The 210,039-nt window shown below is 70.9% G+C and carries 180 protein-coding genes and 4 pseudogenes; 92 read left to right on the top strand and 92 right to left on the bottom strand.

All coding sequences use genetic code 11. The features are described 5' to 3' along the window. Positions 1-55 precede the first annotated feature (55 nt). Positions 56-664, bottom strand: a complete 609-nt coding sequence (locus V1634_RS28960) for a flavodoxin family protein (RefSeq protein ID WP_331210896.1) — start codon at positions 662-664, stop codon at positions 56-58. Between the two features lie 233 nt (positions 665-897). Between V1634_RS28960 and V1634_RS28955 the strand changes: the two genes are divergently transcribed. Then, a complete protein-coding gene (locus V1634_RS28955; protein ID WP_331210895.1) occupies positions 898-1,077 on the top strand; it encodes a hypothetical protein in 180 nt (59 codons plus the stop codon). Between the two features lie 37 nt (positions 1,078-1,114). On the opposite strand, the gene V1634_RS28950 is transcribed toward V1634_RS28955, so the two are convergent. Further along, positions 1,115-2,833 carry a hypothetical protein gene (locus tag V1634_RS28950; RefSeq protein WP_331210894.1) on the bottom strand — a complete coding sequence of 573 codons (1,719 nt, stop codon included), beginning with the start codon at positions 2,831-2,833 and terminating at the stop codon, positions 1,115-1,117. Positions 2,834-2,937: 104 nt separating this feature from the next. After that, positions 2,938-3,600, bottom strand: coding sequence for a M23 family metallopeptidase (locus V1634_RS28945; RefSeq protein WP_407951866.1), 663 nt, complete (start codon positions 3,598-3,600; stop codon positions 2,938-2,940). Positions 3,601-4,033: 433 nt separating this feature from the next. Between V1634_RS28945 and V1634_RS28940 the strand changes: the two genes are divergently transcribed. The 3 genes from V1634_RS28940 to V1634_RS28930 all read left to right on the top strand — a co-directional run bounded on the left by V1634_RS28940 (position 4,034) and on the right by V1634_RS28930 (position 7,048). Further along, positions 4,034-5,041 carry a pectate lyase family protein gene (locus V1634_RS28940; RefSeq protein WP_331210892.1) on the top strand — a complete coding sequence of 336 codons (1,008 nt, stop codon included), beginning with the start codon at positions 4,034-4,036 and terminating at the stop codon, positions 5,039-5,041. A 200-nt stretch (positions 5,042-5,241) separates the two neighbouring features. Beyond that, positions 5,242-5,694, top strand: coding sequence for an NUDIX hydrolase (locus V1634_RS28935; RefSeq protein ID WP_331210891.1), 453 nt, complete (start codon positions 5,242-5,244; stop codon positions 5,692-5,694). A 151-nt stretch (positions 5,695-5,845) separates the two neighbouring features. Further along, positions 5,846-7,048 carry a fumarylacetoacetate hydrolase family protein gene (locus tag V1634_RS28930; protein WP_331210890.1) on the top strand — a complete coding sequence of 401 codons (1,203 nt, stop codon included), beginning with the start codon at positions 5,846-5,848 and terminating at the stop codon, positions 7,046-7,048. Positions 7,049-7,117: 69 nt separating this feature from the next. Here the strand turns inward: V1634_RS28930 and V1634_RS28925 are convergent, their stop codons facing one another. The 3 genes from V1634_RS28925 to V1634_RS28915 all read right to left on the bottom strand — a co-directional run bounded on the left by V1634_RS28925 (position 7,118) and on the right by V1634_RS28915 (position 10,272). Next, a complete protein-coding gene (locus tag V1634_RS28925; protein WP_331210889.1) occupies positions 7,118-8,551 on the bottom strand; it encodes a glucuronyl esterase domain-containing protein in 1,434 nt (477 codons plus the stop codon). A gap of 487 nt (positions 8,552-9,038) precedes the next feature. After that, the gene (locus V1634_RS28920) at positions 9,039-9,275 is read right to left on the bottom strand and encodes a preprotein translocase YidC (RefSeq protein ID WP_331210888.1); all 237 of its coding nucleotides are present in this window, start codon (positions 9,273-9,275) and stop codon (positions 9,039-9,041) included. A 283-nt stretch (positions 9,276-9,558) separates the two neighbouring features. Further along, positions 9,559-10,272 (bottom strand): hypothetical protein, encoded by a 714-nt coding sequence (locus V1634_RS28915; RefSeq protein WP_331210887.1) that lies wholly within the window; start codon positions 10,270-10,272, stop codon positions 9,559-9,561. Positions 10,273-10,801: 529 nt separating this feature from the next. Between V1634_RS28915 and V1634_RS28910 the strand changes: the two genes are divergently transcribed. Further along, positions 10,802-10,954: a hypothetical protein gene (locus V1634_RS28910; protein ID WP_331210886.1), complete on the top strand. Its 153-nt coding sequence runs from the start codon at positions 10,802-10,804 to the stop codon at positions 10,952-10,954. 166 nt (positions 10,955-11,120) lie between these two features. Next, positions 11,121-13,601, top strand: coding sequence for a M14 family zinc carboxypeptidase (locus V1634_RS28905; protein WP_331210885.1), 2,481 nt, complete (start codon positions 11,121-11,123; stop codon positions 13,599-13,601). A gap of 90 nt (positions 13,602-13,691) precedes the next feature. Here the strand turns inward: V1634_RS28905 and V1634_RS28900 are convergent, their stop codons facing one another. Both V1634_RS28900 and V1634_RS28895 read right to left on the bottom strand, forming a co-directional pair. Next, entirely contained in the window at positions 13,692-14,408 is a 717-nt protein-coding gene (locus tag V1634_RS28900) for a YqjF family protein (RefSeq protein ID WP_331210884.1), read from the bottom strand. Positions 14,409-14,511: 103 nt separating this feature from the next. Beyond that, positions 14,512-14,958, bottom strand: a complete 447-nt coding sequence (locus tag V1634_RS28895; protein WP_331210883.1) for a DUF4383 domain-containing protein — start codon at positions 14,956-14,958, stop codon at positions 14,512-14,514. Positions 14,959-15,227: 269 nt separating this feature from the next. Here V1634_RS28895 and V1634_RS28890 point away from each other — a divergent pair, with 269 nt between their 5' ends. From V1634_RS28890 to V1634_RS28875, 4 genes are all read left to right on the top strand, one after another. Next, on the top strand, positions 15,228-16,445 hold the full coding sequence (locus V1634_RS28890) for a hypothetical protein (RefSeq protein WP_331210882.1): 1,218 nt from the start codon (positions 15,228-15,230) through the stop codon (positions 16,443-16,445). Further along, a complete protein-coding gene (locus tag V1634_RS28885; protein ID WP_331210881.1) occupies positions 16,438-17,049 on the top strand; it encodes a hemerythrin domain-containing protein in 612 nt (203 codons plus the stop codon). Before V1634_RS28890 ends, V1634_RS28885 begins: the two co-directional genes overlap by 8 nt. 338 nt (positions 17,050-17,387) lie before the next feature. Further along, positions 17,388-17,792 carry an STAS domain-containing protein gene (locus tag V1634_RS28880; protein WP_331210880.1) on the top strand — a complete coding sequence of 135 codons (405 nt, stop codon included), beginning with the start codon at positions 17,388-17,390 and terminating at the stop codon, positions 17,790-17,792. Between the two features lie 101 nt (positions 17,793-17,893). Further along, entirely contained in the window at positions 17,894-19,054 is a 1,161-nt protein-coding gene (locus tag V1634_RS28875) for a sigma-70 family RNA polymerase sigma factor (RefSeq protein ID WP_331210879.1), read from the top strand. A 114-nt stretch (positions 19,055-19,168) separates the two neighbouring features. Here V1634_RS28875 and ctaD read toward each other — a convergent pair whose 3' ends face one another. Beyond that, positions 19,169-21,133: an aa3-type cytochrome oxidase subunit I gene (gene ctaD / locus V1634_RS28870; RefSeq protein WP_331210903.1), complete on the bottom strand. Its 1,965-nt coding sequence runs from the start codon at positions 21,131-21,133 to the stop codon at positions 19,169-19,171. Positions 21,134-21,518: 385 nt separating this feature from the next. Here ctaD and V1634_RS28865 point away from each other — a divergent pair, with 385 nt between their 5' ends. Together V1634_RS28865 and V1634_RS28860 are read left to right on the top strand one after the other, a co-directional pair. Continuing rightward, on the top strand, positions 21,519-21,707 hold the full coding sequence (locus V1634_RS28865) for a hypothetical protein (RefSeq protein ID WP_331210878.1): 189 nt from the start codon (positions 21,519-21,521) through the stop codon (positions 21,705-21,707). Between the two features lie 82 nt (positions 21,708-21,789). Then, positions 21,790-22,086, top strand: coding sequence for a hypothetical protein (locus V1634_RS28860; RefSeq protein WP_331210877.1), 297 nt, complete (start codon positions 21,790-21,792; stop codon positions 22,084-22,086). 65 nt (positions 22,087-22,151) lie between these two features. Here V1634_RS28860 and V1634_RS28855 read toward each other — a convergent pair whose 3' ends face one another. The 5 genes from V1634_RS28855 to V1634_RS28835 all read right to left on the bottom strand — a co-directional run bounded on the left by V1634_RS28855 (position 22,152) and on the right by V1634_RS28835 (position 27,163). Beyond that, the gene (locus V1634_RS28855) at positions 22,152-23,000 is read right to left on the bottom strand and encodes an ABC transporter permease (RefSeq protein WP_331210876.1); all 849 of its coding nucleotides are present in this window, start codon (positions 22,998-23,000) and stop codon (positions 22,152-22,154) included. Beyond that, positions 22,997-23,995 (bottom strand): ABC transporter ATP-binding protein, encoded by a 999-nt coding sequence (locus V1634_RS28850; RefSeq protein WP_331210875.1) that lies wholly within the window; start codon positions 23,993-23,995, stop codon positions 22,997-22,999. Before V1634_RS28850 ends, V1634_RS28855 begins: the two co-directional genes overlap by 4 nt. Further along, complete coding sequence (locus tag V1634_RS28845; protein WP_331210874.1) at positions 23,992-25,080, bottom strand: hypothetical protein; 1,089 nt, start codon at positions 25,078-25,080, stop codon at positions 23,992-23,994. Before V1634_RS28845 ends, V1634_RS28850 begins: the two co-directional genes overlap by 4 nt. Next, the gene (locus V1634_RS28840; RefSeq protein WP_331210873.1) at positions 25,064-25,582 is read right to left on the bottom strand and encodes a sigma-70 family RNA polymerase sigma factor; all 519 of its coding nucleotides are present in this window, start codon (positions 25,580-25,582) and stop codon (positions 25,064-25,066) included. Before V1634_RS28840 ends, V1634_RS28845 begins: the two co-directional genes overlap by 17 nt. A 255-nt stretch (positions 25,583-25,837) precedes the next feature. Continuing rightward, the gene (locus tag V1634_RS28835) at positions 25,838-27,163 is read right to left on the bottom strand and encodes an MFS transporter (RefSeq protein ID WP_331210872.1); all 1,326 of its coding nucleotides are present in this window, start codon (positions 27,161-27,163) and stop codon (positions 25,838-25,840) included. Between the two features lie 153 nt (positions 27,164-27,316). Between V1634_RS28835 and V1634_RS28830 the strand changes: the two genes are divergently transcribed. From V1634_RS28830 to V1634_RS28820, 3 genes are read left to right on the top strand one after another with little or no spacing between them, the layout of a single operon-like run. After that, complete coding sequence (locus V1634_RS28830; protein WP_331210871.1) at positions 27,317-27,736, top strand: phage holin family protein; 420 nt, start codon at positions 27,317-27,319, stop codon at positions 27,734-27,736. Beyond that, positions 27,733-28,158: a DUF3618 domain-containing protein gene (locus V1634_RS28825; RefSeq protein WP_331210870.1), complete on the top strand. Its 426-nt coding sequence runs from the start codon at positions 27,733-27,735 to the stop codon at positions 28,156-28,158. Before V1634_RS28830 ends, V1634_RS28825 begins: the two co-directional genes overlap by 4 nt. A 54-nt stretch (positions 28,159-28,212) precedes the next feature. Beyond that, positions 28,213-29,274 (top strand): YihY/virulence factor BrkB family protein, encoded by a 1,062-nt coding sequence (locus V1634_RS28820; protein WP_331210869.1) that lies wholly within the window; start codon positions 28,213-28,215, stop codon positions 29,272-29,274. Between the two features lie 145 nt (positions 29,275-29,419). On the opposite strand, the gene V1634_RS28815 is transcribed toward V1634_RS28820, so the two are convergent. The 4 genes from V1634_RS28815 to V1634_RS28800 form a co-directional block, all read right to left on the bottom strand. Further along, positions 29,420-30,016, bottom strand: a complete 597-nt coding sequence (locus tag V1634_RS28815) for a hypothetical protein (protein WP_331210868.1) — start codon at positions 30,014-30,016, stop codon at positions 29,420-29,422. A gap of 88 nt (positions 30,017-30,104) precedes the next feature. Further along, the gene (locus tag V1634_RS28810; RefSeq protein ID WP_331210867.1) at positions 30,105-30,284 is read right to left on the bottom strand and encodes a hypothetical protein; all 180 of its coding nucleotides are present in this window, start codon (positions 30,282-30,284) and stop codon (positions 30,105-30,107) included. A gap of 103 nt (positions 30,285-30,387) precedes the next feature. Continuing rightward, positions 30,388-31,530 (bottom strand): hypothetical protein, encoded by a 1,143-nt coding sequence (locus tag V1634_RS28805; RefSeq protein WP_331210866.1) that lies wholly within the window; start codon positions 31,528-31,530, stop codon positions 30,388-30,390. A 261-nt stretch (positions 31,531-31,791) separates the two neighbouring features. Further along, entirely contained in the window at positions 31,792-33,987 is a 2,196-nt protein-coding gene (locus tag V1634_RS28800; RefSeq protein WP_331210865.1) for a BTAD domain-containing putative transcriptional regulator, read from the bottom strand. A 235-nt stretch (positions 33,988-34,222) separates the two neighbouring features. On the opposite strand from V1634_RS28800, the gene V1634_RS28795 reads away from it, so the two are divergent. From V1634_RS28795 to V1634_RS35540, 4 genes and pseudogenes are all read left to right on the top strand, one after another. Continuing rightward, the gene (locus V1634_RS28795) at positions 34,223-36,763 is read left to right on the top strand and encodes an ATP-binding protein (protein WP_331210864.1); all 2,541 of its coding nucleotides are present in this window, start codon (positions 34,223-34,225) and stop codon (positions 36,761-36,763) included. A gap of 162 nt (positions 36,764-36,925) precedes the next feature. Beyond that, on the top strand, positions 36,926-38,329 hold the full coding sequence (locus V1634_RS28790; RefSeq protein ID WP_331210863.1) for a hypothetical protein: 1,404 nt from the start codon (positions 36,926-36,928) through the stop codon (positions 38,327-38,329). A 157-nt stretch (positions 38,330-38,486) separates the two neighbouring features. Continuing rightward, positions 38,487-38,727 (top strand): annotated as a pseudogene (locus V1634_RS35545) (hypothetical protein); the annotation flags it as partial. Between the two features lie 89 nt (positions 38,728-38,816). Continuing rightward, positions 38,817-39,080, top strand: a pseudogene (locus V1634_RS35540) (hypothetical protein); the annotation flags it as partial. Between the two features lie 842 nt (positions 39,081-39,922). On the opposite strand, the gene V1634_RS28780 reads toward V1634_RS35540, so the two are convergent. Further along, entirely contained in the window at positions 39,923-40,252 is a 330-nt protein-coding gene (locus V1634_RS28780) for a hypothetical protein (RefSeq protein WP_331210862.1), read from the bottom strand. Between the two features lie 234 nt (positions 40,253-40,486). Between V1634_RS28780 and V1634_RS28775 the strand changes: the two genes are divergently transcribed. Then, positions 40,487-42,226 carry an ArnT family glycosyltransferase gene (locus tag V1634_RS28775; RefSeq protein WP_331210861.1) on the top strand — a complete coding sequence of 580 codons (1,740 nt, stop codon included), beginning with the start codon at positions 40,487-40,489 and terminating at the stop codon, positions 42,224-42,226. Here V1634_RS28775 and V1634_RS28770 read toward each other — a convergent pair. Next, positions 42,211-43,950 (bottom strand): ABC transporter ATP-binding protein, encoded by a 1,740-nt coding sequence (locus tag V1634_RS28770; RefSeq protein ID WP_331210860.1) that lies wholly within the window; start codon positions 43,948-43,950, stop codon positions 42,211-42,213. The genes V1634_RS28775 and V1634_RS28770 overlap by 16 nt on opposite strands. Beyond that, positions 43,947-45,737, bottom strand: coding sequence for an ABC transporter ATP-binding protein (locus V1634_RS28765; protein WP_331210859.1), 1,791 nt, complete (start codon positions 45,735-45,737; stop codon positions 43,947-43,949). The genes V1634_RS28770 and V1634_RS28765 overlap by 4 nt, the downstream gene beginning before the upstream one ends. Before the next feature lie 164 nt (positions 45,738-45,901). On the opposite strand from V1634_RS28765, the gene V1634_RS28760 reads away from it, so the two are divergent. From V1634_RS28760 to V1634_RS28750, 3 genes are all read left to right on the top strand, one after another. After that, on the top strand, positions 45,902-47,137 hold the full coding sequence (locus V1634_RS28760; RefSeq protein WP_331210858.1) for a histidine kinase: 1,236 nt from the start codon (positions 45,902-45,904) through the stop codon (positions 47,135-47,137). Beyond that, complete coding sequence (locus V1634_RS28755) at positions 47,134-47,811, top strand: response regulator transcription factor (protein ID WP_331210857.1); 678 nt, start codon at positions 47,134-47,136, stop codon at positions 47,809-47,811. Before V1634_RS28760 ends, V1634_RS28755 begins: the two co-directional genes overlap by 4 nt. A 291-nt stretch (positions 47,812-48,102) precedes the next feature. Beyond that, positions 48,103-51,561, top strand: a complete 3,459-nt coding sequence (locus tag V1634_RS28750; RefSeq protein WP_331210856.1) for a galactose-binding domain-containing protein — start codon at positions 48,103-48,105, stop codon at positions 51,559-51,561. Positions 51,562-51,812: 251 nt separating this feature from the next. On the opposite strand, the gene V1634_RS28745 is transcribed toward V1634_RS28750, so the two are convergent. Next, positions 51,813-52,820 carry an erythromycin esterase family protein gene (locus V1634_RS28745; RefSeq protein WP_331210855.1) on the bottom strand — a complete coding sequence of 336 codons (1,008 nt, stop codon included), beginning with the start codon at positions 52,818-52,820 and terminating at the stop codon, positions 51,813-51,815. Between the two features lie 182 nt (positions 52,821-53,002). Beyond that, complete coding sequence (locus tag V1634_RS28740) at positions 53,003-54,454, bottom strand: non-reducing end alpha-L-arabinofuranosidase family hydrolase (protein ID WP_331210854.1); 1,452 nt, start codon at positions 54,452-54,454, stop codon at positions 53,003-53,005. An 826-nt stretch (positions 54,455-55,280) separates the two neighbouring features. On the opposite strand from V1634_RS28740, the gene V1634_RS28735 reads away from it, so the two are divergent. Then, entirely contained in the window at positions 55,281-56,903 is a 1,623-nt protein-coding gene (locus tag V1634_RS28735) for a sigma-70 family RNA polymerase sigma factor (RefSeq protein ID WP_331210853.1), read from the top strand. 1,037 nt (positions 56,904-57,940) lie between these two features. Then, entirely contained in the window at positions 57,941-58,669 is a 729-nt protein-coding gene (locus tag V1634_RS28730; RefSeq protein ID WP_331210852.1) for a lytic polysaccharide monooxygenase auxiliary activity family 9 protein, read from the top strand. A gap of 129 nt (positions 58,670-58,798) precedes the next feature. Here V1634_RS28730 and V1634_RS28725 read toward each other — a convergent pair whose 3' ends face one another. Next, positions 58,799-60,187 carry a glycoside hydrolase family 43 protein gene (locus V1634_RS28725; RefSeq protein ID WP_331210851.1) on the bottom strand — a complete coding sequence of 463 codons (1,389 nt, stop codon included), beginning with the start codon at positions 60,185-60,187 and terminating at the stop codon, positions 58,799-58,801. A gap of 449 nt (positions 60,188-60,636) precedes the next feature. Here V1634_RS28725 and V1634_RS28720 point away from each other — a divergent pair, with 449 nt between their 5' ends. Then, positions 60,637-62,619: an NACHT domain-containing protein gene (locus tag V1634_RS28720; protein WP_331210850.1), complete on the top strand. Its 1,983-nt coding sequence runs from the start codon at positions 60,637-60,639 to the stop codon at positions 62,617-62,619. Positions 62,620-62,746: 127 nt separating this feature from the next. On the opposite strand, the gene V1634_RS28715 is transcribed toward V1634_RS28720, so the two are convergent. The 3 genes from V1634_RS28715 to V1634_RS28705 form a co-directional block, all read right to left on the bottom strand. Continuing rightward, entirely contained in the window at positions 62,747-63,190 is a 444-nt protein-coding gene (locus V1634_RS28715) for a pyridoxamine 5'-phosphate oxidase family protein (protein ID WP_331210849.1), read from the bottom strand. An 81-nt stretch (positions 63,191-63,271) separates the two neighbouring features. Further along, on the bottom strand, positions 63,272-63,748 hold the full coding sequence (locus tag V1634_RS28710; protein WP_331210848.1) for an iron chaperone: 477 nt from the start codon (positions 63,746-63,748) through the stop codon (positions 63,272-63,274). Between the two features lie 50 nt (positions 63,749-63,798). After that, the gene (locus V1634_RS28705) at positions 63,799-64,155 is read right to left on the bottom strand and encodes a VOC family protein (protein WP_331210847.1); all 357 of its coding nucleotides are present in this window, start codon (positions 64,153-64,155) and stop codon (positions 63,799-63,801) included. A 198-nt stretch (positions 64,156-64,353) separates the two neighbouring features. On the opposite strand from V1634_RS28705, the gene V1634_RS28700 reads away from it, so the two are divergent. From V1634_RS28700 to V1634_RS28685, 4 genes are all read left to right on the top strand, one after another. Continuing rightward, positions 64,354-65,163 (top strand): alpha/beta fold hydrolase, encoded by an 810-nt coding sequence (locus V1634_RS28700; RefSeq protein WP_331210846.1) that lies wholly within the window; start codon positions 64,354-64,356, stop codon positions 65,161-65,163. A 36-nt stretch (positions 65,164-65,199) separates the two neighbouring features. Continuing rightward, a complete protein-coding gene (locus V1634_RS28695; protein WP_331210845.1) occupies positions 65,200-66,078 on the top strand; it encodes a helix-turn-helix domain-containing protein in 879 nt (292 codons plus the stop codon). Between the two features lie 232 nt (positions 66,079-66,310). Beyond that, positions 66,311-67,228, top strand: a complete 918-nt coding sequence (locus V1634_RS28690) for a hypothetical protein (RefSeq protein WP_331210844.1) — start codon at positions 66,311-66,313, stop codon at positions 67,226-67,228. 385 nt (positions 67,229-67,613) lie between these two features. Then, the gene (locus V1634_RS28685; protein ID WP_456238624.1) at positions 67,614-68,780 is read left to right on the top strand and encodes an RCC1 domain-containing protein; all 1,167 of its coding nucleotides are present in this window, start codon (positions 67,614-67,616) and stop codon (positions 68,778-68,780) included. 105 nt (positions 68,781-68,885) lie between these two features. Here the strand turns inward: V1634_RS28685 and V1634_RS28680 are convergent, their stop codons facing one another. Then, entirely contained in the window at positions 68,886-69,023 is a 138-nt protein-coding gene (locus V1634_RS28680; protein ID WP_331210842.1) for a hypothetical protein, read from the bottom strand. Between the two features lie 116 nt (positions 69,024-69,139). Here V1634_RS28680 and V1634_RS28675 point away from each other — a divergent pair, with 116 nt between their 5' ends. Next, a complete protein-coding gene (locus V1634_RS28675; protein ID WP_331210841.1) occupies positions 69,140-69,364 on the top strand; it encodes a hypothetical protein in 225 nt (74 codons plus the stop codon). Positions 69,365-69,418: 54 nt separating this feature from the next. Beyond that, positions 69,419-69,727, top strand: a complete 309-nt coding sequence (locus tag V1634_RS28670) for a potassium transporter TrkA (protein WP_331210840.1) — start codon at positions 69,419-69,421, stop codon at positions 69,725-69,727. Between the two features lie 167 nt (positions 69,728-69,894). Here V1634_RS28670 and V1634_RS28665 read toward each other — a convergent pair whose 3' ends face one another. Continuing rightward, positions 69,895-73,029 carry an AfsR/SARP family transcriptional regulator gene (locus V1634_RS28665; RefSeq protein WP_331210839.1) on the bottom strand — a complete coding sequence of 1,045 codons (3,135 nt, stop codon included), beginning with the start codon at positions 73,027-73,029 and terminating at the stop codon, positions 69,895-69,897. A gap of 311 nt (positions 73,030-73,340) precedes the next feature. Between V1634_RS28665 and V1634_RS28660 the strand changes: the two genes are divergently transcribed. From V1634_RS28660 to V1634_RS28645, 4 genes are all read left to right on the top strand, one after another. Beyond that, entirely contained in the window at positions 73,341-73,895 is a 555-nt protein-coding gene (locus V1634_RS28660; protein WP_331210838.1) for a carboxymuconolactone decarboxylase family protein, read from the top strand. A gap of 115 nt (positions 73,896-74,010) precedes the next feature. Next, positions 74,011-75,174, top strand: coding sequence for a M20 family metallopeptidase (locus V1634_RS28655; RefSeq protein WP_331210837.1), 1,164 nt, complete (start codon positions 74,011-74,013; stop codon positions 75,172-75,174). Between the two features lie 47 nt (positions 75,175-75,221). Next, positions 75,222-76,355 carry a carboxylate-amine ligase gene (locus tag V1634_RS28650; protein ID WP_331210836.1) on the top strand — a complete coding sequence of 378 codons (1,134 nt, stop codon included), beginning with the start codon at positions 75,222-75,224 and terminating at the stop codon, positions 76,353-76,355. Positions 76,356-76,609: 254 nt separating this feature from the next. Next, complete coding sequence (locus V1634_RS28645; protein ID WP_331210902.1) at positions 76,610-77,209, top strand: nitroreductase family protein; 600 nt, start codon at positions 76,610-76,612, stop codon at positions 77,207-77,209. On the opposite strand, the gene V1634_RS28640 is transcribed toward V1634_RS28645, so the two are convergent. Further along, positions 77,193-78,737: an NAD(P)-binding domain-containing protein gene (locus V1634_RS28640; RefSeq protein WP_331210835.1), complete on the bottom strand. Its 1,545-nt coding sequence runs from the start codon at positions 78,735-78,737 to the stop codon at positions 77,193-77,195. The genes V1634_RS28645 and V1634_RS28640 overlap by 17 nt on opposite strands. 314 nt (positions 78,738-79,051) lie before the next feature. Beyond that, positions 79,052-79,213, bottom strand: a complete 162-nt coding sequence (locus V1634_RS28635; protein ID WP_331210834.1) for a hypothetical protein — start codon at positions 79,211-79,213, stop codon at positions 79,052-79,054. Between the two features lie 232 nt (positions 79,214-79,445). Between V1634_RS28635 and V1634_RS28630 the strand changes: the two genes are divergently transcribed. Continuing rightward, complete coding sequence (locus V1634_RS28630; RefSeq protein WP_331210833.1) at positions 79,446-80,405, top strand: helix-turn-helix transcriptional regulator; 960 nt, start codon at positions 79,446-79,448, stop codon at positions 80,403-80,405. A 75-nt stretch (positions 80,406-80,480) separates the two neighbouring features. Here V1634_RS28630 and acpS read toward each other — a convergent pair whose 3' ends face one another. From acpS to V1634_RS28590, 8 genes are read right to left on the bottom strand one after another with little or no spacing between them, the layout of a single operon-like run. Next, complete coding sequence (gene acpS / locus V1634_RS28625) at positions 80,481-80,849, bottom strand: holo-ACP synthase (protein WP_331210832.1); 369 nt, start codon at positions 80,847-80,849, stop codon at positions 80,481-80,483. Continuing rightward, complete coding sequence (locus tag V1634_RS28620; RefSeq protein ID WP_331210831.1) at positions 80,833-82,032, bottom strand: acyl-CoA dehydrogenase family protein; 1,200 nt, start codon at positions 82,030-82,032, stop codon at positions 80,833-80,835. Before V1634_RS28620 ends, acpS begins: the two co-directional genes overlap by 17 nt. After that, positions 82,025-82,651, bottom strand: coding sequence for an acyl-CoA dehydrogenase family protein (locus V1634_RS28615; protein WP_331210830.1), 627 nt, complete (start codon positions 82,649-82,651; stop codon positions 82,025-82,027). Before V1634_RS28615 ends, V1634_RS28620 begins: the two co-directional genes overlap by 8 nt. Beyond that, complete coding sequence (locus V1634_RS28610; protein ID WP_331210829.1) at positions 82,648-83,490, bottom strand: hypothetical protein; 843 nt, start codon at positions 83,488-83,490, stop codon at positions 82,648-82,650. The genes V1634_RS28615 and V1634_RS28610 overlap by 4 nt, the downstream gene beginning before the upstream one ends. 4 nt (positions 83,491-83,494) lie before the next feature. After that, positions 83,495-83,752: an acyl carrier protein gene (locus V1634_RS28605; RefSeq protein ID WP_107259557.1), complete on the bottom strand. Its 258-nt coding sequence runs from the start codon at positions 83,750-83,752 to the stop codon at positions 83,495-83,497. Next, positions 83,739-85,085 carry a type III PLP-dependent enzyme domain-containing protein gene (locus V1634_RS28600; protein WP_331210828.1) on the bottom strand — a complete coding sequence of 449 codons (1,347 nt, stop codon included), beginning with the start codon at positions 85,083-85,085 and terminating at the stop codon, positions 83,739-83,741. Before V1634_RS28600 ends, V1634_RS28605 begins: the two co-directional genes overlap by 14 nt. Then, the gene (locus tag V1634_RS28595; RefSeq protein WP_331210827.1) at positions 85,082-86,464 is read right to left on the bottom strand and encodes a preATP grasp domain-containing protein; all 1,383 of its coding nucleotides are present in this window, start codon (positions 86,462-86,464) and stop codon (positions 85,082-85,084) included. Before V1634_RS28595 ends, V1634_RS28600 begins: the two co-directional genes overlap by 4 nt. Positions 86,465-86,476: 12 nt before the next feature. After that, positions 86,477-87,421, bottom strand: a complete 945-nt coding sequence (locus V1634_RS28590; RefSeq protein WP_331210826.1) for a 3-oxoacyl-ACP synthase III family protein — start codon at positions 87,419-87,421, stop codon at positions 86,477-86,479. A 324-nt stretch (positions 87,422-87,745) separates the two neighbouring features. On the opposite strand from V1634_RS28590, the gene V1634_RS28585 reads away from it, so the two are divergent. The 4 genes from V1634_RS28585 to V1634_RS28570 are packed head-to-tail and all read left to right on the top strand — an operon-like array spanning position 87,746 to position 93,135. Further along, positions 87,746-89,605: a condensation domain-containing protein gene (locus V1634_RS28585; protein WP_331210825.1), complete on the top strand. Its 1,860-nt coding sequence runs from the start codon at positions 87,746-87,748 to the stop codon at positions 89,603-89,605. Next, positions 89,602-90,489: an ABC transporter ATP-binding protein gene (locus V1634_RS28580; protein ID WP_407951865.1), complete on the top strand. Its 888-nt coding sequence runs from the start codon at positions 89,602-89,604 to the stop codon at positions 90,487-90,489. The genes V1634_RS28585 and V1634_RS28580 overlap by 4 nt, the downstream gene beginning before the upstream one ends. Beyond that, positions 90,486-91,310, top strand: a complete 825-nt coding sequence (locus V1634_RS28575) for an ABC transporter permease (protein WP_331210824.1) — start codon at positions 90,486-90,488, stop codon at positions 91,308-91,310. Before V1634_RS28580 ends, V1634_RS28575 begins: the two co-directional genes overlap by 4 nt. A 13-nt stretch (positions 91,311-91,323) precedes the next feature. Continuing rightward, the gene (locus V1634_RS28570; protein WP_331210823.1) at positions 91,324-93,135 is read left to right on the top strand and encodes a carbamoyltransferase family protein; all 1,812 of its coding nucleotides are present in this window, start codon (positions 91,324-91,326) and stop codon (positions 93,133-93,135) included. Here the strand turns inward: V1634_RS28570 and V1634_RS28565 are convergent. Beyond that, positions 93,113-93,874, bottom strand: coding sequence for an alpha/beta hydrolase (locus tag V1634_RS28565; RefSeq protein WP_331210822.1), 762 nt, complete (start codon positions 93,872-93,874; stop codon positions 93,113-93,115). The genes V1634_RS28570 and V1634_RS28565 overlap by 23 nt on opposite strands. A 173-nt stretch (positions 93,875-94,047) precedes the next feature. On the opposite strand from V1634_RS28565, the gene V1634_RS28560 reads away from it, so the two are divergent. From V1634_RS28560 to V1634_RS28550, 3 genes are all read left to right on the top strand, one after another. Further along, complete coding sequence (locus tag V1634_RS28560) at positions 94,048-95,187, top strand: sensor histidine kinase (protein WP_331210821.1); 1,140 nt, start codon at positions 94,048-94,050, stop codon at positions 95,185-95,187. After that, complete coding sequence (locus tag V1634_RS28555; protein ID WP_331210820.1) at positions 95,184-95,843, top strand: response regulator transcription factor; 660 nt, start codon at positions 95,184-95,186, stop codon at positions 95,841-95,843. Before V1634_RS28560 ends, V1634_RS28555 begins: the two co-directional genes overlap by 4 nt. Before the next feature lie 104 nt (positions 95,844-95,947). Then, a complete protein-coding gene (locus tag V1634_RS28550; protein ID WP_331210819.1) occupies positions 95,948-96,592 on the top strand; it encodes a DUF2306 domain-containing protein in 645 nt (214 codons plus the stop codon). 52 nt (positions 96,593-96,644) lie between these two features. Here V1634_RS28550 and V1634_RS28545 read toward each other — a convergent pair whose 3' ends face one another. The 12 genes from V1634_RS28545 to V1634_RS28490 form a co-directional block, all read right to left on the bottom strand. Beyond that, positions 96,645-98,354, bottom strand: coding sequence for a PucR family transcriptional regulator (locus V1634_RS28545; RefSeq protein WP_331210818.1), 1,710 nt, complete (start codon positions 98,352-98,354; stop codon positions 96,645-96,647). Positions 98,355-98,441: 87 nt separating this feature from the next. Continuing rightward, positions 98,442-99,548: an o-succinylbenzoate synthase gene (menC, locus tag V1634_RS28540; RefSeq protein ID WP_331210817.1), complete on the bottom strand. Its 1,107-nt coding sequence runs from the start codon at positions 99,546-99,548 to the stop codon at positions 98,442-98,444. Then, the gene (locus V1634_RS28535; protein ID WP_331210816.1) at positions 99,545-100,399 is read right to left on the bottom strand and encodes a GNAT family N-acetyltransferase; all 855 of its coding nucleotides are present in this window, start codon (positions 100,397-100,399) and stop codon (positions 99,545-99,547) included. The genes menC and V1634_RS28535 overlap by 4 nt, the downstream gene beginning before the upstream one ends. Positions 100,400-100,453: 54 nt before the next feature. After that, a complete protein-coding gene (locus V1634_RS28530) occupies positions 100,454-103,774 on the bottom strand; it encodes a serine hydrolase (RefSeq protein WP_331210815.1) in 3,321 nt (1,106 codons plus the stop codon). After that, positions 103,749-104,729, bottom strand: a complete 981-nt coding sequence (locus V1634_RS28525; RefSeq protein ID WP_331210814.1) for an ABC transporter ATP-binding protein — start codon at positions 104,727-104,729, stop codon at positions 103,749-103,751. Before V1634_RS28525 ends, V1634_RS28530 begins: the two co-directional genes overlap by 26 nt. After that, positions 104,726-106,582, bottom strand: coding sequence for a dipeptide/oligopeptide/nickel ABC transporter permease/ATP-binding protein (locus V1634_RS28520; RefSeq protein ID WP_331210813.1), 1,857 nt, complete (start codon positions 106,580-106,582; stop codon positions 104,726-104,728). The genes V1634_RS28525 and V1634_RS28520 overlap by 4 nt, the downstream gene beginning before the upstream one ends. Further along, the gene (locus tag V1634_RS28515) at positions 106,582-107,547 is read right to left on the bottom strand and encodes an ABC transporter permease (protein WP_331210812.1); all 966 of its coding nucleotides are present in this window, start codon (positions 107,545-107,547) and stop codon (positions 106,582-106,584) included. Before V1634_RS28515 ends, V1634_RS28520 begins: the two co-directional genes overlap by 1 nt. Before the next feature lie 42 nt (positions 107,548-107,589). Continuing rightward, positions 107,590-109,176, bottom strand: coding sequence for an ABC transporter substrate-binding protein (locus tag V1634_RS28510; RefSeq protein WP_331210811.1), 1,587 nt, complete (start codon positions 109,174-109,176; stop codon positions 107,590-107,592). After that, positions 109,173-110,594 carry a serine hydrolase domain-containing protein gene (locus V1634_RS28505; protein WP_331210810.1) on the bottom strand — a complete coding sequence of 474 codons (1,422 nt, stop codon included), beginning with the start codon at positions 110,592-110,594 and terminating at the stop codon, positions 109,173-109,175. Before V1634_RS28505 ends, V1634_RS28510 begins: the two co-directional genes overlap by 4 nt. Before the next feature lie 94 nt (positions 110,595-110,688). Beyond that, entirely contained in the window at positions 110,689-111,453 is a 765-nt protein-coding gene (locus V1634_RS28500) for a nucleotidyltransferase domain-containing protein (protein ID WP_331210809.1), read from the bottom strand. A 106-nt stretch (positions 111,454-111,559) separates the two neighbouring features. Next, the gene (locus V1634_RS28495; RefSeq protein ID WP_331210808.1) at positions 111,560-113,683 is read right to left on the bottom strand and encodes a GmrSD restriction endonuclease domain-containing protein; all 2,124 of its coding nucleotides are present in this window, start codon (positions 113,681-113,683) and stop codon (positions 111,560-111,562) included. Between the two features lie 118 nt (positions 113,684-113,801). Further along, positions 113,802-114,845, bottom strand: a complete 1,044-nt coding sequence (locus V1634_RS28490; RefSeq protein ID WP_331210807.1) for a beta family protein — start codon at positions 114,843-114,845, stop codon at positions 113,802-113,804. Positions 114,846-115,503: 658 nt separating this feature from the next. Here V1634_RS28490 and V1634_RS28485 point away from each other — a divergent pair. The 6 genes from V1634_RS28485 to V1634_RS28460 all read left to right on the top strand — a co-directional run bounded on the left by V1634_RS28485 (position 115,504) and on the right by V1634_RS28460 (position 118,995). Then, a complete protein-coding gene (locus V1634_RS28485; RefSeq protein ID WP_331210806.1) occupies positions 115,504-116,037 on the top strand; it encodes a TetR/AcrR family transcriptional regulator in 534 nt (177 codons plus the stop codon). 29 nt (positions 116,038-116,066) lie between these two features. After that, entirely contained in the window at positions 116,067-116,369 is a 303-nt protein-coding gene (locus tag V1634_RS28480; RefSeq protein ID WP_331210805.1) for a hypothetical protein, read from the top strand. Continuing rightward, a complete protein-coding gene (locus tag V1634_RS28475) occupies positions 116,369-117,352 on the top strand; it encodes an NADPH:quinone reductase (protein WP_331210804.1) in 984 nt (327 codons plus the stop codon). Before V1634_RS28480 ends, V1634_RS28475 begins: the two co-directional genes overlap by 1 nt. A 97-nt stretch (positions 117,353-117,449) precedes the next feature. Continuing rightward, a complete protein-coding gene (locus V1634_RS28470) occupies positions 117,450-117,623 on the top strand; it encodes a hypothetical protein (RefSeq protein WP_331210803.1) in 174 nt (57 codons plus the stop codon). Between the two features lie 53 nt (positions 117,624-117,676). Then, entirely contained in the window at positions 117,677-118,243 is a 567-nt protein-coding gene (locus V1634_RS28465; RefSeq protein WP_331210802.1) for an RNA polymerase sigma factor, read from the top strand. After that, positions 118,228-118,995, top strand: coding sequence for a hypothetical protein (locus V1634_RS28460; protein ID WP_331210801.1), 768 nt, complete (start codon positions 118,228-118,230; stop codon positions 118,993-118,995). The genes V1634_RS28465 and V1634_RS28460 overlap by 16 nt, the downstream gene beginning before the upstream one ends. Positions 118,996-119,143: 148 nt before the next feature. Here the strand turns inward: V1634_RS28460 and V1634_RS28455 are convergent, their stop codons facing one another. The 5 genes from V1634_RS28455 to V1634_RS28435 all read right to left on the bottom strand — a co-directional run bounded on the left by V1634_RS28455 (position 119,144) and on the right by V1634_RS28435 (position 124,771). Continuing rightward, the gene (locus V1634_RS28455) at positions 119,144-120,109 is read right to left on the bottom strand and encodes a DMT family transporter (protein ID WP_331210800.1); all 966 of its coding nucleotides are present in this window, start codon (positions 120,107-120,109) and stop codon (positions 119,144-119,146) included. Positions 120,110-120,119: 10 nt separating this feature from the next. Then, the gene (locus V1634_RS28450; protein WP_331210799.1) at positions 120,120-121,097 is read right to left on the bottom strand and encodes an N-acetylglucosamine kinase; all 978 of its coding nucleotides are present in this window, start codon (positions 121,095-121,097) and stop codon (positions 120,120-120,122) included. Between the two features lie 5 nt (positions 121,098-121,102). Then, complete coding sequence (locus V1634_RS28445) at positions 121,103-122,356, bottom strand: SIS domain-containing protein (protein WP_331210798.1); 1,254 nt, start codon at positions 122,354-122,356, stop codon at positions 121,103-121,105. After that, on the bottom strand, positions 122,353-123,654 hold the full coding sequence (locus tag V1634_RS28440; RefSeq protein ID WP_331210797.1) for a D-tagatose-bisphosphate aldolase, class II, non-catalytic subunit: 1,302 nt from the start codon (positions 123,652-123,654) through the stop codon (positions 122,353-122,355). The genes V1634_RS28445 and V1634_RS28440 overlap by 4 nt, the downstream gene beginning before the upstream one ends. 352 nt (positions 123,655-124,006) lie before the next feature. Continuing rightward, positions 124,007-124,771, bottom strand: a complete 765-nt coding sequence (locus V1634_RS28435; RefSeq protein WP_331210796.1) for a GntR family transcriptional regulator — start codon at positions 124,769-124,771, stop codon at positions 124,007-124,009. A gap of 537 nt (positions 124,772-125,308) precedes the next feature. Here V1634_RS28435 and V1634_RS28430 point away from each other — a divergent pair. Beyond that, positions 125,309-127,384: a glycoside hydrolase family 36 protein gene (locus V1634_RS28430; RefSeq protein ID WP_331210795.1), complete on the top strand. Its 2,076-nt coding sequence runs from the start codon at positions 125,309-125,311 to the stop codon at positions 127,382-127,384. A 168-nt stretch (positions 127,385-127,552) separates the two neighbouring features. Here the strand turns inward: V1634_RS28430 and V1634_RS28425 are convergent, their stop codons facing one another. Then, a complete protein-coding gene (locus V1634_RS28425; RefSeq protein ID WP_331210794.1) occupies positions 127,553-129,115 on the bottom strand; it encodes a non-reducing end alpha-L-arabinofuranosidase family hydrolase in 1,563 nt (520 codons plus the stop codon). A 143-nt stretch (positions 129,116-129,258) separates the two neighbouring features. Further along, entirely contained in the window at positions 129,259-129,717 is a 459-nt protein-coding gene (locus V1634_RS28420) for a hypothetical protein (protein ID WP_331210793.1), read from the bottom strand. A 112-nt stretch (positions 129,718-129,829) separates the two neighbouring features. Between V1634_RS28420 and V1634_RS28415 the strand changes: the two genes are divergently transcribed. Continuing rightward, positions 129,830-131,071 carry a serine hydrolase domain-containing protein gene (locus tag V1634_RS28415; RefSeq protein WP_331210792.1) on the top strand — a complete coding sequence of 414 codons (1,242 nt, stop codon included), beginning with the start codon at positions 129,830-129,832 and terminating at the stop codon, positions 131,069-131,071. 442 nt (positions 131,072-131,513) lie between these two features. Here V1634_RS28415 and V1634_RS28410 read toward each other — a convergent pair whose 3' ends face one another. Both V1634_RS28410 and V1634_RS28405 read right to left on the bottom strand, forming a co-directional pair. Beyond that, positions 131,514-132,746, bottom strand: a complete 1,233-nt coding sequence (locus V1634_RS28410; protein ID WP_331210791.1) for an RNA polymerase sigma factor — start codon at positions 132,744-132,746, stop codon at positions 131,514-131,516. Next, positions 132,743-133,114, bottom strand: a complete 372-nt coding sequence (locus V1634_RS28405) for a YciI family protein (RefSeq protein ID WP_331210790.1) — start codon at positions 133,112-133,114, stop codon at positions 132,743-132,745. The genes V1634_RS28410 and V1634_RS28405 overlap by 4 nt, the downstream gene beginning before the upstream one ends. Positions 133,115-133,245: 131 nt before the next feature. On the opposite strand from V1634_RS28405, the pseudogene V1634_RS28400 reads away from it, so the two are divergent. The 3 genes and pseudogenes from V1634_RS28400 to V1634_RS28390 form a co-directional block, all read left to right on the top strand. After that, a pseudogene (locus V1634_RS28400) lies at positions 133,246-133,389 on the top strand (MFS transporter); the annotation flags it as partial. A 155-nt stretch (positions 133,390-133,544) separates the two neighbouring features. Next, the gene (locus tag V1634_RS28395; RefSeq protein WP_331210789.1) at positions 133,545-134,732 is read left to right on the top strand and encodes a low temperature requirement protein A; all 1,188 of its coding nucleotides are present in this window, start codon (positions 133,545-133,547) and stop codon (positions 134,730-134,732) included. A gap of 104 nt (positions 134,733-134,836) precedes the next feature. Further along, positions 134,837-135,727: an SGNH/GDSL hydrolase family protein gene (locus tag V1634_RS28390; protein WP_331210788.1), complete on the top strand. Its 891-nt coding sequence runs from the start codon at positions 134,837-134,839 to the stop codon at positions 135,725-135,727. Positions 135,728-135,920: 193 nt separating this feature from the next. Here V1634_RS28390 and V1634_RS28385 read toward each other — a convergent pair whose 3' ends face one another. After that, on the bottom strand, positions 135,921-136,460 hold the full coding sequence (locus tag V1634_RS28385; protein ID WP_331210787.1) for an SUKH-4 family immunity protein: 540 nt from the start codon (positions 136,458-136,460) through the stop codon (positions 135,921-135,923). Positions 136,461-136,733: 273 nt separating this feature from the next. On the opposite strand from V1634_RS28385, the gene V1634_RS28380 reads away from it, so the two are divergent. Continuing rightward, complete coding sequence (locus V1634_RS28380; protein WP_331210786.1) at positions 136,734-137,384, top strand: hypothetical protein; 651 nt, start codon at positions 136,734-136,736, stop codon at positions 137,382-137,384. Between the two features lie 81 nt (positions 137,385-137,465). Here V1634_RS28380 and V1634_RS28375 read toward each other — a convergent pair whose 3' ends face one another. The 3 genes from V1634_RS28375 to V1634_RS28365 all read right to left on the bottom strand — a co-directional run bounded on the left by V1634_RS28375 (position 137,466) and on the right by V1634_RS28365 (position 142,035). After that, entirely contained in the window at positions 137,466-138,482 is a 1,017-nt protein-coding gene (locus V1634_RS28375) for an SMP-30/gluconolactonase/LRE family protein (RefSeq protein ID WP_331210785.1), read from the bottom strand. Between the two features lie 169 nt (positions 138,483-138,651). Continuing rightward, complete coding sequence (locus tag V1634_RS28370) at positions 138,652-140,277, bottom strand: long-chain fatty acid--CoA ligase (RefSeq protein ID WP_331210784.1); 1,626 nt, start codon at positions 140,275-140,277, stop codon at positions 138,652-138,654. Between the two features lie 54 nt (positions 140,278-140,331). Then, on the bottom strand, positions 140,332-142,035 hold the full coding sequence (locus tag V1634_RS28365; RefSeq protein WP_331210783.1) for a carboxylesterase/lipase family protein: 1,704 nt from the start codon (positions 142,033-142,035) through the stop codon (positions 140,332-140,334). A gap of 245 nt (positions 142,036-142,280) precedes the next feature. Between V1634_RS28365 and V1634_RS28360 the strand changes: the two genes are divergently transcribed. From V1634_RS28360 to V1634_RS28320, 9 genes are all read left to right on the top strand, one after another. Continuing rightward, a complete protein-coding gene (locus V1634_RS28360) occupies positions 142,281-143,942 on the top strand; it encodes a tannase/feruloyl esterase family alpha/beta hydrolase (RefSeq protein ID WP_331210782.1) in 1,662 nt (553 codons plus the stop codon). Positions 143,943-144,094: 152 nt separating this feature from the next. Further along, the gene (locus V1634_RS28355; RefSeq protein WP_331210900.1) at positions 144,095-144,841 is read left to right on the top strand and encodes an ABC transporter ATP-binding protein; all 747 of its coding nucleotides are present in this window, start codon (positions 144,095-144,097) and stop codon (positions 144,839-144,841) included. Continuing rightward, positions 144,834-145,526 carry an ABC transporter ATP-binding protein gene (locus V1634_RS28350; protein ID WP_331210781.1) on the top strand — a complete coding sequence of 231 codons (693 nt, stop codon included), beginning with the start codon at positions 144,834-144,836 and terminating at the stop codon, positions 145,524-145,526. Before V1634_RS28355 ends, V1634_RS28350 begins: the two co-directional genes overlap by 8 nt. Before the next feature lie 51 nt (positions 145,527-145,577). Continuing rightward, positions 145,578-146,822, top strand: a complete 1,245-nt coding sequence (locus V1634_RS28345) for an ABC transporter substrate-binding protein (RefSeq protein ID WP_331210780.1) — start codon at positions 145,578-145,580, stop codon at positions 146,820-146,822. A 68-nt stretch (positions 146,823-146,890) separates the two neighbouring features. Beyond that, complete coding sequence (locus V1634_RS28340) at positions 146,891-147,763, top strand: branched-chain amino acid ABC transporter permease (RefSeq protein WP_331210779.1); 873 nt, start codon at positions 146,891-146,893, stop codon at positions 147,761-147,763. Continuing rightward, positions 147,760-148,812, top strand: a complete 1,053-nt coding sequence (locus V1634_RS28335; protein WP_331210778.1) for a branched-chain amino acid ABC transporter permease — start codon at positions 147,760-147,762, stop codon at positions 148,810-148,812. Before V1634_RS28340 ends, V1634_RS28335 begins: the two co-directional genes overlap by 4 nt. A 99-nt stretch (positions 148,813-148,911) precedes the next feature. Beyond that, positions 148,912-149,592, top strand: coding sequence for a TetR/AcrR family transcriptional regulator (locus V1634_RS28330; protein WP_331210777.1), 681 nt, complete (start codon positions 148,912-148,914; stop codon positions 149,590-149,592). A 139-nt stretch (positions 149,593-149,731) separates the two neighbouring features. Continuing rightward, positions 149,732-150,469, top strand: a complete 738-nt coding sequence (locus V1634_RS28325) for an SDR family oxidoreductase (protein WP_331210776.1) — start codon at positions 149,732-149,734, stop codon at positions 150,467-150,469. Further along, a complete protein-coding gene (locus V1634_RS28320; RefSeq protein ID WP_331210775.1) occupies positions 150,466-151,650 on the top strand; it encodes a thiolase family protein in 1,185 nt (394 codons plus the stop codon). The genes V1634_RS28325 and V1634_RS28320 overlap by 4 nt, the downstream gene beginning before the upstream one ends. Before the next feature lie 49 nt (positions 151,651-151,699). Here V1634_RS28320 and V1634_RS28315 read toward each other — a convergent pair whose 3' ends face one another. Next, positions 151,700-152,815: a peptidoglycan DD-metalloendopeptidase family protein gene (locus tag V1634_RS28315; RefSeq protein WP_331210774.1), complete on the bottom strand. Its 1,116-nt coding sequence runs from the start codon at positions 152,813-152,815 to the stop codon at positions 151,700-151,702. A 329-nt stretch (positions 152,816-153,144) separates the two neighbouring features. Here V1634_RS28315 and V1634_RS28310 point away from each other — a divergent pair, with 329 nt between their 5' ends. Together V1634_RS28310 and V1634_RS28305 are read left to right on the top strand one after the other, a co-directional pair. After that, positions 153,145-154,293 carry a carboxylate-amine ligase gene (locus tag V1634_RS28310; protein ID WP_331210773.1) on the top strand — a complete coding sequence of 383 codons (1,149 nt, stop codon included), beginning with the start codon at positions 153,145-153,147 and terminating at the stop codon, positions 154,291-154,293. 49 nt (positions 154,294-154,342) lie between these two features. Then, complete coding sequence (locus V1634_RS28305; protein ID WP_331210772.1) at positions 154,343-155,254, top strand: iron-containing redox enzyme family protein; 912 nt, start codon at positions 154,343-154,345, stop codon at positions 155,252-155,254. Here the strand turns inward: V1634_RS28305 and V1634_RS28300 are convergent. The 3 genes from V1634_RS28300 to V1634_RS28290 form a co-directional block, all read right to left on the bottom strand. After that, positions 155,246-155,416 carry a CDGSH iron-sulfur domain-containing protein gene (locus V1634_RS28300; RefSeq protein WP_331210899.1) on the bottom strand — a complete coding sequence of 57 codons (171 nt, stop codon included), beginning with the start codon at positions 155,414-155,416 and terminating at the stop codon, positions 155,246-155,248. The two genes, V1634_RS28305 and V1634_RS28300, sit on opposite strands and share 9 nt — an antisense overlap. A 34-nt stretch (positions 155,417-155,450) precedes the next feature. After that, a complete protein-coding gene (locus V1634_RS28295; RefSeq protein ID WP_331210771.1) occupies positions 155,451-156,179 on the bottom strand; it encodes a methyltransferase in 729 nt (242 codons plus the stop codon). A gap of 208 nt (positions 156,180-156,387) precedes the next feature. Continuing rightward, positions 156,388-157,185: a hypothetical protein gene (locus tag V1634_RS28290; protein WP_331210770.1), complete on the bottom strand. Its 798-nt coding sequence runs from the start codon at positions 157,183-157,185 to the stop codon at positions 156,388-156,390. Positions 157,186-157,585: 400 nt separating this feature from the next. Between V1634_RS28290 and V1634_RS28285 the strand changes: the two genes are divergently transcribed. Genes V1634_RS28285 through V1634_RS28275 form a run of 3 tightly spaced genes read left to right on the top strand, consistent with a single transcriptional unit; the run spans position 157,586 to position 160,337 of the window. Further along, positions 157,586-158,158 (top strand): transposase, encoded by a 573-nt coding sequence (locus tag V1634_RS28285; RefSeq protein ID WP_407951864.1) that lies wholly within the window; start codon positions 157,586-157,588, stop codon positions 158,156-158,158. A gap of 56 nt (positions 158,159-158,214) precedes the next feature. Beyond that, the gene (locus V1634_RS28280) at positions 158,215-158,889 is read left to right on the top strand and encodes a response regulator transcription factor (RefSeq protein ID WP_304598409.1); all 675 of its coding nucleotides are present in this window, start codon (positions 158,215-158,217) and stop codon (positions 158,887-158,889) included. Next, on the top strand, positions 158,886-160,337 hold the full coding sequence (locus tag V1634_RS28275) for a HAMP domain-containing sensor histidine kinase (protein WP_331210769.1): 1,452 nt from the start codon (positions 158,886-158,888) through the stop codon (positions 160,335-160,337). The genes V1634_RS28280 and V1634_RS28275 overlap by 4 nt, the downstream gene beginning before the upstream one ends. Positions 160,338-160,544: 207 nt before the next feature. On the opposite strand, the gene V1634_RS28270 is transcribed toward V1634_RS28275, so the two are convergent. Continuing rightward, entirely contained in the window at positions 160,545-162,692 is a 2,148-nt protein-coding gene (locus V1634_RS28270; protein ID WP_331210768.1) for an MMPL family transporter, read from the bottom strand. Between the two features lie 259 nt (positions 162,693-162,951). Here V1634_RS28270 and V1634_RS28265 point away from each other — a divergent pair, with 259 nt between their 5' ends. Continuing rightward, on the top strand, positions 162,952-164,157 hold the full coding sequence (locus V1634_RS28265) for a monooxygenase (RefSeq protein ID WP_331210767.1): 1,206 nt from the start codon (positions 162,952-162,954) through the stop codon (positions 164,155-164,157). A gap of 200 nt (positions 164,158-164,357) precedes the next feature. Here V1634_RS28265 and V1634_RS28260 read toward each other — a convergent pair whose 3' ends face one another. From V1634_RS28260 to V1634_RS28245, 4 genes and pseudogenes are all read right to left on the bottom strand, one after another. Beyond that, positions 164,358-165,059, bottom strand: a complete 702-nt coding sequence (locus V1634_RS28260; RefSeq protein WP_331210898.1) for a response regulator transcription factor — start codon at positions 165,057-165,059, stop codon at positions 164,358-164,360. 270 nt (positions 165,060-165,329) lie between these two features. Then, a pseudogene (locus tag V1634_RS28255) lies at positions 165,330-165,615 on the bottom strand (transposase); the annotation flags it as partial. A 260-nt stretch (positions 165,616-165,875) separates the two neighbouring features. After that, positions 165,876-166,484, bottom strand: a complete 609-nt coding sequence (locus V1634_RS28250; protein ID WP_331210766.1) for a TetR/AcrR family transcriptional regulator — start codon at positions 166,482-166,484, stop codon at positions 165,876-165,878. Positions 166,485-166,517: 33 nt separating this feature from the next. After that, complete coding sequence (locus V1634_RS28245; protein WP_331210765.1) at positions 166,518-166,808, bottom strand: hypothetical protein; 291 nt, start codon at positions 166,806-166,808, stop codon at positions 166,518-166,520. On the opposite strand from V1634_RS28245, the gene V1634_RS28240 reads away from it, so the two are divergent. The 4 genes from V1634_RS28240 to V1634_RS28225 all read left to right on the top strand — a co-directional run bounded on the left by V1634_RS28240 (position 166,807) and on the right by V1634_RS28225 (position 173,723). Further along, positions 166,807-167,373 (top strand): hypothetical protein, encoded by a 567-nt coding sequence (locus tag V1634_RS28240; RefSeq protein WP_331210764.1) that lies wholly within the window; start codon positions 166,807-166,809, stop codon positions 167,371-167,373. The two genes, V1634_RS28245 and V1634_RS28240, sit on opposite strands and share 2 nt — an antisense overlap. 710 nt (positions 167,374-168,083) lie before the next feature. Beyond that, the gene (locus V1634_RS28235; RefSeq protein WP_331210763.1) at positions 168,084-169,538 is read left to right on the top strand and encodes an endo-1,4-beta-xylanase; all 1,455 of its coding nucleotides are present in this window, start codon (positions 168,084-168,086) and stop codon (positions 169,536-169,538) included. Between the two features lie 733 nt (positions 169,539-170,271). Further along, positions 170,272-171,702, top strand: a complete 1,431-nt coding sequence (locus V1634_RS28230) for an extracellular solute-binding protein (protein WP_331210762.1) — start codon at positions 170,272-170,274, stop codon at positions 171,700-171,702. Then, positions 171,699-173,723, top strand: coding sequence for an ABC transporter permease (locus V1634_RS28225; protein ID WP_331210761.1), 2,025 nt, complete (start codon positions 171,699-171,701; stop codon positions 173,721-173,723). Before V1634_RS28230 ends, V1634_RS28225 begins: the two co-directional genes overlap by 4 nt. A 47-nt stretch (positions 173,724-173,770) precedes the next feature. On the opposite strand, the gene V1634_RS28220 is transcribed toward V1634_RS28225, so the two are convergent. Next, the gene (locus V1634_RS28220) at positions 173,771-174,544 is read right to left on the bottom strand and encodes a helix-turn-helix transcriptional regulator (RefSeq protein WP_331210760.1); all 774 of its coding nucleotides are present in this window, start codon (positions 174,542-174,544) and stop codon (positions 173,771-173,773) included. Between the two features lie 54 nt (positions 174,545-174,598). Between V1634_RS28220 and V1634_RS28215 the strand changes: the two genes are divergently transcribed. The 6 genes from V1634_RS28215 to V1634_RS28190 are packed head-to-tail and all read left to right on the top strand — an operon-like array spanning position 174,599 to position 180,412. Then, a complete protein-coding gene (locus tag V1634_RS28215; protein ID WP_331210759.1) occupies positions 174,599-175,855 on the top strand; it encodes an MFS transporter in 1,257 nt (418 codons plus the stop codon). A gap of 17 nt (positions 175,856-175,872) precedes the next feature. Further along, positions 175,873-176,007, top strand: coding sequence for a hypothetical protein (locus V1634_RS28210; RefSeq protein ID WP_331210758.1), 135 nt, complete (start codon positions 175,873-175,875; stop codon positions 176,005-176,007). Further along, on the top strand, positions 176,004-176,984 hold the full coding sequence (locus V1634_RS28205) for an Acg family FMN-binding oxidoreductase (protein ID WP_407951863.1): 981 nt from the start codon (positions 176,004-176,006) through the stop codon (positions 176,982-176,984). The genes V1634_RS28210 and V1634_RS28205 overlap by 4 nt, the downstream gene beginning before the upstream one ends. A 57-nt stretch (positions 176,985-177,041) precedes the next feature. After that, on the top strand, positions 177,042-177,200 hold the full coding sequence (locus V1634_RS28200) for a hypothetical protein (RefSeq protein WP_331210757.1): 159 nt from the start codon (positions 177,042-177,044) through the stop codon (positions 177,198-177,200). A gap of 3 nt (positions 177,201-177,203) precedes the next feature. Beyond that, positions 177,204-179,285 (top strand): phosphate acetyltransferase, encoded by a 2,082-nt coding sequence (gene pta / locus V1634_RS28195; protein WP_331210756.1) that lies wholly within the window; start codon positions 177,204-177,206, stop codon positions 179,283-179,285. Beyond that, positions 179,282-180,412 (top strand): acetate/propionate family kinase, encoded by a 1,131-nt coding sequence (locus V1634_RS28190; protein WP_331210755.1) that lies wholly within the window; start codon positions 179,282-179,284, stop codon positions 180,410-180,412. Before pta ends, V1634_RS28190 begins: the two co-directional genes overlap by 4 nt. A 350-nt stretch (positions 180,413-180,762) precedes the next feature. Here V1634_RS28190 and V1634_RS28185 read toward each other — a convergent pair whose 3' ends face one another. The 4 genes from V1634_RS28185 to V1634_RS28170 form a co-directional block, all read right to left on the bottom strand. Beyond that, entirely contained in the window at positions 180,763-181,536 is a 774-nt protein-coding gene (locus tag V1634_RS28185) for a maleylpyruvate isomerase family mycothiol-dependent enzyme (RefSeq protein ID WP_331210754.1), read from the bottom strand. A gap of 235 nt (positions 181,537-181,771) precedes the next feature. Continuing rightward, complete coding sequence (locus V1634_RS28180) at positions 181,772-183,370, bottom strand: ABC transporter permease (RefSeq protein ID WP_331210753.1); 1,599 nt, start codon at positions 183,368-183,370, stop codon at positions 181,772-181,774. A gap of 32 nt (positions 183,371-183,402) precedes the next feature. Continuing rightward, the gene (locus tag V1634_RS28175) at positions 183,403-184,293 is read right to left on the bottom strand and encodes an ABC transporter ATP-binding protein (RefSeq protein WP_331210752.1); all 891 of its coding nucleotides are present in this window, start codon (positions 184,291-184,293) and stop codon (positions 183,403-183,405) included. Positions 184,294-184,420: 127 nt separating this feature from the next. After that, positions 184,421-184,822: an STAS domain-containing protein gene (locus V1634_RS28170; RefSeq protein WP_331210751.1), complete on the bottom strand. Its 402-nt coding sequence runs from the start codon at positions 184,820-184,822 to the stop codon at positions 184,421-184,423. Positions 184,823-185,596: 774 nt separating this feature from the next. Between V1634_RS28170 and V1634_RS28165 the strand changes: the two genes are divergently transcribed. Genes V1634_RS28165 through V1634_RS28155 form a run of 3 tightly spaced genes read left to right on the top strand, consistent with a single transcriptional unit; the run spans position 185,597 to position 186,711 of the window. Continuing rightward, on the top strand, positions 185,597-185,833 hold the full coding sequence (locus V1634_RS28165; protein WP_331210750.1) for a BON domain-containing protein: 237 nt from the start codon (positions 185,597-185,599) through the stop codon (positions 185,831-185,833). A 60-nt stretch (positions 185,834-185,893) separates the two neighbouring features. After that, positions 185,894-186,271, top strand: a complete 378-nt coding sequence (locus V1634_RS28160; protein WP_331210749.1) for a hypothetical protein — start codon at positions 185,894-185,896, stop codon at positions 186,269-186,271. After that, positions 186,268-186,711 carry an STAS domain-containing protein gene (locus V1634_RS28155; protein WP_331210748.1) on the top strand — a complete coding sequence of 148 codons (444 nt, stop codon included), beginning with the start codon at positions 186,268-186,270 and terminating at the stop codon, positions 186,709-186,711. The genes V1634_RS28160 and V1634_RS28155 overlap by 4 nt, the downstream gene beginning before the upstream one ends. Positions 186,712-186,838: 127 nt before the next feature. Here the strand turns inward: V1634_RS28155 and V1634_RS28150 are convergent, their stop codons facing one another. Continuing rightward, positions 186,839-188,305, bottom strand: coding sequence for a peptide MFS transporter (locus tag V1634_RS28150; protein ID WP_331210747.1), 1,467 nt, complete (start codon positions 188,303-188,305; stop codon positions 186,839-186,841). 283 nt (positions 188,306-188,588) lie between these two features. Between V1634_RS28150 and V1634_RS28145 the strand changes: the two genes are divergently transcribed. The 4 genes from V1634_RS28145 (at position 188,589) to V1634_RS28130 (ending at position 193,245) form a co-directional block, all read left to right on the top strand. Continuing rightward, positions 188,589-189,266: a response regulator transcription factor gene (locus V1634_RS28145; RefSeq protein ID WP_331210746.1), complete on the top strand. Its 678-nt coding sequence runs from the start codon at positions 188,589-188,591 to the stop codon at positions 189,264-189,266. After that, complete coding sequence (locus V1634_RS28140) at positions 189,263-190,618, top strand: sensor histidine kinase (protein WP_331210745.1); 1,356 nt, start codon at positions 189,263-189,265, stop codon at positions 190,616-190,618. Before V1634_RS28145 ends, V1634_RS28140 begins: the two co-directional genes overlap by 4 nt. After that, a complete protein-coding gene (locus V1634_RS28135; protein WP_331210744.1) occupies positions 190,615-191,205 on the top strand; it encodes a GerMN domain-containing protein in 591 nt (196 codons plus the stop codon). Before V1634_RS28140 ends, V1634_RS28135 begins: the two co-directional genes overlap by 4 nt. 402 nt (positions 191,206-191,607) lie before the next feature. Next, positions 191,608-193,245 carry a glucuronyl esterase domain-containing protein gene (locus tag V1634_RS28130; RefSeq protein WP_331210743.1) on the top strand — a complete coding sequence of 546 codons (1,638 nt, stop codon included), beginning with the start codon at positions 191,608-191,610 and terminating at the stop codon, positions 193,243-193,245. Positions 193,246-193,343: 98 nt separating this feature from the next. Here the strand turns inward: V1634_RS28130 and V1634_RS28125 are convergent, their stop codons facing one another. From V1634_RS28125 to V1634_RS28100, 6 genes are all read right to left on the bottom strand, one after another. Further along, positions 193,344-194,525 (bottom strand): low temperature requirement protein A, encoded by a 1,182-nt coding sequence (locus tag V1634_RS28125; protein WP_331210742.1) that lies wholly within the window; start codon positions 194,523-194,525, stop codon positions 193,344-193,346. Positions 194,526-194,850: 325 nt separating this feature from the next. Continuing rightward, positions 194,851-196,332 (bottom strand): glycoside hydrolase family 130 protein, encoded by a 1,482-nt coding sequence (locus V1634_RS28120; RefSeq protein WP_331210741.1) that lies wholly within the window; start codon positions 196,330-196,332, stop codon positions 194,851-194,853. Positions 196,333-196,411: 79 nt separating this feature from the next. Further along, the gene (locus V1634_RS28115) at positions 196,412-197,437 is read right to left on the bottom strand and encodes a glycosyltransferase (RefSeq protein WP_101368985.1); all 1,026 of its coding nucleotides are present in this window, start codon (positions 197,435-197,437) and stop codon (positions 196,412-196,414) included. Further along, on the bottom strand, positions 197,434-198,624 hold the full coding sequence (locus V1634_RS28110; RefSeq protein WP_331210740.1) for a glycosyltransferase: 1,191 nt from the start codon (positions 198,622-198,624) through the stop codon (positions 197,434-197,436). The genes V1634_RS28115 and V1634_RS28110 overlap by 4 nt, the downstream gene beginning before the upstream one ends. A 188-nt stretch (positions 198,625-198,812) precedes the next feature. After that, the gene (locus tag V1634_RS28105) at positions 198,813-199,850 is read right to left on the bottom strand and encodes a glycosyltransferase family 4 protein (protein ID WP_331210739.1); all 1,038 of its coding nucleotides are present in this window, start codon (positions 199,848-199,850) and stop codon (positions 198,813-198,815) included. Next, the gene (locus tag V1634_RS28100; protein ID WP_331210738.1) at positions 199,847-200,017 is read right to left on the bottom strand and encodes a hypothetical protein; all 171 of its coding nucleotides are present in this window, start codon (positions 200,015-200,017) and stop codon (positions 199,847-199,849) included. The genes V1634_RS28105 and V1634_RS28100 overlap by 4 nt, the downstream gene beginning before the upstream one ends. Positions 200,018-200,551: 534 nt before the next feature. On the opposite strand from V1634_RS28100, the gene V1634_RS28095 reads away from it, so the two are divergent. Beyond that, positions 200,552-200,929, top strand: coding sequence for a LapA family protein (locus V1634_RS28095; protein ID WP_331210737.1), 378 nt, complete (start codon positions 200,552-200,554; stop codon positions 200,927-200,929). Between the two features lie 90 nt (positions 200,930-201,019). Then, positions 201,020-201,412, top strand: a complete 393-nt coding sequence (locus V1634_RS28090) for a BON domain-containing protein (RefSeq protein ID WP_331210736.1) — start codon at positions 201,020-201,022, stop codon at positions 201,410-201,412. Positions 201,413-201,493: 81 nt separating this feature from the next. On the opposite strand, the gene groL is transcribed toward V1634_RS28090, so the two are convergent. The 5 genes from groL to V1634_RS28065 all read right to left on the bottom strand — a co-directional run bounded on the left by groL (position 201,494) and on the right by V1634_RS28065 (position 206,084). After that, positions 201,494-203,065 carry a chaperonin GroEL gene (gene groL, locus V1634_RS28085; RefSeq protein ID WP_331210735.1) on the bottom strand — a complete coding sequence of 524 codons (1,572 nt, stop codon included), beginning with the start codon at positions 203,063-203,065 and terminating at the stop codon, positions 201,494-201,496. A gap of 179 nt (positions 203,066-203,244) precedes the next feature. Continuing rightward, complete coding sequence (locus V1634_RS28080) at positions 203,245-203,796, bottom strand: DUF5994 family protein (protein WP_331210734.1); 552 nt, start codon at positions 203,794-203,796, stop codon at positions 203,245-203,247. Positions 203,797-203,931: 135 nt separating this feature from the next. Continuing rightward, positions 203,932-204,279, bottom strand: a complete 348-nt coding sequence (locus V1634_RS28075; protein WP_331210733.1) for a lipopolysaccharide assembly protein LapA domain-containing protein — start codon at positions 204,277-204,279, stop codon at positions 203,932-203,934. A gap of 239 nt (positions 204,280-204,518) precedes the next feature. Further along, positions 204,519-205,247, bottom strand: a complete 729-nt coding sequence (locus V1634_RS28070) for a GAF and ANTAR domain-containing protein (RefSeq protein WP_331210732.1) — start codon at positions 205,245-205,247, stop codon at positions 204,519-204,521. 93 nt (positions 205,248-205,340) lie between these two features. Next, complete coding sequence (locus V1634_RS28065; protein ID WP_331210731.1) at positions 205,341-206,084, bottom strand: GAF and ANTAR domain-containing protein; 744 nt, start codon at positions 206,082-206,084, stop codon at positions 205,341-205,343. A 513-nt stretch (positions 206,085-206,597) separates the two neighbouring features. On the opposite strand from V1634_RS28065, the gene V1634_RS28060 reads away from it, so the two are divergent. Together V1634_RS28060 and V1634_RS28055 are read left to right on the top strand one after the other, a co-directional pair. Continuing rightward, positions 206,598-207,482: a SigB/SigF/SigG family RNA polymerase sigma factor gene (locus tag V1634_RS28060; RefSeq protein ID WP_331210730.1), complete on the top strand. Its 885-nt coding sequence runs from the start codon at positions 206,598-206,600 to the stop codon at positions 207,480-207,482. An 85-nt stretch (positions 207,483-207,567) separates the two neighbouring features. Continuing rightward, positions 207,568-207,747: a hypothetical protein gene (locus V1634_RS28055; RefSeq protein WP_331210729.1), complete on the top strand. Its 180-nt coding sequence runs from the start codon at positions 207,568-207,570 to the stop codon at positions 207,745-207,747. Positions 207,748-207,850: 103 nt separating this feature from the next. Here V1634_RS28055 and V1634_RS28050 read toward each other — a convergent pair whose 3' ends face one another. Then, on the bottom strand, positions 207,851-210,001 hold the full coding sequence (locus V1634_RS28050) for an acyltransferase family protein (protein WP_331210728.1): 2,151 nt from the start codon (positions 209,999-210,001) through the stop codon (positions 207,851-207,853). Positions 210,002-210,039 lie beyond the last annotated feature (38 nt).

Here is a 210,039-nt window from a genome sequence, read left to right as displayed (position 1 = left end):
GCCCCCCGCGGGGGGGCCGGGGGGGGGCCCGACTGGACGGCTCTCAGCTCGGGGGTCAGCTCGACGGGTACGGCTGCGCCGCCAGCAGTTGCGCCAGGTGTGCGGCGTTGCGGGCCAGAGTCCTGGTGGCGGCGCCGGTGGTCTCCGGCTTCGGGCCGGCGTCGCGGTAGTCGGTACCGCCCATGGCCTCGCCGACCCAGTAGGTGGACGCGGCGGCGGCGACGGTGAACCCGACGTCGTTGAGTGCCTGGAGCACCTCGGCGGTGACGTGGTGCGCCCCGTCCTCGTTGCCGACCACGGCCACCGCGCCGACCTTGCCGTAGGTCCGCAGCCGGCCCTGCTCGTCGGTCTCGGAGAGTTCGGCGTCGAGGCGCTCCAGCACCATCTTGCAGACGCTGGACGGCTGTCCCAGCCAGATCGGGGTGGCCACGACGAGGATCTGCGCCTCCATCAGCTTGGCCCGGATCGCCGGCCACTCGTCGCCGTCGCCCTCGTCGGTGGAGACACCGAATCTGACCCGGTGGTCCACCACCCGGACCACCTCGCCCTCCACGTCGTGGTCGGCCAGCGCGGCGAGGACCTCCCGGCCGAGCAGTTCGGCGCTGGACGGCGCGGGGGAGGGCTTGAGGGTGCAGCACAGGACGAGGGCACGGAGGGTGGGCATGTCGCTCCTCAGTTCGATCTTCCGATTCCCGAAGACCCGTACCCTGGCGGCCTCCGGCCGAACCATCGACCGAGATCGCGACGGCGGATCCGTCCCACCGGCGGGCCGACGTCACCGGGCGGCACGGCAGGTGCCGTCCGACCGGAGGACGGCACCGACGAACCAGCCCGGAGTCCCGCTCCGGTGTGTCACAGTCGTCGGGAGTCGGTACGGACGGGGCGGGAGGACCGGCGGTGGAGACGAAGATGACCGAGCGGCTGCTGGACGCGCTCAAGCGCGCCTCGGACGCGCACGCGGAGCACGAGAAACAACTTGGCCGGGCCGACCCCGACTGGCCGCAGTGGTACGCCGAGCACATGACCCGGACCCTGACGGCGGACGGCTACGAGCTGACCCGCGCCACGTCGTCGTAGCTGCCCGGCCGGTCCCACCCGCCGCGAATTTCGGACCTCAGCCCAGCACCAGCACGCCGTAGTAGTCGAGCCGGTCGACCGTCACCGACAGCCGGCCGTGCCGGCAGGACCAGGCCGGCACCCGCGACCCCGCGAAGTCGGGCGAGACCAGCGCGATCCGCCGGGGGCAGGAGGGCAGCTCCACCCGTACCCCGACGTCGGTCTGCGGGATGGTCCCCCGCTGGTAGTTGTGGTTGACCAGGTGCAGCGTCCGCGCCCCGCTGCCGCGCTGCACCAGCAGGCTCGCCGCGACGGCGCCGGTGCCGACCCGTACCCGCTGCGCGGCGTGCTCGTTGTCGCGGTAGAGCGCCCGGTGCTCCCGGTAGAACCGGGTGTACGTCCGGAAGAAGTCCAGCATCCCGGACTGCTCCGCCGTCGGGCCGCCGACCGTGTCCTTGAGGTGGAAGGCCGGGAAGAGCCCGTTGGCGTACGCCTCGGCGCCGAAGATCTGCCAGTAGTCCCGCTTCTCGGCGAGCGGCAGGTTCTGGTAGTTGGTCATCATCTCGTTGGGCCAGTCGATGAAGACCGCCACCGGCACGTCACCGGCGATCTCGCGGTTGCGCTCCCACAGGTAGCGGTAGTTGGCCTGCAACGACTTGGCGCCGTTGAGGTGCCCGTCGACCACCGGCACGTAGTCGGCGCCCCGGAAGTCCGGGGTCTGCTCGTCGGGGTTCCACGGATACATCCCGACGCTGTTGAAGTCGACGTACGGCAGCAACCCGTTCGAGCTGACCAGGAGGTGGCGGTGCGCCCTGTCCCGGGCGTACGCCCGCAGCTCGTCCACCATCTCCTTCCAGTACCGCCGCAGGTAGCTGGCGGTGAACGAGTGGTCGTCGGCGTACATCCGGTTGGGGGTGACCCGTCCCCACTCGCCGGCCAGCGGATTGGCGGCGGCGAGCGGGTCGAGCTGCCAGCCGCCCGCCCGCAGGTAGTCGCGGTAGTTGAAGTTGCCGGTCAGATCGTCGGCGGGTACGTCGGCGCGGACCAGGTTGTCGTCGGTCATGCCGAACCGGGACTTCCAGTCGGCGGCGGTGAAGGCCGGGTACTTCGCCAGCAGGTACCGGTTGAAGTCGGCGATGGCGTGGTCGTCGAAGCCCTCGTTGCCGTTGAAGCCGTACTTCTGACCGCCGCTGAACCCGGCGTTGACCTCGTCGAGGTTGATCCCGTCGACCCCGCCGTCAATCTGGATCTTCGCCCAGTCGAGCAGGTGGTCCCGGTATCTCGGGTTGAAGATGTTGCCTCGGCGGGCCGGTTCGGGGAAGCCGAACTCGTCGTGCGGTACCGGATTGTTCTCCGCGTCCCGGGTCGACATGTCGTCGAAGATCTCGGTGCTGGCGAAGTCCTGCGGGAAGATGACGCTGGCCGTCCCGCTGCCCATGAAGGTGATGCCCCTGGCGTGGTAGCGCCGGATCTGGTCGAAGTGGTAGTCGGCCGCCTCGTCACCGTTGGTGGACCACTTCCCGATGGCCCGGATGGTGACGTCGGGGACGAGTTCGTAGACCTGCGGGTCCTCCTCGTGCACGTCGGACTGGCTGAAGCCGAAGACGGTGAAGTCCGTCGCCCGGGGCCGGTCGACGGTCGCGGCGACCCGGTCGCTGGCCGTCGAGACGTTGCCGGCCGCGTCCCGGGCGGTCAGCACGAAGGTGTAGGTCGGCAGCAGCACCGCCAGTGCGACGCCGCAGAGTGCCCAGCGTGGTGTTCCGGATCGCCGTCGCATCGCGTTCCTCCGGTGGCCAGCATTCCCCGCGTCCGCCGCCGGGTGCCGCGCTGCCGCCGGCAGGGCACCGAGCATATGCCCGAAGGATCGATATAGAAAGCTGTCTATTGCGGGCAGTTGCCGCTGGTCCGGGTGACCGTGTATTCGGCGTCGTCGTGGGTGATGCCGGACGGCTCGCCGTCGAAGTACGCCTCGACCTTCTGCCAGCCCTGCCGCTGCTCGTAGTGCAGGTGCGGAGCGCCGGAGTTGCCGGTGCTGCCGACCCGCCCGATCTGCTCGCCCTGCTCGACCCGCTGACCGACCTCGACCAGCGGCGGTTCGAGCAGGTGGAGGTACTGCGTCTCCCACTTGCCACCGTGGTCGATCTTCACCCAGTAGCCGCCGCCCCGGCCGCGCGGACCGTCCGGGTTCTCCGGGGTACGGCCGCCGAGCGAACCGTTGATCCCGGCGACCGTGACCTTGCCGCCGTACGACGCCAGCACCGGCCGCCCCCACGCCTCGCCCTCGGTGGGGAAGAGGTCGACGTCGTAGTCGTCGTGCCCGGGATAGGTGCCGAGCTGCCACGCCTCGCCGCAGGCCACCGGCAGTTGGAAGAGCGGGCGCGGACCGGGCGGTCGCAGCAGCAGCACGGCGACCACGGCCGCCGCGAGCACGGCCACGGCCGAGACGACCGCGGTGAGGGTCAACAGGATCCTGATGGTACGGCTCCGGGGGCGGCGGCGGGCACGGCGTCTGGTCGGCTGGCCGGTCGTCACCGGCCCGAGGATGGCAGACGACGGCAACCCGCCAGCCGCCGGGTACCCGGTGCGGGGGTTTGTTTCATTGATTGACTTAATCTGTCGGGGTGTCCTAACCTCGCAGATGCATCGAGGTGGATCGGTGGCCGCCGTCGTCGAGGACCGGCGTCAGACACGGCACCGGCGAAGCGCCGTACGGCCTTCGGTGTCGACCGTCCCGATGTCGGTCGGGGCCGCCTCGGACCAGATCAACCATGCCACTGCCGGCGACGCTCCCGACCGGTGAGCCGTCGCATGCCACCCGGCCGGCCATCCCGCGTACAGAAAGGCGCGCGTACAGAAAGGACAGCCCATGCCCCGACGAATTCCGGCGGTGCTCCGGCAGGTGGTGGCGGCGGTCGCGTCGGCTCCGACGGCTGGAACCCGATCTGACCAGACACCAGCACCTGGAGAAGGGACTCCGATGCGAAGCAAACTGACCGGGCTCGTCGCGACAGCGCTGGCCGCACCCGCCGCCGTCGTGGCCGTGTCGGTGCTGCCGGCCGAGGCGGCGGTGGCACCGGCACCCGGTGGCGGACGGAACTGGTCGAACACGGCCGACGGCTTCGCGCAGGGCACCACCGGCGGGGCCGGCGGGCAGACCGTCACGGTCGACACCCAGGCACAGCTCAACCAGTACGTCACCGCGAGCGCCCCGTACGTGATCCGGGTGGCGGGCACCATCAACATCAGCCCGAAGGGCACCGAGCTGCGGGTCGCCTCCAACAAGACCATCATCGGGGTGGGCACCAGCGGGCACATCGTCGGCGGCGGCTTCTTCCTCGGTACCGGGGTCAGCAACGTGATCATCCGCAACCTGACCATCCGCGACACCCTGATGCCGGACGACGACCCGGGCGACGACGCGTACGACTACGACGCCATCCAGCTGGACACCGCGAACCGGATCTGGATCGACCACAACCGGCTGTCCCGGATGAACGACGGCCTGATCGACAGCCGCAAGGACACCACCAACCTGACCGTCTCCTGGAACCACCTGGTCGACAACAACAAGACGTTCGGGATCGGCTGGACCGACAACGTCACCGCCCGGATCACCATCCACCACAACTGGTTCCAGAACACCCGGACCCGCAACCCGAGCGCGGACAACATCGCCTACTGCCACCTCTACAACAACTACCTCCAGAACACCTCCTCGTACGGCAACTACATCCGGGGCCTGACCAAGGGCGTGATCGAGAACAGCTACTTCGAGAACAGCCGCAACCCGTATTACGTCGAGGCCGGTGAGCTGGTCAACCGGGGAAACATCCTGGTGAACAGCCCCTGGGACTCCGGCAAGGTCACCTCGAAGGGGTCGGCGTTCAACCCGAGCAGCTTCTACTCGTACACCCTCGACCCGGCTGCCGGGCTGCCCGCGCTGCTGCGCACGTACGCCGGTCCGCAGCCGAACATCGGCACCTGAGCCAGCCCACCCGAGCGGCCGGCCCCGTCCCGAGGTCCGGGGTGGGGCGACCCCGCCTTTGCTCTCCGGGCCGGGATGACCTATGGTTCCTATTCGATGTAGCCGACTCCTTCCCCCGTGGGAGCCGGCTACATCCTTTTTCGGGGCCGTCACCCGGTGCGGCCGGGGAGTCGGACCGTCCGCCACGGGGGAGCCAGACCATGCCGGAGAGCACCCCCGCGCGGCCCCGGGCCTCCGCCGGAGCGGTCGTCGTCGACACCGACGGCCGGATACTGCTGGTGGATCCGACGTACAAACCCTGCTGGAACCTGCCGGGCGGCGGCGTCGACACCGGCGAGACACCTCGGGCGGCCTGCCGCCGGGAGCTACGTGAGGAACTCGGGCTCGACCTTCCGGTCGGTCCGCTGCTCGTGGTCGCCTGGACGGCGAACGGCCCGGACGGACAGCTCTTCTTCGTCTTCGACGGCGGTGTGCTGTCACCGGAGCAGCGGGCGGCGATCGTGCTGCCGCCCGGAGAACTCGCCGGGTACGCCTTCGTCCCGCCGGCCGAGGCCGGGGCGCTGCTCGCCGAGCCCCGCCGGGCACTGCTGGCCGAGGTGCTGCGGGCCCGTGCCGACGGCCTGACCCGCTACCTGGAACTGGACGGAGCCTGAGTCGACGGTGCCGGCCGCTCCGCCGCGTCGAGTCGATCTTCGACCGGTCCGGCGGTATCGTTGCACGCCGCACCCCTGCTCATGTTCCGGGCCGCCGCCGACGGCATCCGTTCCGAGACGTGCGGTCCCTCGTCACCCTGGGAGTCGCCCCGTGACCCTGCCACCCCCCGAGGCGACCGCCGACTGGTTCGGGACCGCCGCCGCCGCGCTGCCGGAGGACGCCGAGCAGAGCGTCCTGGTCGGCCGGATCTGGGATCCCGCCGTCGGCGGACCGTCGCCGGTGCTGGTCCGCGACGGCGACGTCTTCGACCTCAGCGCCGAGTTCGCCACCGTGCGGGACATCTGCGAGCTGCCGGAACCCGCCGCCGTGGTCGCCGGGCTGAACGGCCGGCGGGTCGGTGCCTTCGCGGAGCTGCTGGCCAACACGGGCCGGGCGGACCGGGACCGGGACCGGCCCTGGCTGCTGGCACCGGTCGACCTCCAGGCGCTCAAGGCCGCCGGGGTGACCTTCGCGGTCTCGCTGCTGGAGCGGGTCATCGAGGAGCGGGCCCGAGGCGACCTGGGGCGCGCGGCGGAGATCCGGCAGCGGCTGCTCACCGAGGTGGGCGCCGAGCTGGCGGAGCTGACGCCGGGTTCCGAGCAGGCGGCGCGGTTGAAGGAGCTGCTGGTCGCCGAGGGGGTCTGGAGCCAGTACCTCGAGGTGGGGATCGGGCCGGACGCCGAGATCTTCACCAAGGGGCAGGTCCTCTCCGCCGTGGGCACCGCCGAACCGGTCGGCGTGCTCGCCTCGTCGACCTGGAACAACCCCGAGCCGGAGGTGGCGCTGCTGGTCGCGTCGAACGGGCGGATCGTCGGGGCGACCCTCGGCAACGACGTGAACCTGCGGGACGTCGAGGGCCGGTCCGCACTCCTGCTGCCGAAGGCCAAGGACAACAACGCGTCGTGCGCGCTCGGCCCGCTGGTCCGGCTCTTCGACGACCGGTTCGACCTGGACCGGGTACGCGGGATCGAGGTGGCGTTGGAGATCGAGGGCGCCGACGGTTTCCGGCTCGACGGCGTCTCGGAGATGTCACGGATGTCGCGCGACCCGGAGGAGCTGGTACGACAGCTCCTCGGCCGGCACCACCAGTATCCGGACGGTGCGGTGCTGATGCTCGGCACCATGTTCGCGCCGATCCAGGACCGGGACCGCCCAGGGGAGGGCTTCACCCACAAGGTCGACGACGTGGTCCGGATCAGCTCCGCCCCGCTCGGCACCCTGGTCAACCGGGTACGCCACAGCGAGGAGTGCGAGCCCTGGAGCTTCGGGATCCGCGACCTGATGGGCAACCTCGCCGGGCGGGGACTGCTGTGAACCGGGCCGGGGCCCGGTGCGGAGGCTGACCGCCGCCACACCGGGCCCCGGGAAGAGCGCTGGTGCGAACTATCCGGCCGAGCAGGTGGGACTCATCCCCGTCCCGGTACCCGACCCCTGGAAGCCGAACTCGGTCGACTGGCCGGCGGCGATCGAGCCGTTGAAACTGACGTTGCTGAACTGCACCGCACCGCTGTTCCCGCTGCGGTTGGCGTTCCAGACGTTCGTGACGCTGGCCCCCGACGGCAGGGTCACCGAGACCGTCCAGCCGTTGACCGGCGCGGAGCCGGCGGTGACCCGTACCGTGGCGACGAATCCGCCCGTCCACTGGTTGAGCGACACCGTCGCCGAGCAGGCTCCGGTGACCGGCGGGGTGGTCGGCGGCCGCGTGGTGGGCGGGGTGGTGACCGGCGGCGTGCTGGGCCCACCGGTCGGTGGCGTGGTGGGTGTGGTGTCCGGGCCGTCGGTCAGGGTCGGGGTCTGCCAGTCCCGCCACTCGGCCAGGTTGCCCGCCTTCCGGCTGGAGATCCGCATCGTACCGGCGGCGTTGCCCGTCTTCAGCAGGAACTTCTGGAGGTTCTGCTGGAGCGGGGTACGCCACTCGGACCGGACCGCGCAGTGCGTGCCGTCCTGGACGTCGGACCAGTAGGTGATGTTGTCACCCGCCCCGAGTGCCTTGTAGACCTCGGCACCGCCCAGCGCCGCCACGCTGCCGGACCGGACGCCCAGCCAGTCGACGTGCGGGTTGTCCATGATGAACAGGCCGCGCGGTGCCACCATGCCCACCATCTGGTGGGTGTCGATGGGCAGGCTGTTCGGGTTGCCGGTGAAGGAGCTGAACGCGTCGCCCAACCACGGCTGCTCGCCGTAGGCGCTGCTCAGCGGCTGCGCCCCACTCTCGGTGGCGATCGAGCGGAAGGCGCCGACGCCGCCGCTGCCGGACTCGATCGGCATGGTCAGCGCGATGCGCTGGTCGAAGACGCCGATGGTGAAGGCGCCCTTGCCGTACCGGGAGCAGCCGGTGACCCCCATGGCGTCGGCCCGGAGGATGTTGCCGCCGGAGGACTCGATCACGTCGATGATCCGGCTCACGCCCCAGGCCCAGGCCATCAGGATGCCGGTACTGCTGGACGCGCCGTAGATGCTGTAGAAGGCGCCCTGCTTGTTGTTCCGTGGAGTCCCCTCCCGGCCCACCGCGAAGGGGTCGAAGCTGATCGTGGCGACCCCGGCGGAGCGGATGGTGGAGGTGTCGGCGCCGAGCCCGCCCACGACGACGACGGCCGGGAAGGGGCCGGTGCCGCTGGGCAGCTGGACGCCGGCCGAGAAGCTCGCGCTGCGGCCCTGGTCCGACACGTTCACCGTGATGCTGGAGTTCGACACCGTCCCGGTGACGCTGGCCGGCTTCGCCGGCTTCTGGCCGTAGACGTGCCGCTCCGCGAGTTCCCTGGTCTCGGCTCGCCGGCAACGCCAGTCGGCCTTGCTGGTGATCCGGGTACCGTCCATCTTCCGGAACGGGTCGGGGAGCCGGGAGCTGGACGTCGAGGATCCCGAGCCGGGTACGGGGCAGTCGGCACCCTCGTCTTCGACGCTCGAGGCGGCCACGACGACGTCGGCGGCCGCCTCGGCGGTGGTTGTCGATCTCGCTACTACAGTTACCGTTCCGACGACCGCGAGCGCCGCTACCGCCAGCGTGACGACCGTCGAACGGAGCCTAGAGCAGCCCGAGTTGGTGGCCACCAGGGCTCTCCTTCCGGGTGGGGTGATGGTCTCGCCAGCAAGTAATCGATGATCACCGATGCCGACTTGATAAGTTTCAGGCAAGGCGGTGAAACATGTCAATGCTGCCCGTCGCTGCCGGATTCTCTCGCTGACCGTCGCCCCGTGAACACTTCAGGTGGCCGGTGCCGCAAGGTGCGCGGCCGCTGCCGGCCTGCGGCCGGTACGCGTGCCAGCGCCGCCGACCGGGGCCGGCGGCGTTCACGGTGTTGGCTCAGTGCACGGAGTCGGGATGCCCGGTCGTCGCCGCGCCGCCGCCGCTGCCGCCGGACGCCCCACCGGCCATCCCGGAGTTGTCGTCCTCGGTGACGATGTCCGGCCTCTCGTCCGTACCCGAGGGCGCCGGAACCTCCGTCTCGGCCACCACCTGGGTCAACCGGGCCTGACCGTCCTCGTCCTCGGCGTGGTCCGGATCGACCGGCTGCTCACCCTGACGCGCCCGGTATCCCATGACCCCTCCCGACTTCGCTCCCGGACGCGGCAGTCGCCCGCCGATGCCCACCGAGGGCCCGTCCGTGCGCTGCGCATACCCACGGCGGACCCGGAGTCACCCACCGGTTGCCGGATCTGTGCCGGCCGTGCGACCGGCGCCCGGCCGCGCCCGGGGGGTCGGGCGGCGAAAAGGACATCCGTGCATCGACGGGACGGCGGTCCTCCGCGCCGGCGTGGGGACAGCCGCCGGCCGCGCCCCCGGCTCCGGTGCCCCGCGCGGGGCGGACCGGCCCCCGGTGCGCTCAGGCCAGCAGGGCCGGTCGCATCTCCGCGCCCAGGTTGATCGCGCTGACCACCCGGTGACCGCTGGGGTCGTAGACGTCGATGTTGTTGTTGCGCCGCATCAGTTCCCGGGCCGGGGGCGGCAGCCGGGGCGGGTCGTCCATCGCCGCGCGGATCTGCCGGGCGGTCGAGATCAGCCGATTGGCCAGGGCGGCGGCGTCGACGTCCGCCCGCACCCGGCCGTACTCCCAGCCGACGGCGGTGAGGTCGAGAACCTCGAACACGTGCCGCAGCAGCGGACTCGGGTCGGTCATCCGCGCCAGCCGGGGCGCCCGGGCACCGACCACCGCCACCGCCCCGGCCACCTGGACGTACGGGTGGAAGTCGCACCGCAACGCCAGCAGCGGCCAGCGCAGCTGAGGCCCGGCCTCCCGCCACAGCGGCCGGTAGTTCCGCCGGTCGACCACGAGTCGGCGACCGGTACGCCGATACAGCTCGGCGGCCTGGGCGAGGAGGTCCGCGTGGGCCGCGTCGGCGAACTCCCCGACGACCCTGGCCGCCACGAGCAGGCCGTCGTCACCGTCCAGCAACCGGCTGACCGCATCGGCCTGGTCGGCGAACCGGACCTGCGTGCCGGCACCGAACCGGTGCCGAAGATCCTGGAGGAGGGCCTCCTGCCTGGCCGGATCGTGCTGGACCTGCCTCCGACCCAGCAGGCGCTGGAACCACCGCATGTCGTCTCGTTTCAGCAGCCGACTGAAGAACGCGGCAATGCTACAAGGTGCGGCCGACGGAAGCGGGCACCGCCGCGACACCCGGCCCGGCGGTTCGCGATGGCGACGTGGCGGCGATACGGCCGGCTCGACGCCGGAACGGGAAGGCGCCGCCGCTGCGTCGAGACCCGGCGAGCGGAGGCTGGGGGAGCGGGTGGGGGAGCGGAGGCCGGGGGAGCGGACCGGCCACGATGGCCGGCGGAGCGGCTCCGCGGGTCAGCCCCGCTGTCCCTCGTGAGAACGGCGGGGCCTCCTTGGCGCTGGATTGCAGGCGCACCACGGTAATCCCGGCGATCCTACCGGCGATCCGGCCTTGACGATCTTCCCGGTGGGCCCGACCGCAGTGGGGCGTCGACGCCCCCGGCCGCCGGGAGGCGGCGGTACCCGGGCGCACCGTCCTGCTCCGTGCCGGCCAGTCGGTCACCGAGGTCGCGGAGCTGCTCGCCACGTTCGGGACTGCCGCCGCTCCGGCCGTCCCGGTGCTGCCCGAGTGGGCGGCCGGCGGCGACGGGCGGCCCGGCTCGGCGCCGCCCGGGCGGTGTGGCGGCTGACCGGCGACCCCGGACCCGCCCTCGACGCCGCCGGGCACGAGACGCCTGGTGACGACCGTCCGTTGCGACCCCGGGACGAGAATCTCAAGTAATCCTCAAGATCCGCTTCGGGTCGCCCGTCGATGCGAAGAATGCGCATACGCTCACCGCACACAGCCCGTCCACCGGCCGCCCCATGCTTCTCGGATCGGCGACCGTCGTCGTACCAGAGGCTCGTCGTACCAGATCAACCGCAGGCCGCAAACAGAAGGAGGGAGCATGCGACGCAGACGACTGCGCATCGCGCTCTTCGCGCTGCCCGCCCTGGTGGGAACCGTCCTGATGGCGACCGCACCGGCGGGCGCGGATCCCACGAAGTCCACCGGCACGGCCGGCTCCGGGCGATCCCCGTTGGAGGGCCAGGAGTCGGTACGCCTGGTACGCATCCAGTTGACCGGTGCCGACATGCTGGACAAGGTGGTCGCCGCCGGCTTCGACCTCGAGCACGGCCTCCGGCGCGTACCGGCCGGCATCGAGGGGGAAGCGGTGCTGACCCCCGCGCAGGTCGCCGAGGTCCAGGCGATGGGCGTCAGGATCCTCGCCGACGGGGAGTCCTTCTCCTGGAGTGACCGGGCCGACGGCGGGTTCGCCGCGCTCGGGGCGCGGGCGGTCCAGCCGCAGACCCACGAGAAGACGGTACGGGTCGTCCGCGCCGACTGGTTCACCACGAAGGGCCAGGGCTTCCTCTACGTCGAGGCACGGACCACCGAGGGGCAGCAGTCGGACCCGGTCGTGCAGATGCAACTCGAGAACGACTCGGGCCGGGGCACGCCGTTCGGCTTCGCCCGGACGATGAGCCGGTTCGTCGACTCCGGGCAGTACATGTTCCACCGGAACCTGTTCAAACTCGACGTACGGCCGAAGCAGATCCGGGTGACGAGTTCGACCGGCGGCGTCACCACCGGTGACGTCTCCAACTGGCTGGAGAACGCCCCGCCGCCGCTGACCGCGCGTCCGGGTTACAGGTCGGACTTCGTCGACGGCTACCGGCACCCGCAGCAGCTCTACCGCCGCGCCCACGAGATCGCCCGGCAGTACCCGGACATCGCGGAGATCGTCTACCTGCCGAACCGGACCAACGGCTACCAGCGCAAGGCACAGGCCACCATCGGCGGTACCGGGCAGGAGGCGGTCGTCGTCAGCTCGGCGGCCTGGGGGCACCAGGGCGGCAACGAGGTGACCGTCGAGTTCGTGGAGCGGCCGGGTGCGAACCTCCCGCTCGGCGTCGAGGTCGTCGGCAAGGCGGTCCGGGTCCTCCTCGCCAAGGACGCCTCCGGCGGGCTCGCCAGTACCGCGGCCGAGGTGGCGGCGGCGCTGGAGAGCGGCTCCCAGGGCCTCGTCGACCGGGCGCACCCGTACCGGGCGAACGCCGGCACCGGCATCGTCGCGCCGACGGCGGGTCCGGTCGCGCTGACCGACTTCCTCGACCAGAAGCGGGACGGCGCACCGGCGGGCGAGGTGCCCCGGGGCCCGGCCACGATCCCGGTGCTGCGGATCGGCAAGCACCGCGACGGCAAGAAGCCCGGCGTCCTGATCCAGGCGCAGGACCACGCCCGGGAGTGGGTACCGGCGACGACCACGCTGGAGACGGCCGAGCGTCTGGTGCACAACTACCGGACCGACCGGGAGACGAAGAAGATCGTCAACGACACCGACATCTTCCTGATCCTCTCCAACAACCCCGACGGAGCGAACTACAGCTTCTACAACTTCGCCTCGCAGCGCCGGAACATGACGAACCACTGCCCGGACGAGAACGCCGATCCGGCGCAGCGGAACTCCTGGGGCGTCGACCTGAACCGCAACTACCGGGTCGGGTCGGGCCACGACGGCTACGCGGGCGGCTCGACCAGCTGCGTCAGCAACACCTACCAGGGGCCGGCGGAGCTCTCCGAGCCCGAGTCGAAGAACATCATCTGGCTGGTCGAGAAGTACTCGAACATCAAGTTCATGATGTCGGTGCACTCCAACGGCGGTCAGCTCTTCTGGCAGCCCGGCGCCTACATCGCGGACGGGCGGATCACCACGCCGCGCCCGCCGCTGGGTGACGAGGCGTTCTACTGGCAGTCGGCCGCCAGGATCCTGTCGCAGGTCAAGGCGCACCGGCAGACCGTCGTCACGCCGGAGAACGTCGGCGGCTCGTCGGACGTCCTCTACTCCTCGGCGGGCAACGTGCGCGAGGACCTCTACCACACCTACGGGATCTACGCCTTCGGCTGGGAGGTCGGCGGCTCGGTCTACAACCCGGGCACCGGCGACTGGCAGGGCGGCTCGTTCCAGCCGCCGTGGGCGGGCGACCCGGAACTCGTCAGCGGCCACGCCGAGACGATGGAGTACGCCAACGGAATCATGGAGATGTTCCGGATCGCGGCGGAGTGGGGCAACGACAAGCGGGACCCGACGTCCCGGCTCCTCCCCGGCGCCGGCACGTACCGCGACTCCGTCGACGTGCGCTTCGAGACCAACGAGCCGGCCACCATCTATTACACGACGGACGGCAGCCGGCCCACCCTGGACTCGCCGCGTTACGAGGCGACCGAGTTCCGTGAGCCGGGGCAGGTGTTCCACGTGACCGAGACCACCACGTTCCGCTGGTTCTCGGTCGACGCCGCCGGAAACATCGAGAACAACTACGACCCGACGAAGAACGACCGGCGCGAGAAGTACCGTACGGCGACGATCAGGATCGTCAAGCGGTAGCGCCCGATCCGGCCATCGCCTCGTCAGTGTGGTCCGCCGCGCTGACGCAGGCGATGGTCGATCCATGTCCCGGCCCGGGGCGGCAGCGGATCAGCGGTGCCACATTCCTACTCTGACCGGTACCCCGACAGACGCGTGCAGCAGCGGCTCCCGGTCCGGCGGTGGCAGACCCGCCGCGGGGAGCAGGTCCTGGTCCAGGCGCAGCAGTTCGGCGCGGTGCAGCGGCCACTCGACGTGTTCCGCCTCGGCGGCGACGAGCCGGCCGAGCACGACGCTGAAGAGCCGGTAGCGCGCGGTCAGGAAGTGGGCGAGTTCGTCGCGCTCGCGCTCGGCGAGCGGCGGACCGAGCCGTACGTCGGCGTCACAGCGCGCCCCCCTCGGCCCCGGCCAGCGGCGGGCGCACCGGTAGGAGATCCGGTCGTCGGCCCGGCGTACCGTCATGTCCGACCAGAAGTACGGCAGGGCGTAACCGGTGCGGGCGGCGACCACGGCGGGCAGCCGGGCCGCGTCCAGGGACAGGAACCAGATGCCGCTGCGGCCCCGCCCGTCCCGGACGTAGGTCCGGACGTTCGTCTCCGGGAACTCCGACAGCCACGGCACGCTCGGCACACCGGGTGCCCTCACCCCCTGCATGAGGAACGGGGTCAGGCCGATCCAGGCCGATCCGTCGAAGGTCTCCACCCGCAGCCCGGCGGGAAGCATCGCCTGCACCAGGGCCGGTGGGTAGCGCCAGTGGAGGAAGCTGATCCAGTTCCACCGGTGGTACATCACCGGATGAGCCACCCGTGGTGGAGGTGGAGCCTCCATCGTGCCTCCCGCGCTGCGTGTCTCCGCGCCGATCATGCGCTGGTCAGGTCGACCACGTGCTGGCCGGCCGGGTGGCCCACCCGACCGGCCAGCATCGATCGCCTCAGCGCTTCCTGGTGGTGAGGAGCCCAAGAGCAATCATCCCCACCCCGAGGAAGAAGTGCAGCCAGTTGTCGGCACCGTTGAGCGGGACGAAGTTGGCGGCACTGTCATGCCCGATGACCAGGCCGTACAGCCAGAGGACCAGGTAGACCGCGCCACCGCCGACGAGGTACAGCCGTGCCCGTTCGACGGTACGGGCCATCGCCAGGCCGACGACACCGAACAGGAGGTGCACGATGTTGTGGAGTACGGAGACCTGGAAAACGCCGAGTAGTTGAGCGTCGGACTCGTGCCCGGCGAAGGTCATGCTGCCGTAGTTTGTCGTGACGCCGGGGATGAAGCCCAGGACGCCGACGAGCAGGAAGACTGCGCTGACGGCGACCGCGACCCTGCGAACGAGGGCGGTCTCGTTCACCGTCCGGCCGACCGGCTCGGATCTGCTGGCCATGATGCCACCTCCATTGAAATAGGTGGCTGCATATTCTCCGGCTGGAGATCCCCCAAACCCGCCGTCGTCGATGGGAACACGGACCGGCCCGCACCCTTCGCTCGGTCCATCCTGAAAAGATCTCACGGCACAGTGGATCGTGCTTTTCCGAGTGCGCTTTTGGCTACGCCTGCCACGATCGGCCTCCCTCGACCACAAAGCTCTGATGTCGCGTTTACCGGCAGGTCGCGGGGGTAGGGGGAGCGCACTCGACCGCTGGAGGAGTAACCGTGTTCAATCCCTTGGAGCACCAGGGCCTGCCGCTGGACAGGCAAATCCGAAACTGGCGTGAGCTGAACGTCGAACCGATCGACCCGGAGGCCGTCGACCCGTACACCCGATGCCGCATCATCACGATGAACGGCATCGAGGTCGAGGCGATCATGTTCCAGCACAACTTCGCCCGCAACTGCCCCGACCCGGAGGTCCGGCGCCAGCTCGCGTACGTGCGGTACGTCGAGAACCAGCAGCAGCGGGTGGTGAACTGGCTGCTGCCCGGGGTGGCCAGTGTGCTGGAGACGACGCTCGGATACGAGCAGGTCGCGGTCGACCTCACCGCCTGGGTGGCCCGGCACGAGCCGGACCCCTACCTGAAGCAGGCGTACGAGTTCGGGGTGCTGGAGGACTTCGACCACCTCTACCGCTACGCCAACCTGTACGAGATGGTCGAGCGGCGCAAGGCGGAGAAGATCGTCGACGGGCTGACCGAGGTGATGCCGGGCCGGCCGACCGTGGCGGAGCACCGGCACCCCTTCGACGAGGTGCGGACGCCGTACGACAAGGACACCGTCGACCCCCGGTCGAAGCTGAACGCGCTGACGATCCTCTCGGCCGAACAGCAGGTGATGATCTACTACATGAACGTCGGGCCGCAGTACATGGAGCCGATCGCCCGGCAGCTCTACCAGGAGATCAGCCTGATCGAGCAGGAACACGTCACCCACTACGAGTCGCTGCTCGACGCGGGGGAGAACTGGTGGGAGCGGCTGCTCACCCACGAGTACAACGAGTGCTGGCTGTACTACTCGTTCATGGAGCAGGAGAGCGACCCGCGGATCAAGGCCGTCTGGGAGCTTCACCTCCAGATGGAGCTGGCCCACCTGCAACAGGCGGCGAACCTGCTGCGCGTGCACGACGGCCGGGAGCCGGAGGAGGTCGTCGGCGGCACCGGGGTTCCGGAGCCGCTCACCTTCGAACCGAACAAGGACTACCTGCGCCACCTCCTGGCGACCCAGATCGACGTGAACAAGCTCGGCGAGGGCTACGTGCGGGAGGCGCACGAGCGGTTCGAGTGGATGCAGCAGCAACTCCACGACGGCCAGAAGCCGCCGAGTGAGGAGGTCATCGACCTGCACCGGGAGAAGTTCGGCGACGAGTACCGGATCGAGACCGAGGGTCCGCACCCGGTCGAGTCGCTGCGCGCCCAGGAGGGGTCCCGCCGTGCCTGACGACAACGGTGCCGCCGCCACCGCAGGCTCCGGTCCGACCACCCCCGGCCCCGAACCGGACGTCGTCGACCTGCTGCTCGCCCAGCACGCGCGGATCGAGGAGTTGTTCCTCCTGGTGACCGGTGGCGACGGCGAGGTGCGGCGGGACGCCTTCGACGATCTGGTCCTGTTGCTCGCCGTGCACGAGACGGCGGAGGAGGAGGTGGTCCATCCGCTGGCCCGCACGCTGCCCGGCGGTGGCGGCGACGAGCTGGTCGAGGACCGGCTGGCGGAGGAGCGCCAGGCCAAGGAGATGCTCAAGGAACTCGTCGACGGCGGCGTGCAGGCGGACGGCTTCGACGAGGGCGTGCTGCTGCTGCGGGAGGCGGTGCTCAAGCACGCACGCCACGAGGAACGGTACGAGTTCCCGCTGCTGCGTCAGCACGTCCCGGCGCCCCGGCTGCGCCGGCTCGCCGCCGCGCTCCAGGCGGCGGAGGCGGTCGCACCGACCCGCCCGCACCCGGGGGCCGAGTCGGCCACCGCCAACGCCGCCCTGGGGCTGCCACTGGCGGTCCTCGACCGGGTCCGTGACTCGCTCCGGCGCGCCGCTGACGGCAGGGACTGAGCAGGATGTTTCCCGGGACACGGGTCAGCCGACGACCGGCTGCGGCTCGGCCCGGGATCGGATGATCGGCCTGGGCCCGGGTACCGGCGACCGTCGCCGACCACCGCGACCGGCCCGACGCCGACCGGCGGCGAGGATGACGCGGCCGGCCCCCTGGGGCCGGCCGCGTCGGCGTCGGTGGCCCGGCACGTGCCCGGAAGCCGGCGGGACCCTCCGGTAGCGGTTTCTCCGGCCGCGGGTAGTGTGTGCTCTGGGTCAAGACATGTGCCCGGATCGTTTCGTCGCGCCACCCACCTTCCAGTTGAGGCGAGTGGCTTCCGCGAACCACCGGAGGCACCATGTCGACAGCGCAGCGAGCACTTGACCCCTGGGGCAGCGGAGCGCCGCTCGCGATAGCGCTGGATCCCGGCACTGCCAGGTCACTCACCGTCCGGGTGACCGGGGACCTCGACATCGACACCGTCGACCTGCTGCGCCGGACCCTCGACCAGGTGCTGCGGCACGAATTCGCCAGCGTGGCGGTCGACCTGTCCCAACTGCGGTTCTGCGACTCGTCCGGGCTCAGGGTGCTGCTGATCGCCAACGCCGAGGCAGAGCGACTCGGCTGCCGGATGTACGTGGTGAATCCGCGCCCCTTCGTCCGGCGGGTGTTCGAACTCACCGGTGTGGCGAGCCTGCTCGGGCTGCCGGCCGGCCGCCGTCCTGAACCACAGCACCGGGTCCAGGTCTCGCCGCCCTCCTGAGACCAGCCTGCCGGTCCGACAGTGCCCGACACGGTTAGCAGGCCCAGCATGGCCGGGCCACCAGTCGTCACGATCCCGAAGCCGCACCCAGGAGTTCGAGGATGTCAGCGAAGCCGCGTGCCGAATCCGAAAGCCGCCCGACGAGCCATGACGACGCACACCGGGCGATGCTCGACGCGGCGGCCCTGCGTTACGCCGAGCGCGCCGCCGGGCTGCCGCCCTCGCAGCGGGCCGGCGCGGCCGAGGAACTGGTCCGCCTGGCCCTGCCGCTGGTGCACGGCCTCGCCCGGAGGTACCGGGACCGGGGCGAGCCGGTGGAGGACCTCCAACAGTCCGGGAGCCTGGGGCTGATGCTGGCGATCGCGCGGTTCGACCCGGACCGTGGACCCTTCAGCGCCTACCTCGCCACCACGGTGCTGGGCGAACTGAAGCGGCATTTCCGGGACCGCACCTGGGGGGTACACGTCCCCCGCCAGCTACAGGAGCTGTCCCAGGAGACCCGGCGCCACACGGCCACCCTGACGCAACGACTGGCCCGCGATCCGACCGACGCGGAGCTGGCCCGGGACATCGGCGTCTCGGTCGTGGAGCTTCGGCAGGCCCGGTTGTCCTCCCTCGGCTACCGTCCCGCCTCCTTCGACGCGCCCCTGGGCGGCCGGGACGACCCGGGCGCCACGCTGGCCGAGCAGTGTGGCGAACCGGACGCCCTGCTCGAAACCGTCGACGAGCGGGTCACCCTGCGGCGGCTGCTGGCGCAGTTGCCGCCCCGCGAGCGCGATATCCTCACCCTGCGCTTCTACGGGAACCAGACACAGTCGGAGATCGCGCAACGCCACGGAATCTCCCAGATGCACGTCTCCCGGTTGCTGTCCCAGCTGCTCTCCTGGCTCCGCGCGGCGATGCTGACCGACGAGCCGCCAGCCTGGCGCGGGTACCAGCCCGGGGAGTGGCCGCCTCCGTTGCGGCTGAGTGGACAGCTCCGGGACGGCCTCCTGCGGATCCGGGTCGACGGCGAGGTCGATCACGACAGCGCCGGTCAACTTCGGGACACCCTGCTGGAGTCGGTCACTCGGACCGCTGCCGAGCGGCTGGAGGTCGACCTGCGGCACGTGCCGTTCGTCGACGCGGCCGGGGTGGCCGCACTTCTCGCCGGCTACGAGGCCAGCCGCGCCGCCGGCTGGACGTACCGGCTGGTAGGCCCGTCGCCGACCGTCGCCCGGGTACTCCGGCTCTGCGGGCTGGCGCCCCTGATGCCGGAGTGACCGACTCCGGCGCAGACGACGGCGTCCGGGTTCCCGACCGGTGGTACCCGGAACCGCGCGAGACCGGACCGGGCTCGCGGCGCGGCCGGCGGGATCGGCGTCGACGGCCACCCGTCACTCCGACTCGGCGGCGCCGCCGGTCCGCCGGTCGTCGCCGGTCCGCCACCGGTCGTTCTCCGCGCCGCCTCGGTCGGGGCCGCCGAGATCGTCGTCCGGCTCCACCACCGCATGCTCGGGACGGCGTACCTCGGACGGCTCCGGTACCTCGACCGGACGGGCACCGGACCGGGGCTCCGGCTGGTGCTCCTCGGCCCGGCGCGCACCTCGGGCCCCACCCGGCGCGGGCCGATCGGACCGGTCCGGGCTGGAGTCGGGCCCGAGCACCTCGGCCAGTTCCTGCGGCGGCCTCGTGGAGCGTTGCGGCAGGTCCCGGCCGAGGTCGGCGACGAGGGGACCGTACTTGACGTCGAAGGCGGGCCGCTCGGAGCGGATCCGGGGCAGCCGGTCGAAGTTGCGCAGCGGTGGCGGGCAACTCGTCGCCCACTCCAGCGAGTTCCCGAAACCCCACGGGTCGTCGACCTCGACGACGCGGCCGAAGCGCCAGGACTTCCAGACGTTGTAGAGCAGGTACAGCGTCGACGCGCCGAGGACGAGGGAGCCGACGGTGGAGACCATGTTCAGGGTGGTGAAGCCGTCGGTCGGCAGGTAGTCGGCGTACCGGCGGGGCATGCCCTCGTTGCCCAGCCAGTGATGGACCAGGAACGTGGTGTGGAAGCCGACGAACATGGTCCAGAAGTGGATCTTGCCGAGGCGCTCGTCGAGCATCCGACCGGTCATCTTGGGAAACCAGAAATACACCCCGCCGAACGCGGCGAAGACGATGGTGCCGAAGAGTACGTAGTGGAAGTGCGCCACCACGAAGTAGGTGTCGTGGGTGTGGAAGTCGATCGGTGGGCTGGCCAGCAGCACCCCGGAGAGTCCACCGAAGAGGAAGGTGGCCAGGAAACCCATGGCGAAGAGCATCGGCGTCTCGAAGGTGAGCTGCCCCTTCCACATCGTGCCGATCCAGTTGAAGAACTTGACTCCGGTCGGCACGGCGATCAGGAAACTGAGGATCGAGAAGAACGGCAGGAGCACCTGGCCGGTGCCGAACATGTGGTGCGCCCAGACGCTCATCGACAGCCCGGTGATCGCCAGCGTCGCCGCCACCAGCCCCTTGTAACCGAAGATCGGTTTACGGGCGAAGACCGGGATGATCTCGGTGATGATGCCGAAGAACGGCAGCGCCACGATGTAGACCTCGGGGTGGCCGAAGAACCAGAACAGGTGCTGCCACAGCAGCGGTCCGCCGGTTTCGGCGGAATAGACGTGCGCGCCGAGCTTGCGGTCCGCGAGCAGGCCGAGCAGGGCCGCAGCGAAGAGCGGGAACACCAGGATCGCCAGTACCGAGGTGAGCAGCATGTTCCAGGTGAGGATCGGCATCCGGAACATGGTCATGCCCGGTGCGCGCAGGGTCAGGATGGTGGTGATCAGGTTGACCGAGCCGAGGATCGTGCCGAGCCCGGTGACCACCAGACCGACGATCCACAGGTCGCCGCCGACACCCGGACTGTGCTCGTACCGGCTCAGCGGGGTGTAGGCGGTCCAGCCGAAGTCGGGTGCACCGCCGGGGGTGAACAGGCCGCCGACCACCAGCAGCGCCCCGAAGAGATAGAGCCAGTACGCCAGGGCGTTCAGCCGGGGGAACGCGACGTCCGGGGCGCCGATCTGCAACGGAACGAGATAGTTGGCGAAGCCGAACACCAGCGGGGTGGCGAAGAGCAACATCATGATCGTGCCGTGCATGGTGAAGAGCTGGTTGTACTGCTCCGGCGAGAGGAACTGCATCCCCGGCCGCCCCAACTCGGCCCGCATCAGCAAGGCCATCAACCCGCCGACCAGGAAGAAGCCGAACGAGGTGACGAGATACATCAGGCCGATCTGCTTGGCGTCCGTCGTCCTGAGCAGCGCGCTGAGCACCCCGCCCCGGAGGGTACGACGGACCGGCCCCGGATAGCTGGACTGCTGCGGAACCAGCATCACCCGCGGTGTCGCGCCTCGCCGCTGCGGTATCGTCTCGCTCACAGCAACTCCCTCTGCTCGCCGGCGCTCGAAGCCGGGCCGCTACCCCGGATTCCTCCCGCGAAACCTGCTCGTCGGGTCCACCTTGTGCTGCCCGGAACGACCCGGGCGGCAGTCGCGGCCGGCGGCCGGAGCACCCCGCCGCCAACGCCTCCGCCGCCAACGCCTCCGCCGCCAACGCCTCCGCCGCCAACGCCTCCGGCGTCGCGCCCCGTCGAGGTTGGATGTCCACCCGTCGTTTGGCTGTCCCGGATGGGGGTAGCGCACCCTTCGAAGGAGACGGCGACCACGACGCGGAGCTGGCAGACAGCGGGCCGGAGCGCCTCGAACGGAGGAGTGGGAGATGACCGAGGGTGCGAAGCGACAGGGCGGCGAGCGCGGCGCGGCGGAGGAGCGCAGCGGGGTACCGGTGACGCCGACCGAGGAGCGCGCGAGCGAACGGCCGCCGGGCCACCCGGAAGGGCACGAGGAGGACTCCCGGATGGAGGGCTACGCGGAGGCCAAGAGCGACGAACGGAACCGGGCCGGGTGACCCGGCCGGCAAGCGGCAACGCGCCTGCCTCCTCGGCGCGGCTCCACTCGCGGCGCCGCCCCGCCGACCCGACGGGACGGAGATGACCAGGTCCGCGCTGGCCTCGGTGGCGGCGTCCAGTGAGTGGCGGGGCGACGACGGCGTACGCCAGCCGGCCGGTGAGGTGCACGCGTGGCGGCCGGGACAGAACCAGACCCTCTGCGGGCTGGCACTGAGCCGTTCCGCGCTGCGGCGCTTCCCGCACGTCAGCTTCGAGTACGCCGCCACGGACGTACTGACCGACAGCGACCAGGTACGGCACATCTGCCCGCGCTGTCTCGCCGCGACCGGTGGCCGGCGGGACCGTCGGCCCTGGACCCGCGACTCACCACGTCCCTGACCAGGAGCGGAGCGGACCCACCCCGAGTACGTCGACGACGGTTTCCGGCGGGGCGGACCGGGCGCTCACAGGTCCCGGCGCTGGAAGGAGGCCGCCGCCAGTCCGAGGGCGAGGACCACCCAGAGGCCGGTCCAGCCGAGGTAGCCGGGGGTGAGCCCGGCCTCGCTCAGGAACGGGTGTCCCTTGAACGCCTCCTGGAACTGCAGCAGCAGGGTCGGGTCCTGGAAGGCGTTCATGGCGCCGCGCCACAGCCCGTCGGTCGGCAGCAGCATCCGGGAGACGGTGCCGATCCGGGCCACACTCTCGTTGCCGAGCGCCTCGCCGAACGCCCCGACCACGCCGCCGATCCAGGTGGCGCCGAAGAGGCCGACCGCGACGACTCCGGACGCCATCGGGGAGACGGCGGTGGAGAGCAGCAGGCCGAGGGTGAGCAGGACCGCCGCCTGCGCGGCGAGCAGCGCCAGGCCGGTGACCGGTCGCGGCGGCCAGTAGCCCGTGGTGGTCCGGACGATGATGAGCTGGGCGAGTCCGGCCACGGCCACGAAGCCGCTGCCGAAGGTGACCAGCCCCAGCCACTTGCCGAGCAGCACCGTCGCGCGGCGTACCGGGCGGGCCAGGACCGCCAGTGCGATCCCCGTCTCCGTCTCACCGGCCAGGGTGGGGCCGGCGAGGAACGCCGTACCGAGCGCGGCGGTCAGGCTCAGGCCGAACATCACCAGGTTGAGGACCATCGCCGCCGCCAGTCGGGCCTCTCCGCTGGTCAGGCCGCCGAAGGTGGCGTCGATCCGGGAGAATCCGAAGGCGCTGACCCCCAGCAGTACGACCGTCAGCGCGACGAGCGCCAGCAGCACCCGTCGGCGCGCGGCCTCCCGGACGGTGAGCGTGGCGACGGTGAACACGGTGCGGGCGGTCATCGGTGCTCCTTGCTGTGGCCGGTGCGCAGGATGTCGAGCAGCCGCTCCTCAAGGCTGATCCGCCCCGGCTCGACGGCGTGTACCCGTACCCCGAGGCGGACCAGGTCGGCCACCAGGCCGGGTACGGTGTCGTCGTCCTGCTCGGCGGGGAAGGTGACGGTGAAGGTGTCTCCGCTGCGGACGAGCGGGCCGGCGGCGGCGAGCCGGGCCTCCGCCCGAGCGCTCACCCCGTCGAGGCGGAGCCGCAGCTCACGCTGGCCGAGCAGCTCCGTGAGGGTACCGGATGCGGCGACCCGTCCCCTGTCGAGAATGACCACCCGGTCACAGACCCGCTCGACCTCGCCGATGAGGTGCGAGTTGAGCAGGACGGCGATTCCGCGGGCCTTGAGCGAGAGCAGCAGGTCCCGCACGTCGGCCCGGCCGACGGGATCGAGGGCGCTGGTCGGCTCGTCGAGGACGACGAGTTCGGGGCGGGCCACCAGCGCGACGGCGAGCCCGAGGCGCTGCTGCATGCCCTTGGAGAAGCCGCCCACCCGGTCCGCGGCGCGGTCGGCGAGGCCGACCTGGGCCAGACACTCCCGCTGCTGCGCGACCGGCACCGGAACACCGGCGAGCCGGACGTGCAGGGCCAGCACCTCGGCGGCGGAGAGCCATGGCTGGTACCGGAAAAGCTCCGGCAGGTAGCCGACCCGGGCTCGGGAGTGCGGGTCCCGGCCCGGACGTCCGAGCAGCAGCACCTCACCGGCGTCGGGCCGGACGAGCCCGAGCAGCATCTTGATGACGGAGGTCTTGCCGGCTCCGTTCGGTCCGAGCAGGCCGACCACCTCGCCGCGGCCGACGGTGAGGGAGACGTCGTCGACCGCGACCCGGCGCCGGTACCGCTTGCGCAGCCCCGAGCACCAGACGGCCGGCGACGGGGGCAGTTCGGCGAGGAGCCGGTCGGCGGACTCGGGGGAGGGGTGCCCGTCCTGCCGGGTGCTCGGATCGGCCGTCACCGGTGCCACCTCAACCCGCGGGCCACCGACAGCACCTCGTCGGTGCTCAGCGAGCCGGTCACCGCGTTGAGGACGCCGTCCCTGACCCAGAACACGGCGGCGAGCGTGCCGTCCCTGGTGGTGAGGACCGTGGCCGGCGCCCCGTCGACGTCGGCGGGGAAGGTTGTCTCCTGACCGGTCTTCACGATCAGCGGCAGGGTCGTCCCGCTCTCGGTGAAGCCGCGCAGTTGGGACGCCACGTCCTCGGGCAGTCCGGGCAGCGAGAGCAGATAGTCGCGGGCGGTGCCGAACGGTATGCCCGAGGAGTAGATGGTCGGCGCGACCGCGCGGCCGACGATCATGGAGGGCCCGCCGTGTGCCTGCGACCAGACGGCGGCGATGCCCGGACCGGCGGTCATCCTGAACGGGCTGCCGTCGAGCCCCGGCGGAGGCGGGGGCAGCGGTGCACCGACGACGGCGGCGGTCCGCGCCGCCTTCTCCACCGAGAAGGTGAAGGTGGCGCTCACCTGGTCACCCACGTGGAACGCCGGTTCTCCGGTCACGCCCCGGGGCAGCTTCGCCACCCGTGGCGCGGTCAGCCCGGTGGCCCGCTCCGCCGCGTCGGCGTCGGCGACCGGGCGTACGTCGGCAATCTTGGTCACCGTCGCCTCGCCGTAGGCGGAGAGGTCCGGCAGCCGCAGCAGGTCGGCTTGGGTGATCGTGATCGGGGCGACCCGCTCGGCACGGAAGATCGGCAGCCAGTTCGCGGCGGCGGCGGTGGTGGCCCCGGTCAGCAGCGCGACGGCGGCGACACCGGCGAAGAGCGGGCTGCGCAGCGCCGTACGCCATCGGGGGGCGCGGGTGGCCACGGCCACCTGCCGGGGCCTGTCTCCGGCGACCGCGCGGGAGAGGCGGTGCCAGCCGTTCTCGACGTCGCTGGGAAGGTCGACATCGAGCGCCGCTGCGGCGAGCGCGGCGTCCCGGCGGGTGGTCGCCAGCCTCGACCGGCACTCCGGGCAGTCCGCGACGTGCTGGCGGTGGACGTCGGCGACGCCGCCCGGCTCGTCCAGAAGCCGGCGCAGCATGCCGTCAGTCGGATGACGCATGACGGTTCAACTCCTTGCGTAGGGCGGACTCGGCGCGGCGCACGACGGTGCCCACGCTGCCGGCGGAGATGTCGAGGGCGGCGGCCACCTCGGCGTAGCTCAGGCCGCTGTGCCGCAGTACCAGGGCCACGGCCTGCCTGCGGGGCAGCCGGGCCAGCGCTTGCCGCACCCGGCGGCGTTCGTCCAGCGTGACGACCATGTCGGCGACGTCCGGGCCGGCGGCGTCGCCGACGCCGACGGCCTCCTCCCGCGAGGCGCGGCGCCGCCCGGTTCGGAGATGGTTCAGCGCGGTGTGCGCTGCGGCCACGCACAACCACCCCACCGCCTCGCCCGCCGGCACGGTGGAGCGGCCGAAGGTCAGGAAGACCTCCTGCGCCACGTCCTCGGCCTGGTCCCGGGAGCCGAGCACCCGGGCCGCGACGGCAACCACCCGGGGGTAGGTGGCCCGGAAGACCTGCTCGAGGTCGGCACGGACGCTCTTTCGTCCCAGCGGCGTCGACACGGCCACGGCATCCTTCCGTCCGGCTGGTCCGGCTGGTCCGGCTCGTCCGGCCGTCCGGCCGCCGGCGGACGGCACCGCGGCGACCACCGAGGCCAGCACCGTCGCGCCCCGCCCGACGAACTCCACATTTTCCTGCACGTCTGCGAAGCACCGCCGACGGCCCGGATGTGACACCGGCGCCGGAACGGGGCGGCGCAGCGGCCACCCCGGCCGGCCCGGAAGCCGCCCTCGGCGCGGGCCGGATGGGACTTCCGGCTACGCCGGGTGGGTGGGGATCGGGGCCGCGTCCGCCGCGCCCGGGGACGCCGCCCGGGCCGCCCACTCCTCGTCGGCGGCCCGCTTCCTGGCCAGCCCGTCCCGGCCGTCGTAGCGCAGGAACGCCGGCAGGGCCGCCGCCAGCGCCAGCGTGCCGACGACGCAGAGCACACCGCCGGAGACGATCGACCCGCCGATGCCCATGAACCGGGCGGCGACGCCGGAGCGGAGCTGGCCGAGCAGCGGCCCGGTGGCGTACGAGAGCATCTCGATTCCGGCCAGCCGGCCACGCAGATGATCGGGGATGGTCTGGTTCCACATGGTCATCCGGAAGATTCCCGAGACCATGTCGGCGGCACCGGCGAAGGCGAGGAAGACGAGCGCCAACCAGAGCCAGTCGGTGAGGCCGAAGCCGATGATCCCCACGCCCCACAGCCCGGCGGCGATCACGACCATCAACCCGTGCCGGTGCACCCGCCCGGTCCACCCGGAGGTCAGCGTCGCGAGCAGCGACCCGACGGCGGGTGCCGCGTAGAGCAGGCCGAGTACGGCAGGGCCGCCGAGCTTGGCCGCCATGAAGGGGTAGAGCGCCTGCGGCATCCCGAAGAACATCGCGTTGATGTCCACCAGATAGGTACCGAGCAGTTCGGGGCGGCTCCGCGCGTAGCGCAGACCGGTCACCACCGAGCGCAGCGACGGGCGCTCCGCGGCCGGCGGCGGTGGTACGGCCCGGATCAGGTAGAGGCAGACCAGGGAGAAGGCGAACGTACCGAGGTCGACCGCGTAGACCCAGGGCATCTCGACCGACGCGATCAGCAGGCCGGCGACGGCGGGCCCACCGAGTTGCGCGATCTGCATCCGCAGCGAGTTGAGCGCGCTCGCGGCCGGGATCTCGTCCAGTGTGACGACGCGCGGGGTCAGCCCCTCCAGCGCCGGCCGCTGGATGCCGTCGATCGCCGCGGTGAGCCCGGCGATCACGTAGAGCAGCCAGAGGTGCGGCCGGTCGAAGAGCGAGTTGACCAGGAGCACGCCGCAGAGCGCGGTGAACGCGACCTCCGCGCCCAGCACCAGCGCCCGGCGGTCGAGGTAGTCGGCCAGGGCGCCGCCGACGAAGGCCATCACCAGCAGGGGTACGAGTTCACAGACGCCGAGGAGACCGACGAGCAGCGGATCGTCGGTCAGCGCGTACACCTGGAAGGGGATGGTCACGTACGTGATGAACGACCCGAACCCCGAGACACCGCCTGCCGCGAAGAGCAGCCGGTAGTCCCGCGACGTGCGCAACGGCGTGACGTCGAGCGCCATCCGGCGGAGCAGGCGTTTCACGAAGCGTGATGGTGCACCACCGGCGGGTGGGTGTCGACCGGATTACCCGCCCCGGCACTGTCCGGACGTGCCAGATCGACGGTACGGCGACGAGGCGTTTTGAGCCGGACCACGGTGGGGCATATCCGTCGGTCAGAGGAAGGAGCGGACGAGATGAGCGATGTCACCCGCAGCAGCGCGGCCGACCCCGACCAGGCGCCGACCGCCGAACTGGTCCGCCAAGCCGCCGAGCAGATCTCGCACCTGGTCCGGAGCGAGCTGGCCCTGGCCAAGGCGGAGATGACCGAGAAGGGCAAGCGAGCCGGCGTCGGTGCCGGCCTCTTCGGTGGCGGCGGGCTGGTCGCCCTGTACGGGGTGGCGGCGCTGCTGGCCAGCCTCATCCTCGGGTTGGCCGAGGCGATGCCGGGCTGGCTGGCCGCGTTGATCGTGTCCGTGCTGCTCTTCGCGGTCGCCGCCGTGCTGGCCCTCGTCGGCCGCCGGCAGGTACGGCAGGCCGCTCCACCGCTCCCTGAGGAGGCAATCCGCAGCGTGCAGGCCGACATCGACGAGGTGAAGGAGAGGGCACACCGATGAGCACGAGTACCGGTAAGGCAGGCGCGGATCCGCGTACCACCAGCGTGGCCGGGACGGTCGCGCCGCAGTCGGCGGGTCCGGAGGCGATCCGGGCCGACATCGCCCGGACCCGGGCGGAGTTGGGCGACACCGTGCAGCATCTGGCGGAGCGGGCGGACGTCAAGACGCGCGCCAAGGAGAAGGTCGCCGAGGTGAAGGATCAGGCCGGACAGGTCCGGGACCTGGCGGCGGAGACCGCGCAGGTGGCGGCGGTACGGGCCGGGGAGGTCGGCCGGCGGGCCGCCACGAGGGCGCGGCAGCGGCCGGCGCCGTACGTCGGCACGCTCTTCGCGCTCGCCGCCGCGGTGGTCACGGTGGTGCTGTTGCGCCGTCGGGGCACGGCCAAGCCCCGGGCCCGGCTGCGGCGTTGGCGGGCGCGGTAGCCACCCGACGGTGTCGACGCCTGGGTCGACCCAACCTGAGAGGCAGGCTCCGCGATGGTGGAGAAGAGCACGGACCGCGCGCACCGTGACGACCAGGTCGCCGACGGCGGGACGGTGCCCGCGAGTCGACGCCCGTCGGCGCCGCAGGCGGGCACGCACGGCGCCGGTGACGCCCCGGACCAGCCGACCAAGCTCGGCCTACGGGGCTGGTGGGGGGTACTGCGTCGCACCGTGCGCGAGTTCGGCGACGACAGTCTGACCGACTGGGCGGCCGCGCTCACCTACTACGCCGTCCTGTCGATCTTCCCGGGCCTGCTGGTCCTGGTCTCGGTGCTCGGCTTGATCGGCGACTCGGTACTCCAACCGCTGATCGACGACATGGGCAAGATCGCACCCGGTCCGGTGGGCGAGATCCTGAAGACCGGGGCCCGGAACCTCACCGAGGCACAGGGCACCGCCGGACTCTTCGCCGTCGTCGGTCTGGCCGTCGCGCTCTGGTCCGCGTCCGGGTACATCGGGGCGTTCATGCGCGCCTCCAACGCCATCTACGACGTGCCCGAGGGCCGCCCGATCTGGAAGACCCTGCCGATCCGGGTCGCGGTCACCATCGTGGTCGGAACCCTGTTGGCGGTCAGCGCCCTGATGGTCGTCTTCACCGGCCGGCTCGCGGAGTGGGCCGGTGACGCGCTCGGCGCGGGCTCGACACTGATCACCGTCTGGAGCGTGGCGAAGTGGCCGGTCCTGCTGGTGCTGATCAGCCTGATGTTCGCCATCCTGTACTGGGCCGCGCCCAACGCCCGGCAGGGCGGTTTCCGGTGGATCACTCCCGGCGGCCTGCTGGCCGTGGTCATCTGGATCATCGCCTCGGCCGGGTTCGCCTTCTACGTGGCGAACTTCAGTACCTACAACACGACCTACGGCACCCTGGGTGGTGTCGTCATCTTCTTCGTCTGGCTCTGGATCTCGAATCTGGCGGTCCTGCTCGGCGCCGAGTTCGACGCGGAGCTGCACCGGGGCCGCGCCATCGCCGGCGGGCACCCGGAGGACGAGGAGCCGTTCGTCGAACTCCGCGACACCAGGAAAATCAAGGAAGGCAAGGACCGGGGCTTGGCCTGACCGGCGGGGCCCCGGTCGCACCCGAGGGCCCGAACGGCCGGGCGCGGGGCCGAGGCGTGTTAGGAAGGGCCCCCGCTTATACAAAAAGCGATAAGCGGGGGCCCTTCCTAACACGGGTTGGCCGGGCCGGCGGTCTGCGGCACGCTCAGCGTCGTCGGCGAGGTCGGTGCTGGGCCGGGCGCTGTCGGCGGTAGCCGAGGTAGCCGGCGAGCAGCAGGGCGCTGGCGGCCGCGACGAGGGCGAAGTGGCGGTTCTGGCCGGGCGGCCGGTCCCGCTGTTGCCCGGGCGGGGCCGCCTGGGGCGTGCCGCCGCAGGAGACCGAGCGAGGTTCGCCCGGCCCGGCGGCGGTGGGCGGTGGCACGGTCAGCCGGGTCTGGCAGTACCCGATGCCGGGCGCCGCGACGTCCACCGTCGCGGTCCACTCACCGGCGGGAAGGGTGCCCCCGTAGCGGATCACGGACGGGGTCCGGGTGTCGATGGCCCGGAGCGGTACCGGACCGATCCGTACTCCGTCGTCGGCCTGGGCGTTGATCGTGGCCACCACCGGGCTGGTGACCGGATGCCCGTCCGACCACGTGACGTCGACCCACACGCTCCCCCGCCCGTCGTGGTGCACCACCGTCCGCACGTCGAGGTGGGCACCGGCCGGGGCGGTGGTGGCGAGCAGCAGCGCGAGCAGCGGGGCGGTAAGCAGCGCGAGCCGCCGTGCCCCGACGGCGGCGCCGGCGCGGAAACTGCCCACCTGGCCGCTCCTTCCGGGGATCCGGGGTCGGGGCGGGGAGGTGGACCGCGCCGACCTCCCCGCCGTACCGATCATCGGTGCCACCGGGTCAGGCGGCGACCACCCGGATCTCGAACAGGCCGACGGAGGCCTGCGATCCCTGTAGTACGACCCGCAGCCGGCTGGTGTTCACCCCGGTGAAGGTGACCCGGTTGTACTGGTTCACGGCGGTCGGATAGCCGCTCGCGCCGGGTACGTCCAGGTAGGTGCTGCCGTTCCAGTACTGCACCCGCCAGCCGCCTGGCGTGCGGACCCCGCCGTTGTCGTCGAAGAAGTAGACCTCGGCGGCGGAGAGGGTCTGTGCCTGCGGCCAGGCCAGTTCGACCCACTGTTCACCCTGCTCGGGCCAGGTTCCCCGTCGGCGGATCGGGGTTCGGTCCCGGGCCGCCGCCGGTGCCGCGGATCAGGAAGAGGTTGTCGGCGACGTTGAAGTACTGGGCCAGGTAACTGCCGGCCGGCGGGTTCGTGTGGTAGTAGTCGTCGTGGTTGCAGTCCAGGCGCTGGTCGAGGGCACGGTCCGCGCACCTGGTCTGGATCACCGTGCTCGCGTTGTCCTTGTAGCACATCACGTCCCACTCGTCGACGCAGTGGGCGTACCCGGAGGCGTTCGGCGCGTTGTTGTTCACGGCGCCCAGGGTGTGGGCGAGTTCGTGCGCCGCGACGCCCGCGCTCCAGCAGCCGTTGTCCATCCGGGCGTACTCCGGTCCGGAGTTCGACCGGTTGGCGTCGCTCTTGCGGGTGTCGCCGGCGAACCCGCCCAGTCCACAAAAGACCCGGGCGTCGACGAACTGTAGATACTTGCGGTCGGTACGGGTGTAGCCGGCCGCCTTGACCGCGTTGAGCAGCGGTGCCCAGTCGTTGGCGTTCAGCGCGGCGTCGGGGATCTGCACGTCCCGGACGACGGGCCGGCACGCGCCACCGACGGATTCGGTGACGTACCGGACGTGCCGTTCACCGCCGGTGGCCCGGGCGCTCTCGTTGAAGATCACGTCGACCGCCTCGGCGAGTTGCCGGAAGGTCTCCAGGTACTGGTTGTAGCGGCTGGTGCTGCCGCGCACGTAGAGCACCTCGACGCGGCGACCGGAGACCCCGTCGCCTTCGCAGACGGCGAGAGGCTGGGCGCCCGCCTCGGTCCGGCTGGCCGGCAGCGGTGCGACCGGTCGCTTGACGGAGAGGCCGGCGGGTGCCGGATCCGGTCCGTGGGTGCACATCGGCGGTTCGACGCCGATCACCCGGAACAGGCCGGCGCACGGACCGGACCGGTCGGCGGCCAGTCCGGAGTAGACCAGCCCACGGTCGACGTCGTCGGCCGGTACGGCGGGCGGGGCGTCGGCGGCCGGCCGGTCCGGGACCGGTGTGGTCAGCGCGCCTGCCTGTGCGGACCCTCCGAGGGTCGCCATCGCCATGACGGCCGCCAGGCCGACCGCGACGACTGCCTCTCGTCGGCGCCCCGAGGCTGCGGGTGGTGCTGACATGATGCTCCTTCCGACGGTATGGATCTCGTCAGCCGGTGGGCGCCGACAAGGCGACAGAATCAGGTATCTCGATCTATCGATAAAAACGTTTTCGGCACGGTAGGCGGTCTTCTCCGACGCCGTCAAGAGCACGTACTGTTACCGACCCCGACGCCTCTCCGGCCGGGGCGCAGGAACCGACCTGCGGCGCAACGGGCGAAGGTCTCGCGTGGCGCAGGTCAACGCGGTCGCGACCGGAGGGCGTGCTGCCGGCGACGCCATTCAGATGCTGAAAACCTTTTCGGATGCCGCTCGCCGCGATCGGGTCCGGGGTGGACGCGGTGCGGTGGCCGACCGCCAGGCCGCCAGGCGTCCGAGGGCGGCGGCCCGGTCACGGGCCGGCTCGTGCCGCCGGGCCAGTTCGCGGCCGAACAGCCGGAGCAGCTCGTGCAGCCGGAACTGGCCGGGACCAGCCGCGGAGAGCAGGCTCGCGTCCATCAACTCGCGCAGCTCCTCGGCCACCGCCGCCACGGGCCGGTCCAGCAGCGCCGCCGCGGCCTCCAGCTCCAGCAGCACCTCGGGCGCGAGCGAGAGGAGCCGGAACGTCCGGGCCACGGTGGCCGGCAACCGCGCGACGCCCGAGCCGAGCGCCGCACGCAGGTCCAGGTCGCCGACGCGCAGTTCGGCCAGGCGGCGACGCGGATCGGCGAGGCGGCGCCCCAGGTCGGTAGGGGTGCCGAAGGCATCGGTCGTCAGGCGGAGGGCGGCGATCCGCAGCGCCAGCGGCAGGTGGCCGCAGGCCGACACGATGTCCAGCGCGGCGTCCCGGTCCCGGTGGGCGTGCCCCGGAGCAACCGCGGCGAGCAGGTCGAGCGCCTCCTGGGTCGGCAGCGTGCCCAGTTCGACCCGTCGGGCACCCTCCAGGCTGACGAGCCGGTTCCGGGAGGTGACGAGTACCTGGCTGTCGCCGCGACCGGGCAGCAGCGGGCGCACCTGGGCGGCGTCCCGGGCGTCGTCGAGCACGAGCAGCATCCGCCGGTCCGCCAGTACGCTGCGCAGCATCGCCGCGGCGCTCTCGTCGTCGCCCGGCACGCGGCCCTCGGCCACCCCGAGCCCGTGCAGGAAGCGGGTGAGCAGCTCGCCGGTCCCGGCCGGCCGGTTCGACCTGCCGAGCAGGTCGGCGTAGAGCTGCCCGTCCGGGAAGGCGGACGCCAACCGCTCCGCCACGATCAGGGCGAGCGCGGTCTTCCCCACTCCGGCCGGCCCGGTGATGCCGCAGACCGACGCCGTCGGCCCGGCCACCCCCTCCGGCGGTGGCGTGAGGAACTCGCGCAGCCGTCGCAGTTCGTTGGCCCGCCCGGTGAAGTCGGCCACCGGTGCCGGGGTCTGGCTCGGCACCGGTACGACCGGACGAAGCTCGATCCAGCTCGACGTCCGCCGCGCCCGGGTCCACTCCTGCCGGAGCAGTCGACGGTGGTAGTGCCGCAGCTCGGCCCCGGGGTCCGCGCCGAGCTGGTCGGCGAGGCGGCGGACGATCCGGTCGTACGCGGCGTACGCCTCGCCCTGCCGGCCGGTCGCGCCGAGGGCGAGGACGAGACGGGCGTGCACCTGCTCGTCGAGCGGGCGACGTTCGGCGAGCGGCCGGAGTACGACGACCACCGGGGCGTAGTCGCCGCACTCGTCGAGCAGGTCGGCGTAGCGCAGAGCCGCCTCGGTCAGCCGCGCGTTCAGCGACGCGACGACGGGATGCCCGGTCAGCATCTCCACGTCGCCGAGCGGCTCGTCCCGCCACAGCGCCAGCGCGTCGGAGAGTCGAGCCGCCGCCTCGACCGGATCCCGCGCCTGCGTGGCCTCCCGGACGAGCCGCTGGAAGCGGCGCAGGTCGAGTTGGTCGTCGTCGAGGTCGAGCCGGTAGCCACCGGGCACGTGCGCCAGCACGGTGGCGGCGTACCTGCCCTCCCGGGCCGGCTCCAGGAACCGGCGTAGCCGGGCGACGTAGGTGTGCAGCAGGTTGACGGCGGACTCCGGATGCTCGCCGTCCCAGAGCACCCTGAGCAGGTCGGCCCGGCGGACGGTGCTGCCCGGCGAGACGGCAAGCCTGGCGAGCAGGGCGCGTTGGCGTACCGAGGTGAGGTCGACGGGAACCGTTCCGTGTCGTACCTGCAAGGGCCCCAGGATGGAGATCACCGGGCGGTCACCGGTTGACGGCCGGTTCGCCGCGCGAGCCCGTCCGGGCACCGCGGTCGCGGCCTGCCGCAGGGCCGTCGCCGGCTGCGGTCCCAGCTCCAGCGCGGCGGTGAGCCGGGCCACCGAACGCGGGCTCGGGCGCAGGGTACGTCGCTGTTCCAGGTCCCGCACCGCCGTCGCACTCAGACCGGACCGGTGCGCCAGTTCCCGCTGGGTCAACCCGGCCGTCTCCCGGTACTGCCGGAGCAGCTCGGCAAAGCCGGTTCCGGGACCGTGTACGCCCTCGTCCATCCCGTCCACCCCTCGCCGGTTCCCCGATGGCACAGCGCCGAGACCGTCGAGCAGCACGGGCAGGGCGACGATCGACACACGCTCGCCGACGCGAACCGGTCGACCCATCCAAGCCCGACGATCGATGCCGGGCCAGGACGTCCGACCGGACGTTCCACCTGACGTTGCACCGGACGTTCGGCTACCCTCCGGGCATCGGGGTAAGCAGACGGACACGGGGAGGTCTGCGACTTTGGTGGAGAGGTTCGCCGTGCTGCTCCGTGGGCACCGGCTCGACCGTCTGCTCAGTCAGGAGGAACTCGCCGAACGGGCCGGGATCAGTTCCCGCTCCGTGGGTGAGATGGAACGCGACCGGGGACGCGGCCCGCGACCGCGCACCGTCGAGCAGTTGGCGACGGCGCTGGAGCTGACCGGGAACGCCCGGGAGGAGTTCGTCGCCGCCGGACGCGCGCTCTTCTGGGCCAACCGGCCAGGCCGGTCCGCCGGGCAGAGCCGTCCGGAACTGGCGCTGCCGGCGGTCGCCGTGCCCCGGCAACTGCCCGCGGACCTCTCCGACTTCGTCGGCCGCGACGACGAGGTCGCCCTGCTCGACCGGGTCCTCGACACCGCCACCGGGTGTCCGGGACTGGCCGTCGTCTCCGGACCGTCGGGGGTGGGAAAGACGGCGTTGGCCGTGCACGCGGGACACCGGTTCGCCGCCCGGTTCCCGGACGGACAGCTGTACGCGGTGCTGCGCGACGCCGCCGGCCAACCGGTGGATCCGGCCGAGGTACTGGCGCACCTGCTGCGGGTACTCGGTGCGGACGGTTCGACGCTGCCGGCCGGGGTGCAGGCGCGGGCGGGACTGTTCCGCACCCGGCTGGCCGGGCGACGGGTGCTGCTCCTCCTCGACGACGCCCACGGCCACCGGCAGGTGGAGCCCTTCCTGGCCCCGGAGGGCACCGCGGTCGTGGTGACCAGCCGCCTCCCGCTCACCGGGCTGCCCGGGGTGACCACCGTGGATCTGCGGCCGCTGCCCACCGCCGCCGCGGTCGACCTGCTGTGCCGGGTGGCCGGCGCGGAGCGGGTACGGACCGAGCCGGCCGCCGCCACCGAGATCGTCACCGCGTGTGGCGGGCTGCCGCTGGCGGTCCGGGTCGCCGGTGCCCGACTCGCCGCGCGACCGCACTGGACGGTGGGTACCCTCAGCAAGCGGCTGGCCGACGAGCGGCGCCGGCTCGACGAACTCTGCTACGGCGACCTTGCCGTACGCCCGGGGCTGCAACTCGCCTATCGTGGCCTGAGCCCCGCCGCAGCCCGGGGGTTCGCGCTGCTCGGTGCGCTGGACGTGCCCACCTTCCCGGGCTGGCCGGTGGCGACGTTGCTGGGTTGCGAGTCGGACGGCGGCGCCGCCGTCCTCGACGAGATGCTCGACGCGCGGTTGCTGGACGCCCTCGGCCCGGACCGGGCCGGCCAGCCCCGTTACCGGTTCCACGAGGTGACCCGGCTCTTCGCCCGGGAGCGTCAGCGGGCGGAGATCAGCGCCACCGACTGGACCGCCGCGCTGGAACGGACCGCCTCCGGCTGGCTGGCTCTGGCCCGGCGGGCGGGCGAGCGGCTGCATTGTGAGCGTTTCCACCTCGACGACGGGAGCCATCCGGCGGTCGCCGCCGCCGACCCCCGGGTGCTCTCCGTCGCCACCGACCGGCCCGTCGAGTGGTTCGAAGCCGAACGGGAGGCGCTGGCCGCGCTGGTGCCGGCCTGCGCCGACATCGGCCTGGCCACGGTCGCCCGGGCCCTGGCGGGGAGCAGTGCCGACTTCTACGAGCTGCGCGGCTACTACGACGACTGGCACCGGGTCATGCGCGCCGCGCTGGAGGGCTGCCGCCGGACCGGGGACCGGGTCGGTGCGGCGACGCTGCTGCGCGGGCTCGGCAGCTGCCAGGTCGAGCTCGACGTGGACGCGGCGCTGTCGACGCTGCGGACCGCACGGGCACTGGCGGAGGAGCTCGGCGACGAGGTCGGGGCGACGATGGCGCGCAAGGAACTCGGCTACGCGCTCGCCCTGACCGGTCAACTCCCCGAGGCGGAGATCGAGCTGCGGGCCGCCGCCGAGGCGCTGAGACGCATCGGCCGGAGCCTGGTCGAGGCCCGCGCCCTCACCAGCCTCGGGTTCGTGCTGCGACAGCGGGGCGACACCGACGAGGCGGTGCGGGTGATCCGTGCCGCGATCGCCATCGCCCGGTCGCGCCAGGACCCGTTCACCCAGGCGTACGGCCTGCGGGGTCTGGCCGGTGCGCTGTTGGCCAAGGGTCGCGACGGCGACGCCGAGCGGGCAGCCCGGAAGGCCGCCGAACTCTTCGCGCGGATCGGTGATCCGATCGGTACCGCCCAGAGCCTGCGGGCGTTGGGCGAGTCGCTCGCGGGCGATCCCGAACGCGCGGCCGAGGCCGAGGAGGCACTCTCCACCGCGGCGGTCGTCTTCCGGGACCGGGGCAACGACTGGGGGCTGGCGCTGACGGAGTTGAGCCTCGGCGAGGTCGAGCTGCGGCGTGGCACCGACGGGGCCGTCGAGCGTCTGGAGCGGTCCCTGCGTTACTGGACCGAGGAGCAGGTGCCGGCACTTCAGGCACGGGCGCTCGTGGCGCTCGCCGACGCGGCGGAACGCAACGGCGACCCGGCGGCGGGGGAGCTGCTGATCGAGGCCTACCGGCTCTACCGGAAGCTCGGCGTACCGCAGGCCGCCGAACTCGCGCAGCGGCTCGGGATCGGCCTGCCGGTGGACGTACCGCGGTAGGTGCCGGCGGCGAGCTGACCGGCGGGAGCCGCGCCGGTACCGGTGGGTACCGGCGGTGAGCCGTCAGTCACCGTCCAGCGATCTCCACGAGCCTCTGTAGCACCGGCCGGTCCATCCGTGACCGGTCTTCACCGGAGGTTCGATCGAAATGGAACGTTTTCTGTGAACGGGACAGTGCCGCGAGTGCGCCGGATCGGCGTACTGCTGACCATGGCCGGGGTGACGCTGGGCATCGCCGCCCCGGCGGCCGCCGCGGCCGGCCCGGTGCCGGATCCGGCACTACCGCCCGCGCTGGCACCGATGAGCGCGGCGTACACGACGGTCGCCTGTGACCCGGGTGGCCCGACCGCGAACGACGCTGCCCTGGCAACCCAGCTCAACTCGCAGTTGAAGTCGGACATGAAGGGCTACATGAGCGCCTACCGGGTCTCCTGCGCCCGGGAGGTCGTCGAGGCGGTGCAGGCGCGGGGGCTCGCCTCCCGGGCCGGGGTGATCGCGATCGCCACCGTGATCGTGGAGACCCACCTGCAGAACATCAGCGAGGAGGTCGACCACGACAGCCTCGGCCTGTTCCAGCAGCGCGCCTCGTGGGGTACCCGCGCGCAGCGGCTCAACCCCACGTGGGCCACGGACGCCTTCCTCAACAAGATGATCCGGCTCTATCCGAACAACTCCTGGGCCAGCGCACCCGTCGGCGAGGTCTGCCAGGCCGTGCAGGTCTCGGCCTATCCGGACAAGTACCAGGTCCAGGCGGCGGACGCGCAGATCATCGTCAACGCGCTCTGGAACCCGCCCTCGGCGTCGTACGCGCTCTCCGGCGACTGGTTCGGCACGGGCCAGTCCACCCCGGCGGTGGTGCTCCGGGACGGTGCGGTCTGGCAGTGGCACATCAAGCGGTCGCAGTCCGGCGGCGTGTCGGACCTGAGCTTCCGGTACGGCGACGCCCACATGGTCCCGGTGGCCGGCGACTGGGACGGCGACGGCGACTGGACACCGGGCGTGGTGGCCAACGAGAACAACTCCCGCCGGTGGTACCTGAAGAACTCGCTGGCCGGAGGGGTCTCGGACGTCGACTTCCTCTACGGCGGCAAGGACAGCGTCCCGGTGGTCGGCGACTGGGACGGCACCGGCACGTACACCCCGGGCGTGGTGTCGAAGGACGGCGGGGCCTGGAAGTGGGAGCTGCGCAACGCCAACAGCGGCGGCGGCGTCAGCCACACCCTGCGGTACGGCAACGCGAACACCTGGCCGGTGACCGGCGACTGGGACGGCGACGGGCTCTGGACGCCGGCCGTGGTGGACGACACCGACGGCCCGCGCCGCTGGTACCTGAAGAACGACCTGGACGGCGACGGCCTGGCCGACGTGCAGTTCAACTACGGCAGCGGCGGCACGTACCCGGTACCGGGCAACTGGAACGCGACGACCCCGGCGACCGAGCCCGCGATCGTGCAGAACTTCGAGAACCGGGTGTGGCGCTGGCACCTGAAGGACTCCGTCAGCGGTGGTGTCGCGGACAGGTACTTCGACTACGGCGACGACGCTCCCTACCCGTACCCCTTCTGACCCGGATCGCGCTCTCACCACCCCTGGAAGGAACCTGATGCGACACTCGATACGCAAGCTCGTGCCCGTCCGGAAGCCAAGACCGTCGACCGCGGGGCGCTGGGCGGCCGCGATCGTCTCGACGGTGCTCGTGGTGGGCGTCGTCGGCTCGCCCGCCCCGGCCAACGCCGCCGCCAACCCTAACCCGGCCAGGATAAGCGAGGCCTCCTGGTGGCTGATGCAGGAACTGCTGAAGCTCCAGTCCGGGTCGCAGAACGGCGGGATCTACGCCAACAAGTCCGGCTACCACAACACCCGCGCGGCCAACGACCCGAACAACTACTCGGTGCGGGACACCGAGGACAAGGGCGGTCCGTCGGACAAGGCGGCCGCCTACGACTGGACCTTCCCGGAGGCCCAGAGCTTCGCCCTGGCACCTGGCGAGGTGAACGCGGAACTGGATCTGCCGCATCCGACCACCGCGAACGCGGCGGCGGCGAACTACGGGAACATCGCCAGGTTCTCCAACCGTCTCCTCGCCGCCGGCAAGGACTCCAGGGACCCGCGCATGAACGGGTGGCGCGAGTTCTACGGCCAGGTCGACAACGACCGCGACGTGGAGGGCTGGGACTTCCGCTACGACGACGCGGTCTCCTCCGACTCCTCGCACCTGTGGCACATCCACCTGAGCGAGGACCGCGACAAGGTGACCAGCTTCGAGAACAAGGAGGCGCTGCTCAGCGTGCTCCGTGGCGAGACCGTGGAGCAGTGGCTGAACCGGAACGCGCCGGTGATGTACGCGCTGACCGGCGACTGGGACGGCAACGGCACCATGACGCCCGCCGTCGTGCTGCGCAGCGGTTCGGTGTGGCACTGGCACCTGAAGAACAGCGTCGCCGGCGGTACCAGTGACGTCGACTTCAAGTACGGCGACGCGGACATGGTGCCGCTGGCCGGCGACTGGGACGGCAACGGCACCTTCACCCCGGCGGTGGTGGACAACTTCCAGAACGTCCGGCGCTGGCACCTGCGCAACAGCAACACCACCGGCGTCGCGGACCTCTACTTCGACTACGGCGACAAGAACACGCTTCCGGTGACGGGCGACTGGGACGGCAACGGCACCTTCACCCCGGGAATCGTGGTCAACGAGTCGGGGGCCCGGCGGTGGCACCTGCGCAACAGCAACACCACCGGCGTCGGCGAGATCACCTTCAAGTACGGCAACGCCAACGCGCTGCCGGTGCCGGGGGACTGGGACGGCAACGGGACCTGGACGCCCGGGATCGTGGCCGACGACCCCACCGGGGGGCGGCACTGGTACCTGAAGAACTCGCTCACCGGCGGGACCGACGACGTCAACTTCAAGTACGGCAACCGGGGCAGCTATCCGGTGCCGGCGGACTGGGACGGCAACGGCACGGTCACTCCGGGGATCACCGAGAACTTCGAGAACCGGGTACGCCGCTGGTATGTCAAGCACACCCTGGCCGGCGGGGTCGGCGACGCGTACTTCGACTACGGTGACGACGCCCCGTACCCCTTCTGAGCAGGACCGCACGGTCGCGGCCCGGGGACCGGTCGGTCCCCGGGCCGCGGATCACACGTTTCCGCTCAGCCGGCGCGGGAGAGCGCGTCACGCGGCACCGCGAGGGTCACCACGCCCGGTTCGGCCTCGGAGACGCTCGCCACCTCCGGACCGCCGACGTAGGCGTCGGCGGTGGTCATGCCGTCGAGGTCGATCCGCAGGTAACCCGTGCTCATCAGCCGCTCCGCCTCCCCGGCCGGGGCGTCCGGGCGTACGTCGGTGCCGGGCTGCTGGACGGCCGACACCGTTCCGACGTGTTCGCCGGTGACGTCCAGCACGGACATTCCTGTGTTGACCTGGGCGATCGGCAGCGGTTCGGTGGGCATGCCGGGCGCTGCGGGCGTGTGCGGATGCATGCCCGTCTCCTTCCCGGGACCGCCGGTGGCGAAACGTGACCGGGTGTGCGGCGACACGGCCGCCGACCGCCGGCCGACGCAGCCCGTGGGCCCGCCGAGCGCGGACCTACCTGCGGCCGCCGCCGCAGGTCGACATCCGAGCCGGGCGGCGGCTCGGACCCGGCCGTGCCATGATGCATGGCGGACAGCCGGAGTGGCGGTCCTGACCCGGACGCCCACCAGGCCACCTGGACGATGACACACGAACAGCACCCGCCCCTCGAACCCGAGGATCAGCAGGCCGCCGTGCCCTCGGTCGCGGCTGACCGGTCCACCCCGACGACCGGCGGGCAGCCGGGCCGGTTCGACCGGCTGCGGCGGCACCGACGGTGGCTGTTCGCGCTCGTCGTGGTGGTGCTCCTCGCGCAGATGGCGGCCGCGATGGTGAGCACCGCGCTGCGCCAGACCCCCACCATCGACGAACCCGTCTACGTGGGCACGGCAATGGTCTACCTGCGGGAGCACAGCCTGCGGTACAACCCCGAGCATCCGCCGCTCGGAAAGCTGATCATCGGAGCCGGGCTGCTCTTCGCCGACGCGCGCTTCGACCCTGCCTTCCGAGGTACACAGGGGGAGGTCGGGCGCCATCTGCTCTACGAATCCGGCAACGATCCCGGACGGCTGATGTTGCTGGCGCGGTTGCCGATGATCCTGTTGACGCTGCTGTTCGGGCTGGTCGTCTACCTGTTCGCCGGTGAGCTCGTCGGCCGGGTGGGCGGATCGGTGGCGCTCGCGCTGTACGCGTTCTCGCCCGACGTCATCGCGCACGGCTCGTTGGCAACGCTCGACGTACCCGCGTCCGGGTTCCTGTTGACGTCGGTCTGGTTGCTGTGGCGGGCCCGCCGCCGACCGCTGCGCTACCTCCCACTCGCCGCGGTGGCACTCGGCGCGGCCCTGGCCACCAGGATGAGTGCGTTGGCGGCGGTGCCGGTGCTGCTCCTGCTGGTCGTCGTCTCCGTCTGGTACGCCGGCCGCCGCGGCAACCTCGGCGCGGGCGCGAAGGCCCGGCTGCTCGCGGTCGGCGCGGCGGCGTCGGTCGGCGTCGGGCTGGTCGCGATCGTCGTGGTGTGGGCCAGCTACCTCGCCGTCGATCCCCGGTTGGGTTGGGCGACGCCGGAGAACCTGCGTGCCTTCCACGGGCTGCGCGGGCTGGCCCTGGAGTGGCTGCCGTTCCCGCAGCCATACCGGGACGGGATGCGGATCCAGTTCCACATCGAGGACAAGACGCTCAGCGGCTTCCTGTTCGGCCGGCACTACCGGGGCTCGCGGTGGTATTACCTGCCGGCCGCGATGCTGGTGAAGACACCGCTCGGCGCGCTCGCGCTCTGGCTGGCCGGCACCGTGGCGCTGCTGCTGGTGCCCCGGCTTCGCGCCGTGGTGCCGTACGTGCTCGTCCCCCCGGCGGTGCTGCTGGTCGCGGCCATGACCGGATCCCGTGACTTCGGCGTCCGGTACGCCATCTTCATGCCGATGTTCCTGGCGGTCGCCGCCGCTGCCGTGGTCACCATCCGCTGGCGGTGGGGGCCGGCGGTGACCGGGGCGCTGGTGCTGTTCGTCGCGGTCAGTTCGCTGAACACCTACCCCTACTACCTGCCGTACTCCAACGAGGCGTTCGGCGGGCCGGCGAAGACGCACCTGCACCTGCACGACTCGAACGTCGACTGGGGACAGGACCTGGGACGGCTGGCCGACCGCCTCCGGCAGCGGTACCCGGGGGAGAAGGTCTGGCTGGTCTACAAGGGCAGCGGGGTGCCGTCCTACTACGGAATCGTCGCGGCCGACCCGCTCAAGGTGCCGCCGAGCGAGGTCCACGGGTTGCTCGTCGTGTCGAACAGCCGGGTCGCCAAGGCCAAACCCCCACTGTCCACGCTGATCGACAGCAGCAGGCCGATCGACGAGGTCGGGCACTCGATCACCATCTACCGTCGCCCGTGACCGGCAGACGTCGGCCGACCCGCCGGGGTCGTGGGGAGGTTCCAGAAATCGGCGTACCGGCCGCCACGGCGTAGCAGCCCGTCGTGGTCTCCCTCCGCCACGATCCGGCCGCCGTCCAGCAGGACGACCCGGTCGGCGCGGCGGACGGTCCGCAGCCGGTGTGCCACCATCAGCACCGTCCGGCCCGCCATCAGGCGTTCGATGCCCTCGTGCACGGCCGCCTCGTTCAGCGGGTCGAGCGCCGAGGTCACCTCGTCCAGCAGCACGATGGGCGCGTCCTTCAGCAGCGCCCGCGCGATCGAGACACGCTGCCGCTCACCACCGGAGAGGAGTGCACCGCCCTCGCCGACGTTCGTCGCCCACCCGCCGGGCAGTCGCTCGATCACGTCGTCCAGCCGCGCGGCGGTCGCCGCCGCCCGTACCTCGGCATCGCTCGCGTCGGGACGGCCGAGACGTACGTTCTCCTCGATCGTGCCGGCGAAGAGATAGACGTCCTGGAAGACGAAGGCGATCCGCGCCATCAGCAGGTCGCTGTCGATCGCGCGCACGTCCACCCCGCCCACCCGGACCGCCCCCGCGTGCACGTCGTAGAAGCGCGCGAGCAAGCGCAGCAGCGTCGTCTTGCCCGCACCGGACGGTCCGACCACGGCGAGCCGCTGGCCCTGTGGCACGGAAAGCGAGAGTTCGTCGATCACCGTACGGTCGCCGTGTCGGAACGAGACGGCCTCGAAGCGCAGGTCGTGGCCTTCCGGTCGGCTGGGCTGGCGAGGTTCCGGCAGCGGCTCGGTGCGCAGCAGCGTGTCGAGTCTGACCAGTTCGGCGCGCGCGCCGCGCAGTTGGCTGCCGATGTCCGACAGCGACAGCAGCGGATCCGCGCACCGGGCGGCGAGCACCAGGATCGTCAGGACCTCGGCCGTGCCGATGTGCCCACCCAGTGCGAGGTAGGCGCCGAGCACCAGCAACAGGGTGAACACCGCCTGCACCACGAGCGTCAGGCCCAGCACGCCGGGCAGTGCCGACCGGGTGGTACGGCGGGACGCGCGTTCGACCTCGCGCAACGCGTCGTCGAGCAGGCGGAACCGCTCGACGGTACGGCCGCCGGCCCGCAGTACCGGCTGCGCCTGCAGATACTCGATGACTCGCCCGGTCGCCTCGTGGTCGCGTTCGGCGCGCTCGGCGTCGGCGGCGGCCATCGCGCGTCCCGTCCAGAGCTGCACCGCTGCCACGACCGGTACCGCGACCAGCGCGGCCAGTCCCATCCGCCAGTCGAAGGCGAGCATCACGGCGACGATTGTCAGCGGCGTCACGCTGGCGGAGATCGACGGTGCCAGCAGATGCGCGATCACACCCATCGCCTGGAGGACGCCCCGGCTGGCCAGTACGGAGACCTCGCCGACCCGGGCGGCGCTGTACCAGCCGAGCGGCAGCCGGGCCAGGTGTGCACCGAGCCGGTGGTACGTGCTCCGCAACAGGGTGGTCGCGGCGCGGAAACCGGAGACGTCGCTGACGTAGCGCAGCACCGCGTAGCCGGCGACCACGGCACCGAACGCGATCAGCCAGGGCCACGCGGCGTCGGGCGTGTTCCCGAACAGGTTCCGCAGCACCGGGACCAGCAGTGCGTAGCAGAGACCCTCCAGCACCGCGGTCGCCGTCATCAACGCGACGGTGCGGCGTACCGGCCGGGCCTGCTCGCGGCCCAGCACGTGCAACAGCATTCGGATCATCGGGGCTCGCCTCCCAGCGGTACGCCAGCGTGCGGTCCGGGACCGTCGGCGAGCGCCGACCGGTGTGATCGCCAGTACGCGGCGAAGCGCCCGTCCCGGGCCAGTAGTTCGGCGGGGCTGCCGCGCTCGACGACCGACCCGTTCTCCAGCACCACGACGTTGTCGGCGTCGGCGATCGTCTCCAGGCGATGCGCGATCACCAGGATCGTCCGGCCACCCCGCAACGTGGCCAGGGCCCGGCGTACCGCCAGTTCGGTCTGCGGATCGGCGAAGGCGGTCGCCTCGTCGAATACCAGTACGGGAGCGTCGGCCAGTAGCGCCCGGGCGATCGAGATCCGCTGTGCCTCGCCACCGGAGAGTCCGGCCTCGTCGCCGACGACCGTCTCGTACCCGCGCGGCAGTTCCAGGATCCGCTGGTGGATGTTTGCCAGTTCGGCGGCGCGGACCACGTCGGCGAGGTCGGCTCGCGGTACCGCCAGCGCGATGTTCTCCGCGACCGACGCGCGCAGCAGGCGGACGTCCTGGAAGACGAAGGAGACCCTCCGGTAGAGCTCCCGGCTGCCGATGTCGCGCAGGTCGACGCCGCCCAGCCGGACCGAGCCGTGGGTCGGGTCGAAGAACCGGGGCAGCAGCTGGGCCAGCGTCGACTTCCCGCTTCCGGACGGCCCGACGATCGCGGTCACCGTACCGTTGTCGAGCACCAGGTCGATCCCGCGCAGTACCTCGTGGTCGGGGAGGTAGCCGAACCGGACGTCGCGCATCTCCACCTGGTGTCCACGCGGTGCGACCGGGTGCGCGGGTTCGGGTAACGGCGGCACCGCGAGCACGTCCCGGATCCGTCCGACCGCGCGCCGGGCAGCCTGCATGTCGTCGAAGCCGTGGCCGAGCGCCGCCACCGGAGCGGTCAGGCCGAGTCCGAGCAGCAGGAACGGCAACAGGTCCGCCGGGGCCATCGAACCGGTCGTGATCAGAGCCGCCCCGCCGATCAGTACGGCCAGCAGCACGAACGGTGGCGAGAGCGCGACCTGCATCCCGGCGGCGATCCCGGCGAGGCCGCGCACCATCCGGAGGAAGGAGTTGACGAAGTCGTCCACGGACGTCCGGAAGGCATGGTGGGCACGCCCGGTTCCGCCGAAGGCCTTGACCACGGAGATTCCCTGGACGAACTCGACGACGGAACTCGCGATCCGTCCCATGGCCGCGTCGAACTCCCGCTGCTCGCGGAGCCGGGTCGGGGTCATCATCAGCGGGACCAGCGCCACCGCCAGCAGCACCGGAACCAGCGTGACGAGGGTGAGCCGCCAGTCGACGGTGCACAGATAGACCAGCGACACCAGCGGCACCACGAAGGCGGAGACGAGTTCGCCGGGAGTGTGGGCGATGAACGGGTGCACGGCGGTCACGTCCTCGCCCACCACCTTCGCCAGCTCGCCGGTGCGGCGTCGGGAGAACCAGCCGATCGGTACCCGGCCGAGTCCTTCGGCGAGTTGCCGGCGGAAGGAGAGTTGCACCCGGCTGTCGACGGCATGCCCGACTCCGGAGGACGCCGCCGTGAAGAGCAGCCGGACGAAGAGGCCGACCACCCCCGCGAGGACGACGGTCCGGACATGTCCGTCGTCGACCGGGCCGGGGGACAACAGGGTACGGCCGAGCTCGACGACCGCCAGCAGCGGCGCGAGACCCGCGACGGCGCCGATGACCTGGAGGATCACCACGGCGGCGAAGCCGGCGAGATGCGGGCGCAGCAGCCCGGCCAGGCTCCGTCCCGGGGAGAGGTTCCTCTGCATGCCGTCGATCGTGGCGCCGACCAGGCACGTGTCGCTTCCGTCGACGGATGACGCCGGTTACGTAAACGCGCGTACGGCGCGGGGGAGCGGTTACGACGGCCGGCGTAGTCGGTGACGCTCTGCGGCGGCGGTACGCGCCGTCGCGGGTACCGTACGATCACGGCATGGAGCTGGGGGCGGTGTCGGGGCAGGTCTCCGCCTTGTTCTCCCGCCGGCCCGCCTGGTTCTCGGACGTGTTGCTCGCGCTCTTCGTCACCGTGATCCAGATTCTGAGCGTCGCCGACTACGCGGTCGGTCTTCCCGAACCGGTCTCCAGGCCGGTCTCGGACTTCGGCAATGCCGGCTACCTCCTGCTGGTCGTGAGCGGGGTGGCCGTCGCCGCCCGTCGCCGGTGGCCGGTCGCGGTCTTCGTCGTCACGGCGCTGGCCAGCCTGGTCTACTTCGGACTCGGCTTTCCCGATCGCCTCTCCTACCTCGGTCTCTTCGTCGCCCTCTACAGCCTCGCCGCCTACGGTGACGGCCGCCGTTCGCTGCGGGTCGCCGCCGTGGGCACCACGGTGCTCGCCGTCGGCTGGTTGGTCGCCGCCGCGGACATCGAGCCGAGGGCGGCGCTCGGCTGGGTCTTCTTCCGGATCGGCGGCTCGGTGATCAGCACGACGCTCGGTGAGTCCGTGCGGTCCCGCCGGGTCATCGCGGCCGACGCGCAGCAGCGGGCAGAGTTGGCGGAGCGTTCCCGCGAGGAGGAGGCCCGGGCCCGGGTCGACGCGGAACGGCTGCGGATCGCCCGGGAGGTCCACGACACGGTCGCGCACGCCATCGCCATCATCAACGTGCAGTCCGGCGTCACCGCGCACGTGCTGGACAAGCGGCCGGAACAGGCCCGCGAAGCGCTGCACACCATCGAACAGACCAGCTCCCGGGCACTACGCGAGATGCGTGCCATCCTCGGGGTCCTGCGTGACGGCGACGAGCGCGAACCCTACCCCGGGCTCGGCCAGATCGACGAGCTCGCCGGCAAGGCCCGCGAGGCGGGGCTGGAGGTCGCGGTCGAGCGGACCTCGCCGGTGACCCCGCTGCCGAGCGCGGTGGGCAGCGCGGCGTACCGCATCGTGCAGGAGTCGATCACCAACGTGATCCGCCACGTCGGCCCGACCCGGGTGACGGTGGTACTCGAACCCGGCATCGACGCGCTGCGGGTACGGGTCGTCGACGACGGGAGCGGCGACTCCTCGCACGTCCCGGCTCGCACCGGCGGTTCACCGGCCACCGGCCGTGGCATCACCGGGATGCGCGAACGCTGCCGCCTGCTCGGCGGCGAACTCGACGCGAGGCCCCGACCCGAGGGCGGGTTCGAGGTCACCGCGCACCTGCCGCTCGCCCCGGTCGGACCGCAGTCGTGAACTCCGCCCCGCCGATCAGAGTGCTCATCGCCGACGACGAGCGGCTGGTCCGGTCCGGCTTCAAGGTCCTGCTCGACCTGGAGGACGACATCACGGTGGTCGGTGAGGCCACCAACGGCGCCGAAGCGGTCGAACTCGCCCGCGCCAGCCAGCCCGACGTGGTGCTGATGGACATCCGCATGCCCCGGCTGGACGGGATACGCGCCACCGGCCAGATCGCCGAGACCAGCGGGCTGGAGCAGGTCAGGGTTCTCATCCTCACCACCTACGACACCGACGAGAACGTCTTCGAGGCCCTACAGGCGGGGGCGAGTGGCTTTCTGCTCAAGGACGCGGGTCCGGCCGAACTCCTGCACGCCATCCGGGTGGTCGCCGCCGGTGACGCGTTGCTCGCCCCCCGGATCACCCGCCGTCTGATCAGCCAGTTCACCGCGCGACGTCGGGCTGCCCGCAGTGGCGAGGACCGGCTGGCGGTCCTGACCGACCGGGAGCGCGAGGTGCTCGCCCTGGTCGGGCAGGGCATGAGCAACGACGAGATCGGTGCCGCGCTCTTCCTCAGTCCGGCCACCGCACGTACGCACGTCAGCCGGACGATGGGGAAACTGGGCGCGCGGGACCGTGCCCAGCTTGTCGTGATCGCCTACCAGACCGGGCTGGTCCCTGCCGCCGGCTGACCGAACGCCGCCGCCACCACCGCCACCACCGCGTCCGCGGCTTCCCGCCCCGCGCGGGACCGTGCAGTGACCCAGGCACTTTTGTCGACGGCTAGGAAAGTTGGATCCGTCTTGACGAAACATCTAGACATCCAAACGTAACGATCGTAGTGTTTGCCTCGCCAGGCAGCGGCGTGCCAGGTCAGGTACAGGACGTCACGATGTCGTCCGTCGGCCGATCACGGTGCGCCGCCGAGCGGTCCGCCGTGCGTGTCACGGTGCGGCGTCGTCCCGCTCACCCTGGGAGGAAACATGTTCCGACCACTCCGACGAGCGCGTACGCCGATTCTCGGCGCGGTCGCCACCGCGCTCGCCGTCGCGACCGTGTGCCTGCCGACCGGCGCCGCCACGGCCGCGCCGCCGCCGCAGGAGCCCGGTGTCACCCTGCGGGTCTTCGACCTCCAGGTCCCGCTGAACAACCTCTGCACCCTCAAGGCCGCCCAGACGCCCAACGTCGACAAGCTGATGCCGACGGTCGACTGGACCAGCGCGGCCGACTTCGGTTTCGAGAACTACTTCCTGGCCCAGGTCCTCGGCAACATCAACATCGCCCAGGCCGGCAGCTACACCTTCCGGCTGCTCAGCGACGACGGGTCGCGACTGCTGATCGACGACGCGGTCGTCGTCGACCACGACGGGCTGCACGGACCGGACCCGAAGGACGGCACGGTCGACCTCGGCACCGGATACCACTCACTGCGCATCGAGCACTTCGAGCGCGACGGCGGCCAGCAGCTGACGTTGCAGTGGCGTACCCCCGGCTCGACGTCCTTCGTGACCGTGCCCAACTCGGTGCTCAGCACCGACGCCGGGGTCGTCCGGGTGACCGCGCCCGGCCGCAAGGAGTGCGAGGCCAGCGGGGACTCGCCCGGTGACGGGCTGCCGCTGACCGCCGTCCACCCGAACTACACGCTGACGAACCTGCGGCCCAGCGGCTTCGAACCGCAGGTCACCGGCTTCGACTGGCTTCCGGACGGGCGCCTCGCGGTGCTCACCTGGGGCGGTTCGCTGACCACCGCCGGCGAGGTCTGGCTGTTGGGCAACGTCACCGGCAACACCAGCCCGGCCCAGGTGACCCGGACCCGGGTGGCCAGCGGGCTCCAGGAACCGATGGGCATCAAGGTCGTCGACGGCAAGCTCTACGTCTCGGAGAAGCACCGGCTGACCGAGCTGAACGACACCAACGGCGACGGGGTGACCGACAACTACCGGACCGTGGCCACCTGGCCGTTCGGCGGCAACTTCCACGAGTTCGGCTTCGGGCTGCTCTACGCCGACGGGTTCTTCTACCTGAACCTGTCGGTGTCGATCAACTACGGCGGTGCCACCACGGACCCGCAGCCGGCGGGGAACCGGGGCACCACGATCAGGGTGAACCGGAGCACCGGCGCGGTGTCGTACATCGCGGGCGGGCTGCGTACCCCGCACGGGATCGGGTGGGGTCCGGAGGGCGGGCTCTTCGTCACCGACAACCAGGGCGGCTACCAGCCGGCGTCCAAGCTGCTGCACATCAAGCAGGACCGGTTCTTCAACCACTACCTCAACCCGGCCGGCCCGTTCGACAACAACCCGGTGACCCAGCCGGTCATCTGGTTCCCGCAGAACGAGATCGGCAACTCGCCGAGCACGCCGGTGATGCTGACCCAGGGGCCCTTCGCCGGGCAGATGGCGATCGGCGACGTGACGTACGGCGGCCTCCAGCGGGCGTACCTGGAGAAGGTCAACGGTGAATACCAGGGCGCGCTGTTCCGGATGACGCAGGGGCTCGAGGCCGGCGTCTCCGAGGTCAGCGTCGGTCCGGACGGCGCCCTCTACACCGGCGGCCTGCACGGCGGCGGAAACTGGGGCCAGGAGGGCAAGCTCAGCCACGGCCTGCAGAAGATCGCCCCGAACGGCAGCACCAACTTCGACATGCTGGCGATGCGGGCCCGGTCGAACGGGTTCGAGATCGAGTACACCAAACCGCTCTCGGCGGCGACCGCGACCGCGCTGGCCTCGAAGTACCGGGTCAAGCAGTGGCGGTACGTCCCGACCGCCGCCTACGGCGGGCCGAAGGTGGACGAGGAGACGCTTTCGGTCTCCTCGGCGACGCTCTCGGCCGACGGCAAGAAGGTCACCCTGGTCGTCAACGGGCTCAAGGCCGGCCGGGTCGTACACGTCCGCTCACCCCGGCCGTTCAGCGCGAGCGACGGCCAGGCACTGTGGAGCACCGAGGTCTGGTACACCCTCAACGCGATCCCCGGCCAGACGCCCCCGGTCAACCTCGCCCTGGGCCGGCCGGCCACGGCCGACAGCTCCTGTTCGGCGATCGAGGGCCCGGCGAAGGCCGTCAACGGCACCACCACCTCCGGCAACCTCGACAAGTGGTGCTCGACGGGCGCCAATCGGTGGTTGCAGGTCGACCTAGGCTCGACGCAGAGCGTGAACCGGGTCGTCGTCGCGCACGCCGGTGCCGGCGGTGAGGCCGCCGGCTGGAACACCCGCGACTTCGCCGTCCAGGTCAGCACCAACGGCACCGCCTGGAGCACGGTCGCGAACGTCACCGGCAACACGGCCAACACCACCACGCACACCTTCGCGGCCACCCAGGCCCGGTACGTCCGGCTCGCCATCACCACCCCGGCGGGCGACGGCAACAACGCGGCCCGGATCTACGAGTTCGAGGTCTACGGCGGCACCGCACCGCCGTCGGCCAACCTCGCCCTGGGCCGGCCGGCGACGGCCGACAGTTCCTGCTCCGGCGCCGAGGGGCCGGCGCAGGCGGTCAACGGCAGCGTGACCGGCGGAAACAGCGACAAGTGGTGCTCGCTCGGCGCCACCAGGTGGTTGCAGGTCGACCTCGGAACCGTGCAGAGCGTGCACCGGTTCGTGGTCCGGCACGCGGGCGCCGGTGCGGAGAACACCGCCTGGAACACCCGTGACTTCACCATCCAGGTCAGCACCAACGGCACCGCCTGGGGCACGGCGGCGACCGTCACCGGCAACACGGCGAACGTCACCACGCACGACATCTCGGCCACCCAGGCCAGATACCTGCGGCTGAACGTGACCGCGCCGACCAGTACCACCGACAACGCGGCCCGGATCTACGAGTTCGAGGCGTACGGCCCCGCCGGGACCCCCGGCCGGATCACGCTCTTCGACGGGTCCAACCTGAACAACTTCCAGCAGCCGAACGGGGCGAACCCGACCTGGCCGCTGGGCAACGGCGGAGTGGAGGTGCTCGGCGGCGACATCCGCAGCCGGCAGAGCTTCGGCGACTTCAGGCTGCACGTCGAGTTCTGGCTGCCGAACCTGCCGGCGGACGTCACCGGGCAGGCCCGGGCCAACAGCGGAATCTACCTCCAGGACCGGTACGAGTTGCAGGTGCTCGACTCGTACGGCGACACCACGCCGGCCACCAACGAGTGCGGCGCCATCTACGAGAAACTCGCGCCGAGGGTGAACGCCGCGACCGCGCCGCAGACCTGGCAGACGTACGACGTGACGTTCCGGGCCGCCCGGTTCGACGCGGCCGGGGTCAAGACGGAGAATGCTCGGGTCACCGTCGTGTGGAACGGCGTCACCGTGCACGACAATGCCGAGATCAACGGGCCGACCGGCGGCGGTGCGCCGGAGGGACCCTCGGTGGGACCGATCCGCCTACAGGACCACGGTGACCCCGGCCCCAACCTCTTCTACCGCAACATCTGGGTCGAGCCGATCGGCTAGGGCCTGTTCAGCAGGATCGCGGCGATCGGTTGATCGCGGCGACGAGGGCCGTGGCCACCCGGACGGCGAGCCTGCCGACCCGGGGCCACGGCCCTCCGGCCGCGCGGCCACGGTGTCCGCGCGGACGCCTCAGCCGCTGACGTGCAGGATCGCGTCGGCGCCGTCGACGGTCGCCTGGTCGAGCGGAGAGTAGCCCTGCCGCGCGGTGGTGTCCGTCCGGGTGCGGGCCGGGGACACCTCGGCGGCCGGGATCAGGCCCCAGTCGGTGACGCGGCGTTGCAGGAAACCTTCGAAGGTGTCCGGCCCGGGCTCGTCGAGTTGGAGAACCGCACTGCGGCCCAGACTCGCCGCGATGCAGAAGTAGCTGCCGATCCCCAGGGAGTCGACGATCGCTCCGGCGCCGAACCAGTCGGCGCTCGTGCCGGCAACGCTCCCGGCCCTACCGGCTCTGCGCAGGTGACCGTTGTGGCCGAAGAGCATGGTCGGGCCGCGCGCCGCCTCGACGCTGCGGATGTCGAGCAGGTTGCGTGCATCAGGGTGTCCCGGGTGGTCAGCAGGAGGCGGAACCGGTCGCTCTGCCCGAGGGGTTGCGCCGCCTGCCAGTGGTAGTGGAGCAGCCCGAGGCCGGCCTCCAACCGCGCCCTGACCCGGAGCCATTCGGCGCGGGAGGTCGCCGCGATCAGCTCCGGTGCGCGGGCGTAGAGCCGGGTGCGCAGATCCTCGCCGATCTCCCGCAGCCGTCCGGCTTCGGGTGTGCCGCCCATCGACATGGCGAAGTCGAGGACCGCCTCGGCGCGGCTCCAGCGACGGTCGTCCCCGGCGATGCCGGCGATGTCGAGGTGCTCGACGCGCAGATAGTCGCGTGCGTACTCGAGATAGCTTTTCGGGCTGGGTGCGCTGGTGTTCTCGGTCGGGGCGTCGAAGCCGTGGAAGGTCACCCGCTCCCGTTCGGGCCGATCCATGTTGTATTCCCGCAGCCAGGCGACCAGCCGCCGGTTGGCCTCCAGGGCGCCGAAGCCGTGCGAAAAACCCTCGCGCAGTACCGAGTCGAGGCTTCCGGTCCCGTGCAGCACGTAGTCGTCGACGGCGAACGCGGCCACCCGGTCGGTCTCGGCGACGATCGAACGGAAGCCGAGCGCGACGAGCTGTGCGAAGAGTTCGTTGCGGATCGCGCCGAACGCGGGTTCCTGGTGGGTGGGCTCGCCCAGGGCGAGAAGATCACATGGCTCGGGTATGAGGTCCCGAATGTCCTGGCTCATGTAGCTTAAACGTACCATTGAATTTCGAGATGAAGCTTTCGCTACGGCCGGTGCGTCACCGTGGCCGACAAGTCTCAACTACGCGGACGACGGCCCCGGCGACGGCGGGGGAGACCCGTGCCGTGCTGTCTCCCCGCGACCGGTCGACGGGGCCGTGCTCGCCGCGGACTGAACGGGTCCGTTCAGCAGGTGGAGTTGGTCTGGGTCAGCAGACCGAGGCGCCAGGGGAGACTGTTGTAGTCGCCGCCGGCGTTGGGGTCCATGCCCTGGTAGAGGTAGCGCAGGTTGCAGGGGCTGACGGTGAGGGTCTGGTCCACGTCGGTGCGGACCAGCTCGCCGTGGCTGATGTCCCGGGTCCAGGCCCCGTCCGGGAAGCTGACGTTGTTGGCCCGGGCGAACGGGTTGTTCTCCTCGGCGGCGAGCACCTGCCACGGCCCGGCGATGTCCGAGGAGGTCCAGGAGCGGAACCAGCGGCGCCCGTCCGAGCCGATCGCCTCGTGGATCAGCAGGTACTGGTCCCGGCCGGCGATCTTGTAGACGTTGGCGGCCTCGAAGAGCCGGTACCGGTCGGGGTCCTGCATGGTGATCACCGGTTGACTCATTCCCTCGGGGAAGTTCGCCAGCGAGGTCTGCGACCGGTAGAGGTGGCCGTTGTCGTCGGAGGAGAAGAGGTGACAGTTGGCGGTGTCGCAGATGACCCACATGTCGACCCAGTAGCCGTCGCCGATGTTGTCCTGGATGATCTGTGGCATGCCGCTGTAGAAGTGTTTCGGTGCGGTCCAGCCGTTCGGGTTGCCGATGTCGGGGTTGGTGGAGTACGACGCGTTGCCGGTCTGGTAGACCAGGTACCAGAGCCGCTGCGGGGCGAAGTAGAACACCTGCGGCGCGGCCCGGTATCCGGTGCCGAGCGGCGCCTGGTCGAGGTAGTGGAAGGGGGCGTTCCCGGCCTGGGACCAGTCGGTGAAGTTGAAGTAGACCAGGTTGTAGCCCGCCGACTTCGCCGTGCTGGCGAAGACGTGGTAGCGGCCGTTGTGATAGACGACCGACGGGTCCTTGATGCCGGCGATCTCACGGTCGTCGTTCTTCGGCCCGACCAGTACGCCGGTGGAGTTCCACCGGAAGCTGGTCGGCAGGTTTCCGGCCGGCGGGTCCGTGGGCGGGTCGGTCGGCGGGTTCGTCGGCGGGTTCGTGGGCGGGTCGGTCGGCGGGTTGGTGACCCCGCCGGTGCAGGTCGTGCCGTTCAGGGTGAACGACGAGGGCACCGGGTTGCTGCCGGTCCACGAGCCGTTGAGGCCGAACGACACCCGCGCGTTGCTGGCGATCGAGGCGTTGTAACCGACGTTTCTCGCGGTGACCTGGGTACCGCTCTGCGTCACCGACGCGTTCCACGCCTGGGTGACCCGCTGCCCCACACCGTAGGTCCAGGTGAGGGTCCAGCCGTTGATCGGATCACCCAGGTTCGTCACCGTGACGTTGGCGCCGAACCCGCCCGGCCACTGGGACGATATCGAGTAGTTCACCGAGCAGCCGGCCGCGACGGCGTGTGCGGGGAGGACGGTCGCCGCCCCGGCTGCGGCGACCATCGCGCTGACCGCCACGAACAGGCCCACTCGTAGTCTGGCTGGTTGTCGCACTGAAGACTCCTTACAGTCGCGCTGGGTGTCGCCGCGCTGGGGGCACGCGGCACCTGGAGATGCCCGCATCGGCTACCGTGCCCCCGGCCGTCGCCGCCGCCCGCCCGTCCGGTCCTACGGGAATCGGTGGGGGCGGCGGCGACGTACACCAGGCCATCGAGCGGCTCGGACGGCCGGCAGGGGCGCCGGTCGGCCGCAGCCCGGGGCGACCGCCGGCAGCGCGGCGCGCAGCGACGAGTGTCCGTGGGCGGCGTGCGCAGCCCTGGCTCCGTCGTGCGCCGCCCTGGCCCGTCGTGCGTTCCTGCCGGCGCGGCCGGGGGACCGATCGAAAGACGTCCCGCGCGTCCTGTCGGCGCCACCCCGGGTGTGGTCCACACCCGTGCCCATGGGTGGCCGCCGATGTGAGCGGTAACATATCGCCTTCTGGGCATCCACCGCAAGATGCGATTTCCGGCGGGCTCGAAAAAGGGCATCGAGCGGCTCGAATGAGCGGTGCGCACCGTTCTTCGCCCGCGTCGTCGACTTTCCCGGCGGCCGCCCAAACTCCCGGCATCCCACGACATTCCGGAGGCAGTCGCGGATATTCTTCGCGTTACCCGCCCGTCGCCGGTCCGCGAACGGGTGCCGGAGAATCCACGGCTACTTCTTGACTCGGCAGTCGGCGTCCATCACAGTCAACCACCACACCATCGGCCCCTCGACTCCGCCGGGTACCCGACCGGCGTGCGACGGCTCGACACCGTTCGTGCCCGTACGCCCGCCGTTCCATGGCTGATGTCGGCCCGGGCCCAGCACCACCCTCCGACACCTGTGACAGCGATGGGACATGCGAGCTACCCGTACCAACGAGACGAGTCTGGTCGTCGCGGCACAGTCCGGCGACCGGCGGGCGCTTGACGAGCTCGTCGTCACGTACCTGCCGATCGTCTACACCATCGTGCGTAGGGCGTTGAGCGGCCATCCGGACGTCGACGACGTCGTGCAGGAGACCATGTTCCGGGCCCTGCGGGAGCTGCGGACGCTGCGGACGCCGGAGAGCTTCCGGTCCTGGCTGGTGGCGATCGCGCTGCGCCAGGTCAGCACGGCTGCGCAGCGCCAGCAGGCCGCCGCCGAGCGCGCCGTGGCCCTGGACGAGGTGGCCGGGGAGCCGGAGGCCGGGGCTGACTTCGAGGACCTGGCGCTGCTGCGCGTGGACCTGTCCGACCAGCGCCGGCAGGTGGTACGGGCCAGCCGCTGGCTCGACCCGGAGGACCGGGCGCTGCTGTCGCTGTGGTGGCTGGAGGTCGCGGGCCGGCTGAGCAGGGCGGAACTGGCCGCGTCGCTGGGTGTCCCGGTGGCGCACGCCGCAGTACGCGTCCAGCGGATGCGCAACCAGTTGGAGCTGAGCCGGGGGCTGGTGGCCGCCTTGGACGCCCGCCCGGGCTGCGACGTCCTCGGGGCCGTGCTGGCGGACTGGGACGGCCAGCCGAGCCCGCTGTGGCGCAAGCGCATCACCCGGCACACCCGGTCCTGCCCGGTCTGTGGCCGATACGGCGATGCGCTGGTCGCGCCGGAGCGCCTCCTCGTGGGCCTGGCGCTGATCCCCGTTCCCGCGGCGCTCGCGGCGACTCTGACCGCGAAGGGCGGAGTGGCCGGAGGTGTCCTCGGCGCGGTGTCGACGGCGGCCGTTTCGGGCGCGAACGGGGTCGGCGGTTCCGGGGCCGTCGGCGCGGGCGTCAAGGCAGGGCTCCTCGGCCAGTTGGGCCAGCTCATCGGGACGCATCCCGTCGTCGCCGTGGTCGCCGCCGGTACGGTGGCCGCCGGTGCCACGGTCACCACCGCGACCTGGCCGGCGGCGGACCCACGGCCACCGCTGCGCATCGCCGCGCCGACCTCGGCACCCACGGCCGCCGGGCCCACCGCCGCACCGACGGTCACCGTCCCCCCGACGTCGGCACCCTGGGCGACCACGCCGGCCGCCGGGCGACCGAGCCGGACCGGTGCCCCACCGTCGAGTACCGAGCCGCGACGGTTTCCGCTGGGGAGCGTGTCGATGGAGTCGGTCAACCAGGTGGGGTCGTTCGTCGCGGCGGTCGACGGCCTCGGACTGCTGACCCCGGTCGGCGCGGAGAGTGACGGTGCGACGCGGCAGCGGGCGACGTTCGAGGCGGTCCCTGGCCTGGCGGACGCGGATTGCGTCTCCTTCCGCGCCGAGGACGGCCGTTACCTGCGCCATTCGTCCTGGCGGGTGCGGCTGAGCGAGGTCGAGGAGAGCCGGCTGTTCCGTGGGGACGCCACGTTCTGTGTGCGGCAGGGCACCGCACCGGACTCCGTGTCGCTGGAGGCGTCGAACTACCCCGGCTGGTTCCTGCGGCACCGGGATCTCCAGTTGTGGGTGGACCAGGTCGTCCAGGATCCCCAGTTCCGGGCTGACGCCTCCTTCCGGACCAGGCCCCCGCTGGGCGGGTAGCACGGCCCATTTCCCGGGCGGTCCCTTCGGCAGCGACCAGGGTCCCGTCCGTCCCTGGACGTCGGCCGGTGCCGGAGGGGCGGCGGCGGCCGACCGCGTCGGCCGGGCCGGCGACCCTGCGGTGCCGGTGTCGATAACAGAAAAACGATGTGAGATATCCGGCGATGGCGGACGGGCCAACTTCGCCGGAAAGTGTTATCTGTCGCCGTTATTCAAAGTCGCTGTCGGACCGGGGTCCGCCTCTGGTCACCCGGTGCGGTAAATTCCGCTACAGACATTGACGCTCACCCTTGAGTACCTCGAAACGGTCTGGCAATATCCGGTACATCCGAAGGAGCGGCTCACCCCGGTTTCCCTGATGTGACGGCAGGTTGCGTGCGCTCGTGTTAGCGCTAACATAGCGTGCGCTCGCGGCTGGCCCGGGACGCCGACGGGCGGGGATGGTCGCGACCAGAGGGAGAAACGCGTGCATCTCGTGGCACGGTCGCCACCGGTCGCGCCCGCCCCGGGACCGGTCGACTGACCCACGGCACACCATGACGCTCGGGATGCGGGAGCGGAGGGACCGCCCTTCCCGCCTCGACCGCACCCCGAGACCGCCCACTGTTGGACGTGGGCGACGGGAGCCGGCGCGGAGTAGGCGACGCGCCGGCTCCCGGCGTGTCCGGTGGAGTCCTGCACGAAGCCGGCGCGCACGAGCGTTCGGGTCTTCGTTTCCGAACGCGTCGTCGGCGACAAGTTGTCGATCATGGTCCGCGAGGCGTGGGGTTTCGACGAGCTGGGCCGACGGGACGAGGCGGGTTCGCCCGCCAGCCGTCGGATCGGCAGACAGGCGAGGTGGGCACCGAGCGCTCAGGTTCAACCCGCGAGACGACGACTGGCGGTCCTAGTTTGTTTGGCTCCCAAACTATTGACAAGCTGCATTCATCGGTGTGAATCTCTCATCAGGGCACCGCCGCCGGAGCCGGGTGGTTGGTGCGGGAGCGCCGGGCAGCCTCCCGCGTACTCGCTCGTGCAACCGACGTCTGGGGATCACTATGTCTACACTCGCCCAACAACTCGATCCGGCCCGGCACCGCGCCACGGCGGTCCTGCGGCTGCTCGCTCTCGCGGTGGCCGGAGCCGTCGCGCTCACCGTGGCCCTGGTTGCCACGCCGGACACCGCGAGCGCGCACGGCTCGACGATCAACCCGGCCTCCCGCAACTACGGCTGCTGGAAGCGCTGGGGCAGCGACTTCCAGAACCCGGCGATGGCCACCCAGGACCCGATGTGCTGGCAGGCCTGGCAGGCCGACCCGAACGCCATGTGGAACTGGAACGGCCTGTACCGCGACGGTGTCGCGGGCAACCACCAAGCCGCCGTGCCGAACGGCCAGCTGTGCAGCGCCGGGCGCACCGGCGGCGTCCGGTACGCCGCGCTGGACAACCCGGGCAACTGGCAGGCCACGAACGTCGGCGCCAACTTCGGTGTCAAGATCCACGACCAGGCGCTGCACGGCGCCGACTACTTCCGGATCTACGTCACCCGGCAGGGGTTCAACCCGCTCAGCCAGCGGCTGGGCTGGAACAACCTCGAACTGGTCCGGGAAACCGGCCGGTACGCGCCGGGCGCTGGCACCCGGGAGAACGACCCGGTGCTGAACGGCGTCTCCAACACCATCAACGTGAGCGCGCCGGGACGCAGCGGTCGGCACATCGTGTACACCATCTGGAAGGCCAGCCACTCCGACCAGACCTACTACTGGTGCGCCGACGTCAACTTCTAGCGGCACGGAGGGCTCGCCCCTGAACCGCAGCACCGCCTGACGTCCCGTCATGGTCAGGCACGGGCCGGGTCCGCGTCACACGTGGACCCGGCCCCTTCCGATTCTGGATCCGCCGCGCCCCGGCGGAGACTAGGAGACGACCCGGAAGGTGGCGTCCTGCCGGTCCGAGGCACTGGAGCCGGCGCTGAGCGGGTCGATCCGCAGCAGGTAGCCACTGTGCCGGAGGTAGCGATCGGGGAGGTTGTACGAGCGGAACGACGACCACGAACTGTCGGCCAGCCCGGCGGTACGGGAGAAGGTCGCGTCGGCCCGGAACGTCGCGCTGTTGTCGTTGGGGTCGAGCCGGATCGCGTGGTCGCTGTGCCGCAGGTAGCTGCCGGGGCGGTTCACCGACTCGAACGACACTCCGGCGGTGTCCGCCAGGCCGGGGACCATCCGCCACATCTGGTCCTGGTACGGGTCGAACGGATAGGGGTCGATCCGGCCGACGTTGTTCGCGTGTCGCACGACGTGGTCGGGCAGGTTGGAGCACTTCAGCCGTACCCAGTTCGGCGTACCCCAGCGGCTGACCAGGCCGCTGTACTCGGCGTCGGTGATGCCGAGGATCGAGCCGTGCTTGCCGTTCAGCGGTGGGGTGTAGTCGCGCTGGTTCAGTTGGCTCCAGGCGTTCGCGGTGATGATGCTGGAGGACCAGGCGTAGTAGTCGGCGTTGACCGGGCTGAACGAGTCACCCCAGAGCCACCACCCGGCACCGTCGTTCCGCTTGACCAGCAGCGGCGCCTCTATCGCGCTGCCCTGTCGCAGGCCGCCGGTGTAGGTGGTGAAGCTGTTCGGGGCGCCCGTGGCGGACCTCGCGCCGTAGAGGTTTCCGTCCGTGAGGTTCTTGTAGTACAGGTAGGTGGTTCCGCCGTCGACGACGATGTCACCGTCGAGGACGCCGGAAGCGGGTCGGAAGAAGGGCTGCGGCGAGCTGACGGAGCGGAAGTCCGTCGTGTAGTTCACCTGGAGGATGTCGCCGCCGTTGTTGCACGAGTAGACGATCGCGTACTCGCTGCGGGAGGCGTCCCAGAACACGGTCGGCGCCCAGGTGTGCGCGTTCAGGGTGTGCATCCGGATCCGGCGGTAGCCGGTGAAGGATTGCAGGTTGGTCGAGTCGTACACGTGCAGGTACTGGCTGTTCCTGCTGAAGTCCGTACCCCTGAGGTCGGTGGCGACCACGACGAAGCTGCCGTCCTGCTTGCGATGCACGAACGGGTCACGCAGGCCGAGCTGGCCGGCGGTCGGGGTGACCACCGGATTGTTCTGGTTCAGCGGGGTCCAGTTGAGTCCGTCCCGGCTGACCGCGAGGTGCAGGCCGTAGTCGGCGCCCTGGAAGCTCGGCGTCTCGGTGAAGTAGGTCATCACGTAGGCGGTGTAGGTCGCCGCCGAGGCGGCTCGCGGGCGGATCGCCAGACCGGTCGCGGTGGCTGCGGCGGAGGCGGCCACACCCAGGGTGAAGGCTCGTCGACTCAGGGGCACGGTAACGACCTTTCTGGGCAGTGGTGCTGGATGTGCCGCCCGCACCGCTCCGGGCGGGGTGTCAGCCCGACCGGCAGGATGCGGCGGGAGATCACATGGGCTGCTGTCGATGTGAGCGCTAACTTATCCCGCTCCCGGCATGTTTGCAAGCATCCTCTTACGGCTGGCAAAGCGCTGGAGCTGATCGGCTGTAGCGGGCTGGCGAGCCTGTTAACGCTCACATCAGCACCGGCGTCGCGGTCGAGGGCGGTGCACATCGAACGGGGCCGAGGGCCGTCTTCGTCGACCTCCCGGCGTCGACCCCGGAGCCCGCGGTCGGCTTCCGGTTGAGTCGGTTGCCCGACAGGTCTGACCGAGTTCGTCGGGATAACCTTCTCCGGTTCTCCGCCGGGCCGGTGAGGGAGTGGGGGACCTGGCTTCTTCGGCGCGGGCCGGTGAGGGGGTGGGGCATGACGAGGCCGGGCTGGTCGGGCGCGCGCAGGATCGTGGGCGCCGCCACCGGAGTTCTCCTGCTCGTCGCCGCCGTCGTCCTGCTCGTACTGGCGGTGACCGCCCACGCCAACCTCCTGCCCGCCATCGCCGGCTGGGCCAACATCCTCGATTTCGTGCTCGCCGCCGTACTGGTGGCCAACGCGGTGTTCGCCTGGGTTCTGCGGCGGTCCGAGGACGGCGCCGTGTCCGGCGAGAAACTCGACGCGTACGCCGCCGACCTCGGCGAGCTGATCCTCGCCCAGTGGCGCGGCGAGGCCGAGTCGCGCCCGCGCCCGATGCGGCTGCGCTGGTCGGCCGGGCAGGCCCCCTCGGTGTACCGGCCCCGGTCCGGCAGCGGTGAGACAGCGGAGATCGTCGCCATGTGGCGCAGGCTGAACCCGCGGCAGTTGGCGGTGCTCGGCGATCCGGGCACCGGCAAGAGCACCTTCGCGAGCCTGCTCGTGCAAGGCCTGCTCGGCGACCCCAGGCCGGGCGAGCCGATACCGGTGCTGCTGTCGATGAACACCTGGAACCCGGTCGGACACCGCCGGGGCGAGCACCTGCACACGTGGATGGCCCGTCGGATCGCCCGCGACTACGAAGCGGACGAACGGACCGTCCGACGCCTGCTGGTCACCCGCCGGCTGCTGCCCGTCCTGGACGGACTGGACGAACTGCCCGGGCCGGCGATACCGGCGGCCATCGATGCCGTGGTCCGGGCCGTCGGCGACAGCCCGTTCCTGGTCACCTGCCGCACCGAGGCGTACCGGCGGGCGGTCGACGCGGTGCAGCAGGCTCCGGCGTCGGTGACGCTGCTCCCGGCGGAACCGAGCGACGTCGAACGCTTCCTCACCGCCGGCGGAGAGCGGGCCGACCGGTGGAGTGCCGTACTGCGGCGGGTGCGGTCGGGCTCGGTGCCGGGGCTGGCCGAGGTCTTCACCGTCCCGCTCATGGTCTCGCTGGCCCGGGACGTCTACGCCGACCCCGCGACCGACCCACGGGAACTCGGCAGGACGGGCCTGCAGCGGCGGGAGGAGATCGAGCGTCACCTCTTCCGCAGGTACGTCGAGACCGCGTACTCGGCGCAGCCGCCCGCGCCGGAGACACCGGCCTCGGCCCGCCCCCGGTACGGCTGGGGCCCGGACCAGGCCCGCCGATGGCTCGGCCACCTGGCCCGGCACACCCGGGCCCGCCAGACGCCGGACATCGCCTGGTGGCAGTTGGGACCGCCGATCCCGTCCGTCGTCGGCCTCGCGCTACTGACCGGGGTCGTCGCCTACGGCCGGAGCGGAACGTCGTACCCGTACCTGGCGGCCACCGCAGCCTCGGTCGCGCTCGCCACCGGCGGACTCCGACCCGGTACGGCCGGCTCCACCCGACCGCTCCGCAGTGTGCTGCGGCTGAACGGATGGAGCCGCAAGCTGCGCGTGGTCGTCGTGCTGGCCGGCGTGGCGGCCACCCTGGGCGGCGGATGGGCGGACGGACCGCTGGGATGGATCCCGGCCGCGATCCTGATGGCGGTGACGCTGAGCACGCTTCAGGTGCTGATCACCGACGTGCAGACGCCAGCGGCCGACCTGGACCTGGTGGACATGCGCCGTTCGGTGGCGGCGGACCGCTCGGCCATGCTGGTGCAGGCCCTCGTCGTCGGGCCGCCGGCCGCCGTGATGCTCACCGCCGTGGTGACCCGGCTGCTGGACCAGCAGGTCGAACTCGCCCACGGGTTCTTCTTCGCGCTGGTGTTCATCGTGGTGCGCAGCGCCTGGGGGCAGCGGATGCTGTTCGCCAGGGCACTGCTCGCGCTCACCGGGCGGCTGCCCTGGCGCTCCGTGACCTTCCTGGAGGACGCGCACCGGCGCCGGATCCTGCGTCAGGTCGGCACCGTCTACCAGTTCCGGCACGCCCGGCTGCGCGACCACCTGGCCGGAGACGGCCGGCCTCCGCACACCACCGCATCCTGACCACCGCGTCACCGAGCGGTGGTCAGGATGCCGAGTCCACTCTCACCGACCCGACGCCGTCCCTACCGACCCGCTCGCCCAGATCCGGATGGCTCGACGCCTGCGCCCGCCGCGGGACGAGAGCGCACTACACCCGCCACTCACCGGCGACCATCAGATCCCGGCCCACGATCTCGTTCGCCTCGCGCCAGGCCTGGATCAGCTCAGGCCGGATCCGGAAGTACGGGTAGTTCCGCAGTTTCCGGGGGTCGAAGCCGGTCTTCGTCGCGAACGCGTCGCCGACCGAGTCGGTGACCTCGCCCACCTCCGTCGCGGAGCCCTCGACGAGCACCACGTCGCGGGTTGGCCCGACAGTGAGCCGAACCCGCCCGTTGGCGCGCAGGTTCCGGGCCGTGGGGTTGGTGGCCGTCGTCGAGACGAGGAGCGTCTCGCCGTCCCAGAGGAACGACAGGGGTACCAGATAGGGCGTGCCCGCCGGGTCGGCGGTGGCGATCCAGGCGTCGACGTCCTGTTCGAGCCGGCGCAGGGTGTCCTCTTTCCGCCGCTCGGGCGGTCGGGGTGGCGGTGTCATGGCGTCGAGCCTCCTGTTGACGGATGACCGATGGTCGTCGATCGGTGTGCGCTGGGCCGGGGCGATCCCCGCTGCCGGCCGTCAGGCCGCCGCCTGCCGGACGAGCGCGCCGACCCGTGCCTCGTCGGCCGGAGCCAACCGCGTCAGGGCGAAGGCGGACGGCCACATGGCGCCGTCGTCGAGGTTCGCCTGGTCACTGAAGCCGAGCGTGGCGTACCTGGTGTTGAACTTCTGGGCACTCTGGAAGAAACAGACGACCTTGCCGTTCCTGGCGTACGCCGGCATCCCGTACCAGAGTTTCGGGGCGAGAGCCGGAGCGTTGGCCCGAATGATCCCGTGCAGCCGCTCGGCCATCACCCGATCCGGCTCCGCCATCTCGGCGATCTTCGCGAGCACCTCCTGCTCCCCGTCCGCCTTCGCCGTACGCCGGTCGCGGCGACCGCCCGCCTTCAACTCCCGGGCGCGCTCCTTCATCGCGGCCCGCTCCTCGTCGGTGAATCCGTCGTACGTCCTGCCGGTCGCCGTGCTGCTGTCGGCGGCCTTCTTCGTGTCCCTCATCGCGGATGTTTCCTTTCCAGCAGTTGGCTGTGACGTGGTTCGGGTGGCGGTCATCGGTCCTGTAGGAGTCCGAGGACGTTGCCGTCGAGGTCGGTGACGGTGGCCACCAGGCGGCCGCCACCGACGTCGCGTACGGGCTCCTGCACGGTGGCGCCCGCGGCGGTGACCTCGGCGAGCTTCGCCTCGATGTCCGGTACGTGCCAGTAGGTCACCGGTGCGGTCATCCGCTGCGGCCCGCCGCCCGGGACGAGCCCGATGTGCTGGCCCTCGACCTCGAAGCCGACGTAGTAGGACGAGGCCGTCTGCGGCGCGACGCCGAGCAGGGCGGTGAACAGGGTCCTGGCCTTCGCCAGGTCGGAGACGGGATGCAGGACGGTCTTGATCCCGTGCGTGGACGAGCCGGTCATGGTTGACTCCCAGGTTCTTCGGTCGGGCGGACCCGATGACGTGGCCGGTGATGACCACGATCAGAGCCTCCGGCACCCGTGACCCGGCCACATCCGTGCCGACCACGGGGACCACCACGGAGTCGCCCCCGAGACGGCCGACCTCCCCGACGACATTCGTCCAAGACGCGAGGCGGGCGGCCCGGGCACCATCGCCGGATGAGTGAGTACGACGACGAGTACCCGGATGGGTTGCACGTGATCCACGACGGGCCGCGGCAGGCGCCGGCGATGCTGCTCATCCACGGATCCGGGGCATCGAGCGGCAACTGGAAGCCGGTGGTCCCGGCACTCGCCGGTCACCACCACGTCGTCCGGGTCGACCTCCCGGGTCACGGCCAGTCGCCGCCGGGGCTCTCCTACGAGGTACCGGCCCAGGCGGGCCGGGTGGCGGCGGTCCTCGACCACCTCGACCTCCGGGACGTCGCCGTGGTCGGACACTCCAGCGGCGGCTACATCGCCACCTCGCTGGCCGAGCAGCGCCCCGCCCTGGTGCGCTCGCTGACGCTGATCAGCACCGGCCCGAGCCCTGACGCGTTCCTGCCCCAGCCGATCCTGCTCCGGGCCCTGCTGGCCCCGCCGCTCGGCCCGCTACTGTTCGCGAGGCGGTCGGACGCGATGATCCGCCGGGGGATCAGCGCCACCTGCGTCCGCCCGGTGGAGATCCCGGACGACGTGGTCGCCGAGCTGCGGGGCATCTCGTACCGCACGCTGCGGACGGTGCTGGGCCGGAACACCGCGTACATCACCGAGCGGAGCGTGCCGGAGCGTCTCGCGGACCTCGACGTCCCGGTGTTGGCGATCTTCGGCGCCGCCGACCCCCGCTGGAGCCCGTCGTTCGCGCGCCGGTACGAGACGGTGCCGAACGGTCGGCTCGAACTGCTGCCCGGCGTCGGTCACGTACCCATGTTCGAGGCGCCCGAGGCGATCGGCGAACTGCTGCTGGGCTTCGCGGCGACGAGCCGCTGACGTCCCGCCGTGACCTCTGCGCCCTAGGCTGGTCGGGTGCTGCCGACCGGGACATCTCCCGACTGGGCGTCGGTGGAGGTCGCCGTCCCGCGCCCGTCGCGTCGGCTGCCGGGGGTCAGCATGGCCGGGTTCCGCCAACACACCCCCACGGCCGTGGACATCGCCATGGTCGCGCACCCGTCGGTCACGCTGATCGTCGACCTGAGCGAGGGCGAAGGACTCGGCTACCACACGCCTGGCCGGCACGGGCGCGGCAGCGTCGTCGTCGGCCTTCTCCCCGGCGATTTCCGGGCGGCGGGCCGGCGGGGCGAGTGCCTCCAGATCCGACTGGAGCCGGTCGTGGCGGCTGCGGCGCTCGGCGCGTCGACCGAGCTCACCGGGACGGTGGCGACCCTGGAGGAGGTCTGGGGTCGTGACGCCGGGCGGGTCGAGCAGAGGCTGCGCGCCGCCGGGTCGTGGGACGAGCGGTTCAGGATCGCGTGGGAGATCCTCGGCCGGCGGCTGGAATCCCGGCCGGCGGTCGATCCGGAGGTCGCCCACACCTGGCGGCGGACGCTCGCCACCCGGGGGCGGGTGCGCGTCGACGGGCTGGCGGACGGCGTCGGATGGAGCCGCAAGCGCCTCTGGTCCCGCTTCCGGGCCCAGGTCGGCATCACACCCAAACGCGCCGCCCGGCTGGTGCGGTTCGACCACGCCGCGCACCTTCTCGCGGCGGGGCAGGCCGCCGCCAGCGTCGCCACCGAGAGCGGCTACGTCGACCAGTCCCACCTGCACCGCGAGATCAGGGCGATCGCCGGGCTCACCCCCGCCGCCGTGGCCAACGCCCCGTGGCTCGCGATCGACGATGTCGCGTGGCCGGCTCCATCGCGACCCGGAGCCCCGGTCACGCGTGGCGAACGCCACGCCGGTCTCTGACGACGGGCGGTCACCGACCGCTGCCGACACCCGGCGTCGTCGTGTGGTTCGCCGGTGAGCGGCTCCGCCGGGGGGAGGCGTTTCGGCCCCCCGGCGGCGTCGGCGGGGCGGTCGACCGACGAGCGGCGGCCGGGGCAGCAAGCCGTGAACTTAGTCGATACGGTGTTCGCGGCGCGCCGGCCGGTGCGCCTTGCCACACAACAAAGACGGGGGTTTCATGCTGCTCAGACGCTTGACGACACTTGGTATGGCGGCCGGGCTCATCACCGGAACCGTGCTGACGATCGCTGCCGCGCCGGCCCAGGCGGCACCGACCAGTGTGACGTCGTACTCGTTCACCAGTGAGGCCGGTGACTACATCGGCGGTGGACAGACGCGCGACTACCAGGCGCCGTCGGCCAACATTCGGCTCTCCGGCACCGCCGGGTACGTGACGATGCGGGTGGACGCCGGTTCGGAGTGGTGGACGATCGAGTTGGCCGCCCCGAACGGTGACGTACTCCGGCCGGGACGCTATCTGGACGCGGAGCGGGCCGCCTTCCGTACCGGCCGCTCACCGGGGCTGGACGTGTCGGGGACCGGGCGGGGCTGCAACCGGGTGTACGGCAACTTCTGGATCGACCAGATCGGCACCGCCGCCGACGGCACGGTGACGCTGCTGGACGCACGATTCACCCAGCACTGCGAGTCGGAGACCGCGCCTCGCCTGCAGGGGACGGTGAAGTTCGCCGCCTACCCGCTGTCGTACCGGTTCGCCAGCGACGCCGGGGACTACATCGGCGGTGGGGTCACCAAGTCGTACACCAACGCCACGTCGGTGTTCGGCCTTCGGGGTACCGCGAGCGGCGTGTCGTTCTCGGTCTCCGGCCAGCGCGACTACTGGTCGGTCGACCTGTACCCGCCGGCGGGGGAGACGCTGCGGGTGGGTACCTACACCGACGCCCAGCGGTATCCGTTCAACGAGAGCGGCCACCCCGGCCTCTCGGTGAGCGGAAACGGGCGTGGCTGCAACACGCTGACCGGGCAGTTCACCATCAAGGAGATAGCGTTCGACGCGTCGGGTGCGGTGAGCGCACTCTCCGCGACGTACGTGCAGCACTGCGAGGGCGGTACGCCGGCGTTGCACGGCACGATCCGCTACTTCGCCTGACCGGGGCCGCCGGGCGGGGGCGTGACCGATGGGTCGCGCCCCCGTCGCACGTCCACTCCCGACATCGGCGACGGATCGGTGGCAACGGTCGCCGAACTGAGTGACCGGTCAGCGGACGAGTGGCGGAAAACCGTACTTCACACCTGGATCGGACTCGCCGCGAGGGTGCTTCACGCAGAACTGGTGCACCGATTTCACATTGCCCCTAGTCAATGCCGTAGGGCGATGCTATGAATTGGTGGGTCGCTGGCGACCTACCAGGGCAATGCCGCCTCCACCGTCTAGGCATCGACGTCGTTTGGGGAGAGAACAGTACATGAGCGAAGATCAGGATGGTTGGTTGCGGTCTGTACGGCGGCGTTGCGCGAGAGCTGTCGCCACGGCGGTGGCATCCGCCGGAATCGTGGTGCTCGCCGTCGGGCTCACCGCGGGCGCCGCTGCCGCAGGCGCGGGCCCCGCTGAACCCGGGTCGCTGAACGCCCCGTTGGCCGCCGCCCCGACGGTCTCCAGCGTCGCCGCCGGTTACGCACACACCTGTGCGATCAGCACCGACGGAGGACTCTGGTGCTGGGGCGGCAACAGCAGCGGTCAGCTCGGTGACGGCACCACCACGAACCGGAGCACTCCGGTGCGGGTCGGCAGCGCCAACACCTGGGCGAGCATCGACGCCGGCACCAGTTACACCTGTGCGGTACGCACCGACGGCACGCTGTGGTGCTGGGGCCGCAACAGCAGCAACCAGCTCGGTGACGGCACCAGCACGAACCGGACCAGCCCGGTGCAGGTCGGCACCGCCACCACCTGGGCCAGTGTCAGCGCCGGTGACGGTCACACCTGTGCCACCCGGACCGACGGCAGCCTGTGGTGCTGGGGACGTAACCGCAACGGCCAGCTCGGTACCGGTGCCGCCCTCGCCGACGCGACCACCCCGGTACGGGTCGACACGGCGACCAACTGGGCGAGCGTCGCCGCCGGCTACGCACACACCTGTGCCCGCCGGACCGACGGCACCCTGTGGTGCTGGGGTGACAGCTCGAACGGACAGCTCGGTATCGGCGTCCTGAGCTACCGGACGGCTCCGGCCCGGGTCGGTACCGGGACCACCTGGACCGGCGTGGTGACCGGGTACACCTTCACCTGTGCGGTCCGCGCGGACCGGACGCTGTGGTGCTGGGGTGAGAACGGGTACGGCCAGCTCGGCGTCACCGGCACCCACCAGACCTCGCCGATCCAGGTCGGCAGCGCCACCACCTGGACGTCGGTGCTCGGCGGCAACGACACGGCCTGCGCGACCCGCACCGACGGCAGCCTCTGGTGCTGGGGCAACAACTCGATGGGACAGCTCGGCGACGGCACCACCACTCACCGGTACGCCCCGACCCGGGTCGGCAGCGCCACCACCTGGGCCAACGGGGTTGTCGGCAGCTACCACAACTGTGCGGTCCGCACCGACGGCGGCCTCTGGTGCTGGGGCAACAACTCGGCGGGACAGCTCGGCGACGGTACGCTCACCCAGCGGTCCGCCCCGACGCAGGTGGCCATCCCGGGCTGACCGTGACCACCGTTTCGCTGTCATACCGTCGGCCCGCGCCGCAGATCCTCCAGCGGCCGGGCCGACGGCATGACGAACGGGACCATCGGAGACCGTGGATATCCCTCAGCGGTGCGCGAAGACGAAGCCACCCACGAGGTCCCGGGCCGGGCGCTGCACCATCTCGGCCTCGCCCCTGAAGCCGGCGGCCTCCAGCCAGGCCGTGACCCGAGCCGGCGACCGGCGACGCAGGTGGACGTGCATCGGGTGGCCGCCGACCTCGCAGGTAGGCAGTTATCCGGCAGCCGACCCACCGCCCCACCGTCGTCACCTGCCCGGCCGGCTGGGGTCGGCGTTCGCCAGGCGCTATGGTCGGCGCTATGCGGAAGCGACAGCACCGGACCGGCGTCGAGCGGCGGCTCGCGCTCTCGATCCTGGTGGTGCTGGCGGTGGTCGTCGCGGCCGTACGCGCCGGTCAGGCGCTGGGCATGTGCATCGTGGTCCGGCTGGCCCGCACCGTTCCGGGCTGCGTGCCCGCCTGGTCGGCCGACCGGGCCCCGCCGGGCCGGCCCTGCCCGGCCCGACCGTTCACCGCGCTGCCCTGACGCCGAGCCGCTCCGGCCGGCGGTCGGCAGCCGTCCCGCCTGGAGCGCTCCGCAATGGAAATCGAACGTACGACCCTGCCCGGCATCGGGTTACGACAGACCTTCACCACGGCACAGGGCCACCGGATCGGCATCGTCGAATACCACGACGGCGACCGCCGGGACGTCGTCCACGACGATCCTGACGACCCCGACCGGATGGTCGGCTTCACCCTGACCCGCGCCGAGGCGGTCGCCCTGGCCACCCTGCTCGGCTTCCCGGAGCTGGTCGACGTCGCTGCCCGACCGGCCGTGCCGGTGGCGCCGGCAGCGGCTGCGGCGAATCCCCGGACCGCACCGTCGGCACCTGCTCCTCGGCGGTGACTCCGCAGCGGTCACCGGGGTCAGCGAACCTGTGATCCGTCGAAACCAAGCTTGGCGATAAGAGCCCGAGGTGGTGTCGCCACACGACTCCGCCGAGATACTCTCGTCGCTCGCCGGCTACCTCTCGGCGGGATATGAACGGCGCGGTCGAGACCGGCAGTCGGGTCTCATCCCGCAACCGCGCCTGATACGCACACCCCCGGCTCCCGACGCTGGCTGTCGGGGTGGGCGTAGCTGGTGAGGGCGGCGAGCCGGCGTTCGGCCTCGACCCGCTCGGGTGCCCTGAGGCGATCGAAGATGGCCAGGGTCCGCGCCCAGTACCGGCACGCCTCGGCGTGCTCTTCCCGCTCGAGGAGGCCGGCGATGCCGGCGAGGGCTCGTCCCTGCTCGTAGGGATGGTTGATCCGGGTGGCCACCCGCAGCGCGTGGTGGTGGAAGCCGGCGGCCTCGTCGAGCCGTCCCTGGGCGGCGAGCGTCAGACCGATCCCGTTGAGCGCGGCCGCCTCGCTCTGCCGCTCACCGAACTGTTCCGCCGCGGTCAGCGCGAGTTCGTGGTACTGGCGGGCGTCGTCGAACCGGCGTAGCCCGCGCAGCGCGCTACCCAGCTCGTTGAGGGCGAACGCCTCGCCGTAGCGGTTGTCGGTGCGGTCCCGTAGCCCGGCCGAGGCGCGCAGGAAGCGGGCGGCCAGCCCGAACTGGCCGAGACGCGACCTGACCGCCCCGATGTTGGCCAGGGCGTTGGCGAGGTTGAACGGACTGCCGGACAGGCGTGCCACGTAGAGGTGCCGCCGGTGTGTGGCCAGAGCTTCCTGGTACTCACCGAGGAACATCTGCACCAGGCCGATGTTCGGCAGGATGGTCAGCACATAGTCACCCCACGACGGACGATCCGCCAACAGATCACGGTGTAGGGCGAGCAGGTCTTCCACCCGGCCCAGGTGCCAGTAGACGGCCCCGAGGTTGGTCTTGCTGCCGCTGGCGCCCGCCCGGTCCCCGGTCCGCTCCCGCACCTCGATCGCGGTCTTCAGGTCCCGGACCGCGAGCTGCAGATTACCGCTGCGCATGTAGGCGTACGCCCGGTAGTTGCACATCGTGGCGACGCCCGACTCGTCACCGCACTGTCGCGCCGCCCGTAGCCCGTACTCGTAGGTGTCGAGAATGTCGTCGTAGTAGCCCCGCATCATGTAGAACCGCCACGCCGAGGCGGCCAGCCGCCACGTCCACTGCGGGCTGATCTCCGCCGCGAGTCGGACGAGCGCCCGCAGGTTCTGCCGTTCCGTCTCCAGCCACTCCAGATCTGTCGGGAGCGCCGAGAGCAGATCCGGCCGCAGCGGTCCGCCCGGGCTCACCCTCGCCGGAATCTGGACCGGCTCCATCGCCCGGCTCGCCGCCAGACAGGCATGCACGTAGTAGTCGAACAACCGCTCGACGGCCGCAGACCGCTCCGCCGGCTCGTCCCGGCCCGCGGTCAGCTCGCGCGCGTAGTCGCGGACCAGGTCGTGCAGCCGGAACCGGCCGGCGGCCGGCTCCTGGACGAGATGGCGGTCGACCAGTTCCGCCATCAGTGTCTCCGCCCTCATCAGCGAGACGTCCGCCAGCGCCGCCGCCACCCCCACCCCGAAGTGCTCGCCGGGAAAGAGTCCCAACAGCCGGAACATCCGGCGTGCCGGCTCCGGCAGCGGCTCGTACGACAGGCTGAACGCGTTGGCGACGGTGCTGTCCTCGGCCGAGAGTTCGTCCAACACGGGGCGGGCGCCGGCCAACCGTTCCGCGAGATCCGACACCCGCCATTCCGGACGGTGTGCCAACCGGGCACCCGCCAGCCGGATCGCGAGCGGGAGATATCCGCACCGGCCCACCACCGCCGCAACGGCTTCCGGTTCGGCGTCGACCCGCTCCCGCCCGACGAGCCTCGCCAGCAGGTCGACCGCCTCGGCGCGGTCCAGCAGCGGCAGGGTCAGCGGCGGCACGCTGCTACTGACCACCAGCCGCCGCCGGCTGGTCACCAGCGTCAGCGAGCCCGGCGCCGACGGCAGCAACGGGGTCACCTGCTCGCTGCTGCCCGCGTTGTCCAGCACCACCACCACTCGCCGGCAGGCCAGTTCCGAGCGCCACAGCGCGATCCGATGGTCGAGTTCCGCCGGAATCCGACTTGCCGGGACGCCCAGCTGGCGCAGCAGGGTGATCAGTGCCGCCGCCGCGCTGACCTGACCGTCCGCGCCGTGTCCACCCAGGTCCACGAACAACTGCCCGTCCGGGTACGAGCCGGCGAGCCGCCCGGCCAGCCGAACCGCGACCGCCGTCTTGCCGATCCCGGCCATGCCGTCGATGACGAGCACCGCCGACGAATTCGGGTCCGACCGCCGGATCGCCGTCGACAACCGGTCCACCAGCCCGTCCCGACCGGTGAAGTCCGCCGGTGTCCGGGGCAACCAGCGCGCCGGCACCGCCCCGGCGGCATCCGGCACCGCCGACCTCGGGGACGGTGATTCCGTGCCGGTCCGGGGCGTCGACCGGTCCCGGAGGCGCGGCCCGGCAACGGCTGCGTCGAGTACCGGGTCCCGGTTGAGTACCGCCTGGTGCAACCGCTGCAATTCCGCGCCCGGTTCGATGCCCAACTGCTCCACCAGTGCCGAACGCGCCACGCCGAACGCGGCCAGCGCCCCCGGTACGTCCCCCTCCTGGTACAGCGCCCGGATCAGCAACCCGTGCCCGCCCTCACGCAGCGGATGGGCGCTCAGGTGGTCTCGCAGCATCATCACCGCGACTCCCGAACGCCCGGTCGCCAGGCAGACCTCCGCCCACTGCTCGACCATCCCGAGTCGCAACTCCCGCATCGCCTCGGCCCGCGCCGACAGCGTCGGGCCCAGCGGCAGTCCGGGCAGCATCCGTCCCCGCCACCGCCCCTCCGCCCGGCCGAGCGACCGCTCCGCTACGGCGAGATCCCCGCTGGCCAGCGCGACGGACGCCTCCTGAAGCTCCGCCGTGAACCCGAACACGTCCACGTCCTCCGGCCGCAGACCGAGTTCGTAGCCGTCGCCGTGCCGGACGAGCAGACCACGGGCGGGCGCGACCCCGTCCAACAGCCGGCGCAGGTTCGCCGCGTACCCGCGCAGGTTCGCCACCGCCGACGCCGGGGGACCCGAGGGCCACAGCTCGTCGACCATCTCCGGCATGCCGACCGGCCGGCCCGGCTGCAACGCCAACATGCTCAGCACCACCTGCTGCTTCGGCGGCCCGGGCGGCAGCGGTACGTCGTCGACGACGATCTCCAGCGGCCCGAGAAGCCGAACCTCCAGCATCGCAGCTCCCTCAACCACGGCCGACGTCACCCGCTGTCGACGCATCCTATCGACGCCCGCCACCGAAAAGGCGGCGCGAGCCTCGGAACCAGCGGCGACGGCGCCCGCCCGGGAGTCCCGCCGGGCTCCCTGCGGGACGGAGCACGGATGAAGACCGGCGGGACGGAGCACGAATGAAGAAAGGCGACCGGCGACAGGGATGAGATCGTGACTGCGCGGCGTCCGGTCACGCCGCCCCCACCCGGGCAGTCGTCGTCGACAGCGGCGTCGCCCGGCCGGGTCACGGCCCACAACTGGAAGGCAGGACGATCATGGCGCACATCGATCTCGGGGTCGACGAGAAGCAGTTTCCCGGCATCGCCGGCCCGATGCGGTACCGGCCGGAAACGGCGAAGCCGCTCAACGAGTTGGCCGAGGTACTGCTGCGGGCTCCGCACTCGCTGCCGGCCGGTGAGCGGGAACTGATCGCCGCGTACGTCTCCGGGCGCAACGAGTGCAACTTCTGCTGCGCGTCGCACTCGGCGTTCGCCGCCGCGCAGCTCGACGACGGCATGACCCTTGTCGACCAGGTACGCGCGGACCTCGACACCGCGCCGGTCTCGGCCAAACTGCGGGCGCTGCTGCGCATCGCCGGGGCGGTACAGGTCAGCGGCCGCAACGTCACCACCGAACTGGTCGCCGAGGCTCGCGCGAACGGTGCCACCGATCTGGAGATCCACGACACCGTCCTGATCGCCGCCGCGTTCTGCATGTTCAACCGGTACGTCGACGGTCTCGGCACCTTCGCACCCGTCGGACCGGACGCCTACGCCGAGTCCGCACGCCGGATCGTCCAGGTCGGCTACGGGGCGGCGGTGCGCGGGTAGCCGGCGGAGAAATCCGGCCCCCTGAGCACAGCCAAGGGTGACCACACCCCGATCCCGCTGCGATGGTCGATGGAGAAGCCTTGCCAGGCCCGTCACCCGTGAGTCGGAGGGATCGATGGACCACCCACGCCGTCTGCTCGACGCCGCGAGGCAGCTCCGAGCGGACATGGTCGACCGGCTGAGCACGCTCGTCGGGTGCGAATCGGCACCGGGCTCGCTGCCCCAACTGGAGTCCTGTGCCGACCTGCTCGCCGGCTGGGGGGAGGAGGTGCTCGGCCGGCCCGCCCGGCGGGTCGTGGTCGACGGCCTACCGCACCTGCTCTGGCCGGCCGCCGACCAGCGGGTGCTGCTCCTCGGCCACTTCGACACCGTCTTCCCGGTCGGCACGATCCGGTCCAGACCCTTCACCGTACGCGGGGACGTCGCGACGGGTCCCGGTGTCTGCGACATGAAGGCCGGCATCGTGCAGATGTTCTCGGCACTGCGGCTGGTCGAGGAGACCTCGGCGGTCGGCGTACTGCTCAGCTGCGACGAGGAGAGCGGGTCGGTCACCTCGCGGCCGCTGATCGAGCGGGAGGCGCGGCGCTCCGGTGCGGTACTGGTCTGCGAGGCGGCCACCCCGGACGGGCAGGTGAAGGTGGCCCGGAAGGGCGGTTCGGTGTACCGCCTCACCGTCTCGGGGCGTGCCGCCCACGCCGGTGTCGAACCACAGCGCGGTGTCAACGCCACGGTCGAGGTCGCCCACCAGGTCCTCACGCTGGGTGCGCTCGGCGCGCCGGACAGCGGTGGCACCTCGGTCACCCCGACCCTGCTCTCCGCCGGCACCACGACGAACACGGTGCCCGAGCGCGCCAGCCTCGCCGTCGACGTCCGGGCCTGGACCAGGGACGAACTCGAACGCGTCGACCACGCCATCCGCGGGCTGGTGCCGTACCTGCCCGAGGCGACGCTCGCGGTGCAGGGCGGGATCAACCGCTACCCGATGTCCCCGGAACTCGCGCGGCCACTCCTGGAGCTGGCCCAGTCGATCGCCTGCCGGCTCGGCATCCCGAACCTGGCCGGCGCGCACGCCGCCGGGGCGTCCGACGGCAACTTCACCGCCGCGCTGGGCGTGCCGACGCTGGACGGGCTGGGCGCGGTCGGCGGCGGGGCGCACTCCGCCGACGAGTACGTCTGCCTGGACCGCATGCCGGAACGGACCGCACTGCTGGCCGGGCTCGTCGACACGCTCTCCGCCGTGGAGCGCCCGGGGTCCCGATCCATCGACGGAATCCCGTAACGTGCTCACCGTCGGCGAACGACCGACAGCGAGAGGTCGGCGTCGGCATGGCTACGGGACAGCGCTCGGGATCGCGCATTCCGCTGCTCGGGGTGGAGGAGGAGTTCCTCGTCGTCGACGGTGAGCGGGGTGAGGTCGTACCGGAGGCGGCCACCGTCGTCGACCGGGCGCGCCCGGCCCTCGGTGCCCGGGTGGGCGGCGAGATCACCAAGCTTCAGGTCGAGACCCGCACGGACCCGTGCCGGAGCCTGGACGAACTCGGCCGGCAACTCGTCGAGGGCCGCGCCGTCGTCCAGGCCGCAGCCCTGTCGGTGGGCCTGCGGGTGATCGCGAGTGGCTCGCCGGTGCTCGGCCGTGCCGTGCCGCCGCCCATCACCGAGGGGCCGCGCCAGGACCGCGGCACCGCCACCTTCCGTGGACTGCACGACGAACTGGCGATCTGCGCCGTCCACGTCCACGTGGAGCAGCCCGATCGGGACCGTGCCGTGCTGATCGGCAACCATCTGCGGCAACACCTGCCGGTGTTTCTCGCCCTCTCGGCGAACTCGCCCTACTGGGCGGAGCGTGACACCGGATACGCGAGTTGGCGCAGCGTCACGTGGGGGCGTTGGCCGGTGGCCGGCCCGCCGCCGTTCCTGAGGTCGGCACGGCAGTACGACGACCACGTGCAGACGTTGCTGGAGGCGGGCGCACTGGTCGACCACGGCACGATCTTCTGGGATCTGCGACTGTCGACGAAGCATCCGACGCTGGAGGTACGGGTCGCCGACGTACCCGTCACCGCCGCCGAAGCCGCGGCACACGCCGCCCTGGTGCGGGCCCTCGCGGTCGTCGCCGGTGATGCGGTCGACCGGGGCGACGAGGGACCGGAGCTGGCGCCCGAGCTGATGCGGCTCGCGTACTGGCGGGCCGCCCGGGACGGGATGGGCGGCCACGGCGTCGACGTCGCCACCGGCCGGCTGCTGCCCGCCGCGACGCTCGCCGAGCGTCTGGTCGAGCTGGCCGGACCGGCGTTGGACGAGGCGGGTGACCGCGAGCGGGTCGAGGACTGGCTGGCCCGGCTGGTCACCGACGGCGACGGGGCGACCCGCCAGCGGGCGGCCGCGGCGCTGCGCGGACGCCTGGCCGACGTGGTCGACGAGATCGCCAACCGGACCGCGCCTGGCGTGTCCGGTGCCTGACGTGTCCGGCGCCTGACTGTCCGGCGCCTGGCGTGCCCGCCTCCACGACGCCTGCGCCGGATCGCTGCGGGTGAAGAAAGCACGCCGGCATAACGCGAATCGCCCCGGTCTCGGAAATGCTGGAGGAACCGGACGCCGGGGCAGGTAGCCCTCCCACCGGCGACGGCACACCCGATCAGGGGAGGCCACAGGTGACCGACGCAGACCTGCTACCCAAGATCCCGATCCGGCACGACCGGAGGCCGCCCGCCGAGATGGTGCGCGAGGCCGAGGCGTTCGCCGAACGGATGGCGCAGCGCCGTTCCGTACGCGACTTCGCCCCCGACCCCGTCCCCGACGGGGTGATCGAGGCCGCGATCCGGGCCGCCTCGACCGCGCCCAGTGGTGCCAACGTGCAACCGTGGCGGTTCGTCGTCCTGACCGACCCGGCCCGCAAACGCCGGCTACGCGTGGCGGCGGAGGCCGAGGAACGCGCGTTCTACGACCGCCGCGCCTCGCCGGAGTGGCTGGACGCGATCGCCGGGTTCGGCACCGACTGGCGGAAGCCGTTCCTGGAGACCGCACCGGCCGTCATCGTCGTGTTCGAGATACACCAGGGGCCGCACAGCCCGAAGCCGTACTACGTCAAGGAATCCGTCGGCATCGCGGTCGGCCTGCTGATCACCGCGCTGCACCACGCCGGCCTGGTCACCCTGACCCACACGCCCAGCCCGATGCGGTTCCTCAACGAGGTCTGTGAGCGGCCCCCGGAGGAGCGCCCGCACGTGGTGATGCCGGTCGGGTATCCCACGCCGGACGCCCAGGTCCCCGACCTGGCCCGCAAGCCTCTCGACGAGGTCATGGTCCGCTGGTGAGGTCCCTGGTCAGGAACTCGACCAGCGGCTCGACGTGCCGGTCCGGGCGCCGCCACTCGGCCAGCAGGTCCTCCAGCAGGTGCTGCTCGGCGAGCAGTTCCGCGCCCCGGTACCGCCGGATCACCGGATGGATGAAGGCGCTCTCCCGGGCCCGGTCCGGGCTCGGGTGCCGGTCGATGGCGAAGACGTCGCCGTAGTCGTCGCGGCCCCACCGGAGTGCGAGCGTGTACCACTGCGTCGCGGCTGCGAAGCGCTGCACCGCGTAGTCCTCCGGCAGGTCCTCGTAGTGCTGGAACTCGCCGGTGACGCGGTCGCGGACGAAGACGTCGCAGAGGTACTCGAACTGGGTCCAGAGCGCCGAGGACCAGTTGACCCGGTCCAGCATCAGTTTGGCCAGCGAAGCGGCGTCGGCCGGTGCCGTCGTGCAGGGCAACGGGACGTCCTCGTACCGCTCGCGCAGGATCCGGGTGAAGGTGCGGAGGTTGTACCGGAAGCCGTCGATGAACGGCGACGAGGCGTGCTTGACGTCCCGGGCCTGGGCGATGGTGCCGGCGAAGTACAGGTCGTCGACGTTGCTCGACTGCCAGTCCGGGCGCAACCCGGGCATCCGGCCGTCCCGCACCATGTCGGGGCGGGACGTATCGTCGAACATCGTGGTGTCCATCCGGAAACCGGTGCACCGCAACACCGTGTGGTAGTCGAGGACGGCGGTCTCACCGTCGGCGTGGGTGTACGTGATCGACACCTGGTACCGCCCGTCGACCGGCCGGATCTCGTCGATCGTGCAGTCGAGTACCGAGTGCAACGTCTTGAACTGGTAGCTGTCGAGGATCGCGCCGTACTGACCACGGACGTCACCGGGATGTTTGGTGTTCCAGGCGAGCCGCAGGGGCTGCCGGCTGGCGAGGTGCACCATCGAGGCCTGGCCGAGGATCGCCGACGCGGTCTCGAAAGCGGAGTTCCCCTTGCCGATGATCAGGACCCGCTGGCCCTTGTACGCGGTGGGGTCGACGACCATGTCCTCGTACCCGACGGCATGTTCGATGCCCTTGATGGCCGGTACGAACGGCAGGCCCCAGCCCGTCGCGACGACGAGGCAGCGGGCACGTACCTCGCCCTGGTCGGTCCGTACGGTGAAACCGTCGTCCGTCCGCGTGACCCGCTCGACGGTCGTGCCGTACCGGACGTTGAGCTGGTGGACCCGTTGGAACTCGGCGAGGTAGCGCACCAGGTCGTCGGCGGCGGGCAGGTACTCCTCGCTGAACTTCGGAAACAGCAGATCCGGGGAGTCGTTGAGCAGCGAATTCCAGTCCCAGCGCAGCCGGATCTCGGGATCGTTGCTGTCGGTGTGCACCTTGTTCAGCGAGATCAACCGGCGGTGCCGTGGAAACCGCCGGAAGAACCCGCCCGGCGCGTCGCCACCTTCGAGCGTCAGGTAGTCGGCGCGGTGCCGCTGAAGGTAGTAACTCAGCTGAAGTCCGGCGGGCCCCGCCCCGACGATGACGTACCTGTGCTCGCTGCCGACCATCCTGGAACCTTTCGACGGAGAGATGAGTCCATCGACCATGGAATGGATAGCGGAGCGTGTCAATGCCGCGCGTACCCGCCGGGATCGTGCTCGCCCGGGTGGCGGACCGTCCGGCGTGGTCCGGCCTGGCCCTCGTCGGGGTGCAGGGGGTGCTACCTGACCGGCGGAGTCCGGCACGTGGCTCCATTCGCACGGACAGCCGTAGGCTTCGCTCAACCGATCCACGAGCCGGTCGGATCGGGCCTGGAGAGCCGGGTAGTCGAAATTTCTCGGTACCTCCACGCCGTCGCCCTGACCCGACGCAACATCTGCGGCTACCGGCCGGGCCCGGTGTGGACGACCGGTAGGTCGGTCCGCTCGGTGTCCTCGAACGCGTCGAGGTCGACGACGAACTCACCTGCCCTCGCCTGCCCGTCGAGCGGCAGGAAGGGCGACTCCGACCGGACGGCACCGGGCGGCGCGACCGGCTCGTCCACTCCCACATGCTGACGCTCGCCGGCAGTATCGATGCAGGCATCCGCGTGGAACGCCGAACGCCTGCTCGACCTCAGGGAGAACCTGCCGGGCTGGGGCCGTCGCCCGCCCCGAAACGCCAACGTTCCTTACATTGACTATCGTCACTCAGCGTCGTCCAGTGCACGTCCATTTGCCGTCCAGCCCATCTGGGTACGCTCTTCCATTGTCGACGGCATGGACGGAGAGCCGAAATTGCCCGAAATCAGCGAACCCACCACGGATCCGGTCGACACCACCTTCACCTCCACGGGGCCGGCTCGGTGCCGCCCCGGGGCGTGCCGTGGCGGCGGGTTCGACTCGGCACCGGCGGCCAGCCCGGACGCGGGGGCACAGCGCATCGGGGAGCTCCTCGGTGACCTTGACGCGGGCGTCCATGTCGTCGAGGTCACCGCCGAGGCCGGCATCGGAAAGTCCAGACTGCTCGCCGAGATCGCACGCCTGGCAGGGGCCCGGGAGATCCGCGTCTTCTCCGGCGCCGCACCGCCGGACGGTGCGCTCTTCCCGTTCGACGCGTTCGTCGACGTCGCCGACCGCCGTCGCGGCGACCGCGACCGCAGCCGCATCGCCACCCGCCGTCCCGGCGACGTCGACCTCGGGCGCGCTCCGCTGCCCGGAGTCCCGCCGGAGCACCGGGCGGTGCTGCGGGATCTTCTCCCACCGACCGCCGGCCCGACCGGCAGCCGGGCACGGCCCGGCCGGCCGCTCCAGGCGTACCAGCGGTTCGACGCCGTGTACGCCCTGCTGGAGCCGTACCTGTCGGCCGGCGGTCCCCTGGTGGTGGTGCTCGACGTCCCGCCCGCACACCCGCCGAGGCCGCTGGGACCCGAAGCCGTCGCCGATCCGGCCAGCGAGGCAGCGCGGGAGCCGGGTGCCGACGAGGCCGCGCCGGAGCGGGCCGACCCACCCGTTGTCGTACGTTCCCGTCCCGGCCGCCGTCGGACCGGCCGTCCGGCGCCGACCGTACTGACCAACCGGGAGCGGCAGGTCGCCGAGCTGGCCGGTGACGGACTCACCAATCGCGAGATCGCGGCGGCGCTCTTCGTCACCGAGAAGACGGTCGAGATGCACCTCACGCACGTCTTCGCCAAGCTCGACGTACGCAACCGGGTCGGCCTGGCCCGGCGGCTGCACGCGGCCGGACGGAGTGAGTGACCGCACCCCGGCGCGGTGACCGCCGGGCACACCGCTCACTCCGCCGGTCTCACCGACCCCCTCGTCCCGCCGGCCTCACCAGCCCATCGCGACAGCGGCGACGAGGCCGCGCTTGTGGGTGATGGAGACCGTCACCTGGGCGACGCCGACCCGCTCGGCGGCGGCGGTCGCCGCCCGGCGCAGGTCGACCTGCGGGGCGCCGCCGGGGCGGGACAGTACGGCGACGTCGCACGGTGCCACCCCCTCGAACAGTCCCGTGCCGAGTACCTTCAGCACGGCCTCCTTGGCGGCGAACCGACCCGCCAGGAACTCCCGCCGTCGCTCTCCGGACAGCCGGTCGGCGTGCGCCAGCTCGGCGTCGGCGAAGGCGTACCGGATGAACCAGGCCCGCCGGGTCAGCCGGTCCAGTTCGTCGACGGACATCAGGTCAATGCCGAGCCGCATGAGCCGCCTCGGCAGGCTCGGCCGCGGCCAGGAAATTGCCCTTCAGCACCCCGCGGAAGACGGACATCCGATGCAGGTTCGTGGTCCCTTCCATGATCTCGAAGGCCCGCACGTCACGGTAGATCTTCTCCAACCAGGGATGTTCGACCAACGCCGCCGGACCGAGCAGCCGCGCGGCGAGCAGCGTCGCCTCCTCGGCCAGCCGGGCGGCCTGTGCCTTGGCCGCGCCCAGCCGGTGGCTGTTCACCGCGCCCCGGTCGACGTCGGCGGCGCCCTGCTGGATGAGCCGGCGCACCGCGGCGAGCCGGTCCAGTACGTCGTCGAGGTGCAGCCGGTCGAAGCCGGTGAGGGCGGGGCGCTGCGCCTGGACGTAGTCGCAGACGGCCTGGGCACAGCCCAGCGCCATCGCCGCGATGGTGGGACGGGCCCGGTAGAGCACCTGGGTCGCGCCGTACAGGCCACGGCGGGTCCGACGCAGATGCACCCCGAGCAGGTTCTCCGCGGGTACCCGGACGCCGTCGAACCGGATCCGGCTGATCCGGGCGCCGCGCAGGCCGACGGTGGAGAGCAGCTCTCCGCTGAACCCGGGCGTGTCGGTGTCGACCAGTACGGCCTCGATGCCCAGCGGCCCGGGTGCCCGCCGGCAGAACACCACACCGAACTCGGCGCGGGCACCGTTGCCGATGTAGCACTTCTCGCCGTCGAGGATCCAGCCGTCACCGTCGGGCGCCGGGGTGAGGGTGGTGGTCAGTTCGGTGGCGGCGGATCCCTTGGCCGGCTCGGTGAGGCCGAAGAAGGTGTGCTGCGGCTGCGCGACGAGCCGGTGGTAGTACCGGTCGGCCTGTTCGGCGGTGCCGAGCACGTCGACGACGCCGCCGGAGAGCGCCGGGCCGGGGCTGGCCAGCCAGACGTTGGGGTCGCCGTAGGCGAGCCGTTCCCAGGCGACGCTCTGCCCCAGTACCGTCCGGAGCAGGCCCACCAGGTTCGCCGGCGCCTCGGGGCCGGGCCAGTACCGGGGTGGGATGGCGCAGAACCGGGAGAGTCGGACCCCGGGCCGGTCCAGGTGTTCCGCGATGACGTCCGGATCCCGGTCGAGCAACCGGCCCAGCTCGCGGAAGTCGGCGGAAACCTCGGCGCAGAACCCGTCCAGCTCGCAGAGGGAGTCGTCGAGCAGCTCAGGCATGGTGGTCCTCCGTCGGCCGGTCCGGCTGCGGTGCCCCGGGATGCAGGTAGAGGTTGCCGGTGACCTCCGCGAGGTAGAGCTCGCCGGCCGGGCCGTCGAGCAGGAACCCGGCGGCGCCGAAGAGGTACAGCACGGTGCGACCGATCCGGACCAGCCGCTGGTGCGTACGCCACCGGGCGGCGCCGTCACCGCAACGCCGTTGCGGCGGCATCGCCTCGTCCTCGCGCAACGCCATCGCGATGTCGGCGAGCTGCGCCTGGACGAGCTGCCGGGCCAGCAGCGAGGCCCCCTCCGAGGTGCGTTCGCCGAGGTGCTCCAGCGCCTGGTCGAACGCGCGACGCAGCACCGCCCGGTGCAGGTCGAGCAGTCCGGTGGCGAACCTCTCGGCGACGTCGTCCGGTACCGGGGGCGGCCGGTCAGCGCCGCCGGGCGGGGGAGTGACGGCGAGGCCGAACCGCTGCAACGGCGTCGGCTCCGCCGAGGGCAGCGCCGCCACCGAGGCGGCGACGTGCCCGGTCGGCGCCGGTACCGGCTCGTCCGGGCGGATGCTGCGGTGCAGGGCGTCCAGCGCGCGCGGATATTCGGTGACGCCGAGCTGGTGGGTCAGGGTGATGGTCACGGCGATCTCCTGGGGGTCGGTGCGGCGGGCCGCCGCCGCAGCACGGCGGCCTGGCTCTGGCCGGTACGCGGGTCGGTGTCGCAGAGCACCACCGACCGGTACGCGTCGCTCCACTCCTCGTGGTGGCGCGCGAGTTCGAGCCAGACGCCGGTGCAGTACGGTCCGGGTGCGGCGCGATGCACCGGCACAGCGGTCTCGGCCAGGTCGTCCGGATGCGTCCACGAACCGGCGACGAGCAGCGTCGAATCCGGCTCCAGGTCTGTCGTCACCGACCCGAGCAGGGCGCGCAGCGGCGTGCCCCGGGTCGCCATCCGGGTGCCGTGGAACTCGTACCGTCCGGTGTCGTCGAAGTAGAGCAGCGCCGCCGAGTTCGGCACCTTGTTCTCCTCGACGAACGGGTCGGGGTAGGCGTACGTGTTCTGCTCGCAGACGACCAGGGCCAGGCTGCGGCAGCGGCCGGAGCCGGCGAAGGCGTCGGCCACCCGCAGGGCGGTGTACGGCGCCCGCAGCCCCTGCTCGGAGACGGCGAAGCAGTGGCTGCCGCCGCCGAGCAGGTAGTTGACCCGCTGGGCCACGTGCTTGAGTGCGATCATGTCCGGCAGGCCGAACGCGAAGACGAGCAGGTCGGGGCTGGTCAGCCGGAACGGCAGCCGCCCGATGACACTCTCGGCCAGTTCGGTGAACCCGATGTTCGCGCCCTGCCGGAGCCGCTCCTCGTCGCGTTGGATGCCGAACCGGACGAGCAGGTCCCGTTCGAAGATCGCGCAGTCGGGATCCGGCCGGTACGGGATGCTGCCGGGTTCCAGCACCAGGGCGGCGGATGACAGTGACAGCGGCATGGGATCAGGGCTTGTCGTCGAGGTTGCCGGCCACGTACTCGGCGAGGGTCTCCAGCGAGGTGAAGTCGGACATCTCGAGGTTCTCCGGGTCGACCTCGATGCCGACGCTGTCCTCCAGGGCCATCAGCAGTTCGAGGATCGAGGTGGAGTCCAGGTGCAGGTCCTCGAAGAGCCGGGTCTCCTTCGGCATGCCGGAGACCGGACGCTGGAGTACCTCGCTCAGCGCCCGCTCGATGTCAGCGATGATCTTACTGTTCTCCATGGCTGGTCCCTTCGGGTGAGGCGGTGGCGGTGGTCACCGGCACGGGCAGACTGACCAGGCGTTGCGGCCGGAGCAGGTCCTCGACGGTGTCGCGGCTGCGGACGAGGTGCGCCGCGCCGTCGAGCAGGAGCACCTCGGCCGGATGGCCGTGGCTGAGGAAGAGCACCGGGGAGGCGCTGGGGCCGTACGCGCCGGAACGCTCCACCCCGAGCAGGTCGCCGGGGCGCACCTCGGGGAGCCGGACCTGCTTGCCGACCACGTCGCCGGGGGTGCAGAGCGGGCCGGTGACCGTGTAGACGTGTTCGGCCGGCTCGTCGGGGCGGCTCAGCGACCGGATCGGGAAGTTGCGCTTGACGAAGCTGCCGACGCCGACGGCGGCCATGTGGTGGTTGGTGCCGCCGTCGGCCACCACGAACCACTCGCCCTTGGAGCGCTTGACGTAGCGGGCCCGGGTCACGTACGTGCCGCACCAGCCGACCAGGTACCGGCCCAGCTCGGTGACGACCCTGCTCTCCGGGTGGCGCTCGCGGAACGCGGCCACCTCGTCGTTGACGCCGTCCACCGCGGCGTCGCCGTCCAGGTCGGTCTCGTTGTCGAAGTACGGCACGCCCCAGCCGCCGCCGATGTCCACCATCTCCAGCGGGATGTCGAGTGCCTTGGCGAGCGCCTCCGCCATGGTCAGCACCCCCCGGGTGTTGTGCCGTACCGTTGCCGCGTCGAGGATGCGGGTGCCGAGGTAGGCGTGGATCCCGCCGACGCGTACCCGGCGCAGTTCGCGCAGCGCGGCCGGACCGTCCCGCAGGATCTCCTCGTCGATGCCGAACTGGCGCGGCTTGCCACCCATCGCCAGCCGGGATCCGTGGGTGTCGAAGTCGGGGTTGACCCGCAGCACCACCCGCAGGCCGTCGGCCCCGTCCATCGCGTCGAGCGCCAGCACCTCGTCGAGCGACTCGCAGACCACCGCGTAGATGCCGCGCTCGCAACAGGCCCGCAGCTCCTCGGCGGACTTGCCGGGGCCGAGGAAGATCACGTCGGCGGGGTCGACCCCGGCCCGCTCGGCGGTGACCAGCTCGGCCAGCGAGGAGACCTCCAGACCCGCGCCGAGGGCGCCGAAGAGCGCACAGACGCTGAGGTTCGGGTTCGCCTTCGCGGAGTAGAAGATGTCCACGTCGGAGCGGAGCCGGCCGCGCAGCGTTTCGTACCGGCGGCGCAGCAGGTCGCCGTCGTAGACGTACACCGGGGTGCCGAACTTCTCCGCTATCTCGGCGTAGCGGTCGGTCGTCGCCGTTCCTGGCGATGCGGTGTCGGCCACTTCGGCGCTGGGTGCGGTCATCGGCTCTCCTCGGGTGCGGGTGCGGGGGCGGCGAGGCCGGCGAGGGCGGCCCGCGCGGCGTCGTCGAGGGCCGCCAAGCGCTCCTGGTCCGGAGCGACGAGCAGGGCGTAGAGCCGGCCGTCGAAGGGCGGTGGACGGTCGGCGTCGGCGTTGACCGTGCCGAAACAGGTCACGACGAACCGTTCGGGGCCGGTCCGGTCGAGTACCGGGGCGAGCGTGCGGGCGAGTTCGTCGAAGGGGACGGGCCCGGCCAGCCGCAGCGGGTAGTGCCGGGCGAGCGCCACGTGCCCGTCGGGCTGGTACCGCTCGGTCACCCCGCCCTGGTAGCTCGACATGTTCAGCCGGGCGTTGATCTCCAGCACCGGGTACAGCTCGCCCCCGGTGGCGATGACCGCGTCCACGCCGACGACCCCGACGTACCCGTCGGTGTGCAGCCGGGTCCCGACCACCTCGGCGGCGTGCGCCAACTCGGCGCGCTGCCGGGGGGTGAGCGCGACCGGCATCAGGTGTCCCTTGTGTACGCCGTTCTCGGTGATCGCCCGCTTGACGAAGTCGAGGGTGACCCGGCCGTCGCCGGCGACCGTGAGCTGGTAGTTGAGGTCGTGGCTCTTGTCCAGCCATTCCTCCACGACCACGTGCAGCCGGTCGTCGCCGGTACGTTCGGCCCGCCGGTCGACCATCCGCAGCAGCCGGTCGGCCGTCTCCGGGCGGTCGAGCAGCAGGAGTCCCTTGCCGGAAACTCCGTAGGCGTCCTTCACCACGAACCGGGTGCCGTCGGCGAGCGCCGCCCGGCGCCGGCGCAGCACCGCGGCGAACTCCTCGCGGCTCTCGCAGCAGTCGCCCGGCACGGTCCGCAACCCGGCGGCCGAGGCCAGCCGGCGGGAGTAGATCTTGCTGTTGACCCGGGCGAAGGTGGCCGCGTCGGGTACCGCGAGCGGCAGTCCGCACCGGTCGGCGAGCTTCTGCTCCAGCACGGTGGTGCCCATCGGCAGCAGTCGCGCCCCGGCGGCGCCGAGCGCGTGCAGCCGGCCGAGCAGTTGTGGGGAGTCGAGGACGTCCTCGGTGGTCGACCGGTCGGCCCGGACGTTCTCCGGCACGAGTACGGTCGGCACCGGCAGTCCCAGCCCGGTCAGGTACTCCCGGTATCCGGGGTCGAGCGGGTGCTTGAGCACCAGTACGTCGTCCGCACCGGCCAGCAGGACGCCGTGTTCCTCCATCCGCGCCACCACCGAGGTCGGGGCGGCGAACCGCGGCGCGGGAAGTCCGACGTGTCCCTCGGCCCACCAGTTCTCGGCCTCGAAGTTGCAGAGCAGGACCAGCCGCCCGGTGGGCGCGCCGAGCAGATTCGTCTTGAGCGTACGCAGATAGCTCGTGTCCATCGCCCGCCTCCGTCAGTACTCGATGACCATGGCGGCGTACGTGGCGCCGACCCCGACCGAGGTCAGCAGGTAGTGCTGCCCCGGAATCAGCAGATCGCGGTCGCGCATCGTCGCCAGGTTGATGAACGGATCGGAACAGTAGGTGTGGCTGTAACTCGCGATGTTGTCGAGAAAGACGCGACTCCGGTCGAGCCCGACCTTCGCGCACAGCCGCAGCCACAGTGTCCGGTTTACGTTGTGCGGGACCACCATCGCGATGTCGGAGATATCCAACCCGGCCCGGCGCAACGCCTCCTGCATCATTTCCCACAGGTGGACGTTGTAGGTGTCGTCGAATTCCCGCTGCCGCTCGACCGTCATCCGGAACCCGTCGGCGAACTCGCCGGCGGTGTGTGCGGCGTAGGAGAGGATCCGGCTGCCGGTGCCGTCGACGCCGAGCAGGCACGCCGCCGACCCCTCCCCGGTCACCGAGACGTTGAGCATGTACCGCACCAGGCCGGTGAACGGCTTCTCTCCGGTGACCACCAGCGCCTGCGCGGTCGGGTCGCCCTCGGCCCGGAGCAGCTCGCTGGCGACGTCCAGTGCGGCCAGGTTGCTGGCGCACATCTGGTGGGTGACGGCGAAGGCGTCCGCGTCGACCAGTCCCAGCCGCTCGCGCAGCCGGTCGGCCGCGAAGACGAACGACGGCGTGAGGTCGGGGAACGTGTGCGCGTAGATCAGGTACCGGATGCGACCCGGGTCGGGCACCGAGCGGAGGACCTTCTCGGCCGGGGCGGCGAGGAGGTCGAAGAGGTCCAGGTCGGGGTCGAGGTGTATCCGGTCGAGTCCGCGAATGCGCCGGAACATGCGCGCCTGATGTCGGTTCAGCCCATTCGCCTCGGCGATCTCCTCGACGGCCCAGGACCGTTCCGGCGCGTACGCCTCGACACGCAACAGGCTCGTGACGGGCTTGGCCACCGTTTTTTCCGGGTGAGCGGCCACCGATTCCTCCCAGTGAGCGGTACGCCGGCGCGGCACTGTCGTGGCAGCCGACGGCGCGCGGCGATGCCAGATTATGCGCGGCGCAGGTTCGGGGGAACTGGGGAATCCCCCAGGATCTCGACACCCTTCAATGTTTTTGAAAAGGCTCGGGTTTCCCCGATTGTCATCGGCCGAGCAATTCGCCTAGCGTGTTCGGCAGCCGGCGAGCCACCCACCCGCTCGACATGTGCCGACGGCCCGGCGAATCGACGCGCCGGTCGGGTAGCCGCCGCCACTTCCGGTTTCCCTGAGGAGACGGCAATGGGAATAAAGCCTATAGACCTCTTTCCGCCTCCGGTCGTCGGTCCTCGGACGTCCACTGTCGAGCTGGTCCGGGTGGAACGGCGGTACGCGAAGGTCGTCGGCGGCCGGGGTGGCGACGGTCCGCTCACCCTCGGGCACCTCGGCATGCTGAAGTGGATCACCCAGGAGAAGCCGTACGGCCGGTGGGCGGCGGCGCCGCTGGAAGTCCCCCCTGGCGCGGGCGTCGACGACGTGGTGGCCGCGCTCGGCGTGCTGGTGGCCCGGCACGAGGGGCTGCGTACCCTCTTTCCCGGCCAGGGCGGACAGGTGCAGCGGGTGCTGGCGCACTGCGAGCTGCCGGTGGACGTGTACGAACACGCCGAGGCGGACCGCCCGGCGCTGGTCGAGGAACTCTTCCACCGGCTCCGGGACGCGGAGTTCGACCTCGCGGAGGAGTTGCCGCTGCGCGCCGCTGTCGCCGTACGCGACGGCCTGCTCACCGCCGCGGCCGTGGTCTACTCGCACGTCGTCGTCGACCTGATGAGTGCGGAACTGCTCGGCCGGGAGTTCACCGCACTCGCCGCCGATCCCGCCGGTCGACACCCCGGACTCCCGGCGCACCAGCCCCTGGACCAGGCGGCGTACGAGCGGTCACCGGCCGGGCGACGCCGGCTCGACACCGCCCTCGCGTACTGGGAACGGCACCTGCGGCGGCTCCCGCAGTGCACCTGGGCGGCACCGCGATCGACGGCGCCACCCGGCGGCGCCGTCTCCGGCTGGCTCTGGTCCCGCGCCGGGGCGCTGGCCCTGCCGAACATCACCGCCCGGGTGGGGGCGAGCGAGTCGATGGCGGTGCTCACGGCGATCTGCGCGGTGCTGGCCCGACGCACCGGCCACCGGAGTTTCCCGCTGCCGACCCTGGCCAGCAACCGGATCGAGCGTCGGCTCCGGGAGTACATCGGACCGCTGGCCGCGGACAGCCTGGTGCCGATCGACGTCGACGCCGACAGCTACGACGAGCAGCTGCGGCGGGTGGGCGGCGCGGTGCTGCGGGCCGGGAGACAGGCGTTGGTCGACGACGTCGCGCGGGTCCGGATGATCGATCGGATCCACCATGACCGGGGCAACTGGTACGGCCGGGACACCACCTTCAACGACGCCAGCACGTTCAACGACACCGAGGCGGCAACCGATCCGACCGAGGCGCCAGCCGCACCGGCCGGAGCCGACTCGACCGGAGCCGCACCGACGGTAGCCGATCCGGCCGGAGCCGGCCCGACGGCCGCCGGGGACGCCCGGCAGGCGCTCGGCGAGAGCCGGATCTGGTGGCAGGACTGGCCGCCCATCTCGCCGCTGTTGGCGTTCCGGCTGATGCAGAAGCGCGGTGAACTGGTGCTCGGCATCATTAGCCACGACCGGAACCGGATACCGGCGGAGGAGATCGACCGCCTGCTGCGCGGCGTGGAGCGCGTGCTGGTGGCGGCAGCGGACGGCGACTTCCCGATGTCCCGGATCGGCGAGCTGAGCGGCGTCGAACCGATGGAGCGCGGCGACGGGTGGCGACTCGTCGACTCCTCCTGGGTCGAGCTGGCCGAGGCACAGCGACTCCTGGACGAGGCGCTGGACGCGCCGGTCCGGCGGGTCTTCGCGGTCCCGGACGGCGACGGTTACCGGCTGGTGGCGTACCTGGTCGGCGGCTCGGCCCGGACGCCACGGGAGGCGCACGCCGCCTGCGTGGCCGCGATGCCGGGCCGCCGCACCGCCATGACGCCGCAGCGGTACGTGATCTGCGCCGAGCCGCCGGCCGACCCGGCCGATCCGGCGGCCTGGGCCCGGCAACGCGTGCTGGCCGACGGCGACGGCCGGATGGACCGGTGAGCGGCCGGACCGTCGGGCCCGGCGCCCAGGGCGACGACCCGGCCATCGCCGTGACCGACCTGCGCAAGTCGTACCGGGGACGGCCGGCGGTGGCCGGCATCGACCTGACGATCTCCCGGGGCGAGGTGTTCGCCCTGCTCGGACCGAACGGTGCCGGCAAGACCACCACGGTGGAGATCCTGGAGGGACACCGCCGACGGGACGCCGGCCAGGTGCGGGTGCTCGGCGTCGACCCGGCGCTCGGCCGGGCGGACTGGAAGGCCCGGATCGGCATCGTGTTGCAGCGCTCCGACGACCTGACCCAGGGCGGTGCGCTCACCGTACGGGACTGGACGCGGGCGATCGCCGCCTGCTTCCCGAACTCCCGGGACCCGGACGAGGTGATCGAGCTGGTCGGGCTGACCGACCGGCGCGACGCCCGCGCGGCGTACCTCTCCGGGGGCCAGCGCCGCCGGCTCGACGTCGCGCTCGGCATCGTGGGCCGGCCGGAACTGCTCTTCCTGGACGAGCCGACGACCGGGTTCGACCCCGAGGCACGCCGCCGGTTCTGGGACCTGATCGCCGACCTCGCCCGTGCCGGCACGACGATCCTGCTCACCACCCACTACCTGGAGGAGGCGGAGCATCTCGCCGACCGGATCGCCGTGATCGTCGACGGCCGGGTCGTGGAGATCGGCCCACCGCAGACCCTCGGCGGGCGGGCCACCGCCCCCGCCACGGTCCGCTGGCTCACCCCCGACGGGCCCCGCAGCGTCCGCACCGGTACCCCGGCGAAGCTGGTCGCCGAGCTGGCCACCGAGTACGGCCCGGAGGTGCCGGGGCTGGCGGTCGAGCGGCCCACCCTGGAGGAGACCTACCTGCGGATGATCGGAGAGCCGGCGTGAGCGCCCCCGGACTCCCCGCCCGGCTGCCGGCGGTCCTGGCGGTCACCCGGGCCCGGGTACGGGTCGAGTTCCTGGTCTTCATCCGGGAACGCATCTCGGTGGTCTTCACCTTCTTCTTCCCGGTACTGCTGCTGATCGTGATCGGCGCGATCTTCCACGGGCAGCGGTTGCCGGGCGACGTCGACCTCGCGCAGTACTTCGTCGCGGGCATGATCGGGGCCGGCCTCTTCGGCGTCAGCTTCCAGAACGTCGCCATCGCGATCCCGATCGAGCGGGACATCGGCACGCTGAAACGGCTCGCCGGCACGCCGATGCCGAGGTCGGCGTACTTCCTCGGCAAGATGGCGATGGTCGCGTTCGTCGCGCTGGCCCAGAACGTACTGCTGCTCGGCATCGGCTCGGCCTTCTTCGGCCTGCGACTGCCGGACACCGCCGACCGGTGGCTGACCTATCTGTGGGTCATCGTGCTCGGCATCGCCTCGTGCACCCTGCTGGGGATCGCGGCCAGCGGTTTCGTCCGCAACGGCCGTACCGCTCCGGCGGTGATGTCACCGATCGCGATCGTGCTCCAGTTCATCTCCGGCGTCTACTTCGTCTTCGCCACCATGCCGACCTGGATGCAGACGGTGGCCGCCATCTTCCCGCTCAAGTGGATCGCCCAGGGGATGCGGTCGGTGTTCCTGCCCGACGGCTACCAGAGCCAGGAGCCGGCCGGGAGCTGGGAACTCGACCGGGTGGCCCTGGTCCTCGCCGCCTGGTGCGTACTCGGCTTCCTGGTCGCCGTACGCACCTTCCGCTGGCGCGGCCGGACCGACGACTGAAGGGAGGGAACCGATGGAGGCTGCGGAACGTCCCCGGGTGGTTCTCGGTTACAGCGGGCTGCACGGCTCCGCCGAGCTGAAGGCGGCGAGTTTCGCCGGGCTGGACGAGCGCGAGGCGCGGCTGTTCCAGGGGCTGGACTCGGCGGCGGCACTGGTCGTCGACGGTGCGCTGGTCGCGGCGGTCCAGCAGGAGCGGTACTCCGGCCGCAAGTTCGACCACGCCTTCCCGGTCGACGCCATGCGGTCCTGCCTCCGCCTGGCCGGTCTGGACTTCTCCGACGTCGACGCTGTCGCGCACAACTTCGACCACACCAGGTTCGAAATCTTCGCCCAGGGCGAGCCGTACGCGCTGCGCCGCTACACCGAGGTGCTGGCGCCGCAGCGGCAGACCGAGCTGCTGCGCCGGTTCGTGCCGGAGCTGTCCGGGCACCGGGTGCGGCCGGTGCCGCACCATCAGGCGCACGCGCTGACCGCGGCCATCCCGGCCGGCTTCGACGAGGCGCTGGTGGTGGTGCTGGACGGGATGGGCGAACTGCACGCGGTCAGCGTCTACGCCTGGCGGGGCGGGGCGCTGCACCGGCTGGCCACCCTCGACTACCGCAGCAGCCTGGGACTCTTCTACGCCCTGGTCACCATGTTCACCGGGTACTGGCCGAACAGCGACGAGTACAAGGTGATGGCGCTGGCCGCGCTCGGCGATCCGGAACGGTACCGGTCGGCGATGGCCGAGGCGGTCACCCTCGGCCCGGACGGGCGGTTCGACGTGCCGGTGCTGCGGCACAATCGCGACCCGCGCAGCCGGGAGACCTTCGCCGGGTCCCGCGCCTGGCTCGCCGGTCGCGTCTGCCCGGAACGCGGACCGGGTGAGGTGCTGAGCCAGTCGCACATCGACCTCGCCACCGCCGCGCAGGAGCGGTTGGAGCAGGCGATCTTCCACCTCGTCGGCCACTGGGTCCGGCGGACCGGCCTGCGCCGGGTCGCCTTCGCCGGCGGCGTGGCGCTGAACTGCGCCGCGATCGGCAAGCTCGGGTACTCCGGACTGGTCGACGCGATCTACGTGCAGCCGGCCGCCGGTGACGAGGGCACCGCGGTCGGTGCCGCGCTCGCGGTGGCCGCCCCGGCCGCCGAGGTGGTCGACTACCCGGCGATGACCTACCTCGGCCCCGAGGTGACCGAGGACGGCCCGCCGGCCGACCAGCCGTACTGGTCCGTCCGGGTCGGGCCGGGGGTCGCCGAGCAGGTGGTGGCGCGGCTGCTCACCAAGGGTCACATCGTCGGCTGGGCCCAGGGCCGGCTGGAGTTCGGCCCCCGCGCGCTGGGCAACCGCAGCATCCTGGCCGACCCGCGCGACCGGGGCGCCCGGGAGCGGGTCAACGCCGCGGTCAAGTTCCGGGAGGAGTTCCGGCCGCTGGCCCCGGCGGTGAAGGCGGAGTCCGCCAGCCGGTTCTTCGCCGTGCCGGCCGGGACCAACCTGCGGCACATGACCGTCGCGGTGGCGGTGCACCCGCACGCCCGACCGGTCATCCCCGCCGTGGTGCACGACGACGGTACCGCCCGGGTGCAGGCCGTGTTCGCGGCGGAGAACCCCCGGTTCTGGCGCATCCTCGACGAGTTCGAACGGCTCTGCGGCGTTCCGGTGCTGATGAACACCTCATTGAACGTCAAGGGCCAGCCGACCGCGCGGGCCGGGGCCGAGGCGTTCCGCACGTTCGCCTCGTCCGGCCTGGACCTGGTGGTCATCGCCGACCGGCTGTACGCGAAGCCGTCGGCGGTCGGTGACGCCGCCGAGGCGCTCGCCGCCGTCACCGGGGCGGTCTCGGTCTGACCGCGGCGCCGCCCCGCCGGTCGTCGTCCGCCTCGGCGGAGCGGAGCCAGCGGGTGGCCTGCTGGACGACGGCGGCGGGCACCTCGTGGTTGCCGTCGAACTCCTGATAGGTCACGGTGTAGCCGAGGGCCTCCAGCCGGGGTACCACCCGGCGGCTGCACCGGTCGACGGGCAGGACCCGGTCGGCGGTTCCGTGTGACACGAAGACGCGGGGCTTTCCGTGCGTCACGAGCGGCGCGGCGAAGCCCGGGGAGAACGCGAGGACGGCGTCGAAGAGGTCCCCGTTGGTCAACCCGAGCGACAGGGCGTACGACGCGCCGTCGGAGAAGCCTCCGATCGTGAGCCGGTCGACCGGGTGGGAGTCGAGGACATGGTCGAGTATCCGGTCGATCATGCGTACGTCGGGTCCGAAACCGTCGATGATCAGATCCCAGGAGCTGGACGTCGACTTCGGTGCCACCAGGAGGAGGCGGTGCTCGTCCGCGACGGGCAGGAGCAGGTCGAGGGCCTGTCGGGGTGAACCGCCGGCACCGTGCAGCAGGAGTACCAGGTGCTGGGGGCGCTGGTCGGCGGGTGCGGGCGCGTAACTGAGGGCCAGCAGTTCCCCGGTCGGCGTCTCCTGGCGCAGCAACCCGCTCCGCGCGTCGGCGGGGGTCACCGGTGGACGGGGGCGGACGGACAGCCGCCCGTGCCGGGAGTTCTCCTCGGGTTGGACGTGGGGGAGGGCCGGCTCGCTCATGCGGCACCCTTCCTTCCCATCCAGCCGCCCCGCCCGGACCGACGGTGCGGGGCCGGGCCGTGCCGGGCAGTTACCCGTACCGGGTGCGGGCAAACGAGTCGGTGCCGGGGGCCGGCGTGCCAGTCGTACTTTGGGCCGATCTGTAAGCGCACCAGCGTTCGTACGATGGTCCCGTGCACCCCCGCCTGCGCGCCGTGCTGGCCGAGCCGCCTGCCCCACACGCCCCGGCCCGGGTGTGGCGCGACTGGGCGCTGCTCGCCGCCTTCGCACCGGCGATCGTGCTGGAGGGGCTCCTCCGGCCCGACCTGCCGTGGCGGGTGGGCTGCGTCGTCGTCGCGCTCGCGCTGCTCTCCACCCTGCTGTGGCGGCGTACCCGGCCGCTCGCCACGGTGGCGATCGCGTTCGGCTGCACGACGGTCGCCCCGCTGGTACTGCCGGGCGACGCCTGCGACATGTACGCGGCGAGCTTCCTGATCCTGCTCTGCTACGCGCTGTTCCGCTGGGGCTCCGGCCGGGACGTCGTGCTCGGTTCGGTGTTCGTGGCGGCCAAGGTGGCCGTCACCGGACTGACCGGCTCGATCACCGGCGGCGAGGTGGTCGCCGGCTTCGCGGTGCTGTTCGCCGCCGCCGCCCTGGGGGTCGCGGTCCGGTTCCGCGCCGCCGCCCGGCTGCGGGAGTTCGACCGGGTCAAGCTGCTGGAGCGGGAGCGGCTCGCCCGCGACCTGCACGACACCGTGGCCCACCACGTCTCGGCGATGGCGATCCGCGCCCAGGCCGGCATCGCCGCCTCGGCCAGCCAGCCGGGCGCCGCTGTCGAGGCGCTCCGGGTGATCGAGGCCGAGGCGTCCCGCGCGCTCGCCGAGATGCGCGCGATGGTCCGGGTGCTGCGCCGGGACCAGCCCGCCGACCTGGCGCCCAGCCCCCGGGTCGCCGACATCGAGGGGCTCGCCGGCCGGTTCCGTGCCGGGCCCGCCGTCGACGTGCAGATCCGTGGCGACGTCGACGACCTCCCGCCGACGGTCGGCTCCGCGCTCTTCCGCCTCGCCCAGGAGTCGGTCACCAACGCCCGGCGGCACGCCCGGCACGCCAGCCGGATCGAGGTCACCGTCGCGGCCGACGACACCTCGGTACGCCTGCGGGTCAGCGACGACGGCGAGCCCGGCGCCGCCCGCCCGGCCGGCTCGCCCGGGTTCGGCCTGGTGGGCATGATGGAACGGGCCGGCCTGCTCGGCGGCACCTGCGAGGCCGGCCCCAACCCCGACCGTGGCTGGACCGTGACAGCGGTGCTCCCGCGCGCGGGGGTTGGTTCGTGACGGTGCGGGTGCTGGTCGCGGACGACCAGGAGATCGTCCGGACCGGCCTCACCATGATCCTGGACGCGCAGCCCGGCATCGAGGTGGTCGGCGAGGCCGGGGACGGCCGCCGGGCGGTCGAACTCGCCCGGCGGCTCCGCCCCGACGTGTGCCTCTTCGACATCCGGATGCCCGGCATGGACGGCATCGAGGCCACCCGGGCGCTCGCCGGCCCGTCGGTCGCGGAGCCGCTCGCGGTGGTCGTCATCACCACCTTCGATCTCGACGACTACGTGTACGCGGCGCTGCGCGCCGGTGCCCGGGGCTTCCTGCTCAAGGAGGCCGGCCCCGCCCTGCTGGCCCAGGCCGTGCACGCGGCTGCCAACGGGGACGCGCTGATCGCGCCGAACGTCACCACGCGGCTGCTGAAGGCGTTCGCCGACGCGGGCCCGGCCGCGCCGCCGAAGCAGCCGGTCGAGGCGCTCACCGACCGGGAGGAGCAGGTACTCGTCGCGGTCGCGCGGGGGCGTACCAACCGGGAGATCGCCGACGAGCTCTACATCACGCTGAGCACCGTCAAGTCGCACGTGACCAGCCTGATGACGAAGCTCGGGGTGCGTAACCGGGTCGAGATCGCGATGTGGGCGTACGAGACCCGCCGGCACCGGGTTCGATGACGGCTGCCGCCGAAGGTACGACGACCCCGTACGACCATGGGCCGGCCCGATCGCGGCCCTTGTGCCGATGAGCCGGGGCGGGTGCGGCGGCCACCATCGACGGCATGACGAGACGCGAGTGGCGGCTGCCGGCCGCGCTGATCCTGCTGGGCCTGATCCCGATGATCGCCGGTGCGGCGCGGGTGACCGAACTGGGCCTCGGCCCGGAGGTCACCCCGGCGAACGCCCGCTTCGTCGCCGAGCCGCTGCCGGTGGTGCTGCACGTCGTCGGTGCGGTGGTCTACACGATCCTCGGCGCCTTCCAGTTCGTACCCGGGCTGCGTCGCCGCCGCTGGCACCGGGTCGCCGGCCGGACAGTCGTCCCCTGTGGACTCGTGGTCGCCCTCTCCGGGCTGTGGATGACGTTCGGGTACGACCTGCCGGCCCATGACAACGACCTGCTCGCCGGCCTGCGGCTGCTCTTCGGCTCGGCGATGGCCGCCTCGATCCTGCTCGGCCTCGCCGCCGTGCTGCGCCGCGACTTCGCCCGGCACCGTGCCTGGATGACGCGCGGCTACGCGATCGGCCTCGGCGCGGGCACGCAGGCGTTCACCCACGCGCCGTACGTGGCGGTGACCGGCGAACAGCCCGACGGGAACGTACGCGCCGCGCTGGTGCTGGCCGGTTGGCTGATCAACCTCGCCGTGGCCGAGTGGTACCTGCGCCGCCCGGCCCGTACCGCGCGTCGGCCGCGTGTCGCCACCGGATGAGCTGCTCCTGCGGCGTCGACGGTTCAGTCGCGGGCGGTGTCGGCCGTGCGGTTCAGTCGCGGGCGGTGTCGGCGGCGGCGAGGCGGCGGCCGGGACCGGGCCGGTCCGGCCCGGATCGGGGCGGTGTGCCCGGCGAGATGACCCGCAGTTGGAGCATTGCCGCGAAGCGGGCCTCCGGATCGGTCAGGTCGATGCCGCCGACCTCGGCGAGTCGTCGCAGCCGGTAGCGGAACGTGTTCGGGTGGACGTACATCGCGGCCGCTGCGGCGATCACGTCGCCGAACGCGTCCAGCCAGGCCCGGAGCGTCTCGACGAGGTTCGTGTGGTGCTCCTCGTCGTAGGCGAACAGCCGCGCGACCGGTCCGGTGAGCCGGTCGCCCCGGGCCGCTACCAGGTCGTGCAGTTCCAGGACGAGCGCCTGGACCTGCACGTCGGCCAGCCGGGCCACCCGGTGGCCGGCTCCGGCACGCAGTACCCGCAGCGTCCGGTCGGCGCTGGCCCGCGCGGCGGCCATCCCGGCGGCGTCCTGCGCGACCTGACCGACGCCGATCACGGCGTGCACCCGGTCACCGACCCGGTCGAGGAAGTCACCGGCGATCCGCACCGCCCACTGCTCCCCGTCGTCGCGGGAGATCGGCACAAGCCCGTACGCGACGTCGCCGACCAGCGCCGCCGCGCAGCGCGGGTGGACCGCGCTCAGGTGCATCGCCAGCGCGTCGCTGGTCCGCTGGCGTTCGGTCGCCAGGGAGGCGTCGTCGCCGACGGACCGCTCCGGGGAGGTGGCGATGACCGCGAGGCCGAGCACCACGACCGGCTGGCCGGCCAGGCCGAGCCGGCTGAGCGCCTCGCCGGCACCGGCCCCGCCCTCCAGCGCGGTCGCCAGCAGGTCGGCGCGGAGCCGGCGCTGGACGTCCGCCCCGGCCCTGATCCGCAGCATGTGCAGGGCGACCAGTTTGCTGGCGTCGCGCAGCGCCTGGGTCCGCTCGGCGCTGAGCGGCTCCCGGACCGCGGCCCAGATCGAGCCGAGGACCTCGTCCCCGGCGTGCACCGCTACGGCGACCCGGGGCACCGAGAACCCGTCCATCCCGGACGGTGGCGGCTCCACCCACAGCGGCGTACTGCTGCGGTAGAGGTCCCGGAAGACGCCCCGGTCGAGCAGGAGCCGGGAGTACCGCTGGGGGACCTGGCGGCCGAGGATGGTCTCCACCCGCGACGGGTCGGCCTCGTCCTGCCGGCCGGAGAAGGCGAGTACCCGGGAGCCGCGGTCCTCGATGGTGACGGGCGCGTCGATGAGTGCGGCGATCGCGTTGGCCAGCGTGAAGAGGTCACCGGAGGGTACCCCGCCGATCGTCTCCGGCCCGGCGTCGCCGACGTCGCCCTCGGCGAGCACGGCGCGGACCAGCGCGGCGAGCTGTGCCCAGGAGGCGCCCCGGGTCAGCCCGAGCAGGGCCACCCCGGACTCCTCGACCGCCCCGGCCAGCCCGGCGGTGACCTCGACCGGGAGCCGGACGACGAGGCCGGTGGCCCGGTGCCGGCCGAGCGAGCGGAGCAGGGCGGCGATCTCGTCCGGTCCGCGCAGCCCGACGCCGAGCACGAGGGCGTGGTGCGGCAGGAGCGGCTCCTCCACCGGGTCGTGGATCGCCACGCCGCCGATGTCGGCGCTCCGGTCCGGGGCGCCGTGCACCGACTCCAGCACGGTGAACCCCAGGTCGTCGAGGACCCGGCCGAGGGTCGCGTGCGGGCGCAGGTTCACCGGGAGCACCGCCCGAAACTGAGGAGAGTTCAGCCAGCCTGGTTCGTCGGAACATACGATGTTCGTCACAGCTTAGGGTGCGGAGGCGCCGGAAGCTCAGCGTCGCAGCCACCGGGATTCGGTGGTGACCGCCGCCAGCTCGTCCGGCAGCGGCTCGACGCCGATTCCCGGGCCGGCCGGCACCGCCAGGTGGCCGCCGTCGAGCACGAACGGGTCGGTGATGTCCGTCCGGTAGTAGCGGTCCGACGCCGACGTGTCGCCCGGCAGGGTGAATCCGGGCAGCGCCGCCAGCGCGACGTTCGCGGCCCGGCCGAGGCCCGACTCCAGCATCCCGCCACACCACACGGGTACGCCGTGCGCGACGCAGACGTCGTGTACCCGCCGTGCTTCCAGGTAGCCACCGACCCGACCCGGCTTGACGTTCACGATCGCGCAGGCGCCCAACCGGATGGCCGCGGCGGCGGCCCGCGCCGAGGTGATCGACTCGTCCAGGCAGATCGGCGTGCGGACCGTCTTCGCCAGCTCGGCGTGGCCAAGCACGTCCTCCTCGTCGAGCGGCTGCTCGATCAGCAGCAGCTCGAACGGGTCGAGCGCGGCCAGCCGCCGCGCGTCGGCGACGGTGTACGCGGTGTTCGCGTCGACCTGGAGCAGCACGTCGTCGCCGAAGCGTTCGCGTACGGCCCGGACCGGTTCGACGTCCCAGCCGGGTTGGATCTTCAGTTTGATCCGCAGGTAGCCGGCGTCGAGGTAGCCGCCCACGGTGTCGAGCAACTCGCCGATCGAGCCGGTGATCCCGACCGAGACGCCGCAGGGCACCCGGTCGCGTACGGCGCCGAGTTCCCGGGCGAGCGGCCGGCCCAGGGCGCGCAGTTCGGCGTCGAGTACGGCGGTTTCCAGCGCCGCCTTCGCCATCCGGTGCCCCTTGAATCCGGCGAGTGCCGGTGCCACCGAGGCGGCGTCCAGAGTGTCCCGGGCGGCCAGGGCCGGCACCAGAAACCGGCTCAGTACGTCCACGGCCCCGTCGACGTACTCGGCGGAGTAGCGCGGGTCGGTCATCGCCACGCACTCGCCCCACCCCTCGGCCTGGTCGGTGACCGCGCGGACCAGCACGATGTCGCGGGCGGTCTGGGTGCCGAACGAGGTCCGGAACGGTGACACCAGCGGCATCGTGATCCGGCGCAGCTCGACTCCGACGAGTTTCATCCGGCGTTCCTTCCGACGATGTACCAGCCGGCCCGGTCGAAGCCGGTCACCCGGGCGCCGCCGGCCAGCAGCGGTACGAGGGCCTCCCGCAGCGCGGTGCGCCACCGCCGGGCCAGGTCGGGCGCGGCCGACCGCAGCGCGGCGATGTCCGGCGGTACGGCCACCAGCACGGTGTCGCCGTCCAGGGTTCCCGGCGCCGGGGACCCGTCGGCGGTGCGCCCGAGCCCGACCACCGCGCCGCCGGCCCGCTCGGCCCGTACGTCGCCGGCCCGGTGCCGTCCCTCGCACGCCGTCGCGACCCTGGGGTCGCGCAACTCCCAGCGGATGAGCAGCCGGTCGGTGGCGTCGCCGGCGTTGATCTCGTCGTCCATCTCGCCGTAGAAGTCCGGCAGGTACTCGACGGCGGTGGCGGCCAGCTTCACCAGGTTGAAGTAGGCGTTGCGGGCGACCAGCGGGTCGAAGGTCCACTCGACGGCGGAGCCGCCCCGGGCCAGCACCCAGGCGCGCTGGTGCAGCTTGAGGGCGTACCCGACGCGGCGGCCCAGGGCGGCGGCGGAGACCCCGGCGATGTGGCTGTGCAGCTCGGCCCCGGCCGGGGCGCCGGAGAAGCCGACGCAGGCGCCGACCAGCTCGACCCCGTCGTAGGCGCCGGCGACGTAGCCGCCCGACTTGCTCAGCGCGCGCAGCAGCTTGGTGGTCACCAGCGGATTGCGCGGGTCGGGTCCCCAGATGCCGTCGTAGAGCCGGCGTACCGCGGCGAAGCCGTCGACGTCGGTCAGCTCCCGGATCTCGACCCCGGCCGCCTTCGCCGCCCGGGCCACGGCCGCCTCGGCGGCGTGGATGTCGCTCATCTCGGCGTTCCCCTCCCCGGCAGCGGCCGGCGCGTCGGGGCGACCGGGTGCACGTCAGCCCACCTTCGGGGTGGCGCGGGCACCGAAGTGCAGGTACCGCTCGCCGGACGGCAGCTGGTAGAAGATCACCGGTACCCAGGTCCGGGTCTCCGGTTCGCGGACCGCGAAGAGGTCCTCGGCGACCGGCACCATCGGGTACTCGTGGGTGGGCTCGGGCACCAGCTCGGCCAGTGGACCGGTGACCGTGGTACGCAGGGTCGGGCCGCCGTCGCCGTCGAGTACTGCCATCCGGACGCCGGCCCGCTCGTACTCGCCGACGTGCCGGCCGAGGTCGGCGGTGACCGGGTGCCGCGGCGGCGCGAGCGAGTGCGGTACCGCGACCTCGGCGAGTTCGGCGAAGATCTCCCGGTACAGCTCCTCGTACAGGTCGCGGGCGTGCCCGCCGTTGGTGAGCAGGGTGACCGCCAGTCCCTCGTCCGGCAGCAGCCGCAGGAAGGCGGACTGTCCGATCGTGTTGCCGTCGTGCCCGACGAGCCGGTGCCCGTCCCAGCCGAAGCGGATCCAGCCGAGACCCCACGAGTCGCCGAGGGTGTGCGTGTCGGGCAGCTCGGCCTCGCAGGCGGTCATCGCGGCGGCGCTCTCCGCACCGAGTAGCCGGGTCCCGTCCGGCGCCAGCCCACCGGTGAGATGCATCCGGGCGAAGCCGAGGACGTCGGCGGCGGTGGAGGTGATCAGCCCGGCCGGCCCCAGGGAGCGGGGCAGTCCCCAGACCGGCGCGCGGGCCGGCTCGGCCTGCCCGGCCGAGACGTGTCCGACCGCGGCGCGGTGCAGCAGCGCCTCCTCCGGCAGCGTTCCGGTGCGCCGCAGCCCGAGCGGGGTCGAGATCCGGTCCCGGAGCGCGGCGTCCCAGGTGCCGCCGGTGAGCTTCTCGATCACCCGGCCGGTGAGCACGAAACCGGCGTTGCAGTAGGACCAGGTGGCGCCGAGCGGGTGGTTCTGGGCCACCTCGCCGAGCAGTGCGACGTACTTCTCCAGGCAGTCGTCGCCGCGACCGGTGTCGGTGAAGACGTCGCCGTCGATGCCGCTGGTGTGCGCGAGCAGGTGCCGCATGGTCACCCGCTTGGTCACCTCCGGATCGGCCAGCCGCAGCTCCGGCAGGACGGTGGCGACCGGTGCGTCGAGATCCAGCCGGCCCTCGTCCACCAGTTGCATCACGATGGTCGCCGTCCACACCTTGGAGATCGAGCCGATCTGGAAGACCGAGTCGGTGGTCACCTCGACCCCGGTCTCCACGTTGAGCACCCCGTACGCCGCCTCGACCAGTTCGTCCGGGCGGTCCTGGCCCAGCCGCAGGATCCCGAGTACGGCACCGGGGACGCGGTGCCGCCGCGCGAGTACGGCCAGCCGGCGCTGCCAGTGCCCGGTGTCGATCGGCGCGCGGCGCCCGCCCGCGTACCGCTCGACCCAGTCCACGACCCGCTGGTTGTAGTCGGCCCGGTGTGACGGCCGCCCGTCGAGGATGAAGAGGTGGCCGGCGTCGGGGTAGAGGACCAGTCGGGTCGGCACGCCGCGCTCCCGCAGCGCGGTGTGCCACTGCTGCGCCTGGCCGACCGGGCAGGTGCGGTCCTCGGCACCGTGCAGTACGAGCGTGGGCGTGTCGACCTGGTCCACCCGGGCCAGCGGCGACATCGCGGCGTAGCGCGCGGGGTCGGTCCACGGCGCGGCGCCCAGCTCGTACTCGCTGAGCTGGTGCCCCTCGTCGGAGGTGCCGGCCATGCTGGTGAGGTCGGCGACGGTACCGCCGGCCACGGCGGCGGCGAAGCGGTCGTCCCGGCTGGTGAGGTAGCAGGTCAGGTAGCCGCCGTAGCTGTAGCCGGTGACGGCGAGCCGGGCCGGGTCGGCGACGCCGGTGGCGACGAGCTGGTCGACCGGCTCCAGGAGGTCCCGGGCGTCCGCCTCGCCCCACCCGCCGTGGGTGGCGGTGAAGAACGCCTCGCCGTAGCCGTCGCTGGCCCTGGGGTTGAGCAGTAGCACCACCCAGCCCCGGGCGGCCAGCTCCTGGTGGTAGAGGTGTACGTCCTCGGCGGCGGCGTTCCAGGCGTTGTGCGGGCCGCCGTGCACGTCGAGCAGCAGCGGCCGTGGGCCGGCGAAGTCGGGGTCCCGGACCAGCCAGCCCTGCACGACGGTGCCGTCGGAGATCTCGAACGAGCGCTCCTCCCGGGGGTGGAGCCGCACCTCGGACGAGGTGTGTCCGGTCAGGACGGTCTCGGCGCCGGTGCCGAGGTCGACCGCGACCACCTCCCCGAACGAGGTCGGTGTGCCGAGTACGACGGCGGCGGTGCCGGCCCGGGCCGAGACGCCGAGGATGTTGCGGCCGGCCCCGCCGACGACCACCCGGGCTTCGCCGCCACCGGCCGGCACCGCGTAGAGGTGGGTGCAGCCACGGTCGCGGACGCAGAACAGCACCGTGTCGCCGTCGTCGGCGAGCTGCGGCAGCGCGCCCGGATATCCGGGGCCGCCCGGCATGACGTTGCGGTCCAGCGGGGCCGCGAGGTCGGTGACCGGGCCGGCGTCGAGCGGTACCCGCAGCAGGCCGGCGTGGCCGACCGGCGCACCTTCGGTGCCGACGGCCAGCAGCGCCGACCCGTCGGCGGTCCAGGTGACGGCGGCACCGACACCGTCGGCCAGCCCGACCGGCCGGGGTACGGCCTCCGTCGCACCGACGTCCACCGTGTACAGCGGTGTCCGGAGGGTCAGGTCCGCGTCGGGCGCGGTGGCCGCGGCGAACGCCAGCCGGGTCCCCTCCGGCGACCAGGACGGGTGACCGGCGTCCCAGTCGCCGCTGGTGAGCTGCCGGCACCGCCGGGTGGCGACGTCGACGACATGCAGGTGCCGGCGTCGGCGTCCCAGCAGGCCGGCGCCGTCACTCTGGTAGTCGAGCCGGTCCGCGACGAGCGGGGCGCTGCCGTCCGGCCCGTCGCCCCGGTCGTGGTCGACGGCGGCCACGAACGCGATCGCCGAGCCGTCAGGGCTCCAGACCGGGCTACCGGCGCCGAGCGGCAGCCCGGTCAGCGGTTCGGGTTCGCCACCGGCGGCGGGGAGCAGCCACACCTGCGGGTGCCCGTCCCGGGTGCGCAGGAACGCGATCCGGTCACCCTGCGGCGACCAGGCCGGTGCGGTGTCCGCCGGCCCGGCGGTCAGCCGCCGCGCCGGGCCGCCCGCCACGTCGACGTACCACAGCGTGCGCACCGTACGATCGTGCTCGGCGTCCGCGCCGCGCAGCACGTAGACGATCCGGGCACCGTCCGGCGACAGGGCCGGCTGCTCCGGTACGGCGACGGTGGTCAGGTCAGCGATGCGCAGGCGGCGGGTCACCGGCTCCTCCTCGGGTCGTGATCGGTTTGTCGGCGGGCTCGGCGAAGTGGCAGAGCGCCCGGTGCCGGTGTGCCGGTGTCGGCTCGACCTCCCGGCACACCTGGCGATCCGGGTGCACCAGCGGGCCCACCGGGCAGCGGGGGTGGAACCGGCAGCCGGCCGGCGGGCGGTGCGGGTCGGCGGGCTCCGTCTCGGCGACCGCCGGTCCGGCATCCTCGGCTCCCAGCCCGATCGGATGTGTGGCCGAGGCGAGCAGTTCGCGCGTGTAGGGGTGCTGCGGGTCGTCCAGCACCTCGGCGGCCGGGCCGTACTCGACGATCCGGCCGAGGTACATCACCGCGATGATCTCGCTGACGTAGCGCACCACGGCGAGGTCGTGCGAGATGAACAGCATCGACAGCCGCATCCGCCGTTGCAGGTCGCGGACGAGGTTGAGTACGGCTCCCTGGATCGACACGTCCAGCGCCGAGGTGATCTCGTCCGCGACGATCACCTCGGGCCGGCCGGCGAGCGCGCGGGCCAGCGCCACCCGCTGCCGCTGCCCGCCGGAGAGGCCGGCCGGATACCGGCCGGCGAGACCCGGGTCGAGCCCGACCAGTTCCAGCAGCCGGGCCACCTCGGCCTTTGCCGCGACGCCGGCCCGGCGCGGGATCGCCTCCGCGATCGACGCACCCACCGTCATCCGGGGGTCCAGCGAGGAGTACGGGTCCTGGAACACCAGCTGCACCGGTGCCCGCCTCGGCAGCGGTCGGCCGTCGAGCAGGATGCGGCCACCGGCCAGCGGGGCCAGCCCGACGGCGGCGCGGGCCAGGGTCGACTTGCCGGAGCCGGACTCGCCGACGAGTCCCACGACGGTGCCGGCGGGAACGGTGAGCCGTACGGCGTCGACGGCGGTCAGCCGCCCCCGCCCGGTGCCGTACCGGACGGTGACGTCGTCGAAGACGAGATCGCTCACCGGCGGCTCCCCTCGATCTCGACGTCGATCTCCGCATGCCAGCAGGCGACCCGACCACGAGCGTCGGCCAGCAGTGGCGGCTCGGCGGCGGTGCACCGGTCGCCGGCCAGTGGGCAGCGGGGGGCGAAGGCACAGCCGGGCGGCAGGCGGCCGGGATCGGCGGGCCGGCCCGGGATGACCGGTAGCGGCCGGTCCCGGTCGGTGGCCATGTCCGGCACGGCGGCGAGCAGTGCCCGGGTGTACGGGTGCCGGGCGCCGGTACGCAGCCGCGCGGCCGGCACCTCCTCGACGATGCGTCCGGCGTACATCACCAGTACCCGTTCGCAGACCTCGGCGACCACGGTGAGGTCGTGGCTGATCAGCAGGACCGCCACGTCGTCGTCCGCGCGGACGGCCGCCAGCAGCCGCAGCACCTGCCGCTGCACGGTGACGTCGAGCGCCGTGGTCGGCTCGTCGGCGATGATCAGCGCCGGCGTACCCATCATCCCCATGCCGATCATCGCCCGCTGCCGCATGCCGCCGGAGAACTCGTGCGGGAACTGCCTGGCCCGCCGGGCGGCGGCCGGGATCCGCACCGCGCGGAGCCGGTCCACCGCCCGGGCCAGCGCGGCGCGGCGGCTCGTCCCCCGGTGCTGCCGGACCACCTCGGCGAGTTGCCGGCCGACCCGCTGGGTGGGGTTGAACGAGGTCGTCGGATCCTGGAAGACCATTCCGAGCGAGAGGCCCAGCAGCCGGCGCCGCGCGGCCGAGTCGCCGGCCAGCAGCGGCACACCGAGGAACTCCAGCCGCCGCGCGTCGACCCGACCGGGCTCCTCGACGAGTTGGGCGATCGCCAGCGCGGTCAGGCTCTTGCCGGACCCGGACTCGCCGACCAGGCCCACCGCCTCACCGCGACCCATGGTGAAGCTGACCTCGCGGACCGGGCTGACCTCCCCGAAGCTCACCCGCAGGCCCTCGACGGCGAGCAGATGGTCACCGGCGGCGACGGGCGGAGGCGGTTCGGTGCGCGGCGGTCGACGGCCGCCGCCGGCCGCCGCGCCGCGCGACCCGATCGCGCGGGCGAGCGCCTCGCCGAAGAGGTTGAACGCCAGACCCGCCACGACGATCGCGACGGCGGGGGCGAGGGCCGCGGCCGGGCGTACGTAGATGCCGGCCAGGCCCTCGCCGAGCAGCCTGCCCCAGTCGTACCGGGGCGGCTGTACGCCGAGGCCGAGGAAGGAGAGCCCGGCGAGCGCCAGCAGCGCGCCGCCGGCCGCCATGGTGCCGTTGACCAGCAGCGGTTCGGCGATGTTGGGCAGGACGTGCCGGGCGAGCACGCGTATCCGGCCCAGGCCGGCGATCCGCGCGGCGTGCACGTAGTCCCGTTCCGCGACACCCGCCGCGAGCGTGTGGGTCAGTCGGGCGAAGCCCGGTGCGATCGCGAAGCCGATCGCCAGCACCGCACCCTTGAGACCGACTCCGAAGACGACCGCGAAGAAGAGCGCCAGCAGCAGGCCGGGGAAGGCCACCGCGATGTTCAGCGCGGCAGCCGCCCAGCGGCCGAGGCGGGCGCCCAGCAGCAGCGGCGCCATCCCGAGCGCCAGGCCGGTGGCCAGACCGATCAGCGTGGCCAGCAGCGCCAGCAGCACCGACAGCCGGGTGGCGACGAGTACCCGGGCGAAGACGTCCCGACCGAGGCTGTCGGTGCCGGCCCAGTGCGCGCCCGAGGAGCCCTGGAGGATCCGGCCGGTGTCGACCGCCTCGGCCCGGTCGGCCCAGAGCGCGGGCGCGAGCAGCGCGAGCAGGACGACACCGACCAGCAGCGCCGCCGCGGCGACGGCCACCGGGGACCGCAGGACCCGTCGTGCCGGCACTAGCTCTCCCTGATCGTCGAGCGCGGGTCGAGCAGGGCCAGGCCGACGTCGACCGCGAGGTTGACCAGCAGTACGGCCGCGCCGTAGACGAGGACGATGCCCTGGACCACGGGGTAGTCCTTGGCCAGGATCGACCCGACGATGGTGCTGCCCAGCCCGGGCCAGGCGAAGACGTTCTCGACCAGTACGGTCCCGGCGACCATCGCGCCGAGCAGCAGGCCGCCGACGGTCGCCGTGGCGGTCAGCGCGTTCGGCAGGGCGTGCCGCAGGTAGATCCGCCGGGCCGGAAGTCGTTTGGCCCGCGCCGTACGGATGTAGTCGGTGCCCAGTACCGCCAGCGTCTCGACCCGGACGATCCGGGACAGCAGCGCGGCCGGGCCGATCGCCAGCGCCAGCACCGGCAGGACGTAGGAGTCCGGGCCGGCGCGGCCGGCGACCGGCGCCACGCCGAGCGTCACGCCGAAGACGTAGACCAGGCCCACGGCGACCAGGAACTCCGGGAGTACCCCGAGGATCGAGCTGGTGGAGGTGAAGGCCAGCTCCGCCGGGCGGTTCCGGTCGCCCCGGGTGGCCACCGCCATGGCCAGACCCAGGGGTACGGAGACCGCGACGGCGAGGGTGAAGGCGAGGAGGGCGAGCTGGGCCGTGGCCGGGAGTCGGTCACCGATCAGCTGTGACACGGGCAGGCCGGTGACCATCGACTCGCTCAGCTCCCCGGTGGCCAGGTTCCGCAGGTAGCGCAGGTACTGCGACCAGAGCGGGTCGTCCAGGCCGAGCGCGGCCCGGCGGGCGGCGACCAGTTCCACCGGGGCGGTGGGCCCGAGTGCGGCCCGGACCGGGTCGCCGGGAATGAGGTGGATCATGCCGAAGGCGGCGGTGACGAGTACCCAGAGCGACACCAGCAGCCGCGCCGCCCGCCGGGCGGTGAAGCGCATCCAGGGGTGTTCGGCCGTCGTGTTCGGCACCGGACCCGCCTCTCGGATCGTGGGGTACGCCAGCCGCGCCGGTCAGCCGAGCATCCGGATGGAACTCGGCGCCACGCTCCCGCTGCTGAGTTCGAAGCTGGCTCCCTTGCCGAACACCGGCACGGTGGAGTAGACGAACGGCACGATGTCGACGGCTCGGACCAGCGCCTGCTCGGCCTCGGCCCACCTGGCGCAGCCGCCGGTCCCGGCCATCGCCGACGCCGCCCCGACCGCGGCCGCGTACTCCGGGTTTCCGACGTGTGCGAAGTTCACCCCGTCCGGCGGGGTCGCGCCGGAGAAGAACGGCACCAGCTCGCTGGGGAGGCCGACGTTGAGCGGCAGGAACGCCGCGTCCCAGGAGCCCTGCCCGCCGACGATCACCTGGCTGATCTCGGCGTTGGCGACTCCCCGGATGGTCACCTGCGCGCCGACGGCCTGCCACGCCCGCTGGAGCAGTTCCGCGCCGGCCTGCATCCCGCTGCCGGCGTTGGTCGGGTAGTAGAAGCCGACGGCGAGCCGCCGGCCGTCCTTGACCCGCACCCCGTCGCCGCCGGGAAGCCAGCCGGCGGCGTCCAGGGCCGCCTTCGCCGCCGCCGGGTCGTGCGCCGGCAGCAGGGCCTCGGTCCCGGCCGGCGGGCAGGGGTTCAACCCGGGCGCGACCAGGCCGGTCATCGGCTTGCCGGTGCCGCTGCTGACCACCTGTCCGAGCTGCTTGAGGTCGAGTGCCTGGGTCAGCGCCCGGCGGACCGTCTCGTCGGCGCCCGGCAGGCCCGGCTTCTGGTGGAACCACAGTTCACCGAGCGCGGCGACAACGCTGCGTTCGAAGAGCCGCATCGCCCTGAGTCGCTGGCTGTCCGGCCCGATGACGGTCACCGCGTTCGCCTGGTCGGAGCCGACCAGGTTGGCCGCGGTGCTCTCGTTCGTGACGACCTTCAGGACCACGGTGTCGGGCAGCCCGTCCTGGGTCGCCGGCCAGTCGCCCGGCCCCCACGCGTACTCCTTGCGCCGGGTCAGCGTGTAGTGGTCGTCGGCCACCGCCTCAGTCAGGGTGAACATGCCGGTGCCGACCGAGCCCTGCCGGAGCAGCTTGCGGTCCTTCAGTCCCCGGTCGCAGACGATGTGCAGCCCGCCGACCATGCGGTCGAGGAAGGCGGCCGGTGTCGGCGAGGTCACCGTCACGGTGCCGGCCGCCTCGTCGGCGGTGGCGGTCGCGCCCGCCGGCACGAAGACGCCGATCCGGGACGAGGCGTTCTTCGGGTCGCCGACGAAGGTGATGTTCGCCGCCACCTGGCCGGCGGTCAGCGGGCTGCCGTCGGCGCAGCTGACCCCCTTGCGCAGCGTGTACGTCACCGTGGTCGTGTCGCCCTGCCACTTCTCCGCCAGACCGGCGACGAGGGTGCCGTCCGGGCCGACGTTGAGCAGGGAGTCGTAGAGGAACCGGTCGACCTGTTGGGTACTGGCCAGCGAGGTGAAGTGCGGATCGAGGTTGCCCGGATCGGCGCTCAGCACCATCGTGAAGGTCTTGCCGTTGACCAGCCGCTGGCCGTCGGTACCGGCGGAGTCGCCGCCGCAACCGGCCAGCCCGACCAGCAGCACACCGACCGCCGCAAGGGCAGGAACAGATCTCATCGTCTCTCCCGAGGGCTACTGGTGGGGGTCGGTACGCCGGCACGTCGGGTCGCCCGACCACTGTGGATGTAGAGCGCCCGCCCGGTGCCGTCGTCACCGAGGAAGACCTGCGGCAGGTGGATGCCGAGCCGTGGCCGTACCGGCAGGAAGGTCTCGGCGTCGAGGTGGACGAGTTCGGTGCGTTCCGGTTGACCGCCGATCTCGGCGAGCACGCCCTTGGGTACCTGGTCGAGCCAGAGCCGGCCCGCGTCGTCCTGCGAGACGGTCAACTCGGACACGTCCGAGGTGTAGGTGCCGAGATAGCGGTCGACCGGGACCCGCTGCGGCGCCGACGGCGGTGTCGGCAGCGCCGGCATCTCGATCCCGGCGAGTTCCCGGAGTACGTGTCCGTAGATCTCGGTGTAGAGGGCGATCGGGTTCCCGCCGTTGGTCAGCAGCACGAGCGCCACGTTCCGGTCCGGCACGACCCGGAGGAACGCGGCCTGGCCGACGGTGCCGCCGTCGTGGCCGAGCACCCTGCCGCCCGGCCAGTCGTAGATCTCCCAGCCCAGCCCCCAGGCGTCACCCATGAGTCCCAGTCGTGGCAGGGTGACCTGCGGCTGCCGCATCGCGTCGGCGCTGTGCGGGGCGAGTACGGCGGTGCCGTCCGGAGCCCGTCCGCCGTCGATGTGCAGCTGGGCGAAGGCGAGCAGGTCGCGGGGGCGCATCGCCAGCATCGACCCGGCCGGTGCGGAGGAGCGGGCCAGGGACCAGATCGGCGCCGGTTCGGGGTCGGCGTCCGGGTCCGGCTGGATGTGCCCCACGGCGGCCCGGAACAGGATCGCCTCGTCCGCCCCGGTCGCCGCGTGGGTCAGCCCGAGCGGGGCGAACAGGTGCTCGCGCAGGCAGACGTCGTACGGCTTGCCGCGCAGCACCTCGACGACGCGGCCGAGCACACAGAACCCGGCGTTGTTGTACGAGAACATCTCGCCGGGCGGGAAGAGCTGGGCGACCTCGCCGAGCGTGTCGACGTACCTGCGCACACAGTCGTCGCCCCGGCCGGTGTCGGTGAATATGTCCCCCTCGAAGCCGGCGGTGTGCGCCAGCAGGTGGCGTACCGTGATCGCGGCCGATGCCGCCTCGTCGGCGACCCGGAAGTCGGGCAGGACGTCGCGGACCGGCGCGTCGACGTCCAGCCGGCCCTCGTCGACGAGCTGCATGATCAGCGTCGCCGTCCAGACCTTGGTGACGGACCCGATCTGGAACACCGAGTCCGCCGTCGCGGCGACTCCGGTCGCCTTGCTGAGCACTCCCGCGGCCACCTCGACGACCTGCCCGCCGGCCGACACGGCCAGCGCGGCGCCGGGCACCCGGTGCTCGGCGAGCAGTGCCGGCAGCCGGTTCCGCAGCCAGCCCGCGACCTCGTTCAGACTCGACATGCGCGCCACCCTAGGGACCGGCGGCGGGTGCCGTGTTCGTGCGAGACGACGAGCGCGGGTCCGTTCGTCCGTCGCACCGGCCAAGTGGCACTGGTCAGTCGTGCAGTACCTCGGTCAGGAAGCCGATCAGGTCGGCGCGGCGCCGCCACGGGTTGCGGTACGACGGCTGCCCACCGACGCGGATCCGCAGCGCCTCGCGAACCACCCGGTGCCACCGCTGGCCGTAGGTGTCCAGCGCGTAGGCCGCCGCGTCGGTCTTCGACGTGACGTGTCCGGCGGTGAGGGTGTGCCGTAGCCGTGCCACCCCGAGTACCCCCCAGGCGGTCGCCCACGGGGTCAGGCCGACCGGGCTCCGCGCACTGCGGCGCAGCCACGGCGTCCAGTACTCGACGAGGTTGCGCCTGGTCAGCTCGGCCAGCGACGGCCAGTCCGTGTACACGTCGAGGTCGGCGACGTCCGGGCCGCGTACCGGCACCCCGGCCTGGGCGAGGACGTGCCAGGTGACCAGGTGTCGTTCGAAGCGGGAGGCCAGCTCCACCCGCCGCTCGTGCGCCGCCGGGCCGGCGGCCACCCGGGTGGGATCGCGACGCAGGTCGTCCCATCCGACATAGAGACCGTCGAAGGCGGGGCTGCGGTGACGGCGGCGAAGGTCGGCATGGATGGCCCGCAGAGCATCGCCGTCGGGCACCCGACCGGTGACCGCGACGAAGTCGACATCGCTCACCCCCGGCCGGTAGTCACCGAGCGCGATCGACCCCTGGAGATAGAGGCCCTCCACCAGTCCGGGCGCGAACCGGTCGGCGAGCCGCAGATATGTCTCGCAGGTCCGGGCGACACCCTCGTCCAACTCGGTGATCACGCCGTCACCCTAGCGACAGCCCATCCACCGACGCCGCCGCCGACACCAATGTTGGTCAACGCAGCGGCCATGCTCTCTGACCCACCGAAGTCATGGCTTTGCGGTGTTACGAATCGCCGCTCTCCGCCTCACCGTCGCCAATGGCGTCCAGGCCGACCTCGCGAGCCAGCTCACTCGCGGTCATGCGCTGCTCGGCCGCCGCGCGGTCGGCGTCGTCGAAGCGCACACCTTCTGCCTCCAGCACTGTCCTCGGGTCGTCGCGACGCTCGGGGTCAGGCCAACGGAACTCGGCGGAGATCGCACCGTCGATCTTCAGCACCCGGTGTGCGTTGGGAACCTGGACGCTGGCGAGGCGGCTGGCGACACTACGGTGGAACACACCGACGACCTCGGCGACGTCCGAGTAACTCGTCCATCGGCCAGCGGGAATGCTGGCGAGGGCCTGGTTCATCAGCGACCAGCGAGGGCTTGCCGGGACGGCGGCGGCCGATTCGTCCGGGCCGGGCCAGATACGGATGATGCGGTCGGCCAGTGCCCGACCGCGAGCCAGGATCTCCGCGCGGCCCCACCGCAGTGCGTCGGCGATCTCCCGGTTCATTGCCAGCCCGCTGTCCCGGAGAATCTTCTGCTTGACCACGAACGCGTCGTTGGCCAGCTTGGGATTGTACGCAGTCAGGCTGAGGTTCCCGAGGGTGTGTACCAGGGAGCTGTGTAGCTCCTCGACGGTCTCGCCGTCTTGCAGGCCGGGGCGCAGCATCTCCCGCCACTCGTCGGTCAGCGACTGCGGCAGCACGTGCTCAATGGTCAGCTGGGCCGTGTCGAAGTCGATCGGCTCCTTGTGCCCGTAGTCCTCCTCAACGCAGCGCAGTACGTAGCTGCGCTGCGGCCCGCGGCCTAACCAGTAGAAGCTGTTGACCAGCACGGCGTCGCGAATGTGCTGGTCGGTGGGGAACTTCTTGCGGACACCGGACAGCGCCCGGGTGATCGCCTTGGCTGACGGCACCTGCTCGCCGAGATCCTTGACCAGAGACATCAGGACCCGGTTGGTGTTGGTACTGGCGATGCCGGCGATCATGCGTCGGATCAGGTAGCTTTCAACGACGCGCAGTGCCCCGGCCGCCTCGGTGGCGCTGAGACGACCGGCCTCGTGTGCCAGGAGCACATGCAGTGCGATCGGGTGAACCACCGCAGCGCCCCAGCGGTCGAGCCGGTCGAGCGCCCGCCGCAGGTGCGGTTCCGCGACCGTTCGCGGCGTGAGGATCATGTGGAACAGCCGTGCCTTATGGTGCAGATCGACGATCCAGCCTTCGATCGCGGCCTCGTCCGGCAGTTGACTGAGCCGTTGCTGCTGTGAATGGTAGATCGCCTCCTGCGTAGCGCGATCGTCACCGCGCAGCACCAAGTCCAGCCAGACGAGCGCCTCGAGCTGCTTGTCGGTGAGCAACTCCTGCAACGGCAACCACTGCCATTCGTACACGTGGTCTCCACGGGCGGGGAGCCGCATGAACAGGTAGTTGCGCAGCAGATCGGCCTGCGTCAGCGGCTGACCTGTGTAGTTCAGGGACTCGAAGATGCGGTGCACATTGTCGTCGGGATGCGCGGCAATCTCCACCAGGCTCAGCCGTGCCGCCACGGCCTGCTCGATGCGAATCAGATCGTGGTCGTCGTCAGGATCGTCGGCCTGCACGAGCGCAGCGCGGAAGAAGCGGTACGCCTCGCCGATGCGATCCTCACCGCCCGCGCCCGGTTTCCGCTCGACCAACGCCAGCCATGCGGCCCGGTCGGCTTTGGTCGGCAACAGTGTGTACCGCTCCATCCGCGAGGCGTACTTGTTGAACAGGTACATGTCGTCGATCTTGGCCGCCAACTGCTGGTCGGACTCGTGGACGTGATCGCGAATCGCGCACAGCAGGATGCTGAGGGTGGTCAGCCGTTGCTGACCGTCCACGACGAGCCAGCTCTGGATGCCGGTAGGGGTGTTGGTCGGACTGGGCGCCAGGACCACCGAGCCGAGGAAGTGGGTCGCGTTGTCGCCAACCTCGGCCACTCGCATGACATCGGCCCACAGTTGGGCGAGGTCTCGGCGTTTCCAGCTGTAGCGGCGCTGGTAGAGCGGAACGACGTACTGCTTCTCGCCCTGCAGTAGATTGCGGACAGTCGTTTCGTTCGCCTTCAACTGATCCCCCAGGAACGGCACGGCGGTGACATGGACTCCCAAAGCCCTCGCCATCCTGCGGCCTGGGTGCGCTGATCGCCATCAACCGATCGGCGCGGCTCACGTCTGCTGGTCCGCACCGGGATGTACTCGTTCGGTTGAATATCGCCATCCGTGGTCCCGATACCCTCGGTCAGGCTTTGGAGCCGCCGGCGTGGCCCAGTCTCTTCAGTTGGGCTACGACGTGTGCCAGGTGGTGAGATGTCGTCCAGGCGCGCCAGTTCGTGGCGTTGCCCGGCCCGCCGACGCCGTTGGCGCGCGCGGCGATCTGGTCATCTCCCCAGGAGAATTCTCTTCCTTCTGTCGCCCAGTGGTCGGAGGCAACGAGCGCCTTGCAAAGGTCGTACATCACAGATTTTTCGGTCGCGGCTTGTGGCCAGCGGTAGATCCACCACACCTCGTCGTCCGTGTAGCGCAGACTCGGCATGGGGCGCCAACCTGGTCCGGTCACCGCTGGATGGGAGATGCCGTAGTCCGCGTAGTGCACGCCGAGAGCCGCCAAGCGCTGCCACAGATGCAGGTCCCAGCGCGGTACCGGTGTGGCTCTGCTGACCGGGAGGCGCGAGATGCTCTGCGGCATGGCACCTGCGGCGACGGTGACCGAGTTCCACGGGTAGCGTTCCGCCCAGGACACACGCTTGCGGACAAGTGGTTCCGCCCTGGTCAGATCCCGTGCGGAGCGTACCTCGGACACGTCGAGGACGAGGTGACACTGCTCGATCGTCAGGCCGGTCTGATCACGGAGGCGATCAAGTTCCTCCTCGGTCTCCGTGCTGTCCGGGTCATGGCTGTTGCCGCTCAGCCGGAGAACCGCGTGGTCGTTGTGCAGAGTCGCGGCGTACCGGACGTCAGCCAGCCGGGAGGGGCTGTCGTACAGGTGCAGGACCGGCAGCATCGGGATCAGCCAGGCGGCAAGGTCCTCGGCGATGTCCCGTACTGGTCGACGCAGGCCGTCGGTCGTGTCGGCCAGATGCCGCACGTCAACTGCGATCGTCATATCGGGAGGCAGCGACTCGCGTGCCTTGTTGCCGAACCGGTAGGCATCCTTCGTCGGGCCGTCGGACGTCGGAACCACCTCGAAGATCGGCAATACATCCGGCACCAAGGCCGGGGACAGGTGCGCGATCGCGCTGAACTCGCCGTCCCTGCCTTTGAGGATCGGCCTGTACGTGACCATGAGTCCATCCCTGGGATTTGTCCCTGGTTCACCTACTCAGCTCAATCATTGACCCTAGGTAGTTACATGACAACTCTTCGTCTTGTCGGTAATCGGCCCAGTGGGCACGCCAGCGGCTGGGTTTTCCTGACAGACGACCGGGGGAGCCGCTGTTTTCCCGACTGGAATCCGGGCCACCTTGGCGGGCCTGCGGCTGGGATCAACTCACTACGGTGCCGGCCGTACCCGACGTCGGATGGCCGCAGCGGGTGAGTCGACGATTCGGGTTCGTGCAAGTCGGGCAAACTGGGGTGTTCTACATAACACTTGCAGGCATGCTTCTTCACCTCGCCCGGTACGGCGGTACCGTACCCCCATGCCGGCACCCTGGTTGGAGCCGGCAGCATCGACGCTCAGGCATCGCGCGGTGACCGGCGATTCGGCGGATCGAGTCGCGACGGCACCGACAGGTCCGCTGGTGATCTCCGTCCGCCGTCGACGCCGGTGCCCCGTGCCGCCTAGCCCGGTCAGGAAAGGCTCAGATGTTCCGCCCCGCACGCCTCCCATCCGTGTCCCGCCGGAGCCACAACCTCCCACCGGTAGGTGTGCCGCCGTGGTGATTCGGCGGAGACGTGCGGGCGGGGGGAGGCGGACTCGCGTCCTGGAAGCGGTGGGGGGTGTGCTCGCGGCCCGTGGCTACGAGCACACGCGGTTCGCGGACGTGTCGGCGGCCAGTGGCGTAGCGATCAGCACCCTGCAGACGTACTTCGGTTCCCGCGAGGACATGGTGATCGAGGCCATGGAGGTCTTCACCGACCGGGAGGTGGAGGCCCTGGAAGCGGTGGCCGGAGCCGAAGCCGATCCGTGGCGCCGACTGGTCGCGCTGGTTGACCGGAGCCTGCACAACTCGGAGAGCGTCCGGCAGATCCTCGTCGAGTTCTGGCGGTCCGCGATGCGGGACGACGAACTCCGCGCGTACAGCACGGAAGTGTGGCTGCGTTATCGGGCGCCGTTTCTGGCCGCCGTACGGGAAGGCAGTGCACGAGGAGAGTTCACCCTGGCCCACGACGCCGAAGGCGTGACGGATCTCCTGCTCACCGCCCTGGCCGGACTGATCGTCACCCGCGTCCAACACCATCCCACGCCCTCGCCCGAAGGATTCCGTGCCGCCCTGCTCGGCCAACTCGGGCTGGTGCTGGGGCACAAGGGCTGATCTCCGGTACCCGAAACGATCGAGGAGCCATGACCACCACCGTCGAAATCACCCGTTTCCGCGTGTCGGCGGCACACGCCGACGCTCTGCTGGCCACTCGTCCGGCGATGCTGCGCGACTTCCAGACCGGTCGCGCCGGTTTCCTCGGCGCGCGCCTGATCCGACTGGCCGCCGACGAATGGCTGGACATCGTCTTCTGGCGCTCGTCCGAGGACTTCGCCGAGTCCCGGCGCCGGGGCGCGGACGAGCCCGGCATCCAGGCGTTCTTCTCACTGATCAACGAGGTGATCAGTGTCGAGGAGGGCACCGCCGCCGAACCGGTGGGTGCCTGATGCGCGCGGCGTGGTACGACCGGCAGGGCCCGGCCCGCGAGGTGCTCCAGGTCGGTGAGCTGCCCGATCCGTGGCCGGGCGAGGGCGAGGTCCGGGTCCGGGTGTCGGTCTCCGGAATCCACGTCGGCGACCTGGGCAAACGACAGGGCTGGTGGGGATCCACCATGCCGTTCGACCGGGTAGTACCGCACGGTGACGGCGCCGGAACGATCGACGTGGTCGGACCCGGCGTCGACCCGTCCCGGGTCGGTGAACGGGTCTGGGTCTACCTCGCCCAGTCGTACCGCCCCTTCGGCACCGCCGCCGAATACACGGTGGTGCCCGCCCGGCACGCCGTGACGCTGCCTGCCGGCGTGCCCGACGAGCAGGCGGCCGGACTCGGCATCCCGGGCATCACCGCCCACCGGGCGATCTTCGGCGACGGGCCGGTGACCGGGCAACGGGTGCTCGTCACCGGTGCCCTCGGCGCGGTCGGCCGGGCCGCGTTGGCGGTTGCCCGCCGGGGCGGCGCCACGGTGATCGCCACGGTACGCAACCCGGCCCAGATGGAACCGGCACTCGCCGCAGGCGCGCACCACGTGGTCTCCACGGCCGGCGGTGACGTGGCCGCCCGGATCCTCGAACGCACCGGTGGGAAACCGATCGACCGGGTGGCCGAGTTGGCGTTCGACGCCAACCTGGCGACCAACCTGGAAATCCTCCGGTACGGCGGCGTGATCGCCACCTACGCCACCGGCGAGGCGGAGCCGCGGATCCCGTACTGGCCGCTCGGCTTCAAGAACATCACGGTGCGGTTCCTCAGCAACGACGACTTCCCGGAGCCGGCGAACGAGGCCGCCGCGACCGAACTGACGGCCGCGCTGGTCGACCGCGACCTGCGCTACCCGATCGCCGCCCGGCTGCCGTTGACCGAGATCGCCCAGGCACACGAGCTGGCCGAGACGAGTTCGGCCAGCGGCCGGGTCGTCCTCGACATCGCATGAGCTCCGGGACGGGGGCGTACGTACGATCCCGACCGCCGCGCGAGCGGCCCGGACCGTTGGAACGACCGTGATCTGGACAGCCGGTTCCCGTACCGCGGTGATCAGTCCCCACCAGCAGCTCCAGTTCGCCGAACCGGGTGCCTTCGCCGACCAGACCGTACGTCAGGTGCTGCACCAGGCCGGTGGCGGAGAGGCCTTCCGGGTGCGCCGGACGAACCTCTACGGCGCACTCCGTTGGCCATCGCCGCTGCGCCGGTCGACCGGCGTGTGACAGCGGACGCCGAGCCGGACAGGTAGGGGGTATGGACGACGAAGGAAACCCAGATGAGCGAAGCTGACCCTGGCGGCCGGGAGGAGCGGTTCCGTGCCCTGCACCTGGAGACGTACGCGGATCTGCTGCGTTTCGTCGAGCGGCGGGTACCGACCAGCGAGGCCGAGGACATCGTGTCGATGGTCTTTCTGACGGCCTGGCGGCGCTTCGACGAACTGCCGGACGACACCCGGCCGTGGCTCTTCGCGGTGGCCCGTAAGACGATGGCGAATCAGGCGCGCGGCTGGCTACGGCGCCGAGCGCTGGACGTACGGCTGGGCTCGCTGGAGGCGCGCGACCTCTCCGACGAATCCTCGGGTGCGGCGGTGCGGATCGACCTGGGACGCGCCTGGGTCGCCCTGAGTACGGCGGACCGTGAGGTTCTCGCGTTGGTCGCGTTCGACGGTCTGACCGCCGAGCAGGCGGCCGTCGTGTTGGGCTGCCGGAGGTCGACGTTCGCGATGCGGCTCGGCCGGGCGCGACGACGACTCCAGGCCGCCCTGGAACCGGCCGGACCGGCCACCCGCCCGTCTCTCCGCCCCCATCCGCTCAAGGAGCAGCAGTCGTGGACCCAAGCATGAAGGACCTGGAGCAACTGGCCGTGCTCGACCCGGCGCGGGAGCGTACGCCCACCGAGCTGGAGTGGGCGCGATCGCAGGCGTTCGTCGAGCGGGTGATGGCCGGTGGGGTCACCCGGAAGTCGGCCCAGCGGCCGGTGCGGCGTTGGCTGGGGGTGGGCGCTGCCGCAGCGGCGGCGGGCGTCGTCGCGGCTCTGGTCGTGCCCGCGCTGCTGCCGGGGGCGGCCGAGAAGGCGATCGCCTCCTGGACGGCCACGCCCAGTTCGCGCACTGGCGAGCAGGTGCTGCCGCAGGCGCGGGCGTGCGGCGCGAACGAGGTCGGTGGCTCGTCGACGGTACGCCCGGCCGACGTGCTCCTGGCCGAACAGCGCGGGGTCGCGACGCTGCTCATCCTGAAGAAGAGCAGCGGCAACGTCGTGGAGTGCCTGAGCGTGGGCGAGGACCAGTTCGCCTCGATGGCACTGGCCGACAGCCGCCCCCTGCCCGCCCCGCCGGCCAGCATGGTCAACCTGGAGACGATGAGTTCCGTCGGCAGCGGCGACAGCATGTGGTCGAACATCATCGGCCTGGTGGGCCCGGGTGTCACCGGGGTGGACGTGCGGCTCGACGATGGCAGGCTCTTCCAGGCCAGTGTGCGGGCCGGCTGGTGGGCGGCGTGGTGGCCGGGGCCCGAGGGTGGCGAGGTCGACCGCCTCACGGTGCTCGTGCACACCGCCAACGGAACGACCAGCTACCGCCCCTCCGAACTGCCCTGAGTACCTCCGGCTGTGGCGGCCCCGGCGGGTCGCCACAGCCGGACGGAACCGACCCGGTCACCGCCCGATCCCGTTCGCGCCGCCCGCCAGATCCGGCCGCCGGTCCGGACCGGGTCCGGACCGGCGGCTGCCGGGATCGGTGTGGCGATTACGGTACGGCGACGTCCGGCGTGCCGTCCCGGTCGAGCGTGGTCGGGCTGGCCGCACCCGCCGCCACCGCCTCGCCGCGCTTCTCGTCGGCGTAGACCATCAGGGTGGAGCCGACGATGGCCAGCACGATGCCGATCGTGGCGTAGACCGACGGCACCTTCTGGTATACGGCCAGCGAGAGCACCACGGTCAGTACCGGCGCCAGCGCGTTGGTCGTGGGGGCGACGATCGAGGCCTTGCCCCGGCTGAACGCCATCACCAGGAACAGCGCGCCGACGGCGTTGAGCAGCTGGGTGACCGCGGCGAGGGACGGTGCCTGCCATGGGGCGTCCAGCGCGAGGCCGCCGGCCATCCAGATGGCGATCGGCGCCAGCAGCAGGCCACTGATCGTCATCCAGGTGAAGGTGGTGGCGTCGTTGACCCCGACCGTGGCTGCCTTGCGCATGAAGTAGGCCTGCACACCCCAGGCGACGCAGACCACGATGGCCAGGATCAGCCACGCCCCGCCGGTGGCGGATCCGTCGCCGTCGCTGACGCTGAACAGCACGACCGCGACCAGCGCGGCGGCCGCGCCGACCATGGCGAGCCGTGGGATGCGCTCCCGCAGCAGTGCCATGGCCATCAGCACGGTGATCGCCGGAGACAGCGCGATCAGCGGGAAGATCAGATAGGCCGGGCCGATGGTGAGCGCCTTGAACAGCAGCAACTGGCCGCCGGCACCGGTCAGCCCGACCAGTAGGCCGTAGGCGGCGGCGATCGGGCGGCGGTCCAGCCGGTTGCCGCGCAGCGCGGCGACGGCTGGGATGATCATGGTCAGCGACCAGACCACGTACACCATGCCGTCGGGGTAGCCGTAGTCGCTGGTCGGGACGGCGGAGAAGGCTCCCCAGACGCCCCAGAAAAGTACGAGCAGTCCCGCGTACGGGATCCAGCTCCGGCTGATGCGGGAGATAGTCGTTGGCATCTGCGCCTCCTCAGGCAGCGGTGGCGGGCGGGGCGGTCCGGAGATGCTCGAGCGCGTCTGCGCGGAGCGGGCTGCGGGCCTGTTTCGCGGCGTAGAGCGCCGCGCCGACGACCGGTGGGTACATCGGCTGACGAAGGTCGTACCGGTCGTGCAGCGTGTGTAGGTGCGCTCGGAACTCCTCGCGTACCTGTGGTGCGTTGAAGGTGCCGCCGGAGTAGGAGACCTGCACCTGCTCGTCGGCGGAGTAGCCGAGCCGGCTACGGGTGGTCTCCACCAGGAGGGCGAGTTCCCGGCCGGCCTCGGCCAGGATCGCCGTGGCCGCCTCGTCGCCCCGGTCGGCGGCGCCGGTGACCAGGGCGCTCAGCGCCGCGATCCTGCCACGATCGCCCTGCCACCGGTTCAGCACGACGTCGATCAGATCCAGGTCCGCGGTGAGCTTCAGGTGGTCGCGCAGAACGTCCAGGAGCGGGCCGGCGGGCTGCCGACCGTCGCTCATCCGGGAGAACGCCTGCAGGCCCCGGATGGCGATCCAGTACGCCGAGCCCTCGTCGCCGAAGAGTTCGCTCCAGCCGCCGACGCGCAGACCACGGCCGGCCCGCTCGCCGTAGGTCATCGACCCGGTACCGCTGATCACGTTGATGCCGTCCACGGCGCCCAGCGAGCCGGACCAGCCGCAGACCATGTCGTTGTCGACCCGGTACCGGTGGTGGCCGAGGATCTCCCGTGGCAGCGCGTCCAGTGTGGCGATGTCGCCGCTGACCTCGCCGTAGGTCGGGATCCCGAAGAACGCGAAGTCGATCCCGGCCGGGGTGATGCCGGCCGTCGCGCAGACGGCGCCGACGCCCTCCTTGAGGACCCGGGTGACCAGGTCGATGCCTTCGCTGAAGTAGTAACTGCTCGCGGTCGTCGCCTGGGCCACGATCGTGCCGTCCGCCCTCAGTAGGCAGAAGGCGGTCTTGGTGCCGCCGCCGTCCACGCCGAGGAACATGTGTCTCACCTCCGTGTGGCGTTGCTGCCGGCGTAGGCTCGGCCGCCGTCCGGGCCGGGACGGCCGTGATCTGGACCTGTCGTCGGCCCGGCCGTGGGCTGCCCGCCCAGGGGGTACATGATCGCGCCCTGGACGACCCGGTTGACCTCCCCGCCCGGGAAGGGGTTGTCGGGGGTACAGCCGAGCGCCAGGGAGAAGTGCAGGCCGATCAGCTGCGCGCAGATCACCGCCGGCAGCGCCAGCGCGGCGTCGTCCACGTCACCGACGTCGGGCAGGAGCCAGGTGTTGCCGTCGTCCCCGGCTCGCCGCCCACCGCGGCCGGTCACGGTGACGAGATTCCGCTCCGGGATGACCCGCAACAGCTCGGCGGCCATGTCCCGGTCGTACTGGCTGGTGTACGGGTCGTTGGACTCGTAGCTGACGACCAGGGTCCGGTCGTTGAGCACGGATTTCGGTCCGTGCCGGAAGGCCAGCGCGGTTTCGGCCAGCGCGACCGCGCGACCGGCGGTCAGCTCCAGGACCTTCAGGGCGGATTCCCGGGCCAGGCCGTGCAGGGCACCGCTGCCGAGGTAGACGACCCGGGAGTAGCCCCGGGCGGCGAGGTCGGCGGCTGCGGCCGGCCGGGTGCCCAGCAGTTGCTCGGCCGTGGTGGCGAGCCGCTCCACCAGGGGATCGTCGGGGCCGCCGAGGGCCAGCAGGCCGGCCAGCACCATGCCGGTGAAACTGGACGTCATCGCGAAGCCCCGGTCGTTGGCGGCTTCGGGCAGCAGCAGCACCTGTGAGGTCGACCGGTCGGCGTGCTGGCGGGCGAGCTTCCCCTGCCCGTTGCAGGTCACCACCAGGTGCCAGCAGTCGGTCAGTACCTCGGTGGCCAGTTCGGGGGCGGTGACGCTCTCCGGGCTGTCACCGGAGCGGGCGAAGGAGACCAGCAGGGTCGGTACGTCCTCGGCGAAGCAGGCCAGCGGGTCGGCCACGATGTCGGTGGTGGCGACCGCCTCCACCCGGCGACCGAGCCGCCGGCGTAGTGACGGCGCCAGCACCTCGCCGACGTACGCGGAGGTGCCCGCACCGGTGAGCACGATGCGCAGCTCGGGCCGTTCGAGCAGCGGTTTCAGAAACGTGGCGGTCGCGGTACCCGATTCCGCCGCCAGCCGGCCGATCTGCCGCCAGACGGCCGGCTGCTGGGTGATCTCCCGACTGGTGTCGAGGGCGCCGAGCCGGCGCAGGTGCTCAGGGTCGTGGCCGAGGAGGATGCTCATGCTGCCCGCCTCCGTCGCACGGGGGTGGATGCCTGGCGGTAGCCGCGCAGGACGTCGCGGATGTGGTCGAGGACGAGTTCGACGGGATGGTTGCCGAGGGTGCCGTCGCGGACCCGCCGGTACTGGTCGGGAAGGTACTGGCTGAGCAGCGGCAGCGGGATGTCCCGGCCGGTCAGGTTGGCCAGCAGTCGCCGCTGCGCGTCCTGGATCTCCGGGTCCGGCCAGTAGTAGCGCATCCGGTCGCTGTAGCTGTACCGCCGGGCGAGGCGCTGCTCGGCGGCGCCGCCGGTGTAGTACTTCGTCCACTGTCCGGGCTCGGCGAGCATGCGCTGCTCGACCACCTCCGGCAGGTTCGAGCGGTCCTGCTCCGTGACGAGTTCGGCCTCGATCGCGGCCAGCGCGAAGAGAGCCTCCCGCAGCGCGAAGGTCAGGCCGGGCCCGACCTTGAGCACGGCCCAGTGGTCCTCGACCAGGGCGGCGAGTCGCGGGACGGTCTGGTAGTCGGTGGAGTGGGCCTCGAAGACCATCGTCGGCTCGTCGTCCAGGACCCGCTGTAGGTCCTTGGTACGGTCCCGGTCGTAGTCCACGACCCGGAGGTGGTCGAACTCGACGCCCGGCTGCACGACCAGGGCGATCACCTGGGGCCACACCTGTTCGAGCCCCTGCTCGGCGAAGGCCGCCCGGTGCCGGGCCAGGGTGCCGCGGGCCGACTCGGCGGTGCTGGGCAGGAGTTCATCGATCGTCTCCTCGGCGCCGCCGGGCACCGGGACCTCGGTGCCGATGACGTACCGGAGTTCCCCCGCCCGGCCGATCGCGGCGGCGGTCTTCTCGGCGACCGCGAGCATCCGGGCGGCCCGGGCGGCCATCACCTCGTCGGTCAACGGGGTCGGATCGTCCGCACAGGGGTAGCTGCAGTCAAGATGGATTTTGGTGAACCCCGCTTCGACGTACGCCGCCACGAGTACGTCGGCGCGGGCCATGGCCTGCTCCGCCGGCAACGAACGCCACCGGTTCGGGCCCAGGTGGTCGCCGCCGAGGACGACCCGCTCGCGAGGCAGCCCGGCCCGGTCGGCGGCTTGGTACACCAGGTCGCGGAAGTCAGCCGGTCGCATACCGGTATAGCCGCCGTCCTGGTCGACCTGGTTCGAGGTCGCCTCGATCAACAGCAGGTCGCCGTCCTCCCGGGCCTGTGCCATCGCGGCCTGCAGGACCAGGGGATGGGCGGAGCAGATCGACGTGATGCCGACCGGTTCCCCCCGTTTGTGCAGGGCGATGACCGTGTCGAGCGGGTTGTTCACGGGCGGCTCCTCCTCCTCGGCGTTCCCAAGCTGGTAATGGACCATACTGGTATTCGCTCTGGTCGGCTACTGTCTGCCTGGTCGTAATCTGGTACGACACAGGGAGAACCGGAGCCGACCAGGGGCCGACCCGTCGTCGCTCCCCGGGGCGAGGCGAGGGCCGGCCGTGCCAGCGGCCGAAGTGTTCGACAGCTGCGACGGCCAACGGCTGTCCTCGGGCAGGCGAGGCTGTTTTCGGGCAGGCGAGGCTGTTTTCGGGCAGGCGGAGGCAGTCTTCGGGCAGGCGGCGCCGCCAACGGGTCGACCAGCGGGTGTTGCCGGCCCTGTTCCGGCTACCGCCGGGCGGCTGTCATCACCGATTGGTGATGGAGGCTCGGAAGCGGTAGCGGTCCCCCCGGTAGACCTGGGTGGTCAGCTCTATCGGGCGGCCGGCCTGGTTGAAGGTCAGCGTGGTGGCGACGAGCATCGGCATGGTCTCGCCGATCTCGAACAGCTCGATCTCCCGGGGCGTCGGATGGCGGGCTTCGCACGAGTAGTCGGCGACCCGCGGCGTCTGCGGCGGGTCCGCCGCGCGCAGGGTGGCGTAGAGCGAGGCGGTGTTGAAGTCGGTGTCGGCCAGGGCCGGGCAGGCCGCCAACGGCAGCCGGTTGTGTTCGAGTACCACCAGCAGGCCGTCGAGGAAGCGCAGGCGGTGCAGGTCGAAGAGGTCGGCGCCGGGAGCGATGCGGAGACTCTCGGCCTCGGACACCGTTGCCGGGCGAACGGTGGCGGAGAGGACCCGGCTGCTCGGCGTCAGACCGTTGAGGCGGGCGAAGTCGGCGAGGCCCTGCACCTGGGGGGTTGCCGTGGTGGACGCCGTCGCCGGCTCGGGGAACTGGTCGAGGTCGGCGACGAACCATCCGCGCGAGGACGCCGGTCGCACGATGCCGCGTGCCTCCAGGTCGGCGAGGGCGGCGCGAAGCGTCACGCGCGAGACGGCGTACCGGGTCGCCAGCGCCCGTTCGGAGGGCAACCGGTCACCTGCGCGGGCGGCGGAGGCGCGTAGGTCGTCGAGTAGCTGTCCGGCGGTGCGCTCGTAGAGCGGAAGCGCGTCGTCGGCGAACAGGCCACGGGGCATCCGCGTCCTCGCAACAGTCATACCAGCCAACCATACCAGTTCAGTCGATCCTGCGGCCGGTCGCCTGCGGGCGGCCCACCGCCTCGGATCGGGCCACGGGGGCCAAACCAGAAAACTACCGAGAACCGGCCATTGACAAGCCAAGACTATACCACTTACGTTCGTCGAGCAGACCATCCCGCAGCGAACGGGGAATGCTCGATGAGTGAGCTTCTGCTCGATCCTGTCGCCGCCAGCGTGCCGGGTCGACGGTTGACACCCCTCCGGTCTGCTCAGTGCGTCCACCCGTGACCGAGACGGCGGTGTGGCAGTCCAACGGACGGCGGCGCCCCGCTGCTGCTGGATGCGACGTCGAGCCGGGTCGACCAGCTCGGCGGCCACCCGGACACGCCGCCGTCGGACCATCCTGACCTCGCTTCGACACCGCAGGCCGTACCGGCACGTTCGACGTCGCCCGACCGAGATGATCATCAACGGCGAGCGGACGGCGCGCCTGGTTGTCGAGGACTGCGCAACGAGCCCGAAAGAGAGTTCGACATGACCGAGATGAAGCGGCGGAGCGTACTGAAGGTGGCACTGGGCGGCGCCGGCCTGGCCGCATTGCCTGCCCTGACCACGGGTGTGGGCGCCACACCCGCAGCCGCCGCACCGAACCGTGATCCCGATGTCGTCGGGGTCGGCGACACCTCCATCACCCTGGAGTTCGACGACAGACTGCACACCCGGGTGGCTCTGAAGGGCGTCGACGTCACGCGCTTCGACGCCAGCGAAGCCCTGATCCTGGCCGGTACGACGATCACCGACTTCAGCTACCGCGGACACCAGACCCGCCGGACCCGGCACCCCCGGCACGGCGCGGGCGTAACGGTGACCGTCCGGGGCGACTCCACGGCCGGCGTACGCAAGACGGTCGAGCTGACCTCCTTCCAGCGCCTGACCGGGATGATCGTGATGAGGGTGACCTACACCAACATCTCCGGTACCGAGCTGACGGTCACCGGGTGGCGCAGCAACGCACACGAACTGTTGGAGAAGCCCGGCGGCTTCTACACCTTCTCGGGTACCACCTACGAGGACCGTCGCGACTGGGTGCAGCCGGTGCCGGACGGGTTCGACCAGAAGAACTCGCTGGGGATGGACTCCTCCGACTACGGCGGCGGTACCCCGATGGCCACCGTCTGGCGTCGGGGCGCGGGTCTCTCCGTCGGACACGTCGAGCCCGTGGCGAGGATCCTGCGCCTACCGGTCCGCAAGACGCCCGACGGCGCGAGCATCGCCGTCGAGGGTGACACCCCGGGCACCCTGAAGCCAGGCCAGCAGCTCGGCACCGACACCACCTTCCTGACCGCCCACCCTGGCGACCACTTCGTGCCGCTCCAGCGCTATCGCGACTACATGAGCGACATCGGCCAGCGGGCCCCGAGGTCGCCGAAGTCCGCCTTCGACCCCATCTGGTGCGCCTGGGGCTACGAGCGCAACTTCACTGTCGAGCAGGTCATCGGGACGCTTCCCAAGGTGCGCGAGGTCGGCCTCAAGTGGGCCGTCCTCGACGACGGCTGGCAGACCAACGAGGGCGACTGGGACCTCAACCCGCAGAAGTTCCCGCGCGGCGAGGCGGACATGCGAGCCTTCACCAAGCAGATCAAGGACGCCGGACTGCGACCGCGGCTGTGGTGGGCCCCGCTGGCGGCCGATCCCGAGAGCAACCTGTTCAAGGAACGCCCGGACATGCTCCTGCTGGACCGGGACGGCAAGATGCAGAAGGTGACCTGGTGGAACGCCTGGACGCTGTGCCCGGCGTACCAGCCAACAGTGGACTACTTCGTCGGACAGGTGAAGAGGTTCGTCCGGGACTGGGGCTACGAGGGACTCAAGATCGACGGCCAGCACCTCAACGGCGTCACACCCTGCTACAACCCGGCGCACGGGCACGCCCGCCCCGAGGAATCGACCGAGGGCCTGGCGCAGTTCTGGAAGGCGGTGTACGAGGCCGCGCACAAGGCGAACCGCAACGCGGTCGTCGAACTCTGCCCCTGCGGTACCGCCTTCGCCTTCCACAACCTGCCCTACATCGACCAGTACCCGGGCTCTGACCCGACCTCGTCGTACCAGGTGCGGACCAAGGGCAAGACGATGAAGGCGCTGATGGGCGAGGGCGCCAGCTATGCCGGCGACCATGTCGAGTTGAGCGACGGCGGCGACGACTTCGCGTCGAGCTACGGCGTGGGCGCCGTCCTGTCGACCAAGTTCACCTACCCGGCGGGCCCGGACGAGGAGAACGTACTCACCCCGGAGAAGGATGCGCTCTGGCGCAAGTGGGTGAGCCTGTACCAGCAGAACATGCTGCCCGCCGGGGAGTACCGGGGCGACCTGTACGACGTCGGGTTCGACAAGCCCGAGGCGCACGTGGTGACCAAGCGCGGGGCCCTGCACTACGCCTTCTACGCCGACCGGTGGGACGGGACAGTCGAGCTGCGCGGCCTGGGCCGGGGGAGGTACCGGCTGACCGACCCGTTCCACGGCGTCTCGCTCGGCACCGTCGATGCCAGGCACAACACGGTGCGACTGACCTTCGAGAGGTTCCAGCTCGTCGTGGCCGAGCCCGTCGGCTGACCTGATCGGACCGTTGCGCCTTCCGGAGCGGAGGTGCCGGCGGTGGGAGATCCGGTTGATCTCCCACCGCCGGTACGGCATTCTGCGGTGGCTCCGCGGGGTACCGGTGTCCTGTCTCGACGACGAGGAGTCGACGATGCCCGGGTACCCCGCGCCCGTGTCACGCCGTCAGCGTTGCAGGGTCAGCAGACCCGGCCGGTACGGCAGGAGGCCGTAGTCGCCGCCGGAGTTGGGGGAGCGCCCCTGGTAGAGCAGTTGCAGGTTGCAGGGATCGACGGTCATGGTCTGGTCCGCGTTGCTGCGGATCAGTTCGCCGTGGCTGATGTCGTTGGTCCAGGTGGCGCCGCTGTTGGCCTTGCCGGCGAAGGGGTTGCTCTCGGTCGCGGCCTGTGGGGTCCAGGTGCCGCCCAGGCTGGTGGCGGTGAACGAGCGGAAGTAGCGACCCTGTGCGCCGATCGCCTCGACGAGCATCAGGTACCGGTTCTGGCCCTGGAGCTTGTAGACCTGGACGCCTTCGAAGAGGTTGTTCGTCGAGTCGGTCATGATGGTGGTGTAGTTGGCGCCGAAGCTGCCCGGGAAGTTTCCGATGGGCATGCTGGCCCGGTAGATCCGGCCGTTGTCCCCGGCGAAGAAGAGGTACATGTTGGTGCTGTCGCCGATGAGCGCCTGGTCGATCGGGCCGGTGCTGGAGTTGGAGATGCTGCCGGTGAAGAGCGTTTGGTGCGCCGACCAGCTGTTCACGTTGGTGGGGTCGGTCGAGGTCCGGTAGGAGAAGGCGGGGCCGCCCCACTGGTAGGCGAGCACCCAGACGTTGCGCGGGGCGAAGTAGAACAGCGACGGCGCGACAGCGGAGAACGGCATCGCGTTCTGGCTCGCCGAACCCATCTCGGACCAGTTCGTGAAGAGGCCGAAGTTCATCGAGCCCCACGTCGTTCCCGTGTCGTGTGTAGTCGCGTAGACGAGCTGCCTGCCGTTGTAGGGAGCGTGGGTGAAGTCCTTCAGCGACACCCAGCCCGACCTCGGCTGCGCGAGCGCACCCGTCGACGACCAACGGTACGTCGACGGGAGATTGCAGCTGCCCGTCGGCGGTGGCGTCGTCGGCGGCGTGGTGGGGGTGCCGCCGCCGTTGACCCGGACCAGTTGCCACTGCTGGTTGGTGCCGTTCCAGTCGTCGTACTGCACGACGTTGCCGCCGTCGGCGGTCGAGGCGCCCTGCACCTCCACCGCCTTGTTGCTGTTCCGGTTGATCAACCGGACGTAGCCGCCGTCGGAGTCGGCCAGTCGGAACTGCTGGTTGGTCCCGTTGCTGTCGGCCCACTGCACGATGTTGGCACCGTTGGCGGTCGAGAAGTTGTAGACGTCCAGCACCTTGTTGGAGAGCCGCGACCGCAGCCGGTAGTAGCCACCGCCCGAGTCGACGAACTGCCACTGCTGCTGGTTGCCGTCGTTGCGCGCCCACTGGGTGATCCGCGCGCCGTCGTTCGTGGCCAGGTTGTACACGTCCAGGGCCTTGCCACTGTTGCGGTTGACCAGCACGTACCACGCGCTCGTGTCGACTGTCGCCGCCGACGCCGGAGCCGGACCGAAGGCGACCGCCGCCGTAGCGACGAGGGCGGAGGCCACGGCGACGACGAGCGCGGACCGCCAGCGGCGTCGCGGGACGCGGACCGTACCCTGGCAGGCCGGTTCTGGAGCCGGCGTGACTGGTGGCGCCTGCGCCACGACATCCATAGTCTTTCTCCTTTGCCCGAAACCACACGGGGCGGGTGTGCCACGCGTGGCGGTGGTGGGGTTCCTCGCATTCCCTGGCGGCACAGAAGTGTGGGGTGACCGGCGACGCCGTCCGTCATTTCGGTGTGACGGCATGGGCGGATTCATTGCCGGGCCGTGCCTCGTTCTGTCCTCCCGGTGGTGCGGAAACCGAACAGTGTTACCGCTAACATGACCGGCCGCATGGCCTCACGGGCATCAAGTGAGACATGGGGGAACCGCTCAGGCGGGATGTACGGCATATTGCCAGACTGTTTCGAGGGATTCAAGGGGTGAACATCAATGCGTGGGCCGGGGTGCGCATCCGTGCGACCCACGATGCCGTACTCCGGATAACCCGACGTCGACCGCATGGCCTGATAACACTTTTCAGTGGAGAGAACCGGATCGATTTCTAGGATATCGAACCGCTGAATTCTGTTATCGCTGCCGCTGCCGAGCAGTCGCGGCTGGCGCCGAGGGCTTCCTGTGTCGGTGTCCGGGCGGAACACCACAGGCCGCTGTGCCGTGCCGCGAACCTGGCCGACGCCCTCGACGCCCTCCTCAAACGCATCGCCGCCCACGAAGCCCGAACCCAGACAACCGCGCAAGCCCTCGACAACCTATCCAAGAGGACCGCTTAGTCTGAGCGCAGAGCGGCCAGCTGCAGGGCCACCCGACCGCACGGGGAGCGTCATGATCACACGTCGCACACTGTTACGGGCGAGCGCTGGAGCGGCACTCACCACCACTGTCGGCGGCACGCGGGCCGCTCCCGCGGCAGCCGTCGATGCCGACCGGTCCGCCGCCGGTCCGGCGCGGCAGGTCGACCGTCCAGACCTGCAGGCGATCCTGGACCGGGCGGTGAGCAGCGGCCCGATCAGCGCCCTGGTCGAACTCCGCAACGCGGACGGCGTCTGGCGCGCCAGCAGCGGCTCGGCCCGGTTCGGTGCCGAGCTGCCGGTTCCCCTGAATGGGCGATTCCGGGTCGGCAGCGTGACCAAGACCTTCGTCGCCACCGTCGTGCTCCAACTCGTCGGCCAGGGACGGTTACGCCTGGACGACACGGTCGAACGGTGGCTGCCTGGTGTGATCCCGGGCGGCGCTCAGATCACCCTGCGGAATCTGCTGCAACACACCAGCGGCATCTACAACTTCACGAACGAGATCCTTCCGCACGTCATCTTTCCCCCAGAGAGCCTTGTTTGGGAACGCTTCCGGACGTACGCGCCGCAGGAGCTGATCGCCATCGCCAACAGGCACCCGGCGCAGTTCGAACCGGGCACGTCGTGGGGGTACTCGAACACCAACTACATCCTGCTGTCCCTGGTCATCGAGCGGGTTACCGGCCACGACTACCGGCAGGAGGTGCACCGCCGCATCCTGCGGCCATTACGGCTGCACGACACCACGCTGCCGGGCACCTACCCGTACATCCGGGGCCCGCACGCGCACGGCTACGTCGCGATGCTCCGCGACGGGCAGTACGTACCGGTCGACATCACCGCGTTCAACCCATCGATCAGTGCCGCGGCCGGCGAGATCATCTCCACCACGGCCGACCTGAACACGTTTTACCGCGCCTTGCTGGGCGGCCGGCTACTCAAGCCGGCACAGTTGCAACAGATGCTCGCCGACCCGATCGGCCCGATGGCATACGGACTCGGGATCTACCGGCTGGTGCTGCCATGCGGCACCACTCTGTGGGGGCACGACGGCAGCATCCCCGGATATCTCACCTACGCAGTCAGCACCGATGACGCCACAGCGCAAATGTCCCTATCGATCACGCCGTGGCTTGGCGACCCCACCGAACCGATCACCACCCTCGTCGTCCAGGCGATGTGCGGGAACCAGCCGCCAGCCACCACCGCCAGCGGCAGGAGCATCACCATCACCACAGTGGACGGGTGGTTGCCGACGTCCCGCGGGCTTTAGGCGTCATCGTCCCACACCGCTCGGGTTAACCTGCGCGGTGCAGGTACCGCCGGAAACCCGCGGCTCCGCGACACTGAAGATGAGCTGATCACCCTTCTCCTGCGCGATGACCCAGCCTCCACCTCAACGACCTCACTGCGATGGACACGACCCCCGACGAATCAACGACGAGGACTACTTGGGCGTTCGTGATCGAGTCCGCTGTTCGCATGGGAACGCGTGCGCTGATGACGGCGAGGTAGCCGTATGCCACCGTACGAGGACAGGGTGACATCCGAGCGGGGGGCTCCCGATCCGGGGCGTCGGGTCCTGGTCGCCTGCCGTCTTACCGGGAGCCCCACCCCACCGCCCCACGACCGACCCACCCCGAGCTGCGACATCACGATGGAAAGGCTCACCGGTGGCGGCTTCGACCGGTAGCGGCCTCGGTCGAGCCGGGACTTCAGCGGTACCCGGGTTGGATCGCCGTTCTCACCCGGCCGGCCCGGGACTCCAGGTAGCGTTGTTCGGCGAGGCTGGCGGTGGACTTCGCGGCCCGCCGGTAGTGCTCGTGGGCCCCGACCGGGTCGCCGATCCTCTCCAGCAGATGCGCCCGTACGGACAGCAGCCGGTGATTCCCGGCCATCCGCCCGTCACCGTCGAGTGTGGAGAGCAGGGCCAGTCCGGCCGACGGTCCCTCGATCTCGGCGAGCGCGATCGCCCGGTTGAGGGTCACCATCGGATTCGGCGCGATCCGTTCCAGGATCAGATAGAGGGCGTGCACCTGCCGCCAGTTGGTCTCCTCGGCGGTGGTCGCGTCGTCGTGCGTGGCGGCGATGGCGACCTGTAGCTGATAGGGCCCCAGCGCCGGGCCGGCCAACGACGCCTTGACCAGCTCGGTGCCCTCGTCGATCAGTCCGCGGTCCCACTTCGTGCGGTCCTGCTCGTCCAGCGGCACCAGGTCACCGGTTGGCGTCGTACGCGCTCGCCACCGAGCGTGGGTCAACAGCATCAGCGCGAGCAGCCCGGTCACCTCGTCGTCCCGGGGAAGCTGTGCGTGCACCAGTCTGGCCAGCCGGATCGCCTCGTGCGCGAGGTCGGCACGGTGCAGGTCGGCGCCGGAGGAGGCGGTGTAGCCCTCGTTGAAGATCAGATAGAGCACCTGTAGGACGGCCCGTAACCGCTCCTCCCGCTCCGCACCCTCTGGCAGGCTGAAGGAGCTGCCGGCAGCCTTGATGCGCTGCTTGGCCCGGCTGATCCTGGCCGCCATCGTGGCCTCCGGTACCAGGAAGGCGCGGGCGATCTCGGCGGTGGTGAGCCCGCCGACCGCCCGCAGCGTCAGGGCGATCTGTGATGCCGGGGTCAGCGTCGGATGGCAGCACAGGAACAGCAGGACGAGCGTGTCGTCGGTGTCCGGTACCTCCTCGGGCGCCAGTTCGAGGGCGGCGGCCGACTCCCGCTCGCGGCGCGCGCGGTCGCTGCGCATCTCGTCGATGAGCCGCCGGGTCGCGACGGTCAGCAACCAGCCGCGCGGATTGTCCGGAACACCCTCCACCGGCCACTGCACGCTGGCGGCGAGGACGGCCTCCTGCACGGCGTCCTCACACCCTTCGAACTGACCGTGCCGGCGTACCAGCACGCCGAGGACCTGCGGCGCGAGTTCGCGCAGCAGGTCCTCGAAAGCTCGTGCTGTCATGCCTCCAATTGTCCGTCGGCGAACATCACCTGCCGCACCTCGACCCCCAGGCCCTCGATCGCGCTGTCCGGAATCTGCGACGCCAGCTCGATCGCCCGCTCCCGGCTCTCGCAGTCGACCAGGTAGAAACCGCCCAGATACTCCTTGGACTCCACGAACGGTCCGTCGGTGACCACGGGCTGGCCGTTCCGTACGGCCACCACGGCCGCCTGGGACGGGTCGACCAACGCCAGTGTGTTGATCAGCTCTCCGGACTCCTTCAGCGCCTCGATGAACCTGCCGTGACCTTCGCCGATCGCCGCCGTCTCCTCCGCGGTCAGCGCGTCCAGCACGGCCGGGTTGATATGCAGGCTGATCAGAAACTTCATCTTCGTACTCCTCGTGGTTCGCGAGCCCGGCTCGGGCCCTTGCGCCGGTTGGTCGGAGCCGCCGCCGTCGGCTTGACATCCCGGGCCCGGACGATCGGACGAGTTCTTCAGCCTCGCATCACCCGGACCGCGAGGCGCTCTGGATCAGCGACAGTTACGGGCTCATGGTGGCGGGCCTGGTCATCACGATGGGCACCCTCGGTGACCGGATCGGGCGCCGACGGCTGCTCATGATCGGCGGAGCCGCGTTCGCGGTGCTGTCGGTCGTCGGAGCGCGCCGGGTCGGCGGCGTCGATGTCGGAGACCGGGAACTGGCGGCTGGGCCTTCCGGCCGCATGGTGCGCTGGTGGGATTGTCTGCGCAAAGGCGGCGTGGTGACTCTCCGAACATGGTATTAATTCGGACAGATTTGTCGGAGAGACGAGGAGTGGTGCCGCAGGCTCGGTCGGGGTGGATCCTGCGTGGTCAGGAGACTCCCCGCCGGATCTCCTACCTGGAACTCCTCTTCGACCTGGGCCTCATCGTCGCACTCACCCGGCTCTCCGACCGACTGACCGGCGCCCTCGGCTGGGACCACGTGCTGGAGACCCTGGTCCTGCTCGCCGCGATCTGGTGGGTCTGGACGGTTACGGCGTACACCACCGACTGGTACGACCCCAGCCTGCCGTTGGTCCAGTTGATCGTCGTCGGCGTCCTCCTCGGCGGACTGCTGATGTCCCTCGCCGTAAGCAGCGCCTTCGAGGGGCCGAACGGTATCGCCTTCGCCGGGGCGTACGTCGGCCTGCACATCTTCCGTGGACTCATCCTGATCACCGCGCTGCGCGGGCACGCGCTGCGGATCCGGGCCATGCGCGTGCTCGTCTGGTTCTGCCTGACCGGCGTGCTGTGGCTGGTCGGCGCGTTCCTGCCCAGCACCTGGCGGTTGGTCTTCTGGGCGGTCGCGGTCATAACGGACTTCGCGGTCGGTCTCTTCGGCTATCCGCTGCCCCGGCTCGGCCGGTCGGGTGTCGAGGAACTCCGGGTAGGCGGCGAGCACCTGTCGGAACGCTACCGACAGATGTTCATCGTCACCCTGGGTGAGATCATCCTGGTCGGGGTGCGGCAGTACGGTGACCCTCCGTTCGTCTCGCTGAGGACGGCGGGCGTGATCCTGCTCTTCGTGATGACCGTGACGATGTGGCGGATCTACATCGTCTACGTCGCCGAACACTTCGCCACCGGAATCGACCGGGCCACCAACCCCGGCCGGATCGCCCTGGCCGCTGCCTATGCGCATCTGATCATGGTGGCGGGCGTCGTGTTGGTCGCCGCGAGTGGTGACATCGTGGCCAAGGACCCCACCGGCAGTGCCGATCCCACCCAACTGGCCGTGGTGGTCGCCGGGCCGGTGGTCTTCCTCGCCGGCCGCACCGTGTACGCGCTGGTGGTGTTCCGGGCGATGCTGTGGCGGCTGCCGATCGGCGTCGTCGGTCTGGTGCTGACGGCGCTGCTGACCCGAGAGCTGCCGCCACTCGCGATGAACGCCGTCATAGCCGCCGGAATGATGGTGATCGCCTTCGTCCCGCACTTCGGCCGGCCGGTGTATCGCACCCGGTGGAACATCTGTACCCGTTGGTGAACGCCACACCTCGAGTCATATTTAGTGAGGCCCATCCATATTGACGTGTGACGTCGTCGGCGACAGGATCTCGACACCACCACCGTGATCCTCCGGGAGGCGCCATGACCCGTCCCCGCCTGCGGCTCCTGCGGACAGCCACCCGGCTGGCCGCACTCGTCGTAGCCACCGCCGGCGTACTGCTCACCGTCACCGCACCCGCCAGCGCCGCCGTACCCGCCGGCCGTTACGTCGCGCTGGGCGACTCGTACACCGCCGGTCCGCTGATCCCCACCCAGGTCGACCTGAACTGCCTACGGTCCAACCGCAACTATCCCTCGCTGGTGGCCACCTCCGCCGGATCGTCGTCGTTCGCCGACGTGAGCTGCTCCGGCGCCACCACGAACGACATCCTGCAGGCTGGCAGCGGGCAGTTGGGCATCACGGTGCCACCGCAGCTCAGCGCGGTCACCTCGAACACGGCGCTGGTGACGGTACAGATCGGCGGCAACGACATCGGCTTCTCCGGCATCATCAGCGACTGTGCGGAGGCGAGCCTCAGCAGTCCGCTCGGATCGCCGTGCAAGAACCGGTACACCAGCGGAGGCACCGACCAGTTGCAGGCCCGGATCGCCGCCACCGCGCCGAAGGTGACCGCCGTGCTACAGGCGGTCCGCCAGGCCGCGCCGGGCGCGCGGGTCGTGGTGCTCGGGTACCCGGCGATCGTGCCGGACACCGGAAACGGCTGCTGGCCCGTGGTCCCGATCGCCTACCAGGACGTGCCGTACCTGCGCGGCATCGCCAAGTCGCTCAACGCGATGCTGGCCAGTACCGCCACCGCGAACGGCGCCACCTACGCCGACGTCTACACCCCGTCGATCGGTCGTGACGCCTGCAAGAGCAGCGGCACCCGGTGGGTCGAGGGACTCGTGCCGCAGAACTCGGCCGCCCCCTTCCACCCGAACGCCCGTGGCGAGCAGGGCATGGCAGCCGCCCTGCTCGCGGCGCTGAACTGACCACGTCCGCGACCGGTTGAGCCGGTCACCCCGGCAACGCCCGGGCGGGCGGCCATGCGGTGGATCGGTGCACGGGCCACCACACCGCCCGCCCGGCAGGTCCGGGGCCGGCCGCCGAGGCGGCGAGTACGAGGGCAGCGGCCGGCTCGTCCCGTGGGCGCCCCGGGCCGAGGCCACCTCCGATGCGTCGCCGTCATCCGTCCGTCTGCTGGTCCTCGTCGCCGGGGGTGGTCAGGCCCTGCTGGTCGAGGAAGGCCCACCACCTGTCTTCGGAGCCGATCTCGCCGTACCCGGCCCCGAAGATGTAGTAGGCGAGGAACGAGTCGAGGTCCGGCGCGACGTCGAGGAACAGTTCGCGCATGAACCACTCGTCGGTGGTCTCCGCCGGGAAGTACCAGACCGCGCCGGAGTCGCGCCGGATCAGCAGCGGCTCGTCGCTGAGTGTGCCGAAGACCAGCCACTCGGCGGCCTCGTCGGCGACGCCGGTGAACCCGGGCATCTGCTCGAGGTAGTACTGGATGTCGTCCAGGTTCGCGACCGACGGCAGGTCGAACGTGCCGGCCAGGATACCGTCGGCCGTCTCCAGCAGCTCCCGGACCGACTGCGGCAGATCGCCGGGGATTTCCTCGGCCGGCGCGCCCTCGTTGATCTGGGCCCAGGCCAGCGTCGCGGGCTGGTCCGCCTCCAGGTCGGTACGCAGCTCCGCGATCAGCTCCCGCAGCTCGGGGTTCACTTCACTACCTCTGTCCGGGTCGGTGGCCAGCGGGCCGGCTCTTGAGTTGAGCCAATCTGTCCTGCGCTTCCCGGCTCGTCATACCGGCCGGAGCGCCAGAGCCGAACCTGCACCGATCTTTTCGCGATTCCCCCTGGGGTCGCAACAACTCCGGTCTACGGACCTTGATCCGAATAGGACGCTGTCAATGATTGTTCCGGCGGGCAGTTTATTGATGAACGCCTATGGATATAGGCATACTGTTGAGGCAGATTCTTCAAGGATGGGAGTGCCATGCGACAGATGGATCGGATGTCGGCTCGCGCCGGCAGGAGCGGTGCGCGCCTCGGTGGACAGCTCGTCGTGCTGGTGGCACTGCTTGTCGCGACGACCGGTCTCGGCACCGCGTCGGCGGCGACGCTGGCCAGTGACGACTTCGAGGACGGCAACGCCGCGGGCTGGGTCACCACCGGCGGAACCTGGATCGTCACCCGTGAGGAGTCCAGGGTCCTGCGCCAATCCAGCTTCGCGGCCAACGCGCTGGCCAGGACCGGTCAGCCCGGTTGGCGGGACTACACCGTCGTGGCCGAGGTCCGGCCCGACTCGTTCAACGGAATGCCCGGCTTCGCTGGCATCGTGGCCCGAGCCCAGTCCACCACGACTTACTACGCACTGGTGCTGCGCCCGGACGACACCGTCGCGTTGACCCGGACCGTCGATGGCAGGTCGACCACCCTCGCGGCCGTACCCATGACGGTCGCCACAGATCGCTCGTACACGCTGGCGCTGCAAACGGCCGGGCGGACCCTGACCGGGTCGGTCGACGGAAGGCGGCTCACCGCCTCCGACGGCTTCATCCTCACCGGGCCGGCCGGTCTGGTCACGACCTGGGCCACCGCCTCGTTCGACAACGTCTCGATCGACACCGACACCCCGGCGCTCTAGCACTCCGGCCGTGGCCCGGCTGCGCGGTTGCCCACCCCGGTGCACTGCCGCCGGGGTGGGCTGGTTGAGCCGGCTCGCCCGTCAGTACGGCGATCCCGGCACGTTGAGTTCGACCTGGTAGAGGCCGAAGTTGCCCCACGTGCCCGAGGTGATGAACAGGGTTCGGCCATCGGCGCCGCCGAAGGCGACGTTGGTGGTGTTCCGACCTGAGGAGATCGTGCCCAGCTTCTCGCCGGTGGGTGCGAAGACGTGGATCCGCCCGTCGGTGTGGGAGGTCCAGTAGATGTTGCCGGCGCAGTCGACCGTCGCACCGTCCGGGCCGGCGATGCTCGCGAACGTGCTGCGCCGCCCGGTGCTGCCGTCCGGCAGCAGGTCGTACCGGTAGATGGTGTTTCCGGCGTTGGCGCCGACGTAGAGCGTCGTCTCGTCCGGCGACAGTACGACGCCGTTGGGTTGGGCCAGGGTGCCGTCGACGAGGAACACCTCGCCGTTGCTCACCCGGAACACCCCGGTCATCCCGCCCAGCTCATCCGGCCGGTTGCCGCGTTGGAAGTTCGGGTCGGTGACGTAGATGGTGCCGTCGGCGCGGACGGTGAGGTCGTTCGGGGAGTTGAACCGCCGTCCCTGGTAACCGCTCGCCAGTGTGCTCCGGCTTCCGTCGGACAGCAGGTAGGACGACACGCTGCGCTGGTCGTGGGTGGCGGCGAGGATCCGGGTGTCGTCCCCGGTCACGGCCAGTCCGTTGCTGCCGGCGTTCTCCAGGAAGACGTCGAACGTGTTCGGTGGGGTGAACCGGCGGATCGTCGACGGCTGTACGTTCTCCGGGCCGGTACCGCCGCGCATGTCGGAGAAGAGCAGCTGGCCCGCCCCGGCGAGCCAGACCGGTCCCTCGAGGAAACTGAAGCCGCCGCCGATCCTGGTGGCGGTCATGCTGGTGGCGGGCAGCGGTGACGGGTAGGAGGCACCCGGGGTGCAGGGGTCAGCCGTACCGCTGCGGGCTCCGGCACCCGCCGGGTCGCCGACGAACGTGGTGGTGGTCAGGGCCGTCAGCAGCGTCAGGGCGCCAGCCAGGGTGGCCCGGGCAGATCGTCGGGGCATGGGTCGATTCCAATCAGGGGCGGGAACCTGCGCATCTCATCAACAGATGTCTATCTATACCACGCCGCTGCCGGAGGGAGGGAATCGCGAGCGGTGCCGGATTCGCCCACGTACCGATGTGCTGCGGTGTCCCGGCCACCGCCTACCAGGTCGCGACGGCGTGGAGCTGTCACGCCGGCTGCGACCCGGCAACCGAGTCGGTGAGACCCCGCAGCGCCACCTTCGAGAACTTGCCCGTCGCCGTCTTGGGAATCTCGTCGACGACGACGAAACGATCGGGGATCCACCACGAGGCGACCCGGCCGCGAAGGTGCTCGCGCAGGCCCGTCTCGTCGACATCCGACCCGGCCCCGAGTACGACGTACGCGCACGGCCGCTCTCCCCAGCGGTCGTCGACGACGCCGATCACCGCTGCCTCCCGCACCGCCGGGTGTGCCATCAGCTCGTTCTCGAGCGTGACCGAGGAGATCCACTCTCCGCCGGACTTGATCATGTCCTTGGTGCGGTCGACGATACGCAGGTAGCCGAACTCGTCGAGCGTCGCGACGTCACCCGTGCGCAGCCAGCCGTCGTCGGTGAAGGACGACGTGCCCGGATCGGCACCGAAGTAGCTGGCCGCGATCGTCGGCCCGGCCACCTGGAGTTCGCCCGACGCGATACCGTCCCGCGCGACGGGTCGACGATCGGCGTCCACGATCCGCACCTCGACCAACGGCACCGTCGGACCGGGCTGGCCGAGCACCCGTCGACGTTCGCCGGCCGGTAGCCCGTCGTGCGCGGACGAGACCCGCCCGCACGCGACGAGCGGGCTCGTCTCGGTCATCCCCCAGGAACTTGTGATGGGTACGCCGATCGCTCGCTCCCATGCCTCGGACAGCGCGTCCGGCAGGGCGCTGCCGCCGCTGACCACCTTGCGCAGCGACGAGAGGTCCGCGGTGCCGAGCAGTGGCGCCAGACCGCGCCAGATCGCCGGTACGCCGGCTGCGAATGTCACCCGGTGCCGGGAGAGCTGCTGCATGAGACTCGTCGGGGCCATCGCCGGACCCGGGAGCACGAGGTCGGCTCCGGCGAGCACCGCCGCGTACGGCAGCCCCCAGGCGTTGACATGGAACATCGGCACGATGGGCATCACGACATCCCGCTCCGAGATGGCGAAGCTGTCGACACCGAGCAGCAGCATCGCGTGCAGCACGACGGAGCGATGGCTGTAGAGCACGCCCCTCGGCCTCCCGGTCGTGCCCGAGGTGTAGCAGAGGCTCGCGGCGTCGTGCTCGTCGAGGCACGGTGGTGGTGCCGGCTCGGGGCATCCCGCGAGGAGCGCCTCGTAGTCGACGACCCGCGGATCGGCGGGAATCTCCTCGTCACCGCCGTCGTCCATCACGACGATCCACCGGACCGTCGCGATGGAGCGGATGGCGTCCCAGACCGTGCCGAGCAGCGACCGATCGACGAAGAGGACGTCGTCGGCCGCGTCGGACATGATGTGCACCAGGTCACGGGCGAAGAGCCGGTGGTTGATCGTGTGGAGGACGCGGCCGGCGGACGGGACGCCCAGATACAGCTCGACGTGACGCTGGCTGTTCCAGCCGAAGGTGCCGACCCGGGCCGAGTTCGGGACTTCCAGGACGTCGAGCACGGCGGAGAGGCGCCGCGCGCGGTCGATCACCTCGCCCCAGGTCGAGATCGTCTCGCCCGACGCGGTCGCCGTGACGACCCGCTTGTGCCGGAATCCGAGGTCCGCCCGGCGCATCAACAGGCCGACGTCGAGTGACCTGTCCTGCATCAGTCCGCGCACAGTTCCTCCGTTTCTGCGAGGGTGCCGGCCGCCTTCGTCAGGCGCGGACCGTCGTCACCCGTTGGTCGTCGAGCCGAGCCGGACGTGCCGATCGTCCGCGTCCAGCACCAGGCTCGCCGGCCACTGCTTCCAGTGGCGACCGAGTCCCCGGTGCTGCGGTGATCCCTCGTGGACGAAGTTCCGGACGCTGGCGATCATCAGCTCCGACAACTTCAGCCGTCCGGGCCGGTTCTGCTGGCTGAAGGCGTACGAGAACACGTTGCGGTCGAAGTTGCCGAAGACGAAGGGCAGATCGATCGCGTGTACGGCGCCGTACACCTCGTCGAACGGCGCGGGCTGTTGATTCCAGTCGAACCGGTAGTGGTAGAGCGACCGATTGCCGCTGCGCGCCAAGGCATCCAGTGAATCCCGGTTGATGCCGGTGAAGACGGCATCGGTCAGTGCCGCGGCAGCGTCGTTCCAGCCGCCGGGCTTGTCCACCGGAAGGTATTCGTCCTTGAGCAGATCGGAGGTGGTCAGCTCGCCGGGGTCGTCCGGATCGAACAGGTACTGCAACGTGAACCGGTCGTAGTCACTCGGCTTGTGCGCGCCGACGGTACTGCCGAAGAGCTTCCCTTCCTCCAGGGTGTTCCCGGCCAGTACGGGCACGTGGCGACCGATCCCGGACCCGAGTACGGCGTACGGGTCCGAGGGGATCACGGTGCCGTCGGCGATGACCGCCGGCGTCGCGTCGAGTTGGTGCCGGACGAGCACCCGGACCAGTTCGTCGGCGGGAAGTGAACGAAGCAGGTCCAGGCCGCTCCTGCCCGCGGAGGGGTGGTCGCTCTCCGCGGCCCGCATGACCCGGTCGGCGTAGGCCCTCGCGCTGGCCACACTTCGGGTGCTCAGGCCGCCGCTGAGCGGGATCGCCTTGTCGACCATGCCGCGTGCCAGTGGGGAGACGAGCAGGGACCAGACGTTCACCGCACCCGCGGACTGGCCCATGACGCTGATGTTGCCGGGGTCGCCGCCGAACTTCCGGGCGTTCCGGTCGACGAAGCGGAGCGCCTCGACGAGGTCGAGGGTGCCGAAGTTGCCGGACGCCGAGAGTGGGTCGCCGTTGGCTGCGCCTTCGGCGTTCAGCCAGCCGAAGATCCCCACCCGGTAGTTGACGGTGACGACCACGGCTTGGGCGCGCCTGGCCAACTCGCGTCCGTCGTACATCGGATCCGCCGAATAGCCGACGACGTTGCTTCCGCCGTGGATGAAGAACACGACGGGCAGGTCGCGCTTTGACGTGGACGGGCGGAAGACGTTCAGCGTCAGGCAGTCCTCCTCGCCGACGGGCTGTTGCAGGCCGTCGCGTACCGCCAGGTCGTAGAACGGCCCGTTCGGGGACGGGCTGAAGAAGCGCCCCGGCTGGGTACACCCCGACCCGTACTGTCGGGTGCGCCGGACGTCCGTCCAGGACCGGTGGGTCTTCGGGGGCCGCCATCGGAGATCGCCCACGGGCGGCTCGGCGTAGGGGATGCCCAGCCAGGAGTACGTCCCGCTCGACCGGCCCTGGTCCAGTCCGACGATCGGGCCGAGCGTCGTTCGGACCAGGGTCGGGTTCGCTCCGGGCTGGACGGTGCGCGCGGACGCGCTGGTGGACGGCGCGGCGGTCAGCACGGCGGTCGCAAGGACGACACCGAGGATCGGCCGGAGCAGGGATGACGTCGGGCGACGACGAGCAGCCGGTTCGCGGACGATGGCGGCCGTGGACGGCATAGCAGGCATCGGCACTGCCTCCTTGATTTCAGCCTGGCACGCGGTGTCGCTATACCGCGTCTACATGTCACCGCGTGCCATCACTGTTGCACGCATCACTTATCCGGTGCAAGAGCCGGCGGCGGGTGGGTGGAGAGCTCGAGTTTCCGTGGCCGGGCCCTTGCGGGCCCTTGTGACCCATGGCACAGTGTTGGCACTCAGTGCCGTCCAAGGGCGGCGCTGGCGGCACAGCGTGCTTAGGCAGGAGGTCCGCAATGAGCCAAGTGCTGCGAGTCCGGGGAAGATTGAGACGATTCCACGCCGGGTTGGTGCTCGCCACCACGGTGGCGAGCGCGACGGCGGTCCTCGGGGCTGCGCCTGCCACCGCCACGGTGGGCGCGGGCCCGAGCTGCGCGGAGTTGGCGGGAAGGGAGATCCCGGCGTCGGCAATCAGCCTGCCGACCAAGGGTGGCCGGGTCGGCTCGGCATCCCTGGTAACCCAGACCGTGAGTGGCAAGACCATCGAGTACTGCAACGTCGGTGCCGCGCTCTTCCCAGTCGACCCCGCCGCGCCGGAGATCAGGCTGCAGGTCGCCATGCCGGTCGACTGGAACCGCAAGGCGATGATGTTCGGCGGCGGCGGATACAACGGAACGATCCCCAACGTCACCCAGAACGTGCCGTTCGGGCCTGCCGACCAACCGACCCCGCTGGCTCGCGGGTACGTGACGTTCGGGAGTGACTCCGGCCACCAGGCGGGTCCCGCAGGGTCCCTGGACGGGTCCTTCGGCATGAACGACGAGGCACTTCGGAACTTCGCCGCCGGCGACGCGCTCAGAAAGACCCGCGACGCCGCCATGTACCTCGTCCGGCATGGCTACGGTGCGGGACCGAGCCGGACGTACTTCGCGGGCGGCTCGACAGGCGGACGTGAGGCTCTGGTCGTCGCGCAGCGCTGGCCGGACGCCTTCGACGGCGTCATCTCCGCCTACCCCGCCTGGAACAACACCGCCGAAGTCCTGCACCTCGGACACATCGTGCAGGTGATGTCCCGCCCCGGCGCATTCCCCGGGCCCGAGAAGCAGACCCTCCTCTACGAGAGCGTCATGGCGGCATGCGACGACCGGGACGGCCTCGAGGACAGGATCATCTCGAACCCCGACGGCTGTGAACTCGATCTGCGGGTGCTCCGCTGCCCCAGGGGCGTCGACACCGGCCCGACGTGTCTCTCCGACCCGCAGATCACCTCGGTGCTCGCCGCGGCCAGGCCGTTCCGGTGGCCATACCGGATCGCCAGCGGTGAGCGGTACTACCCCGGCTTCCCGCTGCTCTCCGGTGCTGACATGAGAACGCCGGTGCTCGGATTCGGCACCTCCGCGCCCGCCAACCCCATGCCGACGACGAGTGGGTACGGGGCGCAGTACTGGGACCAGTGGGTGAAGTACTTCCTGACCAGGGATGCCGACCACAACTCCCTCGCTGTCGACCCTCGGCGACCCGGGAAGTGGCTCTCCCGCATCGGCTATCTCTCCACCATCCAGGACCGCAACAACTCGGACCTCCGTCCCTTCGCGCGCTCCGGCGGAAAACTGCTGCTGCTCCACGGTGCTGCCGACGAACTGGTCTCGCACCGCTCGACGAACGACTACCACCGGCGGGTGCTCGGCACGGTAGGGCAACGGCAGACCCAGGAATTCATGCGGTACTACCTCGTGCCGGGCGCCAATCACGCCAACGTCGGCGCGCCGGCATTCGCCGCCAACTGGGACTCGCTCTCCGCTCTCGAACGCTGGGTCGAGGAAGGACGGCCGCCCGTCGAGCCGGTGGCCACCGACGCCAGGAGCGGCCGTACCCGCCCGCTCTGCGAGTACCCGCGCTGGCCGAAGTACCGCTCTGGTGATCCCGACAGCGCCGAAAGCTTCGGGTGTGCGCGCTGACGACACCGGGGTGACCTCAGGTGAACAGGTGCAGTGACCAACCACGACCCAGAACCGCCCGAACCGTGTGACAGAGAAGGGACTGACATGCCTCGACCGCCAGCGCAGCTCCTCACCGGGGGGAGTGCAGCCGGGTGACGACGAGCGATCGGATGGCGCTGCGCACGCGGTCGCTGACGAAGGTGTTCCGGGGCTTCCGCGCGGTCGACTCGGTGGACCTCGAGGTTCGCGAGGGCAGTGTGCACGCGCTGGTGGGGCCGAACGGTGCGGGCAAGACCACGCTGTTCAACCTGCTGACCGGATTCGTCTCCCCGACGTCCGGGGCGATCACGGTGTTCGACGAGGACGTCACCGGTCGACAGCCCGAGCAGGTCGCCCGTCGTGGCGTGGCCAGGTCGTTCCAGATCACCAGCCTCTTCGAGACACTGACGAGTCGGGAGCACGTGGAGCTGGCTCTCCAGGGGCTCACCAGCCAGGGGTTCCGGTTCTGGCGGTCGGAGAAGCTACTCGGCAGGAACCGCCCGCGGGTGGACGAGCTGCTCACCCAGGTGGGGCTGATGCCGCTGGCGGAGAAGCCGGTCGGGCTGCTCGCCTACGGGCAGAAGCGTGCGCTGGAACTGGCGCTGGTGCTGGCGCTGGAGCCACGGGTGATGCTCCTCGACGAGCCGACGGCCGGGATGGGGATCGAGGACGTCGACCGCACCATCGAGCTGGTCCGTCGCCTCGCGGCCGGCCGCACGGTGGTGTTCGTCGACCACAACATGCACGTGGTCGGCAGCCTGGCCGACCGGGTGACGGTGTTGCAGCAGGGCCGGGTCCTGGCGGAGGGCGCCTACGACGAGGTCCGCAACGACGAACGGGTGATCACCGCGTACCTGGGCGAGGCCGACCATGCTTGAGGTCACCAATCTGCAGGCGTGGTACGGCGAGGCGCAGGCACTGCACGGGGTGAGCGTACGGGTGGGAGAGGGCGAGGTCGTCACCCTGGTCGGGCGCAACGGCGCCGGCAAGACCACTCTGGTGCGGTGTCTGATCGGCCTGCACCGGCAGGTCGGCGGCGCCGTCTCCTTCCTCGGCCGCGACGTCACCCGGATGCCCGCCCACCAGCGGGCCCGCGCCGGGATGGGTTGGGTCCAGGACGACCGAGGCATCTACGCGAGCCTGAATGTGGAGGAGAACCTGCTGCTTCCGCCGAAGGTCTCCGACCGGGCATGGACGCTGGAGCGGGTCTACGAAACGTTCCCGGAACTCGCCGACCGCCGCAGGGCGCCGGGCACCACGCTGTCAGGTGGGGAGCAGCAGATGCTGGCCATCGCCAGGGCGCTCCGGACCGGTGCCCGGCTGATGCTGATGGACGAGCCCTCCGAGGGTCTGGCCCCGGTGGTCGTGGCCCGGATCGGGGCCATCATCCGCCAGATCAAGGCCACCGGCGCCGGTGTGCTGCTCATCGAGCAGAACGTCAAGTTCGCCGCCACCGTGGCTGACCGGCACTACCTACTCAGTCAGGGCCGCGTCGTCGAGACCCTGGACAACTCCGAGTTCCAGCGGCGCGAGGGCGAACTCCTCACCCATCTCGGCATCTGACCGGTCGACGAGACGACCCGACACATCTGACAAGACACCAGGAGGACCACCATGAGAAGCAAGCGGATCGGGGCCGGTGCCGCGGCCGTGACAGGGATACTGCTGCTCGGCGCCTGCGGTGCCGGCGGTCCCGGCGGGTCGGATGGGGATTTCACGGACGGCAAGCTGGTGCTCGCCGTGCTCAACGACCAGTCCGGCATCTACAAGGACGCGTCGGGGCCGAACAGCGTCAAGGCGGTCAAGATGGCGGTGGCCGACTACCAGAAGAAGTACGGCGACAAGGCGGTCGTCGACGAGATCGAGGTGACCTCGACCGACCACCAGAACAAGCCGGACATCGCCAACACCAAGGCCAAGGAGCTGTACGAGCGCGGGGGAGCGGACGTCATCCTCGACGTGCCGACCTCGTCCGCGGCTCTGGCCGTCGCCAACCAGGCGAAGAGCCACAAGAAGCTCTTCCTCGACGTCAGTGCGGCGACCACCGAGCTGACCGGCGGCCAGTGCAACAAGTACACCTTCCAGTGGGCGTACAACACCTACATGCTCGCCAACGGCACCGGCACCACCGTCACCGAGAACGGCGGCAGGAACTGGCACATCATCTACCCCGACTACCAGTTCGGCCAGGACATGACGAAGTCCTTCACCGAGGCGATCAAGCGGGCCGGCGGCACGGTGCAGGGCACCATCCCGACGCCGTTCCCGAACGACAACTTCGCGACCTTCCTCACCAAGGCCGGCAGCACCAATCCCGACGTGATCGGCACGATGCAGGCCGGCGGTGACCTGATCAACGTGGTCAAGCAGTTCAACGAGTCGGGCTTGCGGGAGAGGGGCATCGACCTGGCCGTCGGGCTGATGCTGATCACCGACATCCACTCGCTCGGCGTCGAGCAGTTCGCCGGCACGATGTTCACCGACGCCTGGTACTGGAACATGGACGCCGAGTCGCGCGCCTGGGCGGACCGGTTCCGCGACGAGACCGGCACCCGCCCGACCTTCGAACACGCCGGCAACTATTCCGCGGCCCTCCAGTACTTGGAGGCGGTCCAGGAGGCCGGCACCGACGACGCCGACGCGGTCGTCGGCAAGCTTGAGGGCAAGAAGGTCAACGACGTGTTCCTGCGCAACGGCGAGATCCGCGCCAAGGACCACCTCGTCACCCACGACGCCTACCTGGCCCGGGTCAAGAAGCCGTCGGAGGTGAAGGAGGACTGGGACTACGAGGAGATCGTGACCACGATTCCCGCGGCCAAGGCATTTCCGCCGGCCGAGGCGTCCAACTGCTCGATGTGACCGGTGGTCGGAGTTCGTAAGCCTCAGACACCCGTCGGCGCCCAGCGTGAGCCCCGGGAAGGGAACCCATGAACGCAGTGCTGCAGTACGCCGTACAGGGCCTGGCGGCCGGCAGCTTCTACGCGCTGGCCGCGCTGGGACTGGCGATCATCTTCGGCGTCCTGGGCGTGGTGAACTTCGCCCACGGCGCGTTCTACATGCTCGGCGCGGTCGCCGCGGCCGTCCTGCTCGACACCCTCGGTCTCACGCTGTGGTGGTCGCTGCTGGCGGTGCCGGTGCTGATGTTCGGCTTCGGCGTCGTGGTGGAGCGGTTGCTCGTGCAGTGGCTGCTCCGGCTCGATCCGCTCTACAACTTCCTGCTCACCTTCGGTCTCACGCTGGTCCTCGTGGAGGCCGTCAAGCAGCGGTACGGCGTCTCCGGGCTGCCGTACAAGCCTCCGGAGGTGCTGTCCGGACGGGTCGAGCTGGCCGGCGTCGTGCTGCCGCGCTACCAACTCTTCGTCTTCCTCTTCTCCGTGGCGATCTGTGTGCTCGTCTGGCTGCTGATGACGCGGACCAGGGTTGGCATGATCGTCCGGGCGGCGACCGAGAAGCCGGAGCTGGCCCGCGCCCTGGGCATCAACGTCGGGCGCTGGGTGACGCCGGTCTTCGGCTTCGGGGTCGCGCTCGCCGGGGTGGCCGGCGTGCTCGCCGCACCGTTTCGGGCGATCACCGCCGACATGGGCAACAACTTTGCGATCATTCTGTTCGCGGTCGTGGTCATCGGGGGACTCGGTTCGATCGTCGGCGCCGTGGTCGCGGGCTTCATGGTGGGCCTGGTCGAGGCGTTCGGGCAGGCCTACGCCCCCACGTTCGCGCAGATCCTGATCTTCGTCCTGATGGCGGTGATCATCCTGGTCCGACCCGCCGGGTTGTTCGGACGCAAGGAGGCGACGGCATGACCCAGTCCGTGGTTACCCAGGCCCCGGCCACCGAGCCACCGTCTGCCACCGAGGCCGGCAGCCCGAGACTGCGCTGGATTCTGCTGGCCGTCGGCCTGGTGGCAGCGCTGGCGCTGCCGTGGTTCGTCTATCCGCCGGTGGCGATGGACATCGTCGCGATGGCGCTGTTCGCGATCGCCCTGGACATCCTGCTCGGCTACACCGGCCTGCTCTCCTTCGGACACGCGGCGTTCTGGGGCAGCTCGGCGTACGTGACGGGCCTGATCGCGACGCACTACGGCGCGCCGTTCCCGGTGGCCGTCGTCGGCGGCGCGCTGTTCGCGATGATTCTCGCCCTCCCCGCCGGGTATCTGTCGGTGCGCCGGTCCGGGATCTACTTCGCGATGGTGACCCTCGCCTTCGCCCAGATGGTCTACTTCATCGGATACCAGTGGAGCGACCTGACCGGCGGCGAGAACGGGTTGCAGGGCGTGCCCCGGAACTTCTTCGGCATCGAGCTGGTGGAGACCGACTCGTTCTACTTCTACTACGCGGCGTTGCCGATCCTCCTGCTCGGCATGTGGGCGGCCTGGCGCATCGTGCACTCGCCGTTCGGGCGGGTCCTGGTGTCGATCCGGGACAACACCCAACGTGCCCGGGCGCTCGGTTACGAAGTCGAGAAGTACAAGGTCATCGCCTTCGTGCTCTCCGCCGGACTGACCGGGCTGGCCGGCGGTGTGTTCGCCATCAACCACGGTTTCGTCGCACTGACCGAACTGCACTGGAGTACCTCCGGCGAGGTCGTGCTGATGACGGTGCTGGGTGGCATCGGCACGCTGTGGGGAGGAATCCTGGGTGCGTTCCTGTCCGTGATGCTCGCCGACTATCTCGCCTCGTCCGGCTTCGACGGTATCGATCTGGTCACCGGCTCGGTCTTCGTCCTCGTGGTGCTGCTGTTCCGCCGTGGGGTCTGGGGTACCGTTCGGTATCAATGGCTGGCCTGGCAGCAGCGCCGCACGTCGTCGCGCCGCACCTCGGCCGGTGCCGACCCGACGGAGCGCGGGCCGTGAGCCGCTGCGGACGTCTCGCAGGGTTAAGAGTTCGGCAAACCTCACGATGCGCGGGAACTGAGCTTCGCGCAACACCAGATCAGGAGAGGGCACCTGTCGGTGACTTCGCGGAGAATACTCGAGACCAAGTACCGGATCTCGGAGACGGCGATGGCCTTGTTCCTCGAGGAGGGGTATGCAAATGTGACTGTCGAAGCCGTCGCGGAGGCGTCGAGCGTGTCCCGCCGCACCGTCTTCCGACACTTCGAGAGCAAGGACGAACTCGCGTTTCCGGACCATACCGAACGCATCAGGCTTGTCGAGCGATGCCTTCTCGAGTCCGCCCCTGACACGGATCCGGTAGAGGCCGTCATCGCGGCCACGGGGGAGTCGTTGCGTGACTTCCTCAGTCGTCCCGAACTCGTCCTCCGGCGGTACAAACTGACGCGCGTGGTGCCCGAACTGCGGAAGCGGGAGGTCATCGAGCACGAGCGGTACGTGGCGCTCACGCGTTCGTTCCTGCGGGAGCACCTCCCGGCCGACGCCCCGCCCTTCCAGTCGATGGCCCTGGCGGCCCTCATCGACGCGATCCACCGATCCGCGCTCGGAAACTGGGTACGCACCGGCGGCGCGACCGACGCCGTCGCCGAGTTGGAGGCGGGCATGGAATGGGTCCGCCGCCTCATGGTCCACCAGTCGACCTTCTCCGCCGCTCCGCTGCTGCTCGCGTTGCTCCCGGACACGCCGCAAACCCGCCGCGTCCTGACCTCACTGAAGGACGCGGCGGAGAAACTGCTCTGAGTCATGGCGGATAGGAGCATGCATGAGTAACACCCGGCCCGTGCCCGAAAGAGGCCCGGGTTCCACGATCTGCGCGGACCCAGCGAAATCATGAACAAGCTCATCGACCGTCACCCAGGTCCGTGAGGAGGAGCCGGAGTTGCCGAATCTGACCTTCGACTTCGCGGGGAGAACCGCGATCGTGACCGGAGCGGCGCGGGGACTCGGACTCGAGTTCGCCCGCCTTTTCCACGAGTCCGGGGCGACGGTGTTCCTGGTCGACGCCGACGCCGAGGCGGTGGCGCTGGCGGCGGACGAGCTGGGCGCCGTCGGCGTCGCCTGCGACGTCACCAGCACCGAAGCCGTGGAATCCCTGGTGAAGATGGTAGTCACGGCGGCCGGCCGCTTGGACATCATCGTCAACAACGCCGGCATCCTCCGGGACCGGCGACTGTGGAAGCTCTCGGACCAGGACTGGGCCGAGGTGCTGGACGTCCACCTGGGCGGAACCTTCCGGCTGACCCGCGCCGCGGTTCCGGTGTTCCGGGAGCAGCGGTACGGCCGGGTCATCAACGTGACCTCGTACACCGGCCTGCGCGGCAACATCGGGCAGGCGAACTATGGCGCGGCCAAGGCCGGAATCATCGGCTTCACCAAGACCGCGGCCAAGGAACTCGCGACGTTCGGCGTCACCGTCAACGCCATCTCACCCAACGCCGAGACGCGGATGATCGGCTCGATTCCCGAGGGAAAGCGGCAGGAACTCGCCGCCGCCATCCCACTCGGCCGGTTCGCGGCGCCCAGCGAAACGGCCGCCACCACAGCTTTCCTCGCCTCCGAGGAGGCTGGATACATCACCGGGGCCATCCTTCCGGTGGACGGAGGAATTTCGATATGACCGGGCCGGACCAGCGGATCGTGATCGTCGACGGTGCCCGTACGCCGATCGGCAGATACGGCGGGGTGTTCAAGGACACCCCCGCCCACGAGCTGGGGGCCGTCGCCGCCAGGGCGGCGCTGACGCGCTCGGCGGTGCCTGCCGACGCGATCGAGGAAGTCGTGCTGGGCTGCGTCGGCCAGGTCGGGCCGGACGCCTACAACGCGCGTCGGGTAGCCATCGCCGCCGGGCTTCCGAAGTCCACCCCCGCCTACACCGTCAACCGGCTGTGTGGCTCCGGACTCCAGGCCATCTGGTCGGCGGCCATGGAGATGCGCTGGAACGGCCTGCACTTCGCCCTTGCTGGCGGTGACGAATCCATGACCCGGATGCCCTTCTACGACTTCGGGGCACGCGCCGGCTACAAACTGGGTGACCGCGTCCTGGTGGACGGCACCGTTCTGATGCTCACCGATCCGTTCCACCACACGCAGATGGGAATCACCGCAGAGAACGTCGCCGAACGCTACCGGGTCTCCCGGGCCGACCAGGACGAGTTCGCCGCCGAGTCCCAGCGCCGTGCCGCGACCCCGGCGGCCCGGGCGGCGTTCGCCGAGGAGATCGTTCCGGTCACCACCGGGGGACGCCACGGCGCCGAGGTGACGACTGACGAGCACCCGAGGCCCGACACGACCGTGGCGGCGCTGGCCCGGCTCCGTCCAGCCTTCAAGGAGGGCGGCACGGTCACCGCCGGCAACGCCGCGGGCATCAACGACGGTGCGGCCGCCGTGGTGCTCGCCAGCCAGTCCGCTGCGGCCGAGCGTGGGCTGACACCCCTGGTGTCCATCGAGGCGGTCGCCACGGGTGCGCTGGAGCCGGACATCATGGGCTACGCCCCGGTGATCGCGCTCCGCAAGCTGTTCGCGCAGACCGGCACGACGCCCGACGATGTCGACGCGGTCGAGTGCAACGAGGCGTTCGCGGCCCAGGCGGTCGCCGTGATCCGCGACGCCAGGCTCAATCCGGACAAGGTCAACCCTTACGGGGGTGCCATCGCGCTCGGTCACCCGGTCGGCGCGACCGGCGCCATCCTCGCACTCCGGCTGGCCAAGCATCTGGTACGCAACGACCTGGAGCTCGGCGTCGTCACCATGTGCATCGGCGGCGGTCAGGCGCTGGCTGCGCTCTTCCGGCGGGTGTGACGGGAGCAGGACGGTCCCGTTGCGTTCTCGACGCCGGATGGGTGCCGGCTCAGCACCAGCCGTTGACCGGACCGTTCACCCCGGTCCAGAGGTAGGCGTCGGACACCCAGGCGCCGTCGCTGAGTCGGTTCCACAGCGAGGTGGTGCCGTACCGCCCGGTGTGGGAGGTGCCGTTGGCAGAGCACGAGATGGTGACCGTGGCCCCGTCACCCACCGATCCCAGTGCCGAGTAGCCGGTGCCGGGCCCGGACCTCTTGGTCAGGGTGCCCCCACCGTTGGCGTCGACCACCGCCTGGTTGAGGCCGAGCGCGCCGTGGTTGTAGAGGCCACCTCCGACGCCGGCCCAGGCCGATCCGTGCCGGGCGCCGCCCTGGTACGCCCCGGCGCCGTTGACGAACTCCCACTTGCCGATGCCGTGGCCGGCGATTCCCACGTACGCGCTGTTCTGCCGTAGTCCGAAGTGGACGTGCCGGCCGGTCGCCGCCCCGCCGCAGGTCACGTCGGTGCCGGTGTTGCCGAGGTACGTTCCCTGGCTGACGGCGGCGCCGTTGACCGAGATGCTGCTCCACAGGTGGTAGTAGTCGGTGGAGTAGCCGCGGTCGTGGATCACCCGGATCCACCCCGTGCACATGGTGTACGCCGTGCCGGCCCGCGCCGCGCGGACCACCTGGTCACCGCCGGCCAGGTCGATGGAGCTGTACGGCGTCTCGTAGCCGCCCCAACCGTGCGGGCCGCTGGTCATCGTCCACGTTTGGCCGATCGCGAACGGCAGGGCCATCCCGGTCCGGTAGTCGCCACCCGCATACGTGGTGCTCGGGGTGCTGCCGAAGACCTTCTTCTCCTGCTCGTTCACCACGGGCGACTCGGCGGCCAACTCGGTGAACCCGGCTTCACCGTCGAAGCTCACCCGCCACGTCCCGGCCTCGGCCCGGGCGACGAAGATCGCGCCGGTCGGGTGGACGTCCTTCTCGTGGGTGGTGACAGTCACGGCGGTGCCGAAGGCCCAGTTGCCGTTCCGGCGGGTGACGGTGACGCGGGTCTCGGAGGTATCGGTGTGCTCCGCCGCCATGGTGCTGACCTGCCGGAGCAGCTTGGCGGCCACGGCGTCCTCGACGCTCACCCCCACCGGGGCCGGCGCGGGCGCGGCGTGGGCGGCAGTGCTCATGATCAGGATACTCGTCGCCGACAGGACTGTGGCGACCCGGGCCCATCGTCTGATCTGCACCATTGACGGCCTCTTTCATCGAGGAGCATCGCTCTGGGTTGTGCTGACGATAAGCAACGCGAAGAAAGTTGTCTACAGGCTCACGTCACAGCGCTGAAAGTAACCTCCGGACGGTCGCCTGAGCTGGCACTGCCACACCCTGGAACACGGGGACAACGAGATGATGTCGACGTACCCTGTCGGCCCAATGCCCACCGAGCCGATCGGCCGCTGCGGAGGACCACGGCGCAGCGTTTGTGCACGGAGCTCGGTGGGTACCACGGCGCGTTGTGAGCGCGTTGACCATGGGGGTCGAGGAGGAGTTCCTGCTCGTCGACCCGGCGTCCGGGGCGACCGTGCCGGTCGCGGAGAAGGTCGTCGCCCGCGCCTCGGCGGCCGACCTGCCGGCCGGGGCGACCATTCAGCGGGAGCTACGAGACACCCAGGCCGAGGCGGCCACCGGTGTGTGTGCGACTACCGCCGAGCTGCGCGCGCATCTCGCCGCGGGCCGCCGGGCGGTGGCCGTCGCCGCACGAGACCACGGGGCTGTCGCGGTGGCGAGCGCCTCGCCGGTACGGGAGTCCGGCGGCGGGGTGCCATCGACCCTGGCGCGCTTCGTCGCCATCGACGACATGTACGGTGAGGTGACTCGCGACTACGAGGCGTGTGGCTGCCACGTACACATCGGGGTGGCCGACCGGGATACCGCGGTCGCCGTGGTGAACCACCTCGCCCGCTGGCTGCCGACCCTCCTGGCGCTCTCCGTCAATTCGCCTTTCTACCGGGACCGGGACACCGGCTACGGCAGCTGGCGGATCGTCCAGCAGTCCCGTTTCCCCGGCTCCGGGCTGGCGCCGTACTCTCGGGATCACGCCGCCTTCCGGGCGGAGGTGGGCCGGCTCGTCGAGTGTGGCGCGCTGGCTGACGAGGCGCAGACGTTCTGGTTCGCCCGCCCGTCGCCCAAGCTGCCCACCGTAGAGATCCGGGTCGCCGACACCGCTGCCACGGTGGACGAGGCGGTCCTGCACGCGACGCTGGTCCGGGCCCTGGTCCGGGTCGCGCTCGCCGACCTGGATCGCGGCCGGGAAGCCGAGCCGGTGCCGGCGCAGATGGCCGCCGCCGCGGTGTGGAGCGCCGCCCGCTACGGGCTGACCGGCCCGGGCGTCGATCTCGAACGGTCGCGACGGGTGCCGGCTACCGATCTGGTGGCCGCGCTGCTCGACCATGTTCGGGACGCTCTCACGGAGACCGGCGACCTGCCCGAGGTACACGCACAGCTCCACCGGCTGCGGTCCGGGGGCACCGGCGCCGAGCGCCAGCGCCGCGTCGCCGCGACGAGTGGTCTGCCGGCGGTGGTGACCGAGCTGACGTTGCGGGATGAATCCGACGCTCCTGGGTATTCCGAAGCGGCCCAAGCCTCGGAGGAACCTCATGGCTAGCCACGCTCTCACGCTTCCCGCCACCCGCGGCCCGCTTTCGACGGCCGTCGTGCGCGCCCTGACCGGCGGGATCGCGCCCAGCCCCGCCGTGAACGGCGCCGACCCGTTCGGCGATGACCTTCAGCTCGCCCTGCATCTCTGTTACGAGCTGCACTACCGTGGATTCGTCGATGTCGACCCGGAGTGGGAATGGGATCCCGACCTGCTACGGCTCCGCGCCGAGCTGGAGGCGGTCTTCCTGGCCGCCCTGGTCGAGCAGGTCGAGGGCGGGTCCGACGTGGCAGCCGCCCTGGAACCGCTGCTCGTCGAACCGGTGCCGGGCACCGGTGTCAGCCACTTCCTCCGGGACAAGGGCGAATGGTGGCAGATGCGCGAGTACTTCGTCGTGCGCTCCATCTACCACCACAAGGAGGCCGAGCCGCACGCCTGGGTCATCCCTCGTCTGGAGGGTCAGGCCAAGGCCGCCCTCGTCGCGGTCGAATATGACGAGTTCGGTGCCGGCCGGGCCGAGCGGATGCATTCCCGCCTCTTCGCCGACCTGCTCACCGCCGCCGACCTGTCGCCCGACTACCTGCGCTACCTGGACCAGGCGCCGGCCTGTGCCCTGGCCACCGTGAACATGATGTCGCTGTTCGGGCTGCACCGACGGTGGCGGGGCGCGCTGGCCGGTCACTTCACCGCCGCCGAGATCACCACCGGTCCCAGCGCCCAGCGGATGGACGAGGCGCTGGCCCGGCTCGGCGCCGACCCCGCCTGCCGGCTCTTCTACACCGAACACATCGAGGCCGACGCCGTACACGAGCAGATCATGCGGCGCGACGTGCTCGGCGACCTGCTCGAGCGCGAGCCGGACCTCGCGGCGGACGTGGTGTTCGGCATCCAGGCGACCACGCTGCTGGAAGACCGGCTCGGTGAGCACCTGCTCGGAAGCTGGCGGGCCGGCCGGTCGGCGCTACTCTGACGCCTGGTCCTCGGCGTCGACCCGGACTCGGCGCCGGTGGCTGGTGTCGCACAACGGGTAGCGCTTGCTACGGCGGCACGCACATACCGCCACCATGAACCGTTGCGAGCAGATCGTGCTGCCGTCCGGTAGAACCAACTCCACGGGCCCCTCGACCAGCACCGGTCCGCCGGGCACGACGACCACGCGACGCGGCTCAGGCGTGCTCGGCACGGATCACCACCAGGTCCTCGTGACGCTGCCCACGCCGGATCAAACCGGCATCCTCCAGATAGGCGGCACGGGCCCGCATGACCGGGCCGAACGGTACTCGCCGCCGCGCCGTCACCGACGTCCGTAGCCCGCTCGCACGCAACATCTGGAGCGACCGCTCCACTCCGGAAACGTGCGAGTGCACCAGCAGCACGAAGCCCGCGGCGGACAACAGCCCCGGTGCCGCCGCACAGAACAGGTCCAACACAGCACGCCCGTGCGGCCCGGCGTCCCAGGCCCGGTCGCGTCCGGTCGGCGCCGCCGCCGAGGGACAGGGCACGTAGGGCGGGTTGGCGAGCACCACGTCGTACAACCGGTCCGCCGAGGCCCGGCCCGACGCCGCAGACACCGGCTCCACGAGCGAGCCACGCCGTGCCCGCACGGGTAGCCCACGCGCCCAGGCGTTGAACCGCACAGACATGACAGCCCGCAGGGACACATCCACCGCCGTCACCTCGCCCGCACCGAGCCGGGCCGCCACCACCGCCAGCGCCCCGCTACCCGTGTACATGTCCAGAACCCGCGCACCGGGTGGGATCGGCGCGGCGGCCGCCGCCTCCGCCAGCAGTGCGGTGTCGGCCTGCGGGCGATACACCCCAGGCAGCCGCAGCATCCGGAAGTCGAGGTCCACCCTGGGCAGGCGTCCGGTGGCTGTGGCTGTGGATACCGTCATGTGCCCCCCAAGATCAGGCCAACGTGTGCCCCCCAAGATCAGGCCAACGTGTCCGCCAACGTTCCCTGATCCCGCCGCACCAAACCCACGAGCGTCCGTCGCCGCCCACGGCGCAGGTGCGACGTACGGCGCGGACGGGGATGACATGGTGTCGGCCGACGCCCCGAACACCATGCCGTCCCTGCCACGCCGGGCGGCCGGTGACCGGTCAGCCGGGGCCGTACCGACGGTTGAACAGGGTGACGTCGCCCTCGACGAGGTCGGACACGCAGGTGGCGTTGTCGGGGCAGGCGTAGACCTGCACCCACGCGGAGGTTCGACCGCTCACGAACCTCTCCGGCCCCCTCGCCTCGGCTGCCCACCGCCTGACCGTCCCGTCACAGGTGGGCGCCTCCAGACCGAAGATGTCGGAGATGCCGCGGCCGCCGATCCTCTGCTGTAGTTCGCCCTCTATCCAGGTGTAGTGGGTGGCGCGGCACGTCACGGTGCCGGAGAGCCGGGCGGACCCGGTGCGCGGATCGACCCAGCCGTGCGAGTCGAGGGTGATGTCGAGTACTGCCGGCCCGTCCAGCTCGAAGGTGAATTCGCCGCCCGGGGGCGACCAGGGGAAGGCGCTCACCATCAGGTAGTACGTGGTCCCGGCCTCGGCGGACCAGGCGCCGCGGTTGGAGCCGCAGACGATCGGCGTCAGGGCGCCACGGGTGCCGGTGAAAACGCTCAGGTAGGCGCCGTACGGTTCTGCCGTACCGGTGGCCACGTAGAGACCGCTCGCGGTCGGGGTGAACCGGTACCAGACAGAGGAGACGACACCGTTCGCACACGACTCCGGGTCGTCCGCCGCCGTTGTCGCGTCCGCACTGGAAACGGTGTGGGTGAACGGGAGAACCCCGCTGACCGGGATCGCGTCGTCGAAGTCGTCGTTGCCGGGCGGCGCCGCGAGCGCGGTGCCCGGCCAGGTGAGCAGCACGACGGCGACCACAGCGGCGGTAATTGTCGTCCGTTTCATGAAGGACCTCGTTTCTCTGCTTGCCGATTGCCCGGACAGCGATGCCTTTCGGACCGGTGCACCGGAGGACTGTCCCGTTCCCGCGACCGTCTCCACAGCCGCACCGGGTGGTGCCGGTCGCTCGACATCCGGCTGACGGACCTGGCCCTGACGGTTGGTGCGGCAGCCGGGCACCTGCCCCGGACGATGGCGCGCTGCGCGCCGTGAGCAGGGCGTCCGGTCCACGGCAGTCCCCGCACCTTCCCGGCGGGGGCGGCTCGCGCCATCCTGCGTACCAGGGCCGGTCAAGCGGGTCACGACCGCAAGGAACTCGGCGGGCATGATGCTGGCGAGGGGGGCGGGTACGGCCCGTCGCGACGCTCGGCACGCCTGCCCGGAAGGTAGCGTCCGAGCACTTCGATTGCGTGGCGTCAGCCGGGGGCAGAGCGTGAAGGGCGCCGACACCGTCGGGGCCGACAGTCGTGGCTATGACGCCGGGAAGAAGGTCAACGGCAGCAAGCGGTTCATCGTCACGGACACCCTCGGGCTGCTGGTCACCGTCTGGGTGCTGGCCGCCTCGTGGCAGGACCGCGACGGCGCCAGGGGCGCGTTGGTCGCCGCCGCCCTGGCTGCCCCGTCGATGCGGTACGTCTTCGCTGATCAAGGGATCGCCGGCCGGCTGGTCGACTGGGCCCACGTCATCCTCAAGACCACGATCGAGATCGTCCGCAAACCGGCCGACCAGCGCGGCTTCGCCGTGAATCCGCGCCGCTGGGTCGTCGAGCGGACCCTGGCCTGGCTGACCGCCTGCCGCCGGCTCGCGACTACGAACGAGTGCCCGAAGTGTCCGAGGCGATCATCCGGTGGGCGGCGATCGCGGGCATGGCCCGCCGGATCACCCGCGGCGAACCGGCCCGCCGGCAGACCCGCCGAACGTTCAACTGGACCTGATCACCACCCTCTCGAACACGTTCTAATCCTGGCCTCAGGTTGATCGGGCAGGATGAGCGGAAAAGCATCGACTGGAGAGGGGCGGCCGGCGTGCGAATCATGATCGCGGATGACGAGGCGGCCATCCGTGAGTCGCTGGAGCGGGTGCTCCAGGTCGAGGGTTACGACACCAGCACCGTCGCCAACGGTCTCGCCGTGCTCGACGGGGTCGGTGGTGACGCGCCGGATCTGCTGATCCTCGACGTGATGATGCCCCGCCTCGGCGGGTTGGAGACCTGCCGGCGGTTGCGGGCGGCGGGTCGGGATCTGCCGGTGCTCATGCTGACCGCCCGGGATCAGGTCTCCGACCGGGTCGCGGGCCTGGACGCGGGCGCCGACGACTATCTGCCCAAGCCGTTCGCCACCGAGGAGTTGCTGGCCCGGGTCCGGGCTCTGCTGCGCCGCCGCGCGCCGGGCGACGACGAGTCGCAGCTCCTGACGTTCGCCGACGTCCGGCTGGATCCCGACAGGTTCGAGGCGTGGCGGGGTGGGCGGCCGCTGCACCTGACCCGGACCGAGTTCTCCCTGCTGCAGGTCCTGATGCGCAACGCGACCCGGGTGTTGACCCGTGACGCGCTGTTCGAGGCGATCTGGGGCTTCGACATGAGCACCACCGCCAACAACCTCCAGGTGTATGTGAGCTACCTGCGCCGCAAGATGGAGGCCGAGGGTGAGCCGCGATTGATCTACACGCTGCGCGGCTTGGGGTACACGTTGCGGGAGACTCCTCCGTGAGCAGGCCCGCCGGCTGGGAACCTCGCCGGCTGACCCGATGGTGGCGCCGGCGGTCCCTGCGGACCAGGTTGACGGTGATCGCGGCGACGGCCATCGCGGTCAGCGTGTTCGTGGCCTTCCAGGTGGCCAGCGAGCTACTGGACTGGGAGCTGCAGGAGAGCGCGGAGGATCAGCTGCGCGCCGACTCCCGCGTCCTGGCGACGGACGCGGAGCGCGCCGGTCTGGCGCGGGTCCAGCTACCGCCGTATCCCGGATCCGGTCGGCTGGTGCGGGTCATCCTGCCCGACGGCTCGACCCGCACGCCGGTCGGCCAACCCGCGCTGCCTCCGGTCAGCGAGGACGCCGGGCGCGTGGCGCAGGGCGCGTCGGCCGACCTGATGGAGTCGAACGACAGCGACGACGACGGCTACGTCATCTACACGCTGCGGGCGGGCGACGGCGCGGTCCAGGTGGCCCGCGTCACCGACGACAGCCCGATCAACCAGTTCGGGTTTGGCATGCTGCTGATCGGGCTGCTCTGCGTGGCCGGGGGCGCCCTTGTCGGGCGGACCGTGGCGCGGGCCGGGCTGGCACCGATCGACCGGCTGACCGCCGCCGCGGTACGTGTCGCGCACACCCGGGATCTCGACGCCGACATCCCGGATGAGGGCGGTGGGGAGATCCGGCGGCTGATCCAGTCGATCAACGACATGCTCGCCGCGCTCCGGGACTCCCGGCGGGCCCAGCGGCTGCTCGCCGAGGACGCCGCCCACGAGCTCAAGACCCCGCTCACCAGCCTGCGCCTCAACGTCGAGCTGCTGATCCGGCTCGATCGGCGCGGCACCCTGGACAGCGCACTGCCGGCGGAGAGCCGGACCCGGCTGCTCGACGATCTCGGCGCCCAGGTGGCCGAGTTGAGCACCCTTGCCGCCGAGCTGACCGACCTGGCGCGCGGTGACGTCAGCGACGAGAGCGCCGAGCTGCTCGACCTCGCCGACGTGGTGGTGGCCGCAGCGACCCGGGCGCGTTCCCGCGTGCCCGACATCGAGGTCGCGCTCGACGTGACCTCCGTGTGGGTGAGCGGGCGGCCCGCTGCGCTCCAGCGGGCGGTGCTCAACCTGATCGACAACGCCGGCAAGTGGTCTCCCGCGGGCCAGCCGGTCCAGGTCCGGCTCCGTGCCGAGGGCGCGTCGGCGGTGCTCGACGTCGACGACGCCGGGCCGGGCATCGACGCCGCCGACGTGCCGCGGGTGTTCGACCGGTTCTACCGTGCCGACAGCGCCCGGGCGTTGCCGGGATCCGGTCTGGGGCTGTCGATCGTGCAGCGGGTCGTCGACGCCCACGGCGGCCGGGTCACCGTCGCCCGGTCCGCACGCGGTGGCGCGCTGCTTCGGGTCGACCTTCCGGCTGCGGCCCCGCCCGCCCCGATCGCGCGGCTCACCGCCGGGGAGGACACCGCGGTGCGCTGACCTGCCCCGGCGGCGTGGCGCAGGACAAGGGACGGCGGCCCTCGGGCATGGCCCCGCGCGGTTCACCGTCGGGGCAGGACACCGCGGTGCGCCGGACCCCAGCCCTGGCCGCACGGCGCAGGACCGAAGGGCGGCGAGTGTCGGGCCCACGAAAAGATCCGGGACGGGCCTGGGTCCCCGTCCCGGATCTCGTCCGTGCCGCCGCGCTCACCGTTGCAGCGCGAGCTCCTCATCGTCCACGAGCGGCCGTTGACCGTCCGGCGGCTCCACCGGTCGGGACAGCCGGCTCGGCCACCACATCCGCCGGCCGATCAGCAGGGTGAGGGCGGGCACCAGGACCGACCGCACCAGCAGGGCGTCGAGCAGCACGCCGAAGGCGACCAGGAACCCGACCTCGATCAGCATCACCAGCGGAAGTGTGGCGAGGACCGCGAACGTGGCCGCCAGGACCAGGCCTGCCGAGGTGATGACGCCACCGGTGGCGGAGAGGGCTTTGAGCATGCCGTCTCTGGTGCCGAGACGCACGGTCTCCTCCCGGGCCCGGCTGGCCAGGAAGATGTTGTAGTCGACGCCGAGCGCCACCAGGAACAGGAATGCCAGCAGCGGCACCGAATAGTCGATACCCTTGAACCCGAGGATCGTGTCGAAGACGAACACGCTGCCGCCGAAGGCTGCGGCGAACGAGACGATCACGGTTGCCATCAGGACCAGCGGGGCCACGATCGCTCGGAGCAGCAGCCCGAGGACGATCAGGACGACGGTGAGCACCAGCGGGATCACCAGCTTCTCGTCGCGGCTGGTGGTGACCTCGGTGTCGAGGTTCTCCGCGCTCGGCCCGCCGACGATCGCCTCCGCCCCGCTCACCGCGTGCACGGCGGTGCGCACCCGCTTGATCGTGTCGTACTCCGCGGTGGAATCCGGCGCGTCCGTCGGGAACACGGAGATGTCGGCCCAGCCACCGCTGGTCTGGCCCGGGATGGCCTCTGCCACACCGCGGGTGCCCTTGACGATGTCGAGCACCTGCTCCTGGTACGCCGGCCGCGTGAAGATCGTCATCGGCTGGCCGCCGAGCTCCGGGAAGTGCTGGCGGAGAACGGTGAAGCCGGTGACCGATTCCGGCGCGGACAGGAACTGGTCCTGCTCCCGCAGGGCGCCGGTGTTGCCCGCCAGCCCGATGGCGAGAACACCCATAATTCCGAGCGAGCTGAGCGTCGCCACCCACCGACGGCGGCTGATGGCGGTGCCGAGCCGTCCCCACAGCCCCGGCTTCTCCTCCACTGCCGTGCTGAACCGCGGGATGGCCGGCCAGAAGATCCGCCTGCCGAGCACCACGAGCACCGCCGGGAACAGCGTCAGCATGGCGATCAGCGCGCACAGGATGCCGGCCGCACCGATCGGGCCCAACCCGCTGGTGCTGTTCAGGTCCGCGACGAGCAGGCAGAGCAGGCCGGCGACCACGGTGGCCGCGGATGCCACGATGGCCGGCGCCGCGCCGCGTAGCGCGTGGACCATCGCAACCCGGACGTTCTCGTGGTGGTGCAGTGCCTCCCGGTACCGGGCGATGAGCAACAGCGCGTAGTCCGTGCCGACGCCGAACACCAGGATCGTCAGCAGCGCCGAGTTCTGGTCGTTGACCACGATGCCGAAGCCCTTGACGAGCAGGTAGACGGTCGCCATCGCGGTCAGTGCGGCCGCGCCCACGACCACCAGCGGGATCAACCACAACACCGGGCTGCGGTAGGTGAGAATGAGCAGGAGCGTGACGACGACGACGGTGGTGAGGAAAACCTGTAGGTCGATGCCGTCGAAGACGGCGTCCATGTCGCCGTCGACCGCGGCCGGGCCGGTCACGTCGAGTTCCAGGCCGGCGGGGCGGTCCTTCGCGGCCTCACGCAGCGGGCCGACGATGGCCTCCGGTCCGCCGTAGGTCGTGCTCACATCGAGGGTGAACATCATCGCCTTGCCGTCGGTGGAGGGTCTCGTCGGTGAGTCCTCGTCGTCCTCGCCGGCCGTCGCCGTCGCCGTCGGCGGGTACCGCTTGGCAAGGGTGTTGTAGTGGCGCTCGACCGTCGCGCGGTCGGCGTCGGTCATCCCGCCGGCGCGGTGGTACACGAAAACGAACGTGTTGTCCTCACCGCCGGGCAGACTGTCCTCCAGCACCGCCACCTTGGTGGACTCGGCACTGGCCGGCAGCGTGTCCACGGCTCTGTCGGTGGTGACCGAGCTCAACCTCCCGCTCAGCGGCACCATGACCGCCGCCAGCGCCACCCACAACCCGATCACCAACCACGGCACCCACCGCCCTGCTAACCGACCGGCCGACGCTTCCCCGGACGGCGCTGCGTTGACTGCCACCACTAGCCTCCTACATACGAGTTACATCGCTTATCTGATGCCGACTTCGTACCGAGCGAACCTGAGACGACCGTTAAAACGGCGCTCAGGCCGGTTGGCCGACCCAGGTGCCCAGCGCACGCACCAGTTGCGACGGGCCTTGATTCTCGTGCGGGTGTCGAACGGCGCTCCGGAGAGCAGTACCGTGGTGCCACCTCCCTCCCGAGGAAGACGACTGCAGTACGACGAAACAGGACGGAATCGGGCCTAGCGTTCAGCCATGACGAAACCTGATATCCCACTGTGGAGGTTCGGGGCGGCCACCATGGCGCTGGTGACGGCGTTCGCTCTCGCCGCCTGCGGGTCGGACGCCGACAACAGTGCGGGGCCTGCTGCGGCAGGCTCGCACAGCGCGCACGCGGGCGGGTCGTCGGCTCCACCGCAGCCGCTGCGCGCCGGCGAGCGGTTCCTGGACCTGAAGATGGCCGAGGCCTACACGCCCGCGCCGCCGGAGGGCGGCACGGACGAGTACCGGTGCCAGATGATCGATCCGGGCCTGACCAAGGCGCAGTACCTGACCGGGACTCATTTCAGGCCGGAGAACGTCGCCATCGCGCACCACGCCATCGTGTACGCGGTGCCGCCGGGCGGCGCTGCCGCGGTGCGCGAGCATGACGCGAAGACCCCCGGCCTCGGCTGGCAGTGTTTCGGCGGGACCGGCGTGGCCGGCGCCGAGGTGGAAGAGGGGGACGCGGCGTGGGTGGACACCTGGGCGCCGGGCGCCACGGAGACGCTGCTCGACCAGGACGCCGGCCACAAGCTGGAGCCGGGCAGCCTGCTCATCCTCCAGATCCACTACAACCTGCTCGCGACCGACGGCAAACCGGCCGGGTCGGACCGCTCGGCGGTGCGGCTGCGGCTGACGGACGGCACGCCGCAGACCCGGGAACTCGTCACGTGGTCGCTCGACGCGCCGACCGACCTGCCCTGCGCCGCCGACGAGTCGGGTCCGCTCTGTGACCGGGCGGCCTCGATCGCGGACGTGACGAAGCGGTTCGGACCGGATGTCGGCGAGATGGCGGACCGTCAGGTGGAGGAGTGCAACCAGGGCGGCGCGCCAAAGCCCGGTGACACCCAGACCTGCGACCACGAGGTGGAGGCGCCGGTGACGTTGTTCGCCGGTTTCGGCCACATGCACATGCTCGGGCGGGCCATAAAGGTCGAACTCAACCCGGGCACGCCGAAGGCCAAGGTCGTGCTGGACGTGCCGCAGTTCGACTTCGACAACCAGCGGCTGATGAAGCTGCCGTCGCCGGTGGAGATCGGCCCGGGGGACACGCTGCGGGTGACGTGTACGCACGACGCGGGGCTGCGCAAGCGGCTGCCGCAGCTGAGCAAGCTGCCGCCGCGCTACGTGGTGTGGGGCGACGGCACCAGCGACGAGATGTGCATTGGCATCATGACGGTCTCCCCCCGCAAGTCCTGACGAAGCGTCGAACGTGTGTGAGCTCACTGAGGTCAACAAAGCTGAAAACAGCTCTGAGCTCACACACGTCCCGCACCGCTCTCACACGTGTGCGGGCGTCGTGGCGGTCGGACGGGCGGTGACGTGGGCGGCTGCACGCGGCCCCGGCAGCGGAGCGGTAGATCGCGGAGCGGATCGGCCCGGAGCGGTGCGGCTGGGAACTACGGTCGCGCCCTGACGGACGCGCGAGATGAAGCGCTAATCGGCCGGGTGAGTCTCAGGTCGTAGGCGAGGATGACGGCCTGGATCCGGTCCCGTGCGCCGATCTTGGCGAGGACCCGCCCGACGTGGGTCTTCACTGTCGACTCCGACAGCGTGAACCGTTGCGCGATCTCGCCGTTGGTCAGGCCATGGCCGATGGCGACGAGGACCTCGCGCTCGCGGTCGGTCAGGGAGTCCAGCCGGGGGTCCTCGCACACCGGCCCGCAGAGGTCATCGTCGAGCCGGTCGGCGAACGCGTCGAGCAGCCGCCGAGTCAGCGGCGGCGCGATCACCGCGTCCCCGGCGGCGACGGCCCGGATGCCGGCGAGCAGCTCCTCCGGGCGGGTGTCCTTGAGCAGGAAACCGCTCGCCCCGGCCCGCAGCGCGGCGAGCGCGTACCGGTCCACGTCGAGCGTCGTCAGCACCAGGATCCGTGAACGTCCACCGGCGGTGACGATGCGCCGGGTGGCCTCGATCCCGTCGACGCCCGGCATGCGGATGTCCATCAGCACCACGTCGGGATGCAGCTCGGTGGTCCGCCGAACGGCCTCGGCGCCGTTCTCGGCCTCGCCGACGATCTCGGTGTCGGGGGTGCTCTCCAGCAGCATGCGGAACCCGAAGCGCTGCAGCGGCAGGGCGTCCGCCACGAGCACAGAGATCATGAATGGCTGCCTTTCAGGGTCGCGTGTACGGTCCAGCCGCCGTCCGGTGCGGGGCCGGCGCTGACCGTGCCGCCATAGAGCGCGGCGCGATCGGCCGTGCCGGCGAGGCCGAGACCGGGGTCGCCCGGCGATGCCTACTTCATACCGAGCGAACCTGAGACGACCGTTAAGAACGGCGCTCAGGCCGGTTGGCCGCCGGCGCGGGTTCGTCGTCGGGCGGGCCGCTGTCGTGTACGACGATGTCGACCTGAGCCTGGCAGGAGTCGGCCGCAGACCCAGAGTGTCGGTGACGATGAATCGCCTGCGGCCATTGATCTTCTTGCCGGCGTCGTAGCCGCGACTGTCCCGGCCCACCGTGTCGGCCCCCTTGACGGACTGGGAGTCGATAATCCCGGCCGACGGATCCGCGCTCCGTCCTTGCTGAACCCGGGCCCTGATCCGCAACGAGGCGAGCAGTTGCTCGGTGACGCGGGTGCTTCTCCCGGCGCCCGTCGGTGTTCGGATCGGGCAGCAGCGGCTCGATCAGCGTCCACTGCGCATCGGACAAGTCGGCGGGTATCCACGTCGAGGCGTCGGCACCGGAGACCACACTGGCCGCTTCAACACCTCGCCATACGCCGCCACGCCGGTCCGCATCAGACCTTCTCGAACACGCCGCGTGTCCGCACCCATCACGTCATCCTTCCGCCTCTGTCGTGTCCCGTCGTAGGTGTGACGGGTACGGGCGCGACAACTCGTCACCGAGGTCGACCGGTACGGCTGGCTGCTCAGAACTTCCAGGCGTTCGCGGTGGCGACGGCGCTGTGGGCAGGACAGCTAGCCCGCGGAATCGGTTGGCTGGCGCTGGCCGTGGATCCGGACCAGTCCTTCGATTCCGCGAAGGAAGGTCTCGGACACCAGCGCCGGGTCGAACAGGCAACCGGCTGCCATGGCGCCGTCGCGCAGCATGACGAAGTGGCGCGCGGCGGCGTCCGACGAGTCCTCCGCGACCTGTGCCATCAACATCGTGAGTCGGTCCAGGAACCATTGCCGGTGGGCGATGATCTGCTGGTGCACCGGATGACCGGAGTCCGGGTACTCTGCGGCGGCGTTCAGGAACGCGCATCCGCGGAATCCGGGGGACTGGATCCGCTGGACGATGGAGTTCGCCACGGCCATGAGGGCGTCGACCGGCGACGGGTTGGCGGCGATCGCCGCGTCGACCGCGCTGCGGTCCAGCTGGTGGACCTCGCGCAGGTAGGTGAGCACGAGGTCCTCCTTGCCCGGGAAGTGCCGGTAGAAGGTGGCCCGGGTGACCTTCGCCTCGGCGATGATCCGGTCGACACCGACCGCGTGGATGCCCTCCGCGTAGAAGATCCGGATCGCGGTGTTGAGCAGCCGGAGTCGCGCCTCGGAGGGCCGGGTCTCGGTTTCGCTCCGCGTCATGCCAGAACTTTAGCGAATAGAACGTTCGGTCTACTAGTCGTACGAATGGAAGCGGTCAAACCAGCCGAGACCGCCCCGGGTGACCTCGTCGTGCGCCTGCCCAAACGGCAGGCGCAGGTCGTCTCCGGAGAGCCTGCCGCCCTCGCGCCGCCCAGCGGCCGACCGGTCCGCAGACGGAAGATAGAACGTTCGGTCTTGACGAAACAGGTCGCGGATGTCATCGTGGCTCTGGTAGAACGTTCGTTCTCCTTCATGAGTGGTGTTCCGGCCGCGGCCGATGCGGGTTGCGGTGGCCTCAGGAACCCGACGAAAGGGATGATCCATGACCACCGTTGCCGTGCCCGGTATCTCGTCGACGGCGGCTGCCCTGCGGCGGCTGTATTTCGTGCGGTTCGTGTTCGCGCTCGTCTGGGCTGGGGTGATGTTCGCGATCGCGGATGGGCTCAACCCGCTGGTGGGCACGTTGTTCGTGTTGTATCCGCTGTTCGACGTTGCGGCCGCTGTGGTCGATGCCCGGGCGTCGCGCGGCACGGGCTCGCCGACCCTGCTCTATCTCAACATCGCGGTCAGCTCGCTCGCCGCCATCGGTCTGGCCGTCGCCGCCGCCTCCGGCATCCCGGCCGTGCTGCGGGTATGGGGTGCGTGGGCGGTGGTCGCCGGGGTGGTCCAGTTGCTCGTGGCGGTCAGGCGCCGCGGGATGGCCGGCCAGTGGCCGATGGTCTTCAGTGGTGGTCTGTCCGTGCTGGCCGGTGGCTCGTTCTTCGCGGCTGCCTCGGCAGCGGACCCGGCGTTGACCAACGCGGTCGGTTACGCGGTTCCGGGTGCGATCTTCTTCCTCGTCTCGGCCGTGCGGCTGGGCCGCGCGGCGGAGGGAAACGGACATGAGTGACGCGACGTTGCGGGTGATCCTGCGGCGCGGGGCCGGTGGGGGAGAACGTCGCCGACCGGGGCCGTCGGGCGGTCTGACCGCCGCGATCGTGGACGTGGCGGCTCGTGGCCCGGGTGCGTAGGACCCGGACGAGTTCGAAGAGGCCTGCGCCGAGGTGTTGGAGGCCGCGATACCGTTCCCGAAGCTCCAGCCGATGGGGTCGACCAGGGTTGCGCCGACGACGACTCGGTGGCGGTCTGGACCGCCCGACAATTGGCTACCTCCCTGAGGTTGTCACCGAGGATCGGATGTCGCGATGTCGGGCTGGTCGCCCTGTCTGGATCGCGCCGCGGCGAGGTGGACGGGCTGCGGTGGCGTGACGTCGGCCCGACCGAGGGGTCGGCTTGGGCGGCGTTCCGCACTGGTTCCACTCTCGAATGTTCCGGTACCAGCGGCGTCGACGATGGACGCGATCGGGTGTCGTCCTCCTGCCTGAGCACGACGGCATGGTCGCGTCAATCCGCCACCTGCACAAACGTGCTTCCACCAACTTCTCGGTCTCTTGCCTGCTTCCGGAATACTTCCGGAACTTGTTGACAGTGCGCCGACCGGTATCGATACTGACCGTTCGAAGGCATGCATGGACGTCGATCGTTGACGTCAGGCATCGAGGAGGTCCCGTGAACGGCAGCCCGAGACAGCGTAAGAGAGTTACTAGATTAGCTTTGCCGATGGCGGTGTTGTTGCTGGTGGGCGGCGCGGTGACGGTCCAGTCCATCAACCCGGCCGCGGCGGCCGAGACCACGCTGCGGGCCGCCGCCGCCAAGGCCGGGCTGTTCTTCGGCGTAGCCGCCTCACCCAACCGGCTCACCTCGATCGTCGGTCAGGAGTTCAGCCAACTGACTCCCGAGAACGACATGAAGCCGGACAGGATCGCCACCTCGAGCGGCGGGCTGCAGAACACCAGCGGCGCGGACACCCTGGTCAACCACGCCCAGAGCAACAACATGCTGGTCCGGGGTCACACCTTGGTGTGGCACTCGCAGGCCGGCGCGCTGCAGGGTGCCAGCCAGGCGACTCTGAACACCTTCATCGGTAACGCCATCAACCGCTGGGGCAGCAGGATCGCGTACTGGGACGTCGTCAACGAGGCGCTGGAAGACAACAACACCGGCCGGCGCCGGAACCAGTGGCCGCACACCATGAACCGGGACGCGAACGGCGACGGTGACTTCTTCGACAGCGGCGACACCGACGTCATCCGGGACTCGTTCATCCGGGCCAAGCAGGTCGTGCAGGCCGGCGGGCTGACCACCAAGCTCTGCATCAACGACTACGACGTCGAGGGCCTGACGGTCCAGGGCGGTACCCAGAACCGCAAGGCCAACGCGCTGTACGACATCGTCAGCAACTACCGGCAGTACATCGACTGCGTCGGATTCCAGGCGCACTTCAACGACAACCCGAACAGCATCATCACCAACGACCTTCAGGCCAACATCCAGCGTTTCGCCGACCTCGGCGTCGAGGTCCACATCACCGAGCTGGACATCGACGACGACCTGAGCAACAACGACATCGGCGCGGGCCAGGCGGAGAACTACCGCAAGGTAGTCCGGGCCTGCCTGAACGTCGCGAGGTGCACCGGCATCACCGTCTGGGGTATCGCCGACAGCGAGTCGTGGCGATCCTCGGAGCGGGGCCTGCTGTTCACCGGCGGCAGCGGAAACTACCAGAAGAAGGCCGCCTACCACGCGGTCCTCGACGAGCTGAACAAGGGCCGCAACTCCACCCCGCCGCCGACCACGCCGCCGGTGACCCCGTCCGTTCCGCCGACCACGCCGCCGGTCGACCCGACCACCCCGCCGCCGACGTCCGCGCCGCCGAACCCGACCACCGGCTGCTCGGCCACAATCTCGCTGAACTCCTGGACCGGTGGCTTCGTCGCCACCGTGAAGGTCACCGCCGGCACCGCGCCGATCAGCGGATGGAACGTTCAGCTCACCCTGCCGTCCGGGGCCACCGTGACCAACACCTGGAGCGCGAACCGCAGCGGCACCAGCGGCACCGTGCAGTTCAGCAACGTCAGCTACAACGGCTCGGTGAACGCCGGCCAGTCCACCGAGTTCGGCTTCCAGGGCACCGGAACGGCGGCCGGCCTGACCCCGGTGTGCACCGCCTCCTGAGCGTCACCTGTCCTGGACGGGCGGCGTGCGCCCGTCCAGGACAGCCAAGACGTCGACGATACGCAGCGTCAGGATCTGCCTGTCCACTCCCAAGGCGCCCCCGGTCGCCGCCCGCCGGTGCCGGGCGGCCGGAGCGCTCTGTCCGCTCTCGACACGCGCCTGTCGCAGTCCGCTGGACGCCGCCCGGACGCGACGGCGATCGTGCCGGGCGTCGGCGATTCCGAGCACCACCCATGCTGCTCTGGCACTCGAGGGATCTACCAGGCCGGGCTGCGCGGTGGGCTTCGGCGCCAGCGTCTGCCGGGAGGGGCGCGTGCGGGCGGGATGGACGCCGACTTCGGCGCCGCGACGAAGCGTGTGACCGTCCTCAATGGCGCGGGGCCGCAGGGCGGTGGCCCGAACTCGATCGCGTCATTGATGGCGACAAATGGTATTGATCCCCCGGATTCCGCTCCGCCCCTAGGCGCGACTTTCCGCAATGTGTAAGGTGAGCGCACCGCCGGGCAGGCCGACGTCCCGGGCTGGCGGCGCGGGTGTCTCGGGGCAAGTCGGGGGAAGGTCCCGCCGCGTACCGGGGCAGCTTTCCGGTGACTACGCGGTAGAGGCGGGCTGCGACCACTCGATCGGGCGATCCGTCCTCGTGTGCGGTTCGTAGGTGTCTACAGGGGAGGCGGCAGGCCTCTCGGCCCCCTTCGACGTGTAGCGGTGAGGTGAGACGAAGGAGGCAAAGGACATGGTGGACAACCCATTGCGATCCCGGCGCGGCTTTCTGGGACTGGGGGCCGGGCTACTCGGCGCGGCCGGTCTGGCCGCGTGCGGGGACAGTTCGCCGTCGACCCCCCGGGTGCAGGCCGAGGTCCCGAAGGAGCTGATCGACGCTGCGGCATCGTTGAAGGGCTCCTCGATGGGGATGCTGTCGCAGAAGCTGTACTCGGAGGCGGCGAACGCGGCGCTCGACAGTTCCATCAAGAAGTTCGCCGACACGACCGGTACGAAGATCGACAACAGTCTGGTCCAGGCCGACGCCGGAGACGTGGTGGCCAAGATCCACGCCGAGGTCGAGGGTGGCGTGGCTCGGGACCTGGCGTTCATGACCGACTCGCGGTTCGTCGCGCAGTTCCAGGCGCTGGGCGACCTGGAGGACGTGACGGACGTCGTTCAGGCGCTGACCGCCAAGTACGGCGAGCCCACCGCGGAGTCCAAGAACTTCTGCGTCTTCGACGGCAAGTGGTTCGCCATCCCCTACCACTTCATCGGGATCGGCTCGTTCCTGCGCAAGGACTGGATGCAGGACAAGGGCATCACTCCCAAGGACATCTACAGCTGGGAGGAACTGCGAGACCTGTGCCTGGCCATCTCCGATCCGTCCAAGCGCCGGTTCGGCTGGGGCATGACCGTGAACCGGTCCGGTGACGCGAACGGCATGATCGAGGCGCTGATCAACTCGTACGGCGGGGCGATCGCCTCCAACGACGGCAGGAAGGTCACCTTCGACTCGCCCGAGACGGTGCAGGCGGTGACCTTCCTCGGCGACATCTACACCAATCCCAAGTACAAGCCGATGCTGCCGCCCGGGGTGGCCGCCTGGACCGACTCCAGCAACAACGAGAACTGGCTCGCCGGGATCCTCGGCTACACCCGCAACCAGCTCAGCGTCTACGCGGACTCCAAGACCAAGAAGAACCCCGTCTACGACAAGACCCACGTCTTCGCCGACTGCATCGGCCCGGCCACCGACAATCCGCTGCTGCTCGGCCAGTCCCAGGCTTTCGTCATCTTCAAGGGCGCCAAGAACGCCGCACTCGCCAAGCTCCTGGCGCAGTACCTGGTCACTGCCCCCGCGCTGCTCGGGGTGGCGAAGGAGGCGCCCGGCCTGGCGCTGCCCGCCTGGGAGAAGGTCTGGGACGCCGACCCGTTCTTCACCAGCGGCGACCCGGCATTCCCCATCATGCGCAGGATCACCGAGCAGTCGCTGCCGCTGACCACGAAGAATGGCCTGAACTTCCCGCAGAAGGCCAGCGCGGGCCAGCAGGCCGCCGTGGGGGCCTACGTCCTCACCGACATGATGCAGCAGGTCATCCAGGGCACGCCGCCCGCGCGGGCCGTGCAGGCCGCCCACGCCAAGATGGTGCAGATCTTCACCCAGCAGGGGCTGCCGCAGTGAGATCGGTCCGTCCAGCGCCGGCCCCGGCGACGGGGGCAACCTCGCCGCCGGGGCACGGCCTCACCACGAGCCAGCGGCGGCTGGGTCGTGACTGGCGGCTGGCGGCGCTGTTTCTGGCGCCCACCGCCGTACTGGTCGGCGGGCTCGTGCTCGTGCCGATCGCCTGGTCGGTCGTCACCAGCACGACGGAACGGCACGGGCAGCAGAGCGTGTTCGTCGGCCTGGCCAACTACGTCGCACTCGCCAGCGACGAGCAGTTCCGCACCGGCGTGGTGAACTCGTTCGTCTTCACCGCGTACGCCGAGGTCTTCAAGGTGGTGCTGGGGCTCTCCGCGGCCCTGCTGCTGCACCATCTGCGCCGCGGGCGGGCGGTGCTGGCCGGGCTGCTCCTGTTGCCGTGGGTGGTGCCGACGGTGGTCACGGCGTTCAGTTGGCGCTCGCTGCTCGATCCGATCTTCGGCAGCGTCAACATGCTGCTCACCGAGTCGGGGATCGGGCCGCTGTTGGCCCAGGCCCACCTGGTCGACACCTGGCCGGCGGGCTGGCTTTCCGAGGCGTCGCTGGCCATGCCGTCGGTGATCCTCGTCAACGTGTGGAAGGGGGTGCCGTTCTTCACCGTCGCGTTCCTGGCGGGGTTGAAGGCCATCCCGGCAGACCTGTACGAGGCCGCCACCGTCGACGGTGCCTCGTCGTTGCAGCGCTTCCTCCACGTGACGCTGCCCGGACTGCGTCATGTGATCACCGTGACGGTGACCCTGTCGTCGATCTGGACGTTCAACAACTTCGACCTCATCTGGCTGCTGACGCAGGGTGGCCCGGGCAACGCGACCGCGCCGTACGTGCTGGTCGCCTATTCCAAGGCGATCCTGCAACTGCAGTACGGCGCGGGGGCAGCGGTCACGCTCGTGATGCTGCCGGTCATCGGCGTGCTGGTGTTCGTGCTGGTCCGGTTGCTGCGGCGGGACGCCGGCAACGGGCCGCCCCGACGTGCCCGCACGGCGCGGCAGGCGTGGAACGCGGGGAAGGCGCGGAAGGTGCTGCCGTGGGTCGTCGCCCTGGTGCTCACCGGTCTACTGGCCTGGGCGTCGCCACACATCGTCTGGAAGGCCGCGCTGGTCCTCGGGGTGATACTGCTGATCGCGGCGGCGGTCGGCCGGGTGGTGTCGGCACTCCAGACCTGGGGACGGCGCCGGGCGTCGTCGGTGGTGTCGCGCCTGGCGTCCGGTGTCGCGCTGGCCGGGTTGCTCCTCTTCGTCCTGGCCCCGCTGTACTGGATCGCCGTCACGGCATTCAAGTCCGAGGGTCAGATCGTCATGCGCGAGCACGACCTGTGGCCGACGCCCTGGACCTTGCAGCAGTTCACCGACCTCTTCGCCACCAAGCCCTTCGGTCGCTGGTACCTCAACACGGTGCTGGTGTCCGCGGCGTCCACCGCGGTGGCACTGGTCTGCGCCGCCCTGGGCGGCTACGCGCTGGCCCGGCTGCGGTTCCGCGGGGCGCAGAGTTTCACCGTCACAGTACTGATCACCTACGTGATGCCGGGCGCGCTGCTGTTCATCCCGCTGTACCAGTTGCTCATCGGGATGCGGCTCACGGACTCGCTGTGGTCCCTGGTGGTGACATATCCGACCTTCACGCTTCCGTTCGCCACCTGGCTGCTGGTGGGGTACTTCTCGTCGATTCCCGTCGAGCTGGAGGAGGCCGCGCTGGTCGACGGCTGCACCCGCCTCCAGGCGTTCCGCCGGGTGGTGCTGCCCCTCGCCAAGCCGGGACTGCTGGCGGTCGCGCTGTTCACCCTGACCAACGCCTGGAACGAGTTCCTCTTCGCCTTCGTGTTCATCACGAAGGACGAGTACAAGACGCTCCCCGTGGGAATGCAGTCCATGATCACCGGGGACGTCGTGCCGCAGGGGCAGCTCGCTGCGGCGTCACTGCTCGTCAGCATCCCCGTGGTGGTCATGTACGCCTTCGGGCAGCGCTTTCTGACCGAGGGACTCACCGCGGGCGCGGTGAAGGGCTGACCTGGGATGCCCGCGGCTCGGGTGGGGCGGTGTGAGCGACGTGGGGTCTACCGCCCGGGTGGCCGGCCGGCAACGGCCTGTCCGCCCGGGTAGGCGCCCGGGGTGTGGCCGAAGGTGCGGCGGAAGACGTCGATGAACGCGCTGGTCGAGGACCAGCCGCACCGGTGTGCCACGACGGTCACCGGCTTGTTGTCGGCGAGTAGGACCAGCGCGTGATGCAGTCGCAGCTGGGTGCGCCACTGCGGAAAGGTCATGCCGAGGTCGCTGCGGAACAGCCGGGACAGCGTACGGTCGCTGGCCCCGACCTCGCGGCCGAAGTCGGCAAGCGTGCGGTTGTCGCCGGGGTCCGCCTGGAGCAGAGCGTGTACGGCCCGCAGCAAGGGTTCGCGGGGTTTGGGTACGTGCAGCGGCTGCTGGGGCGAGGCGCGAAGTTGGTCGAGCAGTACGGCGCGTAGCCTGTCGCGTTCCGGACCCTGCTCGCCGGTGGAGTGAGTGTAGGCGACGATCAGCTCGCGCAGCAGTGGACCGACGGCGAGCACGGCTGGGGAGGCCAGGCCGAGTGGGTTGTCGGTGGCGGGCATACCTACCAGGTGCAGTTCGAGCTTTCCGTAGGCGCGGTGTGCGTGGACGGTGCCAGCCGGTACCCAGATGGCGCGGGTGTCCGGAGCAACCCACGAGCCCCGATCGGTGGTGACGGCCACCACGCCCCGGGAGGCATAGATGAGCTGATGGTCGTCGTGGCGATGCGCGTCGATCTCGCCGCCGGGGGAGAGCCACCGGGTGCGGGTGGGAGCCACAGGCTGGTGGCGGACTTCCGTCATCATCTGGCAGTTTATCGGAAGTCAGACAGGGTTGGTGGTTGGCACCATCGCAAGGTGCGAAGGAAGCCCACGATAACTCTGCTCGCGGTCGGCCATGCCTGCGTGGACGTCTATCAGGGCACGGTCGCGGCGCTGGTACCGCTGTTCGTCGCCGAACGCGCCTACACCTACGCGATCGCGTCCGGCATCGTGTTGGCCGCCTCCTTGTTGTCTTCGGTGGCGCAGCCGCTGTTCGGTCTGATCGCTGACAGGTGGGCGATGCCCTGGCTGTTGCCGGTCAGCACGCTGCTCAGCGGCGTGGGCATCGCGGCGAGCGGTCTGAGCGGCTCGTACCCGCTCACACTGCTGTTCGTCGCGATCTCCGGTGTCGGGGTGGCTGCCTATCACCCCGAGTCGGCCCGCATCGCCCGTCGGATCAGCCAGGGCAGCCACACCGCGATGGCGTACTTCTCCACCGGCGGGAACATCGGCTTCGCGCTCGCGCCGCTGATGGTCGCCGCGGTGAGCGCAGCCGGCGGCCTGAACTGGACGCCGATGTTGGTGGTGCCGGCCTTGGCCGGCACCACGATGGCTCTGCCCGTGCTGCGAGCACTGACGCGGGGCGTCGCCACCAGTAGCGGCGGTTCGACTTCGGCCGGGGCCGACGACATCGGTTCCTTCGTGCGGTTGAGCCTCGCGGTGGTGTTCCGGTCGATCGCGTTCGTTGGCTTGAGCACCTTCATCGCCCTGTTGGCCCAGCAGCGCATGAACGACAACGCGGTCGCGGGAACGCTGGCACTGTTCGTGCTCTATCTCGGGGGTGTCATCGGGTCGGTGCTGGGTGGCTCGGCGGCGTCCCGGTGGGGCAGGACGACGGTATCGCGCTGGTCGTACGCGCTCACCGCGGTGGCGATCGCGGGCCTGGTGTGGATACCAGGCCCGGCGCTCTACCTGTTCGTCGCCCTGACCTCGGTCGGGCTCTACGTCCCCTTCTCCCTGCAGGTCACGCTCGGCCAGGACTACCTGCCGTCGAAGGTTGGCACCGCCAGCGGGATCACCCTGGGGCTGACCGTCAGCATCGGCGGCCTCGCCAGCCCGATGATCGGCCGGCTGGCCGACGCCACTTCGCTGCGGACCGCGCTGACGCCCTTGATCGCCATGCCGGTGTTGAGCTGGTTGCTGTTTCGCACCCTCCAGGATCCCGGCGTGCCAGGCCCGGCATGCCAGCGGCGGGGGTGTCTTGCCGGCGGGAAAGGGACTCGGACCCCACCGGTCGGGACGTCCGGCCCTGCCCGCCGCAACGTCACCGCAGCGATGGTGGATTCGGAGTGAGAAGCGGGAGGCGAGTCATGATCACCAGCAAGCTGCCCGACGCGGTGGCCGAGTCTTCCACCGTCCGGCGGAGCCTGGCCGTCGTGCGGGCGGTGACCCGGCAGGACCCGTCTCACCGGCATGTCCTGGTCTCGGCCAGGGCGTCGCGATGATCGGCCCCAGGTTCACCCCGGCCGATCTGCGCTCCGCGGTGGCCGCGGCGGTTCGGGCGCCGTCGCTGCACAACAGCCAGCCCTGGCGCTTCCGGCTCGTCGACGGAGCGATCGAGGTGCGGGTCGACCCGGAGCGGCTGCCGCCGGTCGGCGATCCCACCCGCTGGGCAGCGCGGATCAGTTGCGGCGCGGCCCTGTTCAACCTGCGCCTGGCGCTCGCGGTCGCCGGAACGCCGGCCGAGGTGCGACTGCGCCCCTACCCGCACGAGCTGGATACCGTGGCCCGGCTGGTCCCCTGCCGGCCACGGCCCGCGACACCGGCAGAGCGGAACCTCTATGCCGCCCTCTTCCGCCGGCACAGCAACCGCGCACCGTTCTGGCCCGACCCGGTCCCGGCGGACACGCGGTGGCGCCTCATCGAGGCCGCCCGTGCCGAGCAGGCGTGGCTCGAGATGGTCATCGGACCGGTCGCGGTGCAGGCGGTAGCAGAGATCGCCCGCGCCGCCGACCGGGTGCTGGCGCGGGACCGGGACTACCGGGCGGAGCTGGCGCGCTGGATCCGCACCTCGTGCGCCGCCGACGGCGTACCGGCCGAGGCGGGCGGGCCGCTTCCCGAACCTCAGGACCTGCTTCCCCAACGGCCGTTCGGAGTACACGCCCGCGCGCCCGGCCAGGACTACGAACTCGAACCCCTCGTCGCCGTGCTCGGTTCGCGCGGCGACAGCGCCACCGACCAGATCGTCGCCGGTCAGGCGCTGCAACGCGTACTCCTCACCGCCACCGACAGTCGCCTCGCCGTCTCGATGCTGTCCCAACCTATCGAGGTGCGCCCGGCCCGCGAACAGCTACGTCTGGCACTCGGCAGGTACGGCACGCCGCAGATGGTCATGCGGATCGGGTACGGGGAACCGGGCCGGCCGTCTCCTCGCCGTGACGTCGACGAGGTGATCGACGAGACCGTCACGTCGCACCGATGACCGCCGCCCACCCCTTGCCGCCGCCGCGTGTCCCCACACACTCGATCAGGAGGGGACATGAGCGGGTCCACGGCCGGCTACCGTGGCCAGTGTCTTCGTGAGAGCGGCCAGCGAACACGGGATGATCGACGCTTCGACCCGAACATGCCGGCCGGACGGCAAAATCCGGAGGACGTCCTCGACATCGCCCTGTGGGCCGTACCGGAGGTCAGGTGAGCTGTGGCTCCGAGTGTGTACGTTGCCGGGCTCGGCCCGGGTGCGGGCAAGGCCACCGTGGCGCTGGGCCTGGCCGAGTCGCTGTCGCGCCGGGTGGCCTCGCTGGGCCTCTTCCGGCCGGTGGTACCCGCGTCCTGGGAAGATCCGGTGCTCGCGCTGCTGATCGACCGATATCCCGTTGCCGCCGGCTACGCCGACTCGTACGGCGTGACGAGCAGCCAGGCGGCCACTCTGGCGGCGGAAGGGCGCCAGGAGGAGCTGATCGGCCGGATCGTCGAGCGCTACCGCGAGTTGGAACGCCGCTGCGCCGCCGTGGTCGTCGTCGGCGGCGACGTGGCCGCACCAGATGAGGGGACGCCGAGCGGGCCGGACCGGCTGCTCGCCTTCCACGCCCGGCTCGCCACCGAGTTCGGCAGCCTGGTCGTCCCGGTGGTGGACGGCCTGGACCAGCCGCCCGAGATGGTCGCGACGGCGGCACGGACGGCGTACCACGACGTCGTCGAGGCGGGCGCCACGGTTCTGGCGGTGATCGCCAACCGGGTGCCGGCGGGTACCTCCGCGCCGGCCGGGCTGCCGGTGCCGGCGTACGCGATCCCCGAGACACCGGCCGTCTCGGCGCCGACCGTGGCGGAGGTGGCGGCGGCGCTCGACGCTACCGTCGTGTCCGGCGATCCCGAGGCGTTGGACCGCGACGTGCTGGACGTCGTGGTCGGTGCCGCGCACGTGCCGGTACTGCTCGACCACCTCACCGACGGCTGTCTCATGATCACCCCCGGGGACCGGGCCGACCTGCTCGTCGCGGCCAGCGCGGCGCACGCCGGCGGAGTCGTCGCTCTGTCCGGCCTGGTGCTCACCCTCGGCGAGCATCCTGACGCACGGGCCATGCGGGTGATCGACCGGCTGCACACCGGGCTGCCCGTACTCGTGACGAAGAGCGACAGCTACCAGACGGTCGGGGTGGTCGGCCGGCTCGAAGGGCGGCTCACCACCTCCGCACCTCGCAAGGTCCAGGCGGCGCTCGGTGCCTTCGAGGCCCACGTCGACATGATCGAACTGTCCCGCCGTATGGAGGTGACCCGCTCCCACCGGGTCACGCCCTTGATGTTCGAGAACGGCCTCATCGACCGGGCTCAGACACAGCGCCGACACCTCGTCCTGCCCGAGGGTGGGGCGAAACGGATCCTGCGGGCGGCGGAGACGGTCCTCCGCCGGGGCGTCGCCGACCTGACGCTGCTGGGCGACCCGTCCGAGATCAGCCGGCGGGCGAACGAACTAGGGGTCGACATCACCGCGGCACGGCTGGTCGACCCCGACAGCAGCGCCTGGCGCGCCGACTTCGCCGCCCGCTACGCGCAGCTGCGCCGGCACCGGGGGATGCCGCTGGAACTGGCGCACGACGTGGTGCGCGATGTCAACTACTTCGGCACGCTCATGGTCGAGGCCGGGCTGGCCGACGGCATGGTGTCTGGAGCGACGCACACGACCGCGGCGACGATCCGACCCGCGTTCGAGATCATCAAGACCGAACCGGGCGTGTCCGTCGCCTCCAGCGTCTTCTTCATGCTGCTCGCCGACCGGGTCCTGGTGTACGCCGACTGTGCGGTCAACCCTGATCCCGACGCGACCCAGCTCGCCGACATCGCGCTCTCCAGTGCCGATACCGCCGCCCGGTTCGGGATCGAACCGGTGCTGGCCATGCTCTCCTACGCCACCGGCACGTCCGGCGTCGGCGCGGACGTGGACAAGGTCGCCCAGGCCACGGCGATCGTCCGGGCCCGCCGGCCGGATCTGCCGGTGGAGGGTCCGATTCAGTACGATGCCGCCGTCGACCCGGTGGTCGCGGCGGCGAAACTCCCGGGCAACCCGGTCGCCGGGCATGCCACCGTGCTGGTCTTTCCGGACCTCAACACAGGTAACAACACGTACAAGGCGGTGCAACGGTCGGCGGGGGCGGTCGCGGTCGGCCCGATTCTGCAAGGGCTGCGCCGGCCGGTCAACGACCTGTCCCGCGGTGCCACGGTGAAGGACATCGTCAACACCATCGCCATCACCGCGATCCAGGCAGCCGGAAGGGGATCTCCGTGACGAGGGTGCTCGTGGTCAACTGCGGGTCGTCGTCACTGAAGTACCGGCTCTTCGACGGTAGCCGGGACCTGGGGCGGGGACTGGTGGAGCGGATCGGCGAGCCTGACGGCGGTGCACCGGACCACTCGACGGCCCTGCGCGACGTGTTGGCCGGACTGGACCTGGCGAATCTGGACGTCGTCGGCCACCGCGTCGTACACGGTGGCACCGAGTTCACCGGGCCAACCGTCGTCGACGACGCTGTCGTCGCGGCCATCGAACGGTTGGTTCCGCTGGCGCCGCTCCACAATCCGGCCAACCTGACCGGGATCGCGGTGGCCCGCCAACTGCTGCCGGAGGTGCCGCAGGTCGCGGTCTTCGACACCGCTTTCCACACCACGATGCCCGCGGAAGCGGCGACGTACGCGCTGGACACCGACCTGGCACGTCGGCTGGGTGTACGCCGCTACGGCTTCCACGGCACGTCGCACGCGTACGTGGCCCGGCGCACGGCGGATCTGCTGGGGCGCCGGCCGGACCGGCTCGACCTGATCACGCTGCACCTGGGCAACGGGGCGAGCGCCTGCGCGGTCTCCGGTGGCCGCAGCGTCGCCACCTCGATGGGAATGTCGCCGCTGGCCGGCCTGGTGATGGGCACCCGCAGCGGTGACCTGGACCCGGCGGTGATCTTCCACCTGCACCGGGTCGGCGGCCTGTCCGTGCAGGAGATCGACGAGTTGCTCAATCACCGCAGCGGCCTGCTCGGGCTGACCGGCGACAACGACATGCGGGCCGTGCTGCGGCGCCGGGCGGCCGGCGATCCCGCTGCGGCCCTTGCCTTCGACGTCTACTCCCGGCGTATCACCGAGTACGTTGGCGCCTACCTCGCCGTCCTCGGCCGGCTGGACGCCGTTACCTTCACCGGCGGCGTCGGCGAGCACGCCGTCGAGGTCCGCGCCGCTGCGTTGGCCGGGCTGACGGGCCTGGGCATCGCCGTCGATCCGGCACGAAACGAACGCGGCGAGCAGATCATCTCGCCACCGCACGCACCCGTCTCGGTGTGCGTCGTCGCGACCGACGAGGAGCGGGAGATCGCCGACCAGGCGTTGGCGGTGCTCTCCGGGCGTCCGCCCCTGTCGAGCCCGTAAGTCGCCGTCGTGGGTACAGCACGCACCGACCGGCCGGCCGGGCGAGCCGGGGTGCTGGGGAGCCGGACCGGGCAGGCAGGGCTTCGCGGCGGGACGCCGCTGGTAACTGTTGGGGTCGAAGGTCGGCGGCCGTCCGCCTCGCCCACGAGCGCGGGCGACCGGGCGACACCAACCGATGGACGAACACCCGGAACCAGATCTACGAACAGATCATCGACGGTGGCTTCACCCCGGACGACCCGAGCGCCTCACCCGACGGCCTCCCCGGCAGGGAAAACACCTTCACCATGTGCACCTTCTGGTACGTCCGGGCGCGCGCACAACCGACAGATGCGCCACCAGTGCGCGCTTCACGCGTTCGGGTCCCAGTCTGCGAGCTGCTCCATCGGCTCGGTGTCGCCGGTGGTCTCCAGGCTGTCGAGCGGGACGCGCTCGTAGAAGTAGAGGACCAGTTCGCTCGCTGCGCCTCGCATCGCCATGTCGCCCGGCTCCGCGTCGGCGGCGAGGTCGTCGCAGCGGACACCGTCGGCGTTGAGGGTCAGGCGCCAGGAGCGGCCCTCGGTCGTGTGCAGGTCGATGGTCGCCGGCTTGAACGGCCAGGGGACGGTCGTCGCCGAGACGGTCGTCAGGAACTCGTCCACGCCCTCGACCGCGACGTCCGTCGGCAGCGGCTGTGCGGCCCCCTGGGTGAGCTGGGCGTCGTAGGTGTGGACGGCGATCTCCTGGATCTGGTGCCGCGCCACGGCTCCGCTGGTCTCCGGGGCCTGCGAGCGGCCCCACCAGGTCCAACAGCCGCGGGCCGGGCCGGCCTCGCGCATCGCGTCGAGCATGAGCTCGGTCGACTCGGCGAGCCAGGCGTCCAGGGCTTCGCGGTCGCGGGGCGCGGTCGGGGCGCCCTTCGGGTCCGTCCTCGCCGGGGGCTCAGCGCCCGGGCCCGCCGCGACGATGGCGGCCTGGCGGCGGCGGCCGTCGCCGAGGTGCTGCGCCAGTTCGCGCAGCGTCCAGTCCGGGCAGGTCGGGACCTGGACGTCAAGGTCGGGGGCGGACGCGATCGCGGCGCGGAACGCGGCCGAGCGGTCTTCGATCAGCCGCAGGACCTCGGGGAACTCCAAGATGTTTTGCACGTCGGTTGTGTATCACGGCGCTCCGGCCGCCGGGTAAGGAATTTGTCGGACGATCGCGTCGACGGCCGGGCCGAGCGCCGGCGCCGAAGCCGTCCCGAAACTCCGGGTACTGGTCGCCAACGGCGACGTCGACCGCTACTGGACCTACCATCTGGGCCAGGAGCACCAGCGCAACCAGCAGGCCCGCTACCAACCCGCTGCTTGACCCACGAAGTCACTCCCAGTAATCCGTACCCTAGCCGCGTAGGTCGCGGCGGTGGTAGCCGGCGGCGCCGAGGGCCGTGAGTGTGCCGGCGATGGTCATCATGGCGATGCTGGCGGGCCAGTTCGGTGGCTGGTCGGGGACGGGGGCGAGGTGGGCGAACGGGGAAAGCCTCCCGACCCAGGGCGGCGCGCCGATACTGTCGGCGGTGACCTGGAGGAGGAATCCGCCGGCCGCGGGCATCGCGCCGACGAGCGCGACGGCGCGGGGTAGCCAGCCGAGGGCGAGTACGGCCGCGCCGAGGCAGAGCAGGGCGATGGGTAGCACGTTCAGCGTGCCATCGAGGGCGGCGTCGAGCGGCAGGGGCGCGTCGACGGTGGTCGCCCCGGCCCAGGTGGCCACGCCTGCGACGGCGGTGAGGATCGCCGTACCGCCTGCGGTGATGGTCACCTCGGCGGTGAGCAGTCGGGTGCGGGTGACGGGTCGGGCGTACAGGAGGGTGAGCCGCCGGTCAGCCTCGTCGGAGGCGAAGCAGGCGATACGGATGGCCGCGAAGACGCCGACCGGGATGGCGAGCAGCGCGAACAGTGCCGCCACGTAGCCCTCGACCGACCCGAGCGCGCCGAATCCCGCCTGCGCGGCGAGGTCGGTGAATCGTGGGTTGTCGGCGAGGAAACTGGTCATCGAGACCGCGAGCAGGCCGATGAGCAGGAAGTAGGCGCCTATCCCGGTCGCCCACCCGCCGAGGGGACGCAGCAGGCGCCGGGTCGCGAACCCGGGCGCCGAGCCGAGCAGCCACAGCCGGGACGGACGGCTCGGCGAACTGGCGAGCCATCCGCCGCCCACGTCCCGACGGGCCGCCACCGCCGTGACGGCGGCGGTCACGGTCGCGGTGGCGACCGCCAGCACCACCAGCGGCAGCACGCGGTTCGCCTCGTACGGTCGGGAGAGTGCGACCAGCCCGAACGGCGACATCCACCGCAGCCATCCCAGGGCGTCGACGCCGTCGCCGACCATCCGCATGATCAGACCGGCACCGAGGAACGCGACCGCCGCACCGGTGGCACCGCCCCGGGTCGCGAAGACCTGAGCTGTCAGCGCGCCGGTGGCGGCGAACAACGCCCCGGTCAACGCGAGTCCGACCCCGTGCAGCAGGGCACCCTGGGGTGCGGTACCGACCGAGGCGAGGGCTCCCGCCGCCGCCGACCCCGCCAGCAGCGACGTGGCGAGCACGACAGCCAGATGGCGTGCCACGATCGAGGTGACCGGAAGACGGCCCGCCGCCAGCAGGTTCCACCGGCCGGCGTCCTCCTCGCCACGGGTGATCCGGGTGGCGACGACGAGCCCCCAGACGCCGACGAGGACGCCGAGGATCGTGCCGGTGCGCCAGACCGTGAAGCCGCCCGGATCGTCGAGCGCCACCGGCTCACCGAACAGGGTGCGGATGGCCGGGTTCTCGGCCAGCGCGGCGAGCGCCTCGGCGTCCAGCGTGTCGCCGACGGTGCTGGTGTAGGTGGCGGCGACCATGGCGGACATGCCGGCCAGCACCACGATGACGATCAGGCCGCTCCGCCGGACCTGCCGTACGGCCAGCCCGGTGACCGCCCGCCCAACCGCCGGAGTCGCGGACACAGGGGTATCCCCGATGCGGGCTTCGACGGCGGTCACCGGGACGTCCGCGCGTAGTAGTCGAGGAAGATCTCTTCCAGGGTCGGCTCGTGGACCTGTAACGCGGTCACATCCGCTGCGGCCAGCGCCCGCAGCGCCGGTGCCGGCGGCCCGGTGAGGGTGAACCGGAGTCGCGACGGTCCCACCACCTCGACGTCCTCGACGCCAGATGCCTGGGACAGGTCCGGTGCCGTGCCGGTGAAAGTCACCTCGACCTGGCTACGGTGCAGACGTCGTAGGTCCGGCACCCCGGCGACCTCGACCAGGCGCCCCGCGCGCAGGATCCCCACCCGATCGCATACTGCTTCGACCTCGGCGAGCTGGTGGGAGCTGAGGAACACCGTCTGTCCGCGTCGGCGGGCCAGCCCGACCGCGTACTGGAATTCGTGTTCCATCAAGGGATCGAGGCCGCTGGTCGGTTCGTCCAGGACCAGCAGCGGGGCCCGGGTCGCGAACGCGGCGACCAGAGCGACTTTCTGCCGGTTGCCGGTCGAGTACGCCCGCCCGGGTTTCGACAGGTCCAACGCGAACCGATCCACCAACTCGTCGCGGTAGGCGCGGTCGACGCCGGGGCCGGTGCGACCCAGCAGTTCCAGCGTCTCCGCGCCGGTCAGCGTGGGCCAGAGCGCCACGTCGGCAGGCACGTACGCGATCGATCGGTGCGCTACCGCCACGTCGCGCGCGTCGGTGCCGAAGATCCATGCGCGGCCGGCGGTCGGGCGGGCCAGGCCGAGGAGGAGCCGGATCGTGGTGGATTTGCCCGCGCCGTTGGGGCCCAGGAAGCCGAACACCTCGCCTGCCGGAACGGTGAGATCGAGGGCGTCCAACGCGGACACTTGCCGATAGCGTTTCGTCAGGCCAGCGGTGCGAACGGCGGGGGTGTCCACGGGAGCCTCCGAGGTCGACAGCGGTCACGACTGCCGACCAGACTTCCCGGCGCACCATGGCAGAGCCTACGCTGCCACGCGCGTTCATGGGGCGGGGCAAGGCATCGTGGGGGAGGGCGCGGCGTGACTATGCGCGAGGGCGGTGTGCGCCGTTCACCGCCTTCGACCCGCCGTCATCGCTCGGCGCCGTCAAGGCGGGATCGATCCGTAACACATGGTCCACCCGGGCGATCTCGAGGAGCCGAGACAGTCGTGCTGACGGCTTCCGCAACTCCAGCGTGCCGCCGGTACGCCGCAGCTGGCGGTGCAGGTCGAGGAGCAACGCGATCCCGGCGGCATCGACGTACTCGCAGTGGGTCATGTCGAGCACGATCCGTTCCGGCTTGCGGTCGAGCGCCGCGTCGAACGTCGTGTTGACCCTCGGTACCGCCGGATGGTCGAGCCAGCCGGTGATCGCCAACTCGATCGTCGAGGCGGTCGCCGTGTCGTCGCGACGTTCACCGTCACCCGCGTTCCCGTCCCCGGACATCGACGCCTCCTCCACGACCTCGGATGTGCAGGATCAGCCTGGCTGCTGATCTTCGCGGCGGTTCGGCGGAGATATGACGGTTCTGTGACACTCGCGGTACCCCGGCCGAGGCCCGGCGCGGTCCTGCGCCGGATCTCACGCGTAGGGGATGTTGCCGCGGAGCTGGCGGACGTGTCGGCGTGGTCGGCAGGGCCGCTGGTCAGGTGCGGCGCGGATGCTGCCGGGACGGTCGCCTGCCATCGTGGCCGGGGTTGTCACGAGACTGTCATAGGTCCGCGTAGGCCTCTCCACATCGCCGCACGAGGCTGGCTCCAGTACCGGCGACGACAGGAGGGACGCGGTGACTACGGTTGGGCAACCAGCGGCCGTACCGGCACCGGTGATCGAGGCCGATCTCACCGACCGTCCAGACCTGGCGTGCCCGGCGCCGGTGCGGGCCGTGCCGGACGCGGCCGTGCGGGTACGCCCGGGTCGGTTGGCGCTTGACATGCCGCGACGCGTGGCGACCGGCACGGAAGGGCTTGCCATGCCCCTGGACGTGCACCGGCACCCGCCGCGAGGTGGTACCCGCGTCGTTCTTCGCGCGCCGACGCCACGGCTGCGGTGGCTGTGGCGGGGTGCCCGCGTGGAGCAGGTGTCGCGGCTGGCGCCCGCAGTGCCTGGGGTTCCCCCGGGGCGGGCGGAGCGTGCTCGGAGCGCGCCATGACGGGGTTGTGGCCGCTCCCCGATGACGGCTCCTGGTCTGGTCCGCCGTCCCGTCGCCAGGCGCCTCGAATGCACGAGGATCAGGTGCTCGCTGACCAGGTCGTGGCACGGTTGGTCCAGGACGAGCGGACTCGTCTGCAGGACATCGCCGTCGAGGTGCAGAACGCCGTCGCCATCCTCTCCGGCCGGGTCGATACGGCAGAACTGATATTCGTCGCCGGCGGTCTGGCGTGGCAGACGATTGGCATCGCCGACGTCTGTAACGCCCTCGAGTCGTGCGACGGCGACGACCCGGCCGGCAGCTAGCCGATTTCAGGCGTGGCGCACCTGTGCGGGATGGCCGCACCCGGTTAACAGGGAGGAACAGTGAAGGCGATCATTTGCGGTGCGCGTATCGCCCGTCTCACGCTGGCCTGGTGGCTCGAACGGGACTTCTGGGAGGTACTGCCCGAGTTGCGGCGGGCAAATCCCAGAACCACCCGGCTGTCCTTTGTGGACCAGAGTGAGCACGGCGAGGGTCGCCTCGGCTACTCGCGGGTCGCATCGGTCCTCGGCGGCCTGGTCATCGGGGCGCGTGGACGATATCTGCGCCACGTGGGTCACCGGGCCGCTTCCTTCACCTTGAGCGACGGCGACATCGAGCGTCGGGTCGGGGACCGGCCTCTGATGCTCGGTGCGCCGGGACGGCGGGCCCGCCTGTACCCGACCGACGACGGCCGGCTGTCTGGGACGCGAGCGCTGTGAACGACCAGCGGGCACTCGGACAGACAATCTCGATCACCGAGCGGCAGACCGACTCGGGCATCCGGCTGCTGCTGGCCGGCGAGATCGACCTGGCCACCGTGGGGGAGATCCGCGACGCGATCATCGACGTACTGACCCGGGACAACCCTTCGGCCATCGTCCTGGATCTCGAGGACGTGTCGTTCATCGACTCCGCCGGCATCGGTGAGCTGGTCCGTTGTCACCAGGCCGCTGCGGTGAGCGGTAGTGTCCTGAGGTTGGAGAACCTTGCCCCGTTCCCGCGCCGGCAGCTGTGGGCGACCGGGCTGCTCGGTCTGTTCGGCCTGGCCGACATACCCGGTCGCGACGAGACGCTGATCCCGCAATCCTCGGAAGCCAGGCCGGCGACCCGGTCGACCGAGGTGTCGGGACGGGCATCGGCCCGCGGATGCGACCCTTGACGGTTCGTCGGCAGGATCCGGCCGTCGGGCAGGCCCCGGAGACGCGACGGCGACCCCGTTCCGGCAGGTGACCACGGGCCGTCGGCCGTCGACGCGACCTCCGGCCGCCAACGATCCCGCCCGATGGTCAGCGGACGCCGCTCATGAGCCTGCGGACGAGCGGGCTGAGGGCGGCGAGTGTCAGGCCGAGCACGATGGCCGTACCGCCGAGGACGCCGAAGTAGGCGGTCTCCTGGTCCTCCCGGTAGTACCTGGCGAGGACGCCGGACATGGCCGTGCCGAGGGCCACCGAGAGGAAGAACAGCGCGACCATCTGCGTCCGGAAGGCCCGGGGTGCGAGCTTGGTGGACAGGGACAGGCCGACCGGCGACAGCAGCAGTTCGGCGACGGTGAACACGAACAGGATGCCGACCAGGGCGAGGAGCGGTGCGCTGTTCGGCCCGCCGCCGGCGAGTGGCAGGAACAGCAGGAACGCCACACCCATCGTCACCGTGCCGGTGGCGAACTTGATCGGGGCCGACGGCTGTCGTGGGCCGAGTCTGGTCCACAGGGCGGCGAACAGACCCGCGAGGACGATGATGAAGACGGGGTTGATCGACTGCACCCAGGAGACCGGCATCTCCCAGCCGAGGATCCGGCGGTCCAGTCGGGTGTCCGAGTAGATGGTCACGACGGTGAACTGCTGCTGGTACAGCGACCAGAACGCCGCGCTGGCGACGAACATCGGGATGAACGCGATGACCCGCCGCCGTTCGGTGCCGGTGATCGTCCTGCTGGCCAGGATCACCACGAAGTACGCTACCGCCGCGGCGGCGCTCAGCACCACGACGATGCCCGACAGCCGCCGCGCCGGCAGCAGCCCCGCGAACGCCGCCACGACGACGAACCCGATCACGACGACGGCGGCTGCCGCGACGAGGGGCCGGCGAGCGGCCGGCAGCGGGTTCGGCACCTCACGCGCCGCGCCGGTCAACCGTCGGCGGCCGAACGTGTACTGCGTCAGACCGGCCGCCATGCCGACCGCGGCGAGGCCGAACCCGTAGTGGAAGCCGGCGGTCTTCTGCAGCAGACCGGTAGCCAGCGGCCCGAACAGGGCACCGAGGTTGATCCCCAGATAGAACAGTGAGAATCCGGCGTCTCTACGGTCGTCGTCCTCCGGGTAGAGCGTGCCGACCAGCGATGTGGCGGTGGCCTTCACGCCCCCGCTGCCGAACGCGATCAGGATCAGGCCGACTCCCACACCGAGCAGGCCGGGCAGCACCGCCAGGGAGATGTGTCCGGCCATGACGAGAACGGCGCTGTGGAACAGTACCCGTTCGGCACCGAACAACCGGTCGGCCAACCATGCGGCGAGCACGGTGGAGAGGTACACCATCCCCCCGTACGCCCCGACGATGCTGGTGGCGGTGTCGCGGCTGATGCCGAGGCCGCCGTCGGCACTGGCGTAGTAGAGGTAGATGAGCAGGATGCCCTGCATGCCATAGAAGGAGAACCGCTCCCAGAGTTCGACACCGAACAGATTCGCCAGCAGTGGCGGCTGTCCGAAGAAGGTCCTGCTCCGCTGCGGCCTCGGCGCGGCATCGGGGATCGCCATGAGCTCGCCGGTACCCCGTTTGTCCGAGAATTACGCCGAACCGGCTGTGGCGTTTTCCATCCGGTCGGGCCTGCGCGTCGGTCGACGGCCGGCCTCACCCCGTCCACGCCGGGGGTGCGGTGGGCGGGGTGAGGGCTCAGGGCCGACGCACCGTCGGGGAGGGCGGTATTCAGCCTCCGATCGCGGTATGGCGGTACCTCGACGGTTGTGTGACAGTCTCGTGACAAGCCGCCAGGACACCCGCCAGGGTGCTTACGGTCGTGCCGCTGGGCATGATTTAGCAATGGAACAGGTGCTGTTGATCGAGGACGATGACCGCATCCGGCTGTCGTTGACGCTCGGCCTGGAAGACGAGGGTTACGCGGTCCGGGGCGCGGCGACAGCGGAGGAAGGACTGCGCGAGCAGCGACGCGCCCCCGCCGACACCGTGCTGATCGACCTGATGCTGCCCGGCCTCGACGGTTTCGAGTGCATCCGGCAGCTGCGTTCTCGCGACGACGTGCCGATCGTCGTGGTCAGCGCGCGCGACGACACACATGACATCGTGGCGGCGCTCGGCGCTGGCGCGGACGACTACGTGGTGAAGCCGGTGGCGGTGAAGGAGCTGTCCGCGCGGCTGCGGGCGTTGCGGCGCCGAGCCCGCGCGAGCACGGTCTCGGGCGTACCGGCGCTGGTCTTCGACGATCTGGAGATCCGGCCGCAGGCCGGCGAGGTGGCCCTGCGGGGTGAGCCGGTGGCGGTGACCCGCACCGAGTTCCGGCTGCTGTGTGAGCTGGCCGAGCATCCGGGCCGGGTGCTGTCCCGGGCACAGCTGCTGGAGCGGGTCTGGGAGTACACGTACGGGGACGAGCGCCTCGTCGACGTGCACATCGGCAGGCTGCGGCAGAAGATAGAGGACGATCCGACGGCGCCACGACATCTGGTGACCGTCCGCGGCATGGGATACAAGCTCGTCGGATGAGACGTCCTGGCCTGCGTACCCGGGTCGCCGCTGGTTTCACGGCCGGCGCCTTCGCCCTGTCGGCGTCGATGGCGGCCCTCTCGTACGGGTTCACCAGCCAGGAGCTGATGGCCGGCCGGGAACGCAGTGCCCTGCGCTCGGCGTACCTCGACGCCGGGGTCGTGCACGCCGGTCTGGCCACCGAGCCGCCGGACATCTCAGCCGTGCTCAGCACCCTCAACACGGGCAACACCCGACGAGCCCTGCTCCGCAGGGAGAGCCGTTGGTACGCCCGCGCCGCCGACGCGGGCATGACCGACGCGATACCGCCCGGGCTGCAGCGGCTGGTCGAGCAGGGCAAGGTCGGGATGCAGCGGGTACGCACCGACAGCGGTCCCGCCGTTGTCGTCGGCGTCCCGTTGCCGTCCGGGACGGGCTTCTATGTCATCGACTCGATGCACGAACTCGACCAGACTCTGCGCACCCTCGCCCTGGTGCTCACTCTCGTGGCGGCGGGCACGACCGCGGCCGGCGCCGGACTCGGCTGGTATCTGACTCGGCGCGTGCTGCGCCCGCTGGACACGGTCACCGTTGCCGCGCGCGAGATCACCGCCGGAGACCTCGGCGCCCGCCTCGACCCGGCCACGGAACCGGATCTCGAACGGTTGACGACATCGTTCAACGAGATGGTCGACCGGCTCGCCGACCGCCTGGAACGGGACCGACGGTTCGCCGGGGACGTCAGCCACGAGCTGCGCTCGCCGCTGCAGACACTGTCTGCCGCCGCCAGTGTGCTGGACCGGCACCGCCCGCGCCTCGACGACCGCGCCGCGACCGCGCTCACCCTGCTCTCCGACGAGGTGGTCCGCTTCCAGCGGTTGGTCACCGACCTGCTGGAGCTGGCCCGTGATGACCAGGCCGCGCAGCGCACACCTGTCCAGGTCGCCGACCTGGCGCGCGAGGAATGCCAGGCGCGCGGCCTGCCGGCGGAGGTGGTGCAGGTGGTCGACGGAGGCCCAGCTGTCTGGTCGATCGACCGGCGTCGCTTCAGTCAGATCCTGAGCAACCTGCTCGACAACGCCGAACGGTACGGGGGCGGGCCGTGCGCCGTGCGCCTCAGCCAGGCATCCGAGGCGTTCGTCCTGGAGGTCGACGACGAGGGTCCGGGGGTACGACCGGAAGACCGCACCGCCATCTTCGACCGATTCGTACGTGGCCGTGCCGCGAGCGCCAGAGGAGACAGCGACGGCACCGGCCTCGGCCTCGCCCTCGTCGCCCGGCACGCTACCGCGCACGGTGGACATGCGGCGGTTGTCGACCGGCCGGGCGGCGGCGCCCGCTTCCGTGTCGAACTGGGTAGGACCAACCCGTGAGCACCCGCCTCGGATCTTGCCGGGCCGCCGCGCTGACACTGCTGCTCGCGGCCGTCGTCGCTGGCTGCGGAGTACCGGCCGAGGACACCGCCCGAGAGGTGGAGCCACCCGACGGGGTAGCCCAGGCGTGGGCGACGCAGACACCGCCGGACCCCACCCCGAGCACCGGTGCCGTGCCGGCGCGGTTGTACCTGCTCCGGGACGGCGAACTCGTCGCCGTCACCCGTCACGTCGACGCCGCACCCGACGTCGACGAGCTCGTCGACAGCCTGCTCGCCGGTCCCACCGATGCCGAACAACGCGACGGCCTCACCAGCGCGCTGCTCGGCAACGACATCGTCGTCGGCGTCCAGCTCAGCGGCGGTCGGGCCACGGTAGAACTGACCGATACCCTGGACGAGACCGGCCGCAGCGACCAGATCCTGGCGTTCGCGCAGATCGTCTGTACTCTCGCCGCCAAACCCGGCGTCACGGCCGTGTCGTTCACCCGCGCCGGGCAGCCCGTCGGCGTACCCCGGGCCGACGGCTCGCTGTCCGAGTCTCCGGCGACCGCCGCCGACTACGCGAGCCTGGTCAGCGGCCGATAGGCGTTCCAGGCGGCCGAATGCTCTGCCCGCGCCTCCGGAGGTGCTGGCGAGCGGGCCGGATGGCAGATCTCCGTACCTCGACGGGACCGCAACTTGCGATCCAACGATCGCAAGTTTCGTGCAATGTGATCACCGCAGATCCGCGCCTGGTCAGGGATTCCTCGAAAGAACCCGAGGTCAGCGCGGACATCTATGCTCTTGAATTTTCCGCAACTTTTTCGTAACCTCAGCCCGCAGGGAGGACCTTGGTGGCACCCCCGGGACAACGTCACGGCGCCCGCCGGCGCTCCAGCTAGCCAAGGAGGCCGCGTCGGCACGCCGCGTCGCAGCCGCGGATCGGTCGTCGCCACGCCTGCTCGTCCACGGATTTCCCGTCATCGCTTCCACCCGGAAGGAGCCCAAGTGAGCACAAACTCGGGCCGCAGCACGCTCCGCGCGACAGTCGTCGGGCTGGCGGTAGCGGCACTCGCGGCCACTGGAGCGGTGTCCATAGTCGGCCGGACGACCACAGCCGTGGCCGCCCCGGTCAACGTGTTCGCCGCATCCGTGGAGGATGAGGGTGCCGACTGCCCGCTGCCGACGGGTACGCCGGCCGCCACGTCTCGGCTCCCCGATCCGTTCCGGAAGGCGAACGGCACCCGCATCACCTCCAAGGCCGACTGGCGATGCCTACGCGCCGAGACCAAGGAGTTCGCGGAGCGCACCATCTACGGCCAGAAGCCCGCGAAGCCGGCGACCGTCACCGGAACCGTCTCCAACTCCAACATCACGGTGAACGTGTCGGACCAGGGCCGTAGTGCCAGCTTCTCCGCGAGCGTCCAACTACCGACCACCGGTTCCGCACCGTACCCGGCCGTCTTCGTGCTCGGCGGATTCGGCGCCGACACCGCCACCATTCGCGCCGCCGGCGCCGCCGTCATCAACTACGACCCGCTGGCGGTGGGTCGCGAGGGTACGCCGCGCAACAACAAGCAGGGCGCTTTCTACAGCATCTACGGCGCGTCGAGTAGCACCGGGATCCTGATGGCCTGGGCCTGGGGCGTGAGCCGGATGATCGATGTCATCGAGCAGTCGGGTGGCAACATCCTCCGCGCCGACGCGACCGGCGTCACCGGGTGCTCCCGATACGGCAAGGGCGCCTTCACCGTCGGCGTCTTCGACCAGCGCATCGCGCTCACCATGCCGATCGAATCCGGAACCGCTGGCGTTCCCGCCCTGCGCTCCATCGCCCAGGAGAGCGGCGCCCAACCACTCAGCAGCGCCTACGGCGAACAACCCTGGCTCGGCGACGCCTTCAGCTCCTACACCGGCAACCCGGGCGGACTGCCCGTCGACATGCACCAGATGGTCGGCATGGTCGCGCCACGCGGGCTCTTCATCATGGAAAACCCGCACGTCGACTGGCTCGGCGCCACCTCTGGCAGCGTATCGGCACTGGGCGGAGCCGAGGTCTACAAGGCACTCGGCGCGGGAGAAAACATCAGCTACTGGTCCGACGTGCAGGATGGCACCCACTGCGCTTCCCGCTCCGAATGGCGTACCCCACTGCAACAGAACATCCAGAAATTCCTTCTCAAGACCGGCAACGCCGCGGGCACCTTCCGGATCTCCAGCCGCAAGTCCGGCAACCTGGCGCAGTGGCGCGATTGGCAGACCCCAACCCTGACCGACGGCCCGAGCAACCCGACCACGCCGCCGACCACGCCGCCGACCGGCACGCCGACCACGCCCCCGACCAGTACGCCGACCACGCCGCCGGCCGGTGGGAACTGCACGACGTCGATGACGCAGGGCACGGTCTGGGGCGACCGCTACAACACCACGGTGACGGTCAGCGGCGCCAGCAACTGGACCGTGGTCGCCGCCGTCACCTCACCACAGTCGATCAGCAGCACCTGGAGCGGCAGCGCCAGCCTGAGCAGCAACAACACCGTACTGACGATGCGCTCCAACGGCAGCGGCAACAGCTTCGGCTTCACCACCATGATGAACGGCAACTCCAGCGCCCGACCACAGGTCAGGTCCTGCACCGCTTCCTGACCGCACCAACCCGTCTCCGGCCCCGGGCATGACGTCCGCCCGGGCCGGAGACGTCACGTTCTGCACCACCAGGGGAACAACGTTTCCTGGAGCGGGGTCTAGAGGGCGGGGGATGGCGCTTCGGGCGGGCGACCGTGGGCGCGAATGAGGTCTGTGGCGGCGATCCCGGCCAGGACGAGGTTACCGACGATGGCCACTCCCAGCGGTGGTACATACAACATCGCGGGTACGGCGACGGCGAGTACGAGTAGCGCGATCGGTCGGGAGGGGGAAATCCGGCTGAATACCTCGTACTCGAATCGGGCCCGGCCAGCCAGGAACAACGCGGGACCGCCGAGAACGACGCCGACCAGCCCGAAGGTGGTGTCTCCGGTGGGGTGCCGGATGGCGGTTTCGGCTCCGGCGGCGGAGGCGACCACGCCGGCCACCATGAGCAGGTGGGTGTAGGGGGCCGACCGCATGAGCCGTCCCGGGTCACGGGAAGATTCGATTGCGGCCTGGAGCAGTGCTCCGGCACGTTGGACGTAGATCTGCCACAGCAGCACGGTGGTGGCGAACGCGACCACGAAAGCGGCGGTCCGGTCGACCGCGAACCCGGAGCCGGCGTACGTGAGGGTGGTGACCAGAATGAGATCGCCGAGGGCGAGGGTGAAGAACTGCTGGTACCGCTCGGCCAGGTGCTCGGCCGCGATCCTGTACTGCGACCTCGGAACCCGACCGAGCCAGGGCGTGGGGTAGCGGAGCCAGGCCGCCCCGTAGTCCAGGGCGAGCGCCACCGTCCACAGCGCACCACGCGCGGTGCCTGTCACGATGGCGCCGAACAGCCACGGCACGGCCGAGACGGAGAACCAGAACAGAAACCGCGCGGCGTGCCGACGTGCCTGCCGGCCCCGCAGCGCGGGGGTCAGGAAGAGGCTGCGACCGAGGTGGATGGCCACGTACGCGCCCGCGAAGACCACCCCGTCGCCGCTGAAGGCCGCCGGCAGCGCGGCGACCATCAGCATGGTGCCGAACATGACCGAGATGGTCATCAGGAAGATCGGTGGCCGCTGGGACAGGTAGAGGTCGGTGGTCAGGGCGGTGATCGACCAGACCCACCAGATCGCCAGCAGCAGTAGCAGGGTCTGGAGTACGCCGGCCCAGGTCATGTCGGTGGCGAGCTTCTGCGAGGTCAGGGCGAGCGCGGCGACGAACACCAGATCGAGGAAGAGTTCCAACAGGGTCGCTCGTTGCGGCCCCTCGGCTCGGCGCGCCAACCCGACCGCCCGGTCGGTCGTCACGGGATACCTGGTCCGGTTGACGGTCGCAGTAGCGTCGACACGCATCGACGTCGGTCGTCAACCGCCCGCACACCCTCAGACGACATCATAAGCTGCCAGAACGCCTCCTTCGATCCCAGCGTAGGCACGATGTCACCGTCGGAGACCCACCTACAGCAGGTAGGAGGTTTCGTGTCTCGGGTCAGCCCCGGCAGCGATGATCCAGGCCGGCTGCCTCGCCGGCATCGGAAGGCAGGTGCCACCGACGCGGGGGTGTTGGACCCGGGTATCGGGTTCGAGCGGGCCGGCCACCGAGGCGATGCCGGAACCTCTGTCCCGCGCCGATCTACCGCGCGGGTACGTCGTCCATCGCCTCCATCAGGGCGGTGAGGGAGACGACGCCGAACCGGACCCGGGCATCGTTGGCCCCGTACGGCAGCCACAGGGTGTCGGCGTGCAGCAGACCGCCACACGAGTAGACGACGTTGGGCACGTAACCGTCGCGCTCGGTGTCGTCGGGTGCGAGGAGTACGCCGGGTAGTTCGGCGATGACGCGGTCGGGCCGGTGCAGGTCGAGCAGGAGAGCGCCGATGGCGTAGCGGCGCATCGGGCCGACTCCGTGGGTGAGTACCAGCCAGCCGGCTTCGGTTTCGATGGGTGATCCGCAGTTGCCGACCTGGATCAGTTCCCAGCCGCGGTGCGGAGCGTGCAACGGCACCGGAGGCTGCCACCGGTTGGCTCGGTCGAGGCGGGTCAGGCCGATGGTTTCGCCGTCGGAGCGGCACAGCGCGAGGTGACGGCCGCCGATCGGGCGGGGGAACAGTGCGATGCCCTTGTTGCGGGACGCCGGCCCGCGCATCGGGGTCACCTGGAAGTGGCGAAGATCGTCGCTGCTGAGCATCCGGGCGGCGACGCGTCGGCCGTCGTATGCGGTGTAGGTGGCGTGGTAGGCCGATTCGCCGTCGTCGCCGGTGATTCTGACGAAGCGGGCGTCCTCCATGCCGTTGCTCTCGGCGGGCGCGGCAGGCCAGAGGATCCGTCGCTGGAGCGGGACGTCGGCGGGGAAGGTCACGGCGTAGCTGGCCGAGGCGGTACGGCGCAGTTGCTCGAGGGTGCGCTGGCTCGTGGTGCGGGTGAGTAGGTCGGTGGGAAGGCTGGTCAGCACCTGTTCGAAGGTGTGGTCGTCGAACCGTTCGGGCAGGCGTCCCAGCACGGTGGCGGAGACCTCGTTGTCCCAGTCTTCCTCGGCGAGTCCGGCGGCGAGCAGGTCCCTGCGGTGACGGGCGCTGACGCGGCGGCCGGTGACCAGCGGGCCCGACCGGTCGGTGACGGTGAGCCGGTGCCCGGGTCCGAGTATGGCGGCAGCGAAACCGATCGACGACAGGTGTCCCTCGCCGATCTGCCGCAGGCTGACCGCGACACGTAACTGGTCGGGGCCCAGGCCGGTCTGATCCGGATGCGGCACCATGGACGGGTTGCACAGGGCGGCGGCTTCCACGGCGTACTCGTGGCTGAAGTATGCGCCGACGAGCAGGCGGGCCGTGGGTGACAGTTCGCTGGTCCGGGGAATCCGGTGGTGGACCAGGTCGTGGTGGTGCCGGAAGGTGCCTTCCAGATCGTGGTGCCGGCCGCCGAAGCGTTGCAGGGTCTGCTGGAGCAGACGGGCGGCTTCGTCGTCGTCGAGGCGGGCGATGCGCTCGATGATCGCGGAGGCGCGAGTGCGTACCAGGGCCGCGTCCTCGCCGGGGACGAATAGTTTGACGACGACCCGTGCCGGGTCGGGGTTGAGGGTGAGGTCCAGCCTGGTGGCCAGGTCCGGCCCGGTCATGTCGACTCGCGCCGGCGGTCCGGGCCGGAAGCCGCCGACCGGGTCGATGGCGGGTCCGGTGGGTCGACGGATGCCTCGGTCATGACCACCGCCGGCCGTGCTGGAGGGTGGAGATGAGCGCGAGGGTCGACTCCGCGCCCTGGTTGAGGTTGGGGCCATCCGGGGTGAGGCCGTCGTAGCCGCCGCCGGTCGCCGGGTCCCACATGGCCGTGCCGCCGTCGTTGGCGCCGAGGAACCAGGCGACGGCCTGGCCCACCCCGGTTCCCCAGACGGAGTTGCCCGTGACGGCGGCGGCGGTGACGCATGCGTCCGCGAGCGCGGCGACCTCGATCGGCTGCTGGTCGTGCCGGGCTCGTGGGGCATGGCGCTGCCAGCCGGCGACGGGGATGACCGACAGCACACCACCGGCGTACTGGATGTCGCGCAGCCAGGTCAGCATCCGCAGCCCGGCGGCGAGCAGCCTGGTGTCGCCGCGCAGGTCGGCGGCGGCGATGACCACCTCCGCAAGAGCGGCGCTGGCGTAGGTCAACCGCTGCTGCGGCCACGGCCAGTCCGGGTCGGTGCCCGGAACGCCGACGGCGACGGCGGCGTCGACCAGCAGGTCGGCCGCGACCCGGTTGTCCGGCTGTCCGTGCAGCACCTCGGCGGCACCGAGGCCGGCGAAGGCCATCGCGTGCGGCGCGGGCGATCGCCGACCGGCACTGAGCGTGAAGGCGACGAGGGCCTCGTCGCGGATCCACGGGGCTCGGCTGCGCGCGGCGGCGGTGCCCAACCCCCACACCGCCCGCCCCCACCAGTCGCCGAGACCGGGCTCGTCGGTCCAGCGTCGATCGTGACCGAGCCGGTTGTGGAAGGCACCGCTGTCGTCCTGGGCGTGGGTGAGGAAGGTCAGGTAGCACTCGGCGAGTTGCAGTACCCTGTCGGGCGAATCGGGCTCGCGGCTGGTGACGACCAATCCACGGGCGACGTCGTCGGTGCAGTAGCCGTGCTCGCGGCGCACGGTGGCATTACGGGCATGTTCGAACAGGCCGGTGTCGTCGGTCAGCCGGGCCAGGTGCGCGAAACTGGGCGCGGGCACGGGCACGCGGGACGCGGGTGCGGTCATGCCGGTGCGGCGGTCACGGCAGGTGAGCCACCGGTGTGGACTCTGTCGGTGAGGAGCCGCTTGGCGAGGGCGTGGTACCGGGCCGCCACCGCAGGCCATCGGAGTGTCGGAATCCTGGTGCGGGTGCGGTCGGCGAGGCTGGCGGCCAGGCCGGGTTCGGTCAGGATCCGCCGGATGGCGGCGGCCAGTGCCGCCGGATTCTGGTGGGGCACGAGCAGGCCGGGGCCGTCGGTGAGCATCTCGACGGCGTGCGGGAAGGGCGTCGCGACGACGGGGATGCCGGCGGCGACCGCCGCGACGAGCACGCCGGAGGTGACCTGTTCGCGAGAGTCGTAGGGCAGCACGACGGCGTCGGCGGAGCGGATCAGCCGGCCCAGTGCGGTCTCATCGTGGTAGACCGGCTGGTAGTCGACGGCGTGGGAGACGCCCAGGATCGCGCCCAAGCGGTGCAGCTCCGCCCGGTACGCCTCACCGTCCTGCTCGAGCACCTTCGGGTGCGTCCGGCCCGCGACGGTGTAGCTGGGCATCGGGCGGAGGTCGCGCAGGCGGGCGAGGGCCCGCAACGCCCATTCGATTCCCTTACCGGGGCCGAGCAGTCCCCAGGTGAGCAGGTGGGGGCGCTCACGCGGTTCGATAGCCGGGGCGGCGAGTTCGGCCGCACCGTGCGGGATCACCGTAACCTTGCCCGGGTCGACGGTGTAGCCGACGAGCAGCCGGTCGCGGGCGGTGTCGGTCATGGTGACGACCGCGCTGGCCGCCTCCACCAGCTGCTCCAGCACCGCCTTCTGCCCGGCGGTCGGATGTGCGAGCACGGTGTGCAGGACCACGATGCTCGGTACCGTGAGCCGGCGCAGCAGCGGCAGGACATCCGCGCCGTCGGGTCCGGGGTAGATGCCGTACTCGTGTTGGACGACGGCGATGTCGTAGCGGTCGAGGGCCGCGGCGGCGTCCCGCCAACCGGCGACTGTCCGCGTCGACCAGTCATGCACGACTTCGGGGCCGACCGGTCCCGCGTGCCCGGTGGTCTGCGCCGCCGGCCCGGCGGGGTCCTCGCCGGCGTCGACGATGCGGACAACGCCGTCCGGCGGTCCGTCGGCGGCGAGATGGGCGGCCAGGGCCGCGTTGAAGGTGGCCAGTCCGCACTGGGTCGGTGGATGGGTGCTGAGAAAACCGTAACTGCGGGCCATCTGCCGCGCCTTTCGGTTGTCGGCCGCTGCCGCGCGAGCGGTTACGGACCTCACGCGATAGTGGCGTCTACCCGGCCAGCGTGTGTGACGGGCGGGACGGGTCCGCGGGGAGCCACCGCCTCACGCGGGGTCTGGCCGATCGCGAACCTACGCCGGACCTCGAAAAAGCCATCGGCGGGTCGACACTATCAGCATCGACCCGCCAGCGGTCGGTACCGATCCGGCAAGCGGAGGACGTCGCGGTACACGCGCAGGTAGTCGGCCACCATGCGGTCGGCGTCGAACCGCTGCCGGGCACGGGTCCGGCAGCCGAGCCGGTCGATGGTCGCGACCCGGGCGACGGCCGCGACGGCCTCTTCGACGGTACGCACCAAAAAACCCGTCACACCCTCGTCGACGACCTCCGGCATCGCTCCGCGCCGGTACGCCACCACCGGTGTGCCGCAGGCCATCGACTCCACCACCGACAGGCCGAACGGCTCGTCGAAGGCGATCGGGTGCAGCAGCGCCGCGCTGGCGCCGAGGAGTTCGCCGCGGCGACGCGGACCGACCGGGCCGTGGAAGACGACGTGCTCGCCGTCGATGTGCGGGGCCACCTCCTCGGCGAAGTACCGCTCGTCCTGGACTATTCCGCAGATGGCCAGCGGCCGGCCGGCCCGCCGGGCGATCTCGATCGCGATGTGGGTGCCCTTGTCGGGGTGGATCCGGCCGAACACGATCAGTCCCGTCCCCCCGTCGGCCGCGAACGGCAAGCCGTCGAGGTCGACTCCGTGATAGACGGTGGCGACGTAGTCGAGCCCGGCGACCCGGTCGGCGTCGGAGATGGACACATAGGCCGACCGGGCCCTCGCGTACGCGGGCAGGATCGCCGAATCCGAGAAACCGTGGATCGTGGTGACCAGCGGGGCGCGGCAGTGCTCGGCAAAGGCCAGCGGTAGCCAGTCGAGGTGGTTGTGCACCAGGTCGAACTCGGCGGACCGCGCCAGCGCGTGCGCGACGTGCATCGCCTCCGCCACCCGCCCGTCGACGGCCGGATCGTCCGCGTACCCCCGCGGACACACCCCGTCCAGCCGGGCGGAGGTGACCGAGTCCAAGGTGGCGAAGAGTGTCACATCCGCACCCCGGGCAACCAGACCGTCAGCGAGCAGGCCGGTCACCTGCTCCCACGGCCCGTAATGGTGTGGAGGCGTGCGCCACGCCACCGATCCCAGCATGGCCACCCTCACCGCGATGCGCGATCGGCCAGGCCGGCGGGGTCGAGGCCGGTCGGCAGCGGGCTCGCGTGACAGACGCCGTCGATCCGGTCCGGCAGCTCGCCGTCGATCCGGTCGGCCCTGACCTGGTGACCACGACCACGCAACAATTCGACGGTTCTGTCGTCGTCAATCGCCATCCGCTTCTCCTCGCGTACGAATTCAGCCGGGTCGCCGTAGGTTCTTCTCCTATCGCGCCCGAACGATTGCCGACGGCACCCGCCCGCCGGCCTGGAACGTGATCGTGGCGACCCTCGATGTCCGTCGGCCGTTCCTGATCGGCCTTCCGGCGGTCTCGAGGCGACTGACGGTGCCGGTGCGAGCCGGAGTGGAGCGGACGCGTCAGCCCGGGTGAATCCGAACACTACGCCTTGCCGCGCTCGGACGGCGGTCTGCGTTCACCCGAGGACGGCGGCGTGCCCGCCACGCCCCGTACTCCCGCGCCGGCCGTACCGGCGATTCCACCACTCCGGCGCGACGACGCCTTGCCCGGGCGCGTATTTCCGGGACACGCCGGGCGCAACCAGTCGCCGGTCCTTTCTCCGGCCGGCGACCAAATCCGACATCCCGGTCCTACCGGGAACCCGGCTCGGCCCTAGGCTGGCCACGTCTTTGGACCCGGGCACCTCAGGTCTTACGGACTCCGCGTACCTCCGGCGAGATAAGGTTTAGCAATGACACGATTTGTCAGCCCGGCGCGGTCCGTTCCCGCGGGGAACCGCCGTAGGACCAACGGCGAGTTCCGTGCGACGGAATTTGCCCGCAGCACCAGTCTGTGGGTCGCGCTCGCCGCCTCCGCGACGATGCTGCTGTCGCTGATCATCATCCTGCAAAACGGCCAACCGTCCGACGTGCATTTCCTGGGAGCGCATGGACAACTCCCCACGGGAATCGCGCTGCTGATAGCCACGGCGTTCGGGGTGCTGCTGGTGGCCGTGCCCGTTCTCGTCTACACCAGGGTGCCGGCGACCCATCGGCGAATCGCGTCCCGGACGCCGCCGCCGTCGGACACTCAGGTGGCGAACGACGACACGCAGGACAGGACTGCGTAGCATACTAAAAGCCCGCAGTTTCGAATGAAGCTCGAGATATATTTGAATATGCACCAAATGCGGTGGCATATTGGTGGCCGGAGGGTCAGGATGCTCGGCTGGGCGGTCGACGTACCCTCCGGCGCCGTCACGGTCGGGGTCCGCAATCGTGTGGTCACCCGCTCTGGCACCGTCGCCCGCCACTACGAGCGGGAGGCCGCCGCACGCACGGTCATGTATCTCAAGGGCGTCACCGCGGTCAGCAACACCATCAGGCTGACGGCGACCGCATCGGCTTCCGACGACCTGAAAGCGGCGATCGGCTCGGCGATCCGGCGCAACGCCCAGCTCGATGCCGAGCAGGTCGAGGCGGAGGTCAACGGCACCGAGGTAACGCTGCGCGGCGCTGTACGCTCGTGCGCCGAACGCCGTCAGGCCGAGAACGTGGCGTGGTCGGGTGCCGGTGTCACCAGCGTCAGGAACCAGCTCACTGTCACCGCCTGATCTCAGATCGACCCGGCCGTCCCGAGACGGCCGGGTCGATCTGCGTCGTTCCGTTTACCGGCGACCCGGGGCGCCGTCCGGCTACGGCTTGTCGACGATGAGTACCTCGGTGCTCAGGAAGAGTGCGGCAATCGAGGCAGCGTTCTGCAATGCCGAACGGGTCACCTTGGCGGGTTCGACGATGCCGGCCTTGACCATGTCGACATACTGGCCCGTGGCGGCGTCGAGGCCCTGGCCGGGTGGAAGCGAGTTGACTCTCTCTGCCACCACCGCTCCCTCGTGGCCGGCGTTGCTGGCGATCTGCTTCAGCGGCGCGGTGAGCGCGACCCGTACGATGTTCGCGCCGGTGGCCTCGTCACCGGCGAGGTCGAGCTTGTCGAACGCGGTGGCCGCGGCGTTGGCCAACGCCACGCCACCGCCGGGGAGCAGGCCCTCTTCGATGGCTGCCCTGGCGTTGCGGACGGCGTCCTCGATGCGGTGCTTCCGCTCCTTGAGTTCCACCTCGGTGGCCGCACCGACTTTGATCACCGCGATGCCGCCGGCCAGGGCGGCCAGCCGTTCCTGTAGCTTCTCCCGGTCGTAGTCGGATTCGCTGTGCTGGATCTCGGAGCGGAGTTGGGCGACGCGTCCGGCGATCTGGTCGAGGTCACCCGCGCCGTCGATGACGGTGGTCTCGTCCAGGGTGGCGACCACCCTGCGGGCCCGGCCGAGCATGTCGAGGGTCACGTTTCCCAGTGTGTGACCGGCGGCGTCGCTGACGACCTGAGCGCCGGTGATGACGGCGAGGTCGGCCAGCATGGCCGTGCGGCGGTCACCGAAACCGGGCGCCTTGACCGCCACCGAGGTGAGTGTGCCGCGGACCGTGTTGACGACAAGGGTGGTGAGGGCCTCGGCCTCGACGTCGTCGGCGATGATGGCCAGCGGCTTGCCCGCGTGCATGACCTGTTCCAGGATCGGGAGGAGGTCGGTCAGGTTCGAGATCTTGTTCTCGACGATGAGCAGGTACGGGTCGTCGAGAACGGCTTCCATCCGTTCGGTGTCGGTGACGAAGTACGGCGAGATGCAGCCCTTGTCGAAGCGGATGCCCTCGGTGAACTCCAGTTCCAGGCCGAAGGTGTTGCCCTCCTCGACGGTGATGACGCCTTCCTTGCCGACCTTGTCCATCGCTTCGGCGACGAGTTCACCGACGACGGGGTCGGCGGCGGAGATGGACGCCGTGGCCGCGATCTGCGCCCTGGTCTCGACCTCCTGGGCCTGGCGGTGCAGCGCCTCGGTCACCGCGACCACGGCCTGTTCGATGCCGCGCTTGAGTGCGACCGGGTTCGCTCCGGCGGCCACGTTGCGTAGTCCTTCCCGCACCAGCGCCTGGGCCAGGACGGTGGCCGTCGTCGTGCCGTCACCGGCCACGTCGTCGGTCTTCTTCGCGACCTCCTTGACCAACTCGGCACCGAGCTTCACGTACGGGTCGTCGAGTTCGATTTCCTTGGCGATGCTCACGCCGTCGTTGGTGATGGTCGGCGCACCCCATCCGTGCCCCAGCACGACGTTGCGGCCCTTCGGGCCGAGCGTCACCTTCACCGTGTCGGCGAGCATGTTCATGCCGCGTTCCAGGCCGCGACGGGCGTCTTCACCGAATACGATCAACTTGGCCATCTGTCGTCCTCTACCTGTCGTGCCGACGTTCAGCACTGCTCGGACCGACCTGCGACGAACACATCGCGCACGCCCACAAAGGGCTCATCCCATTCGGCTGGCACTCACGAAGTGCGAGTGCTAACTACGGTCTAGCACTCGCCACCCGAGAGTGCAAGCACAACGTCCTCCCGCCGCCCCTACCGCGCATCCGACAGGACCCGGGGCGGCGCGAGACCCGGCTGACCGCCTTCGTCCTCCCAGACGGCTTCGGAAGCGTCATCGACCGCACGGGGAGTGGACGTGGTGACGGCGAGCAAGATGTGTTGAGGGTGCACCTGGTTGCTGGTGACTGCGGCGAGGACCATCGCCGCGTCGGCGGTGTTGCTCGCGGTCTCCGGCGGGACGATCAGCAGGTCGACGCGGTCACCGTTGTCGCACAGCGCGGTGAGTAGGCTGACGGGCTGGCTGCTGAAGTAGCCCAGCCGGAGGACCCGGTCGGCCACCCCCAGCCGGTGGGGATGGGTGTCCCAGCCACCGGCGGCGAGGACGAGCCTGGTGACGGGTCCGCGGAGTTTGTCGATGGCCAGGACGAGACCCGGCAGTTCCGCGACGGGGTCGGTCGAGCGAGGCCACCAACCGCCGTCCAGGAGGGTACGGCGGGAGCCGGTGGGCTCCATCCGCAGTCGTGGGGTCGACGGCGGCGTCGGCGAGATCGTCGTCGCGCGGCTGGCAGCAGCGGCGTGTGTCATGGCAAGTTCCTTCCGCCCGTCGCCGCGTTCGGGATCCGGCGAGAGACTGCGGTCGGGAGAATGGCAGGCCGAGGCGTCGAACTTGCTGGCGCGGTCGCGGACCGCGCCAGCGGGGTCGTGGGTGTGGAACGCGGATCAGTGACGCTGGCGGCGGGCCAGTCTGCGCAGTTGGGTGATGCGGGCGGCGCCGACCACCATGGTCAGGATCGCGACGCCGACACCGGCGATCAGCAGGGCCAGGGCCAACGGCAGAGTGCCGTGCATCCACAGGAAGGTGACCTCGACGCTGCGGGTGTTCTGCAGCATGAAGACGATGAGCACCACGCAGATGAGCGCGGCGGCGCAGATCCCGAACCAGGCAGCGCCGGTGCGGGTGTGCGGCATCCGGGTCGGCGTCGGCGACGGTACGGCTGAGGGCTTCGGCGATGCCGTGGTGGCCGAATCGATCGGCGTGCCCGGGGTGGTGCGGAAATGGTTGGACATGACATCCCCCTCTGGGGGTGGGGCCGGTATGGCGGGCACCTCAAGGCTGGGATGTCGTCGCTTCCGGGATGACCCCATCGTACGCCTGTTCGGCCCGGCACGCCGAGTTGCCTCGACCGGGGGTCGGGGAGGAGGGCCCAGGGCGGTTCGCCCGGCTGCCCGCTACGACCACCTCCGCCGAGTGTCCGCGACATCGCTGCCTTCGGCATGGGCCGTGGCTGTCGATCCGCCGAGGGGTGTCACCGGCGCGGGCCGGTGACCGTCGTCGGTGGGATCTGTTCGGTTCCGTCGACGACGGCCTGGGCGAGATCGGACAGCCGCCGGTTTCGGCTCCGGGCGCCGTTGCGAAGCAGGGTGAAGGCTTCGGCCATGTCGAGCTGGAGGCGTTCGGCCAGGACGCCCTTGGCCTGTTCGATCAGAACGCGGCTGTTCAGCGCGGTTTGCAACTGTTCGGTGAGGGTGTCGCGGCGTTGGATGGCGCGTTGCTGCAGCAGGCCGATAGTGGCCACGTCGGCCAGGGCCTGGGCGATACGCAGCTTTTCCTTACCGAGCGCGCCCGGCTGGGTGTCGAACAGGTTCAGGGCACCGATGACCTCCGTACGCAGGCGCATCGGCAGGGCGTGTACGCAGGCGTAACCGACCTCGGCGGCGGCTGCGGCGAAGCGCGGCCAGCGGCCGGCGGTGCCGAGGTCGGCGACCGACACGGGTCGGCCGGTACGGAAGCAGTCCACGCACGGGCCCTGGTCGGTCTGCAATTGGAACAGCTCCAGCAGTCGGGTCCGTTCGGACGAGGCCGCCACGACCTGCAGCGTGCCCTGCTGGTCGGTCAGCAACAGCCCGGCCGCCGAGACACCCAGAAGCTGCACACACCGCTCGGTCAACACGTGCATGAAGTCGATCACGTCGAACTCGTCGACGAGAGTGTCGGCCAACTCGACGAACACATTGGTCAGCTGGATCTCGGCCATCTCACTCTCCCTCGACACAGCGTAGACCTGCCGCCCGGCAGCCGGCTGCCACGACCCCGACGAACCTGATACGAACATGCCCGGTCCCGAGACTCAGCGGCCAGTGAGGTCCCCGCCCTCGTCGGAGCCGAGGTCGGGGCCGGGGCTGAAGCGGAGGCGCCGGGCGACCACGTCGCTGGCGACGTCCCGCAGTCGCCGGTCGTGGGAGTACGCGTAGGCGCGCAGCCGGATGAGGGCCACCGCCGCGCTCACCCCCAGTTGCACGGTGACCATTCCCGTGGCCTGGTGTACCTCGGGGTGGTGCAGCCCAGCCCGCTCGGGCCAGCGTCCGCCCGGACGCGGCCGATCGTGCTGCGCCGCGTCGAGCAGCAGCGCGCAGGCGGCGTCCGCGAGCATCAGCGCGTCGGCCAGTTGCTCACGGCCCAGGAGACCGGGTCGGGCACGGTAGAGATCCAGGACACCGATCCGGGCCGCACCGACCCGCAGCGGCAGCGCGAACACCGCACGCACCCCGGTCCGCAACGCCGCCGGTGCGAACACCGGCCAGCGGACCAGGCACTCCGGGGCCGTCAGGTCGGCGACCAGCTCCGGGGCGCCGGCCACGGCATCGGCGGCCGGCCCCTCACCGAGCGTCATGGTCAGCTCCGCCAGGTCCGACGCGACGTCGTCGCTGGCGTACACCGTCTCGCGGAAGCCGGTGCCGAGCACCGTGACGGTCGCGCCGTCCACCCTGGTGGCCGACATCACCGCCGCGCAGACATGTTCGACCGCGACCGGACGGCCCTGGACGTGTTCGACGACCAGGCTCCACAACCGCGTCCGGCGATCGGCGGTCATCGCACCGCCCCAGCCGGACGGTCTTCGCCCGCAGCCGGCTGGTGGAACGGCAGGCGCAGCGGTACCAGAGGTGAATCCACGAAGGCGCCTCCGATACCCCGAACGGTTCGCCAGGGCCGCGACGGGCAGGTGACGTAGGACGGGGACCGGGTCGAACGCGACTCGCTGCATGGCGGCTTGTCACCGGCCAGCCTACGCCGGACAGCCGGGGCCCCGCCCGGTCGCCGCGCTCGTGTCGCACGTTCCCGCGCCGCGTCGCGGTGGTGACGGTACGACCAGGCCGCGCCGGGCCGGTCTTATCCAACCGGTGGGGGCGTAGAGTGATCCGCAGGACCCGCCCCACCACACCGACGCGCCAGTCAGCGTTCACGCTGGCGTCCCCTCGCCGCCCGGACCCAGCGGTCACCCAGCGACTCCAGGCGCCTTCAGCGCAGGGGCGCCATCTCCCGCCGGCACACCGCGGCGACTTCCCCGAGGGCGTTGATCACCATGACCGTTCCCGCCGAGTCAATCATGAACACCGGTCCGCCCCGCCGCCCCACCGAAGCGACGACGCCGGTCACCAGCGACCCCCGGCCACCCCGGGCCGCCGTCCACGGTGGCGCCCCCGCGCATGGTGCCCGACCAGCCCGCGCGTCGACCGGCACCGAGCAGCTACTACGCCAACGCGACGCCCTGCCCGCCGGGCATTCCGATCGCGTCAGGATCCGAGCCCGAGCCATCGAGGCGAACCTGCCGACGGCGCACCGACTCGCACGGCGCTACGCCGGACGCGGCGAACCCTTCGACGACCTGGCCCAAGTCGCCGCCGTCGCCCTGGTCAACGCCATCGACGGGTTCGACCCGGACCGCCGCACCGCGTTCGTCTCCTACGCCGTCCCGACCATCCTCGGCGCCCTCAAGCGGCACTTCCGGGACACGACGTGGGGAATGCGGGTACCACGCGCCATTCAGGAACTGACCAGCGAGGTCAGGACCGCCAGCGGCGAACTCAGCCAGCAGCGGGGCCGTACCCCGACACAGGCCGAACTCGCCGACTACCTGCACATCACCGTCGACCAACTCCGTGCCGCGCTCGGTGCCGAGCAGGTCTACCGCCTGACGTCGCTGAACGCCCCACCCGCGGTGGAAAGCGGCGACGAGCCCATCGACCGCCTCGGCGGCGTCGATCCACACTATGCCCGGGTGGACGACCGCCTGACGCTGCGACTACTCCTGGCGACGGTTCCCGTCCGAGAGCGCCGCATCCTCACCATGCGGTTCTACGACAACATGACCCAGACCCAGATCGCCGCCGAGGTCGGGGTGTCCCAGATGCAGATATCCCGACTGCTGGATCGAACCCTCACCCGACTTCGGGCCGCCCCGATCACACTGGCCGGACTCGGCGACCAGTGACGCTGCGCTAGCCGCCATCCAGAAGACGGCGCCGCCACCCGGAAACGGCGCCGTCAGCTACGAAGCACCGCCGAAGGGAGATGCCATGCACATCCATCGCGCCGAGATCGTCGCAAGGCTGCGGGCGAGAGGGCTGTCCGCCAGGGCCGACTGGGTCGACCGGCAACTGCCCCGGATGGTCGACACGAACCTCAACGGCTCGCTGCTCCGGACGCTCGACATCCAGCCCGCCACGATGACACCCGCCGACATCACGTCGGGATGACACCGAGCGCGGCCCCCTCCGCGTCAGCGACGGCGGTGGGCGCCCGCTCGTCAAGGTCGAGATCCACCTGTACCCCGCGTCCCAGGGGGCGCGGACCACAAGTTCACATCCCGACGCGCGGGCCGATTCGTTCGTCCAGGACGCGCCACAGCAGCCGGGAGTAGGCGGCCGGCATGTGGTTGCCGTCCCGGAGTGTGACGACGTTGCCGATCACGGCCGGGCAGACCGACGCCGTACAGAACCACGGCGTCGGGTCGATGACCCTGACTCCCCGGTGCACCGCAGCGGCCGCGATCATCGCGCGTCGCCGCGGCTCCAGTTGCGCGTCCCGCACCGGTGCGTGGCAGCGGCGCGCGTCGGTCAGGTGCCGGGCGAGGCAGTCGAGAACCGTCGCCGGCAACCAGGGCGTGTCGTTGATCAGTACAACCTCGCCGGCATCAGATCCGATCTCCTCCAGGGTGCGGATCCAGCCGTCAGTCCAGACCTGGTCCCGGTCGGTGAAGGAGTCGACCGGTTCGCCGAAGTTGAAGTCGGTGGAGGAGGTGACCACGAGCATCGGCCGCAGGCTGGCGATCCGCTCCAACATGGCCTGGCGCCACTCGACACACTCGTCGAACGGACGGTCGATGGAGTCGAGACGGAACCGTACCGAGGCTGCGCTGCAGAATCCCTTGACCATGACGACGAGGCGCCACCCGCGGGCGTTCGCGATCTCGTTCAGGGCGGGAAACCAGCTTCCCGCGTGCGAGTCGCCGAAGAGTACGACGGTCTGCCGCGCCGCCGGGTCGCCGTAGACACACGGCCGCGCCGGTGCGGTTTCGGTGATCTTCAGTACGACGCAGCCGTCCCGGAACACCGCGGGGGTGTCCGCGGTGACGTCGGGCAGGGCTGGGGAGAGGTTGGCTGGGACCGCGGTGGCCTCGGCGCTGGCGGCGACCAGCCGGATGAGTTCCTCCTCGGCGGAGCTGGCGGACGACAGCGTCGCCGCGGTGTCGACCGGCGCCCCTGGCCCCACCACCGTCGGCTTGAGCAGCAGCATCGGCAGCGCCACGGCGAAGACGAGCCCGGACGACGCCACGGCGAGCCCGAGCGTCCGCCGAGGCTTGAACTCCAGTCGGGGGAGGCGGCGGATCGGGTTCTCGACGAGGGCGTAGGTGATGGCCGCGGCGGCGAGGGCGGCGGCGGCGAGTCCGAGGTTCTGCCGCAGCGAACCGGCGCCGCCGAGGACCACCGGCCCAAGGATCAGGAAGGGCCAGTGCCAGAGGTACCACGAGTACGAGAGTCGTCCGATCCGCTGTAGCACCCCGATCGAGAGGAGCCCGGCCGCTCCTCCGCCCGGCGCCGAGCAGCCTCCGGCGATCACCAGCGCCACACCGGTCACCGGCAGCAGCGCCGCGTACCCGGGGAACTGCGTCGAGGCGTCGAAGAGCAGCGCGGCTGCCGCGACGGCCGCCAGCCCCGCCCAGGTCATGGCCGCGGCGACCCGGCCGGGAAGTCGTGCCAGGGTGCCGGCGGTGAGGGCGAGGAGGGCGCCGACCGCGAGTTCCCAGGCTCGGGCCGGGCTGACGAAGTACGCGTAGCCAGGTGAGTGGGTCGTCAGCCAGGCCCCGAAGGCGAAGGAGAGTACGGCGACCGTGCCGACACCGATCAGGAGCGGCCCGCTGTTGTCGGGGCGGCTGGTATCCCGACTGCGGCCGCCCCGGCGGCGGAGCGGCCAGGCGAAGAGCGCCACGAGAAGGAGTGGCCAGGCGAGGTAGAACTGTTCCTCCACCGCCAGCGACCAGAAGTGCTCCAGCGGCGACTCCCGTCGCATCGCGTCGAGGTAGTCCACGTTGTTCATCGCGAGAAGGAAGTTGAGGCTGTACGTGGCGCTCGCGATCGCGTGCTTGGCGACCCACTGCGTCTGGAGGGGCAGCCACAGCCAGGACGCGACCAGGGTGACGACGAGGGTGAGCACGGCGGCGGGCAGCAGCCGCCGGGCCCGCCGGGCGTAGAAGGCCGGGAGGGAGATGCAGCCGTTGGTGGTGAACTCGCGCAGCAGCACGGTGGTGACCACGAAACCGGAGATGACGTAGAAGACGTCGACGCCGACATAGCCGCCACCGACGAGGGGTAGCCGGGCGTGGTAGAGCACGACGAGCAGTACCGCGACCGCCCGCAGCCCCTCGATGTCCCGCCGGAATCCGCCGCTGCGACTCGTCTGCCCGGCGGGCCGGCGAGTCGCAGCGGCCGGCCGAGCGGCATGAACCGCCACTGGCAACCCTCCAAACGCTCAAGATCTGGATAGTTCGA

The organism is Plantactinospora veratri, from assembly GCF_036421995.1.
In the GTDB taxonomy this organism is placed as follows: domain Bacteria; phylum Actinomycetota; class Actinomycetes; order Mycobacteriales; family Micromonosporaceae; genus Plantactinospora; species Plantactinospora veratri.
The sequence above is the reverse complement of the archived record's forward strand: the minus strand, read 5'-3'. Positions and strand labels throughout refer to the sequence as shown.

Coding starts and splice junctions, on each gene's coding strand:
- V1634_RS28960 (WP_331210896.1), bottom strand. CDS start 664: ATGCCCACCCTCCGTGCCCTCGTCCTGTGCTGCACCCTCAAGCCCTCC.
- V1634_RS28950 (WP_331210894.1), bottom strand. CDS start 2,833: ATGCGACGGCGATCCGGAACACCACGCTGGGCACTCTGCGGCGTCGCA.
- V1634_RS28940 (WP_331210892.1), top strand. CDS start 4,034: ATGCGAAGCAAACTGACCGGGCTCGTCGCGACAGCGCTGGCCGCACCC.
- V1634_RS28935 (WP_331210891.1), top strand. CDS start 5,242: ATGCCGGAGAGCACCCCCGCGCGGCCCCGGGCCTCCGCCGGAGCGGTC.
- V1634_RS28925 (WP_331210889.1), bottom strand. CDS start 8,551: ATGGACGGTACCCGGATCACCAGCAAGGCCGACTGGCGTTGCCGGCGA.
- V1634_RS28920 (WP_331210888.1), bottom strand. CDS start 9,275: ATGGGATACCGGGCGCGTCAGGGTGAGCAGCCGGTCGATCCGGACCAC.
- V1634_RS28915 (WP_331210887.1), bottom strand. CDS start 10,272: ATGCGGTGGTTCCAGCGCCTGCTGGGTCGGAGGCAGGTCCAGCACGAT.
- V1634_RS28905 (WP_331210885.1), top strand. CDS start 11,121: ATGCGACGCAGACGACTGCGCATCGCGCTCTTCGCGCTGCCCGCCCTG.
- V1634_RS28900 (WP_331210884.1), bottom strand. CDS start 14,408: ATGGAGGCTCCACCTCCACCACGGGTGGCTCATCCGGTGATGTACCAC.
- V1634_RS28895 (WP_331210883.1), bottom strand. CDS start 14,958: ATGGCCAGCAGATCCGAGCCGGTCGGCCGGACGGTGAACGAGACCGCC.
- V1634_RS28880 (WP_331210880.1), top strand. CDS start 17,388: ATGTCGACAGCGCAGCGAGCACTTGACCCCTGGGGCAGCGGAGCGCCG.
- V1634_RS28875 (WP_331210879.1), top strand. CDS start 17,894: ATGTCAGCGAAGCCGCGTGCCGAATCCGAAAGCCGCCCGACGAGCCAT.
- ctaD (WP_331210903.1), bottom strand. CDS start 21,133: ATGCTGGTTCCGCAGCAGTCCAGCTATCCGGGGCCGGTCCGTCGTACC.
- V1634_RS28865 (WP_331210878.1), top strand. CDS start 21,519: ATGACCGAGGGTGCGAAGCGACAGGGCGGCGAGCGCGGCGCGGCGGAG.
- V1634_RS28860 (WP_331210877.1), top strand. CDS start 21,790: ATGACCAGGTCCGCGCTGGCCTCGGTGGCGGCGTCCAGTGAGTGGCGG.
- V1634_RS28855 (WP_331210876.1), bottom strand. CDS start 23,000: ATGACCGCCCGCACCGTGTTCACCGTCGCCACGCTCACCGTCCGGGAG.
- V1634_RS28845 (WP_331210874.1), bottom strand. CDS start 25,080: ATGCGTCATCCGACTGACGGCATGCTGCGCCGGCTTCTGGACGAGCCG.
- V1634_RS28830 (WP_331210871.1), top strand. CDS start 27,317: ATGAGCGATGTCACCCGCAGCAGCGCGGCCGACCCCGACCAGGCGCCG.
- V1634_RS28825 (WP_331210870.1), top strand. CDS start 27,733: ATGAGCACGAGTACCGGTAAGGCAGGCGCGGATCCGCGTACCACCAGC.
- V1634_RS28820 (WP_331210869.1), top strand. CDS start 28,213: ATGGTGGAGAAGAGCACGGACCGCGCGCACCGTGACGACCAGGTCGCC.
- V1634_RS28805 (WP_331210866.1), bottom strand. CDS start 31,530: ATGTCAGCACCACCCGCAGCCTCGGGGCGCCGACGAGAGGCAGTCGTC.
- V1634_RS28800 (WP_331210865.1), bottom strand. CDS start 33,987: ATGGACGAGGGCGTACACGGTCCCGGAACCGGCTTTGCCGAGCTGCTC.
- V1634_RS28780 (WP_331210862.1), bottom strand. CDS start 40,252: ATGCATCCGCACACGCCCGCAGCGCCCGGCATGCCCACCGAACCGCTG.
- V1634_RS28775 (WP_331210861.1), top strand. CDS start 40,487: ATGACACACGAACAGCACCCGCCCCTCGAACCCGAGGATCAGCAGGCC.
- V1634_RS28770 (WP_331210860.1), bottom strand. CDS start 43,950: ATGATCCGAATGCTGTTGCACGTGCTGGGCCGCGAGCAGGCCCGGCCG.
- V1634_RS28765 (WP_331210859.1), bottom strand. CDS start 45,737: ATGCAGAGGAACCTCTCCCCGGGACGGAGCCTGGCCGGGCTGCTGCGC.
- V1634_RS28760 (WP_331210858.1), top strand. CDS start 45,902: ATGGAGCTGGGGGCGGTGTCGGGGCAGGTCTCCGCCTTGTTCTCCCGC.
- V1634_RS28750 (WP_331210856.1), top strand. CDS start 48,103: ATGTTCCGACCACTCCGACGAGCGCGTACGCCGATTCTCGGCGCGGTC.
- V1634_RS28745 (WP_331210855.1), bottom strand. CDS start 52,820: ATGAGCCAGGACATTCGGGACCTCATACCCGAGCCATGTGATCTTCTC.
- V1634_RS28735 (WP_331210853.1), top strand. CDS start 55,281: ATGCGAGCTACCCGTACCAACGAGACGAGTCTGGTCGTCGCGGCACAG.
- V1634_RS28730 (WP_331210852.1), top strand. CDS start 57,941: ATGTCTACACTCGCCCAACAACTCGATCCGGCCCGGCACCGCGCCACG.
- V1634_RS28720 (WP_331210850.1), top strand. CDS start 60,637: ATGACGAGGCCGGGCTGGTCGGGCGCGCGCAGGATCGTGGGCGCCGCC.
- V1634_RS28715 (WP_331210849.1), bottom strand. CDS start 63,190: ATGACACCGCCACCCCGACCGCCCGAGCGGCGGAAAGAGGACACCCTG.
- V1634_RS28710 (WP_331210848.1), bottom strand. CDS start 63,748: ATGAGGGACACGAAGAAGGCCGCCGACAGCAGCACGGCGACCGGCAGG.
- V1634_RS28705 (WP_331210847.1), bottom strand. CDS start 64,155: ATGACCGGCTCGTCCACGCACGGGATCAAGACCGTCCTGCATCCCGTC.
- V1634_RS28700 (WP_331210846.1), top strand. CDS start 64,354: ATGAGTGAGTACGACGACGAGTACCCGGATGGGTTGCACGTGATCCAC.
- V1634_RS28680 (WP_331210842.1), bottom strand. CDS start 69,023: ATGCACGTCCACCTGCGTCGCCGGTCGCCGGCTCGGGTCACGGCCTGG.
- V1634_RS28675 (WP_331210841.1), top strand. CDS start 69,140: ATGCGGAAGCGACAGCACCGGACCGGCGTCGAGCGGCGGCTCGCGCTC.
- V1634_RS28670 (WP_331210840.1), top strand. CDS start 69,419: ATGGAAATCGAACGTACGACCCTGCCCGGCATCGGGTTACGACAGACC.
- V1634_RS28665 (WP_331210839.1), bottom strand. CDS start 73,029: ATGCTGGAGGTTCGGCTTCTCGGGCCGCTGGAGATCGTCGTCGACGAC.
- V1634_RS28660 (WP_331210838.1), top strand. CDS start 73,341: ATGGCGCACATCGATCTCGGGGTCGACGAGAAGCAGTTTCCCGGCATC.
- V1634_RS28655 (WP_331210837.1), top strand. CDS start 74,011: ATGGACCACCCACGCCGTCTGCTCGACGCCGCGAGGCAGCTCCGAGCG.
- V1634_RS28650 (WP_331210836.1), top strand. CDS start 75,222: ATGGCTACGGGACAGCGCTCGGGATCGCGCATTCCGCTGCTCGGGGTG.
- V1634_RS28645 (WP_331210902.1), top strand. CDS start 76,610: ATGGTGCGCGAGGCCGAGGCGTTCGCCGAACGGATGGCGCAGCGCCGT.
- V1634_RS28640 (WP_331210835.1), bottom strand. CDS start 78,737: ATGGTCGGCAGCGAGCACAGGTACGTCATCGTCGGGGCGGGGCCCGCC.
- acpS (WP_331210832.1), bottom strand. CDS start 80,849: ATGCGGCTCGGCATTGACCTGATGTCCGTCGACGAACTGGACCGGCTG.
- V1634_RS28620 (WP_331210831.1), bottom strand. CDS start 82,032: ATGCCTGAGCTGCTCGACGACTCCCTCTGCGAGCTGGACGGGTTCTGC.
- V1634_RS28610 (WP_331210829.1), bottom strand. CDS start 83,490: ATGCCGCTGTCACTGTCATCCGCCGCCCTGGTGCTGGAACCCGGCAGC.
- V1634_RS28605 (WP_107259557.1), bottom strand. CDS start 83,752: ATGGAGAACAGTAAGATCATCGCTGACATCGAGCGGGCGCTGAGCGAG.
- V1634_RS28600 (WP_331210828.1), bottom strand. CDS start 85,085: ATGACCGCACCCAGCGCCGAAGTGGCCGACACCGCATCGCCAGGAACG.
- V1634_RS28595 (WP_331210827.1), bottom strand. CDS start 86,464: ATGGACACGAGCTATCTGCGTACGCTCAAGACGAATCTGCTCGGCGCG.
- V1634_RS28585 (WP_331210825.1), top strand. CDS start 87,746: ATGGGAATAAAGCCTATAGACCTCTTTCCGCCTCCGGTCGTCGGTCCT.
- V1634_RS28570 (WP_331210823.1), top strand. CDS start 91,324: ATGGAGGCTGCGGAACGTCCCCGGGTGGTTCTCGGTTACAGCGGGCTG.
- V1634_RS28565 (WP_331210822.1), bottom strand. CDS start 93,874: ATGAGCGAGCCGGCCCTCCCCCACGTCCAACCCGAGGAGAACTCCCGG.
- V1634_RS28550 (WP_331210819.1), top strand. CDS start 95,948: ATGACGAGACGCGAGTGGCGGCTGCCGGCCGCGCTGATCCTGCTGGGC.
- menC (WP_331210817.1), bottom strand. CDS start 99,548: ATGAAACTCGTCGGAGTCGAGCTGCGCCGGATCACGATGCCGCTGGTG.
- V1634_RS28535 (WP_331210816.1), bottom strand. CDS start 100,399: ATGAGCGACATCCACGCCGCCGAGGCGGCCGTGGCCCGGGCGGCGAAG.
- V1634_RS28510 (WP_331210811.1), bottom strand. CDS start 109,176: ATGAGATCTGTTCCTGCCCTTGCGGCGGTCGGTGTGCTGCTGGTCGGG.
- V1634_RS28505 (WP_331210810.1), bottom strand. CDS start 110,594: ATGTCGAGTCTGAACGAGGTCGCGGGCTGGCTGCGGAACCGGCTGCCG.
- V1634_RS28495 (WP_331210808.1), bottom strand. CDS start 113,683: ATGGCGAGGGCTTTGGGAGTCCATGTCACCGCCGTGCCGTTCCTGGGG.
- V1634_RS28490 (WP_331210807.1), bottom strand. CDS start 114,845: ATGGTCACGTACAGGCCGATCCTCAAAGGCAGGGACGGCGAGTTCAGC.
- V1634_RS28480 (WP_331210805.1), top strand. CDS start 116,067: ATGACCACCACCGTCGAAATCACCCGTTTCCGCGTGTCGGCGGCACAC.
- V1634_RS28475 (WP_331210804.1), top strand. CDS start 116,369: ATGCGCGCGGCGTGGTACGACCGGCAGGGCCCGGCCCGCGAGGTGCTC.
- V1634_RS28465 (WP_331210802.1), top strand. CDS start 117,677: ATGAGCGAAGCTGACCCTGGCGGCCGGGAGGAGCGGTTCCGTGCCCTG.
- V1634_RS28455 (WP_331210800.1), bottom strand. CDS start 120,109: ATGCCAACGACTATCTCCCGCATCAGCCGGAGCTGGATCCCGTACGCG.
- V1634_RS28450 (WP_331210799.1), bottom strand. CDS start 121,097: ATGTTCCTCGGCGTGGACGGCGGCGGCACCAAGACCGCCTTCTGCCTA.
- V1634_RS28445 (WP_331210798.1), bottom strand. CDS start 122,356: ATGAGCATCCTCCTCGGCCACGACCCTGAGCACCTGCGCCGGCTCGGC.
- V1634_RS28435 (WP_331210796.1), bottom strand. CDS start 124,771: ATGCCCCGTGGCCTGTTCGCCGACGACGCGCTTCCGCTCTACGAGCGC.
- V1634_RS28430 (WP_331210795.1), top strand. CDS start 125,309: ATGACCGAGATGAAGCGGCGGAGCGTACTGAAGGTGGCACTGGGCGGC.
- V1634_RS28425 (WP_331210794.1), bottom strand. CDS start 129,115: ATGGATGTCGTGGCGCAGGCGCCACCAGTCACGCCGGCTCCAGAACCG.
- V1634_RS28415 (WP_331210792.1), top strand. CDS start 129,830: ATGATCACACGTCGCACACTGTTACGGGCGAGCGCTGGAGCGGCACTC.
- V1634_RS28410 (WP_331210791.1), bottom strand. CDS start 132,746: ATGACAGCACGAGCTTTCGAGGACCTGCTGCGCGAACTCGCGCCGCAG.
- V1634_RS28405 (WP_331210790.1), bottom strand. CDS start 133,114: ATGAAGTTTCTGATCAGCCTGCATATCAACCCGGCCGTGCTGGACGCG.
- V1634_RS28390 (WP_331210788.1), top strand. CDS start 134,837: ATGACCCGTCCCCGCCTGCGGCTCCTGCGGACAGCCACCCGGCTGGCC.
- V1634_RS28380 (WP_331210786.1), top strand. CDS start 136,734: ATGCGACAGATGGATCGGATGTCGGCTCGCGCCGGCAGGAGCGGTGCG.
- V1634_RS28375 (WP_331210785.1), bottom strand. CDS start 138,482: ATGCCCCGACGATCTGCCCGGGCCACCCTGGCTGGCGCCCTGACGCTG.
- V1634_RS28365 (WP_331210783.1), bottom strand. CDS start 142,035: ATGCCTGCTATGCCGTCCACGGCCGCCATCGTCCGCGAACCGGCTGCT.
- V1634_RS28360 (WP_331210782.1), top strand. CDS start 142,281: ATGAGCCAAGTGCTGCGAGTCCGGGGAAGATTGAGACGATTCCACGCC.
- V1634_RS28355 (WP_331210900.1), top strand. CDS start 144,095: ATGGCGCTGCGCACGCGGTCGCTGACGAAGGTGTTCCGGGGCTTCCGC.
- V1634_RS28350 (WP_331210781.1), top strand. CDS start 144,834: ATGCTTGAGGTCACCAATCTGCAGGCGTGGTACGGCGAGGCGCAGGCA.
- V1634_RS28345 (WP_331210780.1), top strand. CDS start 145,578: ATGAGAAGCAAGCGGATCGGGGCCGGTGCCGCGGCCGTGACAGGGATA.
- V1634_RS28340 (WP_331210779.1), top strand. CDS start 146,891: ATGAACGCAGTGCTGCAGTACGCCGTACAGGGCCTGGCGGCCGGCAGC.
- V1634_RS28335 (WP_331210778.1), top strand. CDS start 147,760: ATGACCCAGTCCGTGGTTACCCAGGCCCCGGCCACCGAGCCACCGTCT.
- V1634_RS28320 (WP_331210775.1), top strand. CDS start 150,466: ATGACCGGGCCGGACCAGCGGATCGTGATCGTCGACGGTGCCCGTACG.
- V1634_RS28315 (WP_331210774.1), bottom strand. CDS start 152,815: ATGAGCACTGCCGCCCACGCCGCGCCCGCGCCGGCCCCGGTGGGGGTG.
- V1634_RS28295 (WP_331210771.1), bottom strand. CDS start 156,179: ATGACGGTATCCACAGCCACAGCCACCGGACGCCTGCCCAGGGTGGAC.
- V1634_RS28290 (WP_331210770.1), bottom strand. CDS start 157,185: ATGAAACGGACGACAATTACCGCCGCTGTGGTCGCCGTCGTGCTGCTC.
- V1634_RS28280 (WP_304598409.1), top strand. CDS start 158,215: ATGATCGCGGATGACGAGGCGGCCATCCGTGAGTCGCTGGAGCGGGTG.
- V1634_RS28265 (WP_331210767.1), top strand. CDS start 162,952: ATGACGAAACCTGATATCCCACTGTGGAGGTTCGGGGCGGCCACCATG.
- V1634_RS28260 (WP_331210898.1), bottom strand. CDS start 165,059: ATGATCTCTGTGCTCGTGGCGGACGCCCTGCCGCTGCAGCGCTTCGGG.
- V1634_RS28250 (WP_331210766.1), bottom strand. CDS start 166,484: ATGACGCGGAGCGAAACCGAGACCCGGCCCTCCGAGGCGCGACTCCGG.
- V1634_RS28240 (WP_331210764.1), top strand. CDS start 166,807: ATGACCACCGTTGCCGTGCCCGGTATCTCGTCGACGGCGGCTGCCCTG.
- V1634_RS28245 (WP_331210765.1), bottom strand. CDS start 166,808: ATGGATCATCCCTTTCGTCGGGTTCCTGAGGCCACCGCAACCCGCATC.
- V1634_RS28235 (WP_331210763.1), top strand. CDS start 168,084: ATGGCGGTGTTGTTGCTGGTGGGCGGCGCGGTGACGGTCCAGTCCATC.
- V1634_RS28230 (WP_331210762.1), top strand. CDS start 170,272: ATGGTGGACAACCCATTGCGATCCCGGCGCGGCTTTCTGGGACTGGGG.
- V1634_RS28220 (WP_331210760.1), bottom strand. CDS start 174,544: ATGACGGAAGTCCGCCACCAGCCTGTGGCTCCCACCCGCACCCGGTGG.
- V1634_RS28210 (WP_331210758.1), top strand. CDS start 175,873: ATGATCACCAGCAAGCTGCCCGACGCGGTGGCCGAGTCTTCCACCGTC.
- V1634_RS28205 (WP_407951863.1), top strand. CDS start 176,004: ATGATCGGCCCCAGGTTCACCCCGGCCGATCTGCGCTCCGCGGTGGCC.
- V1634_RS28200 (WP_331210757.1), top strand. CDS start 177,042: ATGAGCGGGTCCACGGCCGGCTACCGTGGCCAGTGTCTTCGTGAGAGC.
- V1634_RS28170 (WP_331210751.1), bottom strand. CDS start 184,822: ATGTCCGGGGACGGGAACGCGGGTGACGGTGAACGTCGCGACGACACG.
- V1634_RS28165 (WP_331210750.1), top strand. CDS start 185,597: ATGCACGAGGATCAGGTGCTCGCTGACCAGGTCGTGGCACGGTTGGTC.
- V1634_RS28150 (WP_331210747.1), bottom strand. CDS start 188,305: ATGGCGATCCCCGATGCCGCGCCGAGGCCGCAGCGGAGCAGGACCTTC.
- V1634_RS28145 (WP_331210746.1), top strand. CDS start 188,589: ATGGAACAGGTGCTGTTGATCGAGGACGATGACCGCATCCGGCTGTCG.
- V1634_RS28140 (WP_331210745.1), top strand. CDS start 189,263: ATGAGACGTCCTGGCCTGCGTACCCGGGTCGCCGCTGGTTTCACGGCC.
- V1634_RS28120 (WP_331210741.1), bottom strand. CDS start 196,332: ATGACCGGGCCGGACCTGGCCACCAGGCTGGACCTCACCCTCAACCCC.
- V1634_RS28115 (WP_101368985.1), bottom strand. CDS start 197,437: ATGACCGCACCCGCGTCCCGCGTGCCCGTGCCCGCGCCCAGTTTCGCG.
- V1634_RS28110 (WP_331210740.1), bottom strand. CDS start 198,624: ATGGCCCGCAGTTACGGTTTTCTCAGCACCCATCCACCGACCCAGTGC.
- V1634_RS28100 (WP_331210738.1), bottom strand. CDS start 200,017: ATGGCGATTGACGACGACAGAACCGTCGAATTGTTGCGTGGTCGTGGT.
- V1634_RS28095 (WP_331210737.1), top strand. CDS start 200,552: ATGACACGATTTGTCAGCCCGGCGCGGTCCGTTCCCGCGGGGAACCGC.
- V1634_RS28090 (WP_331210736.1), top strand. CDS start 201,020: ATGCTCGGCTGGGCGGTCGACGTACCCTCCGGCGCCGTCACGGTCGGG.
- groL (WP_331210735.1), bottom strand. CDS start 203,065: ATGGCCAAGTTGATCGTATTCGGTGAAGACGCCCGTCGCGGCCTGGAA.
- V1634_RS28080 (WP_331210734.1), bottom strand. CDS start 203,796: ATGACACACGCCGCTGCTGCCAGCCGCGCGACGACGATCTCGCCGACG.
- V1634_RS28075 (WP_331210733.1), bottom strand. CDS start 204,279: ATGTCCAACCATTTCCGCACCACCCCGGGCACGCCGATCGATTCGGCC.
- V1634_RS28070 (WP_331210732.1), bottom strand. CDS start 205,247: ATGGCCGAGATCCAGCTGACCAATGTGTTCGTCGAGTTGGCCGACACT.
- V1634_RS28065 (WP_331210731.1), bottom strand. CDS start 206,084: ATGACCGCCGATCGCCGGACGCGGTTGTGGAGCCTGGTCGTCGAACAC.
- V1634_RS28060 (WP_331210730.1), top strand. CDS start 206,598: ATGAACACCGGTCCGCCCCGCCGCCCCACCGAAGCGACGACGCCGGTC.
- V1634_RS28055 (WP_331210729.1), top strand. CDS start 207,568: ATGCACATCCATCGCGCCGAGATCGTCGCAAGGCTGCGGGCGAGAGGG.